Consider the following 177,832-nt stretch of genomic DNA (forward strand, 5'->3'; position numbering starts at 1 on the left):
CCCACCAGATGGTCACTGACTGCTGGTGGCATCGAGAACCGCACCTGGCGGTTCTCGATCGGGCTGACGCTATCAGTTACTGCTGCTTCTGCTGCACCATACCCTGTACACGTTGCATCAGCTGCGGGTCCTGCTGAATCGCCTGACCGATGGAGTTGAACTGCTCGACGGTCATCCCGCTACCCTTGACGGCAGAGACCATCTCTTCATTCGCCTGCTGGCGAATCTTCTGCTGCTCGCCCTGGTCGGAGGCGTTCTGCAGCTGCTGGGTGTAATTCTGGGAGATCTGAGCGATATCCTGCGACGCATCCGCGAATTGATGCAGCTGATCGTCGGAGAAGTTCTTGGCCGGCGCCTGCTGCGCCTGTGAACCGCTCTGGGCTGTGTCCTGCGCCATGGCCGGTACGCTGACGACGCCAGCGGTCAGTGTGGCTGCGGCGATGATGGCAGTGATCCTTTGCATGAAGACCTCCAATTTCAATTTATAGCGTGTGCCCATCTGGGATATCACTCGCGGACGAGAGTTCCCGAGAAAATGTTTCTTCGCGAAACTTAATGTTTTCCTGGGCAATTCGCCAAGCGGCACCGTCAGCAATCCGGCGCGCGCTGGCGTGACGATCAGGGTAACCAGTCAACGATCTTTTGGACACCTTCGCGCGGATATCCGGGCGCTACTCGATCTGCCAGCGGGCGATCAGCGCTTCCCGGCGGCGAATCGAAGCCACGGCCTCGCCACCGAGCTCGTGCGCGGTATGCGACAGCAGCATCTCGATCAGCACGAAAAGGCTGCTCATGGGATTGAAGAAGAACGGGCCCTCGGCCGAAGCCAACAGCGTCAGATCGGTCATGCTGGCCAACCGCGCCGACGCATGGTTGGTCAACGCCAGTAGCGTTGCCCCCTGCTCCAGCGCCTGCTGACAGTAATCGACGCTGACCCGCGTCTCGGGCCGGTAGCTGATCCCGACCACCAGATCGCCCGCTGCCAGCTCGCGGGCGCTCTCCAGGTTGATGCCGCCCAGCGAATCGATCAAACGCACGTCACTGCGCAGGTAACCGAGGTAGTAGGCGAGATAGTGCGCCCCGGCGAAGCAGGCACGCTGCCCGACGATATGCACGCGACGGGACTCGATGAGCGCACGCGCTGCTCTGAAGAGCGCGTCGTCATCCAGCCCCTCCGCCGTACGCGACAGGTTACGCATCTCCTCCTGCCACAGCGCCTGCTGCTGGCCCGGAGCCCGGTTGCCGTTCGGCACCTGACCAAGATCCAGCAGCCGTTCGGCGCGGGTCGAGAAGAAAGCCGCGTTGGTCGCGTCGGCTCTGAACAACGCCTGCAGCGCCTTGAAGCCGGAAAGCTCCAGAGCATGGGCAAGGCGGGTCAGACTGGAGGCGTTGACGCCGTGCTGAGCGGCCAGCGCCGAGATACTCAGATTGGCGGCGGGTTCCGGCGCGGCGAGGAGCTGCTCCAGCAGCTTGAGCGCCCCTGCGGTGAGCCTCGGCGAATGGGCTTCGCCTCTTCGCGAGGCGATCGCCAATGCCTGGAGAGCGGCAATGGACGTGGGAGGAACGTCGAATCCAGCTTGGTCGGCCATGGCATGACCCTCGTGGTCGTACGACAAGCAATCAACCAGCGCCTGGCTTCTTCGAGCCAGCTCGTGGCTTTATGGAAAAAATGGATTGGCTCGATAAATGCCTCTGCTGTTAGCCGCGCCTCGCAGGCGCGTTGCCTTATCTCCTATGCTACTACCATACCCTGTCGAGGCCCCGACCGTGATGGTGTTTTGGTCGATGTCGAGACGCAGACACTGACACAGAGGGGCCGCCAGTACTCTGCAAACCCCGATAGTCTGCAGCCCCCGGTACTCTGAAGACCCCAGGACTTTGTCGACCCCAGGACTTTGTCGACCGTAGTGTCGTCACGGTGAGGAACGAACGATCTTTATCATGAGGAGAAGCAACATGAAGGCATGGATCATGACGGGCGCGCTGCTCGCCGGCGCGTTCATCGCAGGCGGCGCAGGTGCTCAGGCGGATGAGGGTCAGCAGAACCCGGCCAATCCGCTGGTGACGGACAAATGGAATTTTCGGCCGCTGATCATTCTGACGCCCGATCCGCACGCGCCCGCCTATCAACATCTCAGGGCGCAGCTCGAGCGCTCGCAGGATCAGTTCGATAGCCGTGACATGGTGCTCTACACGATCGAAGGCACTCAGGGGACGCGGCACGGGCAACCAATGACCGCGTACGAAACGGATGCCCTGGTCAAGGCGCTGGGTGTCTCGCCTGACCAGGGCGTGACGACCGTTCTGGTCGGCAAGGATGGCGGCAAGAAGGTCGAGCAGCGCGGCGACATCGACCTGCAGCAGATCTACGACACCATAGACCGCATGCCGATGCGTCGCGCCGGTAGCAACTGATGGCGCACGGCGCTCAACGCCACTGCGCAAGCGTTGCCAGATAACGCCGTCTTGCCTGATGCGGCGTTATCGGCGAGAGCGTCAGCGTGGTGCCTGGCGCGCACTGTGCCAGCGCTGCACAGGCCAGCGGTGAGAGCGCGCCGAGACGCGGGTAACCGCCGATGGTCTGGCGGTCGTTGAGCAGAATGATCGGCTGACCGTCCGGCGGCACCTGAACCGCGCCGAGCGGGATGCCTTCCGAGATCATGCCGCCCAGCTGGCAGCGCAGCTCCGGCCCGGTCAGACGCACGCCCATGCGATCCGCGCGCGTGTCGACCTGCCACGGCGAGTTGAAAGTCGCAAAAAGGCTGGCACCTTCGAAATGCCCGATCTGGGCGCCGGTCACCAGCTCGAGCGCCACGTCTTCGCGCGGTAGCGCCGGCGCCATCGGCATCTCGCGCGGCGCCGCGCAAGTGCCCGCGGCCAGAAGACGATCGCCACCGGCCAACGCGCTACCCCTACCGTCCAGTCCACCCAGCTGCTCGCGCGCGACGGTAGCGACACTGCCCATGAACGGTGCCGCCACGACGCCGCCGGGCAGCGCGAGATAGGCTCGCAGTCCAGCAACCGGCTGCGCAAACGCCAGCGTCTGGCCTCGCTCGATCGCGAAGGCGCCGTTTGGCGGCAGCGGTGCGCCATCCAGTGTCGCGCCCAGGTCGCCGCCGGCGATGGCCAGCGTCATCGAGGCCTCCGCCTTCAGCGCAAATCCGCCGATGGCGATCTCGACGCCGGCAGTGCCGGGTGCGTTACCCAGCAGCCAGTTGGCCCAGCCGAGCGAAACCCAGTCCAGCGCCCCGCCCTGGGTCACGCCCAGATGGCGCACGCCGAAGCGGCCACTATCCTCGACCAGCGCCTGCGGGCCGATGCGCTCGACGACGAGCGCGGCATCATCGTTCGAGACCATCATCCGCGCTCCTCCAGCGGCGTAGTATCGCCCCCCTGTTCGATGAAAACATCGCGAGTGATCGGTTCGAATCGAATTCGGTCACCGGGCCGAAAAAGACTGATGTCGTCACGCTCACGATCAAAAAGCTTCACGGCGGTTCGCCCGAGCAAGTTCCAGCCACCCGGAGAGCGCATCGAATAAATGGCCGTCTGGCGTTCGGCGATGCCGACGCTGCCGGCGGCCACCTTCTGGCGCGGCGTCTTCAAGCGCGGCGTGGCCAGCGCCTCCTCGATCATGCCCATGAAGGCGTAACCCGGCGTGAAGCCGAGCGCGAAGGCACAGTAATCCCGCTCGCTGTGGCGGCGGATGATCTCCTCGCAGCTCACGCCAAGGCGTTCGGCGATCCGTGGAAGCTCCGGGCCGACGCTCTCGTCGTACCAGACCGGAATGCGATGCTCGCGTCCCGCCGCCGTCGAAGCCGGACGAAGCCCGATCAAGGCGTCTCGAATGCACGCGCTGGCCTCGCGCTGATCCAGACGCTCGACATCGTAATTGACCAGCAGCGTGGTGTAGGACGGCACCAGGTCGACCAGATCTTCCCCGAATCCCTCGCGCAGTGCGCGGTCGGCGGCGAGAATCCACGGCATGTGAGCTTCGTCGATGGCATCGAACAGCCGCACCATCAGTGCATCCATGCCCACGGTTTCGAGGCGAATCACGGGGGCCTCGCTCACTCGAATCTGAGCATCGCTCATCGGGCCTCCCCCGCCGCCAACTGCTGAAAAGCCTCGCGGATCGCTTGCACGGCCGCGATCGATTCGGCGTTGTCGCCATGCACGCAGAGAGTATCCGCTGGCAGGTGCAGCGCGCTGCCGTCGCTGGCAACGAGTGCATCGCCCCGGGCCAATGCAGCGGCCTGTTCGACGATAACCCGCCGGTCATGATGAACGGCACCGGGCTGGCGCCGCGAGACCAGATGCCCCTCGGCGTCATAGGCACGGTCAGCGAACGTCTCGAACCACAACGAAATGCCCATCTCGGCGGCCAGCGCGCGCACCGGCTCCGGGTTGGCCGTTGCCATGACCAGCAGCGGCAGCTCGCGGTCGTAGCTGGCCACGGCGCGCATCGCCGCCCGCAGCAAGTCATGATCTCTGGCCATGTCGTTGTAGAGCGCACCGTGCGGCTTGATGTAGCTGACGCGCGTCCCCTCGGCACGGCAGATCGCCTCGAGCGCCCCAATTTGGTAGAGCATCAGATTCTCGACCTCCTGCGGCGAGCAGGCGAGAGAGCGGCGGCCAAATCCTGTCAGATCCGGGTAGCCCGGATGCGCCCCGACACGCACGCCGTTGGCGACCGCGAGAGCGACGGTCCTGCGCATGACGTCCGGATCGGACGCATGAAAACCGCAGGCGATATTGGCGCAGTCGACGAAGGGCATCGCCTGATCGTCCAGACCCAGCGACCAGTTGCCGAAACTTTCGCCCATGTCGCAGTTGAGCAGGGGTACACGCATCCCATTACCTCGTATCGTTGTTGTTGGATCGTATCGTTGTCGTTGGATCGTATCGTCGCCGCTGGCGGGAATCGTTGTCGGTGACGCAGACATTCCGCGGAGCAAGCTCGTGAGCATCGCCGACGCCAGTCGGTTCGATCGATGCAGGCGGCCCGGAAAGCCGACCCGTAGCGCGGGCGACGTTGCCACAAGGCATGAGCGGACTGTAAGAAAGCCGCCGGGAACGGGTCCAATCGTTTTTCGCGATGCGCAGTATCGGCGCAATCTTTCATCCGCCCGTCGAACGCGCAGGGCGTGGTTGACGTGCAGCGCACCGCGGCGAAGAATCGGCCGACCTGCCCGTTGGGAGCCTGCTCATCGGGAGCCCGCTCGTTTGGAGAGTCCATGTTCGATTTCAAGGAGCTGGAAGCGTTCGTCTGGATCGTACGCCTGGGTTCGTTCCGCAAGGTGGCCGCGCGACTGCACCTGACCCAGCCGTCGATCTCGGATCGCATTACCCGACTCGAGGCGACCGTCGGCGAATCCTTGCTCGACCGCTCGGCCCGCCCGGTACAGCCGACACTGCGCGGGCGCGAATTCTACGTTCATGCGGAGCGGCTACTCGACAACCGCGAAGAGGCGCTGCGTCTATTCCAGAATCAGGAGGATTTCTCCGGTTCGCTCCGCCTCGGCGTCATCGAGACCATCGCGCACAGCTGGTTCAGCACCTTCCTGACCCGCCTGGCCGAGCGCCACCCGCAGCTCACCATCGAACTGACGGTCGATATCTCGCCGTTTCTGCAACAGCGCCTGGCGGACAACGACCTGGACATGATCTTCGCCATGGACGGCGTGGCACCGGGGCTTTCGGTCGAGCAACTGCCACTCGCCACCTACGAGATGGGGCTGTTCGTGGCGCCACAGCACGTCGAGACATTGCATCATGGCGGCGCCTCGGCGCTGTCGCGTTTTCCCTTCGTGTCGTTCAGCAAGCAGGCGCGCCCCTACATGGAACTCGTCACCTACCTGGCCGAGCAGGGCATCGACGATCCCAAGATTCATAGTGTCAGCACGCTGATGACCATCGCGCGCATGAGCGTCGACGGCATCGGCATCGGCTCTCTGCCGGTTTCCACCGTTGCCGATGCCTGTGAGCGCGGCGAGCTGGTGCGTCTTGACCTGCCCACGCCGCTGCCCGCCATGTACTACGACGCGATATGGCGTACCAGCAACTATCCCAGCTTTTGCCGCAGCCTGACGCAGCTGGCGCAAGAATGCGCCGCCCGCTATGCCCAGCACCACGAAGCGCAGCAAGGGGTGAGCGATAGCCAAGCACGATCCGTGAAAGTCTGGCCCGATACTTCGGATAAGAATTAACGATTTGACCCCATCGTCGGCCAATTCGAAGATTGATGGCGACTCTGAACCCGTCAATAACAATTCCGAGGGTATGACATGCGCCAATCGACTCGTTCACTCCTCACGCTCGCCGTGGCTGGCTCTCTGGCCGTCGCGACGCCGGCGATGGCCGCGCAGTGGAACCTCGCCACGCCCTACGGCGACGCCAGCTTCCACACCCAGAACACCAAACAGTTCGCCGAAGACGTCAAGGCAGCGACCGACGGCGAGCTGACGATCAACGTGCACAGCGGCGGTTCGCTGATCAGCCACGCCGAGATCAAGCCATCGGTGCGTCGCGGCACGGTGCAGGCCGGCGAAATTTTCCTCTCCACACTCTCCAATGAATCACCGATCTACGAGGTCGATACCCTTCCGGGGCTCGCCGGCAGCTACGCCGATGCCTACGATCTGTGGGAAGCTTCCAAGCCGATCATCACGCAGCTGTTCGCGAAAGAGGGGCTGATGCCGCTCTACGCCGTGCCGTGGCCCTCCCAAGGCATCTACACGGATTTCGAGCTGACCGATGCTTCCCAGTTCGAGGGGCTGCGCGTGCGGGCACCGAACATCAACACTCAGCGCTTCGTCGAGAATCTCGGCGGCATCCCGACCCAGACTGAGGAAGCGGATATTCCGACCGCTTTCAGCACCGGTCGCGTCGACGCCATGATCACTTCCGTTTCGACGGGCAAATCGATGGCTGCGTGGGACTACGTCTCTCACTACAGCGATGCCAACCTGTGGTTGCCGAAGAACATCGTCTTCGTCAACAAGCGCGATTTCGACCGGCTCGATGAGGAGACTCAAAAAGCGGTACTGGACGCGGCGGCCAAGGCCGAGCAGCGCGGCTGGCAAATGAGCCAGGATGACGCCGCCAAGAGTACCGAGGCGCTTGAATCCCACGGCGTTACCGTCAGCGAACCGAGCGACGCGCTTAAGGCGCAGCTGCAGGCCGCCGGGCAGACGCTGTTCGAGGACTGGCAGTCGCGCGCCGGCGATCAGGCGAAGTCTCTGGTCAAGCGCTACCGCGAGCTGCAGGCCGAGCAGAGCGAGTAACACCGCCCTGACCCCGTCATCTGCACATCGGATGGCGGGGACTCGTTCATCCCACCCGTCGGTGAACCTCATGACCTTCAAACTCGACCCGCTCTACCGGCTCGGTGCCTGGGGCGCCGCTGCCTGCATGCTCGCGATCTGCGGCATGGTCACGGTGCAAGTGCTGCTGCGCTGCCTCGATGCACTACTGGTCGCCATCGGCGCCAGCCGGCTGGGCTACGAGATCAGTGGCCTGTCGGAGATTGCGTCGTACCTGCTCGTCGGCGCCACTTTTCTGAGCCTGGCGTACACCTTCACCCACCACGCCCACATTCGCGTCACGCTGGTGATTGCACGTCTGCCCGCGGCGGCACGTGTCTGGTGCGAGGTGGTGTGTCTCGCCATCGCGCTGGCGCTTTCGGCACTGCTGGGCTGGAACCTGATTGGACTGGTTGAGGAGAGCCTCGATTACGGCGATGTCTCTTCCGGTCTGATGGCGATTCCACTGTGGATTCCGCAGACGGTACTGGTCAGCGGGCTTGCCCTGCTCTGCATCGCCCTGCTCGAAGCGCTGATCGTTACGCTGAAGCAAGCGCTCGTCGCCCCGTCACGCTACGTCGCGCCCGACGACAGTAGCGATCTTCAGAGCGAATGACCCGCTGATCGACTGATCGACAACGACCAAGACAACGACAAGAGAGGACGCGACGCGTGCTGACCCTCAGTCTGGTAACTCTATTTGCGCTGGCGCTTCTGCTCGGCGGCGGCGTGTGGATCGCCTTTGCCCTGTTGGGTACCGGCTGGATCGCCCTGACCGGCTTCTCCTCGTTCGAGGTCGGCCCGATTCTCGCCTCCGATTTCTGGGGCGCCAGCTACGGCTGGGATCTCACGGCCCTGCCGATGTTCGTGTGGATGGGCGAGATCCTGTTCCGCTCCGGCCTGGCCGACAACATGTTTCGGGCGCTGTCGCCCTGGCTCAACCGAATCCCAGGCCGGCTGCTGCACTCCAACATCATCGGCAGCGGCCTGTTCGCCGCGGTCTGCGGCTCTTCCGCCGCCACCTGCGCCACCGTCGGCAAGATGACGTTGCCTGAGCTCGAGCGTCGCGGCTACAGCGAGACGCTCGCCGTCGGCACGCTGGCCAGCGCCTCGACACTCGGCCTGCTGATACCGCCCTCGATCATGATGATCGTCTACGGCGTGGTCACCGAGCAGTCCATCTCGCGTCTGTTCATGGCCGGCATCGGCCCGGGACTGCTGCTGCTCGCGCTGTTCATGATCTATCTGGTGATCTGGTCGCTGACCGCGGGTCGTAACGGCGGCGCCGGGCACGCCGAGCCACCGACCTCGCTCGGCGAGAAGATCCGCAACAGCTGGCGTCTGGTGCCGCTTCTGATCCTGATCGGCGGTATTCTCGGCAGCATCTACGGTGGCGTGGCCTCGCCGACCGAGGCGGCGGCCGTCGGGGTCGTGCTGTCGATGCTGATGGCGCGTTTCAACGGCCATTTCGATAAGGCGATCTTTCTTGAATCGATGTTCGCCGGGCTGCGCACTTCATGCATGATCGCCTTCATCATTGCCGGCGCCTCGTTTCTCTCCTCGGCGATGACGTTCACGCAGCTGCCCGACAACCTCGCCAACGCCATCGCGGCAATGGGTCTCTCGCCAACGGTTCTGCTGATCGTGCTGACACTGTTCCTGCTGGTGCTGGGGTGCTTTCTCGACGGCATCTCGATGATCCTGCTGGTCACCTCGATCATCATGCCGCTGGTCAGCGCCGCCGGGATCGATCCCATCTGGTTCGGCATCTATCTGGTCATCGTCGTCGAGATCTCGCAGATCACCCCGCCGGTCGGCTTCAACCTGTTCGTCATCCAGGGGCTCACCGGCAAGAGCATCTTCACCATCGCCAAGGCAACGACGCCGTTCTTCCTGCTGATGCTCCTGGCCATCGCGCTGATGCGGGTCTTCCCGGAGATCGTGCTGTATCTGCCACAGGCGATGAACGGCTAGCGTCGATAGCCGCGAGCCGCGAGCCGCGATGCTCAGCGTGATGTTCTTTACGAAAGAGGCCAGTGACGAATGTCGCTGGCCTCTTTCGTCGCTCGTCGCTCGTCGCTCGTCGCTCGTCGCTCGTCGCTCGTCGCTCGTCGCTCGTCGCTAAAGCCTATTCGACGAAGTCATCCACGGTATGCCGATAGCCCAGCGTGAGCGCGTCCGCGACATGCCGCAGTGGCGAGACATCGAGATCGCTCTGCCCTTGATGGATCAGATTGGCGAAGCGTTCATAGAGCCCGGCATACTCGGCATCTTCTTGCATGCCTTGCGACTGCCCGTCGATCAGCATCTCGCACCCGCCTCGGGTCAGCGTCAGCCGGCCGTCGTCGGTCTCGACGTGGATATCCCAGATCGGCGGCGTATCCGCCTGACGAAAATCGAACTCGGCGTGGATCGGTACATTGACGCCATCGATGAAATCGAGTGAGGCCGCAATCGGCGTCTGGCAATTGCCCGGCACCTGAAGCTGGGCGTCGACGAGGTAAAAAGGTCTCGGCAGAATGGCGGTCGCGATGGAGAGCGCGTTGATGCCGGGGTCGAAGACGCCCATGCCACCCGGCTGCCAGATCCACGCCTGACCGGGATGCCAGACGCGCACGTCTTCTTTCCACTCGATGTCGACGCGCTGGATCTTGCGGGTGGTGAGCCAACGCCGCGCCTGCGCCACGTAAGGTGCGTGGCGTGAGTGCCAGGAAGCGAAAAGCGTTACCCCGCAGCGCTGCGCGTCTTCGCGAAGTATCTCGATCTCTGCCAGTGTCGCGCCCGGCGGCTTCTCGAGCATCACGTGCTTGCCATGCGCCATCGCCAGACGCGCCTGGGCGGTACGCACCGTGGCGGGCGTACAGAGCGAGACAGCGTCGATCTCGGGCCCCTCTTCGAGCAACGCCTCAAGGCTCTCGAAATTGGCAACGCCCGCGACCTCGGCGTTACGACTCGCCACCGCATCGAGCCGATATCCCGTGTGGCCCGCGATGGCCGGGTGATGCTGATCTCGTGCGATCTTGCCGTAGCCGACGATGGCGAGTCGAATGGTATCCATGGCGCGTTCCGGGCCTCCCTGAGAAATGACGCAAGCAGCGCGGCGCTTCACGTCACCGGAGTAGAAAGACGACGACCGCCGTGAGTGCCGCCACGATCGCGATGCCGATCATGACATCCCGCGGTACCCGCTCCAATCCCTCTTTCGCCATGACCGCGATTCGCGCGTCCTGGCTCGCTGGCCGATCGCTCGTTCCGAGCCGCGTCATCCAGAACCAGGTTGCGAGCGCCGTAGCCGCGCAGAGGATACCGCCGATGATGGTGAAGTGAATCGGCACCAGTCCGGTTTCCACCAGTACGAAAAGGATCGCGCTGAGCACGTGCCCGGTGGCAAGCCCGCGCAGGGCCGCGGAGGACCCCAGCGACTTGACCCAGAGCCCCATCAGGAAGGTGGCGACAAGCGGCGAAGCCACGAAAGCGAAAACCTGCTGCAGATAGGCCCAGAGCCCCGAGAAATACTGGATCATCGGCCCCCAGGAAGCCGCGACCGCCGCCAGGATGAAGGTGCAGACGCGTCCCCACTTGGCCAGCTGGGCATCGGTGAGCTGGGGCCGAACCGGCTTGATGAAGTCGAGTGTCAACAGCGTCGCCGAGGAGTTGAGCGTTGATGACAGCGTCGACATCAGCGCGGCGATCAGCCCGGCGAGAATCAGCCCGGTGAGCCCGGTCGGCGTGAACTCCTGGACCATTCGCGGATAGACCTGATCGGGGTGTTCGAGCCCTGGCAGCAGCGGTACGACCATGGCGCCGGGAATGGTCATGATGAAGATCGGCAGCAGTTTGAGGGCGGCAGCGAATACCGAGGCGCGACCGGCGGCACGGATGTCGCGGGCGCCAAGCAGGCGCTGGACCACGTACTGGTTCATCGTCCAGTAATAGAAGCCGACGATCGGCACACCGGTAATCAGTCCGAGCCAGGGCACGCTGGGGTCATCCAGCGGCCGGATCAGCGAAAGCTTCTCCGGACTGACTTCGTCGAGTACGCGCGACCAGCTGTAGTCGAAATGCCCGAAGATGATCCAAGTCATCGCAGCCGACCCGCCGATCAATACGCAGGCCTGGATGACATCGGTGTAGACCACTGCCCGCAACCCCCCGACGGCGGTATAGATGCTGGTGAACAGCGCCAGCAGCGCGCAGACCTCCCAGAGATTGGTGCCTGGAATGAAGGTCGTCACGATCAGGCCACCGGCGTAGAGCGTGCCGGCGGTATCCAAAATGATCGACAAGAACAGCGTGATGACCGAGAGATACTTGCGCAGGCGGGAGTCGAAGCGCCGCTCCATCAGCTCGGGCATGGTGGTGATGCGTGCTCGCATCAGCACCGGCAGCACGAAGATGGCGGTAAACATCAGCACGACGCCGGCCATCCACTCGTAGTTGGCCGCCGAAATACCGTACTGGTAGGCCGCTCCCGGCAGCCCGATCAAGGTGTCCGAGGAGATGTTGGAGGCAAACAGCGAGAAGCCGATCGCCATCGGCCCCAGCGTGCGCCCCGCGAGGAACAGCTCATCCGGCGTGGTCTTGCCGCGCGCCGTCTTGAAACCGATGAATGTGACGACCAGAAAGTATGCCGCGATGACGGCAAAGTCCCAGAATTGAAGATCTTCCATGAGTCCTGCTCGCTCCGAGCGAATGATTGTTATATCGAGTGCCGCGCCACCGTGGAGTGGGATGCCGGTTACTCGCTGGTCTTCGATATACTCAAGGTTAGCCAGCGTCGGAACGGAATTCCATTTCATGACAGCGAGTTGCGTCTGACAAACGCTTGACGAAAGACGCGACAAGCCGGCTAACCCGCTCTATTCGCACCGAAAACGCAAGTGCGTGGCGATAGGCAAGACCAAGACTAAAGTGCAAGATCAGCCGCCGACTGACGGCCGGAAAATCGCGTCAGTCGAGCTTTTCGAGGAACGCGGCACCACCCAGGTTACGCATCTGGCGCTCGATCCACGCCGCGCGCTGCTGAACGTGGGCCGAGGGGTGCGAAGCGCTCCAGCCTCGCGGATTGGGCAGAATGGCAGCAAGGCGCGCAGCCTGGGACGGACTCAGATTCGCTGCCGACACCCCGAAGTAGTGCTGCGCCGCCGCCTCCAGGCCGAACACGCCGGTATCCCACTCGGCAATGTTGAGATAGGCCTCGAGAATGCGCTGCTTGGACCAGAACGTCTCGATCAGAATCGTGAACCATGCTTCGAGCCCCTTGCGAATCCAGCTGCGGCCGGTCCAGAGAAACAGGTTGCGAGCGGTCTGCTGACTGATCGTGCTGGCGCCACGCAGGCCACCGCCGTCGGACCAGTTGGCCAACGAGCGCTTGATCTGCGCGACATCGAATCCCCAATGCTCCGGAAAGCGCTGGTCCTCGCCCGCCATAACGGCCACCTTGGCGTTGTCCGATAGTCGGGACCAGGGCTCCCAATGCTGATCGATCGTCAGGTTCTCGCCCTGCATCCACGAGCCCACCTTGCGCTCGACCATGACCATCGAACCGAACAGCGGCACGAAGCGAAAAATCAGCACGAACAGGACGGAGAGTCCGACGAAGGCAGCGATGACGATCAACAAGTAGCGCAACAGCGTGCGCGGCCAGCCGGACTGCATGAATAAGCGCTCACGTTTGAGGAAGTGCACGTCAGTATAACAAGCCGCCGCTGGCCCGGGGGGCCACCAGCCGTTACGGTGGGGCGCCGGGCATCGGCCAGTCCGCTATCAGCCAAGGAGCCTCTCCCGCATGTCGATCGACGATTTCATCGCGCGCCTCAGCATCCTCGACGAACAGGCGTCAGCTCCACTCGACGCACGCCGACGCCGCTACGAAGCGCTGCATCAGCATCACCGCCCCGCTGACCCACCCGGAATGCGCGTCGAGGATACCCAGATCGCCGGCGTCGGCATTCGCCGCTTCATGCCGCCAAGCGTGAAGCCCGGCCCAGTCGTCTATCTTCACGGCGGCGGGTGGAATCTCGGCTCCGTGCAGAGCCATCACGGTATTACCGCCAATCTGGCATCACGTTTGTCGCGCGAGGTGATCAGCGTGGAGTACCGCCTGCTGCCGGAGGCGAGCTACGCCGAAGCACTGGCCGACTGCGTGACGGTGGTCGAGGCCACCGGGCCGGTCGCGCTCGGCGGTGACAGCGCCGGCGGGAGACTGGCGATCGATGTCGCCGCCACGACGGACTGGCCCGGCGTGCTCGGGCTCATCTATCCGGTCGTCGGCACGCCGACACTCGCGACGCTGGGCGAGGATGCCCCGCTACTGACGCGCGCGGATGTCCTCTCGCTGTGGCAGATGGCCAATCAGGGGACGACCATCGACCGGGGTCCGATGCCAGCGGTTGACCCGCACCGCCCGCCGGCCGAGATCATCGAGGCCCTTGCCGTCGAGCGCGATCCGCTGACCCGCCCGCTGGAAAACGCCATTGAGCAGTGGCGCGCGGCGGGTGCCAGGGTGGGTTATCGCTGCGCCCCGGACATGGTCCACTCGGCGCTGCACGGCCATGCCGAACTCGAACCCATGAAAAACGCCTGGCAGCAGTTTTGCCAGGCGCTGGATCGGCGCTTGGGTTAACGATACTTGCGTTAGCGGTACTTACGTTAGCGGCACTTGAGCCAGTGATGTTCGAAATGACGAGCAGGTCAGCTATCCAGCTCGGCCTTGACCGCGTCGATGGCGGGCTTGCCCGCTTTCGTCTTCACGCCGTCGAGCCACTGCGCCACGGTGTCCATATGGCCGGCGATCCACTCCTGCGCGACCTCGTCTGCCGGTCGCTCTTCGTGACTGTACTCGTAGACCCAGTCGTTCTGGTCATCGATCGAGACCTGGTACTGGGAGAGGAAACGGTAGAGGTTGGCATCCGCCTTCTCTAGCGAGGCCGGCACGACCGTCCAGACCGTGCTCTGGATCTGCGCCACGCCGCTGTCGTCGGCGTCCTTCAAATAGTAGAGGTCGTAGCTGACGTTCATCCAGTGGGGTTCCCAACCGACGAACGTGACCCACTCGTGGCTCGAGATTTTCTGATCGGCGTAGGCAAGCATCGCCGAAGTGGAGCTCTCGCGCAGTTGCCAATCGCCGAGACCGGCCTTGTCATGATCGATCGCGGCGAGAATGGCATCGTTGATGCCAGTGCCGGCTTCGATACCCTGAATCTCGCCCTGGAAGCGATCCTTGTAGCGTTCCAGATCGGCAACGCTGTCGACACCCGCCTCGTGCACGTACTGCGGCACCACCAGGCCCGAATTGGCATCGCTGATGTTCTTGGCCACCTTGGCGACCTTGCCGTCGGCGACCAGCGGGTCGATCATCTCCTGCTCGATCGGATACCAACCGCCGAGATAGACATCGAGATCATCGCTAGCCAGGCCGTTGAGAATGACGCCGACCGCCAGCTCGCTCTGCCGGGTCTGATATCCCATGGCCTGCAGTAGCTCCGAAGCGATTTCGGATTTCACCGTGACACCCGGCCAGGGCGGCACGCCGAAGCGCACCGTGTCGAGATCCGCCTGCGCGGAACCCGCGGCAAGCAGGGCGAGCGGCAGCGTACCCAGCACGTGTCGTTTGAAACGCGAATGATCCATATCGAGCTCCTGAGTTGTTATGGGAATGATCCTCCCCTACTCTGCCCGATGTCTGTTCTGTTACTTGACGTCAAGCGCCAGATAATCGCCCTACAGCGACACCACCGTGGAAACAGGTGCCTCTCAACGCGCCACGGCCGAGCATGGCTCGACCGTGGCGGCGTGGGTCCCCCGATGATGGCAGCGGCGCACTAACGTTTCGAGTAAAGCCGCTCGGCGTGATAACGCAGATGTTCGTCGATAAAGCTGGCGATGAAGAAGTAGCTGTGGTCGTAGCCCGGATGACGACGCAGCGTCAGCGGATGGTCGTGTTCCTCGCAGACCGCTTCCAGTCGCTCCGGCTTGAGCTGCTCCTCGAGGAAGTTGTCCGCCTCGCCCTGATCGATGAACAGTGGCTGGCGCGACGAGCCTTTGGCGACCAGCTCGCACGCATCGTACTGGGTGCGCAGCCCGACATCGTCGCCAAGATAGTTTTCAAACGCCTTCTGCCCCCAGGGCACCTGGGTCGGATTGACGATCGGCGCAAACGCCGAGACCGCCGCATACCGCCCTGGCTGACGCAGCGCCAGTACCAGTGCGCCATGTCCGCCCATGGAGTGACCGCTGATCGACTCGCGGCCGTTGACCGGGAAATGCAGACGCACCACCGAGGGCAGCTCTTCGGTGACGTAGTCGTACATGCGGTAGTGGCGCGACCAGGGCTCGCGCTTGGCGTTGAGATAGAAACCCGCGCCGGAGCCGAAATCGTAGCTCTCGTGTTCGCCCGGCAGATCCAGGCCGCGCGGGCTGGTATCCGGGCAGACGATGGCAACACCCAGCTCGGCGGCGGTCTTGAGCGCGCCGGCCTTCTGCATGAAATTCTCGTCATTGCAGGTCAGCCCGGAGAGCCACCACATCAGCGGTACACGGCCCTCTTCGGCCTGCGGCGGCAGATAGATCGCGAAGATCATGTCGCAATCCAGCGCTCGGGAGTAATGCTTGTAGCGCTTGACCCAGCCACCGAAACTCTTGGTGGCCGAGACCAGCTCCAACTGCTCGCTCATCGACATGGTTCTCTCCTGACTGTGCCGGCGGTATCACCGCCGGCAGATTCGCCGCACTTCGCGCGGGACTGGGCGCGTATTAAACGCCTTTCGTGCGGCTCCGGGCGCGTGTTACCAGAGCTTTTCGCGCAGCTCCGGGCGCGTATCAAACGCCTTTCGCGCGGCTTTGGGCGCGTGTTAAAAATGCAGCACCGTACGAATGCTCTTGCCCGCGTGCAGCAGGTCGAAGGCTTCGTTGATCTGCTCGAACGGCATGTCGTGGGTGACGAATTCGTCGATCTTGATCTCGCCATCCATGTAACGCTGCACGTAGCCGGGCAGCTCGGTGCGGCCCTTGACGCCGCCGAAGGCAGAGCCTTTCCAGACGCGACCGGTGACCAGCTGGAACGGCCGGGTGGAGATCTCTTCACCGGCACCGGCGACGCCGATGACGATCGATTCGCCCCATCCCTTGTGGCAGCACTCCAGGGCCGAGCGCATCACGTTGACGTTGCCGATGCACTCGAAGGAGTAATCGACACCGCCGTCGGTCAGGTCGACGATGACCTGCTGGATCGGATCGCTGTAGTCCTTGGGATTGACGAATTCGGTGGCACCGAACTGGCGTGCCAGCTCGAACTTGTCCGGGTTGACGTCGATCGCGATGATCCGAGACGCCTTGGCCATCTGCGCCCCCTGAATCACCGCCAGACCGATCGCCCCCAGACCGAACACGGCGACGGTGGAGCCCGGCTCGACCTTGGCGGTGTTCAGCACCGCACCGATGCCGGTGGTCACGCCGCAGCCGAGCAGGCAGATCTTGTCCAGCGGCGCTTCTTTGGAGACCTTGGCCAGGGACACTTCCGGCAGCACGGTGTACTCGGAGAAGGTCGACGTGCCCATGTAGTGGTGCAGCGTTTCTCCCCCTTTGGAAAAGCGCGTGGTGCCATCCGGCATCAGCCCTTTGCCCTGAGTCGCGCGTACCGAGCTACACAGGTTGGTCTTGCCCGACAGGCAGAATTTGCACTTGCCGCATTCGGCGGTATAGAGCGGGATCACGTGGTCACCGGGCTTCAAGCCGGTCACGCCCTCGCCGACTTCCTCGACGATGCCGGCCCCTTCGTGGCCAAGCACGGAAGGAAACAGCCCCTCCGGATCCTTGCCCGAAAGCGTGTAGGCGTCGGTGTGGCAGACGCTGGTCGCGACGATGCGCACCAGCACCTCGCCGGCTTTAGGGCCTTGTACCTCGATCTCTTCGAGGGTCAACGGCTTGCCTGATTCCCAGGCAACGGCAGCACGGGATTTCATGGATGGTCTCCTTCAGAGTGACTGGGGCTCGCTCACCAGGGGGCGTGATGCCGGACCTAGCATGGCGGTCGGTTTTGGTTCAGTCTAGACAATCACTCAAAGGCAATAAACCAGGCAATTGACACATGATTATTGTCACTGAACAACAATCCAGGGCGCACTGATGTCACGCTGGGAGGGGATCGAGGCCTTTGTCGCCGTCGTGCGCCTGGGCACGTTCTCGCGCGCCGCCGCCTCGCTGAAGGTGTCCAACTCGCACGTCAGTCGCCTGGTCAGCCAGCTCGAGCAGACGCTGGGCACGCCCTTGCTCTACCGCACGACCCGCCAGATTCGTCTGACCGACAGCGGTGCGCTCTACTTCGAGCACTGTCGAACGCTCCTGGATGGATTCGAGGAAGCGGAAAGCGCGCTCAATGCGCTGCAGTCACAGCCGCGCGGAAGACTGGCGCTAAGCTGTGCGACAACCTTCGGCGAGCGCTATATCGCCCCGCTGGTCAACGATTTTCACCGTCTCTATCCGCAGTTGGAGGTACGCCTGCACTTCACCAATCGAACGGTGGAGCTGATCGACGAAGGGTTCGATATCGCTATCCGCATGGGCGTGTTGAGAGATTCGAGCCTGCTCGCGCGGCGGCTCTGCTCCCGCCGCGAGAATATCGTCGGCTCCCCCGACTATTTTCAGCGACACGCGGCGCCCCACAGTCTTTCCGAACTCGCCCGCCACAATTGCCTGATCGGCTCGCGCGACAGCTGGCTTTTCAACGTCGACGGCAAACAGCGCGAAGTCCAGGTGTCGGGCAACTGGCGCGGCAATTCCGGGCCCGCGCTGCTCGATGCCGCGCGCAAGGGAATCGGTCTGGCGCAGCTACCCGACTATTACGTCGAGAATGCGATGGAGCGCGGTGAACTGATCCCGGTACTCACCCGGTACCAATTCACCGACACGGCCGTCTGGGCCGTCTATCCACGGCATCGCCAGCTATCGCCCAAGATTCGTCTACTGGTCGATTTTCTCGTCGAGCACCTGCCGGCGAGCATTGCCGGCTGGTCGACCCCGGCCAGGCACGGAGTCAATGATTGAAGAAATGATCGATACCGTCGTTCAGATAGGCATCGCCGAACTCCGCTTCGCGAGCCAGCGCGCCGGGGTCGGGCAACTCGATACGCTGCCTCGAACGCAGCAGCAGACCCTCCTCGCGAAAGGCGGTCAGCGTGCGGCTGACGTGAACCGAGGAAAGCCCCAGAGCATCCCCCAGGTGCTGCTGCGACAGCGGCAGGCGGATGCTGTTGCCTTGGCGTGCCTTGGTGCGCTCGAGCCGAATGAACATCTCGTAGATGAGATGCGCCAGACGCTGGCGCGCGGAGCGCCGGGCCAGATTGACCAGACGCTCGGTCAGTAGCGCCTGCTGATGCGAGGAGATAGCGAAGAAGATGGTGGATAGCGTCAGGGACTCACGGAATACGCTGATCAAGCGGCGGTGCGGAAAGTGACAGATCATGCCATCTTCCAGCATTGCCACGCCGGTCAGGCGTTCCTTGAACGCAAATTCGCGCAGTCCGATGATATCGCCGGGCAGATAGATCTCCAGAATCTGGCGCGAGCCATCTTCCATATGGCGAAACGAATAGGCCCAGCCACGGCTCAGCGTGCAGAATTCACGAGCGCTGTCACCCTCCTGCCAGAGGATGTGATCGCCCTTGACTTCCGTGGGGCTCTGCTCGAGATCTGCCAGCAGGCGCTTGTCGCTCGTCGACAATTCACCGTAGTGGCTGAAGTGGCGGATGATGCAACTGTCTTCGCTCATGTCCCTTGCCCTTATCGTTTTCTTACCGACGGTTGTCGCGTCGGTCTTCCCCTTCATGATGCGCGGCTTCCGACATCAGGATGAAGAAAATCGATATTGGCATAGCGAAGCGGCGCTGTCGTTATCGGCGATTATCGCATTCGTTGCCGATCGCCTGGCGGATCGGCAGCGGCTCAACACTCGATCGTGTTGACGGCCAGACCGCCCCGCGAGGTCTCCTTGTACTTGTCCTGCATGTCACGCCCCGTATCGCGCATGGTACGGATGACCTTGTCGAGCGACACGAAATGCTCTCCGTCACCCCGCAGCGCCATCTGTGCAGCGTTGATCGCTTTTACCGAAGCGATCGCGTTACGCTCGATGCAGGGAATTTGCACGAGCCCGGCGATCGGATCGCAGGTGAGCCCGAGATTGTGCTCGAGGCCGATCTCGGCGGCATTCTCGACCTGTGCCGGCGTGCCGCCCATCAACTCGGCGAGACCTGCGGCGGCCATGGCGCAGGCGGAGCCGACCTCTCCCTGACAGCCGACCTCGGCGCCGGATATCGAGGCATTGGTCTTGCACAGAATGCCGATGGCGCCCGCCGCAAGTAGAAACCTCACGACATCCTTCTCGCAGGCGTCCGGCTGGAACTTCATGTAATAGTGGAGCACCGCCGGCACGATACCCGCCGCGCCATTGGTCGGCGCCGTCACCATTCGCCGGCCTGCGGCGTTCTCCTCGTTGACCGCCAGGGCAAAGAGGTTGACCCAATCCATCGCCGAGAACGTACTGGCTATCAGGCTCTTCTCGTCATCCAGCGCCTGCAGTCGCCGATGGAGCGCGGGCGCCCGGCGCCTGACGTTGAGACCGCCCGGCAGCACGCCCTGCTGATCCAGACCACTATCGACACACGCCTTCATCGCCAGCCAGATTCGCCACAGTCCGGCGCGAGTCTCCGACTCGCTGCGCCAGGCCTGCTCGTTGGCGAGCATCACGTCGCTGATGCTCATCCCCTCGCGACGACAGAGTGCCAGCAACTCGACCGCATTGGTGAAGGGATGCGACTGGGCGACCTTCGTGGCAACCCCATCCCCTTGTGCGGCCTGCCGCGCATCGACGACGAACCCGCCACCGACGGAGTAGTAGGTGTTCTCGAACAGCACGTGATCACCGTCGCTCGCGCGCAGACGCAGCGCGTTGGTGTGGTAGTCGAGAATATCCTCGCACCACTCGATATCGGTCGCGGTGTCGAACGCGATTTCGTGGATGCCACCGAGGGCAAGTGCGCCGTCTCGTTCGAGTACCGCAAGCTTCAGCTCGAGCTCATCGGGGTCGACGGTCAGCGGTCGCTCGCCCATCAGGCCGCCGATCACGGCGCGGTCGGTGTTGTGACCGCGCCCGGTGGCGCTGAGCGAGCCATAGAGCGTCACCGTCACGCTCGTCGTCGCCGCCAGCAGCGAGCGCTCTCGCAGCGATTCGACGAACGCGTAGGCCGCCTGCATTGGCCCCACGGTATGAGAGCTTGACGGACCGATGCCGATCTTGAACAGGTCGAATACGCTGAAGGCCACTGCCATTCCCCCATCTGACGGCGACCGACGCGCTGAAATGCTAGGCGCCGATCAAGGAAGTGTCGCGAGCCGGACGGAGTCTGTCGTGCAGAGAACAGCCGCTCACTGTAGTTTGACTCTAGTGTCACGACCACACAGCCCCAGTACAATCGATAATATCTGCCGCTCCTTTTAGCAAGGCTAAACCGTGAACACATCGCTCAATTCACAGACGCATGCTTGGCTCAAGGTCTTCGCGGTCAGCGCGCGACATCTCTCCTTTACCCGCGCGGCCGAGGAACTCCATGTCACCACCGGCGCGATCAGCCAGCAGATCAAGCAGCTCGAGGAGCGGCTCGGCTTTCGACTGTTCCGGCGGCTGCCGCGCCGGCTGGCGCTGACCGAGGAGGGCGAGCGCCTGGCGGGCGTGGTCGCAAAGGCCTACGACGCCGTCGGTATCGAGGTCGACCGGCTGCGCGGCGGTGTCATGAGCGGCGTGATACGGCTACGCTGCCTGCCCTCGTTTCTCGCCAAGTGGCTGATGCCTCGCCTGCCGAGACTGCAGGCGCGGTTTCCCGATATCGACCTGCATGTCTCGGCCGAAGACAGCAATCTCTCGCTGCTCGACGGCGGCTTCGACCTGGCGATCGATCTCAACGACGGCCAGTATCCCGGTCTGCAGACGACGCACCTGATCGACGAGCAGATCTTCGCCGTCTGCTCGCCGCAGCTACTGCGCCGGCGACCGCCACTCACCCACCCGGGGGCCCTGGGCTACTATCCGCTACTGCACGATGTCACGGCGTGGCGAGGCAGCCACGATTACGCCGAGTGGGAACACTACCTGAGCGCGATCGGCGGTAGGGACGTCAACGTGCGGCGCGGCTACACCTTCAACCGTAACCAGCTGACGGTCGAGGCCGCCATTGCCGGCATGGGGGTCGCGATCGCCCGGCGCACCCTGCTGGGTGACGAATTGGAAAGCGGTCGTCTGATCGCGCCGTTCTCCGGCGAGGTGGCCACCGGCAAACGTTACGGTCTGGTCTATCCGCAGGGTGCGCTCGACGATCGTCGCGTCGGTGCCATTCACGATTGGCTCGAGGAGGAGGCTCAGCGAGGCCACTCCTCGACCACTCTCCAGTCCTAAATCACTCTCCAGTACTCAACCACTCTCCAGGATTAAGAATTTCTTAAAATTCTATCGTCCGCTATTTCTTAAGAACCTTAAGGCTGGTAAGTTTCGCAGGCTAATAATCCTGCGAGAACCTTGATGCCGAGCACAGAGATATCTCTTCCCGCCGCCGGCCTGCGTGGCGTCGCCTATATCGCCGCGTTGGCCGGCCTCATGCAAAGCATTCTGCTGATCGATGCTCACGCCGCGACGGGGCCGAATTTCAGCGAGCTCTCGATGACCGAGATCACGCAAGCCATCGTGCTGCTGCTATGCGCCTCCTCGATGCTCTACATCCGCCAGCGACTGCGCGTGATGCCCACCGTGACACTGCTGCTATGGGCGTTCTTCAGCGCGTCCTTCGTTCGCGAGAACGATCTGTGGCTCGACACTTATGTCTTTGATGGTGCCTGGCAAGCGCTGGTCACATTGATCCTCATCCCCGTACTCTTCACGGTGCTGCGCTGCCGCCGTGCGTTCGCACGAGAGTTCAGCCAGATCTCGAATACGTTCGGCTTCGGGCTGTTCGCTGGCGGCTTCCTCACGACCTATGTCTTTTCACGTCTCTACGGTCGCACCGAGCTGTGGCAGACGATGATGGGAGACGGCTATCTGCGCGTCGTCAAGGACGCCGCGGAAGAGTTGACCGAATTGATCGGCTATACGCTACTGCTGTTCGCATGCATCGAAATGGTGCTGCTGGCGCGACGGCTACGGACACCGGCAACGAACGGCAACTAGCGGCAGGACAGCCGGCGATAAAACGGATGCAAGTTACCGGAAAGACGCGAAAACGCCGCCCCCACGACACGTGAGCAGCGGCGCCTCCGGCCCGGTACGGCGGCAAGAAACCCGTCAGTTCGACGATCAGTCGTCGGTGACCTTGGGCGGATCGATCTCCAGCTTCTGGGCGGCAATCACCGCCTGCGTTCGCGAATGGACGCCGAGCTTGCGCAGGATGGCCGTGACATGCGCCTTGATGGTGGCTTCCGAGACGTTCAGCTCGTAGGCAATCTGCTTATTGAGCAGCCCTTCCGTCAGCATGTTGAGCACGCGGAACTGCTGCGGCGTGAGTGACGCGATGGCCTCGGCGAAACGCGCATCTTCCTCGTTCCCCTCCCCCATCGCGTCGGCCATCCCTGCCGGCAGCCAGACCTCTCCGTTCAACACCTCGCCGATCGCCTCGGCGATGGCGTCGAGCGACGAGGATTTGGGAATGAAGCCTGACGCGCCGTAGTCGATCGCGCGGCGGACCACGTCATACTCCTCGCTACCCGAGATCACGGTCACCGGGATATCCGGCATCTGACCGCGAAGCTGAATGAGCCCGGAGAACCCGTGCGCGCCCGGCATATGAAGGTCGAGCAGAATGAGATCGGCATCAGGGTGACGGGTGACCACTTCGGTCGTCGCTTCCATGGTATCCGCCTCGACGATCTCCGCCTGAGGAGACACCTGTCGGAGCGCCTGATTGAGGGCCGCCCGGAAAAGTGGGTGGTCATCGGCAACGATGAATTTCTGGGCAAAGGCCATTGAGTCTCCTCCGGACCTGATTGGATATTCGCTAAATGTCGGGCAAGAATCTTCGATGTTTTTTCGCCGGAGGGGAAGGTCTCGCGACGATGCCATTCAACTGCTTATTAACGGCATGTTACCCCATGCACATGGAGATTCCCAAGCCCCGTATCGCGCTGCACGGTCGGCCGTGAAAGCACCTGAAACCTGTCGTCGATATTCCATAAAAAAGTTCGGTCGTCCTGGAAAGCTGGCGCGCTTCCCTCCCATTGGAGTGGCACGAAAGTACCAGGAGGAAAGTCCTTTTCAGGTCGACCGAACGGCAAACGCTCGATACGTTTAATCGACAAAGAAGGTTCGAATATTCATCTAGTTCTCTGCCTTTATTGATGGATTTAACGCGAATTCACTTTTACGATTTGATGTGCCGATTCTCGATGAGATCCTCGACGACGCTGGGATCCGCCAGCGTCGAGGTGTCGCCGAGGCCGTCGGTTTCGTTGGCGGCGATCTTGCGCAGAATACGTCGCATGATCTTTCCCGAACGGGTTTTCGGCATCCCCGGCGCCCATTGAATGAAATCCGGTGTGGCAATCGGGCCGATATCCTTGCGCACCCACTGCTTGAGCGCCTGCTTGAGTTCATCCGTCGGCTCGACATCGTCATTCAGCGTGACGTAGACGTAGATCCCCTGTCCCTTGATATCGTGCGGATAGCCAACGACAGCGGCCTCAGCGACCGATTCATGCGCGACCAGCGAGGACTCGATCTCCGCCGTTCCCATGCGATGACCGGAAACGTTCAGCACGTCGTCGATGCGCCCGGTGATCCAGTAATCACCCTGTTCGTCGCGTCGGCAGCCGTCACCCGTGAAGTAGACACCTTCATAGGTAGAAAAGTACGTCTGGACGAAGCGCTCATGGTTGTTCCAGATCGAGCGCGCCTGTCCGGGCCAGGAATCGAGGATGACCAGATTACCGTCCGTCGCTCCCTCCAACCGATGGCCATCATTGTCCACCACCGCCGGCTGCACGCCGAAGAACGGCTGCGTGGCACAGCCCGGTTTGAGATCCGTCGCCCCTGGCAGCGGCGTGATCATGTGGCCGCCGGTCTCGGTCTGCCACCAGGTATCCATGATCGGGCAGCGAGAGTTCCCCACCACGCGATAGAACCACTCCCACGCCTCGGGGTTGATGGGCTCGCCCACCGTGCCCAGCACCTTGAGCGAATCCCGCTGGCTGCTGTCCATGATGTGCTCGCCGTGGGCCATCAGCGCGCGTATCGCCGTCGGCGACGTGTAGAGGATCGCGACGTTGTGCTTGTCGACGATCTTGCCGATACGACCATGATCGGGATAAGTCGGCACCCCTTCGAACATCAGCGTGGTCGCGCCGTTGGCCAGCGGTCCGTAGACGATGTAGCTATGACCGGTGATCCACCCCACATCGGCAGCACACCAGTAGACGTCGCCCGGGTGATAGTCGAAGACGGTCTCGTGCGTCAGCGCCGCGTAGAGCAGATAGCCACCAGAGGTGTGCTTGAGCCCCTTCGGCGTGCCGGTCGAGCCGGAGGTGTAAAGAATGAACAGCGGGTCTTCCGCATTCATCGCCACGGCAGGACACTCGGAGGACGCCGCATCGACGACCTCGTCGAACCAGCGGTCTCGGCCGTCCTGCCACTCGATCTCGCCGCTGGTGCGCTTGACCACGAGCACCGTCTCGACGACGTCGGTCCCCTCTCGCGTCAACGCCGCATCGACGTTGTCCTTCAGCGGCACCTGCTTGCCGCCACGCACCGATTCGTCCGCCGTGATGACGACACGTGACCGGGAGTCGACGATTCTGCCGGCCAGCGCATCCGGCGAGAAGCCGCCGAACACGACCGAATGGACAGCGCCGATACGCGCACAGGCCAGCATCGCCATCGCCGCCTCGGGCACCATCGGCATGTATAGCGTGACCGTATCCCCCTTGCCGATGCCGAGTGCGCTCAGCGCGTTGGCGAGCTGGCTGACGCGCTGATGAAGCTCGCGGTAAGTGATGATCTTATGCTGGTCGGGATCATCACCCTCCCAGATGATCGCTGGCTGATCGCCGCGACGTTCGAGATGCCGGTCGAGGCAGTTGTAGGCCACGTTGAGTTCACCGTCCTCGAACCACCGAATATCGACGTTGCGAGAGGCGAATGAGGTGTTCTTGATCGTGTCGGGGAAGCGATCCCAGTCGAGGCGCTTGGCCTGTTCTCGCCAGAAAGTGTCGGGATCCTCCACGGACTGCCGGTAGAGCTCGCGATAGCGGTCGGCATCGACCCAGGCGCTGGCGGCCAGCGACGCGTCGACGGGGTAAAGGCGCTGATGTTCGCTCATGCTGCTTCCTCTCTGACAGGCTTCAAGACCGTGGTGGCACCGTCCTCCAGCATGTTTGTGAAGACGAAAGCCCAGCCGGCTCAAGGTGATAGCGAATCGGCTGCAGGGGTGTCAGCATATAACGACGGCGCCGGTCAGCCCCTATTAGACCTTCGTCTCAGCCGTCGGCGGTACCCTGCTCCCCGAGGCACTCGACATATCGCATGAGCGGCCGTCAGTCCGGCGCGTCGACGCGCTCGAATTCGAGCCTGCCGCGGCAGCGGCGGCAGCGATACTGGGCGCCCCGTCGTGCCTGTGCGTGGCGGCGTGCGCTGAAGCGGTGACGCGTTTCACACTGACAGCGATAGACATAGGGCATCGGGCTCGCTCTGGAAACGTCGAACCGGTGCGTCGTCGTCGGCTTCAGACCATAGAGACTGCGCATGACCGTTTGCCATTCTCGGCCATGAGGGCGCGCGCGCAGGCCGCCTTCCAGATGAAAGACCAGCCAGTGCGCCATCTCGTGAGGCACGATCTCATCCATGAAAGCTTGCCGGTTTTCGCGCAAGAGCGTGCGATTGAACCGCAGCCCGCCGCGTCCGTGATGTGCCTGGCCAGCGCTGCGACCGCGTAGATCGAACCACACGCCCGGTCGCGGCAGTTCCGGATGAACGTCGCAGGCCAATCGCCAGGCCTGATCGACGCGTTCACGGAGCTGCCGCTCGAGCGAGGTCTCATCGAGAGACGTGAGGAAGCGTGGGTCGCTGGCGGGCAGCGCTGGCTCCAGAGGGGCCCGGGCGTTCCGGCGCGACCGGGTAGCGGCGCCTGTCTCGGCCTCGGGTGCGACGGTCGAGGCCGCCGCCGGAGATGAGACCGCTGTCGAGGGGGCTGCTGCCGAACGGGCGCCCGGCCCGGGAAAAGAACGCGAATCTGTCATGGGTGCTAGAATGCCGCCAACCCCGCCTGACGTCCAACCTGGCGGGCCGCGGTACGGCTCTTGCCGTCGCAACCTTCGATAGTTCTGCTCATCCCCGGAGTCACCATGCCCCTCGATCCCGAAGATCTCGTCGAGAGCCACCCCCCGCTGACCGACGAGGCGCTGGCGCGACTCGACGAATACCTCGATGCGGATCGCGTTGGCGAAGAGGTGCCGGACGTCATCGGCGCCCACGGATACATGGTGGCGCTGGCCGTGTCACCGAGACCCATCTCACCGAGCCAGTGGGTCGCGGAGCTCTTCTCCGGCGAGCCGAGTTTCGACACCCCCGCCGAACGCGATGAGATCCTCGGCTTGCTCGACGCGCTGAAGACCAATGCCGCCACGATTCTCGAGCGTGGGCAGTGGCTGGAGCTGCCATTCGATACCGAACTGGACGACGACGGCGACATGGCGGCCGCGATCGAGGACTGGTGCGCGGGTTTCATGCAGGGGGTGTTTCTCGACGAGGCCGCCTGGTTTACGCAGGACGAGGCACACGTTGCCGCCTTGTTGCTGCCGTTCATGGCGCTCTCCGCACTTTTCGAGGACGAACCGGAGATGGAGGAGATGACCGCCGACGACGCGCAGTTCTCCGCGCTCGCGGCACAGCTACCCGAGCTGACGCTCGATCTCTATCTGCACTTTCGCGTTCCACCGGAGGCTCCCAAGCCGAAAAGCCCGTCGAAATCCAAGCCCGGCGCGCGAGGCGGCAAGCCACGAAAGACGGGCAAACGCTAAAGCGACGAGCGACCCAGAGAATTATTTCAGCCGCGTCACCCAGGCATTGAGGGTACCGAAAAACCACTCCCGCACACGCTGCCAGCGAGGTCGGCGCGCCCACGCGTCGGGGTCGATACGCTCGCTGGCGGCGAAATTACGCTCGAACAGCGCCGCGACGTGCCCGGCGAATGTCACGTCATCGATTTCCTGATTGGCCTCGAGATTCCACTGCAGGCTCCAGTGATCGAAGTTGCACGAGCCCAGCGAGACCCAGTCGTCCACGACGCAGAATTTGGCGTGAATGAAATTGGGCTGGAATTCGTAGATACGCACACCCGCCTTGAGCAGCCGCCCGTAAAAGCGCTGCGCGGTATAGCGCACGCCGGGGTGATCATGGTGGCCACCCGCCAGCAGCAGGCGAACGTCGATGCCGCGCTGCGCCGCACGTGCCAGCTCGCGACGCAGACTCAAGGTCGGCACGAAATAGGGCGTACAGAGCCACAGGCGCCGGCGCGCGGTGGAGATGCGCCCGTGCAATGAGAGCCGAATGGCCTGATAGCGGTGGCCTCTACCCCAGATCGCACGCCCGCGAATCGGTCCAGCGGTGTCCGCTGGGGCTTCCGGCAGCGCGTTGAAGGCCTGCGTCAACCGATCCCGCTGGCGCCGGCCTCGCGTCAGCGGCGAATCCCACACGTAGGCGAACAGGCGCATCCAGTCCTGCACCACCGGTCCCTGGATGCGAACGGCGACTTCATACCAGGCATCGACGAACTCATCGACGATGCCGAAACCGCCAGTGAACGCGGTCTCGCCGTCGATGACCACCAGTTTTCGATGATCGCGCATCAGATTGCCACCCAGACGGCTGACCGACAGCGGATTGAAAAACCTGAGCGCCACGCCGCCGTCCCTGAGGCGTCGCCGGTCGCTGCGCGAAAGCCCCATGCTGCCGACCCCATCCAGCATCAGTTTGACCTCGACCCCTCGGACCACGGCTGCCGTCAGCCGCTCGATGAAGCGGTCCGCCAGGCTGCCGGACTCCATCAGATAGAGTTCGATCCACAAAAAACGCTCGGCACCATCGATCGCCTCGCGCATCGCCGGCCAAAAGCGCTTGCCCTCCGGCAGCAGTTCAAACCGATTGCCGCCTCGCCATTTTGCGCGCATACCTCGACATCCCTCCTTGGTCGCCTCGATTGACGCACGTTTTGCGTGTCGGGGAAAGCGCGGTGCGACAACGTCGCTGCTCCCGGTGTCAGTCGCTATACTCGTTGATTTACAGGAATTTCATGTCGATGCCGGGAGCGCGCGGAATGCCAAGACTATGGCACCGACTGGTGGAGAGTTTGCTGGGACGCTGGCTGGGCTTTCGATTGATCGAACCGGAATCGCCGGCCATCGATGTCGACCTGCCGACGTTCTACGTACTGCCCCATGCGTCGCTGACCGACGAAGTCGCACTCTCGCGGTTGACTCGGGACCGCAACCTGCCGCGTGCTTCGCACGTGCATCGATGGAGCCCCTGCCGGCTACCCGCCTGCTTCGCGCTACCGCGCCTGAAGCGGACACGTCGCGGTGTGACCGGCCAGCACGCACCGCAACTGCAGGCGTTACTGGAGGCGTTGGAGGCCGACAGCGCGTTGGATGCTCAACTGGTGCCTGTCAGCGTTTTCTGGAGCCGCGCCCCCGGCAAGGATTTCGGTTTCTGGAAAATGCTCGCCGCCGACGACTGGGCCTGGAGCGGCAGGCTTCGGCGCCTGCTCTCCGTCGTCGTCAACGGCCGCCACCTCGAGGTGCACTTCGGCGACCCTATCCGGTTGCGCCCCTTGGTCGACGGTCCCCATGGGCGGCTGACCCAGCGCAAGGTAGCCCGGGTGCTGCGTGTTCACTTTCGCCGCGTTCGGGCACGCGTACTGGGCCCGGATATCTCGCATCACCGCACCTTGATGCGCGGCGTGATCGAAAGTCGCCCCGTGCGTGAGCTGATCCGCGAGACAGCGGCGACCAACGCCTCGTCTGAAGAGAAGGAGCGCCGTCGGGCGGAGCGCTACGCCCGAGAGATCGCCTCCAACATGTCCTACCCCGTGCTGCGTTTTTTCTACGAGCTGCTCAAGCGGCTGTGGAATCGACTCTATGATGGAGTCGACGTGCACGGGCTCGATGCGGTCAAGGCGATCGCCGGCGAGCGCACCCTCGTCTACGTCCCATGCCACCGCAGCCACATCGACTATCTGCTGCTCTCCTATGTGCTCTACCGCGAAGGGCTGATGCCGCCGCATATCGCCGCCGGCCGCAACCTGGACATGCCGGTGATTGGACCGCTGCTGCGTCGCGGTGGGGCGTTCTTCCTGCGTCGCAGCTTCAAGGACAACCGCCTCTACGCCGGCGTTTTCAACGAATATCTCCATCGCCTGATCACGCGTGGCCATCCGATCGAGTATTTCATCGAGGGCGGGCGCTCGCGCACCGGACGAATGCTCTCTCCTCGCCCCGGCATGCTGGCGATGACGCTGCGCTCTTTCGCCCGCGACGCCAGGCGTGATGTCGCCTTCGTGCCCGTCTACGTGGGTTACGAACGCGTGCTCGAGAGCGGGAGCTATCTGCGCGAACTGCGCGGCGGCAAGAAGCGCAAGGAATCACCCCTCGATCTTCTGCGTGTCATCAAGCACCTGCGCGAGCCGCACGGTCGAGTATCCGTCAACGTTGGCGAGCCGCTGTCGTTAGCCGGATTCCTCGATCACATCGAGCCGGACTGGCGAGGACAGCGGGACGCGCTGCGCCCGGAATGGCTGCAGCGCAGCGTACCGGCGCTCGGCGCGACGCTGGCGCGCCGAATCAACGCCGCCGCAAGCCTCAACGCGGTGTCTCTGTGTGCGATGACGCTGCTCGCCACGCCACATCACACCATCGAGGCGGATCTGCTGATCAGCCATATGACACTGCTGGTCCGACTGCAGCGCGAGCTGCCTGGAAGCGAGCGCTGCCGACTGCCGATAGGCGATGCCAGCGCCTGGATCGATCACGTGGTCGCACTCGGCTTCGTCGATCGACAATCGCAGTCCCTTGGCGAGCTGATCAGTGCAAGGCCCGAGCAGGCAACGTTGCTGACCTGGTATCGAAACAACGGCCTGCACCTGTTCATGCATTTCAGCCTGGTCGCGTTCGCCTTTCGCAATAACATCACGTTCACGCTCGATGAGCTCGATGCCCTGCTGAAGCCAGCCTGGCCGCTACTCGCCGACGAACTCTACTTCTCGGTGCCTGACGACACGCGCGCGCGCCTCGCCGAGACATTGGCGACGCTCGAGGCACACTCGCTGCTCAGGCGAACCGAAGACGGCTGGAGACGTCAGCCCGGCCACCTTGCGGCCAGCGAGCACTTGCGACTGCTCGGTCAACTGGTGCAGCCGACGCTGGAGCGAGTCTATCTGCTGCTGGCGTCGCTCCTGCGATATCCGAGCGGTGAGCTGACCCGGCAGACGCTGGAAGAGCATAGCCGGCAGCTGGCGGAACGGCTGACGCTGCTCTCGGGGCTGAACGCACCGGAGTTCTCCGACAGGCGGTTGTTCAGCGGCATGCTGGACACTCTCGAACACGAAGGATGGCTTCGCGAAACGCAGGACCGTCTGCATTTCGATGACGCGCTGTCCCGCATCCAGATGCGCAGCCGCGGCCTATTCGACCCCGAGCTGCGGCATCGCCTGGTCCGACTGACACATCGTCCCGCCAGCGACTCGGACATCACGAGAGACGGCTAACGAGCCAGACGCGCGGCCGCGTCGCGACGTCGTTTGATCTCGTAGATCACCGCCAGCACCACGGTGAAGGCAATCATCAGCAGCGCCAGGGCGTTGACCGCCGGCGTCAGGCCGGTCCGCACCTTGGACGCGATGTAGATCGTCAGCGTCGTATCGTAACCGGCCACGAAGAGCGTGGTGTTGTAGTTCTCGAGCGACTGCAGAAAAGCCAGCACGGCAGCGGAGAGAATCGCCGGGCGCAGATACGGCAGCAGGATACGCCGAAACATCTGCCACTGGCTGGCGCCGAGATCCAGCGCCGCCCGTTCGAGCGTACGATCGAAGCGCTGCAGGCGCGCCGTCACCATGAGCATCACGTAGGCCGCAATGAAGGCGCTCTGCGCGATGATCGTCAGCCCGATACCACCGCTGATGCCCCACTGCCGCCAGAAGATCAGCGTCGAAATCCCGATGATCACGCCCGGCGTTAACAGCGGCGACAGGATCAGCGTATAGACGAACGACTTGCCCCGCCCTTCCACGGTCGTCAGAAACAGCGCGCTTGCCACACCGATCGGCACCGCGACGCAGAGCACGCCCGCCGCTGCCATCAGACTGTTGCCGAGCGAGACCCACATGCCGTGATCGGCCCATAGCGCCGAAAACCACTTCAACGTCGTACCGTTCCAGGGCGTCACCGTCGGGAAGCGACTGTCGTTGAACGTAGCGGCTACCATGATGATCAGCGGTAGAAAGAGATAGAGAAAGAACACGACCAGGTAGGCCTTGATCGCCCAGCCGAAGAAACGGGAAGCGCTCATCGATAGCCCTCCGGCGTGCCGGCCCGGAACCCGTTCGAGGCGGAAAATCGGGTCATTTCGCGATATCCCCCAGTCCGACCTTGAAGATCCGCATGATCAGCGTGACGAAGAGAATGCACAGCGCCAGCAGCAGAAAGGCATACGCTGCGCCCTGATTCCAGTCTCCGCCCTCGAAGAACCAGTTGTAGATGATCTGGGTGAACCAGCGACTCCCCGGCGATCCGAGCAGCGAGGGCACCGCATAGCTCCCCGCCGCCAGCATGAAGGTCATGATGCAGCCCGTCGCGATACCCGGCTTGGCATGCGGCACCACGATACGACGATGCGTCCGTATCCAGCCGGCGCCCAGATCTCGGGCCGCGCGGATCTGATTGCCGTCCAGGCTCTCTATCGCGTTATAGAGCGGGAAGACCATGAACAGGATGTAGGCGTAGACCATACCCACCAGAACTCCGGTATCACCGTTGAGAAAGCGAATCGGTCGGTCGATCAGGCCCAGCGCAAAAAGCAGCTCGTTGAGTGGGCCGCGAAAAGCGAAAATGATGTACCACGCGAACGTGCGCAGTATCTCGTTGATCCAGAACGGGATGATCAGCAGCAGCAGGCAGAGCGCGGCCTGCCCCGGCGTCGCCACCTTGGCCAGATAATAGGCGAGCGGATAGCTCACCATCAGCGTCAGCGCGGTGACCAGCACGCTCGACCAGATCGTCTTGAAGAAGATCGCCAGATGGATATCGTTGCGAAAGAACGTCAGGTAGTTGGTCAGCGTCCAGACATCCTTCTCGCCGCCCCGCTCCGCCGGGAGGAGCGACGGGTGCAGCGAATAATCGATCATCTGCCACTGCGGCAGCAGCACCATCAAGATCAACCAGACACCCATCACACCAACGATGGCGAAGGCGACCGGCAGCCCGAAGCGATCAAGCAGTTGTCGCCACATCACCGGCCTCCCGGGAAGTCTCGCCTGCGCTCGGCAGGACCATCGCCTGCCCCGGCGAATAGCTCAGATGGCACGCCTCGCCGACTGCCGGCACTGCTGCCGCCTCTTCACTGTTCTGAGGCAGCTGGACGCGCACGACAGGCCCACCGTCGAGTGCGACCTCCAGCGTCAACCAGGCGCCTTCGAAATGCTGATGGTGCACACTGCCGCGAACCGCAGTGCCGGTCGCATCCGCACCACCCAGACGCCAGTGCTCGGGACGTACGTACAGCGTTGCCGTATCGCCGGGCGAGAGCCGCTGACCGCCGTCGTGAATCAGCGCGCGTCCGGGCAAAGGGCTGGCGAGGCCAACGTCCAGCGTCACGATATCGCCTTCGCCGTCGGACTCTTCGACTGCGACTACCCGGCCAGGAAAGCGGTTGTTCTCGCCCACGAAGCTGGCGACGAAGTCGCTCTGCGGCTGGCGATAGAGCGTCATCGGGTCCGCGACCTGCTCGATGCGCCCTGCCGACATGACCGCCACCCGGTCGGACATCGTCAGGGCTTCGCCCTGGTCGTGCGTGATATAGATGAAGGTGATACCGGTCTTGCGCTGAATCGCCTTGAGTTCGGTGCGCATATGCTGACGCAGCTTGAGATCGAGCGCCGACAGCGGCTCATCGAGCAGCAGCACGCGCGGCTCTACCGCCAGCGCCCGCGCAATGGCAACGCGCTGCTTCTGGCCACCCGAAAGCTCGATCACAGGCTTGTGACCGCTCCCGCCGAGCGCCACGAGCGTCAGCAGTTCGTCCGCCTTTTGCCGGCGCGCGTGACGATCCACGCCCCGTACCTCGAGCCCGAACTCGATGTTTTCATAGACGCTCATCAGCGGAAACAGTGCCAGATTCTGGAAGATCATGGCCGTCGGTCGGCGATTCACCGGGATACGCGTCATCTCCTGTCCGCCTATGCTCACACGACCTTCGCTCGGCGTCAGAAAACCACTGATGATATTGAGAAGCGTCGTCTTTCCACAGCCGGAAGGACCGAGAAAGCTGAAGAATTCACCGGATTCGATCTTGAGCGAGGTCGGTTGAATCGCGTTGAAATCACCGAATCGCATGGCGATTCGATCAAGGGAAATGCGACCGTCCATGCAGGCCCCATGGGAACGTTGTCATTATCTACTTGGAACCCCGACGCAGACGGCGACATGCGGGCGCTCTCAAACCGGGAGGCATGGAGCACAAGCGCGTCGCCGTTGACGGCGGAGGCATCAGTACCGATCTCAAGCGGATAGGTAGCGATCCTGATACTCGTTACGCAGCGCGACATACCAGGGGTCCTGCACCGGCCACCACCAGAGATTGTCGATATCCTGCTGAGTATATGAATCCTTGAAGAACTGGCGGGTCGCTTCGGGCAGCAGATCCTCGGCCCCCACCGCAGTGGAGTTGTAGCCCGTCGATTTGACGAACATCGCGCCGGCTTCCGGCGTGTAGTACCAGTTGATCAGTTCATAGACGGCGTCGACGTTCTGCGCGTTCTGCGGAATGACGAACCCTTCCATCCACGCCAGTGCGCCCTCCTTGGGAGCACCGTAGGCAATCGGTTCGCCTTCGCTCTGCAGGCGAAACGCCGTGCTATCCCAGGTCTGGCCGATCAGCGCGCCATTGGTGCGGAAGGCGCCCTGCGCTTCGTTCTCGGTCGACCAGAACTGGATCACCATGTCTTTATGCTTGATCGCCTCGGCCAGAATGACGTCGAAGTTCGCCCGCATCGCTTCTTCGGTCTTGAACGAATCGAGCAGAGGACGCGGCAGCTTGCCTTCGGACTCCAGCCACAGACCGATCCCGATCAACGCCGAATGGGCACGAACGGTAACGCCCTCGCCGATATCCGGATTCCAGAGATCGGCGTAGCTGAGCGTTGTCCGATCGATGTCCGTATAGCGCGTGTTGTAAGCGATCGCCTCGGTACCCCAATCGGAAGGCGCGAAATATCGCTTGTCATCGATGACACCGCCCACCTCGGAACCGCTCTGCGCGGACTCCAGGCAGCCTTTCCAGTTGATACGCGAGGTATCCAGCGGCTGAATCAACTGATAGTCGACGTATCCCGGTACTCGGTCGACGGTGGGCATGATGACGTCAAAGCCGGAACCGTCCGTCGCCCGCAGCGAGTTCATCAATTCATCATTGGTGCCATAGGGCGTGAATGTCGCCTTGATTCCCGTTTTCTGAGTGAAATCGGAGAGCATTTCATCCGTGAAATAACCGGCCCAGGCGTAAATGCGCAGCGTCTGATCCTGCGCAAAGGCGCGGTTGATGTAGAAAGGCACTGATGCGGCAGCCCCGGCGGCAGCAGCCCCCTGCAAGAAACGACGACGGGAGAGTGTCATCGAAGGTCTCCTATTGTTCATGATCCATCGGCGCGAAAGGGCACCCGACGGGAATCGTTGTTATACGACAGACCTGTTACGACAGCGTGACGATGGTGCGGAAACTAACGCCCGCTGAATCGAGATTACCAGCGCGTCACGAAAATGACATCTGGCAAAAGGCAGGAGATGCGAAAGCGGGAAAATCGACGGATGCGCGACAGCGCCGCAGGCAGGTCATCGTGACTTGCCTCGTCCGCCTTTCGCGGCAAGACGAAACAGCCTCGACTCTGTCAGCGCTTTGATATCAAAAGGCGGGATACGAAAAAGCCGGCCCCAGAGGGACCGGCTTCGTTTGAATGACCGACGAATCGCCGATCGATTCAAGACAGCTTAGAAGCTGTAGACAGCACCGAACGCGACGCCGTCGCCTTCGCCATGCGAACGGTCATAGTTCGCGTACTCAACGAAGGTGTACATCGCCGGAGAGATGTTGTAAGTGGCACCAACGATGAACTCGTTGAATGCATCGTCACCCACGTAGTCACCAGCGGCGTTGACGGAACCCGGGTTAGTGACAGAAGCCACTTCCTTGTCAGCGTCGATGTACTGGTAAGAACCGTAGACGTCACCAGCGAAATTGTCGGACAGCATGTAGCCGTAACGAGCACCCAGCGCGTAGCGAGTGATGTCGCCATCGTCACCGGCGTAGTCGATGTCGCTGTTCTCGACCTTGGCTGCCAGACGCAGCGTGTCGATGGTGTACTGAGCGGTCAGGCCCAGTGCCTTGAGGCTGTACTGGTCGCCAGTGGTCTCGTCGGTCAGGTCGTAGTTGTCCAGATCGTCATAGACCAGAGCCACGGAGAACGCGTCGATGGCGTACTTCACACCACCGAAGAACGACGCATTGGAGCCGTTGCTGGAGATGTTCTTGTCGCCGTAGTCGGAGTTGAACTCGTCTTCGGCATCACCTTTGTACTGAGTACCAACGGCAAACTGCAGGCCGCCCCAGACCGGAGACATGTACTGCAGCTTGTCGCCTTCGCGGTCAGTGGAGACGGAATCGACAATCGAGTTGCCGTACAGGCCACCGAGATCGGTAGTAGAGTCGGTGTTGTCGAAATATTCGTTGTTCGAGATCGGATCCTGAGTCCAATCGTCGATCAGCGGATCCCAGGAACCCAGACGAACGTCACCGAAGTTGCCTTTCAGGCCGAGGTAAGCCTGGTCACCGTTGTTGATGCCGCCGTTGACTTTCTCTTCGTCGGCGTCATGCTCGAATTCCGCCTTGAAGTAGCCGGTCAGGCCCGGATTGATGATGTGCTGACCGGAGAAGCCGATGGTAGAACCGTTATCGAGAACCTGGTCTTCCCAGTTGCTGTTCTCGTTCTTGGTGTTCGCGTAAGCGATCTGGATGTTGCCGTAGATGTCGAGCTGCGTGCCGTCCTGGTTGTAGACAGTCGCCGCCTGAGCCGCAGCGGAGGCGCCCAGGGCACCAGCAATAGCAGTCGCTAAGAGCGTCTTTTTCATCGCGATAGGTTCCTTAACTAGCTTACTGTTCGATCGTGTCTGCAGATGCAGTCGGCTTCGGCACCTTCAACCAGCATCGTCATGCGAACGAATGACGGCTGCGGAACTCTGAAGCCTTGTTATTGTCCAATGCTCGCCCGGAAACCATATACCGGACATTCGAGGAACGCAACAAGAAAAAAACACTGTTTTCGTTCCCTCCTTTCCCTTCATGCAACGCCAAATTCGCCACTCGGGATCCCCCGTACGCCGACAGTTTGGCGGCTGAAGCCTAGCGCTCGCACAAGTCAGTTCCGTGACAACGCGGAGAGTCTCAGCGCGAAACGGCTACAATCTGCCGAGTGCGAGTAGCGCTGACAAGCCCCGATTCAAGACCAAAGTTCAACGGCATTTAACGCGGTGGATAGGTTGGTCTCTCGCTAGTCGGCCGGGCGCTGGCCGTGCTTTGCCAGCAGCTCGCCAATCTTCCTGTCGAGCTTCGCTGAGCGATCCTGCGTTTCGCGAACTTTCTGCTTTTTCTGCAAGGCCTCCAGCTGCCGCTTGGCATGCTTGGCCTCTTCCTGCGACACCACGTCGCTGTCGTCTCCCTCGAGATCGACGCGTCTGGCCCCTTCGCGAACCGACTTCAGATAACGCGGCAGGTGCACGTAGCAGGCGAGCGCCCGACGTACCAGCTTCTCCGGCCACGGCTCATGCGCGCAGAGATCGAGATGAATGCCGGTCTTGAGCGGCCGGGTATGGCCCTTGAAGAAGGTCTGCGGGTAACGTTTGTACCACTGCGAAAGCAGCGAGTGAGGAGAAGGCGCTTCGTGTTCCGCGCCGAAGGAGAGAAGACTCTGCCCTTGATCGTCTGCCTCGATCGGCGCTTCGTCGGAGACCCCCTTGGCGTAACCCTCGAGCGGCGCTCCATCGCCATCGCTCACATCGTCGGTGCCCACGGATTCAGCCGCGACGCCAACGTCATCCGGCTGGCGGTCGACCGTTCCCGACGTCAGCCGCTGCAGCGGGGAGATGGCGGCTCGGCCGGATCGGGTCGCCTCGTCGTCTTCCGCCTTGGGCCGAGAGCGGCGAAACGCCAGCTTTCCCAGCCCGCGAGCGCGGGAGCCGCCGTCCGGATCCTCGCTGTGATCGTGTCCCTTGGCTACCAGCGGATCGTCATCGGCCAGTGCCAGGAGACGATCCTTGAGCGCGCGATTTTCGGCTTCCAGTGCCTTGATTCGCTCGCGCTCCGCTTCCCGGCCCGCTCGGTCGGCCTCGATCTGGTGCTCGATCGCCGATAACAGCGCCTGTGTTCGATCCGTCAACACGGCACGACTCCTCTGAACGTTAAGACTCGTCGTCATAGCCTCGACGACCCGATCTCTTCTCGACTTATCCAGAACTGGGAAGCCGGCGGTATTCGACGAACGCGTAATCCGGTTGGCCGATATCGGGAACGCCCGGCATTCGCGACACTTCGTCCCACTCGCCTGGCATGAGGTCGGGGAAGAAGGCATCGCCCTCGACCTCGGTAGCGACCTCCGTCAGATAGAGACGACACGCGAACGGCATGGCAAGACGATAGATTTCGCCGCCACCCATCACCATGACCTCATCCGCGCCATCGATCAACGCCTGACTGTCCGCCAGACTCAGCGCCTCGTCGAGCGCGTGACAGACACGAATGCCCTCCCGTCGATAGGACTCGTCGCGCGTGATGACGATGTTCAACCTGCCCGGCAGCGGCCGCCCGATCGACTCGAACGTCTTGCGCCCCATGACAAGCGGCTTGCCCTGCGTCATGGCCTTGAAGCGCTTGAGGTCCTCCGGCAGGTACCACGGCAGGCGATTGCCAACGCCGATCACGTGGTTGCTCGACATCGCCGCGATCATGGCAATGGGCGTATCGAACGTCGAGGGTTGCAGAACGGATTCGCTCATACGGCAATCGGCGCCTTGATCGTCGGGTGGGATTCGTAGCCTTCGATCACGATATCGTCGAAACGAAACGCGAACAGATCGTCAATGCCCGGATCGAGACGCAGCGACGGCAGCGGCAGCGGCTCACGGGAAAGCTGAAGTCGCGCCTGGTCGAGGTGATTGAGATAGAGGTGTGCATCGCCAAGCGTATGCACGAACTCCCCTGGCTCGAGGCCGCAGACCTGCGCCACCATATGCGTCAAGAGTGCGTAGCTCGCGATGTTGAAAGGTACGCCCAGAAAGATATCCGCGCTGCGCTGGTAGAGCTGGCAGGAGAGCCGGCCTTCGGCGACGTAGAACTGGAACAGCGCATGACAAGGTGGCAGCGCCATCTCGTCGACCAGGGCCGGATTCCAGGCCGAAACGATATGGCGACGAGAATCGGGATTGCGCTTGATCTGCTCGACCACGTCGGCGATCTGATCGACGTGACCGCCTCCGGGCCGCGGCCAGCTGCGCCATTGGTAGCCGTAGACAGGGCCGAGATCGCCGTTGTCGTCGGCCCATTCGTCCCAGATGGTGACCTTGTTGTCACGCAGATAGCCGATATTGGTATCGCCCTGCAAGAACCACAGAAGCTCGTGAATGATCGAGCGCAGGTGCAGCTTCTTGGTCGTGACCAGCGGAAAGCCCTCTCGCAGGTCGAAGCGCATCTGGTGCCCGAACACGCTGAGCGTGCCAACGCCGGTGCGGTCCGATTTTTCGACGCCGCTATCCAGCACTCGCTGCATCAGGTCGAGATATTGCCGCATGGGCACGCTCCTTCGAATCTGGCTGGTGTCATTGGCGCGCTATTGTCGCGTGCTAGTCAGACGCTGTCACCCGCCGCCGCGCGCGCATCGTCGACCGCATTGCGGCGTGACCACAGGATGAGCCCGGCGCCGGCAATGATCATCGGCAGCGAGAGCAACTGCCCCATAGTCAGCCAGCCGAAGGCGATGAATCCGAGCTGCGGATCGGGGCGCCGGAAAAATTCGGAAAGGAAGCGGAACAAGCCATAGCAGACCAGAAAAAGACCGGAGATGAAGCCACGGCGGCGCGGCGTCTGCGACGCGAACCACAGCACCGAAAACAGCACGACACCTTCGAGGAAGAACTGATAGAGCGACGATGGGTGACGACCTTGGCCGCCCATTCCCGGGAACACCAGCGCCCAGGGCACATCGGTCACGCGTCCAGGCAGTTCGTGGTTGATGAAGTTGCCGATACGCCCGGCGCCGAGACCGATGGGCACCAGTGGCGCGATGAAGTCGGTGAGCTGGAAGAAGGCCAGACCGTGCTTGCGCGCGAAAAGCAGTGCTGCCAGCAGCACGCCGATCAGCCCGCCATGGAAGCTCATGCCGCCATCCCAGACCTGGAATATCCAGAGCGGATTGTCGAGAAAACGGTCGAGACCGTAAAAGAGCGCATAGCCGATACGCCCGCCCAGCACCACACCAAGCGCGCCGTAGAAGAGCATGTCGCCGATGTCGTCGGGTTTCAGCCCCAGCCGATCGGCCCGCCTCCGACCGAGCCACCAGGCGCCGACGAAGCCGACGACGTACATCAACCCGTACCAGTGGATCTCGAGAGGACCCAACGACACCGCTACCGGGTCGATATCGGGATACGCCAGCATAGATTCCCTTCCTTAGCCAGGGCGACGAACGACGCCACGATTCGATCAGATCGCTGGATCAGCCTATGATCAGCTTGATCCCCACCACGACCAGCAGGAGGGCAAAGATACGTCGCAGCGTCCTGGCGGGCAATGCATGAGCGATTTTCACGCCGAGCCTGGCCATCGGCACGCTCGTCACGATCAGCCCCAGAAAGGCCGGCCACATCACGAATCCCGTCGCGCCCGCCGGCAGATCAGGCTCTCCCCAGCCGACGATCACGTTGGTGATCATCCCGATCAGCGCGATGGGTAGCCCGATTGCCGACGAGGTGCCCACGGCTTCGGTCATGCGGCTGGTGAAGCGCGAACACCATGGCACGGACATCACCCCGCCGCCCACGCCGAACAGGGTAGAAACACCGCCGATGACCGCACCGGCCAGCGTCATCGGCCAGCGCCGGGGCGCTCGTCCCTGCGTCGCCGGCTGACCGGCGAAGGCCATCTTCAGCGCCATCACGATAGCGAAGACACCGAAAAGCCGCGTCAGCGCATCGCCGGGAATCGATGACGCCAGCAGAACGCCGAGAACTCCGCCGACGATCAAGCCCGGCAGCATGAGTATCAGCCAATCCCGGCGTACGCTACCCCGCTGCCAGTGCCCCCAGGCCGAGGACGCGCCGGTCACGACGATCGTCGCCAGCGAGGTGCCTACCGCGAGGTGCGCGACGACCGAGGGCGCGAAATCCTGAGCCAGGAAGGTGAACACCAGCGCCGGGACAATGACGATCCCTCCGCCAATGCCGAACACCCCGGCCAGCACGCCGGCTATCGCTCCCACCACCAGGTAGATCAGAATGGCCGTCAGCATGCAGCACCACCGGTCGATACAGAATGGGGCGAAGCGAATCTCGCATCGGGGGTCATCGTCAATCCTCGTCTGGCGGGGTGAATGTCGGGGCGAGCGGGAAGACCAATATCGATAGGCAGAATCGCCAGGCAAACCGTCACTGCCTGACAGGTTCGACCGGGCGCTCCCGCCGAGCGATCAGTCCATCATACCCGATCAATAGCAGGCTCATGTTACGCTGCGGGCTCATGGGTGTCATGGCACGCAGACGTCTGCGGTCAAGGACACCGTTCTCTTTGGGGGCAAAATCTCTCGTTGAGGGGCAAAATCGTGTGCCTGATCGTTTTCGACTGGCAGCCAAGCAAGACAATCCGGCTGCGCCTCGCCGCCAACCGGGACGAGTTTCATTCACGCCCGACTCGAGCGCTGCATCGCTGGCAGGATCTGCCGCTTGTCGGCGGTCGCGATCTGGCCGCCGGTGGCACCTGGCTGGCGGTCAGCGGCGGCCGGCGCTTCGCGGCCGTCACTAATGTGCGATCGGGCGATACGGCGATGGCGGGCCGAGCGTTATCGCGCGGCGACCTGGTCCGGCAAGCGCTCACGGCGCCTCATCCGCACCGATGGCTGACCGAACTGGCAAGCGGGAAAGCTCGGCAGTTCGCCGGTTTCAATCTGCTGGTCGGTTTCGACGACCAGCTCTGGCACGTGCATCACGCTGGTCGGCATGGCGTATGCCACGACGCCGACGACACTCTCCTGCAGCGGGTACCCCCAGGCATCCATACCCTGTCCAACGCCACGCTGGACTCGACGTGGCCGAAGTCGGTGCGCGCCGGCAGCGCGCTGGCGGAGACTCTGCCGACGACGGACTGGCGCCCGGTGATGCGCCAGACGATGCGTGATGCCCGGCCATTCGCGGATGACACCTTACCGGATACCAGCGTCGGGCTGGCGCGGGAACGGACACTCTCGCCCCTGTTCATCGAGGGTGCCGATTACGGCACCCGCGCGATGACGCTGGTGACCTGGTCCAATGAAGGGATCGAGCTGGAGGAGACAGGCTTCGGCCCTATGGGCAAGCCTCTCGACACGACGACGATCGTCAGTCGCTGAGCGTGAAGCTCAGGGCAAAACCGCGCGTCACCGGAAGTTCAGTCCTGCGGAGGCAGCAGATGCGCGATCTGCCAGTCGGTCAACCGCTGCCGCAGGTGGGCGCGAACCACCGCGGTGGTCGGCAGCGTCAGCGTCTCGGCGACCAGCTCGCGGGCATCCGCCACCGGCACGCGGCGAATCGCAGCGCGCACCCGCGGCAGGCTCGGCGCGTTCATCGATAGTGCGTCGAATCCCATTCCCATCAACAGCAGTGCGCCGGCAGGATCGCCAGCCAGTTCGCCGCAGACCGACGCCGGCACACCCAAACGCACGCTCTCCCTCGCGAGATGCGAAAGCGCACCCAGCACCGCCGGGTGACAGGCATCGTAGAGGCTCGCCACGCGTGCGTTGTTGCGATCGACCGCCAACAGGTACTGCGTCAGATCGTTGCTGCCGACAGAGAAGAAGTCGACCCGCTCGGCCAACGCCGCGAGCTGATAGAGCGTCGCCGGCACCTCGATCATCACCCCGACCTTGGGCGAAGCGATTTCGATGCCGTCCTCGGCCAGCTCCTGACGCGCCCTCGCCAGCAGACGCAGTGCCGTATCCACTTCGTCGATGCTGGTGATCATCGGCAGCAGGATGCGCAGATTGTCCAGCCCACGCGAGGCCATCAGCATGGCGCGTAGCTGGACCATCAGCACTTCCGGATGATCGAGCGTGACGCGGATACCACGCCAGCCGAGGAACGGGTTGGCCTCATTGATGGGAAAGTACGGTAGATCCTTGTCGCCGCCGATATCCAGCGTCCGCATCACCACCGGCAGCGGCGAGAAGCTATCGAGCTGCTCGTGATAGAGCCGGGTCTGCTCCTGCTCGCTGGGGAAGCGCTCGTTCATCATGAACGGCACTTCGGTGCGGTAAAGCCCGACGCCACTGACCCGCGGCTTGAGCTGCGCCACCGCATCCACGGCCAGCCCGGTGTTGACCAGCAGCGGCATGACGTGGCCGTCCGGAGTCTCGCTAGGCAGGTGCTGTTCGTGCTCGAGCACCTCGCTGAGCGCCTTCTCTTCCTTGATCAGCCGAGCATAACGCTTGGCCAGCGGCGCTTCCGGGCGCACGAACAGGCGTCCTCGGTGACCATCGAGAACCGCCTTGGCGCCGTTGATCCTCGGCAGCGGCAGGTCGACCATCCCCAGGACGGTCGGAATACCCATCGCACGGGCGAGAATCGCGACGTGCGAGTTGCTCGAACCACGGACCGAGACCAGCGCGGCCAGGCGCTCTCGCGGCAGCTCACCGAGGGTCGCGGCGCTGATCTCGTCGCCGACCAGAATCGTGTTTTGCGGGTAAGTAGCGGGCGTATTGGCGTTGCCCTCCTGCAGATGCGCCAGCACGCGCCGGCCGAGATCGCGGATATCGGCCGCTCGTTCGCGCAGATAACCATCGTCGACACGCTCGAGGTACTGGGTGTGACGCCGCACCACATCGGCCAGCGCGCCTGGCGCCCACTGCCCTTCACGGATGCGCTTCTCGACCTCGTTGCCCAGAGCCGAGTCACCCAGCATCTGCTGGTAGACATCGAACAGCGCCAGTTCCTGCGCCGAGATGCGGCTCGCCAGTCGCGCCCCGGCCTCTCGAATCTCCTCACGCACATGGTCGATCGCCGCATGCAGATGGGCGACTTCGGCATCCGGGTCGGTCGGGATGAGATCGGGAACGTTATCCAGGTCCGCCGGCGGCGCGATCACCACGATCTCGCCGATGACCATGCCGGGCGAGGCCGCGACGCCGGTGAACATCGCCTGCCCGTCGGGTCGCGCCGGTCGCGTCAGCGTGCCGGAAACCAGCGCATGCGCCAGTACCCCGGCCAGCTGGGCCGCCATGGTGACCAGAAAGGCCTCGTCACCCTCATCGAAACGCCGCTTCTCCTGCTGCTGGACGACCAGCACGCCGAGCATGCGCCGCTGATGGATGATCGGTACGCCAAGAAAGCTGGAGAAACGCTCCTCGCCTGTTTCGGCGAAGTAGCGAAAGTGGGGATGGGCAGGCGCGTCTTCGAGGTTGAGCGGTTCTTCACGCTGCCCGACAAGGCCGACGAGCCCCTCGCCCAGCTTCAGCGCAACCACGCCGACGGCCTGAGTCCGCAGGCCGATCGTGTCCATCAGTACCAGGCGCTCGCGCTCGCTGTCATAAAGATAGATGGAGCAGACGTCGGTGCGCATCGCCTTACGGATGCGGCGCACCATCGTCGCCAGTGCAGCATCCAGACTGCGGGCGCCGTTGACTTCCTGAACGATGCGGCGGAGCGTGTCGAGCATGGGCCTTTTCTTGTTGGCGAGTTCGCCCGACGCGGGCGGACTCCGGGTGTTATCGACGGGACAGGCGAGCCAAAACTCCGAACGTCGCTGGTCGCCTTCACCAGGGAAGGCATCGATCGCCACCGGGACTCGGCAGCGATCGAAGCATCAGGTCATCTCTTCCAGCGAAAGCCGGTGAAAGTCAGGCGCCAGCTCTCGTAGCGCCCGCCGATAGACCTCGCGCTTGAACGACACCACCTGCCCCAGCGGATACCAGTAGCTGACCCAGCGCCAGCCGTCGAATTCCGGTTTCGGGGTACTATCGACGCAGACCCGGCTGTCATGACAGCGAATCTTCAACAGAAACCACTTCTGCTTCTGACCGATACAGATCGGCTTCGAATGCGTTCTTACCATGCGCCGGGGGAGCCGGTAACGTAGCCATCCTCGCGTACAGGCCACCACATCGACATCATTGGACGTCAGTCCAATCTCCTCTTCCAGCTCGCGGAAGAGTGCCTGCTGTGGTGTCTCGTAGGCCTTGATTCCTCCCTGCGGAAATTGCCACGCTTCCTGCCCCGATCGACGCGCCCAAAGTAGCTGGCCGTCACAGTTGGCAATGATGATACCAACGTTCGGCCGAAAGCCATCGGCGTCTATCACGGCGTTCACCTTGACTCAATCTAGTTGGCTTCATTCTTCCATAAAGCGAGAAAGTGCATCAATACACCTTAGGGCCTGTCGCACACTCATTCGCGCAGCATGTGAAGTCCGCCCCCGTGGGCAAGTCCGCGGGAGTCTGCGATACTGCCGAGCTCTCGACGTCTACGGTCCGGGGCGTCAGTGCGGCGGCACGCGCTCCCGGCCGACACGCTCGATCCACGATTCCCACCACAGGAGCCAACCTTGAGTCTGGCCATCTTCGATCTCGACAACACACTGCTGAGCTGCGACAGCGACCACGCCTGGGGCGAATTTCTGGTCGAACAGGGCGCCGTTGATGGTGACGCCTACCGCCGGGCCAACGATCAGTTTCTCGCCGATTATCGTGCCGGACGTCTCGACTTGATGGCGTATCTCTCGATGGCGCTCAAGCCGCTGACCGAAAACAGCGAAGAGCAATTGCGGGCCTGGCATCAGCAGTTCATGGCCTGCAAGATCGAGCCAAACGTGCTGCCTCAGGGAGAAGAGTTGCTGGCATGGCATCGCCAGCGGGGAGATTTTCTACTGATCGTGACGGCGACCAATCGCTTCGTCACCGGTCCCATTGCGGAGCGGCTAGGCGTCGACGATCTGATCGCGGTCGAGCCGGCGCGTGAAAACGGCGCCTACACGGGGCAGATCACCGGGGTTCCCAGCTACCGTGAGGGCAAGGTCACACGGATGGAGACGTGGCTCGAGGGCCACCCGACGCTGACGCTCGACGATGCCTGGTTCTACAGCGACTCCATCAACGACCGTTTTCTCCTCGAGCGTGTCGCCAACCCGGTTGCCGTCGACCCGGACGATGCGCTGCGTCAGCTAGCTGGCGACAACGGCTGGCGAGTGCTGTCGCTGCGCGAGAGCTGAGGCGCCCCTGCTCGACACCCGATGACGACCAAAGCCAAGGCCCGGTCCTGAATCGGCGCCTGCAGACGGGCGCCTCATGCCACTCAAGACAGCGGCGCCGAGGGCGACAGGTTCCGGGCGTCAGCGCCTTCCGCCGTTACCCGGGATGCCGGCGCATGCGCCGCGTGCAGTCGGCTGATCAGCTGGTCCTCCAGCGCGAAACGCTCGGTCATGGCGCGCCCGAGACGATCGAGCCAGGCGGGTAGCTTGTCGGTGAAGCGCTGACACCTGGCCGGCGTCGCGTAGTCGTTGTCGAAATCGAGTACCAGCTGCGTCGAGGAGTCGACCCGCGCCAGCAGCTGATCCGCAATCGCCAGCGCTTCCTGATCATCGAAAGCTTTCGCTTCCTCGCGCAGCTGCGGATAGATCTCGAAATGGCCCGCGCTGATGTAATCCATCAGTGCTTCGCTGAACGTGTCGATGCGCGGCTTCGAGACGGCAGAAAGGTCGGCATCACAGAACTCCCGTAGATCGACCAGCGTTACCAGCATGTCATAACGCTGCTCCAGCCAGCGGTCGATCAGCGTATGCACGCCTCCCCAGCGCTCCTGTGCGGATTGGCAATCTTCCAGCATGAGACCTCTCCTTCGTCTGCGGTAACGCTCGAGCAGCCTGTCTCAGGAAGCGTGACCGACTGCCCTCGTCGAAGATGCGCCGCGCTTGAGTCTCGCTATCAGCAGCGCAACGGGGATGACACCCATCACGACGAAGCCGAGCAACGTCCACTGCGGCAGCGTCACGCCCCACAGTGAACCTTCCACTGCCGCACACTCGCCCGAGCCAGACAGCACTCGAGACATCACGTCCCACAGCGGCAGCATATCCATCATGTAGTCTAAGCCAGGTCCGCAGCTCGGCACACTATCCGGAGGTAGCGACTGTATCCACACGTGCCGGCCGGCGACACCGATACCGGCAAGTACCGCGAGCAGTGCCAGAATGCCGTAGACGATGCCCCCCCAGTGTTTGGGGTTATGAATCGCGCCGATCAGGAAAAACACACCGGCGGAAATGACCGCCACGCGCTGAAAAATGCACAGCGGACACGGCTCCAGGCCCACGCCGTACTGAAGATAGAGCGCCACCGCCATCATGAAGCAGCACATCAGCAAGCCCAGTAGACACCACTGTCTGACACTGGCTCGAGCGGCCCATTCCTTGATCTGCATAATTCCGTCTCACTGTTCGTCGTGTCGATCGCCACGGCGGTTATCGAAAGCCTTGTCGCGATGACGTCAGCCGACGTCATCCAGATGACTGACTCATGCCGCCGATCGGGGTTCCCTGGCACGAGAGAAATAATCGGCAATGAACTGAGCGAAAGAGACCTGATCTTCCGCCTCGATATCCTGCTGCTGCTGGTGCGATGTTTCGATCTGCTGCGCGAACAGCGCCTCGCGCGCCTCATCCATGGGCGTCGAGCGCCACTGTTCGGCCTGGGCCTTGGCCAAGTCGGTCATGAAATCGGCCCACTCACCGCCGTGCGCCTTCATCGCCTCCAGCATGCGCGCCGATGGCGTCAGCGAGGGATCGTCCAGCCGCATGGCGAGCGTGTCGATCGCGGCCACGTGCAGGTCGTCACCCTCGATCGCATCGAGCAATTCGGCGACCTCCCGCATACCGTGAATGATCTCTTGCCCCCGCGCCTTGACGGTCATTCGGCGATCGCCGACCTGGAGCTCGAGCGCGGGATCACGCCCGCGCTCGACGACGAGACGCCGGTTGTCATCCAGTCGATCGCACTCGTCGTCGGGTATCCACGGACTTTCCGATAGCAGGCACCAGAACAGGAAAGTATCCAGAAAGCGCATCTGGGGCTCGTCGATGCCGAGCGGCAGAAACGGGTTCAGATCGAGGCAACGAACTTCGATGTACTCGACCCCGCGCGCCTCGAGCGCCTGCGTCGGCGTCTCATCGTGGCGCGCGACCCTTTTGGGTCGAATATCGCTGTAATACTCGTTCTCGATCTGCAGGATATTGGCCGAAAGCTGGCGCCATTCGCCATCGACATCGACGCCGATGCGGCGGTAGTCCGGCCACTCGGTCGAGATGGCATGGCGCAGCGTGCCGACATAGTTGGAGAGCGAGTTGAAACAGATCTTGAGCTGCGACTGGACCTTGTTCTGATAGCCGAGATCGGACATGCGCAGGCTCGTCGCGTAGGGCGCCTGCAAGGTCTGCTCACCCAACGGCTGAAGCTTTGCCGCTCGCCCGTTCTCGCCACCGCCGAGGAAACTCTTGTCCAGCGCCGGAGAGGCACCGAAGAGGTATAGCAGCAGCCAGCTGTTGCGCCGGAAGTTGCGAATCAGGTCGAAGTAACGCCCGGAGCGATATCCCTGCAGCGACTCGTCCTGGCGCCCCTCGAGCTCCTGCAGCATCGGCCAAAGGTTTTCGGGAAACGAGACGTTGTAATGAATGCCGGCGATGGACTGCATGATGCGCCCGTAGCGGGCGTCGAGCCCTTTCCGGTAGACATGCTTCATCGTTCCGACGTTCGAGGTGCCGTAATCGGCGATGGGGATGCTGTCGTTGCCCTGCAGGCGTGACGGCATGCTCGCCGGCCAGATCCACTCACCATCCAGATGTCGGTAGCTGAAGCGAAGCAGGTCGCCGAGAAACGACAGCGCATCCGCCGGCCGGCAGTAGACCGGCGTGATGTATTCGAGCAGCGCTTCGGAGTAGTCGGTGGTGATATGCGGATGAGTCAGCTTGGAGCCCAGCGCATGGGGATGTGGCGTTGCCACGATCGCGCCATGTCCGTCGACGCGCAGCCCCTCCTTTTCGATGCCTCGCCGCAGACGACCAAGCAATCCGTTGCGAGCCGGCGTCATTAGCCGGCCGACGTTCGTGGCGAGTTGATCAGACACGCTCAACACCTTATCTCGTGGGGCGCGCCGTGCGCGGCCCTGGGGTCCGTTGCGGCGAGTGAACACGTCATCGACCAGTTCACCCGTCTCGGGTCAGCTTCCATTATGGTGCCGGCGCTAGCGCTTTCAAGGCTAACGATCGGCGTCAGCGACGTCGCTGCGCCTTGCGCAACGCCTCGGCCATCGCCCCGCCAGGCTGAGCGCTGCCCTGCCCTGCCTGACGTCCGCCGGATCCCCGGCGCGAACCACCCTCGCGACGCGGGTCGCTGCGACCATGGCCGCCGCGTTCGGCTTTCTCGCCGGGTGCGTCGTTCAGGCGCATCGACAGGCCGATACGCTGACGCGGCACATCCACCTCCATCACCTTGACCTTGACGATATCCCCGGCCTTGACCACCTGACGCGGGTCCTCGACGAACTTGTCGGCCAGCGCCGAGATATGCACCAGTCCATCCTGATGCACACCGATGTCGACGAAAGCGCCAAAGTGGGTCACGTTGGTGACGACACCTTCCAGCAGCATGCCCGGCTCGAGATCGGCGATCTTCTCGACACCCTCACGGAACTCGGCGGCCTTGAACTCCGGGCGCGGGTCGCGTCCCGGTTTGTCGAGCTCACCGATGATATCGATCACCGTCGGCACGCCAAAGGTATCGTCGACATAGTCGGACGGCTTCAGCGACTTGAGATAGCGACTATCACCGATCAGCCCCTTCAGCTCACGGCCGTTGCGCTCGGCGATACGCGCGACGAGCGGATACGCTTCGGGATGCACGGCGCTGGCGTCGAGCGGATTATGGCCCGCCATGATGCGCAGAAAGCCGGCGCACTGCTCGAAGGTCTTGGGCCCGAGTCGCTCGACATCGAGAAGATCCTGACGCGTCTGGAACGGCCCCTCGCGGTCGCGACGGGCGACGATGTTCTCCGCCAGCATGGCACTCAGGCCGGAAACGCGAGACAGCAGCGCGCTGGACGCCGTGTTGAGATCGACCCCGACCGCGTTGACGCAGTCCTCGATCACGGTTTCCAGGCTGCGCGACAGGCGCAGCTGCGAGACATCATGCTGATACTGACCCACGCCGATCGATTTAGGATCGATCTTGACCAGCTCGGCCAACGGGTCCTGAAGACGGCGGGCGATCGAGACCGCCCCGCGAATCGACACGTCGAGATCCGGGAATTCCCTGGCCGCGAGTTCGGAAGCGGAGTAGACGGACGCGCCGGCCTCGCTGACCATCACCTTGGAGAGCTGGCGCGGCGACAGGCGCTTGATCAGCTCGGCGGCGAGCTTGTCGGTCTCGCGACTGGCGGTGCCATTGCCGACGGCGACCAGCGTGACCGAGTGACGTTCGACCAGCTTGGCAAGCGTCGCCAGTGACTCGTCCCAGCGGTTCTGCGGCGCGTGCGGGTAGATCACCGCGTGCTCCAGAAAACGCCCGGTCGCATCCACCACGGCAACCTTGCAACCGGTGCGCAGCCCCGGATCGAGCCCCAGCGTGGCGCGCGGCCCTGCCGGAGCCGCCAGCAGCAGGTCCTTGAGATTGGCGGCGAACACGTCGATGGCTTCCTGCTCGGCACGTTCGCGTAGGCGGCCCATCAGCTCGGTCTCGATATGGGTGTAGAGCTTGACTCGCCAGGTCCAGCGCACCACCTCTTTCAACCAGCGAGACGCCGGTGCCTCGAGCGCCAGATCGATACCCACATGTCGCGCGATCGCCACCTCCGCCGGGTGAATGGGGGCATCGTCCTCTCCCGCCATGATCAGCCCCAACGACAGCGCACCCTCGTTACGACCGCGAAACATCGCCAATGCTCGGTGGGAGGGCACTTTCGCCAGCGTCTCGTCATGCTCGAAGTAGTCGGCGAACTTGGCGCCCTCGTTCTCCTTGCCTGTGACCACGCGAGCACGCAGCTGGCCCTCTTCCCACAGCCGTTCGCGCAGTCGCCCGACGAGCTCCGCCTCTTCGCTGAAGCGCTCCATCAGAATCTGCTTGGCACCATCCAGCGCCGCCTTGGCGTCCTGAATGCCCTTGTCGCCATCGACGAACGCCGCTGCTTCTGTCTCGGGCGCCAAGCTCGGATCGGTAAGCAGGCGGTCCGCAAGCGGCTCCAGCCCGGCTTCTCGGGCGATCTGCGCTTTGGTCCGGCGCTTCTTGCGGTAAGGCAGGTACAGATCCTCGAGGCGCTGCTTGGTCGTTGCCGCCAGCAGCGCCTGGCGCAGGTCATCGGTCATCTGCCCCTGCTCGTCGATCGCCTGGACGATCGCGTCCCGGCGCTCCTCCATCTCGCGCAGGTAGCGAAGACGTTCCTCGAGCGTGCGCAGTTGACCATCGTCGAGGCCGCCGGTCACCTCCTTACGATAACGGGCGATGAAGGGAACCGTGGCACCGCCATCCAGCAGCGTCACGGTGGCACTGACCTGATTCGCGCGCACACCGAGTTCCTCGGCGATACGCGCGATGATCGCAGCCCCGATATCGGCGCCGGCGCCGCGGGAGCTGGATGCGTTGGAAAGAGAAGCGTCGTACTGGGAAGCGTTGGACATGAAGCACATCACGATGGCAAAGATCGCGACACGTTAGCACAGAGCCCGCCGCGACTCACACGCCCCGATGGCGTTGGCCTATCGGCCGTCGAGCGGCTCTCGGAAACGACATGGGGACGGCCGAAGCCGTCCCCATGATCCAGTCGGGCCGGCCGCGTCAGACGCGCTGCGGGCCGGCTGCCACGATCGCCGCGTCGACACCGTCGAACTTGGTGAAGTTATCGGTGAACTTGGCGATGAGGTCGTTCATCTGCTCGCGGAACGCAGCCTGATCGCTCCAGGCATCGCGAGGATCGAGCAGGTGGCTGTCGACGCCTTCCACGGCAGTCGGCACCTCGAGGTTGAGACCCTCGATATGCCGGGTCTCGACACCCTTGAGCTCGCCTTCCTGGATCGCGCGGATGATCGCTCGCGTCGTCGGGATGCTGAACCGGCTGCCGCCCTGCCCGTAGGCGCCACCACTCCAGCCGGTATTGACCAGATAGACGCGGGACTCGAACGCCTCGACGCGCTTGATCAGCAGCTCGGCGTACTCATGGGCCGGGCGCGGGAAGAATGGCGCTCCGAAACAGGTGGAGAACGTCGCCTCGAGGCTACTGGTCGAGCCCATCTCGGTCGAACCGACCTTCGCCGTGTAGCCGGAGAGGAAGTGATAGGCTGCCGCCTCCTTGGAGAGCAGCGATACCGGCGGCAGTACACCGCTCATGTCGCAGGTCAGGAAGATGATGGCGCTCGGCTCGCCGGCGCGATTCTCTTCGACCCGCTTCTCGACGAACTCGAGCGGATAACCGGCACGCCCGTTCTGGGTCAGGCTGTCGTCGGTATAGTCCGGCACCCGTCCTTCGCCCAGCACCACGTTCTCGAGCACCGTACCGAAGCGGATCGCATCCCAGATGATCGGCTCGTTCTTGCGCGAAAGGTCGATCGTCTTGGCGTAGCAGCCGCCCTCGAAGTTGAACACGGTGCCCTCGCCCCAGCCATGTTCGTCATCGCCGATCAGGTAGCGCTCGGGATCGGCAGAGAGCGTGGTCTTGCCGGTACCGGAGAGGCCGAAGAAGAGCGTGGTCTCGCCATCTTCACCGACGTTCGCACTGCAGTGCATCGGCAGCACGTCCTTCTCCGGCAGCAGGAAGTTCTGCACCGAGAACATCGCCTTCTTCATCTCGCCGGCGTAGCGCATGCCGGCCAGCAGCACCTTGCGACGCGCGAAATTGATCATCACGGTGCCTTCCGAGCGCGTGCCGTCGCGCTGCGGCTCGCAGACGAACCCCGGCGCGTTGAGTACCGTCCACTCGCTCTTGTCCTTGGCGTTGTAGCTCTCCGGACGCACGAACAGGTTTCGCCCATAGAGCGCATGCCAGGCATATTCGGTCACGGTGCGAATCGGCAGGTAGTACTCGGGGTCGGCGCCGACGTGCAGCTCGCAGACGTAGGTTTCACCACTCGCCAGATAGTCCTCCACCCGCTCCCAAAGCGCATCGAAGACGTCGGGGCTGATCGGGCGGTTGACCTGCCCCCATTCGATCAGATCGGAGGTCGACGGCTCTTCGACGATGAAGCGGTCGAGCGTGGAGCGCCCGGTACGCTCGCCGGTCTCCACAACCAGTGCGCCATGGTCGGCCAGCACGCCTTCTCCTCTGGCGAGGGCATATTCGACCAGTTCGGCCGCGGTCAAATTGGTGTGCGTCTTGCCGGCTTGGGCACTGCGGGCAGCCGTCGTCATGGCTTGCGAGGTGGTCATCATCCAGTCCTGGGCTCTATGGCCGCTTTTCCGTGTCATGTCGAGAAACACTGCATCGGCGCTATCAGTGAATCCCTCACAGCGTTGCACTCCCGCCTCGCCGACGAACCGTTCTTGCGGGAGCGGCAGCCTCGACACCCGGCGGGTCAAAAAGGTAGGCCATTATGGCAAAAACGGCCCGGCGCGCAAACGCCGGGCCGTGACCGTCAATTGACCTTTGATCGAAGACTTAATGCGTGGCGGCACCATCCTCAATGCAGCGTTGGTGATGGCGCCTCGGGCGAATCGATGATCGCCTCCACCTCCGCCGCCGTGAAGTGATAGCGGGTATGACAAAAATGGCACTGCGTATCGATGGCCTGCTGCTCGTCGAGCACGCTGCGAAGATCGTCGGCGCCCAGCGTATGCAGCGCGTTGGCGAAGCGCTCCCGCGAGCAGGTGCAGCCGAATTCGAGCGCCTTCGGCGTAAAGACCCGCGTCGTCTCCTCATGGAAGAGCCGATAAAGCACATCCTGTGCCGGCAGCGTCAGAAGCTCTTCATCGCGCACGGTCGTGGCCAGATGGACGACTCGGTCCCACGCATCGGGATCCTTGTTGGACGCATCGTCAGGTAGCTGCTGCAGCAAAAGCCCTGCGCTACGCGAACCATCGGCGCTCAGCCAGAGACGTGTCGCCAGCTGTTCGGATTGCTCGAAGTAGGCCTCGAGACAGCCCGCCAGGTCATCACGATCCAGCGCCACGATGCCCTGATAGCGGTTGCCCTCGGCGGGATCGAGCGTGATCACGATATGGCCATCGCCAACCAGCTGACGCAGCGTGGCGTTGTCGGCAAAGAGCTGTGCTTCGTCGAACCGCGCGATGGCACGCAGCTGCCCGCCGGGGTTGGACTCCGCCATCAGCACGTCGACGCCCTGCTTGCCGCGGACCTCGAGGCTGACCGTGCCGTCGATCTTGACGGTCTCGGTCAGCAACGCCACGGCGCTCAACAGCTCACCGAGCTGGTGGCGAATGGCCGCCGGATAGTCGTGGCGCGCGAGCACCTCTGTGTAGGCGGCTTCCAGCTGAACGATCTCGCCGCGAACGTTGGTGTCATCGAACAGGAAACGCTGAATCTCGTCATTCATGAGCTACATCTCGTCAACCTGGCTGGCGGGAGCGCCACGCCGACAGCACAGGAAAATATTGGGAACCATGGGGCGGGAGTGCCGCCGGCAACGCTGCCGAAACTCGCTATGGGCAGCGAATACGTGTATGGACAGCGAATGCGTGGCAAACCGCTCAGTCGTCGTTGGGCTGACGCTGGAAGCGCTGAATGTCTCGGCGCTGACGTTTGTCCGGTCGCTTGATTGGCGGCTGCATCATCTGGTTGGCCGCCTTGCGCTGCTGTGCCTCGCGTTCACGACGCTCGCGGCTCTCCGCTGTCTCGGCGTAGAGCCGCTGGGCCTCTGACGCGCCTCGACGCTGCGCGGAGAGCTCGACGACCTCGACAGTCAGGGTATCCCAACCCTGGGGAAGCTCGATCATGGCGCCGACTTCGACATTCTTGCTGGTCTTGACCCGACTGCCATCGTAGCGAACCTTGCCGCCCTCGATCGCCTTCTTGGCAAGCTGGCGCGTCTTGAAGAAGCGCGCGGCCCACAGCCATTTGTCGATTCGAACCGTATCGCTCATATGCACATTCACCTCGACCGCTTTCAATGGGGGCGCCAGGCCACCCCTTCAAGGCGCGACAGGCACTCGCAGTAACGTCTTCTGTCGCCGCTGCGCCGAGTTGCGTATTGTACGAAGAGCAACCCGCTCGATGCACGGAGGCCGCATGGCGTCATCAGAGATTTCCCCGACCAAACCCAGCATTCTCCGGCGACGCGACCTGGCGAGCAGCCGGCTCTTCGCGATCGAGGAACTCGAGCTGCGCTTCGCCAATGGCGCAGAGCGCACGTTCGAACGACTCAAGGGCAAGGGTAGCGGCGCCGTGATGCTGGTCGCGATGCCGGACCCGGATCATGTGCTATTGATCCGCGAGTACGCTGCCGGGTTCGACGAGTATGCGCTGACGCTGCCCAAGGGTCTGGTCGACCCGGGTGAAGATATCATCACCGCCGCCAACCGCGAGCTGATGGAAGAGTGCGGCTACGGCGCCAACCGCATCGAACCGCTGGTCGAGCTGTCGCTGGCCCCGAATTACATGAATCACCGGATGCACGTGCTGCTGGCAAGCGATCTTTACGAAAAACGTCTGGACGGCGACGAGCCGGAACCGCTGCTGGTCGAATCGCACCCGATCGAGGACATCACCGGCCTTCTGGCGCGAGAGGACTTCCACGAGGCACGCGCGATCGCGGCGCTCTATATTGCCCGGGACAAACTGCGCAGCGAGCGCGAATCGGAAAGCTGGTGGTAGGTGAACATCGCGGCCAGCGGTGAGCGTTTTTCCCTGACGCAGGTGCTAGCCGAGAATACAGAACTTACCGGATAACGCAGTTTCTATCCGGCATACAAAAATGCCCCGCAAGCAGCGGGGCAGAACCTATCGACGAGATGCCGTTAACTGACGTTTGGTAAACGACATCTGTCTATCGCGAGCGAATCGGACGAACTCAGGACTCGGGGTCGACGTCCTGAGCGGAGTCGACACCGTGGTTGCCTTCCATCGAATCACCGTGAATCTTGCCTTGGGCGGCAGACTTGTCCTGTGCTGTGGGACCGGCGGCTTTCAGGCTGCCCGGCTGCGTGTTCGCGGAGCCGGTCTGGCCGTTGTTCTCGTCCGGGAGGTTATTTTCGGATGGCAGAGAGCCGGAACCGCCTTCTGCGGCCGTGGCGCCTTGCGCATCGTAAGGTGACGAACCGCCAGACTGGGTGTTGGCAGACCCGCTTTCCGGGCTGACCGCGGGCGCCTGGTCCTGGGCGAAGGCGGCAGCCGTCGGTAGCGCGAGCATGGCGGCAAAGATGGCAGCGTTGAGCTTTTTCATGTGAATCCTCCTTAATTCCAATGATGCTCGTCGAGAACCCAAGGTTCATCCGCGGCATGCCCAAATGGATTCAGGGCGATGTCACGATGGCAACGCCATGTTGCCGGGACGACGAGCCGTGGCTCAGCGTTCGCCTAAAACATAGTCGCCAAACGATTTTCTCGCAAACGCCCCGCTTCATGGCCGGTTCGTCGTCGTCATCCAGCTTTGCCTATCCCCTTGGCTCCGTGTCCAACTGCACCCACTCAATGATCCTGCAGCGGTTCCTCCAGCGCCCCCGCGTAGTGCGCGATGAAGCGACGGGCGGAGGGAGAGAGCTCACGGTCACGCCGCCAGAGCAGTTCGAAAGGCGGATTCTGCGTGTGCAGACGGTAGTCGATCTTCGCTATCTGGCCTCGAGCCACGGGGTTCTCGGCGACACGCTCGGGCAGCAGCGCCAGCACGCCCCGATCCTGCTCGAGCATCGCCAGAATGGCGTAGGTCGATGAGATCTCGATGGCGCGAAATGGCAGCGCCACGCCGGTCGCCACGAACTCCTGCTCCAGCATTCTCGGCATGCTGACGGGGTAGACGATCCAGGTCTCGCCGGCCAGCGCTTCGAATTCGGGGGCGACCGCACCGGTCAGCGAATGCTCGGGATGAGAGACGACCCACAAAGGCTCCGGAAAACTGCCGCGACAGTGGTACTCATCAGGTCGACGACCGAAGCGCGAACGGCAGAGCGCAATGTCGACACGCCCCTGATCGAGCAGCCGCAGCAGGCCCTCGCTGGTGTCCTCCACGATCTGCAGCGACAGCGACGGCTGCTCGGCACGCACCTTGACGCTGACATCGACGATGGCCGCAATCGCGCCCATCGTCCCGCCAACGGCAAGGTGGCCGCCAAATCCCTGCTGCAAACCGATCATCTCTTCGCGCAGATGTGCCAGGTCGTTCTGGATCAGACGCGCATAGCGCACCACGCACCGCCCGAGATCGTTGACCTCCAGCCCACGAGCACTGCGCGAGAAGAGCGCCGCGTCGAACATCGATTCGATTTCGCCGAGCGCCCGGGTCGCCCCCGGTTGCGAAATCGCGACCTGCTCGGCCGCCTTGTGGATCGAACCGCACTCCTCCAACGCCAGCAGCAGGCGCAACTGGCGCAACTTGAGTCTCGACATCAGCGTGTCCAGCGTCGGCGTCATGGGGCGCTCCCGTTTGCGACCTTGGATGAATGCAGAAAGGTTATCGCCACATCAGCAACTCTCAGTATCCAAGCAGTTCCCGAGCAGACTACATTGCCTCGTCAAGCTTATAAATTGCTGATTAAAAACAATTTTTAAAACAAACGTCGTATAGACCAAAGTCCAAATGCTTGCTCGGGAGACACCCATGACACGCATCGCGCTGGCCACCGAGGCCCCTGACTCGGTGATTCGCCTTCACCCCTCGGACGATGTCGTCATCGCCAGGATGCCACTACCTGCCGGCACCGAAGTGCTGCCGGGAGTCGTTCTCGCCACGGCCGTTCCAGCGGCCCACAAGATCGCGGTACGCGCGTTGGCTGCCAACGACAAGGTCCGTCGCTACGGCCAGGTCATCGGCCGCGCTAGCCAACCCATCACCGCCGGCGATCACGTCCATGTCCACAACCTGAATATCGGCGATCTGGAAGGCGCCGCGCATGAGCAGACCCTCGCCGACGGCTATGCCATCGGCAGCGAAGTACAGCCGGTCCAGCCGGTGGCGGAGCCGGCAACCTTCATGGGTATTCCGCGCGCGGACGGCCGCGTTGCCACGCGCAACTACATCGGCATTCTGACGTCGGTGAACTGCTCCGCTACCGTCGCACATGCGATTGCCGACCACTTTCGGCGCGACGTTCACCCAGAGGCCATGGCGCCCTACCCGAATGTCGACGGTGTGGTGGCGCTGACTCACGGCGTCGGCTGCGCCGTTGCCGCCGACGGCGAAGCGCTCGAGATGCTGCGGCGCACGCTGGCCGGCTATGCCCGGCACGTCAACTTCGCGGCCGTTCTGGTGATCGGCCTGGGCTGCGAGACCAACCAGATCGACGCCATGATCGAATCCCAGGGGCTCGAGGTCGGTCCGAAGCTCCACCCCTTCACCATTCAGCAGATCGGTGGCACGACCAAGGCGATCGCCGAGGGGATCGTCCGTATCAAGACGCTGCTGAAAGAAGCCAACGACGTCGAGCGTGTCCCCTGCCGTGCCGAGCACCTGCGAGTCGCACTGCAGTGCGGTGGCTCCGACGGTTATTCAGGCATTACCGCCAACCCGGCACTCGGCGCCGCAGTCGATCGTCTCGTGGCTCACGGCGGCAGCGCGATCCTCGCCGAGACACCGGAAATCTACGGCGCCGAGCACCTTCTCACGCGCCGAGCGGTGAGTCCCGCGGTCGCCGAGAAGCTTATCGAACGCATCCACTGGTGGGAGGAGTTCTGCCGCGTGCGCGGCGCCTCACTCGACAACAACCCCTCGGCGGGCAACAAGGCCGGCGGATTGACCACCATCCTGGAGAAGTCGCTCGGCGCGGTCGCCAAGGCCGGAACGACACCGCTCGTCGAGGTGCTCGAATACGCCGAACCGATGCGAGCGAAAGGGCTCGCGTTCATGGACTCCCCCGGCTTCGACCCGGTATCGGTCACCGGACAGGTCGCCAGCGGCTGCAACCTGATCGCCTTCACCACGGGCCGCGGCAGCGCCTTCGGCTGCGCGCCGGTGCCCTCGATGAAGCTCGCCACCAACAGCGCGCTGTGGCGACACCAGAACGACGACATGGATATCAACTGCGGCGCGCTGGTGGACGGCGAGACCGACCTCGACAAGCTCGGTGAGGCGATCTTCCAGCGCCTGCTGTCACTCGCCTCCGGCGAGAAGAGCAAAAGCGAGCGCCACGGCTACGGCCAGCAGGAGTTCGTACCCTGGCAGATCGGCGTCATTACCTGAGCCCACCCACCGAACGACATTCTCGACCGTGCCACTTGAACTCGCGCGGCCTACCCGTCCGACAGACATGGAGAACAGCACATGTCGACTCCCGCCTCTCGCGTACCGATCTACGATACGCTCAATCGCATCCCCGGCGGCCTGATGATCGTGCCCCTGATTCTCGGCTCGATCGTCGGCACGCTGGCGCCGGCTGCGCTGGATATCGGCAGCTTCACCACCGCGCTGTTCAAGGAGGGCGCGATGGCATTCATGGGGCTGGTGATCTTCGCGACCGGCATGCAGATCACGCCGCGCAACGCCGGCCCCATCGTCGGGACTGCCAGTGTCATTCTGCTGATGAAGAGTGTGGTTCCCGGCGTGCTGATCGCGCTGCTCGGTCTGCTCACAGGCATGCACGGCCTGTTCGGCATCTCGATCCTGGCGATGCTCGCGGCCATGGATAACAGCAATGGCGGCATCTGGCTGGCGTTTACCGGGCGCTACGGTGACCAACGCGACCGCGGTGCCTACATCGCCAGCGCGATCAACGACGGCCCCTTCTTCACGCTGATTCTGATCGGCGCTTCTGGCCTCGCCGATATCCCGCTCGAAGTCTTCCTGGCGGCAATCGTTCCGCTGCTGCTGGGCATTCTCGTCGGCAACCTGGATCCCAAATGGACCGAGGTTCTGCGCCCGGTGCCCGAGATGGTCATTCCGTTTTTCTCGTTCGGCCTAGGCACCGGCATCAACCTGACCGACGTACTGAGCGGCGGGATCAGCGGATTGGCGCTGGGCCTCGTCGTCGCCCCAGTGACGGGCGGATTGGTCTATCTAGGCTATCGTTTCTTGCTCAAGCGCGGTCCCCGAAGCGGTATCGGGTTCGCCGCCGGCACGACTGCCGGCAACTCGATCGCGACACCGGCCATCGCGGCGGCAGCCGACCCCTCGCTGCAATCGTACGTTGGTGTTGCCACGACTCAGGTCGCCGCCTGCGTGCTGGTATCGGCACTGATGGCACCCGCCATCGCCTCCTGGCTACTGAAGCGCAACGGCGAGCTGCGCTCACCCGACGGTAGTATCGAGCCCGAAATTTCCTCAGACCGAATGCGTTCGCCGGTTCGACCGCAGACGGTCATGAAGTGAAGGTAATTACGGCTTGGCAGGACGCGACGCCAAGAGACTTGAGTCTTCGTATGACTGACCAGCTACACAGTCTGTGACCACTGCAACAGGAAAAATGCCGGCGATCGTTGCCGGCATTCCTTTTGTCGAGTCATCGATCCGGGTTTTGAGTCATCACTCCATGTTATGAGTCAGAGCCCCGAGCATCCATGACCGCCTCCTTGAGAATGCCATCCAGGCGCGTGACGGTGCCCTTTGCTGGCAAACCTCAGAGCTCGACGGCGGTCCCGGTTGTCGCGCTGCGGGCGCCGGCTTCGAGCAGCTTCATCACCTGAAGCGCCTCGTCGGCGGTAACCGGCAGCGGCGCGCGGCCAAGAATGGCATCGCGGACGCCGCTGTAGAAGGCCGGGTAGTCGCCCGGCAGCGTGGGCACTTCGTGAAGTTCGGGCTGGCTGCCCTCGCGCACCTGGCCGATGGTCAGCATGCCGTGACGCCAGTCCTCGCCCCAGTGCGGTGCCGGCTGGCGATCGCCGCGCTTGAGCAGATCTTCCTGTGGATCGAGCCCGTGCTTGAGATAGCTCGCACGCGTGCCGTGAACGGTGAATCGTGCACTTGGCGCGGAGACCAGCGTGCCGCCATGAAGAATGACGCGCTTGTCCGCGTAGCGCAGCACGGCATGAAAATAGTCATCGACCAGCGCACCATCACGCTGATTGGCCAGGTCTAGCCAGATCGATTGCGGTCGGCCGAACAGCACCAGCGCCTGATCGACCAGATGCGCGCCGAGATCGAACCAGGCGCCGGCTCCCGGCGCGGGCTCTTCTCGCCAGCGCTGGGCGACCTGAGGGCGGAAGCGATCGAAATGCGACTCGAAGTGGACGACGTCACCGAGCGAGCGACTGTCGATGAGGTTACGCACGGTCAGGAAATCGGCGTCCCACCGCCGGTTGTGGAACACCGACAGCAGACGCTGGCTCTTCTCGGCCTGAGCGCAGAGCTGCTCGGCCTGGGCAACGGTCACGGTAAAAGGCTTGTCGATGACGACATGTTTGCCGGCTGCGAGCGCCTGACTGGCCAGCTCAAAGTGCGTCGCGTTAGGGGTGGGAATGACGACCAGATCGATATCGTCACGTGCGAACAGCGCTTCCGGCGTCGCCTCTACCGGTACGTCCGGCAGATCGGCGCGCACCTTGGCGGCATCACGACTGGCGACCGCAACGAGCGAAAGCCCTTCCTGGGCCGTGATTAGCGGCGCGTGGAATCGTTTGCTGGCCATTCCGTAGCCAACCAATCCCACACCTATGGCTCCCTTCATGCAGATTCCTTAGCGCTGAGTTCCCGATCGGAATCGACCGACGGTATCCCGTATCGATTCGGCTGTCGCTATAGGATATCGCAACTTGCACGCCAATGAGTTAACTCGCGCTGTCCCGACGCTACATACCGCCAGCCCGAATCGCGCTGGAGGTGCGTAACCTGCGACCGTAACGGCGCTGACGGAACGGGCGAATCAGGCTTCGGCGGTTGTCAGCCGTCCCTGTAGCTGCCCACTGCTAGGTAGCCGCGCCTCCAGCCAGCGCCTTGTCGGTGCCACCACGAAGCGCTGCATCAACAGCGCCAGCGCAACGATTGCCGCGAGGTGAAACGCCATCGTCCAGAGCGGGAGCGCGAATTTCAGCGCCGCATTGCCGCCACTCATGACGGCACCCTGATCCCAGCTCGACAGCGCCGCTCGGGTCAGTCGTGCGAAAGGTCCGATCAACGGCGTGTGTATCGCGAAGATGCACAGGGCCGCCTCGCCAAGGCGCTGCGCCCAATCCCGCACGCGCTGTCGCGAGGGCGCCGCGAAAGCCGTAGCGCCGAGCAGCACCAGCGCCTGGAACGGCAGCAGCAGTCCATTGTGAGTGAGATAGTAAAGGTGCAGCCCATCGAGCCGCAGCAGCCAGGCGCCCACCGGAATCCCGCAGAGCCCCAGCGCGAGCAGTGGATAACGCAGGCGCCGGAATGTCTCGCTGACGGCCGGCGACTGCAGGGCGCGATAAAGCAGAATGCCGGCAACGAATTCTGGCAGACGAAACAGCGGGTTACGATGCAGCATGCCCACCGTGATGTAGTCGAAGGAGCCCATCAGGGTCGCGATCAGCGGGCCCAGCGCATAGAGGCCCCAGACAGCGAGCAGGGCCAATCCCCAGCGCTGAACCCGCATCAGTCTCGGCGCGAGCCAGGGAAAGCAGGCATAGAAGAACAGCAGCGCCGAAATCGACCAGGAGGCGCCATTGAGCCAGAGAAAACGTGGCTCCCAGGCTTGCAGCAGCGAGAGCTGCAGACCGATATGCGCCAGCGCACTGGGCCAGGAGAGACGTTCCTTGAAGACGGCGCGCGCCTCGTCGCTCAGCGGCAGATAGGGATGGGTGTTGAAGTAGACATGCACACCCTCCGGATTGATTGGATACTGGATCAGCAGCATGCCGAGCGAGAGCAGCAGCGTGATGACGTGAATCGGGTAGAGGTTGCACAACCGCTTGGCGATGAAAATCGGGCCACGCGTTTTCATCTCGCCGGCGTGGTCGAGCGCCACGTGAGCGAGCAGAAATCCGGAAAGCATGAAAAACGTGCTGGTGGCAAAAAAGCCCATGCCGATGAGACTGCGAAGCGCGCCAGGCATATCGCCATAAAGGCCGCCGAAGTGGTAAGCGACCATCCACAGCGCCATCAGAAAGCGCAGCCATTCAAGGCCGTAGTATCGTCGTTTTTGCAGGGTGGCCATCGCGCTACCTCCTTCCTCGCCGAACGTCACCGCTCGGCATCATGACTGCAAGATCGTCTCGCGAGGCGAGACTCGCGGGCTGCACCACCCGCTGCCAGGTAATGGAGAGCTCGTCGGTCAGTAATCGGGCGCTGGAGCAGAAGGGTTTGGCTACTGCCATGACAAGGCGGTTCGCGTCATGGCAGACGAGGGTCGGCTCGCATGATGGAGGCGAGCACGGTATCGCCGCAAAGTGTAACCAAACAGAAACGGAAAGGTAGACCGGTTTCAGGTAATCACCGGGTTTTACACAAATTGCGAAGCGTTGTCGGCGGACGCCGACAACGACCGATCGCCCGCACGCGCCAGGATCGTCTAGGCTGACAAAGCGACGCCGTCACAGCGAGCCCGCCATCGACCGAGAGCGGTCTTAAGAAGCGGCACCCACTCTTGAAATATCGCCCCATCACGACGAGGGCATCCATACCTCTTTCACGCACATTGTCGACAGGAGTCACCATGAGTCAGCCCTCTCCCGTAGCCTTCATCACCGGTGCCACCTCCGGATTCGGGCGCGCCACCGCCAAGCGATTCGCCGATGCCGGCTGGGCGCTCGTGCTGACGGGCCGTCGTCAAGAGCGTCTGGCGGATGTCGAGCGCGAACTCGGCGGGATCGTTCCCGTACACACCGCACCGCTGGACGTGCGCGATCGAGCGCAGGTAGAAGCGGTCGTCGCGGCGCTTCCATCGACGTTTCAATCCGTGAAGGTCCTGGTCAACAATGCCGGGCTGGCGCTGGGGGCCGGTCCGGCGCAGGAAGCCAGCCTCGACGACTGGCAGACCGTGGTCGACACCAATGTCACGGGGCTGCTAAACGTGACCCGCACGCTGCTGCCAACATTGATCGAAGTCGGTCGCGGCGCGGCCATCATCAATCTGAGCTCCACCGCCGCGCTATGGCCTTACCCGGGCAGCCACGTCTATGGCGCGTCCAAGGCCTTCGTCAACCAGTTCTCCTATAACCTGCGCTGCGACCTGAAGGGCACCGGCGTGCGGGTCACCGATATCGCACCCGGCATGGCGGAGACCGAGTTCACGCTGGTACGCATGAAAGGCGACCAGAAGGCCCACGACAACCTTTATGGTGGCGTCGAACCCATTCAGCCGGAAGATGTGGCGGAGCAGATCTTCCATGCCGCCACGCTTCCGCCCCACCTCAATATCAACCGTCTCGAAATCATGCCGGTATGCCAGTCCTGGGCCGGCCTGAGCATCGAGCGGGACTGATCAGCCTCTCCTGGACCCGCGCGTCGCGATTGGCGAAACGCGGGACCGTCAATCACAGTCGAGAGGTGTCGGCTCCGCGGTGGCAAGTCGACTCGATCGCGGGCAAACTCGACCCGGCCGGCCAACGCCTTCACAACAACAACCCCCGGCGACTCTCGATTCTCCTCGAGCGGTCAAAGCGCGCTCTCGCCATGGCGCTATCGTTTAATAACGACATGAGCGCTTGATAACGACACGACGACGTCATAACGACACAACAACGGATTTTTCATGTCACACCCTCAGTCCGCCGTCGAGGAAGCGCCTCGTAAACCTCTGTGGCTAGCAACGGCACCCGCACTGTTTCTGCTGCTGTGGTCACTAGGCTTTCCGATCGCCAAGATCGGTACCCAGCAGGCGGATCCGCTGCTGTTTCTGGGCCTGCGATTCATCCTGGTACTGGCGCTGATGGTGCCCGTATGGCTCTGGATACGGCCGGCCATGCCGACGCGGCCCGCCGACTGGGGCCATCAGGCCGTCGTCGGTTTTCTGATTCAGACGGTCTACTTCGGCTGCTGCTACAGCGCCTTTGCGCTTGGCAGCTCCGCCGGCGTCGTAGCGCTGATCGTCTCGCTGCAGCCGATCCTGGTCGCACTGGCCGCGCCGGCGATGGTTGGAGAAACCATCGGTCTCAGGCGCTGGCTCGGATTCGGACTGGGATTCCTGGGCGCCATCATCGTGATTCTGGGCCGCGCCGGCATCGAGGGCGTGACGCCGCTGGGTCTCGCGCTTGCCGTCGCCGGCCTGATCGGCATGAGTGGCGCCACACTGTACGAGAAGCGATACGGCAACCAGCTTCACCCCGTCAGCGCCAACGTGATCCAGTACGTGACCGGTCTGATCACGACGCTTCCTCTGATCGCTCTGTTCGGCCACTTCTCGCTCGCCTGGAGTCCCGCGCTCGGGATCTCGCTTGCCTATCTGGTGATCGGCAATTCGTTGATCGCCATCACCCTGCTGCTGGCAATGATCCGACGAGGGGAAGCCTCGCGCGTGTCGGCGCTGTTCTACCTGGTACCGCCCTGTGCAGCGCTGTTCTCCTGGTGGCTGATCGATGAACCAATGCCCCCGATCGCCTGGCTCGGCATGGCCGTGGCCGCCGCCGGCGTCGCGTTGGTCAGCCGCTCCCGGCGTTGACCTCGTCGCGGGCGAGTCGCACCATGCGGGGCTGACCCAGACTCGCCCAACCGGATACGATCATGACGACCGCCGCAGAACGCGATTCGCTGACGCTACCCCGAGGACATGACAAGCTTCTGCTCCACTCCTGCTGCGCGCCCTGCTCGGGCGAGGTGATGGAAGCTCTTCACGTCTCGGGAATCGACTACGCGATCTTCTTCTACAACCCCAATATTCATCCCAAGAAAGAGTATCTGCTGCGCAAGGAGGAGAATGTCCGCTTCGCCGAGCAGCACGGCATCGAATTCATCGACGCCGACTACGACACCGACAACTGGTTCGCGCGGGCCAAGGGGATGGAGTACGAGCCCGAACGCGGCGTGCGCTGCACCATGTGCTTCGACATGCGATTCGAGCGCACGGCACTCTACGCTCACGAACACGGCTACTCCCTGATCTCGAGCTCGCTGGGAATCTCGCGTTGGAAGAACATGGCGCAGATCAACGACTGCGGCCACCGCGCGGCGGCACCCTACGACGGCATGGCCTACTGGGACTACAACTGGCGCAAGAAAGGCGGCTCCCAGCGGATGATCGAGATCAGCAAGCGAGAGCGCTTCTATCAGCAGGAGTACTGCGGCTGCGTCTACTCACTGCGTGACAGCAATCTGCACCGCAAGGCGCAGGGGCGCGACTTGATCCAGATCGGGGTCCAGTACTACGGCGACGAGGGAGAGTGAAAATACCGCCAGTCGCTCAGCCTGACGACGATGGCAGCGTTTCAGCCCTTGGCGGCTAACCAGGCACCGGCGCCGATCATCAGCGAGCCCGCACCGCGATTGAGCCCGCGCTGCGCGCCGGGGGAACGAAACAGCCTGCGGGCGCGGGAGGCACTGGTCGCGATCAGGCTTAGTCCAGCGAGCAGCGCGATCACGGCAAGCGCAACGAGTAGCGAAAGCGAGCTCGCACTCAGTTGGCCGAGATCGATAAAGGTCGGCAGGAAAGCGATGTAGAAGAGAATGACCTTGGGATTGGAGGCAGAGATCAGAAAACCCTGCAGCACGCCCTGCCATACACTCCCGATCTCGCTGGACGAACTCGCGTCGTCCAGTGCGACCGGAGCTCGCCAAAGCTTCCAGCCGAGGTAGAACAGATAGATCGCGCCGGCAACCCGGATCACGCCGAAGACCTCACCCCAGTGCTGCGCGAGCGCCGCCAGTCCAAAGCTCGCCAGAATCAGGTAGACCACGTCGCTGACCGTCATTCCGACGACCATCGGCAGGCAGCCACGAAAGCCCTGACTCATGCCTCGCGCCAGGAGCGCGAACACGCCCGGTCCCGGGGTGATGGCAAAGACGAAGATCGCCAGCGCAAAGGTGACGGCACTTTCGAAACTCATGACAACTCTCGAGCAATTGAGCAGTGAGCCGCGATTGTCCGGCTACGGGGTTGGCAGCGCAACTCTCGTTTCGCAACTCAGGCCTTGGCCACTTCGAAACGAGCGCGGCGCGCTGGCCTGTCATGTGGAAAAGACAGAAACCAGCGCGCCGCATCGATCGGCGAAACCCGACAGATCGCTCAGCAATTGCCCTTCTTGGCTTGGCCCGGCGGGCAAAAATCACCGTTGCCGTGGCTGTGGTCCCCATCACCGATAATGACCGCCGGCTCCGGATCGATACGCGCCGGCGTGTAGCTGCAGGCACTCAGTACCACCGTCGCGAGCAACAATCCGCTCGTCATCAGGTAGCGTCTCGAACGCGTTATCGTGGCTTTTCCTGACATCTCTTGCTCCTCATCGATTTCGTCGATCGTCGCGCCGACTCTGCCTAACCCTACCACGACGACAATGAAGATTGCTTAACGCCCGAAGACCACCTTGGCCACATCCTGATAGACCTTGGCGAAATGCACGGTCATCCCCGCCTTCAGATAATCCGGCAGCTCGTCGTAGTCGCGCTTGTTGGCATCCGGCAGGATCAGCTCGAAGATCTCGCTGCGCCGGGCGGCGATCACCTTCTCGCGGATCCCGCCCACCGGCAGCACCTGGCCAGTCAGCGTCAGTTCGCCCGTCATTGCCAGCGGACGATCGATGCTCCGGTTCTTGGCCAGCGACATCAGCGCCGTCGTCATGGTCACGCCGGCGGAGGGGCCATCCTTGGGCGTTGCGCCTTCCGGCACATGGAGGTGAATGAATGCCTCGTTGAAGAAATCGGCATCGGCACCATACTCCCCGAGATGGCCCAACGTATAGCTGTAAGCGATGTTGGCCGACTCCTGCATTACCTCGCCCAGCTTGCCGGTGAGCTTGAAGCCGCGCGTCAGCGCATGCACTTTGGTCGCCTCGATCGGCAGCGTGGCACCGCCCATCGCGGTCCACGCCAGCCCTGTCACCACGCCCACGCCCTTGAGCACCTTCTCCTTACGGAACAGCGGGGCACCGAGAAACTCCTCGAGATTGTTGACCGAGACCTTGACCGTCTCCTGCTCGCTCTCCAGCAGTTTGACCGCCGCTTTGCGCACGATCCGGTGGAGCTGCTTCTCGAGCTGGCGCACGCCGGCTTCACGCGCGTAACCCTCGATCACCTGCTTGAGCGCCGCGTCGGTCAGATTGATGCGCTTTTTCGGGATGTTGTCGCGCTTGAGCAGCTTCGGCCATAGATGATGCTTGGCGATCGCGACCTTCTCTTCGGCGATGTAACCGGAAAGTCGAATCTGCTCCATGCGGTCAAGCAGTGGCCCGGGGATCGTGTCGAGCTGGTTGGCAGTGCAGACGAACAGAACCTTGGAAAGATCCATGCGCACATCGAGATAGTGGTCGAGAAAGTCGACGTTCTGCTCGGGGTCGAGCACCTCGAGCAGCGCGGACGCCGGGTCGCCCTGGAACGACTGCCCCATCTTGTCGATCTCGTCGAGCATGATCACCGGATTCTCGACCTCGACCTCCTTCATGGCCTGGACCAGCTTGCCCGGCATCGCACCGATGTAGGTACGGCGATGTCCCTTGATCTCGGCCTCGTCACGCATGCCGCCGACGGAGAAGCGATAGAACTTGCGTCCCAGCGCCTCCGCGATCGAGCGGCCGACCGAGGTCTTGCCGACGCCGGGCGGGCCGACGAGCAGCACGATCGAGCCGCCGACATCGCCCTTGAACGAACCTTCGGCGAGAAACTCGATGATGCGCTCCTTCACATCGGCCAAGCCGTCATGGTCCCGGTCGAGTACTCCCCGGGCGCGCTGAAGGTCGAGCTGGTCTTCGGAGGTGATGCCCCACGGCAGCGACGTCAACCAGTCAAGATAATTGCGCGTGGTGCCGTACTCCGGCGAGCCGGTCTCGAGTACCGACAGCTTGTTCAGCTCGTCATCGATGCGCTCCTGGACCCGCTCGGGCACCTGAAGCGCTTCGAGACGACCACGAAAGCTATCGACATCGCTTTCGCGGTCATCCTTGGAGATGCCGAGCTCTTTCTGGATCACCTTCAGCTGCTCGCGCAGGAAGAACTCGCGCTGATGCTGCTGCATCTGCGAGTTGACCTGTTCCTGAATCTGATTCTGCAGCTGGGCGACTTCGATCTCCTTGCGCAGCAGCGGCAGTACGCGCTGCATCCGATCCATGATCGGCAGCGTCTCTAGCACCTGCTGAAGCTCGCGCCCCTTGGCCGAGGTGATCGCTGCGGCGAAGTCGGTCAGCGGGCCGGGTTCGTGTGGGCTGAAGCGGTTGAGATAGCTCTTGAGCTCCTCGCCATAAAGCGGGTTGATCGGCAGCAGTTCCTTGATGCCATTGATCAGCGACATGGCATAGGCGCGGGCTTCTTCCGCTTCCGCGTCAACCGGCTCTCGGGGATAGGAGACCTCGACCAGATACGGCGGCGTCTTGGAGAGCCAACGGTGAATTCGAAAGCGACGCGTGCCCTGGGCGATGAACTGAATCTGCTGCTCTTCGTTCTGCGCCCGATGGACTTTGACCACCGTACCGATCTCGGGAAAGCTGCCGGGGTTCAGCTCATCCATGCCGACCTCGCCGACAAAGGCGACCCCGACCATGTGGTGCGGTGTGTTGGAGACCCGCTGCATAGTCTCTTCCCAGCGATTACGCTGGATGATCAGCGGCTGGACCTGCGCCGGGAAAAACGGACGGTTATGAATGGGCAGAAGATAGATCCGCTCCGGCAGCGTATCGCCGGAAGGGACCACGGCGCCCGTCATCGAAGATTGCTGGCCTTGCCCGCCCTGATCGTCATGCTGCGAATCGAAGTGGGCTCCGCCGACGTCGTTGCCGACGACATCGTCGCCGGCACCCGAATTGTGATCGCTCATCATTCACCTTGAGTCGTTGGCCGATCCTGGCCGAATGATCAAGGAATGCGGGCGCGGAGCCGGGAGTTCAAGTCACGCATCGACGATTGTTCGCAGCGAAAGCATAAAGCCTCGGCTCGCCGCGGCCGAAGATCGCGAGACCGGTGACCCGCCAGCCATGGCACCGGCTTACTTGCCGGGCGCGGTTATGGCGATGCCGGCGGCAGCAGCGGCATCGGCTGGCCGTTGACCGTCAGCACACCATCGTCCAGACCGACCTGGAGCGGACCGTTGGCGAGAGGCAGACCCAACGCCAGCGCCAGCAACGGCGGCGCCCCCGTGAGTGTCAGCTGCCCTTGCATACGGCGAATCAGATCACGCGTGGTAGATACCCGGTCGAGCGCCTGAGGCCCCCAGGCCGGCAGCTGCTCGCCATCGAAGGCGAGCCTGCCCTTGCCGGTCATCTGCATGCCGAGCAGCGCGCTATCGGCCTGAAGTCGATCGAGCGATAGCTGTGGCGAACCGGCCAGAATATCGTGAATGGCAGGCTGCACCGGCGTCAGCGCCTGGGCCAGGGCGTTATCGTCCTCGGCATCCAGCGCCGACTGGATCGCGGGCCAGTGCGCATCGAGTCCGCTCGCCAGTGCCCGGTAGGCATCGCCATCGACGTGATCCAGCGTCATCGACATGCCGCCCTTCAAAAGGGTCTGATTCTGCAGCCGAGTTTCGCCCAGATCGGCATCGAAGTGGGCATCGAAGGCATCGGCATCGAGCTTGGCTCGGAGGGCGTAGCTTACGTCTTGCGTGACAACATCGGGGCTGCCATTCGGGGTGACGGTCGTGGTCGGCAAGGTCAGCGTCAGCGACTGTTCGAACGCCTGCTCGTCGCCCTGGAACTGCCCCTCGAGGCCAAGATTCTCGAGACGCACGTCGGCCTGATCGTCCGCCAGGTGTAGCATTGGCGAAGTGCCATTCAGCGTCAGGCTATCCTCGTGCTGCGTGATGTCGAGCGTCAAACCGCCGAAATCGACCTGGAGATCGCGGGCCGGGATCATCTCGCCATCGATTTCCGATGCCGGTACGCTCACCTGCTGGGAGATCGACGGCACCTCGACCTTGGCCTCGAGCTTCTGCTCGCGGGTCAGGAAGCGTCCGCTCCAGCGCAGGGATTGCTGGCTCTGCAGCAGATCGCCGAACAGCGTGTCATCGCCGACCTTGACCTGCCCTTCGCCCGCGAGCTTCGTCTCGAGCAGGCCATGATCCGCCTGATAGGGCATCTCGATGACCACGGGCTGGTCCGGCGGCGCATCACGGTAGGTCGCCATGATACGCCCGCTGGAGTGAAACCAGCCTGCATCGATCTGATCCCGCTTGACGTTCCAGGCGGGACTGGCATCCATTCGCGCCACCAGTTTACCGACCTCGTCATCGAAGCGCTGGCTGGAATACGCCTGCGCGCCCAGATACCCGGCACCAGCGACGACGATCACCACGACTCCCGCGACAACGGCCTTGCGCATGCTCCACTCCCTGGAATTGACTCTGATTCAGCGATATCTAAAGCTAGTGTTCCGCTCGTAGCTGTTGTCTATCGCGCCCCGAAACCGGCGCGGTCGTGGCTCGTAGCTCAATGCAGCCAGAACCACAGATGCATGACGGACCAGGCATAAACGGCCGCGAGTATATCGTCGAACATGATACCGATACCGCCGGCGACACGCCGATCGACCCAGCGGATCGGCCACGGCTTGATGATGTCGAACACGCGAAACACGACGAAGCCCCACAGCGCGGCCTCCCACGAGAACGGCACCGCGACCATCGTCAGCCAGTAGCCGACGAATTCGTCCCACACGATGCCGGAGTGATCGTGTACGCCGAGATCCCGCGAGGTCGTCTCGCAGAGCCAGATGCCGACGAGCGTCGCCACGCCCATCAGGCCGAAGTAGATCGTCAGCGGCAGGCCGGAAAGCAGCCAGTAGAACGGAATGGCAGCCAGCGTGCCGAAGGTGCCGGGAGCAAACGGTACCGCGCCGCTGCCGAGCCCGAAGGCGAGGAAATGCGTCGGTCGCCGCCAGACACTGGATGGGGCCCGGTTCATGAAGCGACCTCCGGAAAGTGATCCCATCCGTCATGCGCAAGATCGGTCGGCGAGAGACCGTGGATGCCGTCTCCCTCAACAACCCGACCCACGGCCGTCAGCGGCAGATGAAGCGCGGCCAGCCGACGCTGGGCCTCAGGCAGATCCGACTCGTTCAGTGTCAGCAGCAGCTCGTAGTCGTCTCCACCACCGAGCGCCAACCGACGGACCGTCTCGGTTTCGAGCGTTGCACGCAGCGGCGTCGCCAGCGGCAGCGACTCGATCTCCAGACGAGCAGCGACGCCGGAGGCCGTCATCAAGTGTCGAAGGTCGGCCACCAGACCGTCGGAGATGTCGATCGCCGCGTGGGCAAGCCCGCGCAGCGCCTCGCCGGCAGCCAGCCGGGGTTCCGGTCGCAGATAGGCAGCCAGCAACGGATGCGTCTCATCGCGCTCGCCCTGCTGCCAGCGCTCGAGACCGGCGGCCGCGCGCCCCGGATAACCGGTCACGGCGATCACGTCGCCCGGCTTCGCGCCGCTGCGCTTGAGCGCGCTACCGGCGGGAAGCTCGCCATGAACCGTCACGCTGACGGCGAGCTGGCCACGCGTGACGTCACCTCCGATCCAGGCACAGCCACTGCGTAACGCCAGCGTCTGAAAGCCCTCGGCAAATGCCTCGACCCAGTCTTCGTCGACGGCCGGCAGCGTCAGCGCCATGCAGCACCAACGCGCGCGCGCGCCCATGGCGGCGAGATCGCTCAAGGCGACCGCCAGCGCGCGATGGCCGATCGCCGCCGGTGGTGCATCGTGAGGGAAGTGAACGTCCGAGACCGACGTATCGACACTGATCGCGATCTGGTGGCCGGGCGTGGGCGTCAACACGGCGCAGTCATCGCCATTGCCGACGGCAACGTCGATACGCTCGCCACCGGTCGGACGCGACAGATAGCGAGCGATCAGCTCGAACTCACTCAATGCGGCACGGGTCATGTCAACGACGGCGCGCGGCGACCTCGGCTCCCCGCAGGCGCGAGGCGAGCTTGTCGAGGATGCCGTTGACGTATTTGTGACCGTCGGTGGCACCGAAGATCTTGGCCAGCTCGACGCCTTCGTTGATCGCGACCCGATAAGGTACTTCGGGGCGATGGCTCAGCTCGTAGGCTCCCAGACGCAGGATCGCCAGCTCGATGCGATCCAGGTCCTCCAGACGACGGTCAAGCAGTGGCGCAATGGTGCGATCGAGCTCGGCCTGATACCGGGCGGTGTTGTTCAGCAGGTCGTGAAACAGCGCCTGATCGGCGATCTGCATCACTTTGTGCCAGTTCTCGTGGTCTTCCAGGTCCTCGTCGGCGATCTGGGCACGGAACTCGGCTTCGACGGCGGTGATCGACTTGCCGGTCATCTGCCATTGATAGAGCCCCTGAACCGCGAGTTCGCGAGCCGCGCGCCGCGCTTCCTGAGCCGGTGTCGGCTGGCGTGAAGAGACGCTCATGCCTCACCTCCCAGGCGCTTGCACAGTGACACCATCTCCATCGCCGCCATGGCTGCCTCGGTGCCCTTGTTGCCCGCCTTGGTGCCGGCGCGCTCGACGGCCTGATCGATCGAGTTGACCGTCAGCACGCCGTTGGCGATCGGGGTATCGAATTCGAGCTGCAGCGAGCTGAGCGAGGAGTTGCAGTTGCCGGCAACGTACTCGAAATGCGGCGTTCCGCCACGGATGACCGCGCCCAGAGCGATCACCGCATCCGGCCGAGAGACCTGCAGCACGCGCTTGACCGCCAGCGGCAGCTCCCAGGCGCCGGGAACGTGAATCAGTTCGATGTTCTCCTCGCTGATGCCGTGACGCATCAGGCTATCGACCGCGCCCTCGACGAGACTGTCGACGACGTGGTGATTGAAACGGCCGACGACGATGGCGTAGCGCCCTTCGACGTCGGTGAACTGACCTTCCAGTTGAGCGATCGGTTGCATTGTCGGGTTCCGGAGTCACTGCGCCAGGTGAATGTCGCTTGAATCAAACTGCGCGCAAGATAAAACAGACTGGGTGAAGGACGCCAGCAGGCGTCTCGACGACACGAAGCCGGCCATCTTATCACGCCGCGCGGGACACGGGGTCAACCGCGGCAAATGCGCGCGGCGATGGGCCTCGAGCCGTGTGAAAACGGGGCTTTCAGGCGTCGCCACTGACCAGCTCTACTACCTCCAGGTCGAAGCCGGAAAGTGCCGAAAAACGCCATGGCGAGCTGAGCAGTCGCATCTTGCCGACGCCCAATTGGCGCAGGATCTGTGAGCCAGTACCGATCGAAAGGAAATTGCCCGCGCCATCGGAGGCACTCGAACGCGGCGCCGGGCGTCGCCCGAGAACGACGTCGAGCTGGCTCTTGAGATCCCCTTTCGGGGTCGTGTCGTCGAGCAGCACGAACACACCGGCCTCGGCGCGGGCGATCTCCTCGAGCGCGGTGTAGGCCGTCCAGTGACTGTCACCGCGGCAGAGCGTGAGAATGTCACCCAGAGCGTCGCCCCCGTGAACGCGAACCGTCGTTGGCTTGCTCCGCTCGGGGGTCCCCGTGACCAGCGCCAGATGATGCGTGTCCTGAATCCGATCATGAAACACGTGCAGCGTCATCTCGCCGAAGGCAGTCGTCACCTCGCTGCTTTCCACCGCGTCGACGGTGCGCTCGTTGAGCATGCGGTAGTGGATCAGGTCGGCGATGGTGCCGATCTTGATATCGTGCTCGGCGGCAAAGCGCTCGAGCTCCGGCCGGCGCGCCATGCTGCCGTCATCGTTCATGATCTCGCAGATCACCCCGGTGGCCTCGAAGCCGGCCATGGCGGCAAGATCGCACGCGGCTTCGGTGTGGCCGGCCCGGCGCAGGACCCCACCCGCCTCTGCCATCAGCGGAAAGATGTGGCCAGGCTGAACGATATCGGCGGGTCGCGCGTCGCGCGCGGCTGCAGCGCGCACGGTCAAGGCACGGTCGGCGGCGGAGATGCCGGTCGAGACACCTTTGGCCGCCTCGATGGAGACGGTGAACTTGGTACCGTATCCGGAGCCGTTGTCGCTGACCATCAGCGGCAGGTCGAGCTGCTCGCAGCGCTGGCGCGTCATTGGCTGGCAGATCAGGCCGCGAGCGTGGCGAGCCATGAAGTTGATGTGGCCAGCCTCGACGCATTCGGCCGCCACAATGATGTCGCCTTCGTTCTCGCGATCCTCGTCATCCATGAGGATGACCATCCTGCCCTGTCGAATCTCTTCAACCAGGGTCTCGATGCTGGCAAGCGTTGTCGGTTGCGCGGTCGTCATTGCAAATTCGTCCTGTGAGATGCGGCACAGCCTACCTGTCGGTCATGTCCGGCGCTACTGTGTCGCAAATCCGGTCATGTCGAAAAACCGACCCTATCGAGAAACCGACCATGGTCGGCACGTCAGGAAGTCGGTCGTGGCCTGGCGCTGATCAACCAGTCGTCGCCGAGCGCCCGAATATCATCGATGACCAGGCGGCGCTGCTCGCTCATCGTGGCCAGCCCGGGCAAGGCGAACAGCGGCCGCGCCTCGCTGCCTAGCAGTGTCGGCGCGACGAAGAGCTCGAGCTGATCGACGCAGTCGGCCTCCAGCAGCGCACCAGCCAGCGTCGCCCCGGTCTCGACCAGCACCTCATTGCAGCTCTCTTCGGTCGCCAGATAGCGCAGCACGGCATCGAACGCGACGCGGCCCTGCGCATTGGCCGGCATTGCCACCACGGAAGCACCAGCTTTTTCCAGCTTGCGCCAGCGCGGGCTGTCGGGGGATTCGAGCGTCAGCACGAGCGTGCGTCCGGGTTCACTCAGACAGGCCGCTGCCAGCGGCAGGCGCAGGTGGCTGTCGAGCACCACACGCAGTGGCTGGCGCCGCGCGATCGATTCGCCATCGTCCAACCCTAGCTGACCCGCTCGAACCGTCAGCCGGGAATCATCGAAGATGATCGACTCCACGCCGGTGAGTATCGCGCTGGACGACGCCCGTAGCCGCTGAACCTGCTGGCGTGCCGCCGGGCCGGTGATCCACTGGGATTCGCCGCTGGCCATGGCAGTCCGCCCGTCCAGGCTCATCGCCATCTTGAGCGTCACCCGCGGCAGACCATCCCGCATGCGTCGAATGAACCCTGGATTGAGCGTGCGCGCTTCGGCTTCTAGCAGTCCGACCTCGACCTCGACACCCGCCTCGCGGAGTCTCGCGAAGCCGCGGCCTGACACCTGCGGGTTGGGGTCCTCCATCGCGGCGACAACGCGCGCGATACCGGCCTCGGCCAGGGCCACGCTGCAGGGGCCGGTGCGCCCGGTGTGCGAGCAAGGCTCCAGCGTGACGTAGGCGGTCGCGCCCCGGGCCGCCTCACCGGCGGCCCGGAGTGCGTTGATCTCGGCGTGCGCTTCACCGGCTCGGGCGTGATACCCCTCGCCGACAAGCACGCCTTCCTTGACCAGAACGCAGCCCACGCGCGGATTGGGGTCGCAGGTGTACCAGCCTTGTCGCGCGAGACGGATGGCGCGGCTCATCCAGACCTCAGGCGTCTGGCCGCGGGACTCGTCGGGAGACTTGGACGTTTCGGCGTTGCCGACGATTTCGGGATTTTCGGACATGACGGCTCACAGACGTAATGGCTTTTCGCGAAGAGGCTCGTCGAAGGAAGCGGAACCGCCGCCGGCGGACGGGAATCGGTCAGCCGGCGTCAGCGCTGATGCCGGCCTCAGGATTTCCTCTTCGACTCCGATGGTCTCGACCTCGCTGCCTCGCTACTGCGCTCGCCCAGCGCGGCATCCTCGCGCTCCGTTTCTTTGGGCTCCTGCGCCAGCCGGTCGATCTCGGCGCGAAACTCATCCAGGTCCTGAAAGCGGCGGTAGACGGAGGCAAAGCGGATGTAGGCCACGTGATCGAGACGCTTGAGCATCTCCATGACCTCTTCGCCGATTTCGCGGGCCTCGACCTCGCGGTCGCCACGGGCCCGCAGCCGCTGGCGAATGCGCTCCACCGCAGCCTCGAACGACTCGACGCTGACCGGGCGTTTCTCCAGCGCCAGCGACATGCCGGCACGCATCTTCTGTTCGTCGAAGCTCTCGCGGGAGCCGTCGGCCTTGACCACCCTGGGCATGACCAGTTCGGCCGTCTCGTAGGTGGTGAAGCGTTCGCCGCAGGCGGCGCACTGACGGCGACGGCGCACCTGGTCCCCTTCCGCGACCAGCCGCGAATCGGTGACCTTGGTATCTTGCGCACCGCAGAATGGACAATGCATCGGCTCTCTACCTGGCGAAGCGGGCGATCGCAGCGGTCGCCACGCAGAATGATTTCATTCCGCGATTGTAACGGGTTGCGCAAGATACCGGAAATACGCCGGAATTCGCGGGCGATTTTCAAGTTGGCCCATCTTCTGCAAGGATAGAGTGACGATTCGGTCACATCCGGTGACGCATCGACACCGGCGTGCCCTCTCACTTCGCTCCAGGCCTCGCTGCATCAGGAACCGCCCAACCATGCCCAGTCGCGCCGCAAGCTACACCGCCCTTTCCGAAAAAGAGTTCATCGAACGCGCCAACGCGCGGCTTGAAGAGGTCTACGGGCCACGTCGCGACGAGATCATGCGACGCCTGATGACCCTGCTGGTGCACCAGCAAAGTGCAATCGATGGCCTGCCGCGGCCAACCTGGAGCGAGCGGGATCAGATCCTGATCACCTACGGCGATACCATCATCGATGGCGAACGCCCGCCACTGGAAGTGCTCGACGACTTCCTCGCCACGCGCCTCAACGGCACTTTCAGCGGCCTGCATATTCTGCCCTTCTTCCCCTGGAGCAGCGACGACGGCTTCTCGGTGATCCACTATCGCGAGGTCAATCCCAAACTCGGCGATTGGCAGGATGTCAGGCGTCTCGCCTCACGCGTCGATCTAATGGTCGATCTGGTAATCAACCACGTTTCCCGAGACTCTCTCTGGTTCACCGACTACCTCTCCGGCACCCAGCCCGGCCGCGACTACTTCATCGAGATGGATCCGGAAACGGATCTTTCGATGGTCACGCGACCGCGCAACTCACCGCTGCTGGTGCCGGTGTCTACCCGCCGCGGCACGCGCTACTTGTGGGCGACCTTCTCCGAGGACCAGATCGATCTCAACTTCGCCAACCCGGATGTCCTGATCGAATTCATCGGCATCATGCTGTTCTATGTACAACAAGGCGCGCGCACCATCCGCCTGGATGCCGTGACCTATCTCTGGAAAGAGGTCGGCACCTCCTGCGTTCACCTGCCGCAGACCCACGCCATCGTTCGACTGCTGCGCGCGATCCTCGATTTCGTCGCGCCGGGTACGCTGTTGATTACCGAGACCAACGTGCCGCATCACGAGAACATGAGCTACTTCGGTCTTGAGAGGCTGGGACCCAAAACGCCGAGTCTCGAAAATCAGCCCTCTGACAACCAGAGCCCCGAACAGGGGAGCGAGGCGCAGGCCGACGCCCGGCCCGACGAGGCGCACATGATCTATCAGTTCACGCTGCCTCCGCTTCTGGTGCATACCCTGACCAGCGGCGACGCGTCGGTACTCTCGGACTGGGCGCGCTCGTTGCCGCAGCTGCCGCCGGGGTGCACCTACTTCAACTTCACCGCCAGCCACGACGGCATCGGCGTGCGCGCGCTCGAGGGACTGCTGCCGCCTCACGAGCTGGAAATCCTGCTCGAACTGATGCACCGCTTCGGCGGCTACGTCAGCATGAAGACCAACTCTGACGGCAGTGACTCGCCCTACGAGATCAATATCACCTACTACGATGCCATGAAGGGCACCCGTCGCGGCGCCGATGCCTGGCAGGTCGAACGCTTCCTCTGCAGCCAGAACCTGATGCTGGCACTGCAGGGCATACCGGGCGTCTATTTCCACACGCTGACCGCCACACTCAACGACCATGGCGGTGTCGAACGCAGCGGCAAGCTGCGCTCGATCAATCGGCGTCGCTGGCCGAAAGAGGAGCTCGACGAGCTGATCGACAGCCGCAGCACGCCAACGCGCGAAGCCTTCACCTCGCTCAAGCGGCGTCTCAACATTCGCGCCAACGAACCCTGCTTTCACCCGGAGGCCGCCCAACGCGTGCTCGACACGCCGCCCGGCATCTTCGCCATCGAGCGCGGCCCGCTGGAAAACGGCCGTCGACTGCTGGCGATCTACAACATCAGCGACAAGCGCCAGCCGCTCGAGATCGATGAACTCGACGATGGCGAGTGGTACGACGTATTGAAAGACGGCAAGCGCTGGAGCCCCCACCCGGACGAACGCGACATCCTTCGCCCTTACCGCAGTCTCTGGCTGGTCCAGCCATGAGCGGCAGCCAGCCGGATACCGTCGCAGAACCCCGTCGGGCCGGGCTTGCCGCGGCCCCGCGGGCTGGATACAGTAAGTGAACGGAGATGGCATTCCTCCGGCTGCACCGCCTCATCGTGCAGTAAACCGCCCCGTGCTGATGATGCCTGCTATCGACGTCCCCAGAGCTGCACTTCACTACCTGATGTAGTGGCGTGCGGTCTGTGGTGGCGTTGCGCGCAGGCCAAGCCTCTTCCGCCTTGCCTGCGTTGATCGATGACTCCCTGACGCTCAAGACAAGGAACCCGACCGCATGTGGATCCCCATCGTCGCCATCAGCGCCGGCGCCGCCATCGGTGCCAATCTTCGCTGGTGGCTCGGCGCCCAGTACAACGGCTACTTTCTACACATACCGCCGGGCACGCTGATCGCCAATCTCGCCGGCGCCTGGCTGATCGGTATCGCGCTGAGCTTCTTCCAGGACTCCTCGCTCAGCGTCGAGTGGAAACTGTTTGTCGTCACCGGTCTACTCGGCGCGCTGACCACGTTCTCGACCTTCTCCGCCGAGATGGTCGGCGCTATTCAGAGCGGTCGCTGGCTTTGGGCGCTAACGGGCACGCTCGTTCACGTCATCGGCTCTTTCGCCATGACCATGCTCGGCATCGCTTGCTATGGCTGGATCCGGCACGGTTGATATCCGGAATCTCGTCAGTGGTCTGACGCTCGTCCGGATTTCGCGATGAGTTCGGTTCGACACGGGTGTCAGGTCAAGGCCGGAAGGCTCGCGGGAGACGGCCCGGGCCAGGAACAACGGCAGGCGCCTTAGCGTCTTCAGGCACACCGCCCCCCGGCCGATAAACCTAGGGAAAGTCAATGCACCGGACCTCGCGTCGAGACCATCTGGAACCGACGCAATGGCAAAGACTCGGCGTACACGGGAACCATTGAGCACATCTTTTGAAACCACTCGAACCGCTACCGCTAGACTCGGTGATGGACGCTACAGCGACCCATGGTTTGCGCCAGGCCGCACTTTTCGTCGCTTGGCTGCTGCTCTGGCGCATCTCCGCGCTCATGGAATATGCGCCCCACGCCAGCCTATGGTTTCCGCCAGCCGGTCTCAGTTTTGCAGCGTTCTTACTCTGGGGGCGTAGCGCACTTCCCGTATTGATGCTGGCAGCGGTCAGCGTCACATTCTGGGTCGACCATCTCTACGAATTACGCCAGCCAATCGAGGAGCTACTGCTCGCCGGTTTGCTATTTGGCGTCGCCCATTGCGGTACTTACGCATTAGGCGCCACCGTACTCAAGCATCTGGTTCGGGGAAGATCGGGGACCGCGGCACCGGTCGCCATACCGCTGTTCCTGCTGATTGGTTGTCTGACCACGCTCGTGGCCGCCGTCACGGGGACCGTGTCACTTTACGCCGTCGGGTTGATCGAGACACCCAATCTCGCCGCCATCTGGTTACCCTGGTGGATCGGCGACATGGTTGGCGTGATCGTTCTGACCCCCCTGTTCCTGGGCCTGTTGAGTTGGCGCTATCCCCACATCGAGTCTTGGCTGGGTGGACTAAGCTTCGCCCCGGAACATCAAGGCCGACGCCACTTCCTGGTCAAGCTGGGTATCTGCGCACTTCTGCTCACGCTGCTGATGCTGATATCCGCGAAAACCGGCGCTCCCGAGGTCGCGTTCGGAGCCTTCTTTCTTATCATCCCTCAGATGTGGATCGTTTATACCGAAGGGGCAATGCGCAGCGCCGTCAGCCTGACGATTTTCAGCACGCTGACCGCCGTGTGGGTCTCCGCGCTGGGACTGATCGAGCAATCGTTGACCTATCAATTCGCGATGTGCGTCATTGCCGCTAGCGGATATTTCGGCTTTACCGTCCCCTCCCTGATCGCCAACAATCGACAACTCAGCGAAATGGCATTTAACGACGGCTTGACGGGCGCGCTGAACCGGAATCGTTTCTTCGAACTCGCGATGCAAGCCAAACACGACGCCGAGAGACACCAGCAACCCGTCTCTTTACTATTAATGGATATGGACGCCTTCAAGCAGATCAACGATAGCTTCGGCCATGATGTAGGCGACCAGGCCTTGTTACAGCTATGCCGCACACTGAAGCTTGAACTGAGCCCTAAAGACCTGCTGGGGCGTTTTGGTGGCGACGAGTTTCTGGTTTTGCTTCCCGGAACCAACGCGGCGGCAGCCAGGAGGCGAATGAACACAATACAAACCAAGATAGGCACCCAACGTATTCCCGGCACGGAGCATCGGCTCTCGGCAACCGTGGTTCATGTCACCCTCGCGCCTTACGAGCGGCTCGAGGATGCCTTCACCCGAGCCGACCATGAGCTATTGCGAGTAAAGCGCCAGCGAACAGGCGCATCCAGGACACATGCAGCGGGCACTGAAGAGCCCAGATAGATCCGGAGATATAGCGTCCGGAATATCCAGGCGACTCCGTTGTGCTTTATTCCCGAAACGGACCCCGGCTCCGTCAATTAGCCTATAGCGCATTCAACGGAATCTTGAGATAGCGTTTTCCATCGTCCTCGGGATCCGGGAGTCGCCCGCCCCGGATATTGACCTGCAATGCATGCAGGATCAATTTCGGCATCGGTAGCTCGCGGTCACGACGCTGACGCAATTCGACATATGCCGCCTCGTTGCTGGTACCGAGCCGATGCTTGTTGGTGTCACGCTGCTCGCGCACCGAGCTCTCCCATCGAGGCTCTCGGCCCTCGGGCATGTAATCGTGCCCGGTGAACATACGCGTGTCATCGGGCAGCGAGAGGATAGCCTGGATCGAATGCCATAATTGGTGAGCGCTCCCGCCGGGAAAGTCGGCGCGAGCCGTGCCGAAGTCGGGTTGAAACAGGGTGTCATGAACGAAGGCGGCATCACCGATGACATAGGTGATCGACGCCAGCGTGTGCCCAGGCGAGTGCATGACCTTCGCCTCCAGCTCGCCAAGCCGGAACGTTTCGCCATGTCGGAACAAGCAACTCCACTGTCGGCCATCCGCCGGTAGCGAAGGCCAGTTGTAGATCGACTTCCACAGCGCCTGAACCTCTGTCACCGGCTGCCCGATGGCGGTGGGGGCTCCCGTTTTGTCGTGCAGATAGCCGGCCGCCGAAAAGTGATCGGCGTGAGGATGCGTATCGAGAATCCAGACGAGCTCAAGGGCGTTTCGTTCGACATAAGCCAACAGTTCATCGGCGTGATGCGTGGCTGTCGCGCCGGCGTTCTCATCGTAATCCAGTACCGGATCAATGATCGCGCACTGCTTCGTGGCGGGATCGCTGACCACGTACTGCACGCTGAAGGTGCGCGGGTCGAAAAAGCCGGCAACATCGGGACGGCCCTGAGCCGCATCGCCGGGAGAGAGCGCAAACGTCTTCATGCTGACTCCTGAGTCTGACGGAAATCACTTCAGGATAACGCCGAATAAGTTATAACGTTAGACGCCTTGCCAATATGGGAAGTGCGCTGGCCTACGCTGTATCCGCAAGCCGAGAGCGTCACGAAGCCCACACTCGATGTGGGCTTTGACACACCTGGAGAGCGCCGCCCGACTCAGACGTCGCCGGTGTTATCGAGCTCGACCGCCTCGTAGAGTCGATCCTGGAGGTCGGGGATCGCCGCCTGAACCCGGTTCCAGCTGGGGATGAAGGGCTTGTCGCGGGGCGATTCGAAGAAGGCGGCACCCGCCTGCATGATGTTGTCGGCAAAGAGTTCGACGGCGGCTTCCTCGCTGTGACGGTCGAGCTTGAGCCCGTTCATCGCGGCATCGTGATCGTAGGCCTCGATCAGATCCAGCGCGATGCGATAGTAAGTCGCCTTCACCGTGCGGAAACTCTCGACGCTCATCTCCACACCCAGAGTCGCCAACTTGCGGTACATCGCCTTCGCGATATCCATGCTCATGCGATTGAGGCCGCCGCTCGGGTCCTCCTCGGAAACCGGCTGGTGCTTGTGATCGTAGGCATCGGCGATATCGACCTGACATAGGCGTTTGGTCGAGAAGTTGCGATGGACCTCGGACAGCACGCCGATCTCGAGCCCCCAATCGCTGGGAATTCGAATGCCGTCGAGAACATCGGCACGCATGGAGAATTCGCCGGAGAGCGGGTAGCGAAAGCTGTCGAGATAGTCGAGATACGGCAGCGGCCCGTAGATCATCTTGAACGCGCGGATCAACGGCGTGACCATCAGCCGCGCGACGCGGCCGTTGAGCTTGCCGGAGGCGATACGCGAGTAGTAGCCCTTGCAGAACTCGTAGTGAAAGCGCGGGTTGGCCACCGGATAGATCAACTTCGCCAGTAGACCGCGATCATAGGTGACGATATCGCAGTCGTGCAGCGCGACCGCTTCCGCCTTGCCCGAAGCGCGAACGTAGCCCGAACAGTACCAGACGTTGCATCCCTTGCCCGGCTCGAGCGGCGCCAATCCCTCGCTGGCGAGCTCCTGCTGTAGCGCCTGCAGTCGCGGCCCGTCATTCCACAGAATACGGTGGTGCTGCGGCAGGCGCGAGAAGAACTCCTTGGCTTTCAGAAACTGGTCACGGTTGGCGCGATCCAGTCCGATGACGATCTCGCTGAGATAGGGCACCTGGCAGAGCTCGTCAACAATATGCGACAGCGCCGGCCCTTCGAGTTCCGAGTAGAGCGATGGCAGGATCAGCCCCATCGGCCGAGTGCGCGAAAAGCGCTTGAGATCGGTCTCGAGTGCCTCAACCGAGCGTCTCGTGAGGTTATGAAAATTGGTAACGATACCGTTCTGGTAAAAATCGCTCATGAGGCGTCCTCAACGTATTGTCATTGCGGCGGCGTCCGTGTCGCCTCCGTCGGTCGTCATCGACCGAGCGGTGCCGCATCCGATTCTGTCAGGTGCTGCCACCAGTGCTCGACACCCTCCGCCCATCCGCTCGGGCCGAGTGCCGACGTGCGATAGACGCGCTCCTTGTCGAGCGCCATTGGCTGGCCATGCCCCGCGGCGATGACGACCGAGAGATCGGTCGCCGCAAGCAACGCCAGATCGTTGGGACCGTCGCCAAGCCCCAGGGTTCGCGGTCGGTAGCCGCGCAGGGCCTCGAAGCGTGCCACGAGCCAGCGCACTGCCTGCCCCTTGTCGACCGCGCCCATGACATGCCAGAAGCGTCCACCGCGGGTCAGCGTCAGGCCATCGGTCTCGAGTGTCTCACGCAGGTCTTGCAGTTTGGCGTCGTCGTCTTCCCAGACCAGTGGCTCGCTTCCTTCACGAGACATCGCCTGCTCGGCGCCGGTAACGCTCAGGCCAGTGAGTTCGACCACGTCGTCGACGCTCATTTCTCCCATGCGACGAAATGCAAGGCCATGGCGCTCGCGAATCACATCGAGCCGACGGCGGATGAAGTCGACATCCATGCTCGGTGTCTTGATGACCAGTCCTTCGGGCGAAGCCGGGTCACGATCGAGCCGCGCATGCTGCCAGGAGGGAGGAAGACCGATGACCGCGCCGTTTTCGGCGATGAACGGTGTCTGCGTCAGGCCGAGTTCCTCGCGCAGGGCCAGCAGCTCCGTACGCGTCTTGCTGGTGGTGGGAATGACCGGTACGGCTTCCTGCTCCAGCCGCGAGAGCCACGGCGCTGCCGGCTGCCAATCGTAGGAATCATGGTCGAGCAGCGAACCATCGAGGTCGGTGAAGATCAGCAGCGTTGGCTGGTTGAGTGCCGGCTGGTTCATAGCGTCGTCCTTTGCCCCATTCACGTTCGATCCATCGGCACGTCTGCTTTCCTGCGCTGGACGTGCCGCGATTGCCGGGACCGTTGAGTGAAGGTAGCACGGATCGTGCCAACGCAGAGGAGGCTCGTTATCGCGGGCTGCCAGCCGCGACGGCCGTCACCATCAGCGAGATGCGGCGCACCTCAATGGTGCAAATTGGCCCGCCAATGGGCGCGATGTCGCTGCGCGATCGCCAGCACGCCGGCCAGGGTCGCGCGATCGCTGTCGATGGCATTGACCTCGAGTCCGGCCGCCTCGAGCGCCAGCGTGTAGCTGCGCCGAAGTGATTCGGCGCCGACCAGGTTGACGCGCTCGATCTGCGGACGGGCGTCGCGCATCGCCCTCACCTCCTCGCCGATCAGCACGCCGGAAAGAAAGCTGCCGACCTGATGTGCATCCAGACCCGCGTACAAATGCCGACTACGCCCCTCGAAAAGCGCGTGCATGACGCCTCCCGGGCCGCCGGCCCGAGACAGCCCCAGCCGGAAAGCGGGCTCGTCGAATGGGGCCTCCTCTCTCGCCGGCTCACCCGGCAGCGTATGAAAGCGTACGGCGTGATAGAGCTCACCGGTCATCAGCGTGGTGAAACCGGTCATGCGACCAGAGTCGAGATGTGCCCACTTGCTGTGGGTGCCGGGCAGGCAGCAATCGATGCTGGTCGAATCGGCCCCTGCTTCGGACAGCGCCAGCGCGCCGAATGCCTGCACTTCCTCGCCGCGCATCACATCGACGTGCTCGGCCGTCACCTGCTTGACCCCGGGAACGATCCAGGCGTCATCGAGGCCCGGCGCGGCGATCACGTGATCGGCCAGCTCGGCAGCAGAGACCGGCAGTTCGAGCTGCGGCGCCTCGGCCCAGCCTCTCGCCGATCCGACCATACCGGCGAGATAGATCGGGATCGATTTAGCGCCCGAAGCCGCGCCATTTTCAGCGCCCGAAGCCGCGCTGGTGCCACTTTTAGAGCCCGAAGCCGCGCCATCGCCCCGTCGCCAATCCTGGATCTGCGAGGCGCAGTAATGCGGAAATTCATCCTGACTCAACGCCCGCAGGCCGGAGGCCGAACGTCGGATGTCGAGCACCTCACCGCTATCGCTGTCAACGAGAAAAGCGCGGAAATTGCTCGTGCCCCAATCAATGACGATCAAGCGTTCGTCTTGCGAAGATGCCGATGTCATGCGTCCGCCTCACGCTCGAGATGATCGGCGTGCCGCGCCACCTCGGTCAGGCGCCGCCACTCCTCGACCAGCGTCGCGGCGATCTCTCCGACTTCCTCGGCCTTGCGCCCCGGCTTGTAGAGATTGCTGCCGAAACCGAATCCCGCGATACCGTGCGCGTGCCATTCGCTCATGTTGCTCTCGTCGATGCCCCCCACCGCCAGCACGGGCAGCCCCTTGGGTAGAATCGCGCTGATATCCTTGAAGTAACCGGTGCCCAGACGCGCTGCCGGGAACAGCTTGAGGGCCGTGGCGCCGGCCTTCGCTGCCGCCAGAGCTTCAGAGGGTGTCATGCAGCCGATCATCGGCGCCAGGCCCTGCTCGACGCCAGCGCGAATCACTTCGGGGTCCGTATTCGGTGTGATCAAGAGCGACGCGTCCAGCTCGGCGAGACGCTCGGCATACGCCGGGTCCAGCACCGTGCCGGCACCGATCACCACATCATCCGGGCAGCGCTTGGCGATCTTCGCGATGCTTTCCCACGCCCGCGGCGAGTTGAGCGGAATCTCGATCAGCTTGAATCCGGCCGCGACCAGCGCATCGAACACCCCGTCGATCTCTTCCGGCGTGATTCCGCGCAGAATCGCCACCAGCGGTCGCTCGCGTAGCGCTGTCTCGAGCGCAAACTTGCGTGTCTCGTTCATGGGTGTCTCCTCACCACTCTGCCACTGAGCCGTCGTCGTGCGTCCACACCGGGTTGCGCCAGCGGTGTCCGACCTTCGAGCGCTCCTCGACAAACGCTTCGTCGATCTCGACACCGAGCCCCGGGCCATCGGGGATCTTGCAGTAGCCGTCGGTGATCGATAGCGCGTTCTTGTCCACTAGGTAGTCGAGCACGTCATTGTCTCGATTGTAGTGGATGCCCATGCTCTGCTCCTGGATGAAGGCGTTGTGATTGACCGCATCCACGTGTAGCGAGGCGGCCAGCGTCAACGGCCCCAGCGGGCAGTGAGGCGCCAGCGCGACATCGAAGCACGACGCCAGCGTCGCGATCTTCATGCCCTCGCTGATGCCGCCGCAGTGAGACAGATCCGGTTGCACGATATCGACCATGCCTTCGGCGAGCAGATCGCGGAACTGGTAGCGGGTGTGCAGTCGCTCACCGGTGGCGATCGGATAGCTCAAGCCGCCAGCGATGTGCTTGAGGCTCGGCAGGTGCTCCGGCAGTACCGGCTCCTCGACGAACATCGGGTGGTAGGGCTCGAGTTCCCGCAGCAGCGCCTTGGCCATCGGCCGGTGCACGCGACCGTGGAAATCGATACCGATGCCGACATCCGGACCGACGGCATCGCGCGCCTCGGCGACGCGCGCCACCGCATCATCCACCTTGGCATGGGAGTCGACGATCGCCATCTCCGCGGTCCCGTTCATCTTGAATGCGGTGAAGCCCTTGTCGACCAGCGCCTTGGCACCGGCACCGACATCGGCAGGCCGGTCGCCGCCGGTCCAGGCGTACATCCGCATGCGATCGCGGCAGGCGCCGCCCAGCAGCTGAGACACCGGCACGCCGAGATCGCGCCCCTTGAGGTCCCACAGCGCCTGATCGATACCGGCAATGGCACTCATCAGGATCGGGCCACCGCGGTAGAAACCGGCACGGTAAAGCGTATTCCAGAGATGCTCGATACGATGCGGGTCTTGCCCGATCAGATAGTCGGCCAGTTCGTGGACCGCCGCCTCGACGGTCGCGGCACGCCCTTCCACGACCGGTTCTCCCCAGCCATAGCAGCCCTCATCGGTCTCGATCTTGAGAAACAGCCAGCGCGGCGGTACCTGCCACGTCTTCAAACGGGTGATTTTCACGAAGCGTTCTCCCTGTGAGTCGCAGGCCGCACTGCGGCGGCTGGATGATGATCGGTCTATCGAGTCGGGGTCGCGCCCGTGGCAACCGCTCGGCGCTCATGCCTTGGCCTCACTGCGGCATGGCGATGGCCGGCGGGTTGGCCACGAGATCCTCCATACCGAGATCACGCCCGGTTCGCTCGAGTACGGACAGTGCGCCTGCCGCCGCGCCCTCGGGGTCTCTCAGGCGAATCGCTTCCATGGTGGAACGGTGGCGAGACATGCTGTCCTCGAGCTCGTCCGCGCTGTGGTTGGAGCGCGAGACGATCAGCGCGATCGCCGGCTTGAGCACGTGACTGATCTGCGCCCATATCAGATTGTGCGAGGCGGTGAAGATCGCCTCGTGGAACGCGACGTCATAGTCGTCATGGCTCTTGCCCTGCCAATGCAGGTCCGGCTGCGCCAGTGTCTGGATCATGCCTTCGAAGGCAGTCTCGATGGCGAGCAGATCGGTGGCGGTCGCATGCGTCGCCGCGAGCGCGGAGACAAAAGGTTCTACCGCCACGCGAAACGCGAATACCTCACGCTGTAGCTGCGGGTTGGGCTGCGCATAGCGGGCCATCCAGGCGCTGACCTGCGGGTCGAGCAGATGCCACGCAGCCAGCTCGCAGACCCGGGTGCCCTGCCCGGACACCCGAATGACCAGGCCGGCGTTGACCAGCTTCTGCAAGGCGCTGCGAACGGTGCTGCGACTGACGCCAAAGCGTGTGCAGAGATCGACTTCGCGGGGAATGGTCGCGCCAGTGGCGTACTCACCGCTGAAGATGGCTTCGGCAAGCACTTCGGCGATGTCGATCCGCGTTTCGCGACGGGAAGAGAGTTCTGCTGACATGGGCCCCAACGGTCGAGATGTTCGACCCATTATCAGCTATGTCGGACATAGTCGCCAGCCAGCGGCGACCGCGACACGTTAGACCTTCGTCAACGACGAGACCAAAGTCGTAGGCGTTCAGCAGCGAGCGAACTGGCGCCGGTTGCGGGGCGCCAAGAAAAGCCACGAGCCACGGCAGCAAGCATGGCGCGCGGGGCGACGCGTGGAAACGTGGCGCCTTCGAAGACCTTGCCCAAAACGACGAAGCCCCGGCGGACCGGGGCTTCGCGACGTCGACAGTGGACGTTACTTGTAGACCGGCAGGCGGCCGCAGATGGTCTCGACCTTGGCTTTCACCGCCTTCTCGACCTCGCTCGAATCGCCCTGCTGCATGGCATCGAGAATATCGCAGATCCAGCCGGCGAGATCCCGGCATTCGGTCTCGCCGAAACCGCGCGTCGTAACGGCAGGCGTACCGATGCGCAGGCCGGAGGTGACGAACGGGCTCTGCGGGTCACCGGGGACGGCATTTTTATTGACCGTGATATGAGCACGGCCCAGAGCCGCATCCGCGTCCTTGCCGGTCAAACCCTGTTTCACCAGAGACAGCAGGAACAGGTGATCTTCGGTGCCACCGGAAACGACCTCGAAGCCCCGCTCGATGAAGACGCCAGCCATCGCCTGGGCGTTCTTGATCACCTGCGCCTGATAGGTCTTGAATTCCGGATCCATCGCTTCCTTGAAGCAGATCGCCTTGGCGGCGATAACGTGCATCAGCGGGCCGCCCTGACCACCGGGGAAGACAGCCGACTGCAGCTTCTTCTCGATATCGGCATCGTTCTCGGCCGAGAGAATCAGTCCGCCGCGCGGACCGCGCAGGGTCTTGTGGGTGGTCGTGGTGACCACGTGCGCATGGGGCAGCGGACTCGGGTAGAGTCCGGCAGCGACCAGACCGGCGATGTGCGCCATGTCGACCAGCAGATACGCCCCAACCTCATCGGCAATCTCGCGGAACTTCGACCAGTCGATGATCTGCGAATAGGCAGAGAAACCGGCGATGATCATCTTCGGCTGGTGCTCGCGGGCGAGCTTGGCGACCTCGGCGTAATCGATGCGGCCGCTCTCGTCGATACCGTACTGCACGGCATTGTAGTGCTTGCCGGAGAAGTTCGGCTTGGCGCCGTGGGTCAGGTGGCCACCCGCGTCGAGGCTCATGCCGAGCACGGTATCGCCGGGCTTGACCAGCGCCTGGAAGACCGCACCGTTGGCCTGGGACCCGGAGTGCGGCTGCACGTTGGCGTAGCTCGCGCCGAACAGCGCCTTGGCATAATCGATCGCCATCTGCTCGACCACGTCGACATGCTCGCAGCCACCGTAGTAACGCTTGCCGGGGTAGCCTTCCGCGTACTTGTTGGTGAGCTGCGTACCCTGCGCCTGCATCACGCGCGGGCTTGCGTAGTTTTCGGAAGCGATCAGCTCGATGTGCGCTTCCTGGCGCACGACTTCCTGCTGCATCGCGTTCCACAGGGCATCATCGAATCCGGCGATCTGCATGTCTCGGGTGAACATCGATGGTAATCCTCGGCAAGGGATGATTCGAGCCGAAGTCGGCAGGTCGATGGCCGCTTCGGGTTCAAGATTGGTGGGCCGCAATCATACCCCAGCGCCGGCGGGCTTTCCTATGAAACTCCGTCATGCGCATGACCATATTTACTCACGTTGGCTTTAGCCCCGGTAAAGCGTTGCCAGGGGCGACATCGCCGTTACCAGCGACGCCAACCCCCACCCTATCTCGCCTGTATTCGACGCCGTTGGCTCGAAGCGAGAAGCTCGAAGCTCAAGTCTCCCCCAGCAGACGCAAGCTGGCCATCGGCGACTGGCGCCGACTGCCGCGAGAGAGCAGAAAACCGATCAAGCCCACCAGAAGAGCGCCAGCCAGCGGCGTGACAAGCCACATCGCAAGATGCACGGTCGGCTCGAGTCCCAACCAGAGATAGATACCGAGCGCGGCGATCTCGGCCAATGCCGCGCCGAGCAATCCGCTGGCGAAGCCGAGCAGCGCGAACTCCGCCCACTGCATGCGCGCCAGCAGACTGTCCCCTGCGCCGAAGACACGCAGCAGCGCGCCCTCATGCGCCCGCGCCGGCCGACTGGCAGTGAGCGCGGCATAGAGCACGCTGACTCCGGCCAGCAGCACGAAGCCCAGCACGAACTCCACGGCTCGAGTGACCTGACCGAGAATACCGCGCAGCTGCTCGAGCAAGGCATCGACGTTGATCACGGAGATGCCCGGGTAGCGCTTCACCATCTCCCCGAGTACCGGGTCGTCAGGATCGTCGAGGTGAAACGAGGTCAGGTAGCTATGCCCGAATTCATCCAGCGCCCCGGGGGGAAAGATGATGAAGAAGTTGGGCTGGAAGCTCTCCCAGTCGAGATGACGCAGACTGGTGATACGGCCAGTGACACTGTCGCTGCCAACCGTAAAGGTCATCTCGTCGCCGAGGGATAACCCCAGCCTCGCGGCCAGCGCCTGCTCGACCGAAATCGGCAGGGCACCGTCCTCGAACGGCTTGGCATTCGCGCCGAACCAGGTACCGGCGGTGACGGTATTTCCTGCCGGCAGATCCCCTCCCCAGGTGAGATTGAGATCGCGACGCAGCGCCCCGTCGCCCCGGCTCTCTTCGGGGACCGCCTCGCGCGCCGGCTGGCCGTCGATGGTCGTCAGTCGGCCAGGCACCATCGGCGACAGTGGACTGGCGTTGCTGGCCGCTTGCCGGATCAGAGCGCTGACGCCCTCGCGCTCCTGCGGCTGGATGTTGATGGCGAAGTAGTTGGGCGTGTCGGGCGGCATCTGCGCCTGCCATTGACTCAGCAGATCGCCACGCACCACGGCAATGATCGCCATCGCCGCGAAAGTGATCGAGAACGCCAGCAGCTGGCCGAGACTCGCCTGGCGTCGGCGCGCGAGCTGCCGGCCGCCCAGCTGCCAGGCACGCTGCCTCGTACCGGAGCCTGGCCAGCGGTCGATGCCCCGCAGCAGCAGCGCCAGCAGTGCACGACCGACCATCATCAGCACGATCAGCGCGACCAGACCGCCAGCCAGAATGCCGATCGACAGCGTCAGATCTCGCGAATAGAGCCACAGCAGCGCACCGAACACCAGACTGGCGGCAGCCACGACCACCCAACCCGCGGCCGGCACCGGGTCGAGCTCCCGACGCAGCACCTTCAGTGCGCTGACGCGCTTCAGACGCAGCAGCGTCGGACCGGCAAAGCCGACCAGCACGGCCAGCGCCGTGAGTACGCCCATCAGCCAGGGTAGCCCGCCCGGCGGCGGCAGCTGCAGCGGCAGGAAGCGCGTCAGCAGCGACAAGAGCCCGGCCTGGCCGACGAGGCCCAGGAGCGCGCCGACCACCGAGGCGGCAATGCCAAGCCAGGCCAGCTGCCAGGCGAAAAGCTGCCCCAGCTGGCGCTGGGACGCCCCGAAGCAGCGCAACAGCGCAGCGGTATCGAGATGACGATCGACATAGCGCCGCGTGGCCATGGCGACCGCCACCCCGGCCAGCAGCACCGCCGCCAGACCGGCGAGGCTCAGGTATTTCTGGGCGCGCTCGAGCGACCGCCCCAGACTTGGCCGATCGACGCGAACGTCACGCACCTGCACGCCATCACGACGTAACGCGTCAAGGCGCGCCTGAAGACTGTCCACGGCTGCCGGTGCCCCCTTGGCCAGCAGCTCGTACTCGAGCCGAGAGCCGGGACGCACCAGGCCGGTGGCGTCGAGATCGGCCATATTGAGCATGATACGTGGCGTCAGGCCGGCAAACCCCGCCTGCTGGTCCGGCTCGCGGTCGATCAAGCCAGTGACCTCGAGAGAGAGCGTGCCCACCTGCACGCTGTCGCCGATACCGGCATCCAGCAGCCTTGCCAGCCGCGGCGCGATCCAGGCATGACCGGCAGAGGGACCATGGGCGAGCGATTCGACACCCTGGCCGAGATCGACTCCGACGCTGCCGTAGAGCGGATAGTGATCGTCGACGACCTTGAGACCGGCGGGCTGGAAAGCGTCCTGCAAACTCACCATCGATACCATGTCGACCTGATCGCTCAGCGCGAGCCCGGCCTCGGTCAGCGTCCGGCGCAATTCGTCGTCGAAAGGCTGGCCGTCCTCCAGCACCAGATCGCCGCCGAGCAGCTGCCCTGCCTGACGCGTCAGACCGCGATCGAGACGATCGAGAAAGAAACCGATCATCGTGGTGGCCGCGACCGCCAGCGCCAGCGCGACGAAAAGCGCCCTGACATCAGCGGCCCGCAGGTCACGACGCAATCCCTTCAGCGAGAGCCCGATCAATTTCACGATGTCACTCCCCGGGCATTGGCGGTCGGCGATTCGCTGCGGTGCTCGCTGGCAGCCGGAAGCAATCTGCCGTCGTCGAGCTGCAGCGCCCGATCGCAGCGACGCGCCAGCCCGAGGTCGTGCGTTACCAGCACCAGCGTCGTTCCAGATTCCCGGTTCAGCGTGAACAGGAGATCGATGATCCTCGCCCCCGTGGCTTCATCGAGGTTGCCGGTGGGCTCGTCGGCGAAGACCAGATCCGGCTCGGCCACGAAGGCGCGCGCCACGGCGACCCGTTGCTGCTCGCCCCCGGAGAGCTGCTTGGGCAGGTGATCCAGCCGCGCCCCGAGCCCCACACGCTCGAGCCACTGACGACTTTTGGCCGTAACGTCTTGCCGTGGCGACAGTTCCAACGGCAACATGACGTTTTCGATAGCGGTCAGAGTGGGTAATAACTGGAAGTTCTGAAAGACGAAGCCGACGCGCCCGGCTCGCAGTGCAGCCCGCCCATCCTCGTCGAGATCACCCAGCGACTGGCCGAACATCGTCAACTCGCCATCGCTCGGTGAATCCAGGCCAGCCAGCAGTCCGAGCAGGGTCGACTTGCCGGCGCCGGAACTCCCGACGATCGCGACACTCTCACCGTGTTCCACCTCCAGCGAAAGCGCGTCGAGGATCACGAGCTCGCGATCTCCGCTTTTTACCCGTTTGCCGAGGCCGCTGGCAGATAGAATTCGATTTTGCTGATTGTCCGAGGAGTAAGACATGGAACCTGGTTTCCCTGAGCCTGGTTTGACATCGCCTGTCGCCCGGAAGGCGAGACGCACGGTTTGGGTGCTGCTGATGCTCTGCCTCGTCGCCCTGTCGACGATGCCGGGAGTCAGCCATGCCTCCACGGTACTGGTCATGGGGGACAGCCTGAGCGCGGCCTACGGTATCGATCCGGCAGCGGGATGGGTCAATCTGCTGAAAAAGCGACTGGGCAGCGAGGACGATGTCGTCAATGCCAGCATCAGCGGCGAAACGACGTCCGGCGGTTCCGCCCGCCTCCCCGACCTTCTCAGACAATACCATCCCGATATCGTTTTGCTGGAGCTCGGCGGCAACGATGGATTACGCGGACTCTCCCCCCAGCAGATGCAGGTCAATCTGGGCAAGATGATCGAGCGTAGCCAGAGCGCCAGTGCCCGAGTACTGCTGCTGGGAATCGAGGTGCCACCCAACTACGGTCCGGCTTACACCGATGCCTTTCGCGGCGTGTTCACGCAACTCGCGAGCGACTACGGTGTCCCGCTCGTGCCGTTTCTGCTGAAGGGCGTCGACCTCGACACCATGCTTCAGGATGACGGCATTCACCCGACGGCCGAGGCCCAGCCGATCATTCTCGAGACGGTCTGGTCGCGCCTGGAGCCCCTGCTCAATCAGCTTGACGACCAGCCGGGCTGAAGGCATCCGGCTGCCGACGTGCTACCTTCAAGCATTTGAAAAATAGTCCGTTAGTGAGCTTCGGATACGCCAGCAGGAGAATCGGAATGGAAGACGAAACGGCTCTGGTTGCCGCCTACGAACTCGACGGCAACGGTGGCGGCACCTTGTTGAGCGTGCGCCAGCTGCGCGAAGCCTGGAGCGATCCCGACAAGATGCTCTGGATGCATCTGGACTTTCGCCACGATGACGTCATGGAGTATCTCGAAGGCATCGCCGGTCTCGATGAAGCCCCGATCGAGGCGCTGCTCGAGGAGGACACCCGGCCGCGGGTCGCGAAATTCCGCAATGGCGCCGTCAGCGCCCTGCGCGGCATCAACCTCAACCCGGGAGCGGCACCCGAGGACCTGATCTCGCTGCGCATCTGGATCGCGCCGAAGCGCCTGATCACGCTGCGTCGGCGCCCGCTGCGCTCCGTCAGCGAGGTGCGCGAACGCATCGACAACGGCGAAGGCGCGCTGTCGATCCCGGATCTGCTGGCCTGGCTCGCCGAGCAGCTGGTCGACAAGGTCGGCGACATGTCCCACAAGCTCGACGACCGGCTCGGCGAGATGGAGGAGGATCAGATCAGCGACCGCGAAGTCGATCCCGACGATCTCTCGCGTGTTCGCCGTTCGCTGATCACGCTGCGCCGCTTCATGGGACCGCAGCGTGACTGTCTCGAGCAGATCGCCCAGGGCCCTGACTGGTTCGACGAAGATACCAAGGTCTCGATCCGCGAGACGGCCAACCAGCTCTCTCGCTACGTGGAAGACTTCCACGCCATGCAGGAACGGGCCCTGGTCCTGCAGGAGCAGCTGTTCAGCGAGCACAACGAGCGCATGAACCAGCGCATGTATATGCTGGCGATCGTGACCACCGTGTTCCTGCCGCTGAGCTTCTTGACCGGCCTGCTGGGCATCAATGTCGGCGGCATTCCCGGCGCCGACAGCCCCTATGGCTTTCTGATCTTTCTCGGCATCACGGCGGTCGTCGGCGGCTGGGTGATGTGGCTTCTGAAGCGCAAGCACTGGTGGTGACGCGAGCTGCGAGCTGCGAGCTGCGAGCTGCGAGCTGCGAGCTGCGAGCTGCGAGCTGCGAAAATCATTCTCGTCTCGCCGGTGGAGTTCGCAATCCCCGACTCGAAGCTGCTATCTACCGCGCCCCGCCACCGGCGCTGTCGTCGCTCGTCGCTGCTATCTACCGCGCCCCGATACCGGCGCTGTCGTCGCTCGTCGCTATTACCGATCGGTATGCCCGAGATCACGCCCGGGGTCGAGCCGGTCGCGGACGCGGCGCTTGAGCTCCTTGATATCGGGAAAGCCGCCGTCACGCTTGCGCTCCCACAGCGTCTCTTCGTCATAGAGCACTTCGAAATGACCGCCGTGGCTGGGCGCGAGGGCGACCTGCTCCAGATCTTCACCAAAGGTCTGCAAAAGCTCCTGAGCATACCAGCCGGCACGCAGCAGCCACTGGCATTGGGTGCAATAATGGATTCTCACGCTGGGCATGCGTCCCTCCGGTGGCTGAATGGTGATGACGTCGGTCATGATGCGCGTGAGGGCAGCCTCGCTCAAGCCGCAACGCCGGAATCCTCGACACGTAAGGCGTGTGCCTCGCGGCAGCTCGTAGCTAACAATCAACACACAGGGAATGCCATTCATGGCGAACAGGGATCTTTCGCTTTCACGACTCTTCGAGCGCCTGACCGGCGATGAAGACAGCCGGATGTGTCGCGACATTTCCGAACAAGCCTGCCAGGAACAGCCCGGCAACTTCTTCCGTCACCTGGTCGCGGCGCTCGGCAACAAGCTCGCCGACGAACTCTCCAACGCTCGCCTCATTCTGCCCTGGCTGATGGGCGCAATCGGCGCGCCGGTTTGGATGGTCGGCCTGCTGGTGCCGATTCGGGAAGCCGGTGCGCTGCTGCCGCAGCTGCTGATCGCCGGTCAGATTCGGCTGCGGGCGATCCGCAAGTGGGTCTGGGTCACCGGCGGCATCGCCCAGGCTATCGGCGCCGCCGTGCTGGCGCTGCTGGCGCTCTTCGGTCACGGCACCTGGGGCGGTGCGCTGGTACTGATCGCCCTGACCGGCCTGTCGCTCGGCCGCGGCCTCTCGTCGGTGGCCACCAAGGACGTGCTCGGCAAGACCATCGCCAAGCAGCGTCGCGGCACGCTGATGGGATGGAGCGCCAGCGCGGCAGGCGCGCTGACGCTGACCGTCGGCGTCATCCTGACAGCACTCGGCGATCAGCCGGGCAGTTGGGCCATTGCCATTCTCCTGGCCGCCGCCGCGCTCGGTTGGGCACTCAACGCCCTCTGCGCGGCGGCGATCAAGGAGTCGCCCGGTGCGACCGAAGGGGGCGCCAATGCCTGGGATAGCGTCAAGCAGGGGCTGTCCCTGCTGCGCCGAGATCGCCGTTTCCTCCACTTCAATCTGTCACGTGCCCTGTTGCTGTCGAGCGCACTCGCGCTCCCCTACCTCGCTCTGCTGGGGCAGCAGAACAGCGGTACGGATCTCGCCAGTCTCGGCATTCTCATCGTGACATCAGGTCTCGCCGGCATGATTGCCGGTCCGATCTGGGGGCGGCTGGCGGACCGTTCGAGCCGGCGGGTGATGCGAACCAGCGCCATCGGCGCCGCGATCTGCTGCCTGGCGGGCGCCGGCTGCATGTGGCTGCCCGAGGCATGGCGAACCAGTGTGTGGCCCTACGCCATCGTCTACGGTTTGCTGATGATCGCCCATGCGGGTATCCGCCTGGGCCGCAAGACCTACGTGGTCGATCTGGCCGACAGTGACACGCGCGCACTCTACGTCGCCTTTTCGAACACCTTCACCGGGGTCCTGATGCTTGCGCTCGGGCTGCTGCTGGGCGTCATGGCGCAGTGGCTGGGGAGCGCCCTGCTATTGCTCATACTGGCCCTGGTCGCACTGGCAGCGGCGTGGAGCTCTCATCGACTGGCCGAAGTGGAAGCGGACTAGGCAAGCCGTCATCAGCCTCGCTGATACGCGAGTGGCGTGCCTGTTAAGCGTTGTAATCCGGTGACGTCATGGCATCATGACCGCTTGTATCGTCCCTACAATCGTCGCAATCCCGCCTGGAGGCAAGGATGGCCAGTACCAGCAAACGTCCCCCCATGATCAGCCCTGCGCTGCTCGAACGCATCGTCAATGCATCCGATGACGGCATCGTCGTCGCCGAGCAGGAGGGCGACGAGAACATTCTGATCTACGTCAACGAAGGCTTCGAGCGCCTGACCGGCTACAGCATCGACGAGATTCTCTATCGGGATTGTCGCTTCCTGCAGAATGGCGACCGCGACCAGCCGGCGATCGATCGGGTGCGCACCGCGCTGCGCGAAGGGCGTCCGTGCCGGGAAGTGCTGCGCAACTACCGCAAGGACGGCAGCCAGTTCTGGAACGAACTCTCGATCACGCCGGTCTATGACGAGGAAGATCAACTCACCTACTTCGTGGGTGTCCAGAAGGACGTGACGGGACTGGTCGAGGCGCTCCAGGAACTCGAGACGCTGAAAGCCGACCCGGCCTGATCGAACGCGACGTTCACGGCCGCATCGGCATGGCGATGATGGCAGCGATAGTTATTTTTAACCGCTGACATCTTGTACTGGAGGTCATTCGGCGATATATAGCCCTCGAGCGTCACTGAGATGCCATGTCACGGGAGGGCTAAATGATGAGCCGTGAAGATTACGCCGAAGACCAAGATTTCGACGATGCCGTCAATGACGAGCAGTTCGAGCGTCCGCGCAGCAGCAAGGCCGACACGCTGCGCGCCCGTCGCCAGGTGGAAGCGCTACTCGAGGAGCGCCGCCTGAAGCGTGCCATCGAAGACGACTGGTACGCCGATTTTGGCGACGAGGAGGAGTAAACCTCACTCGCTTCCGCTGACCGAACGGGCGCTCATGCGCCCGTTCGCATTCCGGGAGTCACTCGTTTACTCTGCTGAAGCCAGTTTTATCCTCGCCTGCCTCAAGGTGAGCGATCATAGAAGACTCTTTCACCGCGACAGATAACCGGATTTCCATGGCGCAATACGTATTCACCATGAACCGGGTGGGCAAGGTCGTCCCCCCGAAACGCGAGATTCTCAAGGACATCTCGCTCTCCTTCTTCCCCGGCGCGAAGATCGGCGTGCTCGGTCTGAACGGCGCGGGCAAATCAACGCTGCTGCGCATCATGGCCGGCGTCGATACCGAGTACAACGGTGAAGCCCGGCCCATGCCGGGCATCAACATCGGCTACCTGCCGCAGGAGCCGGCGCTCGACGACGCCAAAAGCGTACGCGAGACCGTCGAAGAGGCGCTGGGCGAGGTCAAGAAGGCACAGGAGCAGCTCGAGGCCGTCTACGTCGCCTACGCCGAGCCGGACGCCGATTTCGACGCGCTGGCCGCCGAACAGGCGCGACTCGAGAACATCATCGAGGCCGCCGACGCCCACAATATCGAGCGCAAACTCGAGGTCGCCGCCGAAGCCCTGCGCCTCCCACCCTGGGATGCCACGGTCGGCAATCTTTCCGGCGGTGAACGCCGCCGCGTGGCGCTCTGCCGCCTGCTGCTGTCGAGCCCCGATATGCTGCTGCTCGACGAGCCGACCAACCACCTAGACGCGGAGTCGGTCGCCTGGCTCGAACGCTTCCTGCATGACTATCCGGGCACCGTCGTGGCGATCACCCACGATCGTTACTTTCTGGATAACGTGGCCGGCTGGATTCTCGAACTCGACCGCGGCCACGGCATCCCATTCGAAGGCAACTACTCGCAGTGGCTGGAATCCAAGGAGAAGCGACTCGCGCAGGAGGCCAAGGCCGAAGCGGGACGTCAGCGCGCGATCAAGCAGGAACTCGACTGGGTCCGCCAGAACCCCAAGGGTCGCCAGGCCAAGAGCAAGGCGCGCCTCAATCGCTTCGATGAATTGCAGTCCGGTGATTATCAGAAGCGCAACGAGACCAACGAGATCTACATTCCGCCCGGGCCGCGTCTCGGTGACAAGGTCGTCGAATTTCATGACGTCGCCAAACGCTTCGATGACAAGCTGCTGTTCGACAATCTGTCGTTCCAGATCCCGGCGGGCGCGATCGTCGGCATCGTCGGCGGCAACGGCGCCGGCAAGTCGACGCTGTTCAAGTTGATCTCCGGCAAGGAGCAGCCCGACAGCGGCGAGGTGTTACTCGGCGAGACGGTCGATATCGCCTACGTCGAGCAGCTACGCGATCACTTCGACAACAGTCAGACCGTATGGCAAGCCGTATCCGATGGCCATGACATGCTGAGCATCAACGGCTATGAAGTCTCGTCGCGGGCCTACGTCGGTCGCTTCAACTTCAAGGGCACGGATCAGCAGAAGCGTCTGAGCGAGCTGTCGGGCGGCGAGCGTGGACGCCTGCAGCTGGCGCAGACGCTGAAACAGGGCGCCAACGTGCTGCTGCTGGACGAACCCTCCAACGACCTCGATATCGAAACGCTGCGCGCACTGGAAGAGGCGCTGCTGGCCTTCCCGGGCTGTGCGCTGGTGATTTCCCACGATCGCTGGTTCCTGGACCGCATCGCCACGCATATTCTGGCCTACGAGGGCGACTCCAACGTCGTGCTGTTCGAAGGCAACTACACGGATTATGAAGCGGATTACCACAAGCGGGTGGGCAGCGACACGCCCAAGCGAATGAAGTACAAGCGTATCGACGCCTGATTTCGGCTATCTCCAACGGCATCACCAACGCAAGACGCCCGGCTTCAAAGCCGGGCGTCTTGCGTTGGCGTGACACGCTTCGACTGGTGTCAGCGACCGCGTCCGCGAATCAGCGATACCACGAAGAGGATGAGGAAGATGACGAACAGAACCTTGGCGATCGTCGCGGCGATACCGGCAACGCCACCGAAGCCGAGAACCCCGGCGATGATGGCGACGATGAGAAAAATCACGGCGTAGCTGAGCATGGCGTTCTACTTCCTGTGCTGGCCTTCAAGATTTGCCGGGCCAATATCGCTACAGGCCCTTTCGGCAACCGAGTCCCGCAATCCTTGGGGACAGCCTAAGCCTTGTCCTAGAACGGCTTCCCGTCAAGTTTGACGCAGTGCCGGCGGGCGTTGGCGATGAATCACACCTCTGTCCGGGGCGCGATGCCTGGTCGACGCCGGTGATACCCGGCGTCGATCAGCGACCTGCAAGTTGTCATCCCCGAAACGTCATCGGCATGATCCCGTCGCGAACGTGCGAATCGGGCCAGGCCGGGATCAGTAGAACTTGGCCTCGCCCGGTGGTCGGGTCTTGAAGCGTCGGTGCAGCCACAGATACTGCTCCGGGTGGCGGCGGATCGCCTGCTCGATGAACGCATTGACCTGGCTGGCGTCGGCGACGTCATCCCCGCTCGGAAAGTTTTCCAGCGCCGGCAGATATTCGAGCGTGTAAGTCCGATTGTCAGGATTGCGGTGAAACATCAGCGGCATGACGGGGGCACCGGTCATGCGTGCGATCTTGGCCGTCAACTTGATCGACGCCGCCTCGACGCCGAAGAACGGCGCGAACACGCTCGCCTCGCGTCCAAAATCCTGATCGGGCGAGTACCACACCGCGTGGCCTGATTTGATTCGACGCACCACACCACGCAGATCGTGGCGGTCGATCGCCGCGCCGAAGATGCCGCGGCGTGCTTTCGTCATGAACTCCTCGAACACGGGATTGTCATGCGGTCGATAGACGACATCGGCGGGAAAGAACAGCGAATGGAGCGCGCCGCCAAGATCGAGCGTCGAGAAGTGGATGCCGATGATCAGCGCCCCCTTTCCCTGTGCCATCGCCCGCTCCATGTGTTCGACACCACGAAATACGACGCGATGCCGCAGATGTTCAGGATCTCGACACCACCCGGTCGCCGTCTCGAGAATGCCGATGCCGTTGGCAACGAAGGTCCGCCGAACGAGATCGGCACGCGCTTCTTCGCCGAGCTCGGGAAAACAGAGACGGAAGTTGGTCTCCGTGATATGGCGCCGACGCTTGGCGAAACGCCAGCTGAGCAGACCGATCGCCTTGCCCAGGGCAAGCTTCAGCCGCCACGGCAGAAAGGCGCCGAGGCGCATCAGCGTGATGGCAAACCACGTACCCCAGTAACGCGGATGCGCGTGATTGGCGGGATAGACTTTTTTGGCCATGAATCTTCCGATGATCCGAATCGTGGCGCCATTCTAGCGAATACACTGCCCTATTTGGCGAAAACGCGGCCTGCGTCAGGCGCTACTCGAGAAAGCGTCTCGGCACTCGCGGCAGCACGCCGGTCAGCAGCGTGTAGCCGATGGTATCGCAGTGCGTGGCGACCTCGTCGACCGACAGCACGCTGCCGGTCGACGAACGCCCCCACAGCACGACTTCGCTGCCCACTTTCGCGGCGGGAAGATGTGAAATATCGACCGTCAGCATATCCATCGATACACGCCCGGCGAGCGGCGCACGGACACCATCGACCAATACCGGCGTACCGTCGACGGCATGGCGATCGTAGCCATCGCCGTAGCCGGCCGCGACGATACCGATTCGCGAAGGCCCTGCGGTACGAAAACGCCCACCGTAGCCGACCGGCTCGTCCGCCTCTAGTGTCTGCACCGCGATCAGCCGCGAACGCAGTGTCATCACCGGGTCGAGAGACACGCCGACGGGGAGTGCCCCATCGAGCGGATTGCTGCCATACAGCATGACACCCGGCCGGTTCCACGCCGCGTGCGTTGCCGGTCGGGCCAACGTTGCCGGGGAATTGGCAACGCAGATCCGGCACCCGAGCCGGTCTCGCACCTGCTCGATCGTCGACCACTGCGCGGCAAACTGAACCGAACGGGCCTGGTCGGCGCTGGCAAAGTGGCTGATCAAATGCAGGCCTTCGGTGGCGACCTGGGTCCCGGCGGCCGCGAGCCGCTCCCAGCGCACGACGAACGCCTCCGGCGTAAAGCCGAGGCGATGCATGCCGGAGTCGAGCTTCAACCAGACGGTCAGCGGCCGTGCGGGCCGATACGCCAGCAGTGCCTCGAGCTGCCAATCGCTGTGAACGACCTGCCAGAGATCGAGCATCTCGACCCGCGCCAGCTCACCGGCATCGAAAATCCCTTCGAGCAGCAGAATTGGCTGCGAGATGCCGGCATCACGAAGCGCTATCGCCTCCTCGAGCGAGGCGACGCCGAACGCAGGCGCTCCCGCTTCGGCCAGCGCCCGGGCGCAGTTCGCCGCGCCGTGACCGTAGGCGTCGGCCTTGATGACCGCCATATTGGCGCTCGTAGGCGCCAGTTCACTTGCCACGCGGTAATTGTGGCGCAGGGCTTTGAGGTCGATATCGGCGACGAGCGGGCGCGCCATGGCATATTCCTTTCCGCGAACAGAACAACGGGCACGCACCTCTGGCGACGACGACAGGCGTTCGTGCCGTTTGCGCTTCCCGGGGCAATCTTACCGCGTCGAACGGCACCCGGCATCGTTGCACCGGGTCGTCAGCGGTGACAGATCGCAAAAAACGCCGAGAGCGGTTCTTGACGCCGCAGGTGGCCCGAAGGGTGGCCGCCATGGTTGGCTGGCAACGAAAACGCCGCTGACGAGGCAGCGGCGTTGCTGGAGCGAGATACGTTCAGGGCGTGGTCGGCGGCTTGGGCCGTTCGCCGATGTCATCCATCGCGGGGGTGCCGGTGCCGCGATCGTCGGCCAGCGTCAGAGAGACTCGCTTGGTGTCGCGCAGCCACTGGTTGGTACCCCGAATCACGTCCAGGTTCAGCACGCCGGTCTGCTGGCGAAGCTGGAGCAGGTCCGTGACATAGGTGTAACGCGCATCGGCATAATCCGAGATCGCCTCGTAGAGCGATTGCTCCGCATCCAGTACGTCGACGATGTTACGCGTGCCGACCTGGTAGCCGGCGCGAGTCGCTTCCAGCGCGCTGCGATTGGAGACGATCGCCTCCTGCTGGGCGTTGACCGATTCGACATCGTTGGCGACCTGAGTGAAGAGCGAGCGCACCTGCTGGGTGGTGTAGCGCCGCTGATCCTCGAAGTCGTACTGGGATGCCTCGAGAGAATAGGTATTCTCTTTGACCGAGGCGCTGGTGGAGCCGCCGGTATAGATCGGCAGGCTCGCCTGAACGCCGACTTCGACATTCTCGTTGTGGCCCTTGAGCTCGTCGCGATCATTGTCCGAATAGGCGTAATCCGCATAAGCATCGAGGGTCGGCAGATGGCCGGCCTTGGCGATATCGACGCCGGACTTGGCCAGCTCGACGGCCGCCTGCGAGTACTGGATCGACGGGCTGCTCTGCAGCGCCAGGGTGACCCAGTCGCTACGTTTGGCCGGTACCGGCGGCTTGATCGGCAGATCGTCGGCAAGCCCTTCGATGCTCTCGTAGTGCTGACCGGTCAGACGCTCGAGCGCTTCAAAGCTGACCTGGAGGTCGTTTCTGGCCGAGATGAGCGATGCGCGGGCCGAATCGTAGGAGGCCTGCGCTTCGTTGACATCGGTGATCGCGACAATGCCGACGTTGAACTGCTCTTTCGCTTGCTCCAACTGACGGCCGATGGCTTTCTCCTGCGCCTGGCTGGCGTCGAGAATTTCCTTGTTGCGCAGGATATCGAAGTACGCCTCGGACACATCGTAGAGAAGCTGCTGCTGGTCGATCTCGAGCTGCAGTGCCTGCTGACCGACCTGCTTCTTGCTCTGCTCGTACTCGTACCAGTTGGTTGCATCGAACAGTGCCTGGGTCACGTTCACACCAAGACTGGTCCCATTGTAATCCTCGCCCGAGGAGGTCGAGCTGCTGGAACCTCCGGCTTCCGACACGGCAGAATTCGAATAGCTCTGGCTCTCCAGCGTGTTATACCGATAGGCGCTGCCGGTGGCGCTGATCTGCGGCAGCAGGTCGCCACGCTCGACATCCTGCCCGGCTTCGGTGCTACGGAAGGTCGAACGCGAAGAGTTCAAGGTCGCCGAGTGCTCCAGCGCGTCTTGAGTGATGGTCAGCAGATCCGCCGCGTGAACCGCGGGCGCGAAGGACGCCGCGATCACGAGAGAAACGGCGTACCGCAGGGGAGAGCGCGACGGCGAGGTGAGAGGCGACATCGAAACGGTTCCTATCGTCGAGGCCCGAGCGCGCAACAACGCACTCTGACGCTCAATAATGACGGTTCTGGGCAGACTCGAACACGGTGGACGCCAAGGTCTCGCGAGTCTGTACAACGAACGGACGAGGCGCCAGCCATCCCGCTGACGCCCCGTCTCGAGGTTTACATACAATGCCGCATGTATGCGACCGGATCAATAGTCGCGGCAAGCGCTCAGACGTATTTGCACCGTCTTCTCGCCATCTGGTGCGGGGTCATTCGAAGATGGAGTCCATCGACAGCCCCTGCTTTTCGAGCATCCGACGCAGCTTCTTCAACGCTTCCACCTGAATCTGGCGAACGCGCTCACGTGTCAGCCCAATCTCTTCGCCGACCTCTTCGAGCGTCGCCGCTTCATGGCCACGCAGCCCGAAGCGACGCACGACCACTTCACGCTGCTTTTCGCTCAGTTCGATCAGCCACTCGTCAACGTGCTGCTTGACGTCGTCATCGACAAGATTGGACTCGGGCCCGTCTTCATTCTCATCCGCCAGCGTATCGATCAGCGGCTTGTCACTCTCGCCCCCCATCGGATAGTCGACGGAGGAGACGCGCTCGTTGAGCCCCAGCATCTTCTTGACCGTACCGACCGGCTTGTCGAGATGCTCGGCGATCTCTTCGGCCGTGGCTTCGTGATCGAGCTTCTGGGTCAGTTCTCGCGCCGCGCGCAGATAGATATTGAGTTCCTTGACCACATGGATCGGCAGCCGGATCGTGCGGGTCTGATTCATCAGTGCCCGTTCGATGGTCTGGCGAATCCACCAGGTCGCGTAGGTCGAGAAACGGAAACCGCGCTCCGGGTCAAACTTCTCGACCGCGCGAATCAGCCCGAGGTTGCCCTCCTCGATCAGATCGAGCAACGTCAATCCGCGGTTCAAGTAGCGTCGGGCGATCTTGACCACCAGGCGCAGGTTGGACTCGATCATTCTTTGCCGGCCCGCCGGATCTCCCTTCTGGGCCAGGCGGCCGAAGTGCACTTCTTCTTGCGGTGTCAAAAGCGGCGAGAAGCCGATCTCGTTAAGATAGATCTGCGTTGCATCGAGGCTGTGGTGATAGTGATTTTCCTCACGGCTCAACGCCTTTTCAAAAGCGCTTTCTTCATCCTTGCGATCCGTGTCGTCGTTGTCCGCGTCTGCGGTAGCGACGCCTTCGAGCTCAACATCCTGAATATCCCGTTCAAGCATGCTCATGTCCACTTCCCCAATATTGGCTACCTGAGTACCTCGCCATGGGGCGGCACCGCACCATGGCGACCGCGTCTTCCTTTCTCTCTGTTTTGGACTTTCCCTAGCTATCGAGAGGCGCCGTTGCCTCGTCGGTTTCCGCCCCTCTGTCGCGTCCGACACCCCATGACGTTACGTCGAGGGTCGGCGGCGTGGATGCAGAAACCGACGAAAAATTCGCCTCTCTCATCAGCGGTATGAAGCGCCGAATCTCGTCAGCGCGAAGGCAGGTATTGTAGTGGGTCCTTGGGCTGGCCGTTCACGCGGACCTCGAAGTGTAGCTCGACCTGGTCAGCATCCGTCTGCCCCATGGTGGCTATCGTCTCTCCGGCCTCAACGACGTCGTTCTCCTTCACTTTCAACGTGTCGTTGTGTGCGTAAGCGCTCAAGTAGCGATCGTTGTGCTTGAGGATGATCAGGTTGCCATAACCTCGAACACCGTCGCCGGCATACACCACAATCCCTGGTCCGGCTGCTTTGACAGGTTGCCCCTTTTGCCCGGCAATATCAATGCCGGGGGTAATGTTGGAATCGTCATCGAAACGACCGATCAGCTGACCTTCGGCAGGCCACTGCCACGGCACGTTCTCGACTGGCTTGTAGGTGCGATCGGAACGATCCGGGGCCCCGCTCGGTTCGCCGGCAACCTCCGTTCCTGCGTCTGCACCGGAGGCCGTTTTCGTGCTGTTCGAAGTCGGTTTCGAGGCCGAACCGGCGCTGGCACCCGATGGGTTCGCAGCGGGTTGGGAAGCACCGCCCGTAGAAGCCATTGAAGCCGAAGAAGATGACGATGCCGTGTCAGTGCGTCCGCTGGCGCCATCACCCTGAGACGGATTCTGGTTCTGGCCCTGATTCTGGGTATAGACCGGGCCGGGCGTGGTACCGCTCGCCTTCGATGCTCCCTGCCCCGCGCCGGACGCGTTGCCCTGCCCGCTCTGGGACGGCAGTAACCACGAAGGGTTCTCGCCATCACCGGCTGTGGCCTGATTGCTGCCGGACGCTCCTAGAGCAGTAGCCTGAACGCCGCTGCCCGTGCCGCGAGAAGCGAGATTCTGACCGCCGCTGACGGTCGCCCCCTGCCGCAGTTTGAGCTGCTGACCCGGTTCCAGTCGATAAGGTGGAGAAATGCCGTTGAGCTGGGCCAGATCACGGAAGTCGACCCGGTTCTGCCAGGCGATGCCGTAGATGGTATCGCCACTCTTGACGGTGTAGGTATCGCTCTGCTGGGCGTTGCGGCTTACCGAGAGATCCTGCACCTGTGGCTGACCGCTCGAGGTGGTGCAGGCGCTGAGCCCGATAGCGACCATCGGCAACAGACCCACCAGCAGGGCATTACGACGCTTGTTCATGACAAAATTCCTTTTTCGAAGCAACAGGCGCGGAGCGCCACCGACGACTCAATCGGCGCTGTGGCCCTTGCGCTCCCCGAGGCACATTACCACTACCACACCCACGATGATCAATGCCGTCGCGGCGAGCCAGTGCGACGGCTGGCCGGTCACGGCGGTGTAATCGGCGGGCATCAGGTAACGGTAGGCCAACGCGACCGGATGACCCGCCGCATCCATGCGATAACTCGACATCTGGCGCCACGGCCACAGCTGCGGCAAGGAGCCGAGAATGAAGCCGACGATCGCCATCAGCGTCAGTGCATGATGGTGACGCAGCAGCCAGGAGAGCACGCGGGAGAAGGTAAAAAGCCCCACCACGCAGCCGGCCCCGAAGATCGCGATCAGGCCGATGTCGAAGCTTTTGATACCCGACATGACCGTCCCGTAGAGCCCCATCACCAGCAGCAGAAAACTGCCCGAGACGCCCGGCAGTAGCATCGCGCTGATGGCGATGGCACCGGCCACAAACAGCATGGCATTCCCCGCCTGACTCATGTCGGGCAGCAGCTGCGGCAGATAGGCCGCCACCAGAAGCCCCAGCAGCACGGGCAGCAGATAGCGCCAGCGCCAGTGGCCGACCTGGCGCATCACCACCCAGGCCGAGGCCAGTACCAGACCGAAAAAGAACGCGTTGAGCAGCAGCTCGTGGCTGGCCATCAGCCAGGTCACCAGGTGGGCAATCGTGACCAGACTAATACCGATACCCAGCACCAGCGGTATCAGAAACCGCAGATTGAGATAGCCGATCAGCGCCTGTGTTCCGCGATCCTTCCACACACCGATGGCTTTGGGGCCGAAGCGCTTGATCGTTTCGATCAACTCTTCGTAGATGCCGACGATCAGCGCGATGGTACCGCCCGAGACCCCTGGAACGGCATCAGCCGCTCCCATACCCATCCCCTTGAGAACCGTGGTGACGATGCGTTTCAACGAATGACTCCTTCCAGTAGCGGTACGAAACGCACCTCTTCCAATCTTTGTCGGTCGAAAACCGGCCCGCGACGGCGGATTCGCGTCAACCACTGGCGGCCATCGGCATCGGCCAGCGGCGCGATCAGCACGCCACCGTCTCGCAGCTGCGAAAGCAGCGTCTGAGGCAGCTCACTGGCGCAGGCCGTCAGCAGAATGACGTCGAAAGGCGCCGCCTGCGGCCAACCCAGCCCACCATCGGCGTGACGCAGATTGACGTTACCCACACCGAGCCGGGAGAGCCGTTGGCGAGCCCGCTGGGACAGCACCGCAATCCGCTCGACGCTCCAGACGGCGTTGACCAGGCGCGCCAGAACCAGCGTCTGGTAGCCTGAGCCGGTCCCGACTTCCAGCACTCGACGGGGCTCGGCCTGACACACCAGCTCGCTCATGCGTGCGACGATCCACGGCTGGGACAGCGTTTGCCCCAGCCCCAGCGGCAGCGACGTATCTTCATACGCTCGGTGAGCCAGCGCCTCGTCGAGGAAGAGATGACGCGGTTCCGCGGCCATCACCTCCAGCACGGCCGGGTGACGAATTCCGTTCGCGGTCAGTCGTTCGACCATGCGATTGCGGGTTCGTTGCGACGTCATGCCGACGCCACTGAGTTCTTCAGGCGTATGACAGTCCATCCAGCCAACCCTGTACGTCGTTCACCGTTTCATGACGGGTCAAATCGGTCTGCAGCGGCGTGATCGACACGTAACCCGCCTCGATCGCCGCGAAGTCGGTGTCAGGGCCATCATCGGCGTTTTCCGACACCGAGGCGATCCAGTACCGGTCGCGTCCACGCGGGTCCTTGACCTTGATCGGCTGCGAGGCGGGCCCGCGATAGCCGAGTCGCGTCACGCGGAAACCGCGGATCTCGCGCCACGGCAAATCGGGCACGTTGACGTTGAGCAGGCTTCGCGGCGGCAGCGACAGCGTCTCTGCGGCACCGACCAGACTCGAGGCCACTCGCCCGGCCGTCTCGAAATAACGCTGCCCGCAGAGCGAGATCGCGATGGCCGCCATCCCAAGATTGCGCCCCTCCATCGCCGCCGCCACGGTACCGGAATAGAGCACGTCGTCGCCGAGATTGCCGCCGTGATTGATCCCCGAAATGACCAGATCGGGTTTCTCGTCCCACACGCCATTGACGCCGAGATAGACGCAGTCGGCCGGCGTGCCGTCAACGCTGTAGAAGCCGTTGTCGAGCGACGTCAACGCGAGTGGACGCGTCAGCGTCAGCGAATTGCTGGCGCCGCTCATGTCGCGGTCCGGCGCCACGATGCGCAGGCGTGAATGATTTTCCAGCGCGCTGGCCAGTGCCTTCAGGCCAGGCGCATGCACTCCATCATCGTTGGACAGCAGCAGTCTACGCATCGTCTCTTCCTCGCTCTGAAATCTGTCGACAGGTGAGCCGAGATCGTTGGAGAGGCGCCCGTGATGGCACTCACGATCGACGCCTCAAATCAGTGTCGGGTGGCAAAACAGCTCACGCAGCACCGCCGTGGCGAAAGCGCCCCTGGGCAGAGTGAACTCGAGCCAGACCGAGCCCGCCTCTGCTGGCGTCCATGTCGCCTGCTGCAGCATGACACGCAGCGCTCTTCGATTCTGCCGCGTCCCGGTCGCCACGATGCCCTCGCTCAGCACCGGATGCGCATCGGCAACCGAGCGCTCCCGTTCGGCAACCGCCAGATCGCTCTGGAGCTCGCCGGCGCCCCACATCGGCCCGGTGGGATGAACGTCGCCCGATGCCGCCCGGGCCAGCGTCTCGACATCGACTGCTGTCACCGAGAACCGGCTCGCGGTTCCCTCCAGGTTGAGCACGTCACCGGGCAGCGGCCGGCCCCAGCTGCCATCCTCGACCCTTGCCGCCAGCACGGCATTGAACAGGTAGCTGCGCGCGCTGGAAAGCAGCAGCCCCTGAGGATCTTGCCGCTTGCGCCAACCACGCGCCAGCAGTGACAGCGCGCGGTGCAGATTGCGGCCATCCGGGCCGAATCGCTGAGGGCCGAAATAATTGGGCACGCCCGATGCGACCAGCGTCTCCCAACGTTCACGCGTTTGTGTAGCCTGCGCAGCCTCTCCGGCGATCCGCAGCCGAAAGCGGTTGCCGCGATGTACGCCGCGCTTAAGCTTGCGCGGGTGACGAATCGCCTCCAGGCAGCGCACGCCGCGTTCGGCAAGATTCGCGTCCCAGCCGTCGGGCAACGCTCTACCCGGCAATGCCAGCGAGAACCACTGGCGGGTCACCGCGTCGCGGTCCTTGAGACCGCTGAAACCGACATCCCGCGCAGCCACCCCGGCCGACGCTGCCAGAAGCCGTGCGACTTCGGCCGTGTTGATGCCACGCTTCTCGATCCACACCCAGAGATGTTCGCCCGCCCCTTCCGGAGCAAAATCGAACTGCTCCTCGACCTGAAAGTCCTCGGGCGTTAGCCGGTACTCACCGTCTAGCTCGGGCGGCGCCAAGGCGAACGGCCAGGCCGGGGGCCACGTCACAGGGGCGGACGAAAACGACGAGTCGGCGTCACGCATCCGTGGCCGCTGACGTCGAAATCAGCAGGACGACCGCCTCGGCGGCGATCCCTTCACCACGACCGGTGAAGCCGAGGCGTTCGGTCGTGGTCGCCTTGACGTTGACATCGCCGAGCGGCGCGCCGAGATCGGCCGCAAGGCTCTCGCGCATCGCCGGAACCCAGTCTGCCATCTTCGGCGCTTGCGCCATCACCGTGGCATCGAGGTTGCCGACACGGTAACCGGCATCATCGATCAGCTTCACGACATGGCGCAGCAGCTCGCGACTGTCGACGCCGTTCCACTCGGGGTCGGTGTCCGGAAAATGATGGCCAATATCGCCCAGCGCCACGGCGCCCAGCAGCGCGTCGCTGATCGCATGCAGCAGCACGTCGCCATCCGAGTGGGCGACGAACCCTCGATCGAACGGCAGACGGACGCCGCCGATCATCAGATGATCGCCCGGGCCGAAGCGGTGAACGTCAAAGCCGTGGCCGATTCTGATCGTCATGCACTGACTCCTCGCTGGGGGAAACTCGTGTCGCTGGCCGAGGCGGCGCCTGTATCGGTTTGTGCCTGAACGGACAGGATGTTCGCCGCCATCGCCAGATCCTCCGGGTGCGTGATCTTGAGATTATGGCGACTGCCGCGAACGAGCCTTGGCGAGAGGCCCATGGCCTCGATCGCCGAGGCTTCATCGGTCACCGCCGCCCCGGTCGCCAGCGCCGCATCGAGCGCCTGACGCAGCAGGTCGAAGCGAAATGCCTGCGGGGTGAGGGCGTGCCAGAGATCGTCACGAGACTCGGTATGACTGACGCGGCCACGTTCGTCGGCGCGCTTCATGGTATCCGCTGCGGGGGCCGCCAGCAGGACGCCGATCGCTTCATCGTCGAGCGCCGCGTGGAGCGCCTGCAGATCGGCAACAGGTACGCAGGGCCGGGCGGCATCGTGTACCAGCACCCAGTCGTCGGCGGCGGCTTCTTCCTCGAGCGCCGTCAGCGCACGACGGACCGTCTCGACCCGCTCCTGCCCGCCATCGACTCGCTGCCAGCGAGAGAAAGGCACGCAGTCGGCGTCGAACCAGGCGTCGTCTGAATCGAGGCAAAGGCGCAGCTCGGCATCGGGAAACGCCTGATGCAGCCGCTGCAAGGTCAGCTCGAGGACACTGCGCCCCGCGAGCGGCAGGTACTGTTTGGGTCGGTCTGCCTGCATGCGGCGACCGCGCCCCGCGGCGGGAACGACGAGCCAGAGCGTCATGGTCGAACGACCCCCGTCTGGGCAGCCGGCCCTCGGCGGTCCGTCTCCACGTCCGGTACCCAATAGAACTGTTCGTCGCGGCGAACCATGCCGATATCGCTACGCGCTCGCTCCTCAATGGCATCCAGCCCGTTCTTGAGATCGACCACCTCGGCGGCCAGACGATCATTACGCGCCTTCAGCGTATCGGTCGCGCCCTCGAGCGTGTCGGCACGCGCCTGAATGTCATTGAATTCGCGAACACCACTCTCGCCGAACCAGAGCCGGTACTGCATCAGGCCGAGCATGACGACCAACACCAGGATGACCCATTTCCACATTGCAGCTCACTTCCGGTCGGCAAATGACTCAGGGGCGAAGATGGACAGCGTTGCCGAGGCCGCTGTCCGGTAATCTGCCAGGTCTGGCGCTCTCCTGCGCCGGACGCCGGCCATTATGCCATCATCACCGCTGCCGGCCCACCGCCGGGGCGGAAACGGCGCCGTATCCGGACGGGTGCCTCCGACGTACAAACTCGCATTTTTCGTGCCCCGAACCGAACGGGAGACGATCACGCAGAACCGAAGTAACGCTCTCGCTCCTTTTCGCCGATCTCGCTTGAGTGAAGTTCAAAGCGATCCCGACGGCGATCATCGAAGAAGTGGCGCAAGGTGCGTTCGATCGTCGGAAATGCCAGCGCATCCCAGGGAATGTCGGCTTCATCGAACAATTCGACGTCGAGGCTCTCCGGGCCAGCGGCGTAGCCGCCTTGGAGGGTGCCACGAAAAATCATGTAGACCTGGTTGATGTGGGTCAGACTGATCATCGTATAGAGCGACGGTGACTCGACGACCGCGCATGCCTCCTCACGCGTCTCGCGCAGTGCCGCCTGCTCGACGGTTTCACCGTTCTCCATGAAGCCCGCAGGCAGCGTCCAATAGCCTAGGCGTGGCGCGATCGCCCGCCGACACAGCAATACCTGCTTGCCGGCGACCGGCAGCGTCCCGGCGATGATCCGCGGGTTCTGATAATGAATGGCGCCGCAGGCGTCGCAGAGATACCGTGGACGATCGTCGCCATCCGGAATCGCAAAACGTACGGTATGGCCGCAGTGGCTACAGTAGTTCATCGAATACCGGCCTCAGGGTTGAACAAAGACAGTGAATACGACCACGGTCGACAACGATACCAGACATGGCCGAGCGCGCAGCGGACAGGGCGCAGCGCAGCGCTGGCATGGCCGAAAGGGGACTGGCCCGTATAGAGAATGACGAGCATGTTAGAGAACCTTCGCGAGCGCCTGCAAGCGCACCGAGCGACCCGTCTGGACGAGTCGCTGGCGCAGGCTGCCGTGCTGATACCGATCGTCGACCGGCGCGAGCCCACCATTCTGCTGACGCAGCGTACCCGTCATCTCAAGCAGCACGCCGGCCAGGTTGCCTTTCCCGGTGGCAAGCGCGAAGTCGAGGATACCGATCTGCTGCAGACCGCGCTGCGTGAATCCGAGGAGGAGATAGCGCTACAAGCCAGCGATGTCACCGTTCTCGGCCGCTTGAGCGACGTGATCTCGCTGCATGGCATGCGCGTAACGCCTTTCGTCGGCGTCATCGCCCCGGACCTGCCGCTTCACGCCGAGCCGGGAGAGATCGACGCGATCTTCGAAGTCCCGCTGGATCACCTGCTCGCCGACCGTCGGACGCATACCGACGTCATCGAAGTTGACGGCAAGCCGATCTACGTACCGAGCTATACGATAGAGGAACGTGTCCTCTGGGGTCTTTCCGCGATGATGCTCGTCGAGTTACTGGCCGTTGGCTTCCAGCGTCCTTTATCGCTGACGCAGGCACCAGCGGATGGCGAGCTGCGCTATCATCCGCAGCGGCGCCGTCGTTCGCGACCGCTGACGATGGATCGATCCCGCTGACGACCGGCGTCCTGCGCCATGACCTCACAAGATCATGACCTCACCTCATGCCAAGAGAGTTCACCATGACGCCCACGGACTCGCTCGAGACCCACCGCGATGAAAGCCAGCTCTCTGCACTGATCGACGGGCTGGTGGCACGCGGCTGGTACGCCGGCACCGGCTTCATCGATGCAGGCCTGTGTCGTGAACTCCACGCCGACCTCGCGGGGCTGCGCGCTCGCGATGCGCTGCAGGAGGCCGCCATCGGCCGTGGAGACGAGCGCACGCTGCGGCGCGACATTCGCGGCGATGCCATCCATTGGCTCGACCGCGAAAGTCTGGCGCAGCGCCGCTACCTGGCGCTGATGGCCGAGCTGCAGCAGCAGATCAACGTTGCGCTCTATCTGGGGCTGTTCGAGTTCGAAGCGCATTTCGCGCATTACCCTCCCGGCGCCTTCTACCGCAAGCATTACGACAGTTTTCGCGGCCGCGCCAACCGGGTGATTTCGACCGTGCTCTATCTCAACGAGGCGTGGCCCGCCGATGGGGGCGGCGAAATGGCGCTGTTCGACGAGGTGGAGACCGAGCGCGAGGTAGCCAGAATCGCCCCCGAAGCCGGTACCTTCGCCTGCTTTCTCTCCGACCGCATTCCGCATGAGGTGCTGCCGACTCGCCAACCGCGCGTCAGCATTGCCGGCTGGTTCCGCCGCAACGCCTCGCTGGGTGGCGTGGTCGATCCCGCGCGCTGATGGCCATCAGAGGGCGAACGAGCGCGCACTCGTCTCGCCATCTGTCCGCTCGTCACTCTCTACCGACGTTCTCGCCGACGTTCTCGCCGACGGTCTCCGGCATGGCCGTCTCGACTTCCGGCACCACCTGCGAGAGATCCTCCTGGTGTTCGTGCTCGATGGCGCCCAGCACCAGCGCCTCGGTGACGCTCAGCTCGGCACCGACCACCGACTGCTGCGGATTGGAGGTGAACGGTGCCACCGGCACCGGCGCCGGACGACGGCTGCGACGCCAGACGAAGAACGCGACCAGAACCACGCCAAGCCCCGTCAGCGCCATGAAGAGCCCCCTGTCGCCAACGTGGGTCATCAGCGGCGTGATCAACGGTGGGCTCAGCGTTGCACCGAGCGCATTGATCAGCAGCAGACCCTGGCTCATGCGCACCAGCGCGCCCGCCGGTGCTCTGTCGGCGGCATGGCTGACAGCGACCGGATAGAGCGCGAATACCCCGCCGCCGATCAGAAACAGCACGCCTGCCATCAACGCCGGCTGCGTTGGTATCGTCATCATCACCAGACACAGTGCCGCCATGATGGCGCCGATCAGAATGAGGACAATCTGGCGATCGTGACGGTCCGACCAGCGTCCGATCGGATACTGCAGCAGCATGCCGCCGAGGATCACCACCGCCATCATTTCGCCGATACGCTGGACGTCCAGACCGCTGCGCTGCAAATAGAGCGGCAGCAGGCTGTAGACCGCCGACACCACCAATCCCGACCCGAAACAGCCCATCACGCCGGTCGGCGTCACCGTGATCAAGCGCCACGGCGACAATGGCTCGGCCTGTTCGAGCAGGGGCGAAACGCGCGGGATCATGCCCAGCGGCAGTACCGAGAGCGAGGCCAGCATGGCGATGATCATGAAGGGCTGATTGGGCCCGGCGTGATCGGCCACTCCCAGCAGAAGCTGCCCGATCACACCGGCGCCGTAGAGCGAGATCATGTAGAGCGCCAGCAGCCGACCGCGAACGCGGGTATCGGCCGCCGTCAGCAGCCAGCTTTCGATGACCAGATAGACACCCAGCGTTGCCCAGCCACCGATCATGCGCAGCGTGAACCACAGCCCGGCATTGAGCCAGAGCCCCTGCAGCAGCACCGTGACCGCGACAAGGGAGGCGAAACAGGCATAGGCGCGAATATGGCCGATACGCAGCAGCAGACGGTCGTTGAACAAGGCGCCGATCGCCAGGCCGATGTAGTACGCCGCCGACACCCAGCCGATCGTCGTGACCGACTCACCGGCCGCGTCGAGCCGCAGCGTGATGAGAGAGGCCAGAAAGCCGTTGCCGATTCCCAGAATGAAAAGACCGAGGAGCGGCGCTAGCGCCATGGAGAGCAACTGGCGAGACATGATAGTGACGACCTCGAAACATCGACGCGGGTGCGCCGAAGGCAAACTGACGGAAAGTCTGAAAAGGAGAGACGCATCCTCGACTCACCGGCCGGCGCTCGAGGCGAGCGAACTATACTCTCGCCCTTGCGCCAAAAGAAGCCAATAAACACGAGGAAAACAGGCTTTTGCGCCGTTTTGGATACCTCCTCTGTCGATGCATCAAACCAGGTTATCGAAGTCGACAGCGAGCAGAATCACCAGCCATGCTCGACGCGTGGCACCCGCCGACGGCCGAAAGGCGTCAATGGCCAATCAATGGCGAAAGCATCGCGACAGATCACGCCAGATCATGTCAGACGAGTGCCTGATCCTTTAGCGTGCTAGCATCCGTCGCTCTCCCCTGCTCTTGCGGAACGCCATGCACACCGTCACCCCCGACAGCCCGGTCTATCGCCAGCCGGGGTTCGTCTCCTTCCTCGTCTCGCGGCTGTGCGCCGTTTTCGCCACTCAGATTCAGGCCATCGTCGTGGCCTGGCAGGTCTACGCCATCACTCATGACCCGCTCACGCTCGGCTACGTCGGTCTTGCGCAGTTCCTGCCGATGGTCGTGCTACTGCTGCCGGCCGGGGATGTCGTCGACCGCTTCGATCGCAAGCGAATCCTGCAGCTGAGCTGGGGCGTTCAGGCGCTCTGCAGTGCGCTCTTCGTCCTGCTCTCGTACGACAAGCCCGACTCTGCCATCCCCTTCTACGGCGTACTGGTGCTGTTCGGCGCCGCCCGCGCCTTTACCGGCCCGGCGCTCTCCAGCCTGCTGCCGCAGATCGTGCCGCGAGCACAGTTGGGCAAGGCGATCGCGTTGAACTCATCGATCATGGAGATCGCCACCATCGGCGGGCCCATGCTCGGCGGTCTGCTCTACACCTTCGGCCCTACGCTCACCTACAGCGTCAACCTCGGCGCCTTTCTGTTGGCGCAGATCGCGCTCTTGAGCGTCCCAGTCCGCTACGCCTTTCAGCGCACGGCACGTGACGACACCGCCTGGCAGCGCTTTACTGCCGGTGTTCATTACATCCGCAGCAAACCGGTCATCCTCGGCGTGATCTCGCTCGACCTCTTCGCGGTGCTGTTCGGCGGCATCATCGCGCTGCTGCCGGTCTACGCTCACGAGATTCTTCACGTTGGCCCCCAAGGACTCGGCGCCCTGCGCAGTGCCATGGCCGTCGGCGCCTTTGCCATGGGCCTGTACCTTGGGCTTCGCGCCATCAAGCGTCACGCGGGGCTCGTCATGTTCGCGGCCGTTGCCCTGTTCGGCGCCGCCAACCTGGTCTTCGCGCTGTCGCACTGGTTCTGGATTTCGATGACCGCGCTATTCGTCGCGGGTGCGGCCGACATGATCAGCATGTATGTCCGCCAGACCCTGCTGCAGCTCGCGACGCCCGACGAGATGCGCGGCCGGGTCAACGCCGTCAACATGCTGTTCATCGGTGCCTCCAATGAACTTGGCGAATTCGAATCCGGCATCACCGCCTCCTGGTTCGGCACCGTACCGGCCGCGGTCATCGGCTCGCTCGGTACCCTGGGCATTGTCGGACTCTGGGCATGGGCCTTCCCGGTACTGCGTCGCGCCGACCGTCTGGATGACATCGAGGAAGAGCCGGTGGGTCTGACCGATGGCGGCGAAGTGTCCGGCAAGGCGGGCTGAATCGAACCTGGTGCGGCGGCGATGTCGCCTCACGCTCCGAGGAGGCGCCATCAGATAAAGCCCCACACCGACAATCGTTTGCCTCGGTGTGCGGAAGCCTCCTGCCCGGCTCGTTTCGAACAATCAGCTGCCCTTGGGCGCCACCCAGTAGGCGTTGTTCTCTTGGCGTAGCGTCTCATACGACTGGATCCGCCCCTGCGCGGCTTCCCCCCCTTGCGCCACCAGCATGGCCAGCAGCGTCTCGATCACCGCCATCATGCCGGCGTAACAGCCGAAATGATGGGTGGAGAGCACGGAGGCGACCAGCGTCTCGTCGGCACGGAAGTCCGGCGACACGATCTCGCTATCTGAGATCAGTACCAGCTTGAGCCCTTTCCGCCGGGCGAACTGACACGCCTCGATGGTCTCCCGCGAGTAGGGCGTCAGCGTAATCGCGATCATCACGTCTCCCTCTCGGGCCGTGTGCAGATCATCGATGGCGCTATTCATATGGCGGGGAATCAGCTGTAGCGACGGTAGGGCCATGCGCCCTACGTAATGCAGATAGAATGCCATGGCGTAGCTGGCGCGAACGGCGGTCAGGTAGACAGCTTCAGCATTCAGCAGCAGATCAATCACCCGCTGCAGCCGCGCCGGATCGAGATGCTCGAGCGAGCGCTGGACGATCGACAGCGTATTGCGCGACGCCTCGGCCTGAATGCGACCGAGTCCGCCGGCCTCCTCGAGGCTTTCCATCCATAGCGGCTGATCACCACCGGTGGTCGACACCAGCGCGTGACGGAACGGCTCACGCAGCTCATCGAAGGTCGAAAACCCCATGCGTTCCGCTAGGCGAATCAGCGTATAGGTGCTCACTCCGGCCTTACGCGCCGTCTCGCGCACCGGGTCGAGCCCGAAATCCGAGGGATGATCGATGATGTACTTGGCCACGCTACCAAGCCCTCGCGGTAAGTCAGGAATGGCCGTTTTGAGATTGGACAGAACTCGATTCTTCAACGCGGGATCCATGCTCTTCGAACGCTCCTCTCCGTATTCATTAATCACAACTCAAAAATCACCATCCATAAATTACAGACGTTATTTTTCTAAATTGTTGACTATTTTTGTACCGGACGCAAAATGCGTTCCGAGCCACTCACGGCAATTTCTCGACGAGTTTCCTCAGGTATCGATTCATGGCTGACGCTTCGCTCTTTCATAGGTCCATCGGCATCGCCCGGCAATTCTTCGACGCCACCGTCACGATCGACCTGGCCGACCAGCCGCCCCGCGTACAGGACACCTTTCCCGCTTCGGATACTCGTCAAGAGAGGAAACCGTCATGAGCCATGTCTTCCCGCGTCACTGCCACGCGACGCTGCCTACCGCCGTTGGCGGCGAGGGCTGCTACCTGATCGATCAAGACGGCAAGCGCTACTTCGATGGTTCAGGCGGCGCTGCGGTCTCCTGCCTGGGGCATTCCAATCCCCGTGTGACCGAGGCCATCAAGGCACAGGCGGATCGGCTCGCCTTCGCCCACACCGGCTTTTTCACCTCCGAGCCCGCCGAGGCGCTCGCCGATTTGCTCGTCGCCAATGCCCCGGGCGATCTCGATCGGGTCTATTTCGTCTCCGGCGGCTCGGAAGCGGTCGAAGCCGCCATCAAGCTGGCGCGCCAGTATCACGTCGAGCGCGGCGAGCCCGAACGTCGCCACCTGATCGCTCGCCGCCAGAGCTATCACGGCAATACGCTCGGCGCGCTCTCCGCCGGCGGCAACGCCCTGCGTCGTGCCCAGTTCGCGCCGATTCTGGTCGAGATGAGCCATATCGCGCCCTGCTACGAGTATGCCGAACGCGCCGCCGACGAGACGCCGGAGGCCTACGGCCAGCGCGTCGCCAACGAGCTCGAAGCCGAAATTCTGCGCCTGGGACCGAACTCTGTTATGGCGTTCATTGCCGAGCCCGTGGTCGGTGCCACGCTCGGCGCAGTGCCTGCCGTGCCGGGTTACTTCAAGCGCGTGCGCGAGATCTGCGATCAGTACGGCGTGCTGCTGATTCTCGACGAAGTCATGTGCGGCATGGGACGAACCGGCACGCTCTTCGCCCATGAGGCCGAAGGCATCAGCCCCGACATTGTCTGCATTGCCAAGGGCCTCGGTGCCGGCTATCAGCCGATCGGCGCGATGCTCTGCACCGATGCCATCTACCGGACCCTCGCCGACGGCTCCGGGCTCTTCCAGCACGGACATACCTATCTCGGCCATCCGATGGCAACGGCTGCCGGGCTAGCCGTGGTACAAGAGCTGCTCGAACGCGATCTCGTCAGCCAGGTCAAGGCGCGCGGCGAATACCTGGCGAAAGCGCTGGCCGCGCGCTTCGGCGACCATCCCCACGTTGGCGATCTGCGTGGCCGCGGACTCTTCCGCGGCGTCGAGATCGTGGCAGATCGTGACACCAAGCGGCCTTTCGACCCCGCTTTCGGTGTGGCTGGCAAGATCAAGAAGGCTGCCTTCGCCGAAGGGTTGATCTGCTATCCGATGCCCGGTACCCGCGACGGCAAGCACGGCGATCACATCCTGCTCGCGCCCCCGTTCATTGCCACCGAGGCCGAGCTCGATCAGCTGGTCGCGATGCTCGGCCGCGCCGTGGAAGCGATTCCTCGAGTCTGATCGACACGCGGGCGGCGGCCCTCGCCGCTGCTGCCCGCTCATACCGAATCACCATCTCCGCCTCATCCCGCGTAGCAGAGGAACCATTCTTGCTGTCCCAAACCTGTCGGCCGTCTCGCTAACTGGCTCGGCTCTCGATCTCGAACAGCCGCGCGAGGCGTGATGCCACCGGGGTCAGCGGAACGCCGCGACGCTTGACGAGATGGAACGCCGCCACCGGCAGCGGGTCCTCGAGCATCAATTCCACCAGCTCGCCCATGCCGTGCTGGGCGGTCATCTGCGACGCGAAGGCGCCGACCATGTCACTGTGCTGGAGCAGGTTGAGCGACGTGGTGAAGGAGTCGCAGACCACGCTGACCTGATCACGGGCGAATCCGTGGCGTTCCAAGGTATCCGCCAGATCGGCGTAATAACCGCTGCGCGCCGTCGGCAGCACCCAGTCGCAGTCGATCAGTTCCCGCAGATGCCGCGCACCGCTCTTCGGGTGGTTGCGGCGCATCACCACCACGAAAGGCTTGGTAAACAGCGGCTGTGCTTCGAGATCACTCTCGAGCACGCCGCTGGAGACGGTGTTGATGGAAAAATCGACGTTGCCATCGCGCAGCCCCGCCGCCATCGACGACAACTGCCCCTCGATCACCCGCAGCTTGACGTTGGGAAGTTCGCGCCGAAAGCGTGCCACGACCTGGGGCAGTAGCGTTCGCGCCACGGTCGCCGAGACGCCCAGCACGATCTGACCGCGCAGCACACCGTTCAACTGCTCGACGTTCTCGCGGGCGCGCCGCAACTCTTCGATGATCAAGTGTGCGTGCTGGTCGAAAGCGCGCCCGCTATCGGTCAGCGTGACACCCTGCGAGGTCCGCAGCAGCAGTGCGGCGCCAAGCCCTTCCTCCAGCTCCCGAATCGCCTTGGTCAACGCCGGCTGAGAGAGCCCGAGCTCGCGTGCGGCGCCGCGAATGCTGCCGCACCGGGACACTTCGACGAACGCCCGAATCTGGTGAAGCTTGATCGGATACTGCATGGCAGCGTTCCCCGTTGCCGTGATTACGCTTGGTGATTCGGCTTTCGTGTTTTGACTCTCGCGATTACCCAAGGTTATCACCGAAAAGAAATCGACATCTTTTATCGATCGCAAGCGGACTCTACTGTGAGATCAGGTCGATGTTCTTGCAGCGATGAGAGCGACCCGCTCGATGTCCAGGCGCCATAACACAACCGACCGCCGGCCCGAGCTCACTGCCCATGCGATACAACCGATCGGGCTACCCGATCTACAACAACCGTCCCAGGAGTGCCTGCCTCATGGAAGCGACCGAGCTTCGCGATGCCCCGCGCCCGCGGCTGTCGATCCGGATGCTGAACGCCATCGAGCGTTTCGGTAACCGGCTTCCCGACCCCTTCATGATCTTCGTCATTCTGGCGATGGCAGTGCTGGTCGCCTCGGCCCTGTTCGCCGCTGCCGGCGCAACCGTCGAACACCCCGGTACCGGCGAGATCGAAGCGATCCGCAGTCTGGTTTCCAGCGCCGGCATCCAGTTCGTGCTGACATCGATGCTCGACAACTTCACCGGCTTCGCCCCGCTGGGCCTGGTGCTGTCGATGATGCTGGGCATCGGGCTGGCCGAGAAGCTGGGGCTGCTGGAGAGTCTGATTCGGCGCACGATTCTCTCGGCGCCCAAGTCGCTCGTGACCTACACCGTGGCGTTCACCGGCATCATGATGAACGTCGCCTCCGACGCCTCGCTGATACTGCTGCCGCCACTGGCCGCGATGGTCTATCACTCGCTGGGCCGCCATCCGATCGCCGGCCTGGCACTGGGCTTCGCCAGTGCCGGCGCCGGCTTCACCGCCAATCTGTTGATCGTCGGCACCGATGCCTTGCTCTCCGGGATTTCCACCGAAGCGGCACGCATCGTCTCCAGCGACATGACCGTGACGCCGGTCGACAACTGGTACTTCAACTGCGTGTCCGTATTCGTGCTGACCATCGTCGCCGCCGTGGTCACCGAGCGGGTGATCGAACCGCGTCTCGGCACCTACAAAGGCGATGTCGACCAGGTCGAGAACAGCGAGCCGGAAAACGCCGGGCGCGGGTTACGCAACGCCGGTATCGCCGCGCTGATCTACATCGGTGCCATCGCCACGCTGCTGTTCTGGCCCGATTCACCGCTGCGTGGGCCGGGAGGCACGATGATTCCGTCGCCGTTTCTGAGCGGTATCATTCCGATCATTCTGTTCTTCTTCATCACCGTCAGCGTGACCTGGGGGATCACCGTCGGCCGGATCACGTCCTCTCGTGACATCTCGGAGAACATGGCCGAGGCGATGCGCGATCTGGGCAGCTATATCGTGCTGATCTTCGCCGCCTCCCAGTTCATCGCCTGGTTCAACTGGTCGCACATCGGCACCTGGATCGCGGTCAACGGCGCCGACGTGCTCACCGCCATGGACTTCACCGGCTTCCCGGTGATTCTCTGCTACATCGTCTTTACCGCCTGCATGAATCTGCTGATCTTCAGCGGCTCGGCCAAATGGGCGCTGGAAGCCCCGGTGTTCGTGCCGATGTTCATGCAGCTCGGCTACCACCCGGCCTTCGTTCAGGTCGCCTATCGCATCGCCGACTCCTCGACCAACATCATCTCGCCGCTCAATCCATACATGATCGTGGTCCTCACCTTCATCCGGAAGTACGACAAGAGCGCCGGTCTCGGCACGCTGATGTCGCTGATGCTGCCTTACACCCTCGCATTTCTCGTCATCTGGATTCTGCTGCTGACGGCTTTCTACCTGCTGGGCATCCCCTACGGTCCGGGCATCACGACCTATCTGCCGTCCTGATGCTCAGAACCCGGACAGTGCAAAGATGCATGACGACATCGGAGACACGGAGAACGCCATCATGAGTATCGTGACCACGCCCGACCTTGAACGAGCGCTCGACGCTCTACGCCCGCAACTCAAGCGCTGGCGGCGGGACTTCCACCATTACGCCGAATCCGGCTGGGTAGAGTTCAGAACCGCGTCGATCGTTGCCGAGGAGCTTGAGCGCCTGGGTTACGCCGTAAGCGTCGGCCGCGACGTGGTCGATGCCGGCAGTCGCATGGGCGTTCCCGAGCCGGAATTCCTGGCCCGGGCGCTCGAGCGCGCCCGCGAGCAGGGTGCCATCGAACGCTGGCTACCGGCCCTCGCCGGCGGCTACACCGGCGTCGTCGCCGAGCTGGACACCGGCCGGCCAGGACCGGTGCTGGCCTACCGCGTCGATCTCGACGCGCTGGATCTCGACGAATCCGACGACGATGACCACCGTCCGGTCCAGGAGGGCTTCGCCTCCTGCAACACCGGCATGATGCACGCTTGCGGCCATGACGGTCACACCACCATCGGGCTGGGTCTGGCGCGCCTGTTCGTCGAACTGAAAGCGCAACTGAGCGGCCGGATCAAGCTGATCTTCCAGCCCGCCGAAGAGGGCGTGCGCGGTGCCAGATCGATGGTCGAGGCCGGCGTGCTCGACGATGTCGATCTGTTCATTGCCACCCACATCGGCACCGGCGTGCCCAGCGGCAGTGTGGTCTGCGGCCATAACGGCTATCTCGCCACCACCAAGCTCGATGCCACCTTCAGCGGCGTGCCCGCTCATGCCGGCGCCAATCCGGAAGATGGTAACAACGCACTACTCGCCGCCGCTCAGGCCGCGCTGGGTTTGCATGCCATTCCCCGCCACAGCCAGGGCGCCTCGCGTATCAACGTCGGCGTGCTCAACGCCGGCAGCGGACGCAACGTGGTGCCCGCCAATGCCACGCTCAAGCTGGAAACTCGCGGCGAAACCAGCGCAATCAACGACGAGATGCAGCGGCGCGCGCTGAACGTGTTGCACGGCGCGGCGCAGATGCAGGGTGTCGAGATGGACTACCGTCTCGCCGGCGAAGCGCGCAACTGCGAGCCAAGCCCCGAACTGGTCACCTTCATCCGAGAGCGAATCGACGGGCTGACCGGGATAGACACCGTGATCCCGGTCGAAAATCGCCCCTCCGGCTCGGAAGACGCCACCACCATGATGCAACGGGTACGTGAGCGCGGGGGATTGGCGACTTACATGGTCTTCGGCGCCGACTTGAGCGCGGGCCATCATCACCAGCGTTTCGATTTCGACGAGGAGGTGCTGCCGCTTGCCGTGCGCACGCTCGCGCATCTCGCGCTCGCGGCCGATGACCCGGCACTGAAACGACATATCGTCAAAAAAGACTCACCTGCCAACAACGGCTCACGACGACCGAGGAGAGATTGACCATGGATGCCACCGTCGAATGCTCATCGACCCGACGTCTCGACGCGCTGGTCGAGGCCAAGCGCGAGCGCTTCATCGACTACGCCAATCAGGTGTGGGAATTCGCCGAAACCCGCTTCGTCGAGAGTCGCTCTGCCGCCACGCTGAGTGAAGCGCTGGAAGCCGAGGGCTTTCGCGTAGAGCGCGGTACCGGCGGACTCGAAACCGCCTTCGTTGCCAGTTACGGTAACGGCAAGCCGGTCATCGCGCTGCTCGGCGAATACGATGCCCTCGCCGGTCTCAGCCAGCGCGGTGAAGCCAGTCAGGCCGAACCGCTGATCGACGACGGCAACGGCCACGGGTGTGGCCACAATCTGCTGGGCGTCGCCGCGCTGGCCGGCGCAGTTGGCGTGCGCGACTACATGGACGAAAACGCGCTTCCCGGCACCGTGCGTTTCTATGGCTGCCCCGGCGAAGAAGGCGGCTCCGGCAAGACCTTCATGGTGCGCGAGGGGGTGTTCGACGATGTCGATGCAGCGCTGACCTGGCACCCGCAGGCGTTCAACGCGATCTTCTCGACGCCGACGCTCGCCAACATTCAGGCCTACTTCCGCTTCAAGGGCACTTCGGCTCACGCGGCCAATTCTCCGCACCTCGGTCGCAGCGCGCTGGATGCGGTGGAACTCATGAACGTCGGCGCCAATTACCTGCGCGAACACATCGTGCCGGACGCGCGCCTGCACTACTCGATCACTCGCACCGGCGGCGCCTCGCCCAACGTCGTTCAGGCGGATGCCGAAGTGCTCTATCTGATGCGTGCCCGGCGCATGAGCGACGCGCAGGCGATCTTCGAGCGCATCCAGAAGATCGCCGAGGGTGCCGCGCTGATGACCGGCACCGAGGTCGAGATGACGTTCGACAAGGCGTGCTCCGGCTACCGCCCCAATCGCACGCTGGAGCGGCTGATGTACTCCCAGTTCGAGGCGTTCGGCCCGCCGTGTCACGATGCCGAAGAGAAAACCTACGGGGAGCGCATCAAGGCGACCGTGAGCGATGACGACCTGCGTACCACCTACGCCAACATCATCGCTGCCGGCGGGGAAGCCGCCGACGCTTATGTGGCGGGGCTCGCTGACAAGGCGCTGACCGACGATCTCGCCCCTTACAGCGCCAGCGAGGAATTGATGTACGGCTCCACCGATGTCGGTGACGTCAGCTGGGTCGTGCCGACCGCGCAGTGTTACGTCAGCTGCTTTGCCCTGGGCACGCCGTTGCACACCTGGCAGGTGGTCGCACAGGGGCGTAGCTCGCTTGGCCACAAGGGCATGTTGCAGGCCGCCAAGGTGATGGCAGGAACCGCGGTGGCGCTGCTAGAAAATCCCGAGACCGTGGAGGCAGCTCGCGAGGAGCTAAATGCGGCGACGAGTCGCGAACCTTATCGCTGCCCGATCCCCGATGGCGTCACCCCGTCGCCGCTGAGGGCGTAAATCCTCCCACTTCTTAACTAGCCACGCGGGCCGCGGCCCTCGCCGCTGCTGCCCGCTCATACCGAATCACCATCTCCGACTCATCCCGCGTAGCAGAAGAACCATTCTTGTCACCTGCCTGAACGAAAGTCGAAGCTAACCGAGACATTGGCGAGCTCGCGACGATAACCGGCGGCTCGCTCGAACGGGTTCCCCAGACGATGCATCCAACTACGCAGGCGATGCCCATGAACCGGCCAGCAGTCTCTTTTTCCATCGATGGCGATGTTGCCGTCGAATCACCCTCGCCGATGCCAATCGGACACGCACCTCTCGAGGCGAAGGCACCGGATGCCGGTAACATCCACTGGCAGCGCTTCAGCGTCTCTTTCGAGTATCCCGTGGCGTTCAGCCGGGAGATTTTCTCACCGGACAATCCTCTGCTCGCGGATGCCATTTCCCGGCGCGAGCAAGGCAAGGCTCACCGCTGCCTGATCTTTATCGACGCCGGCGTGGCAGCGACTTGGCCCAACCTAGATTCGCAGATCAAAACCTATTTCAGCGTACACGCCGAGCGAATGGCGCTGGTCACCTCGCCTGTCGTCGTGAGCGGCGGCGAGGCGGTCAAGAATCACCTCGGCGAGATTCAGGGCATGCTCGACGAAATCCGCTGTCACGGTGTCGACCGTCACGCCTACGTGATTGCCATCGGCGGTGGTGCCGTGCTGGATGCGGTCGGAATGGCGGCTGCCATCGGCCATCGCGGGGTGCGGTTGATTCGTCTGCCGACGACGGTGCTATCCCAGAATGACAGCGGTGTGGGCGTCAAGAACGCGGTCAATTTTCAAGGCCTCAAGAATTTCATCGGCACCTTTGCCCCACCGTGGGCGGTTCTCAACGATTTCGATTTCCTGGCGACCCTGGCCCGACGGGATCGCATCAGCGGTATCTCGGAGGCGGTAAAGGTTGCGCTGATACGTGATGCGGCCTTTTTCGACTGGCTGGAGAGTCACGCCGATCAGCTCGCGGTCTTCGATCCGCGCGCGGAAGAGACGATGATCCGTCGCAGCGCGGAGCTGCACATGCGTCAGATCGCGCAAGGCGGCGACCCGTTCGAGCTCGGCTCATCGCGACCGCTGGATTACGGCCACTGGGCAGCCCACAAGTTGGAAGCGCTGACGCACCATGCGGTAAGCCATGGCGAGGCTGTCGCTATCGGCATCGCGTTGGATGCGCGCTACTCGGTACTCGCCGGCCTGCTGCCACCCGGCGCCGAGTGGCGGATCGTCTGGTTGCTCAGACGCCTCGGCATGTCGCTGTTTCACGAACAGCTGCTCGAGATCGACGATGACGGACGCCCCGCCATTCTCAACGGCCTGCGGGAGTTCCAGGAGCATCTCGGCGGTGAATTGACGGTGACGCTACTCGGCGGCATCGGTCAGGGCGTCGATGTCCACACCATAGATGAACATCTGGTCGTGGAAGCCATTCAGTGGCTACGCGAGGAGGCGCAACGCGATGCAGCTGCCTGACGATCTGGGTCAACTGACCTACTGCCTCAACATTCATCCGACGCAGACCTGGGATGCGGTTCGCACCGCGCTGCTCGGGCCGGTTCGCGCCGTGAAAGCCGCCCAGTCGCCGGACGCGCCCTTCGGTGTGGGCCTGCGGCTCTCGGCCCAGGCGCTCGAGGAGCTGCGCGCGCCGGACGCGCGTGCCGAATTGAAGGAAATCCTGGTGCGAGAAGACTTCCGCGTCGTCACCATGAACGGTTTTCCCTTTGGGCCGTTTCACGGTATTCCGGTCAAACAGAACGTCTATCAGCCTGACTGGAAACAGCGGGCGCGCCTCGACTACACCTGCTGGCTCGCCGACCTCATGTCGGAGCTGGGCAGTGCCGGGGAGACGCTCAGTCTCAGCACGGTTCCCGGCACCTACAAGCCGCTGGCCCGCGGCAATGAAGCGGAGATGGCCGATAACCTGCTCAAGGCCGTTGCCCACTGCATCGACCTGAGAGCCCGCACGCAGGTCACGATCGCCCTCGCGCTGGAGCCGGAGCCCTACTGCTTTCTCGAGACCATCGCCGAAAGCGTTGCGTTCTTCCGCGAGCACCTTTTTTCGCCGGCGGCCGCCGAACGCGTGTCAAGGCTCACCGGCCTCTCTCTAGATGAAGCGCGCGAGGCGCTCCCCCGCCACCTGGGGCTCTGCTACGACGTCTGCCACGCCGCCGTGGAGTTCGAGGATCCGGCGACCAGTCTTGCCATGCTGCGCGAGGCCAACATCCCGATTCACAAGCTGCAACTGAGCGCCGCGCTGCGTGTACCGCACATCGATGCGGCTCATCGTGAAGCCTTGCAACCATTCTGCGAGCGCACCTATCTCCATCAGGTCGTTGCCAAGGCCGAGGATGGGCTCGTGCGCTATGCTGATCTGCCCGAAGCGCTCGCCGACGACTCACGTAAAGACGGTGAAGAGTGGCGCGTGCATTTCCACGTGCCGATCTTCGTCGACACCGTCGAGCCGTTCCAGACCACGCAACCATTCCTGCGTGAGATTCTCGCGCTACATCGCGAACGCCCGATCTCGTCGCATCTGGAAGTGGAGACCTACACATGGCAGGTATTACCGGAAACCCTACGCCGCGAGAGTGTGGTGACGGCGATCGGTCGCGAGCTGACGTGGGTGAAATCGCAGCTGGCATGAAGTCGGCCACGCCAGGCTTCCACATCTGGCTGGAGCTGGGGCGTGTTTCCAACCTGCCCACGGTGTGGAGCAACGTACTGGCTGGCGCCGTGCTCGCGGGGGCAGCATGGCAGATGGAAGCGCTGGCCGCGGCGCTCGGCGCGTTGACGCTCTTCTACCTGGGCGGCATGTACCTCAACGATGCCTGCGATGCCAATATCGATGCACGTGAGCGAGCCAACCGGCCGATTCCACGCGGCGATATCGACCGTCTCACCGTGGCCCTGATCGGCGCGACGATGCTGGGGCTCGGCGCCCTGGTGCTGTTTCTCTGTCGCGTGGAAGCCGGCGTGACCGGTCTGGCGCTGATCGCCGCAATTCTAGGCTACGATTGGTGGCACAAGCGCATTGGCTGGAGCCCGCTGTTAATGGGGGCCTGCCGTCTTCTGACCTACGTGACTGCCGCACTGGCGTTCAATGCGACACTGGGCGAGGCGCTACTTTGGGGTGCCCTCGGTTTGACCTGCCACGTCGTCGGACTGACCTACGCCGCGCGTCAGGAAGCGTACGACCGGCTCGGTGCCGTGTGGCCGCTGGGCGTCATGGCGATTCCCGTCGTCGTGATGATTGTGGCGATGCTGACGGGTCCGTTCCCGTCGCTGCTGGCGCTCTGCCTGTGGATCGCCTATCTCGCGTGGTGCGGCCGCTGCCTGTGGCTGCTGTTTCGACGCGCACCTGGCGATGTCCCGCGTGCCGTCGTTGGCCTGATCGCCGCGATCTCGCTTTACGACGCCACGCTGATGGCAAGCCTCGACGCCAACCTGCCGGCACTGCTAGCTGCCGGCGCATTCATCGCCACGCTGGCGCTGCAGCGGGTGACCTCCGGCACCTGACGGCGCGAGGCGTCGTCTTCAGGCCCCCTTGATGCTCGGCGACCACCGGTCGACACCGACTATTGCACCAGCCCTTCACGAAAGATCCGGCTATCGCCGGATCTTTCGTCTGCCTCGATTCTCTCGCGGTCGTCTCAATCGTCTCGAAGCCCTGTCATGATGTCGGCCCTGTCTCGCTCTCCGTGGCCACGCTTGGGACGTCTTCGGCCATCGTCGCGTCTGGGCCGAACACGTGGTCGAGCACCAGCGCCTTGAAGTCCGTGGCCGCCACCGACTCGTCCGGCATCAGGGAAGCGTTCGAGGAGATCACCAGCGGTCCGTCCTGCGGATCGTCCGTCAAACGCCCGTGGGAGCCTTTGACGAGCGATGTCTCCTTCAGCGAGATCACGTCGAGTAACTGACGCATGCCGAGCTTGCGTTTGGCTAGTCGCCAGGCCGCCGAGAACTTCGGCGACTTGAGTGCCGGGTCGAAGAAAAGCTCGACCGGGTCATAACCGGGCTTGCGGTGGATATCCACGGTGCGAGCGTAATCAGGCGCTCGGGTGTCATCTAGCCAGTAGTAGTAGCTGAACCAGCGATCCGCGCGGCTGATGGCCACGAGTTCGCCGGCATTGGGATGATCCAGCCCGTTTGCGGCTTTCGCTTCGTTTCCCCAGACGGATTCGACGCCATCCAGTCGTTCGAGTAGCGCTCTCACCGCCGGAATATCGTCCGGCTCGCGAACGTAGACATGTGCGATCTGATGATCGGCAACGGCAAAGGCGCGGGAAGCCCCAGGGTCGAGCTGTTCGCGGCCCTTTTCGTCACGAACCGCAATCCAGCCCGCCTCGCGCAGCGCACGATTGATATGGACAGCGTCGGTCACCGGCGTGATGCCGTACTCGGAAACGACGATCACCTCGCGGCCCTCGCGTTCACATTCGGCGATCAATTCACCGCAGAGCGCGTCCACATCGCGCAGATCCCGCTGCAGTTCCGGGTGATCGAGATCGGGGCCAAGCCGCTGCAGGTTGTAGTCCAGATGCGGCAGATAGGTCAGCGTCAGTGTCGGGTTCCGCGTCTCCATCACGTGGCGCGTCGCATCACCGATCCAGCGGCTGGAAGACATATCCGCCATCGGCCCCCAGAACGTGAACAGCGGGAACGTGCCTAGCTTGGCATCAAGTTCGTCGTGCAGGTCGGGAGGGAATGTGTAGTGGTCCGGCAGCTTGCGCCCGTCGGCGGGATACATCGGCCGCGGCGTCGCGCTCCAGTCCGCCGTCGAGTACATGTTGTACCACCAGAACAGCTTCGCGCACGTGAAAGCGGGATCGCGCTTTTTGCCAGCTTCCCATATCTTCTCACCGCCAATAAGACGGTTGGATTGACGCCAGAGCCAGATTTCCGAGAGATCGCGAAAGTACCAGCCGTTCGCGACCGCGCCATGCTCGCCCGGAGGACGCCCGGTCAGCAGTGTCATCTGTGCGCTGCAGGTCACCGCAGGCGTCACCGTTTTCAATGGCCGCTGTGCGCCACGTGCTGCCAGGCGCTGAAGGTGCGGCGTATGCTCTCCGACCAGGCGCGGCGTCAAACCCACGACCAGAATCACTAGCGTTCGTTTCATGCAAGCCTCTCCCGTACCTCATGCTCTCTAACGCTCTCGCCGATATGGGCGAAGTACCCGGCAACGGTTGAAACGAAAGGAGAAAAAGAAACTATCTGTAAACGCTGCATATCAGGTAGCGAGTTTTGGGGCAATCGAGGCTTGGGAAAACCGCAAAATTCAGCACCAAAAAAGGGTAAAAGTCACCTTCGCAGATGGATTTTAGATGAAAATAGTTAAAGAAATTACGATAAAAAACAGTAGAGATTCGGCGCGATAATTCGCCAGATAATTGAGCTTGGGTCTCACGCTTGGCGCTCGATAAAGTGTTTTTCAGGGAACACTTGAGAGGGCGGTTACATGACCGTTACAAATACGACACCTGGAATCTCGACGATCACCCTCTCGACGCTGCTGCGTCGTTGGGTCGTTCGCCAGGCCGACTCGGAAACCGAGTGGGTAGAGTCTCAGCTCAACACGCTGCGCCAAGGTGCCAGCGAGACCACGTTACATCGATTTCTCGGGTTGGCGCCGCGACGGCTCGGCAGAGAGGACCTGCGGCTCTCCGTCAGCGATCTCAAAGAGGCCGAACAGCTTCGCCCGGACTGGGACCCCAAAGGGTGGAGTCTGGACGGTACCGCCCGAATCGCGGGACTTCTCGCATTCCAGGGCCCCAGGCCCTTCCCAGCACTATTCAAGGACCTGGTGCGCACCTCGGATGCTCGCGAGCTGATCACGCTCTATCGCGGCCTGCCCCTCTACCCGGAGCCGCTTGTGTTGACGCACGAGGTCGGCGAGGGGTTGCGTTCGAACATGCGCGCGGTATTCGAGTCCATTGCGCATTTCAATCCCTACCCGCGGGACCATTTCGACGATCATCGCTGGAATCACATGGTTCTGAAGGCACTGTTCGTCGGCAGTCGGCTGCAGCCGATCGTGGGACTCGAACAGCGCGCCAATCCCGAACTAGCGCGAATCCTTCTGGATTATGCTCAGGAGCGTTGGGCCGCCGGACGTGATGTCAGTCCCGAACTTTGGCACTGCGTCGGGCCCTTTGCCGAGACGGTAAACGCCTATGAGGCACTGTCCCGCGCCCTCGACGGATCGCCTGCCGAGCGCAGCGCTGCCACGCTCGCGCTGGTCGCCGCCGATACGTCAACCGCGCGATCGTTACTTGCCGATGCACCGGATACCCTGCAACTGGTCGCGGCCGGCCGCATCGACTGGAATCATCTGACCCAAGAAGAGGCCGCCTGAGATGTTCATCGATCCCCACGCCCATATGGTCTCCCGCACCACCGACGATTACGAAGCGATGGCGGCCGCCGGTGTCGTCGCGCTGGTCGAGCCCGCGTTCTGGGTCGGTCAGCCGAGAACCTTCGTCGGCACCTATGTCGACTATCTGTCGTCGCTGGTCGGATGGGAGCGCTTTCGCGCCGGTCAGTTCGGGATTCGTCACTACTGCACCATCGGGCTCAACTCCAAAGAAGCGAACAACGAGGCGCTGGCCGAGGGGGTGATGGAGTGGCTGCCCCGCTTCGCCCTGAAAGAGGGCGTCGTCGCCATCGGCGAGATCGGCTACGACGAGCAGACACCGCTGGAAGACAAGTATTTCCGCGCACAGCTGACGTTGGCGAGAGAGCTGGAACTACCGGTGATGGTGCATACACCGCACCGCGACAAGAAACGCGGTACCTCACGCTCGATGGACGTGTGCGAGGAGATGGGGCTCGATCCTTCCTGGGTCGTGATCGATCACAACAATGAAGAGACGGTGCGCGAGACGCTGGATCGCGGCTATTGGGCCGGCTTCTCGATCTACCCCTCGACCAAGATGGGCAACGCACGCATGGTCGAGCTGCTCAGGCAGTACGGGGGCGAGCGCATCATCGTCGACAGCGCTTGCGACTGGGGGATCTCCGACTGCCTTGGCGTGGCAAAGACCGCCCAACTGGCACTGCAGAGCGGCATCGACGCAGATATCGTGCGCAAGGTGACCTACGAGAATGCGCTCGAAGTCTACGGCAAGAGCGGCCAGATGCACGCCGCCGACTGGCTGGACCCGCCCGCGATCGATCAGCGCACGCTGTACGAAGGCAATTCGATCCTGCGCGGCGGCAGGGAACCGCGTGTCGACTCTCCTGCCCCGCGACGCCGAGATAATCTGATCATCGAGTGATCGTGCCGATCGCCGAAATGCCAGGTTGGAAAAGCGGTCAAACTAGGCAGGTGGACAAGCCGGGCTGGAAAGCCACGCCTCTCGGCGGCAAAATGCGGGCAACCGCAGAGACGACGAGAGGAATGGCATGACCCAACCGAACGAGACGGTCGTGGTCGAATCCAATACCGAGGCAAGACGGCCGGATACGACGCTCGCGCTGGTCGTCTACGCCTTGCTGCTGGGGGTGTTTATCACGGGCATTACCCCGGTGATCGGCGTCGTGATTGCCTACGTCTATCGTGGCAACGGTCCTCGCTGGCTCGATGAGCACTACCGCTACCATATCCGCACCTTCTGGATCGGCCTGCTTTACGCCTGCATCAGCTGGGTGCTTGCGTTCGTCTTCATCGGCTTCGTGCTGATGGCGCTGCAAGCTGTCTGGCTCATCGTGCGCTGTGTCAAAGGCTTCAAGGCACTGCAGGAGCGCCGCGCGCCCGACAACATCGATAGCTGGCTGTGGTAAACCGCGTGTCTCCCAAGCCATCCCGCAAGAAGTCTGCCCGCAAAAGCCAGCGTCTACAGGCGCAAGGAGTCAATTGGCTCTGGCGCTTGCTCTCCGGGCGCCGGCTCAAGACGCTGTGGTGGCTTGCCGGCTTGTCGAGTCGCGTGCTCTACGCGATCTCTCGGCGAGAGCGCCACGTCACCCGCCGTAATGTGGAAGTCGCCTACCCCGAAGACAGCGCCGAGCGGCGCCGCGAGCGAGTCCGCGAAAGCCTGCGCCACTCCGCGGCGACCATGCTCGAACTGGGTTTCGCCTGGATCGGTGCTCCGGAGAAAATCGAAGCCTCGATCGTCAACGTCCACGGCCGCGAACTACTCGACGACGCGCGCGCGGAGAATCGCGGCGTGATCGTGCTGGCCCCGCATTTCGGCAACTGGGAGGTGCTCAACTTCTGGCTATCGAGTCACTTTCCGTTCACTGCGATGTACGAACCGCCCAAGATGATCGAGCTCGATCCCATCATCCGTCACGGTCGGGAGCGCATGGGGGCGGAGCTGGTGCCGACCAATCCCCGCGGTGTGGCAGCCCTGCTCAAGGCGCTCAAGCGCGCCGAGGCCGTCGGCATCCTGCCGGATCAGGAACCAGGCTGGGGCAGCGGCGCCTTTGCCGATTTCTTCGGCCGCCCGGCCTACACCGCCACGCTTTTGCCCAAACTGGTCGCCAGGACGCAGGCACGCGTGGTCACCGGCGTGGCAAGAAGAGTGCCGGACGGCAAGGGCTTCGAGATTCACTTCCTGGCCGCGGATGAACGCGTCTACGACACGGACGAAGCCATATCGGCCGCCGGCGTCAACGCCTGCGTCGAGAGCGCCGTCGCCCTGGACCCGGCGCAGTATCAGTGGGAATACAAACGCTGGAAGAAGACGCCGGAAGAGCAGCAGAAGACGCCCGGCTATCGTGAACGGCGCCTGTACACGCGTCGCTGACATCCCCCACTGCGCGTCACCGCCGTGCCAGAATCATCGGTTTAGCGCGGCGTCAGTGCCCGACAGGCTCAGCGCTTGTCGAGATGCGCGCGACCGATCGGCGTTTCTGCGAGCGCTGCCCAATCCTTGTCGCCATCGCCGCGGGCCAGGGCTTCGAGCAGACTATCGCGCACGATCCCCCCAAAGGGTAACGGCACCCGACTATCGTGTGACGCCTGCATCGCGAGCCCCACGTCCTTCAGCCCCCAGGCCATTTTCATGCCCGCCGGCGTATAGCTCGCTTCACGTATCATCTTGCCGTAGCCCTGATAGGCGGGTGCCGCGAAGAGCGTGCTGGTCACGATGTCGAGGAAAGTATCGCGGCCAACACCGTGAGCCTCGTTCAGTGCGCAAGCCTCGCCCATCGATTCGATCGCCGACGCCAGCATGAAGTTGGCGCCGATCTTGACCACGTTGGCGAGCTCCGGCGCCTCGCCGACGGGCCAGACCTTCTGCCCCATCGCTTCCAGAATCGGCGTGATGCGTTCGACCACCGCCGACTCCCCGGCGGCAATGATGTTGAGTTTGCCGGCCGCAGCGACATCCGGCCTTCCGAGCACCGGGGCCGCGACGTAGTGCGATCCCAGCCGCTTGTGCAGGGCGGCTAGCCCTCGTGCGAATCCCACCGAAACCGTTGCCATGTTGATATGTACGGCCTGCTTGCCGAGCGCCTCCAGCGCGCCGGATTCCACCAGCGTCCCGTGAACGATGCTGTCATCCGGCAGCATGGTGATCAGTATTTCGCTGGATTTAGCCAGCTTGCGCGGCGACTCCGCGGCTTTCGCGCCCTTGGCCTCGAGCTTTTCCACCGGCGCTTTCGAACGGTTCCAGACCGTGACGTCGTGACCGGCCTCGAGTAGTTGGCCGACCATCCCTTGCCCCATGCCACCGAGGCCGACGAATCCAATTTTCATGCAGTTCCTCCTTGAACGCGGATGACGAGCGAGAACCGCGGTATGCGCTTCCCGCTCTCATAGGCTAGAACCGATCGCCGGTCACACAAGCGTGCGGTGGCTATTGAGACAAACCACCGAAGCGCCCAGCCTGATAGTCCTCGATCGCCTGCATGATCTCTTCGCGGGTGTTCATCACGAACGGGCCGTGGGAGAAGACCGGCTCATCGATCACCGGCGCATGCCCGAACAGCAGCCGCGTCTCCCGCTCGGCGACCAGCTCGACGCTATCGCCGTCGCGCTCCAGCTCGACCAGCTGCCGGGCCCCAGCGGTATCCTCGCCGATGCGAATCTCTCCCTCCACGACGTAGAGAAAGACTTGGCGACCAGCGGCGGCCGGAGCGCGTAGCGTCCCACCCGGGGGCAGCGTCACTGTCGACATGAAAACATCGGTGAGCGTTTCGACCGGCCCACGGCGTTCCGCGAACGTGCCTGCGATCAGTGACAATTCACCGCCATCATCAAGCGCAATCTGCACAATGGACTCGCGCTGCAGCCCGAGATAGCGGGGCTCGCTCATCTTCAGCGCCGACGGAAGATTGATCCAGAGCTGAAGAATCTCGAGCGGACCGCCCTCACGCAGGAACTCGGGCGGCGATATCTCGGCGTGAACGATACCGCTGCCGGCGGTCATCCACTGCATGCCGCCAGCACGAATGACACTTTGATGATCGGCGCTGTCGGCGTGAGCCAGCGACCCTTCCAGAATGAACGTCACTGTCTCGAACCCACGGTGCGGATGCGGCCCGAACGGTAGCCCCCGATTGTTGGCCTGGTAGGTCTGGGGCCCGTGATGGTTGAGAAACAGAAACGGATCGAGCTGGTCGAGCCCGGGACCCGGCAAGGGCCGGCGAGTGACAAGATCACCGATATCGTCTCGAATGGCCGCGTGCAGCGCGATGATGCGGCGCGGCGCGGAAGAAGCTCCAATAACTGACATGACAGACTCCTCGAATCAAGTTGCCGTCAGCTTAGAAGCCTGGGTGCTCAATGAGGAGCGAATTGTTTGCCGTCTATCGTTTGACGCATTCGTCGAAAACGACTTGAGCTACTGCTTGGCGTCTTTCCCTGAGACCGGCGTCAGAAAATGCTCCTCGATGCCGATCAGTTTCATCGTGATCCCCTCACCACGGCACCGTCTTGCCGAAGCGGTCGAGGTATTCGAGTCCGGGCCGGCTCATCTTGTCGAGCAGCACGTCGACCATGGGCGGCACCGCTTCCTCCATCGTGTAGGGTGCTTCATCGCCCCCCAGGTCCGTGCGAATCCAGCCCGGCGCCAGGACCGCCATGGCGCGAACCGGCTCGGTCTCGCGTGCGGCAAAGCTGCGCATGAACATGTTGAGCGCCGCCTTGCTGCCTCGATAGACCTCGCGCATGCCCTTGTCATTGTTGGCGATACTGCCCTGACCCGAGGACATCGCGCCGAGCAGCCCGTCGGCCGGTACCAGATCCTGCAGCGTCTCGATGACGCGCATGGGACTGAGCGCGTTGGTGACCATCACCTGGTTGAACTCGTCGGTGGAGACCTTGCCGATGTGGATGTGCTGATCCTGGGTGGTCGTGCCGGCGTTGACGAACAGCAGGTCGATCGTCCGGCCATCGAGACGGCCACGTAGCGCCTCGATCTGATCCGGCGCCGTGATGTCGAGCGTTTCGATCTCGATGCGATCAGGGTGCTCTTCTGCCAGCGCGTGAAGCGGCGTCCGTTTCGCCCCGTCACGCACGGTGCCGATGATTCTCCATTCGCGTGTCGGTGAATCGCCGCGCGACAAAAGTTCCGCGGCGATTGCGTGCCCCAGGCCCCGCGAGGCGCCAACGATCAGTGCCGTGCGATGATGAGATGAAGGCTTCATGGACGTTCTCCTCTTGATGCGTTCATTACCCAGCATGGAAGCGGTGGCCAGAATGCACCAGACGCACGATGTGCAAACTATTATTGCACCAGGCGCTATTCCGTAATCGGAAGCTCGGCTATGGTGAGCCGATGAGCGATATCGATCTGAACCTGCTAGTCGCGCTGGACGTGCTGCTCGAAGAACAGAGCGTGACCGCCGCGGCGAAACGCCTGCGCTTGAGCCCCTCGGCGATGAGCCGCACGCTGAAGCGCCTGCGCGACACCACCGGCGATCCGCTGCTGGTTCGCGCCGGACGTGGTCTGGTGCCAACGCCGCGCGCCATCGAACTGCGGGAGCGCGCCCACGTGGTGGCGCGTGAAGCGAAATCCCTGCTGAGCCCGGCGCGCGGAACGTTCGACACCGCCAGCCTGGTGCGCACGTTCACGCTGCGCGCCAACGCCGCGTTCATCGAGCGCTTTTCGGTGTCGCTGATTACGGCGATCCGCGGCCAGGCGCCGGGGGTCAATCTGCGCTTCGCGCCAAAACCGAGCAAGACTGTGGAACCGCTGCGCGATGGCGAGATCGACCTCGAGATCGGTGTCATCGAGACGAATGCCCCAGAGCTGATGATTCGCGGGCTGTTCGAGGACCGCTTCGTTGGCGTGGCACCTCACGATCACCCGATTCTGACCGGCGATGCGACACAGGCTCACTTGGCGAGCTGCCGGCTGGTGCTGGCGTCACCGAACGGCGAATTCAGCGGCCCGATGGCAAGCACACTCCAGGCGCTCGGGCTGGCACCGCCGTTTTATACCGTCGTCCCGACCTTCGCCGATGCACTGCGAATCGTTGCCGGCACCGATCATGTGACGATCGTGCCCGACTCCTGCCTACCGGACACGTCTCGGGAACTCGAGAGCCGCAGCCTCAAGAGGTTTACGCTTCCCGTGCCGACCCGACCATTCCGGATTTCGGCACTTTGGCACCCGCGATGGAACGCTGACCCCGCGCACCGATGGTTTCGTGAGAGCGTCATGGGGCTTGTGCGGGCCCCCGAAGCCGGGCTGGCTCAAGCCCCCGAATCCGGGCTGGTCCAAGCCCCCGGAGCCGGGCTGGCTCAAGCCCCCGAATCCGGGCTGGTTCAGACCCACGACACAGATTAAGCCCACCTCTTCAGGCCGAACGTCTCGAGCCACTCACATCAGGCTGAGGAGTTCCCGTTCGATGATGGCGACCAGCGGAGACTGCTCCGGCGGCAGACGCGATATCAACACCAGCTCTCGGAAGAAGGTCTTCTCACCCAGCGACAGCACGCGGACCGGACGAGGGTCTCGGCGCTGCCATAGTCCCGTCAACGGTAGCAGCGCCACGCCGAGTCCGTGCTCGACCATACCGGCAATGGCATCGATCTCGTCGAGTTCGAGGCGAATATCGGGGCGTAACCGGCGCCCTTCGAGAAATTTGACCACCTGACGGCCGCCGAATGAGCCCCGGTCGTAGAGCACCAGCGGATGGGTCTCGAGCAAGGTATCGACGCTCTCTCCCTCGCTATCGAGCGGTGCGATCAGCACGAACGGCTCCCGCGCGATGACGCGAGTGTGGAGATCCGCAGGCAGCGCAAACGGGGGCTGCACGACGACCGCCATGTCCAGATCGCCCTTGTCGACCTGATCGAGCAGCGCCAACGAGACGCCGGGCACGACACGCGTCATCACACCCGGCGCTTCCCGCGCCAGCGCGCTGAGGACGATAGGCAGCGTACCGCTCTGCAGGCTCGCGATCGCCCCGAGATGCCACTCGCCCACCAGTGAGGTCTGATCCGGATGACGAATGCGCTCGGCCAGCATCAGCATCTCGTTGGCCTGAGGCAGCAGGCGCCGACCCGCGGCATTCAGCTTTACCGCCCGCCCCGTACGCTCGAAAAGGGGCTCGCCGATATCGGCCTCGAGATTGCGGATCTGGGTGCTGACCGCCGATTGTGTCAGCCCCACCGCCGCGCCGGCGGCCGAAAACGTGCCGTGTCTGACCACGGCCAGAAAGGTGCGCAGTTCTCTGAGCATGAAAGAGGGTCGCCAAAAGAATCCATTTTATTTGATATCAGACAGCAATATTATGCGCTTTTCATCGAAATGTTTCGCGCTCAGAATGCGTTCATTCATTCGCACTCGAGGACACTCCAATGGCGCTCTCCCCTTTTCACCTGGCGATTCCGGTTTACGATCTGCCTGCGGCACGCAAGTTCTACGGCGAGACGTTCGGTCTAAATGAGGGTCGCTCGAGTGAGCACTGGGTCGACTTCGACTTCTACGGACATCAGCTGGTGATCCACGAACATCCGATCACTTCGACTCAGGAAAGCACGCACACCAACGCGGTCGACGGTCATAACGTACCGGTTCCGCACTTCGGTATCGTACTGAGCTGGCCGGAGTGGGAAGCGCTGGCCGAGCGTCTGAAAGGCTTCGGTACCGACTTCGTGATCGAACCCTACATCCGTTTCAAAGGTGAAGTCGGCGAACAGGCCACCATGTTCCTGCTCGATCCGTGTGGTAACGCGCTGGAATTCAAGGCCTTCAAGGATATGGGTCAGCTCTTCGCCAAGTAATGCCAGAATCGATGCGCATCCCTAGCGCTTCGGTTCTCTCGTCGCATCAACCCCCGCGTCTCTCGACGCATTGTCTTGCCGCCGTCTACCCCTCGGCGGCTTTTTTGTGTCTGTCACTCGCGACTTTCGAGAGCGGAGAAGACGACTCACGCCAGACGCCTTAGGTGCAGCGCGCCGACCGCCAGTGCCGCCAGCAGTAGCACGGCAATAAACGCGGCCACACCGTGCCAGCCGCCCCAGTACCAGAAGGCCCCACCCAGCGTGCCGGCCACGCTCGAACCCAAGTAGTAGCTGAAGAGATAGAGGGAAGATGCCTGCCCTTTGGCCTGCGTCGCGCGCTGGCCCACCCAACCGCTGGCGAGCGAATGCGCAGCAAAGAACCCGAAGGTGAAGATCAGAATGCCGATCAGGATCAGACTGATTGGTGAAAAGAGCGTGACGGCGAGTCCCACCAGCATCATCACGATGAACAACCAGAAGATACGCTGGCGTCCGTGTCGATCCGCCAGTGAACCCGCCCAGGCCGAACTCCAGGTACCCGACAGATAGGCGATCGACAGCACACCGACCAACGCTTGGCTGACACTGTAGGGCTCGGCGAGCAGCCGGTAGGCGATATAGTTGTAGAGCGTAACGAAACCGCCCATGAGCAGAAACGCCTCGAGAAACAGAAACGGCATACCGCGATCCCGGAAATGCACGGCAAATCCCGAAAGCACGTTGCGCCAGTTGAGCGGCCGCGGCGTGAAGTGCTTCGACGGCGGCAGCCAGCGAATGAACAGGACAGCAGCAACCAGCGCGACGATACCGATGACCGCGAGTGTCCAGCGCCACGGCACCCAGTCGACCATGACACCGCTGATCAGGCGTCCGCTCATGCCACCGATCGAGTTGCCACTGATATAAAGCCCCATCGACAGACCGACGTAGCGCGGGTCGATCTCCTCGTTGAGATAGGTCATCGCCACCGCGCAGAGCCCCGACAACGACAGACCGACCAGCGCTCGCAGAACCAGAACGCCCGACCAGCTGGGCATTGCTGCCGCCAGCAGACTGAAGATCGCCGCCGCCAGCAGCGCCACTGACATGACTGATTTACGCCCCAGCGCATCGGAAATCGGCCCGGTTATCAGCAGCCCCACCGCGAGCATGCCGGTTGCCACCGACAGCGACAGCGAACTGGTCGCCGCGTCGATATCGAATGCCTCCGACAGGATCGGCATCAACGGCTGCACGCAATAAAGCAGCACGAACGTCGAAAACGCGCCCAGAAAGAGCGCCAGCATGGTCGGACGATAGCCCGGTTTACCGCGTTCGATGAAGCCGCTTTCGATCACTGCCGCTTCCTGCTCCAGCTGCTGATTGGCGGCGTGAGCGGAAGAACTCTGCAGTGACGACGAACTGGACGTGGAGTTGGTGTGACGGGACAACCCGAATCTCCCGATGGTGGCAGGCGCCCTACCGGTAACGCCATGAATGAAAACCGCTGAATGAATGCTCTCTAGATTACGCCGGTCCAGATTATCGTTCTAATATATTGTTCGACGTTTTTGATATGTTTTACGACTTCACCATACCCCTCGCGCGGAAAGACGCTCCATGGAACTACGCACCCTGCGCTACTTCGTGATCGTCGCGGAAGAGCTGCATTTCAGTCGTGCGGCGGCCAGGCTGGGTATATCGCAGCCGCCGCTCAGCCAGCAGATTCGAGCGCTGGAGGACGAACTCGGCACGCGCTTGTTCGAACGCACCAACCGACGCGTCGTGTTGACGGAGGCCGGGCGGCTACTGCTCGAGGAAGCGAGAGAGATTCTGGATCGTGCGGAACGCGCCTCGCGTCTGGTTTCCCGACTCGGACAGGGAGAAACCGGGCAGCTGCGTATCGGCTTCACCACCTCCGTTCCGCTCACGGCCACCCTGCCACGCAGCCTGCTGCAGTATCGCGCCCGCTACCCCGACGTCGACCTGCGCATGCACGAGCTCAACAGCCAGCGCCAGATCGCGCCGCTGATGGAAGGAGATCTCGATATCGGCATCATGCGCCCGGCAACGCTGCCGGACGCGCTCTCGGCCTTTACGTTGGCTCGCGAGCCGCTCGTTGCCGTCGTCAATGATCAGGGGCCGCTTGGCGGCAGTAGCGAGCCGCTGACTCTGGCCGAACTGGCCGATCACCCGTTCGTCTACTTCTCGCCGGCGGCCGGAACCGGGCTGCTGGAGCAGTTTCATGCCCTGTTCGCGAGCCGCGGGCTGACCCCGACACTGGTCCAGGCGGTCGGTGGTCCCAATACCATCATCAGTCTCGTCGCCGGCGGATTGGGAGTCTCGCTATTGCCGGCGTCGTTTCGTCACATCCAGCTCGATAACGTGCGCTACCGACCGATCAGCGACCCGGATGCCGTCTCGGAAGTCTGGCTGACGCATCCGCGCCAGCGCCTCACGCCGCAGGCCGAGCGGTTTCTGGCGTTGATGCAAGCAAGCGTGGAAGCAGATAACGACTCATAGCCCGCGTCTTGACCCCGGCTCACCGCTCGATAGACACTGGCTGCGGCAATCATTTGCCAGCTTGACGGGGTGCCGGTGGAACCGGCTGAGATCGTTCTGCGCTATCTGACCAAGAGAGCGCCACGGCGGATCCCGACGAACCTGATCCGGCTAGTACCGGCGTAGGGATCAAGCGGAGACCGTCTTCCAGAGTCTCGTTCAAATTGCGACTCTACCCGTGCTCCCTCCCCCGCGCTGTGCGCCGGCCTGACCCCGATCGCCTTGGCCAATACGCCTGGCGAGTCATGCCACGGAGCACAACCGAACATGAAATCTCCTCAGTTTCTCTCCGATACCGCGCGCGTCGACAGCGCCGCCATCGCCCCGCTGCCCGCCTCGACGAAGATTTATGTCGAAGGTTCACGTCCGGATATCCGCGTTCCCATGCGCGAGATCGCGCTATCGCCGACTCAGACCAAAGATGGCCTCGAAGCCAACGCACCGCTCACCGTCTATGACACCTCCGGCCCCTACACCGATCCTGACGCCGAGATCGACATCCGCCTTGGCCTGCCGGCGCTGCGCCGCGCCTGGATCGACGAACGTGACGATACCGAGTGGCTCGACGGCCCAAGCTCGCACTACGGCCGGCTGCGCGCTGAGGATCTGCGCCTGGACCCGCTGCGTTTCTCGCTCAAACGCACGCCGCGGCGGGCGCGCATGACAGAAGAAGGCCAGAGCGCCAACGTGACTCAACTCCATTACGCCCGCCGCGGTATCGTCACGCCGGAGATGGAGTTCATCGCCATCCGCGAGAATCAGCGACGACGTGCCGATCAAGCTACCGACAGCGATCCCATGCTTTCGCATCAGCATCTGGGCCAGTCCTTCGGTGCCAATCTGCCCGGCGAGATCACTCCAGAATTCGTGCGTGACGAGGTGGCTCGCGGGCGAGCCATCATCCCCGCCAACATCAACCACCCCGAATGCGAGCCAATGATCATCGGGCGCAACTTCCTGGTGAAGATCAACGGCAATCTGGGAAACTCGGCGGTCACGTCTTCCATCGAGGAGGAGGTCGACAAGATGACATGGGGGATCCGCTGGGGCGCGGATACCATCATGGATCTCTCCACTGGCCAGAATATTCACGAGACCCGCGAGTGGATTCTGCGCAACTCGCCGGTGCCGATCGGCACGGTGCCGCTCTACCAGGCGCTGGAGAAAGTCGACGGTGTTGCCGAGGATCTGACCTGGGAGGTCTTCCGGGACACGCTGATCGAGCAGGCGGAACAGGGTGTGGACTACTTCACCATCCACGCCGGCGTACGCCTGCATCACGTGCCGATGACCGCCGACCGCGTCACCGGTATCGTCTCTCGCGGCGGTTCGATCATGGCCAAGTGGTGCCTGGCGCATCACGAAGAGAGCTTCCTCTACACGCACTTCGAAGAGATCTGCGAGATCATGAAGGCCTATGACGTCTCGTTCTCGCTGGGCGACGGCCTGCGCCCGGGCTCGATCGCCGACGCCAACGATGCCGCGCAGTTCGCCGAGCTGGAGACGCTAGGCGAGCTGACGCAGATCGCCTGGCGGCACAACGTTCAGGTGATGATCGAAGGCCCCGGCCACGTACCGATGCAGCTGATCAAGGAGAACATGGACAAGCAGCTCGAATGCTGTGACGAGGCGCCCTTCTACACCCTCGGCCCGTTGACCACGGATATCGCACCGGGCTACGACCACATTACCTCCGGCATCGGCGCGGCGCAGATCGGCTGGTACGGCTGCGCCATGCTCTGCTACGTCACGCCCAAGGAGCATCTGGGCCTGCCCAACAAGGACGACGTCAAGACCGGCATCATCACTTACAAGATCGCCGCCCATGCCGCCGATCTGGCTAAAGGGCACCCGGGTGCCCAGCGCCGCGACAACGCGCTGTCGAAAGCGCGCTTCGAATTCCGCTGGGAGGATCAGTTCAATCTCGGCCTCGATCCGGATACCGCCCGGGCCTATCACGACGAGACGCTCCCCAAGGACTCCGCCAAGGTCGCCCACTTCTGCTCGATGTGTGGGCCGAAGTTCTGCTCGATGAAGATCACCCAGGAAGTGCGCGAGCGCTTCGGCACGGCAGCCTCGAACGAGAAAGAGGAGGGGCTAAAGGCTCAGGCGCAGCGGTTCCAGAATGAAGGTGGCGAGCTCTATCGGGAAGTGTGAGCAACAGGTTCAGCGATGGCGGCAACTACCATCGCTGATTCGCTCAGGCAGCGATCTCGCGCGCCTTGAGGATATGCGCCATGAAGTTGAGCATCGTTAGCGCAGCGATGCGCGTGGTGGAGTTGGTCGGGTCGTATTGTGGTGCGACCTCAACCATGTCGAACGCCACGACCGCTCCCTTTTTGGCGATGCCTTCGAGAATCAACTGCAGCTGATCGTAATCCAGGCCACCCGGCATCGGCGATCCCGTGCCCGAGGCAATGGAGATATCCAGCACGTCGATATCAATGGTGACGTAGGCATGCTCGAAATCAGGAATCTGCCCCAGAATCTCCTCGATGCGACGCTCTTTGAACTCCCTCGCCGTGATCAGACGGCTACCATAGCTACGCGCATCATCGTAATCCTGCTTGCCGCTGCTACCCATGCCGCGCAATCCGACCTGCACCATGTTGCCGATGTGGTTCATCTCCGACATCCGCCGCATCGGACTACCATTACCGTGACGTTGCCCTTCGCGGCTGTCGGTCCAGTCGAGATGGGCATCGAGCTGGATGACAGTGAGACCATCGAAGCGGTCGAGCCCTCTTCCCACACCGATGGAAATCGAGTGATCCCCGCCCATCACGGCGGGAATCGCGCCACTGGCCGCGATCCGGCGCACATGTTCGGCGATGTTATCCAGCGAGCGATCCAGATCCCCCTGGATCAGATGCACGTCACCGCAGTCGACGATCTTCAGTGGCGCGGCGAGATAGACGTCGTCGCGCTCAGGGTCGTAGAAGCCGACATCACCACGACCATACTGTGTCGAGGCTTCGCGAATGCGTCGCGGCCCCAGCCGGCAACCGGAAAGAAAGCCCACGCCCACGTCACTGGGTACACCCAGCACAGCGATATCGGCATCTAGTGCATGGGTATCGGTACAGATCGGATATTTGCCGAAGGAGCAGATGCCTTCGATGGGCAACGCAAAATTCATGGCCATTCCTTGTAATTCGTCAGTTGTCGTTGAATGCACGGCGCGAGTCACGCACGTGTTAGTTGGCGAGTTCGCTCATGCGCACCTTGGCGAGTCGATATCCCATCAACTCCACCAGCACCTGCGCGCCAAGATAGGACGTCGCACCGGTGGCAACGTCGAGCTGAGGATTGATCTCCACCAAGTCGAAACCGACCAGATCGAAGCGCGCCACGATCGCCTTCAGCAGCGACCGCATCTGGCGGTAGTCTAGTCCGTCCGGCTCACCGGAGACGCAGCCGGGGACCAGCGACATGTCGAAGGCGTCGATGTCGACGCTGAGATAGACGCTGGCATCGGCAGGAATATGGCCCAACCAGTCTTCGATCGCGGTTTCACGAATCTCGTCCATGCCGACGATGCGATTACCGGCGGCCAGGGTGTCGCGATACTCGGCCTCACGAATACGCAGGCTGCGTGCGCCGATATGGGTGACACTCTGGACCTGAGGAAGATTGGAGATGTGCCGGAACGGTTGACCGTTGGTGTAGGTCAGCGTGTCGGTGATCGGCGCGAAATCAAGATGCGCATCGATCTGGATGACATGTATCGGGCGCTGGAACGCACTGACTACCGGAAAGCTGATCGAGTGATCCCCGCCCAGCACCACCGGAATGGCATCGGCCGCGAGCAGCACAGCGACCGCTTCGGTAATATTGTGATGTGTGGCAGCGACATTGACCGGCACCACATCCACGTCGCCCGCATCGACGATGGCACGGCCAGTGACGGCATCGGTCAGATAGGTCCGATCACTAGTCATGTCGTAGTAGCTTTGGGGAGAAAACCGCAGGGAGTGTTCTCTCAACGAGCGCGGTGCGAAGCGTGCCCCCGGCATGAACGGCGAAGCTTCATCGAACGGAATACCCAGCACCGCCATGGCATCAGTGGGAATCTCTCCGCCAAGAGCGCACAGGTCGGCGCGAAGGAAGGTAGGAATGCCGCAGTAGGCGCGGTTTGTTTTCGTGGCATCGAACATGTTGGATCACGACCGTATCTGCGTATAGAGGTCGTGATTTTCAAACCGAAGCGCGCAACAAGACCAATGAAAAAAAGTCGCTGCACCATAGCGATAGGGAATAGCCCCCGAAATGCTCTCACCCCGCCACACGTTCACGCAGTTCGGCGATCAGCAGTTCAGCGGCCCGCGGAATGTTCTTGAGGGCCGGGTAGATCAGCGCCATGCCATGCAGGAGGCCGGGCTCGAAGGGCAGGAAGCGGATCGTCCGTTCGGCATCCAGCGAAGCGTAGGCATCGGCATTAAACGGATCGACGATGGCATAGCCGAGGTTGTATTTGACCATGCCCAGCCCGCTCCACCACAGGCGAGTCTCGTAGGCCGGATTGAACACCGCCCCTGCGATGTCGAACGCCCGCTGCTGCTGCACCGTGATCTCGTGTCCCGACTCCAGCGTGATCGCCGGCCGGCCATCCAGATCTGCCGGTGTCAGCACCGATTTGCGAGATAACGGATCCTCGACCGACACGGCGCAGACGCAGGTCACGTTGAACGGAATCGCATGATAGTTGGGGCTGCTGGCGATCGGATGCTGAAAGGAGTCCTCGATGACCGCGAGGTCCAGCTGCTGCAGCAGCACCTTCTTGAGCAGATGATCCGAAGTTTCCACCTGCAGGCTGACCCGGACATCCGGTCGTTCACGAAGGAACGACGACAGCGTCTGCGGCAACAGATCGTAAGAGAGCCCCGGCGTACAGCCGATCTCGATTCGTCCGAGGCTGGCTCGGCGAATATTGGCAATGGCATCGGTGAGCCCATCAAGGTTGACCAGCGTACTTGAGACCTCCTCGAACAGGTACGCCGCCTCTCTCGTCATCTCCAATCGGCCGCTACGGCGATGAAACAACTGCTGCCCCGTTTCATGCTCCAGAGCCGCAAGCTGCTTGCTGACCGCCGGTTGAGTAAGATTCATGCTCTCGGCGGCGGACGAGACGGAACCCAGCATACCGACGGCGTAGAACGCCTCGAAATGACGAATATTGAGTTTGCGCCGCTCCAGTCTCGCCAGTGACAAACGTTGTCGATTCATACCCTTCCTGATGCCACCATTCCGACGAGTTATAGCGGAAAAACATTTTTTCAGTTGTGACGTTTTCAGTCATCGGGATTAATGAAATCCCCGCTCACCAAAAACAATAGAGATTGCGATGAAAAAACTTCTGACAAGAATCTGTCTCATTACCATGATTGCCCTACCAAGCCTTGCCAGCGTCGCGCAGGCCGACGACGTCCCCGCAACCCTGCGCGTGGCGATCGACCCGACTTTCCCGCCGATGGAGTTTACATCGGACGGCCAGTTGCAAGGATTCGACGTCGATCTGTTCAACGCCATCGCCGAGCGCATGGGATCCCAGGTCGAATGGATCAACACGGAATTCAAGGGTCTAGTGCCCAGCCTGATCGCCAAGCGCGCCGACGTGGTCGCCTCAGCCATCTACATCACCGAGGACCGGGCCAAGGTCGTCGACTTTTCCGATGCCTATTTCAATAGTGGACTGGTCATCGTCAAGAAGAAAGGTGATGAGACGATCCAGGGGCCGAAGGATCTCGACGGCAAGCGAGTCGCGCTGCAGACCGGCACGAAATCCGTCCAATTCATGACGGACAATTTTCCCGATGTCACCCGCGTAGAAGTCGAGAAGAACAATCAGATGTTCGACATGGTGATAGCCGGGCGCGCCGATGCCGTCGTCACCGGCAAGCCCTTCGCGCGTTTCTATGCCACCAAGCGCGGCAACATGAGCGTGCTCAACGAGCAGCTGACCACGGAGCCCTACGGCTATGCCGTACGCAAGGACCTCCCGGCAGTGACGACGGCAATCAACGAGGCGCTTGACGCCCTCAAGGCCGATGGTACCTATCAGAAAATCACCGAAAAGTGGTTCGGCGCCGAATAGCGCCTTCCCGGCAGGGCGATCACCGGATCGCCCTGAACTGCCATACCCTCCCGTTTTTGCCAATCACCGCAGGACGACACCTTGATCGATTTCGACTTCTCTCCCGTCATCGAGAACTTCGGGTCATTGATGCATGGCACACTGATCACGGTCGAGGTGGTCGCCGTCTCGATGATCCTGAGCTGCACACTCGGCCTGCTCGTGGGCATCGGCAGACTTGATACCTCCCGACGCCTGCTCTACGGCATCTGTTCGTTCTACGTGTTCATCTTTCGCGGCACGCCGCTGCTGGTCCAGCTTTTCATCTGGTACTACGGCCTGCCCCAGTTCGGCATCAGCTTGCCATCGTTTCTGTGTGGCGTGATCGGGCTGGGCCTCTATTCGGCCTCCTACGTCTCAGAGATTGTGCGCGGTGCGCTGCAATCGGTGGACAAGGGTCAGCATGAGGCAGCACGTGCCATCGGCATGTCGCGGCGCGTGACCATGCGCCTGATCATCGTTCCCCAGGCGATCGTGCGCATCATTCCCCCCCTCGGCAACGAGTTCATCTCCCTGATCAAGAACTCCGCACTGATCTCGCTCGTCACCATTCACGACATCATGCATGAGGGCCAGCAGATCATCAGCGTCTCCTACCGCTCGCTGGAGGTCTACCTGGCGATCGGCGCCGTCTACCTGGTGCTGACCTGGTCAGTCAGTCGGCTGCTGAGAACTTTCGAGAACCGTCTGCACACCAAAGGCATTCAATGATGACGCAACCTAAAGCTTCCGCCGGGGCTTTGATCTCGACCATCGGCCTGTTCAAGTACTTCGGCGACACGCTGATCCTCGACGATATCAACCTCACCGTGCAGCGTGGCGAAGTCGTCGTGCTCATCGGTCCCAGTGGCTCGGGCAAAAGCACGTTGCTGCGTTGCTGCAACGGTCTGGAAATTGCCCAGAAAGGCATCGTCGAGATCTGCGGAGAACGCTTGAGCCAGCAGGGCCAGCTACTCCCGGAACGCCAGCTGGATGCCCTTCGCACCCGCGCCGGCATGGTATTTCAATCGTTCAACCTGTTCGCACACCTCAAGGTGATCGACAACATCACCATCGGCCCGCGCAAGGTCCTGGAGCAGCATGCCGAGGAATCAAGACGACTCGGCCTGGAACTGCTGGACAAGGTCGGACTCGCGGACAAGGCCGATGCCATGCCTGGCAATCTGTCCGGCGGTCAGAAACAGCGTGTCGCCATTGCCCGAGCGCTGGCCATGCGTCCGGAACTCATGCTGTTCGACGAGCCGACCTCGGCCCTCGACCCCGAACTGGTCGGCGAGGTGCTGCAGGTGATCCGACTGCTGGCCGCCGAGGGTATGACGATGATCATCGTCACCCATGAAATGAACTTCGCGCGGGAAATCGCCGATCGTATTATCGTCATGGATCGGGGTAGGATTGTGGACTCTGGCACCCCGGAGATGATCTTCGGCTCAGAGGCAAACCCACGGACCCGCAGTTTTCTCGCCAAGGTGTTGTAGTTCCCCATCGATCTCCTACCGAGTCAGTTCTGGATGCCCTGCGTCACTGAATCACATCGTTCGGATGACGAGTAGAAGTCGTAAGTTCGTCGACCGAGCAGTTCACCGAAGCCCTCATTCGAACCGGGGTCGGCGACCGCGCCACGAAGACCAGCCAGCGCGCGGCCACGAGACGCTGCCCAAGGGCCCACTTCTGTTCGATGTGTGGGCCGAAGTTCTGCTCGATGAAGATCACCCAGGAAGTGCGCGAGCGCTTCGGCACGGCAGCCTCGAACGAGAAAGAGGAGGGGCTAAAGGCTCAGGCGCAGCGGTTCCAGAATGAAGGTGGCGAGCTCTATCGGGAAGTGTGAGCTCTACATAGAGGGCAGGATATCGTTCAGGGTATCGGGAAAAGCGAGGCTCCACTGAGGCGCCTCGCCTCTCGGGATCAGACCTGGCCCAGGGCTTCCATCCGGCAGAGCTCCTGCAGCGGCGGAATCGTGTCGTACATCTCCTGGTCGAGCAGTTCCCAGACGATACCCACGGTCGGCTTGTGCGGTGCGCTGACCTCGATCGTGCGGGTCGGCGTGAAGATCACGTCCGACACCGTGTCGAAAACCTCCGGATGCAGCTCTTCTGCCAGCACCTGGCAGTCATGAACGAGCGCCGCGGAAGGCGTGTCGACGTCGATATTGCCGATGCGGAACAGCATGCCCCATTCGGCATCGAAGAAGCCGTGTCCCTTGCCGAAACGGATGCCGGCTTCATTGATCGCACCAGTGCCGGTGACCATGAAGTCGGTCTTCGGCATCTGGCGAATCTCGGCCAGAGTGACCGCTCGCCCCATGCGTTCCATGCCGTCCAGCGTAGCGGCATAGAGGTACCTATCCTCGGGGATTTCGGCGGGATCGAGCAGCCAAAAGCCGCGCTTGATCGAGTAGGTGGTCATCAGCACCTGCTTGCCATCCTGCAGCGCCCGATGACGCAGCTCTTCCAGACAATTGTCCGGCGTGATGAAGATGACCTTTGCTTCCTGATAGTAACGGTGGGCCACCAGGCGCTCGGTCGCCGCCTCGCGCTGCTGGAAGTCGGCGATAAACTCGCCGAAATCAAAATGAAAGCGGCTATCGGGAAAAGCAACCTGGCGCAGATCGCGGAAAACGCGCTGACGCACGTCGGATTTATGGCTCATGGCAACCTCGAGTTCGATCAATCAGGCCCTGGCGGCTTCACGCCACCCGGGCAATTCATGGTTAAGGACAACCCGCCTGCCGGCGCCGTCGGACGACGCGGATTACGGCACCGATATCAACCGGCGCTTCCGTCAAACAGCGGGTTACGGCGCTGGCGCCATGGCGTAGCGTTTCAGGACCCAATGCTCGACCAGCGTCACCGCCAGATAGAGCAGCACCGATACCAGCACGGCAGCGACCACAACGGCCCAGACCAGGCCATAGTCGAGCGATCCCCGCGCCACGTTGAGCAGGTTGCCGACGCCAGTGCCGGTAGCCAGCCACTCGGCGATCATCACGCCGAGAAAGGCGCGCGGCGCGACCAGGCGCGCCGCCGCGCACAGATACGGCAGACTCCATGGCAGCGATACCAGGCCAATCTCGCGCCAGCGCGAGCCGCCGAGCACCCGCACGCAGTCAAGAGTCGCCGCCGGCACCAGCGCCATACCCTGCGCCAGCGTGACGTAGGCCGGGAAGAACGTGACCGAGATGGTGATCGCGAGAATGGTCGCGCCATCGCGGCCGAAGATCAGCACGATCAGCGGCGTCAGCGCGACCAGGGGCATCGACTGCGTCAGCAGCGACAGCGGCATCAGTACCCGCCCGAGCACCGGGCTGAGCGTGCCGACGATCGCCAGCAGCAGCGCGAAGGCGAGCCCCACCAGCATGCCGGCAAGACACCAGGGCACGGTCTGCGCGAGCGCGCCGCCGACGATGCTCGTCAGACTCTCGGGACGCATCGTCGAGAACAGTTCGGCGACCAGCTCCGGCGGCGAACGCAGCACGAAGGACGAAACGCCGACGCGCTCCAGCCCCCATACCGCCCCCCACCACAGCAGCACCGGCAGCGTGATCGAGATCGCCAGACAGAGCAGCCGGCTGGCACGCGACATCGAGCCGCCCGACGAACCGCCAAGGCTCTCCTGCGCAGGCGCCTGACGACCGACCCAGCCGCGCGCGAGCAGCAGGATCGCCAGGTAGAAACCGGCGCTGATCGCCGTCGCCACTAGACCGATGCCCCACAACCGCGCCGGATCGCCGCGCCCCAACGAACCGATCAGGTAGTGGCCGAGCCCGGCGCCGGAACCGCTGCCGAACTCCGCCAGCAACGATCCCAGCACGGCATTGGGCGCGGCGACCCGCAGACCGGCCAGCAGTGTCGGCAGCGCATGACGCAGGCGAATCCAGCGCAGTGTCGCCCAGCGCCCGCCGCCGTAGAGACGCACCAGATCGAGCAGCCGGGCGTCGACGCGGGTCAAACCGAGAACCGTGGCGACCATCGTCGGGTAATAGGTCGACAGGGCCGCCAGCGCGATGCGCGGGGCGTCGCCATCGAAGGCGATGATCAAGATAGGCGTCAGTGCGATCGGGGGCATGGCGAACAGCGTGACGTTGACCCCGCTCAGCAAACGACCCGCGGGACGCCAGCTGGCCATGAGGAACCCGACCAGCACGGCGACGAGATTGCCGAGCAGAAAACCGAGCAGCGAGGTGCGCACCGTCGCGCGGATATGCTCGGGGTAGTCGTGCCAATCGACGACAAGCTGTCCGAGGATGCCACTCGGGCTCGGCAGTGCGCCGCCAGCGACCCATTGCTGGCGCCCGGCGATCTCCCACAGAGCCAGTAGTGCCAGCCAGCCGAGCGCGATCTTGAGAGGCATGGCGTGACGCACCGCAAGCTGACGCACGCTCCTGGGCTTCTTTGTCACCTGCGACTCCCGGACGCGCTCAGTCATCACCGCGCTCACTCCCGGTCCGCGAGCCGCTTCGGTCGGACGTACCACCCTCGAACATCAGCGCCAGCAGCTCCGCTTCCAGCTTCCGACACTCGGCGCTTGCGAGCAGCGACAGCGGGCGCTCCCTCGGGAACGGGATATCGACCACCCGCGCGATGCGGCCTGGCCGGCCGCTCATCACCACCACCTTGTCGGCAAGGAAGATTGCTTCGTCGACGCTGTGGGTCACCATGACGGTAGTAACCGGTCGATTCAGCCAGAGTCGCTGCAGCTCCTCGTTCATGCTCCGACGCAGTATCTGGTCGAGCGCACCGAAGGGCTCATCGAGCAGCAGGAGCTGCGGCTGGCTGACCAGCGCGCGGGCAATGGCGACACGCTGGCGCATGCCGCCGGAAAGCTGTGACGGCAGCGCCTGCTCGAAGCCTTGAAGACCGACCAGCGCAATCATCTCCCGCACGCGCTCACGATCAGCCCGGGTCATCCGCCCGATGACGTCGAACGGAAAGCGCACGTTAGATTCGACGCTGCGCCACGGCAGTAGCGACGCTTCCTGAAAGGCGATCCCCAGCGCTCCGCGCTGCTGCAGCGCCTGCGGCGTCTCGCCTCCGACATGCAGTTCGCCGCTGGTGGGCTGGTCGAGCCCGGCCAGCATGCGCAGCAGCGTGGACTTGCCGCAGCCGGAGGGACCGATCAGGGCGATGAAGCTGCCTGCTGGCGCGTCGAGCGAGACCGTATCGAGCGCCAGCAGCGAGCGGCCGTCGACATCGAAGCGACGGCTGACACGATCAATATGCAGACCCGCTGACGTCACGCGTCGAGCTCCGCCAGCAGCGACGTATCGAAATGCTCGGTGGAAGCGTCGATACCAATACGGCCGAGCGCCTCGACACAGCGGGCGATATCCGCATCTGCCATCGAGAAGATGCCATTGGGCGACTCGATCAGCGGCTTCTGCGCCTGGTTGAAGAAAATCTCGTTGTCGATGGCGCGACCGTTGCCGGCGAAAAAGCTGTCGGCAAACAGCGGCGGATAGCGTGTCGGGTCCTGAAAATTCTCCTCCCAGCCACGACGACTGGCACGCAGCCACGCCAGCAGATCCGCACGCCGGTTCTCCAGCGTCTGACGCGTGACCACGAGCGTGTCGTTGAAGACGGGGAAGCCGTGATCGTAGAGCAGGAAGCTGACCGCATCCTCGCCCTGAAGCTGGATCGTGTAGGGCACGTTGGTCACGAAATCGAGCGACGCATCGATCTCGCCCTTGAGCAGCGGCGTCGGGTCGTAGGCATACGGCACGATGCGCACGTCGTCGGTGGACATGCCATTGGCGGCCAGCATCGCCTCCACGGCCAGGCGATTGACCGGCGGCACGGCCAGAACCTTGCCGGCGAGATCCTCGGGCTTCTCGATCGGGGTGCGCGCCAGGCTGACGATACCCACCGGGCTTTTCTGGTACTGGGTACCGATGACCACCAACGGCGCGCCCTGCTGGGTCACCGCCTTGAGCGTGCTCTCGACCGTGGTCAGTGCGACGGCGGCTCGGTTGGAGAGCAGCGCGCCCTCGGGAATCACGTCCGGACCGCCGGGGCGATAGTCCAGCGCTAGCCCCTCGTCGGCGTAATAGCCGTTGCGTTGTGCCACGAAGTAGCCACTGAACTCGGCATCGTTGACCCAGGACGCCTGCATGGCGAACGGCGTGCCCTGCCCATTCTGGGCCATCGATAGAGCCGGCCAGCCCAGCGCGCCGGCCATGACGCCGGAGCCCGTCATCTGAAGAAAACGCCGTCTGCTGAGCGTCATCGTTGGATCCTCACTGGTTTGTTCGTGGTATCAACGCCAGAGCGTTCGAAAGGTCGGAGTCACGCCAGCCCCAGCGCCCGCTGCCATTCGCGCAGCGGCGGCATGGCGTCAATGCGCGACTGATCCAGCCGGCGCCAGTCGATGCGTGAGGGGCGCGGCGTCTCGCGGGCGATCTCGAGCGTACGCGTCGGCGTAGCGATAGCATCGAGCACGACATCGCGCTCGCTGGGGAACAGCCCCTCTTCGACCACCTGCACGTCGTGCACGAGCGTCCAGATGGGCGTGGTGTCGTCAACGATCCCGAGTTCGGCGAACAGTAGCCACTCGAGATCGAGAAAGCCGTGGCCACGGCCAAAGCGTACGCCGTGCGTGGTGACCGCCGACGCGCCAGTGACGATCGCATCGAAGCGTCCCATCGCACTCAACGCCTCCAGCGTGACCGGCTGCCCAAAGTATTCGAGGCCGTCCAGCCAAGCAGCGAAACGAGCCTCGGATCTCGGCACCGAGCCCGGCTTGATCCAGAAAAAGCCGCGTGCCATGCCGTGGGTCGAAACCACCACGCTGACGTCGTTCTCGATCAGGAACTGGCGCAGCCCGACCAGACTGTTATCGGGCGTGACGAACACATGTCGCGCCCCGGAGAATCTCGCGTCATCAAGACAGCGCTGCGTCGCCACATCCGAGCCGATGAAGTCGGGAATGAACTCCGCGAAGCGCATATGGAAACGGGAATCGGGGATCGCGACAGCCTGGAGCTGACTCCATATCCGTTCACGCAGCGCACGCTTGGCCAGCACTCGAGCATCCTCTGGTTGTATTTGGAACCCCAGGTTTCATAATAATGCTAACCTGAAACTCAAGTTTCCAAAAGATCGCGACGCAAAAAAACGCTAGGCTGCCCCGCCGCGTGGCGCGAACTCCGACCCACTACGCGGCAAACTGCCCGGCGGCATTCACACCTCGCCCTGAAGACGGACACGGACATGTCAACGAGATTGGTTCTGGCTATCCAGGAACATTACGAGCAGCTCTCTCCCAGCGAGCGCAAGCTGGCCACGCTGCTGCTGGATCGGATCGACGACATGCTCGCCTACTCTGCCAAGGAGATGGCCGACATGGCCGGCGTCTCCAAGGCCACTGCGGCACGCCTGTTCCGCAGTCTTGGCTACCGGGACTTCAACGAAGTGCGCCTGCAGGCACGAGAGGAACGCAATCGCACCCAGCCTTTTCGCCATGCTCCCTCGAGCGAGCAGAAGCCAGAGCCGGCACGTGGGCTAACCGTCTCGACCCATCTGCAGCTGGAAACCGATAGCCTGGCACGCACCTTCGAGGTCACGCGCAACGACACACTGACGAAGGCCGCCGAGAAGCTCGCCACGGCGCCTCGCGTCTGGCTGCTCGGCCAGGGGCTCGACCAGGGGCTGATCTATTATCTGCGTCCGCTGCTCAGTCGCATGCGCGCCGACGTCTTCTGTCTGGGCGCACAGAGCGGCCTGTGGGCGGAAGAGCTGGCCATGCCATCGCCCCGCGACGTCGTGCTGCTGGTGCTCTCGCAGCACCGCGCACCGGTTCTCGAGCGCGTGATCGAACAGTTGACGCTATCGCGTGTACAGGTCGTGTCGGTGGTGGACGTGCGCAACACGGCCTGGGCGCAGGGCTTTTCGGAGAGCGTGCTCTCCTGCTACAGCACCGGCGGCCCTTACGGCTACTCGGCCATGAGCCTGGTCAGCATGCTGCACCTTCTGGCCCATGCGACGGCGGAACAACTCGGTGACCGCGCCCTGCAGCGTACGCACCTGATCGACGATATCACCGAGGAGCTCGACCAATGACACGCGAGCTCTAGCGTCTCTGGAACCATCGTGATGCCGCGTGTTTACCGAGACATTGCGCGCCGTCACCTCATGTCTCGATTCGACTACCCATACTTCGACATCATTACCTGGCAGATACTCGCTGAGACGATAGAATGCGCGGCCTTGATCCCGTTTCCCGTCGATAATCCTGCCGGAGTTGTGCCATGCAAGAGTCATCATCCCGCCGCCCCAACCTGTGGCGCCGTATTCCCCTGTGGCAAAAAATCATTGCAGGCTTACTGCTGGGTATTCTGGTCGGTGCGCTGATGGGTGAACGTGCCAGCGTGTTCAAGCCGCTGGGCGACATCTTCATCAACGGTATCAAGATGCTGATCGTACCGCTGGTGTTCTCGACCCTGGTCGTCGGTATCACCGGCATGCGCGATCCGCAGAAGATGGGGCGTGTCGGGGCACGGACCATCGCGCTCTATCTGATCACTACCGCGTTCGCGATCGTCATCGGCCTGGCGGCGGCACTGATCTTTCAACCCGGTGTCGGCGCGGATGCCTCGATGAGCGCGCCGCAGCAGACAAACGATGCCCCCTCGCTGATCGATATTCTGGTCGGACTGGTTCCGCCGAATCCCCTGCAGGCGATGATCGAGGGCAATATTCTGCAGATCATCGTCTTCGCCATCGGGCTCGGTATCTCGCTGATGCTGATCGGCGAGAAAGGCGAGCCGGTGGTGCGCGTGTTCGAAAGCTTCGCCGAAGCGATGTACAAGCTGACCGCTATCGTCATGGCGTTCGCGCCTTTCGGCGTCTTCGGCCTGATCGCCAACGTCTCCGGCCAGTACGGCCTGGACGTGCTGCTGCCGCTGGCGAAGGTGATCGGCGTCGTCTATCTCGCCTGCCTCGTGCACGTGCTGGTGGTCTACACCGGGCTTCTGAGTGTGCTGGGACGGCTCAATCCACTGCGCTATCTTCAGGGCATTCTCGATGCACTGGTGGTGTCGTTTTCCTCGGCTTCCTCCTCCGGCACCCTGCCGGTCTCGATTCGCTGCGCGCAGAAGAACCTGGGAGTCTCCGAGGGCGTCTCGAGCTTCGTGCTACCGGTCGGCGCCACCATCAACATGGATGGTACCGCCATCTATCAGGGGGTCGCAGCGCTGTTCGTGGCACAGCTGGTTGGCGTCGACCTCTCCATGGCCGACTACGGCATGATCGTACTGACCGGCACACTGGCATCGATCGGCACTGCCGGCGTACCCGGCGCCGGATTGATCATGCTGTCCATCGTGCTGGCACAGATCGGTCTACCGTTGGAAGCGATTGGCGTGGTCGCGGGCGTGGACCGCATCCTCGACATGGCCCGCACCAGTGTCAACGTCGCCGGCGATCTGATGGTGACGACCCTGGTCGGCAAGAGCGAGAAGGAGCTCGATCTGGAGATCTACAACCGTCCCGGCAAGGCCTGAGCCCTTCCAGAAACGCCGAAAGCCCCGGGATCGGGGCTTTCGTCACTGCGTCGATATACGGATAATCGGTGGGGGCAGCGCCGGCAAGAGACGGCAGCGTTGGTATCTCGACAATACCCGGGTTCAGTGGCGCGTCTTGAACGCGTCCTTCACATCTCCCTTCGCGCTTTTGACATGCCCTTTGGCCTGCTGCGCCTTACCCTTCCCTTCCAGTTCTCGATCCTTGGTTGCCTTGCCGACGGCTTCCTTGACCTTGCCGGCGGCTTTGTCGACGGCGCCTTCCGCCTTGTCGGCTTTCGAGTGCTGAGCCATGAGAATTACCTCGCTAGGCTTGAGAAACTCCGAAGTCTGACCGGATGGTCGAACGCTATCGGAGTTCATCAAGCTTAGACCGCTTTACCCAGCCGTCCGCGAGAAATTCGTAATGTTTTGTCGGCAAGTATTGCCGTGAATGAACTGGCTTGGCGGCAAACGCGCTATCGCCAAACCAAGGGCTCAGGTGCGGGAAGTGACTTCCAGCAGGTGGTAACCGAACTGCGTCTTCACCGGACCATGCACTTCATTGAGCGCGCCGCTGAACACGACTTCATCGAACTCCTTGACCATCTGGCCGCGGCCAAAGGTGCCGAGTTCGCCACCCTGGCGTCCGGACGGGCAGTTGGAGTGCTGACGCGCGACCTCTGCAAAGTCGCTGCCGGCCTCGATCTGCTGCTTCAGCTCGAGACACTGCTGTTCGCTGTCGACGAGAATGTGACGAGCGCTGGCCTGGGACATGAATCTGACTCCTGAATCGATCAACATGGGTGAAAACGGTGACGGCGCCATTCTACGAGAAGCACCGGGTCAGTAACACCGTCGCTTTCACGTCCCGTCCGATCCGAAGCGGCGCTCCAGATAGCGGTTGATATCGGCGGATTCATACATCCACTCCGCCGTTCCATCGTCTTTCTCGATACGCAGACACGGCACCATGGTGCGCCCGCCGCCCGCCATCAGATCCTGGCGGTGTTTCGGCTCGCGCTGCGTATCACGGAGTTCGATGGGCAGCGCCAGGCGCTCGATCTGCATTCGCACGCGCATGCAGAACGGACAGCTCTGGAACTGATACAGGGAGAGCTTTTTGCAAGCGTGGTCGACCGCAGCCTGGTCCTCGGGCGACCGCTCGATGGGTGTCGAATGAAACATCTGGCCGATAGCTCTCCTGAGTCGCGTGAACATGTTGGGCACTCCGAGTCATCTCGAGACAGCACGAAAAGCGCGCTACTGAGAAGATTCCTGCGAGGATGACTCGGTGTCGTCACTCTGCCCGGTCTCCTGCGCTGCCTGGTTGATGTTGGCGGCGTCCTGATCATTGATCAAGACCGGCACCAGAATCGGCGCATTGCTCGGCACGCTCACGCTAGCCGGCGCGGGGGCGGAAATCGGCGCCGGCTGATAGCGCTGGCTCGGCGGTTCCGGCGGCAGCAGATAATCGCTCGACACCAGCGGTTGCGCGTTATCGGCATCGCCGGGCAGGGTCAGCGTCGCCTGGATCAGCGGTGTCGCGAACTGGTCACGAAACTCCTGACGCGAAATGCGGCCACTGCCGTTGGCGTCCAGCGTGTGCCAGTCGCCACCGAGCCCCAGGCGTTCGATATCGAGCGGCGTAAGGTGTCCGTCGTCGTCGAGATCCGCGCTGTCGAAGACGTTATCGGCGCTGACCTGTGCCACGCCCTGGCCAGTGGGGCGATCGACGACGACATCACGCTGCGATGCAGAGGCGCAGGCCGTCATCAAGAATGCCAGCGATACCACACCGTACCAGCCGCGCCCCTGCCCATTGCCAAACTTGTTCATGCGTTTTCCCTCGACATGCTGTTCCCATCGACATGCTGTTCGGCAAACCAACGCCTGCCACTCACCCTCGCGGGTCTCTCAAGGTGCCGTTCTCCAGGCGTTGCTGCCAGTTTTCCCATAGGCTGAGTCGGCTCGACTCGCCTACCTCTCGTCCCGTGCCATTGAGTTTGCTGATCCACAGATGGCTGCCGTTGAAGCTGTAGATCGGCAAGAGATCATTACGCTTGGACGCCGGCTCAATCGTCTTGACGATATTGTCCAGCACGACCGGCGGCGTCGTCGGCGTCGGTGCCCAGGTCACGACCATATGGAACTGATCGTACGGGATGTATTTGACGTAGTGCAGCCTGAGCTGGTCATCCGGCACGCCCAGCTCGCGCAGCGTCAGGTACTTCGCCATGGCGAAGTCTTCGCAATCTCCCGCCCCGACGCCCAGGAACTCGAACGGCGTGGCCCAGTAGTCCTCCACGTGCCACACATCGATATCATCGACGAAGCGTAGCTGATTGAAGAAGGCATTGACGCTCGCGAGCTTGGTCTGCACCGACTGCCCCTGCAGACGATCGATCAACACTGGCCACTGTTCGATGCGCTGCCAGCCGTTCTCTCCGTAGAACCTGACGACTTCGGACTTGGGCGGGAGCTTGGGAAGCGCCATCGCCGAGCCGACGAAGTGGCCCTCGCCCAGCGCCAGCGTGAGGCCAAGCATGAGGCTACACGCCGCGCGAATGCCTCGTCGCGTCATCCCGCCAGCCCAGCGAACGTCGATGGCCCGACGATCACTGCAGCTCGAGCGGCGCGATGGGCGCCAGATAACCCTGATAGCCATCGGCCCCGACTTCCGCCACGCGGGAGCGCTGCTCGTCGGACTCGACGCGCGTCACGATCACCTTTGCCTCGACCTGATGCGCCGCCATGCACAGGCTGCGCAGGAACTCGGTATCGACCTCGTCACGCACGAAGAAACCCTGGTCGATCTTGACGTAGGCTGGACGCAACCGGGCCAGGTAGCTCATCGCCTGCAGGTTGCGCGCGAACCGATCGACGCCGCCGCGGGCACCCAGACGGTGCGCCAGCCGGAAAAGCTGCTGGACCGACTCGAGATGATCCAGCGCCACCTCCTCGCTGACCTCCAGATCGAGACGCGACGCGAGCCGCGGATGCGATTCGAGCCAATGCGTGAGCGCCCGTGACGAATCCGCACTGGCGAACGAATCCGCGGTCAGGTTGACCGCCACGCGGCCGTCAAGCGCAGAGACATGCTCCGCCAGCCAGTCGAGCACGGCAGTATCCAGACGCGCTCCCATGTGGAAGTGATTGACCACCGGGAGAAACGCGTAAGCCATATGCTGCGTTTCACCCTCATTGAGACGCACATAGAGCTCGCGGTGGAGCGTCTCGCCGCTCTCGAGCAGCACCGGCTGGGCGGCAAAACTGAGACGCCGTTCGTCCAGCGCCTTTTCGATGACCAGCCGCCACTCCTGCCTGCCACGCGCGGCACCGACATCCTCGGCACGCACGGTGACCCAGCGCTGATTGCGCTCGATCGCTTCGCGCAGCGCGCTGTCTGCCCGCGCCAAGGCACCCTCGCGCGTCATGCCACGCTCTCTCAGCACCACGCCGGCGCGAGTGTGCTGCGGGCGGGTCTCGGAAAGCGGATTGGCCTCGACGAGATCGTCGACGCGATCGAGGATCTCCGCAAGCCAGCTCTCGCGCTGAGTATCGTCGGCATCCGGCAGAATCAGGGCAAACTCTTCCGCGGACAGCCGCGCCGACGCCAGCGGCCGCTCGTCGAGCCGCACGCCGCTCAGGTAGGTCCCGATGTTGCGAATGACATGATCGCGGGCCTCGAAACCGTCCTGGCGGTAGATTTCCTGCAGCTGTTCGATGCGCAGGATCGCCAGCGAGCCTCCCACCGGCGCTGACAGCCACTCGTCGAGCACGCGGGTGAGATAGGCGCGGTTGCCCAGCTGCGAGACCGCATCCTGCTCGGTCAAACGCTGCAGCCGGACGACCTGCTCGGCCTGCTGGTCGAACTGCTGGTTGAGACGCATGCCTAGGTGATTGACGGCTTCGGTGATTCCAGCGAGCTCCTTGACTCGGCTCGGCGGCAGCGGTTCGTCGAAGCCGTCGCTCTGCATCTCACCGATACGTCGCGATAGCCGGTTGAGCGGGCCAAGCAGTAGCTTGACGCCGAAGACACACAGCACGATGACCAGCACCATGCCGGCAGCGAGCCATGTGATTAGCTGTATCGCCAGCGACCAGAGCTGATCGTAGGCGCCGGCGCTGTCCGACTGCACCTGGATGCTGCCGAGCGCCGACCAGCCGCCGCTGATCTCGCGCTGGGCGCTGGCGTTGGGCAGCGCCACGATCTGCTGGAACCAGCCAGGCGTGTGGCTGGTGCCGGCGCTGTCGATCACCAGCGGAGCGTCCCTCCCCACCGCTTCGAGCTCGAGTCGGCGTACGGCGCCGCCATCGGCGACCGCGCGCATCAGTGTTTCGGCACTGGTCCAGTCGCCGATCTCGACGAACGGCACCAGCGAGAGGCTCAGCGCCTGGGCGAGGTTGTCGACGTCTGACTGCTGGCGCTCGGCCACCGACTCGCGGGTCTGGTGCACCTCGATGGCAAAGATACCCACCGAAAACAGCAGCAGCAGCCCGACCAGGATGGCAACGGAGCGACGAAATAGACTCATGGTATCGGCTCTCCGGTCAGCCCTGGGGGTCGTTGGCGCGATCGATCGGCGGCGGGTAGCGATCGCCGGCATCGCCGATCATGCCCACGTTGACCTGCAGTGTGTCGAGCAGGTTACCGGTAGCCGACAGCAGCCGATAATTGGCCCGACGCAGGGCGAACTGCGCCTGGACCTGAGACTGCTCGGCATCATAAAGCTCGGTCTCGCTATCCAGCATGTCGAGCAGCGTGCGCCGACCGATATCGAACTGCTTGCGGTAGTTGACCCGCGTCTGCTCGCTGGCATCGACGTGCTGCTGCAGGAATGGCAGCTGACTGCTGACGTAGTCCCGGGCGTTCCACGCCAGACGCAGTTCGTCGCGAATCTCGCGCAGTGAACGATCGCTGTCGTAGCGCACGGCGCGCAGCGAGTCTTCCCGCGAGTGCAGATTGGCCACGTCGATGCCGCCCCGATAGAGATTCCACGACATCACCAGATCGGCATTCCAGTCGTCGGAATCGCTGCCTTCGTAGTCGTAGTCACGGCTGACCGTGCGGCTCGCCTCGGCACTGAACGACGGCAGAAAGTTGCCGCGCTCGGCGGCGACTTCATGCTGGGCGGCGTCGATCGAGTGTGCAGCCGAAATCACCAGCGGATTGTTGGCGGTGGCCATCGCCATCGCGGCATCGAAGTCGGCCGGCACCGGGGCCATGTCGACGTCATCCGGTAACTGCAGGTTCCTCGGTGACTGCCCCACGTAGCGAACGAACGAGGAGACGGCATCGTCCAGATTGTTGCGTGCCGAGATCAGGCTCGCCTGGGCCTGCGCCAGACGCCCCTGCACCTGGGTCGCATCGGTCGTCGTGCCCGCCCCCAGCTCGGCCCGACGACGGATATCGGCCGTGATTCGCTGGTGCGTGTCGACGTTGCGCTGCGCCAGCTGCAAGAGCCGCTGCGCCTGCAGCACGTCGAGATAGCTCTCGACCGTCGCCAGCCCGATCTGGTTGGCCTGGGCGGCAACCTGCCAGCGCTGATAATCCGCTTCGGCATCCGCCTGGCGAATCTGCTCAAGTGTCGTATTGCCGTCCCAGATCAGCTGAGAAAGCGTGATATAGGCGCGACGATAATCGTGCGGATCGCTCGACTGGCGAATGCCGTTGGTTTCGCTCTCGTTTTCGCCGTAGCCGACACGACCCTGCAGATCGAGCGAGGGCAGGTAGGCGCCACGCTGGGCGCGCGCATCATCCAGACTCTGCTGATAGCGCGCCATTTCGGTACGCGTGCTGGGGTACTCCAGCACGGCCTGCGTCACGGCCTCCGTCAGCGTTTGCGCCTGTGCGCTCCCGGCCAGCGCCGCCATGCCGGCGGACAGAATCCACTTCTTCATCATCTCGCCCTTCTCGCCCCTTGCTCTGTTCTGAGTGCGATCCCGCTGTTCACCACGCCAGCGACCTGCGGTACCTTCGCCTTATCGCTCACGCAGCGCCCCCTGCTTGGCGCGCAGAATCGGTTTGAGCAGATACTGCAAAATCGTCTGCTCGCCGGTCACGACGTCCACCGTTGCCTGCATACCCGGAATGATCGCGAGATCGTCCTCGCTCTTGCCCAGGTGGTTGCTGTCGGTCTTGACGGTCATTTCGTAATAGGTGTTGCCCTTCTCGTCCTGCTCGGTGTCCGGACTGATCCGCGTGACCGTGCCCTTCAAACCGCCATAGATCGTGAAGTCGTATGCCGACAGCTTCACCGTCACCGGCTGGCCAACGCGCAGAAAGCCGACGTCGCGCGGCGCCACGCGCGCCTCGACCAGCAACTGATCTTCGATCGGCACGATCTGCATCAGCTTCGCGCCGGGGTCGACCACACCACCGATGGTGTTGACCTCGATCGACTGTACGCTACCCCGCACCGGCGATGTAACGAGGGTACGATCGACCCGATCCTGCAGACTGACACGCCCCTGCTGCAGGCTATCGAGCTTGTTGCGGGCTTCGGTCAGCGCGTCGGCACTGCGCGAGCGGAACTGGGTCGCGACATCGCGATGTTTGCTGATCGCCTCCTGAAGCTCGGACTGCTTGGCCGGAATGGAGAGCTGCGCCGATTCCAGCTCGCCGCGCTGATCGTTGACCTGACGCTGCAGATCGAGCAGGTCGACCTGAGAGACGATGCCCTCCTTGACCAGCGGCGCCGTGATGCCCAACTGCTGCCGGGAAAGTTGATAGCTGCGCGATAACGAATCCGCCTTGGCGCGCAGTTCCTGCAGCTCCTGCTGGCGCTGCTGGATCTGTGCCGCGGCCTGGTCAAGCTGGGAACTGAGCCCGTTGAGCCGCGCACTGTACGCGCTCTCCGCCGCGTTATAGATATCCGGATTCGACGTCTTGAATTCGTCGCTCAGGGGGATCGGCTGCGTCGCGACACTCACCTGCTGGCGCCAGTCGTCCGCGCTGGGGGACACGGTGACGGAGGCAAGCTCGGCCTGATACTGGGCGACCGACGCCTGCAGGCCGGCCAGGGTCGAATTGCGCTCGGCCAGATCGGAAGTCGCCCGCGTGGGGTCGATGCGCGCCAGCGGCTGTCCCGCTTCGACGACATCGCCCTCATTGACGAAGATGTCCCGCACGATCCCGCCTTCCAGGTTCTGAATCGTCTGCAGGCGCGACGATGGCACGACCTGCCCGGTGCCTCGGGTAACGACTTCGACGTGCGAGAAGCCCGCCCAGAGCAGAAAGGCGGCGAAGACGGCCAGCAGCACCCAGATGATGATGCGCGAGCGCCACGGCGTGGCGAGCAGCGTTGCCGCGCTGGCGTCGTCGGCCAGCTCCAGTTCGCGCGCGTGCGGCTTGGGCCACTTGGCAATATTGCTTGGCATGTTATCCGCGCTGGCCATGGCGCACCTCCTGCTGGCTGGCTGCGGGCGGCGTGGGTTCCGGCGGCGCCGCGACGCGCCCTTCGTTGAGCGCCTTGAGCACGGTCTGCTTGGGTCCATCGGCAATCACGCGGCCGGAATCGAGCACGATGATCCGATCGACCACTTCCAGCATGGAACTCTTGTGCGTCACCAGCACCAGCGTCTGGCTGCGCGGGAGATCGCGTAGCGTCCGGCGCAGCAAGGCTTCGGCGCGGTTGTCCATGTGCGATCCCGGCTCATCGAGCAGCAACAGCGACGGATTGGTCAGGATCGCGCGCGCCAGCAGCACCGCCTGTCGCTGACCGCTGGAGAGCAGTCGCCCGCCCTCGCCGACCTGGCGATCGAGACCATCCGGATCGCGCCGTGTGAACTCGCTGACACCGGCAATGTCCGCCGCGCGCTGCACCGATTCATCGCTGGCATAAGGCTGGCCGAGAATGATGTTCTCGCGGATGGAGCCGAAAAACAGCGCGCTATCCTGGCCGGCGAAGCCGATGTGGCGACGCACGTCTGCCGGATGGATCTGATTGATATCGAGGCCATCGATGCGAACGCTGCCCTCGGTCGAGCGATAGAGCCCGCTCATCAATCGCTCGACGGTACTCTTGCCTGCTCCCATGCGCCCGATGATACCGACACGTTCGCCCGGCTCGATGGTGAACGAGACATCACTGAGCACCTCCGGCGAAAGCTCGCTGTAGCGAAACCCGACGTGATCGAATTCGATGCGCATGCTGAGCCGATCGCGATGGACGTAGTTCTTCGCATCGTCGACCTCGTCAGGCAGTTTCATGATCTGGTCGATGGCCGCCATGGCACTGCGGGTCTGCCCGAAACGGGTGATCAGCAGCGCCATCTGCGCCAGCGGCTGCAGCGCACGGCCGGTCAGCATCACGCCAGCGATCAGCCCACCCATCGACAGCTGCGCCTGGCCGATGAGATAGACGCCAAGCACGACCATCGCCACCGTGGAGAGCTGATTGACCGCCATGGTGAGCGAGGAGACGGAGGTCGAGAGATTGCGGCTCTTGACGCCCCATTTGGAGATCTCGCCGACGGCGCGTTCGTAGCGGCGCTGAGTTTCGCCCTGCGCGTTCGCCAGCTTGATGCTTTCGAGACCGGCGACGCTCTCGACCAGCCGCGCATGCTTCTCGGTCGCGAGCCGCGAGCCCAGTTCGATGGAGCGTTTCAACGGCCACTGGATGGCGACGGCGTAGCCGATCAGAATGACCAGCGCGACGATCGGTACCCACACCAGTGGCCCGCCGACGATCCATACCACGATCAGAAACAGGATCGCGAAAGGCAGATCGACCAGCGTGGTCATGGTCATCGAGGTGAAGAAGTCGCGAACCGAATCGAACTCCTGCAGGTTCTTGACGAAGGCTCCGACCGAGACCGGCCTGGCCTCCATGCGCAGGTTCATCACCTTGCTGAAGATCTTGGCCGACAGCAGTACCTCGGACTTCTTGCCGGCGGTATCGATGAACCAGGAGCGCACCTGACGCATCAAGAGATCGAAGCAGACGATGATCGCCATGCCGGTCGCCAGCACCCAGAGCGTGCCGAAAGCGAGGTTGGGCACCACCTTGTCATACACGTTCATGGTGAAGAGCGGCGCCGCCATCGCGAACAGATTGATCAGCAGCGAGGCGATCAGTACGTCACGATAGATCGGCGTCGACAGTTTCAGCGTCGACCAGAACCAGTGGCCGTCGGCCAGCTTGACCGTCTCTGGCGCGCGGGCGTCGAAGCGATGCTCGCGACGCACGTAGATGACCTGCCCCGTCGCCTGCTCCAGCAGCGACTCCATATCGACCGTCTGCGTACCATCGGCCTCCGGCAGGTAAACCGTCGCCTGCTTGCGCTCCGCATCGCGCTCGAGCAGCACGACGGCGCGGCGTCCCTGCAACATGACGATGCAGGGCAGCAGAATATCGGCCACGCGGTCGGCACGCTGGCTGACCAGCTTGGCGGAGAGCCCGGCGCGGCTGGCAGCGCGCGGCACCAACGATAGCGTCAGCCGCCCTTCATCCAGCGGCAGACCGTCGCTGATCACGTCAGCCGTTTTCGGTGTGCCGTGGTGCCGGCAGAGAAAGACCAGCGCTCCCAGCAGCGGATCGATCTCCTTCTCCCCCAGCGGTTCCGGGCGAAGCGGTGTCGGTTCGTCAACCAAACCTTCTTACTCCTCTCTTTCGACGACAGGCATCAGCCGTCGAGGTTCGTCTTGAGGTTACCGTTGTCCAGCAGGGTCTTGATGATCTCGGTGTCGGAGCTGCCGAGCGAGGTCATGTCGACGTTGCTGAAGACGATCTTCTGGGTCACCGCTCCCTCGGGCCCGTCGGTCTTGATCTCTAGCGTCGAGCTGTTGGTGCCCGCCGTACCCGGCGCTCCGCTCGCCTCGCCTTTGACGAAGTGCAGATACTGCGACGCCATGGAGGCCAGGGCCGAATTCGAAAGGTTACTCGAACCGACGTCCAGCATATCGGAGAGATCGATGACGTCCCCACCGCTGGACTTGGCGCCAACCGTGAAGTCGGTGACCCGGTCGATGGCCGGCGAGCTCGAGGAGCCCTGATCGCCGCGCATCCAGGCAAAGGTATCGCTCTCCGTATCCAGCGTCCCGCTGCCACCGGTGAGGATGTCGTTGCCCTTGCCCCCTTCGAGGCGATCCGAGCCCGTGCCACCCGTCAGGGTATCCGCCCCGGCGCCACCGTAGAGCTTGTCGGCCCCGGCGCCACCACTCAACGTATCGCTACCGGCATTGCCGACGAGGATATCGTTACCGGCACCACCCGTAAGAATGTCACTGCCGGACGTGCCGATCTCGAGATCGGCACCCGAGGTCCCGCTCAAGCTGGAGCCCGTGGTGACGCTGGTATAGGTGCCGTTTCCATCAGGGTTGAGCGTGACCGTCTGCGTGGCGCTCTGCGTGCCGCTGCCGTCGACCGCTGCGAAGCCGAAGCTGTCCGAAAGAGGCTTATCCTCGACAGTGGTATATGTGTAGAACGGCCAGAAGCCAGAGCGCTCGGTATGCGACTGATCCGCCGGATTGTACGTAATGGTCTTGGCGTCGAAGAGCGTGCCGTTGGCGATATCGGCTGCCGTGACGGCTACGCCGTTGGCGTAAAGCACGCCGTTGGTCGGCAGCGAGGTGATCGCGATGGCCAGTCCCGAACCGCTTTCGATATCGCGCATGTTGGCGCCGCTGGCGAAGTCGACGTAGACCGTATCGCTCGTGATGCTGGTCCCGGTCAGGCTTACCGTGAAACTCGAGGCGGTCGGTGCATTGTTGACCGTGGCACCCGTCACGCTGATCGCCAGCGACGCGGTCGACGTGCCTCCCTTGCCATCGCTGATGGTGTAGGTGAAGTTGTCGCTCCCCTTGCTGCCCCCGAACAGGCCTCGTGTGGTCGGCCGGTCGGCGTCCAGCGTATAGGTGTAGCTGCCATCCGCTTTCAGCACCAGCGTGCCATAGACCCCGGCGATGGTCGTCGTTGCCGCACTCGAAACCGTCGCGCTGCTGCTGGCGACGCTGTTGGAGACCGAGGCGACCGTCAGGGTGTCACCATCGGGGTCGGTATCGTTGCTCAGCACATTGCCGCTGGCAACCGCCGAGCCCGCGTCGATGGCGCTGGCACTACCGTAGAGCGTGCCGCCGTTCAACGCCGTCAGCGTGGTCGCCGTCCCCAGCGTGTGGGTGTCGACGTTCATCGGCGTTGCCTTGCTGTCGGTGGTCATGATCAACAGCTGCCCTTTGGCATCCTCGGCCAGCCCGTAAACCTGACTGGACATGGTAGCGACCAGCGTTGTCGTTGCATTGCCATTCGTCGTCTTGATGCTGCCGTCACTGTTCAGCGCGACCTCGTAGACCTTGCTGTTGGCATCCGACACATAGAGATGATTGCCGACATACTTGAGATCACCCCCAGCGGTGAAGCTGGTAGAAGCGATCTTGGTCGCGGCAAGCGTCGACGGATTGATCGAGTAGATCCCTGTCGAACTAGCACTGGCAGCGATCAGCAATCCGCTGGGCATCAGCGCCAAGGCGTTGATGCTGGTCAAGCCAGAGATAGCACCGACTGCCGATGCCAACCCCGTGGCTGCGTTGATGCTATAAAGTGTCGAGCTGCCGGCCGACGACGAGAAAGCGACACCGTAGAGCCGGCCCGCGGTTGTACTGCTGGAGATATCGCCGAGCCCGCTGACTGTCGTCCCGTTACTCGTCTTGATCGTGACGCTGGTCTGGGCGCCGGTGGTCAGGTTCCAGGTTTCCAACGTACCCTCGGCGGTCGAGAGATAGACGAGATCGGGCTGCGCCGTGACCGACGACGTATCCGCGACGGCTGTCGGCGCGTCGTTGGTGTTATGCACGATCACCGGCACGGTCACGCTGGTCGTGGCGGTATCACCGTTGCTGGCCTCTTTCGACGTTGCCGAAACCGACAGATTGAACGTGCCATCGTAGTTGGCAGCCGGCTTGACCGTCAGCGTATTGAGATTCCAGCCGGTGATGTCCTTGCTGGTCGTTCCGGACGTCGCCGTGAAGGTATTGGTGCCGTCGCTGATGGTCGCGCCCACCGGGATACCGCTGATCGCGACCTTGCTGATGCTCTCCGAGCCATCCGTATCGGTGAGTCCAGTCGTCACCTTGGACAGATGAATGGTCGAGTTCTCGTCGCCCTCGTTCATGGCGTAGAGCTGGTAGTAGCCGTTGCCCTTGCCATCGGTACCGAGCAGCCCGGAGTGGTTCACGTTGGCCGCATCCAGCGCGCTGACATCCTGCATCAGCACGAAGTCGCTGGTACTGAGTGACTTCGTCGTGCCGCCGTTGACCGACACGTTCAGCGAGTAGTTGCCCGCGCCCGCCTGATTGTGGTGGTAAAGATCGAGCGTGTAGTAGCCGGTCACGGTCGGCGTGTAGGTGCCAGAGTAGTTGCCGCTGCTGGTGCTCCAGGTTCCTTCACCCACGACCTTGCCGCCGACGAGCAGTCGAATGCTGTCGTCGCCGGAGCCGCTGAAGCTGTAAGTCTTGCCGGCCTCGAGATACATAAGCCCCGAGATATGCGTGCCCGTCCCCGCGGCGACGTTGCTGTTGGCGGCGTTGGTCGTGTTGCCACTGGTCACCGGAGTGCCGGAGTCAATGGCTGCCTGCATGGTGGCCGGGCTCGCCCCGCTACCGCTGGTGCCCAATGTGGCAATCGCGAACGTCTCTTTCAGCAGGCCGGACCCGGCAGCAGTGTAGCCGCTCAGACTCACCGTCGGCGCATCGGCCACCGCGGTGACGTTGACCGTTGCCGTGGCCGGCGTCGCGTCCTTGCCGCCGTTATTGTCGGTGGCCGAATACTGCAGGGAACTCGAACCCGACCAGTTGGCGGCCGGCTTGAAGTAGACCGTCGCACCGTTGGCCGTCGCATTCACGATGGATCCCGCAGACAGGACCTGAGTGCCGGCAGCATCGCTGTAGAAGGTACCGTTGGCGCCCACGCTCGAGATCTGGAAGCTGGCCACGCTGCCGTCGCTGTCGGTACCCGAGAGGCTGACTGCGATCAGCGAGGTGGGGTCTTCCTTCCCGGTCGACGTCGTATCCAGCGTTTCCGGCAGTTCGTTGGTACCGACGATCGTCACCGATACGGTCTGAGTCGTGCCGTCGGTGGTCTTGACGGTGAAGGTCTCGACCTTCTGCTCGCCCGCCTTGAGATACTGAACCGCGCTGTTGGCAACGCTGTAGTTCCAGGCACCGCTGGCGCTGATCGTCAGTGTGCCAAGCGTGCCGCTGGCTGCGGTGCCGGAGCCCGCCTGGAAACCGGACTGCCCGGCATCCGCGTCGACTGCGGTCAACACACCGGAAGAGACCAGGTTGCCCGACGCGTTGACGTTGCTGTCTTCGGTGACGCTACCGGTGGTCGCGCCGCTGATGGTCGGGGCATCCGCCGTGCCGTTGATGGTCACGGTGATCGTCTGCGTCGCCGTGCCGTCTTTCGATGCCACGGTATAGGTCTCGACGCGAGATTGACCGGCATCGAGATACTGCACCTTGCTGTTGTCGACGCTGTAGGTCCACTGCCCGCCCGACGTGATCGAGAGGCTACCCAGCGCGGTCGTCGTGCCGTTGGTCGAGCCGCTGGCCCCGGTATAGGTGACGCTGCCGGTATTGAAGGCCGCTTCGCCAGCGTCCGGATCCACGACCGTCAGCGTGCCGGTCGTGGTGATATTGCCACCGCTGACTGACGTGTCCTCCTTTACGGCGCCGGTTGCCGTGCCGCTGATGGTCGCCACGTCGTTGACCGGCGTCACGTAGAGCGACACGGTCGCCGTCGCGGTGCCACCCTTGCCATCGCTGATGGTGTAGTCGAACGTCGCGGTGCCGTTGTAATTGGCACTTGGAGTGAAGGTCACCACGCCATTGCTGACGCTGACGGTGCCGCCCACCGGGTTGCTCACCGAAGTCAGTGTTAGTGCATCACCTTCGGGATCGCTGTCATTACTGAGCAGGTCACTCGCATTGAGGAAGATCGGCGTGTCTTCGCGCGTCACCATCGGTGAGGAGAGCACGTAATGGTTCAGGGGGTAGTAGTTCGAGTCCGACCCCACCATCTGCAGCTGCGGCTGGAAGACTGCGTTGCCGCCCTGGTCCCAGTAGACGATCTCGATCTTGTGCGTGCCGCTCGCGTCGATCGTGAACGTACCGGCATTCGTCGTCGGACTCTGAATCCGATCAACCACCGCCACGACGACACCGTCGATCTTGATCTGATAGCCATCGTCGGCGAGCACCTTGAAGTTATAGGTGCCGGCGGAGAGTTCGATGTCCCCCACCATGCGCAGGATGGCATCGCTACCGGTTGCCGGCGAGCTGGTGCTGAGCGTGCTGGCATCGCTGCCGAGGAAGCGCGCGAGGTTGCCCGAGCTCCCCAGGTCGCCCACGACATAGTTGTAGTAGAGCGAGCTGGCCACGAACGTGGCATCGGCCGGCTTGGTTGCCATGAACGCATTCGCCTGCGCGACGCTGGTCATGTTGGCGCCATCGGTGCCTTCGTTGTAAGCGTAGTACTCGGAATAGAGACCGGAGAGCTTGCCCAGCGAAGCATAGGTGTCGTTGGTGGCGGTCGGCGCTTCATTGGCTCCATTGATGGTGACCGTGATGGTCTGCGTGGCCGAGCCGTCGGCGGACGTCACCGTGTAACTCTCGGTGCGGGTCTGCCCCAACCCGAGGTACTGAACCTTGCTGTTGTCGACGCTGTAGGTCCAGCTACCGCTCGCATTGATCGAAAGCGTACCCAGCGCCGTCGTCGTGCCGCCGGTCGTACCGCCGGCACCAGCAAAGGTCACGCTGCCGGTGTTGAAGCTCGACTGACCTAGGTCCGCGTCCGCCACGGTCAGAGTTCCCGTCGTGACCAGATTGCCGTTGGAGACATTGCTGTCTTCGGTGACGGCACCGCTGGCGTTGCCGCTGATCACGGCTGTATCCGCCGTGCCCTTGATGGTCACGGTAATCGTCTGCGTCGCGGAGCCGTCAGCGGATTTGACGGTGTAGGTCTCGACCCGCGACTGGCCGGCGTCGAGATACTGGACCTTGCTGTTATCAACGCTGTAGGTCCAGGCGCCATTGGCGCTGATCGACAAGGTGCCAAGTGCAGTCGTGGTGCCGTTGGTCGAACCGCTGGCGCCAGTGAACGCGACGCTGCCGGTGTTGAAGCTGGACTGGCCGCTGTCGGCATCAACCACGGTCAGCGCACCGGTGGTGGTCAGATTGCCGCCGGAGACATTGCTGTCTTCGGTGACCGCCCCAATGGCGTTACCGCTGATGACCGCCGTATCCGCCGTGCCGTTGATGGTCACGGTGATCGTCTGCGTCGCGGAGCCGTCCTTCGACGCCACGGTGTAGGTTTCGACCCGCGACTGGCCGACGTCGAGATACTGCACCTTGCTGTTGTCGACCGTATAGGTCCACGCGCCGTTGGCGCTGATCGACAAGGTGCCGAGTGCGGTCGTGGTGCCGTTGGTCGAACCGCTGGCACCGGTGAACGCAACGCTGCCGGTGTTGAAGCTCGACTGGCCCGCATCGGCATCGGCAACCGTGAGGCTGCCGGTGGTCGTGAGGTTGCCGCCGGAGACGGCGGTGTCTTCCGTCACGCTGCCGGAAGCCGTACCGCTGATGGTCGGGATGTCGTTGGTACCGGTCACGGTGACACTGATCGTCTGACTAGTGCCGTCAGCGGTCTTGACCGTGAACTGCTCGACCTTGGCTTCGCCAGCGGCCAGGTACTGGACCTTGGCGTTGTCGACGCTGTAGCTCCACTGGCCATTGCTACCGATGGTCAGGCTGCCCAGCGTGGTTCCCACCGGCGTAGCAGTACCCGACTGGAAGCTCGACTGATTGGCATCGGCATCGCTGACGGTGAGCGTGCCAGTAGTGACCAGGTTGCCGTTGGTAACGGCCGAGTCTTCGGTCACTGCGCCTGTCGCCGTGCCACTGATAGTCGGGACGTCGTTGGTACCCGTTACGGTGACGCTGATCGTCTGACTGGTGCCGTCAGCGGTCTTGACCGTGAACTGCTCGACCTTGGTTTCGCCAGCGGCCAGGTACTGGACCTTGGCGTTGTCGACGCTGTAGCTCCACTGACCGTTGCTGCCGATGGTCAGGCTGCCCAGCGTGGTTCCCACCGGCGTGGCAGTACCCGACTGGAAGCTCGACTGATTGGCATCGGCATCGCTGACGGTGAGCGTGCCAGTGGTGACCAGGTTGCCGTTGGTAACGGCCGTGTCTTCGGTCACGGCACCGCTGGTGACGCCACCCAGCGTCGGGGCATCCGCCGTGCCGTTGATGGTTACGGTAATCGTCTGCGTCGCGGAGCCGTCCTTCGACGCCACGGTGTAGGTCTCGACGCGCGACTGGCCGGCGTCGAGATACTGCACCTTGCTGTTGTCGACCGTATAGGTCCACGCGCCGTTGGCGCTGATCGAGAGCGTACCCAGCGCCGTGGTGGTGCCACCGGTGGTGCCGGAAGCACTACCGAAGGTCACACTGCCGGTGTTGAAGCTCGACTGGCCCGCGTCGGCATCGGCCACCGTGAGGCTGCCGGTGGTCGTGAGGTTGCCGCCGGAGACGGCGGTATCTTCCGTCACGCTGCCGGACGCCGTACCGCTGATCACCGCCGTGTCCGCCGTGCCGTTGATGGTCACGGTAATCGTCTGCGTCGCGGAGCCGTCCTTCGACGCCACGGTGTAGGTCTCGACGCGCGACTGGCCGACGTCGAGATACTGCACCTTGCTGTTGTCGACCGTATAGGTCCACGCGCCGTTGGCGCTGATCGAGAGCGTACCCAGCGCCGTGGTGGTGCCACCGGTGGTGCCGGAAGCACTACCGAAGGTCACACTGCCGGTGTTGAAGCTGGATTGACCCGCGTCGGCATCGGCAACCGTGAGGCTGCCGGTGGTGGTCAGGTTGCCGCCGGTGACATTGCTGTCTTCGGTGACCGCCCCACTGGCGTTACCACTGATGACCGCCGTATCCGCCGTGCCGTTGATCGTTACGGTAATCGTCTGCGTGGCCGAACCGTCAGCAGATTTGACGGTGTAAGTCTCGACCCGCGACTGCCCGGCGTCGAGGTACTGCACCTTGCTGTTATCAACGCTGTAGGTCCAGGCGCCGTTGGCCGAGATCGAGAGCGTACCCAGCGCCGTGGTGGTGCCGTTGGTCGAACCGGTGGCACCAGTGAACGCGACGCTGCCGGTGTTGAAGCTGGATTGCCCCGCGTCGGCATCGGCAACCGTGAGGCTGCCGGTGGTCGTGAGGTTGCCGCCGGAGACGGCGGTGTCTTCCGTCACGCTGCCGGAAGCCGTACCGCTGATCACCGCCGTATCCGCCGTGCCGTTGATGGTGACGGTGATGGTTTGGGTCGCGGAGCCGTCCTTCGACGCCACGGTGTAGGTCTCGACCCGCGACTGACCGGCGTCGAGGTACTGCACCTTGCTGTTGTCGACGGTGTAGGTCCAGGCGCCATTGGCGCTGATCGAGAGCGTGCCGAGTGCGGTCGTGGTGCCGTTGGTCGAACCGCTGGCGCCAGTGAACGCGACACTGCCGGTGTTGAAGCTGGATTGACCCGCATCGGCATCCGCCACGGTCAGTGCACCGGTGGTGGTCAGGTTACCGCCCGAGACATTGCTGTCTTCGGTGACCGCCCCACTGGCGTTTCCGCTGATGACCGCCGTATCCGCCGTGCCGTTGATGGTCACGGTAATCGTCTGCGTGGCGGAGCCGTCCTTCGACGCCACGGTGTAGGTCTCGACCCGCGACTGACCGACGTCGAGATACTGCACCTTGCTGTTGTCGATCGTATAGGTCCAGGCGCCGTTGGCGCTGATCGACAAGGTGCCGAGTGCGGTCGTGGTGCCGTTGGTCGAACCGCTGGCACCGGTGAACGCGACGCTGCCGGTGTTGAAGCTGGATTGACCCGCATCGGCATCCGCCACGGTCAGCGCGCCGGTGGTGGTCAGGTTGCCGCCGCTGACGGCGGTATCTTCCGTCACGCTGCCGGCCGCCGTGCCGCTGATCACCGCCGTATCCGCCGTGCCGTTGATGGTTACGGTGATGGTTTGGGTCGCGGAGCCGTCCTTCGACGCCACGGTGTAGGTCTCGACCCGCGACTGACCGGCATCGAGATACTGCACCTTGCTGTTGTCAACGCTGTAGGTCCAGGCGCCATTGGCCGAGATCGACAAGGTACCGAGTGCCGTCGTGGTGCCATTAGTCGAACCACTGGCGCCGGTGAACGCGACGCTGCCGGTGTTGAAGCTGGATTGACCCGCATCGGCATCCGCCACGGTCAGCGCGCCGGTGGTGGTCAGGTTGCCGCCGGAGACATTGCTGTCTTCGGTGACGGCACCGCTGGCGTTGCCGCTGATCACCGCCGTATCAGCAGTGCCGTTGATGGTCACGGTGATGGTTTGGGTCGCGGAGCCGTCAGCGGATTTGACGGTGTAGGTCTCGACCCGCGACTGACCGGCATCGAGGTACTGCACCTTGCTGTTATCGACCGTATAGGTCCACGCGCCGTTGGCGCTGATCGACAAGGTGCCGAGTGCGGTCGTGGTGCCGTTGGTCGAACCGCTGGCACCGGTGAACGCGACGCTGCCGGTGTTGAAGCTCGACTGGCCCGCATCGGTATCCGCCACGGTCAGCGCACCGGTGGTGGTCAGGTTGCCGCCGCTGACGGCGGTATCTTCCGTCACGCTACCGGCCGCCGTGCCGCTGATGGTCGGGACGTCATTGGTGCCGGTCACGGTGACACTGATCGTCTGACTGGTGCCGTCAGCGGTCTTGACCGTGAACTGCTCGACCTTGGTTTCGCCAGCGGCCAGGTACTGGACCTTGGCGTTGTCGACGCTGTAGCTCCACTGGCCATTGCTGCCGATGGTCAGGCTGCCCAGCGTGGTTCCCACCGGCGTAGCAGTACCCGACTGGAAGCTCGACTGATTGGCATCGGCATCGCTGACGGTGAGCGTACCGGTGGTGACCAAGTTGCCGTTGGTGACCGCCGTGTCTTCGATGACTGCGCCTGTCGCCGTCCCACTGACGGTCGGGACGTCGTTGGTACCCGTTACGGTGATCGTGACGGTCTGCGGCGCACTCACCCCACCGTTGTTGTCGGTGGCGGTGTAGGTGAACGTGACGTTGCGGCTCTGACCCGCCGGCAGGGCGTCGAAGTCGGTGCCCGGCGTGAAGCGATAGGAGCCGTCGGCGTTGAACGTCAGGCTGCCGTTGCCGCTGCCCACGCCCGTGGCGAGCTGGTAGCTGGCGATGGT

At 63.1% G+C, this 177,832-nt stretch carries 155 protein-coding genes and 2 riboswitches; of the genes, 52 read left to right on the plus strand and 103 right to left on the minus strand.

The genetic code is table 11. The features are described from left to right. Positions 1–76: 76 nt before the first annotated feature. Both IE125_RS12540 and IE125_RS12545 read right to left on the minus strand, forming a co-directional pair. Positions 77–463: a DUF4168 domain-containing protein gene (locus IE125_RS12540; protein WP_189445016.1), complete on the minus strand. Its 387-nt coding sequence runs from the start codon at positions 461–463 to the stop codon at positions 77–79. 208 nt (positions 464–671) lie between these two features. Continuing rightward, positions 672–1,589: a MurR/RpiR family transcriptional regulator gene (locus IE125_RS12545; RefSeq protein ID WP_189445017.1), complete on the minus strand. Its 918-nt coding sequence runs from the start codon at positions 1,587–1,589 to the stop codon at positions 672–674. 367 nt (positions 1,590–1,956) lie between these two features. Here IE125_RS12545 and IE125_RS12550 point away from each other — a divergent pair, with 367 nt between their 5' ends. Then, complete coding sequence (locus IE125_RS12550; RefSeq protein ID WP_229809089.1) at positions 1,957–2,415, plus strand: DUF4174 domain-containing protein; 459 nt, start codon at positions 1,957–1,959, stop codon at positions 2,413–2,415. Between the two features lie 13 nt (positions 2,416–2,428). Here the strand turns inward: IE125_RS12550 and IE125_RS12555 are convergent, their stop codons facing one another. Genes IE125_RS12555 through IE125_RS12565 form a run of 3 tightly spaced genes read right to left on the minus strand, consistent with a single transcriptional unit; the run spans position 2,429 to position 4,853 of the window. After that, positions 2,429–3,361, minus strand: coding sequence for a 5-oxoprolinase subunit C family protein (locus IE125_RS12555; protein ID WP_229809090.1), 933 nt, complete (start codon positions 3,359–3,361; stop codon positions 2,429–2,431). After that, on the minus strand, positions 3,358–4,095 hold the full coding sequence (gene pxpB, locus IE125_RS12560; protein ID WP_189445018.1) for a 5-oxoprolinase subunit PxpB: 738 nt from the start codon (positions 4,093–4,095) through the stop codon (positions 3,358–3,360). The genes IE125_RS12555 and pxpB overlap by 4 nt, the downstream gene beginning before the upstream one ends. Further along, the gene (locus tag IE125_RS12565) at positions 4,092–4,853 is read right to left on the minus strand and encodes a 5-oxoprolinase subunit PxpA (RefSeq protein ID WP_189445019.1); all 762 of its coding nucleotides are present in this window, start codon (positions 4,851–4,853) and stop codon (positions 4,092–4,094) included. The genes pxpB and IE125_RS12565 overlap by 4 nt, the downstream gene beginning before the upstream one ends. A gap of 384 nt (positions 4,854–5,237) precedes the next feature. Here IE125_RS12565 and IE125_RS12570 point away from each other — a divergent pair, with 384 nt between their 5' ends. The 4 genes from IE125_RS12570 to IE125_RS12585 all read left to right on the plus strand — a co-directional run bounded on the left by IE125_RS12570 (position 5,238) and on the right by IE125_RS12585 (position 9,278). Then, positions 5,238–6,209, plus strand: a complete 972-nt coding sequence (locus tag IE125_RS12570; protein ID WP_189445020.1) for a LysR family transcriptional regulator — start codon at positions 5,238–5,240, stop codon at positions 6,207–6,209. Between the two features lie 78 nt (positions 6,210–6,287). Beyond that, entirely contained in the window at positions 6,288–7,286 is a 999-nt protein-coding gene (locus IE125_RS12575; RefSeq protein ID WP_189445021.1) for a TRAP transporter substrate-binding protein, read from the plus strand. Between the two features lie 70 nt (positions 7,287–7,356). Beyond that, positions 7,357–7,920: a TRAP transporter small permease gene (locus IE125_RS12580; protein ID WP_189445022.1), complete on the plus strand. Its 564-nt coding sequence runs from the start codon at positions 7,357–7,359 to the stop codon at positions 7,918–7,920. Positions 7,921–7,976: 56 nt separating this feature from the next. Then, complete coding sequence (locus tag IE125_RS12585; RefSeq protein WP_189445023.1) at positions 7,977–9,278, plus strand: TRAP transporter large permease; 1,302 nt, start codon at positions 7,977–7,979, stop codon at positions 9,276–9,278. Between the two features lie 154 nt (positions 9,279–9,432). Here the strand turns inward: IE125_RS12585 and IE125_RS12590 are convergent, their stop codons facing one another. The 3 genes from IE125_RS12590 to mtgA all read right to left on the minus strand — a co-directional run bounded on the left by IE125_RS12590 (position 9,433) and on the right by mtgA (position 12,962). Beyond that, positions 9,433–10,362 (minus strand): Gfo/Idh/MocA family protein, encoded by a 930-nt coding sequence (locus IE125_RS12590; RefSeq protein ID WP_189445024.1) that lies wholly within the window; start codon positions 10,360–10,362, stop codon positions 9,433–9,435. Between the two features lie 52 nt (positions 10,363–10,414). Next, a complete protein-coding gene (locus tag IE125_RS12595; RefSeq protein WP_189445025.1) occupies positions 10,415–11,974 on the minus strand; it encodes an SLC5 family protein in 1,560 nt (519 codons plus the stop codon). Between the two features lie 280 nt (positions 11,975–12,254). Continuing rightward, positions 12,255–12,962, minus strand: a complete 708-nt coding sequence (gene mtgA / locus IE125_RS12600; protein ID WP_189445026.1) for a monofunctional biosynthetic peptidoglycan transglycosylase — start codon at positions 12,960–12,962, stop codon at positions 12,255–12,257. 130 nt (positions 12,963–13,092) lie between these two features. On the opposite strand from mtgA, the gene IE125_RS12605 reads away from it, so the two are divergent. Further along, positions 13,093–13,929, plus strand: coding sequence for an alpha/beta hydrolase fold domain-containing protein (locus IE125_RS12605; protein WP_189445027.1), 837 nt, complete (start codon positions 13,093–13,095; stop codon positions 13,927–13,929). Positions 13,930–13,997: 68 nt separating this feature from the next. Here IE125_RS12605 and IE125_RS12610 read toward each other — a convergent pair whose 3' ends face one another. The 3 genes from IE125_RS12610 to IE125_RS12620 form a co-directional block, all read right to left on the minus strand. Then, positions 13,998–14,936 (minus strand): ABC transporter substrate-binding protein, encoded by a 939-nt coding sequence (locus tag IE125_RS12610; RefSeq protein WP_189445028.1) that lies wholly within the window; start codon positions 14,934–14,936, stop codon positions 13,998–14,000. Positions 14,937–15,127: 191 nt separating this feature from the next. After that, entirely contained in the window at positions 15,128–15,985 is an 858-nt protein-coding gene (fghA, locus tag IE125_RS12615) for an S-formylglutathione hydrolase (RefSeq protein WP_189445029.1), read from the minus strand. Positions 15,986–16,156: 171 nt separating this feature from the next. After that, entirely contained in the window at positions 16,157–17,266 is a 1,110-nt protein-coding gene (locus IE125_RS12620) for an S-(hydroxymethyl)glutathione dehydrogenase/class III alcohol dehydrogenase (protein ID WP_189445030.1), read from the minus strand. A gap of 163 nt (positions 17,267–17,429) precedes the next feature. Here IE125_RS12620 and IE125_RS12625 point away from each other — a divergent pair, with 163 nt between their 5' ends. Beyond that, entirely contained in the window at positions 17,430–18,347 is a 918-nt protein-coding gene (locus IE125_RS12625) for a LysR substrate-binding domain-containing protein (RefSeq protein ID WP_189445031.1), read from the plus strand. Here the strand turns inward: IE125_RS12625 and IE125_RS12630 are convergent. After that, on the minus strand, positions 18,337–19,071 hold the full coding sequence (locus tag IE125_RS12630; RefSeq protein ID WP_189445032.1) for a Crp/Fnr family transcriptional regulator: 735 nt from the start codon (positions 19,069–19,071) through the stop codon (positions 18,337–18,339). The genes IE125_RS12625 and IE125_RS12630 overlap by 11 nt on opposite strands. A 173-nt stretch (positions 19,072–19,244) precedes the next feature. Continuing rightward, positions 19,245–20,624, minus strand: a complete 1,380-nt coding sequence (locus tag IE125_RS12635) for an L-serine ammonia-lyase (RefSeq protein ID WP_229809091.1) — start codon at positions 20,622–20,624, stop codon at positions 19,245–19,247. A 187-nt stretch (positions 20,625–20,811) separates the two neighbouring features. Between IE125_RS12635 and IE125_RS12640 the strand changes: the two genes are divergently transcribed. Next, on the plus strand, positions 20,812–21,750 hold the full coding sequence (locus IE125_RS12640; protein WP_189445034.1) for a LysR substrate-binding domain-containing protein: 939 nt from the start codon (positions 20,812–20,814) through the stop codon (positions 21,748–21,750). A 123-nt stretch (positions 21,751–21,873) separates the two neighbouring features. Continuing rightward, positions 21,874–22,515 carry a hypothetical protein gene (locus IE125_RS12645; RefSeq protein ID WP_189445035.1) on the plus strand — a complete coding sequence of 214 codons (642 nt, stop codon included), beginning with the start codon at positions 21,874–21,876 and terminating at the stop codon, positions 22,513–22,515. A 126-nt stretch (positions 22,516–22,641) separates the two neighbouring features. Here the strand turns inward: IE125_RS12645 and IE125_RS12650 are convergent, their stop codons facing one another. The 3 genes from IE125_RS12650 to IE125_RS12660 all read right to left on the minus strand — a co-directional run bounded on the left by IE125_RS12650 (position 22,642) and on the right by IE125_RS12660 (position 26,570). Continuing rightward, positions 22,642–23,307, minus strand: coding sequence for a response regulator (locus IE125_RS12650; protein ID WP_189445036.1), 666 nt, complete (start codon positions 23,305–23,307; stop codon positions 22,642–22,644). Between the two features lie 394 nt (positions 23,308–23,701). Next, complete coding sequence (acs, locus tag IE125_RS12655; RefSeq protein ID WP_189445037.1) at positions 23,702–25,654, minus strand: acetate--CoA ligase; 1,953 nt, start codon at positions 25,652–25,654, stop codon at positions 23,702–23,704. Positions 25,655–25,868: 214 nt separating this feature from the next. After that, the gene (locus tag IE125_RS12660) at positions 25,869–26,570 is read right to left on the minus strand and encodes a SprT family zinc-dependent metalloprotease (RefSeq protein ID WP_189445038.1); all 702 of its coding nucleotides are present in this window, start codon (positions 26,568–26,570) and stop codon (positions 25,869–25,871) included. Positions 26,571–26,675: 105 nt separating this feature from the next. Here IE125_RS12660 and IE125_RS12665 point away from each other — a divergent pair, with 105 nt between their 5' ends. Next, on the plus strand, positions 26,676–27,350 hold the full coding sequence (locus tag IE125_RS12665; protein WP_189445039.1) for a YecA/YgfB family protein: 675 nt from the start codon (positions 26,676–26,678) through the stop codon (positions 27,348–27,350). Positions 27,351–27,371: 21 nt separating this feature from the next. Here the strand turns inward: IE125_RS12665 and IE125_RS12670 are convergent, their stop codons facing one another. Then, positions 27,372–28,499: a phospholipase D-like domain-containing protein gene (locus tag IE125_RS12670; RefSeq protein ID WP_189445040.1), complete on the minus strand. Its 1,128-nt coding sequence runs from the start codon at positions 28,497–28,499 to the stop codon at positions 27,372–27,374. A gap of 146 nt (positions 28,500–28,645) precedes the next feature. On the opposite strand from IE125_RS12670, the gene plsB reads away from it, so the two are divergent. Beyond that, complete coding sequence (gene plsB, locus IE125_RS12675) at positions 28,646–31,090, plus strand: glycerol-3-phosphate 1-O-acyltransferase PlsB (RefSeq protein ID WP_189445041.1); 2,445 nt, start codon at positions 28,646–28,648, stop codon at positions 31,088–31,090. Here plsB and IE125_RS12680 read toward each other — a convergent pair. From IE125_RS12680 to IE125_RS12725, 10 genes are all read right to left on the minus strand, one after another. Beyond that, positions 31,087–31,890 carry an ABC transporter permease gene (locus IE125_RS12680; RefSeq protein ID WP_189445042.1) on the minus strand — a complete coding sequence of 268 codons (804 nt, stop codon included), beginning with the start codon at positions 31,888–31,890 and terminating at the stop codon, positions 31,087–31,089. The genes plsB and IE125_RS12680 overlap by 4 nt on opposite strands. 52 nt (positions 31,891–31,942) lie before the next feature. Next, positions 31,943–32,830: an ABC transporter permease gene (locus IE125_RS12685; protein ID WP_189445043.1), complete on the minus strand. Its 888-nt coding sequence runs from the start codon at positions 32,828–32,830 to the stop codon at positions 31,943–31,945. After that, the gene (locus tag IE125_RS12690; RefSeq protein ID WP_308430143.1) at positions 32,811–33,932 is read right to left on the minus strand and encodes an ABC transporter ATP-binding protein; all 1,122 of its coding nucleotides are present in this window, start codon (positions 33,930–33,932) and stop codon (positions 32,811–32,813) included. Before IE125_RS12690 ends, IE125_RS12685 begins: the two co-directional genes overlap by 20 nt. A 165-nt stretch (positions 33,933–34,097) precedes the next feature. Continuing rightward, a complete protein-coding gene (locus tag IE125_RS12695) occupies positions 34,098–35,210 on the minus strand; it encodes an extracellular solute-binding protein (RefSeq protein WP_189445045.1) in 1,113 nt (370 codons plus the stop codon). Positions 35,211–35,582: 372 nt separating this feature from the next. Then, a complete protein-coding gene (locus tag IE125_RS12700) occupies positions 35,583–36,719 on the minus strand; it encodes a porin (RefSeq protein WP_189445046.1) in 1,137 nt (378 codons plus the stop codon). A 419-nt stretch (positions 36,720–37,138) separates the two neighbouring features. Next, on the minus strand, positions 37,139–38,026 hold the full coding sequence (locus IE125_RS12705; RefSeq protein WP_229809092.1) for a ProQ/FINO family protein: 888 nt from the start codon (positions 38,024–38,026) through the stop codon (positions 37,139–37,141). A gap of 64 nt (positions 38,027–38,090) precedes the next feature. Continuing rightward, positions 38,091–38,639, minus strand: a complete 549-nt coding sequence (locus IE125_RS12710) for a dihydrofolate reductase (RefSeq protein WP_189445048.1) — start codon at positions 38,637–38,639, stop codon at positions 38,091–38,093. Further along, positions 38,636–39,430 (minus strand): thymidylate synthase, encoded by a 795-nt coding sequence (locus IE125_RS12715; protein WP_189445049.1) that lies wholly within the window; start codon positions 39,428–39,430, stop codon positions 38,636–38,638. Before IE125_RS12715 ends, IE125_RS12710 begins: the two co-directional genes overlap by 4 nt. Before the next feature lie 56 nt (positions 39,431–39,486). Then, positions 39,487–40,296: a prolipoprotein diacylglyceryl transferase gene (gene lgt, locus IE125_RS12720; protein WP_189445050.1), complete on the minus strand. Its 810-nt coding sequence runs from the start codon at positions 40,294–40,296 to the stop codon at positions 39,487–39,489. Between the two features lie 58 nt (positions 40,297–40,354). Continuing rightward, positions 40,355–41,146: a sulfite exporter TauE/SafE family protein gene (locus tag IE125_RS12725; protein ID WP_189445051.1), complete on the minus strand. Its 792-nt coding sequence runs from the start codon at positions 41,144–41,146 to the stop codon at positions 40,355–40,357. A gap of 309 nt (positions 41,147–41,455) precedes the next feature. On the opposite strand from IE125_RS12725, the gene IE125_RS12730 reads away from it, so the two are divergent. Next, the gene (locus IE125_RS12730) at positions 41,456–42,238 is read left to right on the plus strand and encodes an NRDE family protein (RefSeq protein ID WP_189445052.1); all 783 of its coding nucleotides are present in this window, start codon (positions 41,456–41,458) and stop codon (positions 42,236–42,238) included. 38 nt (positions 42,239–42,276) lie between these two features. Here the strand turns inward: IE125_RS12730 and ptsP are convergent, their stop codons facing one another. Together ptsP and IE125_RS12740 are read right to left on the minus strand one after the other, a co-directional pair. Further along, a complete protein-coding gene (ptsP, locus tag IE125_RS12735) occupies positions 42,277–44,538 on the minus strand; it encodes a phosphoenolpyruvate--protein phosphotransferase (protein ID WP_189445053.1) in 2,262 nt (753 codons plus the stop codon). A gap of 147 nt (positions 44,539–44,685) precedes the next feature. Beyond that, positions 44,686–45,180, minus strand: coding sequence for an RNA pyrophosphohydrolase (locus IE125_RS12740; protein ID WP_189445054.1), 495 nt, complete (start codon positions 45,178–45,180; stop codon positions 44,686–44,688). Positions 45,181–45,423: 243 nt separating this feature from the next. Here IE125_RS12740 and IE125_RS12745 point away from each other — a divergent pair, with 243 nt between their 5' ends. After that, entirely contained in the window at positions 45,424–46,086 is a 663-nt protein-coding gene (locus tag IE125_RS12745; protein ID WP_189445055.1) for a histidinol-phosphatase, read from the plus strand. Between the two features lie 83 nt (positions 46,087–46,169). Here the strand turns inward: IE125_RS12745 and rsd are convergent, their stop codons facing one another. The 7 genes from rsd to IE125_RS12780 form a co-directional block, all read right to left on the minus strand. After that, positions 46,170–46,700 (minus strand): sigma D regulator, encoded by a 531-nt coding sequence (gene rsd, locus IE125_RS12750; RefSeq protein WP_189445056.1) that lies wholly within the window; start codon positions 46,698–46,700, stop codon positions 46,170–46,172. A gap of 42 nt (positions 46,701–46,742) precedes the next feature. Next, entirely contained in the window at positions 46,743–47,294 is a 552-nt protein-coding gene (locus tag IE125_RS12755) for a disulfide bond formation protein B (RefSeq protein WP_189445057.1), read from the minus strand. A gap of 93 nt (positions 47,295–47,387) precedes the next feature. Then, on the minus strand, positions 47,388–48,956 hold the full coding sequence (gene gshA / locus IE125_RS12760; RefSeq protein ID WP_189445170.1) for a glutamate--cysteine ligase: 1,569 nt from the start codon (positions 48,954–48,956) through the stop codon (positions 47,388–47,390). A 181-nt stretch (positions 48,957–49,137) separates the two neighbouring features. Further along, positions 49,138–51,537, minus strand: a complete 2,400-nt coding sequence (locus IE125_RS12765; protein WP_189445058.1) for a Tex family protein — start codon at positions 51,535–51,537, stop codon at positions 49,138–49,140. Between the two features lie 157 nt (positions 51,538–51,694). Beyond that, positions 51,695–53,278, minus strand: a complete 1,584-nt coding sequence (locus IE125_RS12770) for a phosphoenolpyruvate carboxykinase (RefSeq protein WP_229809093.1) — start codon at positions 53,276–53,278, stop codon at positions 51,695–51,697. A 251-nt stretch (positions 53,279–53,529) separates the two neighbouring features. Further along, positions 53,530–54,402 carry an Hsp33 family molecular chaperone HslO gene (hslO, locus tag IE125_RS12775; RefSeq protein WP_189445059.1) on the minus strand — a complete coding sequence of 291 codons (873 nt, stop codon included), beginning with the start codon at positions 54,400–54,402 and terminating at the stop codon, positions 53,530–53,532. A 154-nt stretch (positions 54,403–54,556) separates the two neighbouring features. Then, positions 54,557–54,949, minus strand: coding sequence for an RNA-binding S4 domain-containing protein (locus IE125_RS12780; protein ID WP_189445060.1), 393 nt, complete (start codon positions 54,947–54,949; stop codon positions 54,557–54,559). Between the two features lie 145 nt (positions 54,950–55,094). Here IE125_RS12780 and nudE point away from each other — a divergent pair, with 145 nt between their 5' ends. Then, positions 55,095–55,679 carry an ADP compounds hydrolase NudE gene (gene nudE / locus IE125_RS12785; protein ID WP_189445061.1) on the plus strand — a complete coding sequence of 195 codons (585 nt, stop codon included), beginning with the start codon at positions 55,095–55,097 and terminating at the stop codon, positions 55,677–55,679. Between the two features lie 196 nt (positions 55,680–55,875). Here the strand turns inward: nudE and IE125_RS12790 are convergent, their stop codons facing one another. After that, entirely contained in the window at positions 55,876–56,247 is a 372-nt protein-coding gene (locus IE125_RS12790) for a hypothetical protein (protein WP_189445062.1), read from the minus strand. Between the two features lie 245 nt (positions 56,248–56,492). Then, a complete protein-coding gene (locus tag IE125_RS12795; protein WP_189445063.1) occupies positions 56,493–57,431 on the minus strand; it encodes a LysR family transcriptional regulator in 939 nt (312 codons plus the stop codon). A 187-nt stretch (positions 57,432–57,618) separates the two neighbouring features. Between IE125_RS12795 and IE125_RS12800 the strand changes: the two genes are divergently transcribed. Beyond that, positions 57,619–59,196 carry a UxaA family hydrolase gene (locus tag IE125_RS12800; protein ID WP_189445064.1) on the plus strand — a complete coding sequence of 526 codons (1,578 nt, stop codon included), beginning with the start codon at positions 57,619–57,621 and terminating at the stop codon, positions 59,194–59,196. Positions 59,197–59,277: 81 nt separating this feature from the next. Continuing rightward, on the plus strand, positions 59,278–60,321 hold the full coding sequence (locus IE125_RS12805; RefSeq protein ID WP_189445065.1) for a 2-keto-3-deoxygluconate permease: 1,044 nt from the start codon (positions 59,278–59,280) through the stop codon (positions 60,319–60,321). A 247-nt stretch (positions 60,322–60,568) separates the two neighbouring features. Here the strand turns inward: IE125_RS12805 and IE125_RS12810 are convergent, their stop codons facing one another. Together IE125_RS12810 and IE125_RS12815 are read right to left on the minus strand one after the other, a co-directional pair. Beyond that, positions 60,569–61,615 carry an oxidoreductase gene (locus IE125_RS12810; RefSeq protein WP_189445066.1) on the minus strand — a complete coding sequence of 349 codons (1,047 nt, stop codon included), beginning with the start codon at positions 61,613–61,615 and terminating at the stop codon, positions 60,569–60,571. Between the two features lie 195 nt (positions 61,616–61,810). Further along, entirely contained in the window at positions 61,811–63,067 is a 1,257-nt protein-coding gene (locus IE125_RS12815; RefSeq protein WP_189445067.1) for an acyltransferase family protein, read from the minus strand. 498 nt (positions 63,068–63,565) lie between these two features. On the opposite strand from IE125_RS12815, the gene IE125_RS12820 reads away from it, so the two are divergent. The 3 genes from IE125_RS12820 to IE125_RS12830 all read left to right on the plus strand — a co-directional run bounded on the left by IE125_RS12820 (position 63,566) and on the right by IE125_RS12830 (position 66,231). After that, positions 63,566–64,333: an SDR family NAD(P)-dependent oxidoreductase gene (locus IE125_RS12820; protein ID WP_189445068.1), complete on the plus strand. Its 768-nt coding sequence runs from the start codon at positions 63,566–63,568 to the stop codon at positions 64,331–64,333. 270 nt (positions 64,334–64,603) lie between these two features. Then, positions 64,604–65,509: a DMT family transporter gene (locus IE125_RS12825; protein WP_189445069.1), complete on the plus strand. Its 906-nt coding sequence runs from the start codon at positions 64,604–64,606 to the stop codon at positions 65,507–65,509. Positions 65,510–65,571: 62 nt separating this feature from the next. Next, positions 65,572–66,231 (plus strand): epoxyqueuosine reductase QueH, encoded by a 660-nt coding sequence (locus IE125_RS12830; protein ID WP_189445070.1) that lies wholly within the window; start codon positions 65,572–65,574, stop codon positions 66,229–66,231. 41 nt (positions 66,232–66,272) lie between these two features. Here the strand turns inward: IE125_RS12830 and IE125_RS12835 are convergent, their stop codons facing one another. The 11 genes from IE125_RS12835 to nrdR all read right to left on the minus strand — a co-directional run bounded on the left by IE125_RS12835 (position 66,273) and on the right by nrdR (position 77,130). Further along, complete coding sequence (locus IE125_RS12835; RefSeq protein ID WP_189445071.1) at positions 66,273–66,890, minus strand: LysE family translocator; 618 nt, start codon at positions 66,888–66,890, stop codon at positions 66,273–66,275. 179 nt (positions 66,891–67,069) lie between these two features. Then, complete coding sequence (locus IE125_RS12840; protein WP_189445072.1) at positions 67,070–67,273, minus strand: hypothetical protein; 204 nt, start codon at positions 67,271–67,273, stop codon at positions 67,070–67,072. A gap of 75 nt (positions 67,274–67,348) precedes the next feature. Beyond that, positions 67,349–69,805: an endopeptidase La gene (gene lon, locus IE125_RS12845; RefSeq protein WP_189445073.1), complete on the minus strand. Its 2,457-nt coding sequence runs from the start codon at positions 69,803–69,805 to the stop codon at positions 67,349–67,351. A 185-nt stretch (positions 69,806–69,990) separates the two neighbouring features. Next, a complete protein-coding gene (locus IE125_RS12850; protein ID WP_189445074.1) occupies positions 69,991–71,304 on the minus strand; it encodes a DUF945 family protein in 1,314 nt (437 codons plus the stop codon). A gap of 107 nt (positions 71,305–71,411) precedes the next feature. Further along, a complete protein-coding gene (locus IE125_RS12855) occupies positions 71,412–71,885 on the minus strand; it encodes a phosphatidylglycerophosphatase A family protein (protein ID WP_189445075.1) in 474 nt (157 codons plus the stop codon). After that, positions 71,882–72,853 (minus strand): thiamine-phosphate kinase, encoded by a 972-nt coding sequence (gene thiL, locus IE125_RS12860; RefSeq protein WP_189445076.1) that lies wholly within the window; start codon positions 72,851–72,853, stop codon positions 71,882–71,884. Before thiL ends, IE125_RS12855 begins: the two co-directional genes overlap by 4 nt. A 1-nt stretch (position 72,854) precedes the next feature. Then, entirely contained in the window at positions 72,855–73,355 is a 501-nt protein-coding gene (nusB, locus tag IE125_RS12865) for a transcription antitermination factor NusB (RefSeq protein ID WP_189445077.1), read from the minus strand. Further along, positions 73,352–73,834 carry a 6,7-dimethyl-8-ribityllumazine synthase gene (ribH, locus tag IE125_RS12870; protein ID WP_189445078.1) on the minus strand — a complete coding sequence of 161 codons (483 nt, stop codon included), beginning with the start codon at positions 73,832–73,834 and terminating at the stop codon, positions 73,352–73,354. The genes nusB and ribH overlap by 4 nt, the downstream gene beginning before the upstream one ends. Before the next feature lie 199 nt (positions 73,835–74,033). Then, positions 74,034–75,167, minus strand: coding sequence for a bifunctional 3,4-dihydroxy-2-butanone-4-phosphate synthase/GTP cyclohydrolase II (gene ribBA / locus IE125_RS12875; protein WP_189445079.1), 1,134 nt, complete (start codon positions 75,165–75,167; stop codon positions 74,034–74,036). Positions 75,168–75,289: 122 nt separating this feature from the next. After that, positions 75,290–76,396: a bifunctional diaminohydroxyphosphoribosylaminopyrimidine deaminase/5-amino-6-(5-phosphoribosylamino)uracil reductase RibD gene (gene ribD / locus IE125_RS12880; RefSeq protein ID WP_229809115.1), complete on the minus strand. Its 1,107-nt coding sequence runs from the start codon at positions 76,394–76,396 to the stop codon at positions 75,290–75,292. Positions 76,397–76,587: 191 nt separating this feature from the next. Continuing rightward, entirely contained in the window at positions 76,588–77,130 is a 543-nt protein-coding gene (gene nrdR, locus IE125_RS12885; protein WP_189445081.1) for a transcriptional regulator NrdR, read from the minus strand. A 238-nt stretch (positions 77,131–77,368) separates the two neighbouring features. Between nrdR and IE125_RS12890 the strand changes: the two genes are divergently transcribed. The 3 genes from IE125_RS12890 (at position 77,369) to IE125_RS12900 (ending at position 81,622) form a co-directional block, all read left to right on the plus strand. Continuing rightward, positions 77,369–79,210, plus strand: a complete 1,842-nt coding sequence (locus tag IE125_RS12890; RefSeq protein WP_189445082.1) for a sugar phosphorylase — start codon at positions 77,369–77,371, stop codon at positions 79,208–79,210. Positions 79,211–79,283: 73 nt separating this feature from the next. Next, a riboswitch (Fluoride riboswitch) is annotated at positions 79,284–79,366 on the plus strand. Positions 79,367–79,502: 136 nt separating this feature from the next. Continuing rightward, the gene (crcB, locus tag IE125_RS12895; protein ID WP_189445083.1) at positions 79,503–79,883 is read left to right on the plus strand and encodes a fluoride efflux transporter CrcB; all 381 of its coding nucleotides are present in this window, start codon (positions 79,503–79,505) and stop codon (positions 79,881–79,883) included. A gap of 299 nt (positions 79,884–80,182) precedes the next feature. Beyond that, a complete protein-coding gene (locus tag IE125_RS12900; protein WP_189445084.1) occupies positions 80,183–81,622 on the plus strand; it encodes a sensor domain-containing diguanylate cyclase in 1,440 nt (479 codons plus the stop codon). A gap of 82 nt (positions 81,623–81,704) precedes the next feature. On the opposite strand, the gene IE125_RS12905 is transcribed toward IE125_RS12900, so the two are convergent. The 10 genes from IE125_RS12905 to IE125_RS12950 form a co-directional block, all read right to left on the minus strand. After that, on the minus strand, positions 81,705–82,601 hold the full coding sequence (locus IE125_RS12905; RefSeq protein ID WP_189445085.1) for an MBL fold metallo-hydrolase: 897 nt from the start codon (positions 82,599–82,601) through the stop codon (positions 81,705–81,707). A 173-nt stretch (positions 82,602–82,774) separates the two neighbouring features. Further along, entirely contained in the window at positions 82,775–83,995 is a 1,221-nt protein-coding gene (locus tag IE125_RS12910; RefSeq protein WP_189445086.1) for a glycosyltransferase family protein, read from the minus strand. 56 nt (positions 83,996–84,051) lie between these two features. After that, positions 84,052–84,921, minus strand: coding sequence for an HAD-IIB family hydrolase (locus IE125_RS12915; RefSeq protein WP_189445087.1), 870 nt, complete (start codon positions 84,919–84,921; stop codon positions 84,052–84,054). Between the two features lie 182 nt (positions 84,922–85,103). Continuing rightward, complete coding sequence (locus IE125_RS12920; protein ID WP_189445088.1) at positions 85,104–86,135, minus strand: 2-dehydro-3-deoxygalactonokinase; 1,032 nt, start codon at positions 86,133–86,135, stop codon at positions 85,104–85,106. Further along, positions 86,132–86,818 (minus strand): 2-dehydro-3-deoxy-6-phosphogalactonate aldolase, encoded by a 687-nt coding sequence (locus IE125_RS12925; RefSeq protein WP_189445089.1) that lies wholly within the window; start codon positions 86,816–86,818, stop codon positions 86,132–86,134. Before IE125_RS12925 ends, IE125_RS12920 begins: the two co-directional genes overlap by 4 nt. A 10-nt stretch (positions 86,819–86,828) precedes the next feature. Further along, positions 86,829–87,977, minus strand: a complete 1,149-nt coding sequence (gene dgoD / locus IE125_RS12930) for a galactonate dehydratase (RefSeq protein ID WP_189445090.1) — start codon at positions 87,975–87,977, stop codon at positions 86,829–86,831. Between the two features lie 109 nt (positions 87,978–88,086). Continuing rightward, positions 88,087–88,848, minus strand: coding sequence for a FadR/GntR family transcriptional regulator (locus tag IE125_RS12935; protein WP_189445091.1), 762 nt, complete (start codon positions 88,846–88,848; stop codon positions 88,087–88,089). A 285-nt stretch (positions 88,849–89,133) separates the two neighbouring features. Further along, entirely contained in the window at positions 89,134–90,396 is a 1,263-nt protein-coding gene (gene glyA / locus IE125_RS12940) for a serine hydroxymethyltransferase (RefSeq protein WP_189445092.1), read from the minus strand. 268 nt (positions 90,397–90,664) lie between these two features. Then, positions 90,665–93,184 (minus strand): ABC transporter permease, encoded by a 2,520-nt coding sequence (locus tag IE125_RS12945; RefSeq protein WP_189445093.1) that lies wholly within the window; start codon positions 93,182–93,184, stop codon positions 90,665–90,667. Further along, entirely contained in the window at positions 93,181–93,930 is a 750-nt protein-coding gene (locus IE125_RS12950; protein WP_189445094.1) for an ABC transporter ATP-binding protein, read from the minus strand. The genes IE125_RS12945 and IE125_RS12950 overlap by 4 nt, the downstream gene beginning before the upstream one ends. 76 nt (positions 93,931–94,006) lie before the next feature. Between IE125_RS12950 and IE125_RS12955 the strand changes: the two genes are divergently transcribed. Together IE125_RS12955 and IE125_RS12960 are read left to right on the plus strand one after the other, a co-directional pair. Further along, positions 94,007–94,609 (plus strand): arylesterase, encoded by a 603-nt coding sequence (locus IE125_RS12955; protein WP_229809116.1) that lies wholly within the window; start codon positions 94,007–94,009, stop codon positions 94,607–94,609. 86 nt (positions 94,610–94,695) lie between these two features. After that, positions 94,696–95,667, plus strand: coding sequence for a zinc transporter ZntB (locus tag IE125_RS12960; RefSeq protein ID WP_189445095.1), 972 nt, complete (start codon positions 94,696–94,698; stop codon positions 95,665–95,667). A gap of 201 nt (positions 95,668–95,868) precedes the next feature. Here IE125_RS12960 and IE125_RS12965 read toward each other — a convergent pair whose 3' ends face one another. Next, a complete protein-coding gene (locus IE125_RS12965) occupies positions 95,869–96,138 on the minus strand; it encodes an Rdx family protein (RefSeq protein ID WP_189445173.1) in 270 nt (89 codons plus the stop codon). A 151-nt stretch (positions 96,139–96,289) separates the two neighbouring features. Here IE125_RS12965 and IE125_RS12970 point away from each other — a divergent pair, with 151 nt between their 5' ends. From IE125_RS12970 to ettA, 4 genes are all read left to right on the plus strand, one after another. Next, positions 96,290–97,609: an MFS transporter gene (locus IE125_RS12970; RefSeq protein ID WP_189445096.1), complete on the plus strand. Its 1,320-nt coding sequence runs from the start codon at positions 96,290–96,292 to the stop codon at positions 97,607–97,609. Between the two features lie 128 nt (positions 97,610–97,737). Beyond that, positions 97,738–98,178 carry a PAS domain-containing protein gene (locus tag IE125_RS12975; protein WP_229809094.1) on the plus strand — a complete coding sequence of 147 codons (441 nt, stop codon included), beginning with the start codon at positions 97,738–97,740 and terminating at the stop codon, positions 98,176–98,178. A 146-nt stretch (positions 98,179–98,324) separates the two neighbouring features. After that, on the plus strand, positions 98,325–98,519 hold the full coding sequence (locus tag IE125_RS12980) for a PA3496 family putative envelope integrity protein (RefSeq protein WP_373297419.1): 195 nt from the start codon (positions 98,325–98,327) through the stop codon (positions 98,517–98,519). Positions 98,520–98,674: 155 nt separating this feature from the next. Further along, the gene (gene ettA / locus IE125_RS12985) at positions 98,675–100,336 is read left to right on the plus strand and encodes an energy-dependent translational throttle protein EttA (protein ID WP_189445098.1); all 1,662 of its coding nucleotides are present in this window, start codon (positions 98,675–98,677) and stop codon (positions 100,334–100,336) included. Between the two features lie 89 nt (positions 100,337–100,425). Here ettA and IE125_RS12990 read toward each other — a convergent pair whose 3' ends face one another. From IE125_RS12990 to IE125_RS13055, 14 genes are all read right to left on the minus strand, one after another. Continuing rightward, entirely contained in the window at positions 100,426–100,584 is a 159-nt protein-coding gene (locus tag IE125_RS12990; protein ID WP_035475241.1) for a DUF1328 domain-containing protein, read from the minus strand. Positions 100,585–100,881: 297 nt separating this feature from the next. Continuing rightward, positions 100,882–101,796 carry an LpxL/LpxP family Kdo(2)-lipid IV(A) lauroyl/palmitoleoyl acyltransferase gene (lpxL, locus tag IE125_RS12995; RefSeq protein WP_189445099.1) on the minus strand — a complete coding sequence of 305 codons (915 nt, stop codon included), beginning with the start codon at positions 101,794–101,796 and terminating at the stop codon, positions 100,882–100,884. Positions 101,797–101,878: 82 nt separating this feature from the next. Further along, entirely contained in the window at positions 101,879–102,985 is a 1,107-nt protein-coding gene (alr, locus tag IE125_RS13000; protein ID WP_189445100.1) for an alanine racemase, read from the minus strand. Between the two features lie 265 nt (positions 102,986–103,250). Beyond that, positions 103,251–104,726, minus strand: coding sequence for a TolC family outer membrane protein (locus IE125_RS13005; protein WP_189445101.1), 1,476 nt, complete (start codon positions 104,724–104,726; stop codon positions 103,251–103,253). A 256-nt stretch (positions 104,727–104,982) separates the two neighbouring features. Then, entirely contained in the window at positions 104,983–105,957 is a 975-nt protein-coding gene (rpoS, locus tag IE125_RS13010) for an RNA polymerase sigma factor RpoS (protein WP_189445102.1), read from the minus strand. Between the two features lie 248 nt (positions 105,958–106,205). Next, positions 106,206–107,339, minus strand: coding sequence for a peptidoglycan DD-metalloendopeptidase family protein (locus IE125_RS13015; protein ID WP_189445103.1), 1,134 nt, complete (start codon positions 107,337–107,339; stop codon positions 106,206–106,208). 48 nt (positions 107,340–107,387) lie between these two features. Then, complete coding sequence (locus tag IE125_RS13020; RefSeq protein WP_229809095.1) at positions 107,388–108,311, minus strand: DUF368 domain-containing protein; 924 nt, start codon at positions 108,309–108,311, stop codon at positions 107,388–107,390. Then, positions 108,308–108,943: a protein-L-isoaspartate(D-aspartate) O-methyltransferase gene (locus tag IE125_RS13025; protein ID WP_229809096.1), complete on the minus strand. Its 636-nt coding sequence runs from the start codon at positions 108,941–108,943 to the stop codon at positions 108,308–108,310. The genes IE125_RS13020 and IE125_RS13025 overlap by 4 nt, the downstream gene beginning before the upstream one ends. A gap of 19 nt (positions 108,944–108,962) precedes the next feature. Next, positions 108,963–109,715 (minus strand): 5'/3'-nucleotidase SurE, encoded by a 753-nt coding sequence (surE, locus tag IE125_RS13030; RefSeq protein ID WP_189445105.1) that lies wholly within the window; start codon positions 109,713–109,715, stop codon positions 108,963–108,965. 84 nt (positions 109,716–109,799) lie between these two features. Continuing rightward, positions 109,800–110,807, minus strand: coding sequence for a tRNA pseudouridine(13) synthase TruD (gene truD, locus IE125_RS13035; RefSeq protein WP_229809097.1), 1,008 nt, complete (start codon positions 110,805–110,807; stop codon positions 109,800–109,802). 58 nt (positions 110,808–110,865) lie between these two features. After that, positions 110,866–111,357: a 2-C-methyl-D-erythritol 2,4-cyclodiphosphate synthase gene (ispF, locus tag IE125_RS13040; RefSeq protein WP_308430145.1), complete on the minus strand. Its 492-nt coding sequence runs from the start codon at positions 111,355–111,357 to the stop codon at positions 110,866–110,868. Positions 111,358–111,359: 2 nt separating this feature from the next. Then, on the minus strand, positions 111,360–112,109 hold the full coding sequence (gene ispD / locus IE125_RS13045; RefSeq protein WP_189445108.1) for a 2-C-methyl-D-erythritol 4-phosphate cytidylyltransferase: 750 nt from the start codon (positions 112,107–112,109) through the stop codon (positions 111,360–111,362). Then, positions 112,106–112,429 carry a cell division protein FtsB gene (ftsB, locus tag IE125_RS13050; RefSeq protein WP_189445109.1) on the minus strand — a complete coding sequence of 108 codons (324 nt, stop codon included), beginning with the start codon at positions 112,427–112,429 and terminating at the stop codon, positions 112,106–112,108. Before ftsB ends, ispD begins: the two co-directional genes overlap by 4 nt. Before the next feature lie 230 nt (positions 112,430–112,659). Then, a complete protein-coding gene (locus IE125_RS13055; RefSeq protein WP_189445110.1) occupies positions 112,660–113,217 on the minus strand; it encodes an NUDIX hydrolase in 558 nt (185 codons plus the stop codon). A gap of 147 nt (positions 113,218–113,364) precedes the next feature. Here IE125_RS13055 and IE125_RS13060 point away from each other — a divergent pair, with 147 nt between their 5' ends. Both IE125_RS13060 and IE125_RS13065 read left to right on the plus strand, forming a co-directional pair. Next, positions 113,365–114,012, plus strand: a complete 648-nt coding sequence (locus IE125_RS13060) for a CoA pyrophosphatase (RefSeq protein WP_189445111.1) — start codon at positions 113,365–113,367, stop codon at positions 114,010–114,012. Positions 114,013–114,077: 65 nt separating this feature from the next. Next, complete coding sequence (locus tag IE125_RS13065; protein WP_189445112.1) at positions 114,078–114,743, plus strand: 2OG-Fe(II) oxygenase; 666 nt, start codon at positions 114,078–114,080, stop codon at positions 114,741–114,743. Positions 114,744–114,795: 52 nt separating this feature from the next. Here IE125_RS13065 and IE125_RS13070 read toward each other — a convergent pair whose 3' ends face one another. Then, a complete protein-coding gene (locus IE125_RS13070) occupies positions 114,796–116,136 on the minus strand; it encodes an MFS transporter (protein ID WP_189445113.1) in 1,341 nt (446 codons plus the stop codon). A 400-nt stretch (positions 116,137–116,536) separates the two neighbouring features. Between IE125_RS13070 and IE125_RS13075 the strand changes: the two genes are divergently transcribed. Then, positions 116,537–117,820 (plus strand): MFS transporter, encoded by a 1,284-nt coding sequence (locus IE125_RS13075; protein WP_189445114.1) that lies wholly within the window; start codon positions 116,537–116,539, stop codon positions 117,818–117,820. A 123-nt stretch (positions 117,821–117,943) separates the two neighbouring features. On the opposite strand, the gene IE125_RS13080 is transcribed toward IE125_RS13075, so the two are convergent. Further along, a complete protein-coding gene (locus IE125_RS13080) occupies positions 117,944–118,750 on the minus strand; it encodes a MurR/RpiR family transcriptional regulator (protein WP_229809098.1) in 807 nt (268 codons plus the stop codon). 391 nt (positions 118,751–119,141) lie between these two features. Here IE125_RS13080 and IE125_RS13085 point away from each other — a divergent pair, with 391 nt between their 5' ends. Continuing rightward, positions 119,142–120,467, plus strand: a complete 1,326-nt coding sequence (locus IE125_RS13085; protein WP_189445116.1) for an aspartate aminotransferase family protein — start codon at positions 119,142–119,144, stop codon at positions 120,465–120,467. A gap of 118 nt (positions 120,468–120,585) precedes the next feature. On the opposite strand, the gene IE125_RS13090 is transcribed toward IE125_RS13085, so the two are convergent. Then, positions 120,586–121,488, minus strand: a complete 903-nt coding sequence (locus IE125_RS13090) for a LysR family transcriptional regulator (RefSeq protein WP_189445117.1) — start codon at positions 121,486–121,488, stop codon at positions 120,586–120,588. Between the two features lie 281 nt (positions 121,489–121,769). On the opposite strand from IE125_RS13090, the gene IE125_RS13095 reads away from it, so the two are divergent. From IE125_RS13095 to IE125_RS13120, 6 genes are all read left to right on the plus strand, one after another. Beyond that, the gene (locus tag IE125_RS13095; protein WP_189445118.1) at positions 121,770–123,305 is read left to right on the plus strand and encodes an AbgT family transporter; all 1,536 of its coding nucleotides are present in this window, start codon (positions 121,770–121,772) and stop codon (positions 123,303–123,305) included. Positions 123,306–123,366: 61 nt separating this feature from the next. Further along, positions 123,367–124,752: an amidohydrolase gene (locus IE125_RS13100; RefSeq protein ID WP_189445119.1), complete on the plus strand. Its 1,386-nt coding sequence runs from the start codon at positions 123,367–123,369 to the stop codon at positions 124,750–124,752. Positions 124,753–124,754: 2 nt separating this feature from the next. Beyond that, positions 124,755–126,218 (plus strand): M20 family metallopeptidase, encoded by a 1,464-nt coding sequence (locus IE125_RS13105; RefSeq protein ID WP_189445120.1) that lies wholly within the window; start codon positions 124,755–124,757, stop codon positions 126,216–126,218. Positions 126,219–126,445: 227 nt separating this feature from the next. Next, positions 126,446–127,729, plus strand: a complete 1,284-nt coding sequence (locus tag IE125_RS13110) for a 3-dehydroquinate synthase (RefSeq protein WP_229809099.1) — start codon at positions 126,446–126,448, stop codon at positions 127,727–127,729. After that, entirely contained in the window at positions 127,716–128,900 is a 1,185-nt protein-coding gene (eboE, locus tag IE125_RS13115) for a metabolite traffic protein EboE (RefSeq protein WP_189445121.1), read from the plus strand. The genes IE125_RS13110 and eboE overlap by 14 nt, the downstream gene beginning before the upstream one ends. Continuing rightward, complete coding sequence (locus IE125_RS13120) at positions 128,876–129,772, plus strand: UbiA family prenyltransferase (RefSeq protein ID WP_229809100.1); 897 nt, start codon at positions 128,876–128,878, stop codon at positions 129,770–129,772. Before eboE ends, IE125_RS13120 begins: the two co-directional genes overlap by 25 nt. Before the next feature lie 154 nt (positions 129,773–129,926). Here IE125_RS13120 and IE125_RS13125 read toward each other — a convergent pair whose 3' ends face one another. Beyond that, positions 129,927–131,375 (minus strand): alkaline phosphatase family protein, encoded by a 1,449-nt coding sequence (locus tag IE125_RS13125; protein WP_189445122.1) that lies wholly within the window; start codon positions 131,373–131,375, stop codon positions 129,927–129,929. Between the two features lie 339 nt (positions 131,376–131,714). Between IE125_RS13125 and IE125_RS13130 the strand changes: the two genes are divergently transcribed. The 4 genes from IE125_RS13130 to IE125_RS13145 all read left to right on the plus strand — a co-directional run bounded on the left by IE125_RS13130 (position 131,715) and on the right by IE125_RS13145 (position 135,003). After that, positions 131,715–132,611, plus strand: coding sequence for an EboA domain-containing protein (locus IE125_RS13130; protein WP_189445123.1), 897 nt, complete (start codon positions 131,715–131,717; stop codon positions 132,609–132,611). Between the two features lies 1 nt (position 132,612). Next, entirely contained in the window at positions 132,613–133,533 is a 921-nt protein-coding gene (locus IE125_RS13135) for a TatD family hydrolase (protein ID WP_189445124.1), read from the plus strand. 127 nt (positions 133,534–133,660) lie between these two features. Continuing rightward, positions 133,661–134,038: a DUF4870 family protein gene (locus IE125_RS13140; RefSeq protein WP_189445125.1), complete on the plus strand. Its 378-nt coding sequence runs from the start codon at positions 133,661–133,663 to the stop codon at positions 134,036–134,038. Positions 134,039–134,043: 5 nt separating this feature from the next. Further along, the gene (locus IE125_RS13145; RefSeq protein WP_189445126.1) at positions 134,044–135,003 is read left to right on the plus strand and encodes a lysophospholipid acyltransferase family protein; all 960 of its coding nucleotides are present in this window, start codon (positions 134,044–134,046) and stop codon (positions 135,001–135,003) included. 68 nt (positions 135,004–135,071) lie between these two features. On the opposite strand, the gene IE125_RS13150 is transcribed toward IE125_RS13145, so the two are convergent. The 3 genes from IE125_RS13150 to IE125_RS13160 all read right to left on the minus strand — a co-directional run bounded on the left by IE125_RS13150 (position 135,072) and on the right by IE125_RS13160 (position 137,848). Further along, on the minus strand, positions 135,072–135,956 hold the full coding sequence (locus tag IE125_RS13150) for an NAD(P)-dependent oxidoreductase (protein ID WP_189445127.1): 885 nt from the start codon (positions 135,954–135,956) through the stop codon (positions 135,072–135,074). Positions 135,957–136,056: 100 nt separating this feature from the next. Beyond that, positions 136,057–136,935 carry a pirin family protein gene (locus IE125_RS13155; protein ID WP_189445128.1) on the minus strand — a complete coding sequence of 293 codons (879 nt, stop codon included), beginning with the start codon at positions 136,933–136,935 and terminating at the stop codon, positions 136,057–136,059. A gap of 184 nt (positions 136,936–137,119) precedes the next feature. Beyond that, positions 137,120–137,848 carry an SDR family NAD(P)-dependent oxidoreductase gene (locus IE125_RS13160; protein WP_189445129.1) on the minus strand — a complete coding sequence of 243 codons (729 nt, stop codon included), beginning with the start codon at positions 137,846–137,848 and terminating at the stop codon, positions 137,120–137,122. A 131-nt stretch (positions 137,849–137,979) separates the two neighbouring features. Between IE125_RS13160 and IE125_RS13165 the strand changes: the two genes are divergently transcribed. Then, positions 137,980–138,993, plus strand: a complete 1,014-nt coding sequence (locus tag IE125_RS13165; RefSeq protein WP_189445130.1) for a LysR family transcriptional regulator — start codon at positions 137,980–137,982, stop codon at positions 138,991–138,993. Positions 138,994–139,026: 33 nt separating this feature from the next. Here the strand turns inward: IE125_RS13165 and IE125_RS13170 are convergent, their stop codons facing one another. After that, the gene (locus IE125_RS13170; protein WP_189445131.1) at positions 139,027–139,890 is read right to left on the minus strand and encodes a LysR family transcriptional regulator; all 864 of its coding nucleotides are present in this window, start codon (positions 139,888–139,890) and stop codon (positions 139,027–139,029) included. 119 nt (positions 139,891–140,009) lie between these two features. Between IE125_RS13170 and IE125_RS13175 the strand changes: the two genes are divergently transcribed. Further along, positions 140,010–140,435: a VOC family protein gene (locus IE125_RS13175; protein ID WP_189445132.1), complete on the plus strand. Its 426-nt coding sequence runs from the start codon at positions 140,010–140,012 to the stop codon at positions 140,433–140,435. 146 nt (positions 140,436–140,581) lie between these two features. Here IE125_RS13175 and IE125_RS13180 read toward each other — a convergent pair whose 3' ends face one another. Beyond that, positions 140,582–141,865 carry an MFS transporter gene (locus tag IE125_RS13180; RefSeq protein ID WP_189445133.1) on the minus strand — a complete coding sequence of 428 codons (1,284 nt, stop codon included), beginning with the start codon at positions 141,863–141,865 and terminating at the stop codon, positions 140,582–140,584. A 169-nt stretch (positions 141,866–142,034) separates the two neighbouring features. On the opposite strand from IE125_RS13180, the gene IE125_RS13185 reads away from it, so the two are divergent. Together IE125_RS13185 and thiC are read left to right on the plus strand one after the other, a co-directional pair. Continuing rightward, positions 142,035–142,937 carry a LysR substrate-binding domain-containing protein gene (locus tag IE125_RS13185; protein ID WP_189445134.1) on the plus strand — a complete coding sequence of 301 codons (903 nt, stop codon included), beginning with the start codon at positions 142,035–142,037 and terminating at the stop codon, positions 142,935–142,937. A 55-nt stretch (positions 142,938–142,992) separates the two neighbouring features. Beyond that, positions 142,993–143,122: riboswitch (TPP riboswitch) on the plus strand. Between the two features lie 121 nt (positions 143,123–143,243). After that, positions 143,244–145,133 carry a phosphomethylpyrimidine synthase ThiC gene (gene thiC, locus IE125_RS13190; protein ID WP_189445135.1) on the plus strand — a complete coding sequence of 630 codons (1,890 nt, stop codon included), beginning with the start codon at positions 143,244–143,246 and terminating at the stop codon, positions 145,131–145,133. A 43-nt stretch (positions 145,134–145,176) separates the two neighbouring features. Here the strand turns inward: thiC and IE125_RS13195 are convergent, their stop codons facing one another. The 3 genes from IE125_RS13195 to IE125_RS13205 all read right to left on the minus strand — a co-directional run bounded on the left by IE125_RS13195 (position 145,177) and on the right by IE125_RS13205 (position 148,202). Next, entirely contained in the window at positions 145,177–146,115 is a 939-nt protein-coding gene (locus IE125_RS13195) for an agmatinase (RefSeq protein ID WP_189445136.1), read from the minus strand. 58 nt (positions 146,116–146,173) lie between these two features. Further along, positions 146,174–147,133: an arginase family protein gene (locus tag IE125_RS13200; RefSeq protein WP_189445137.1), complete on the minus strand. Its 960-nt coding sequence runs from the start codon at positions 147,131–147,133 to the stop codon at positions 146,174–146,176. Positions 147,134–147,251: 118 nt separating this feature from the next. Next, positions 147,252–148,202, minus strand: a complete 951-nt coding sequence (locus IE125_RS13205; RefSeq protein ID WP_189445138.1) for a LysR family transcriptional regulator — start codon at positions 148,200–148,202, stop codon at positions 147,252–147,254. Between the two features lie 154 nt (positions 148,203–148,356). Between IE125_RS13205 and IE125_RS13210 the strand changes: the two genes are divergently transcribed. The 4 genes from IE125_RS13210 to IE125_RS19320 all read left to right on the plus strand — a co-directional run bounded on the left by IE125_RS13210 (position 148,357) and on the right by IE125_RS19320 (position 150,937). Next, on the plus strand, positions 148,357–149,070 hold the full coding sequence (locus tag IE125_RS13210) for a transporter substrate-binding domain-containing protein (protein ID WP_229809101.1): 714 nt from the start codon (positions 148,357–148,359) through the stop codon (positions 149,068–149,070). 81 nt (positions 149,071–149,151) lie between these two features. Further along, positions 149,152–149,820: an amino acid ABC transporter permease gene (locus IE125_RS13215; RefSeq protein WP_229809102.1), complete on the plus strand. Its 669-nt coding sequence runs from the start codon at positions 149,152–149,154 to the stop codon at positions 149,818–149,820. Beyond that, positions 149,820–150,587: an amino acid ABC transporter ATP-binding protein gene (locus IE125_RS13220; protein ID WP_189445140.1), complete on the plus strand. Its 768-nt coding sequence runs from the start codon at positions 149,820–149,822 to the stop codon at positions 150,585–150,587. Before IE125_RS13215 ends, IE125_RS13220 begins: the two co-directional genes overlap by 1 nt. Positions 150,588–150,811: 224 nt before the next feature. Further along, positions 150,812–150,937, plus strand: coding sequence for a hypothetical protein (locus IE125_RS19320; protein WP_268249106.1), 126 nt, complete (start codon positions 150,812–150,814; stop codon positions 150,935–150,937). A gap of 77 nt (positions 150,938–151,014) precedes the next feature. On the opposite strand, the gene IE125_RS13225 is transcribed toward IE125_RS19320, so the two are convergent. The 5 genes from IE125_RS13225 to IE125_RS13245 all read right to left on the minus strand — a co-directional run bounded on the left by IE125_RS13225 (position 151,015) and on the right by IE125_RS13245 (position 156,128). Next, positions 151,015–151,758, minus strand: coding sequence for a 5-formyltetrahydrofolate cyclo-ligase (locus IE125_RS13225; protein ID WP_189445141.1), 744 nt, complete (start codon positions 151,756–151,758; stop codon positions 151,015–151,017). Positions 151,759–151,902: 144 nt separating this feature from the next. Then, positions 151,903–153,507: an ABC transporter permease gene (locus IE125_RS13230; protein ID WP_229809103.1), complete on the minus strand. Its 1,605-nt coding sequence runs from the start codon at positions 153,505–153,507 to the stop codon at positions 151,903–151,905. 19 nt (positions 153,508–153,526) lie between these two features. Next, on the minus strand, positions 153,527–154,345 hold the full coding sequence (locus IE125_RS13235) for an ABC transporter ATP-binding protein (protein WP_189445142.1): 819 nt from the start codon (positions 154,343–154,345) through the stop codon (positions 153,527–153,529). Beyond that, positions 154,342–155,331, minus strand: coding sequence for an ABC transporter substrate-binding protein (locus IE125_RS13240; protein ID WP_189445143.1), 990 nt, complete (start codon positions 155,329–155,331; stop codon positions 154,342–154,344). Before IE125_RS13240 ends, IE125_RS13235 begins: the two co-directional genes overlap by 4 nt. A 59-nt stretch (positions 155,332–155,390) precedes the next feature. Continuing rightward, entirely contained in the window at positions 155,391–156,128 is a 738-nt protein-coding gene (locus tag IE125_RS13245) for a 5-formyltetrahydrofolate cyclo-ligase (protein ID WP_189445144.1), read from the minus strand. Between the two features lie 186 nt (positions 156,129–156,314). Between IE125_RS13245 and IE125_RS13250 the strand changes: the two genes are divergently transcribed. Both IE125_RS13250 and IE125_RS13255 read left to right on the plus strand, forming a co-directional pair. Continuing rightward, positions 156,315–157,163, plus strand: coding sequence for a MurR/RpiR family transcriptional regulator (locus IE125_RS13250; RefSeq protein WP_189445145.1), 849 nt, complete (start codon positions 156,315–156,317; stop codon positions 157,161–157,163). Positions 157,164–157,351: 188 nt separating this feature from the next. Continuing rightward, positions 157,352–158,605: a dicarboxylate/amino acid:cation symporter gene (locus IE125_RS13255; protein ID WP_189445146.1), complete on the plus strand. Its 1,254-nt coding sequence runs from the start codon at positions 157,352–157,354 to the stop codon at positions 158,603–158,605. A gap of 123 nt (positions 158,606–158,728) precedes the next feature. Here the strand turns inward: IE125_RS13255 and IE125_RS13260 are convergent, their stop codons facing one another. The 10 genes from IE125_RS13260 to IE125_RS19175 all read right to left on the minus strand — a co-directional run bounded on the left by IE125_RS13260 (position 158,729) and on the right by IE125_RS19175 (position 177,829). Then, the gene (locus IE125_RS13260) at positions 158,729–158,917 is read right to left on the minus strand and encodes a CsbD family protein (RefSeq protein WP_189445147.1); all 189 of its coding nucleotides are present in this window, start codon (positions 158,915–158,917) and stop codon (positions 158,729–158,731) included. Positions 158,918–159,100: 183 nt separating this feature from the next. After that, entirely contained in the window at positions 159,101–159,379 is a 279-nt protein-coding gene (locus tag IE125_RS13265) for a peptidylprolyl isomerase (protein ID WP_189445148.1), read from the minus strand. A gap of 87 nt (positions 159,380–159,466) precedes the next feature. After that, positions 159,467–159,790: a glutaredoxin family protein gene (locus IE125_RS13270; protein ID WP_189445149.1), complete on the minus strand. Its 324-nt coding sequence runs from the start codon at positions 159,788–159,790 to the stop codon at positions 159,467–159,469. A gap of 75 nt (positions 159,791–159,865) precedes the next feature. Continuing rightward, positions 159,866–160,441: an EF-hand domain-containing protein gene (locus IE125_RS13275; protein WP_189445150.1), complete on the minus strand. Its 576-nt coding sequence runs from the start codon at positions 160,439–160,441 to the stop codon at positions 159,866–159,868. 61 nt (positions 160,442–160,502) lie between these two features. Continuing rightward, positions 160,503–161,186 (minus strand): transglutaminase-like cysteine peptidase, encoded by a 684-nt coding sequence (locus tag IE125_RS13280; protein WP_229809104.1) that lies wholly within the window; start codon positions 161,184–161,186, stop codon positions 160,503–160,505. A gap of 34 nt (positions 161,187–161,220) precedes the next feature. After that, complete coding sequence (locus tag IE125_RS13285) at positions 161,221–163,140, minus strand: bifunctional diguanylate cyclase/phosphodiesterase (RefSeq protein WP_189445151.1); 1,920 nt, start codon at positions 163,138–163,140, stop codon at positions 161,221–161,223. Positions 163,141–163,156: 16 nt separating this feature from the next. Continuing rightward, positions 163,157–164,509 carry a TolC family outer membrane protein gene (locus tag IE125_RS13290; protein WP_229809105.1) on the minus strand — a complete coding sequence of 451 codons (1,353 nt, stop codon included), beginning with the start codon at positions 164,507–164,509 and terminating at the stop codon, positions 163,157–163,159. Positions 164,510–164,587: 78 nt separating this feature from the next. Further along, positions 164,588–166,003: an HlyD family type I secretion periplasmic adaptor subunit gene (locus IE125_RS13295; RefSeq protein ID WP_229809106.1), complete on the minus strand. Its 1,416-nt coding sequence runs from the start codon at positions 166,001–166,003 to the stop codon at positions 164,588–164,590. After that, a complete protein-coding gene (locus IE125_RS13300; protein ID WP_229809107.1) occupies positions 165,987–168,200 on the minus strand; it encodes a type I secretion system permease/ATPase in 2,214 nt (737 codons plus the stop codon). The genes IE125_RS13295 and IE125_RS13300 overlap by 17 nt, the downstream gene beginning before the upstream one ends. 32 nt (positions 168,201–168,232) lie before the next feature. Then, on the minus strand, positions 168,233–177,829 hold the full coding sequence (locus IE125_RS19175; RefSeq protein WP_268249109.1) for a VCBS domain-containing protein: 9,597 nt from the start codon (positions 177,827–177,829) through the stop codon (positions 168,233–168,235). Positions 177,830–177,832: the final 3 nt, after the last annotated feature.

The organism is Salinicola rhizosphaerae (genome assembly GCF_014652715.1).
Classification (GTDB): domain Bacteria; phylum Pseudomonadota; class Gammaproteobacteria; order Pseudomonadales; family Halomonadaceae; genus Salinicola; species Salinicola rhizosphaerae.

What these genes read in the sequence shown, in the direction of transcription:
- IE125_RS12855 (WP_189445075.1), bottom strand. Translation starts at nt 71,885, where the DNA reads ATGAACCGGGCCCCATCCAGTGTCTGGCGGCGACCGACGCATTTCCTC.
- IE125_RS12920 (WP_189445088.1), bottom strand. Translation starts at nt 86,135, where the DNA reads ATGACATCGGCATCTTCGCAAGACGAACGCTTGATCGTCATTGATTGG.
- IE125_RS13255 (WP_189445146.1), top strand. Translation starts at nt 157,352, where the DNA reads ATGCAAGAGTCATCATCCCGCCGCCCCAACCTGTGGCGCCGTATTCCC.
- IE125_RS12905 (WP_189445085.1), bottom strand. Translation starts at nt 82,601, where the DNA reads ATGAAGACGTTTGCGCTCTCTCCCGGCGATGCGGCTCAGGGCCGTCCC.
- IE125_RS13075 (WP_189445114.1), top strand. Translation starts at nt 116,537, where the DNA reads ATGCACACCGTCACCCCCGACAGCCCGGTCTATCGCCAGCCGGGGTTC.
- IE125_RS12815 (WP_189445067.1), bottom strand. Translation starts at nt 63,067, where the DNA reads ATGGCCACCCTGCAAAAACGACGATACTACGGCCTTGAATGGCTGCGC.
- IE125_RS13225 (WP_189445141.1), bottom strand. Translation starts at nt 151,758, where the DNA reads ATGAGCCATAAATCCGACGTGCGTCAGCGCGTTTTCCGCGATCTGCGC.
- IE125_RS13240 (WP_189445143.1), bottom strand. Translation starts at nt 155,331, where the DNA reads ATGACGCTCAGCAGACGGCGTTTTCTTCAGATGACGGGCTCCGGCGTC.
- IE125_RS13185 (WP_189445134.1), top strand. Translation starts at nt 142,035, where the DNA reads ATGGAACTACGCACCCTGCGCTACTTCGTGATCGTCGCGGAAGAGCTG.
- IE125_RS12680 (WP_189445042.1), bottom strand. Translation starts at nt 31,890, where the DNA reads ATGAGCGCTTCCCGTTTCTTCGGCTGGGCGATCAAGGCCTACCTGGTC.
- IE125_RS12840 (WP_189445072.1), bottom strand. Translation starts at nt 67,273, where the DNA reads ATGTCAGGAAAAGCCACGATAACGCGTTCGAGACGCTACCTGATGACG.
- IE125_RS12835 (WP_189445071.1), bottom strand. Translation starts at nt 66,890, where the DNA reads ATGAGTTTCGAAAGTGCCGTCACCTTTGCGCTGGCGATCTTCGTCTTT.
- IE125_RS12925 (WP_189445089.1), bottom strand. Translation starts at nt 86,818, where the DNA reads ATGAACGAGACACGCAAGTTTGCGCTCGAGACAGCGCTACGCGAGCGA.
- IE125_RS12630 (WP_189445032.1), bottom strand. Translation starts at nt 19,071, where the DNA reads ATGAGCGAAGACAGTTGCATCATCCGCCACTTCAGCCACTACGGTGAA.
- IE125_RS13125 (WP_189445122.1), bottom strand. Translation starts at nt 131,375, where the DNA reads ATGAAACGAACGCTAGTGATTCTGGTCGTGGGTTTGACGCCGCGCCTG.
- IE125_RS13095 (WP_189445118.1), top strand. Translation starts at nt 121,770, where the DNA reads ATGGAAGCGACCGAGCTTCGCGATGCCCCGCGCCCGCGGCTGTCGATC.
- IE125_RS13200 (WP_189445137.1), bottom strand. Translation starts at nt 147,133, where the DNA reads ATGTTCGATGCCACGAAAACAAACCGCGCCTACTGCGGCATTCCTACC.
- IE125_RS12795 (WP_189445063.1), bottom strand. Translation starts at nt 57,431, where the DNA reads ATGACGCCGACGCTGGACACGCTGATGTCGAGACTCAAGTTGCGCCAG.
- IE125_RS12550 (WP_229809089.1), top strand. Translation starts at nt 1,957, where the DNA reads ATGAAGGCATGGATCATGACGGGCGCGCTGCTCGCCGGCGCGTTCATC.
- IE125_RS13025 (WP_229809096.1), bottom strand. Translation starts at nt 108,943, where the DNA reads ATGACGTCGCAACGAACCCGCAATCGCATGGTCGAACGACTGACCGCG.
- ispD (WP_189445108.1), bottom strand. Translation starts at nt 112,109, where the DNA reads ATGACGCTCTGGCTCGTCGTTCCCGCCGCGGGGCGCGGTCGCCGCATG.
- IE125_RS12915 (WP_189445087.1), bottom strand. Translation starts at nt 84,921, where the DNA reads ATGAACCAGCCGGCACTCAACCAGCCAACGCTGCTGATCTTCACCGAC.
- IE125_RS12545 (WP_189445017.1), bottom strand. Translation starts at nt 1,589, where the DNA reads ATGGCCGACCAAGCTGGATTCGACGTTCCTCCCACGTCCATTGCCGCT.
- nudE (WP_189445061.1), top strand. Translation starts at nt 55,095, where the DNA reads ATGGCGTCATCAGAGATTTCCCCGACCAAACCCAGCATTCTCCGGCGA.
- thiL (WP_189445076.1), bottom strand. Translation starts at nt 72,853, where the DNA reads ATGACCCGTGCCGCATTGAGTGAGTTCGAGCTGATCGCTCGCTATCTG.
- IE125_RS12690 (WP_308430143.1), bottom strand. Translation starts at nt 33,932, where the DNA reads ATGCGATTCGGTGATTTCAACGCGATTCAACCGACCTCGCTCAAGATC.
- IE125_RS13165 (WP_189445130.1), top strand. Translation starts at nt 137,980, where the DNA reads ATGAGCGATATCGATCTGAACCTGCTAGTCGCGCTGGACGTGCTGCTC.
- IE125_RS13135 (WP_189445124.1), top strand. Translation starts at nt 132,613, where the DNA reads ATGTTCATCGATCCCCACGCCCATATGGTCTCCCGCACCACCGACGAT.
- IE125_RS12715 (WP_189445049.1), bottom strand. Translation starts at nt 39,430, where the DNA reads ATGCGGCAATATCTCGACCTGATGCAGCGAGTGCTGGATAGCGGCGTC.
- thiC (WP_189445135.1), top strand. Translation starts at nt 143,244, where the DNA reads ATGAAATCTCCTCAGTTTCTCTCCGATACCGCGCGCGTCGACAGCGCC.
- IE125_RS12650 (WP_189445036.1), bottom strand. Translation starts at nt 23,307, where the DNA reads ATGGCCTTTGCCCAGAAATTCATCGTTGCCGATGACCACCCACTTTTC.
- IE125_RS13275 (WP_189445150.1), bottom strand. Translation starts at nt 160,441, where the DNA reads ATGAACAAGTTTGGCAATGGGCAGGGGCGCGGCTGGTACGGTGTGGTA.
- IE125_RS12665 (WP_189445039.1), top strand. Translation starts at nt 26,676, where the DNA reads ATGCCCCTCGATCCCGAAGATCTCGTCGAGAGCCACCCCCCGCTGACC.
- IE125_RS12890 (WP_189445082.1), top strand. Translation starts at nt 77,369, where the DNA reads ATGCCCAGTCGCGCCGCAAGCTACACCGCCCTTTCCGAAAAAGAGTTC.
- IE125_RS12575 (WP_189445021.1), top strand. Translation starts at nt 6,288, where the DNA reads ATGCGCCAATCGACTCGTTCACTCCTCACGCTCGCCGTGGCTGGCTCT.
- IE125_RS13220 (WP_189445140.1), top strand. Translation starts at nt 149,820, where the DNA reads ATGACGCAACCTAAAGCTTCCGCCGGGGCTTTGATCTCGACCATCGGC.
- IE125_RS12605 (WP_189445027.1), top strand. Translation starts at nt 13,093, where the DNA reads ATGTCGATCGACGATTTCATCGCGCGCCTCAGCATCCTCGACGAACAG.
- plsB (WP_189445041.1), top strand. Translation starts at nt 28,646, where the DNA reads ATGCCAAGACTATGGCACCGACTGGTGGAGAGTTTGCTGGGACGCTGG.
- rsd (WP_189445056.1), bottom strand. Translation starts at nt 46,700, where the DNA reads ATGCTGGAAGATTGCCAATCCGCACAGGAGCGCTGGGGAGGCGTGCAT.
- IE125_RS12700 (WP_189445046.1), bottom strand. Translation starts at nt 36,719, where the DNA reads ATGAAAAAGACGCTCTTAGCGACTGCTATTGCTGGTGCCCTGGGCGCC.
- IE125_RS13005 (WP_189445101.1), bottom strand. Translation starts at nt 104,726, where the DNA reads ATGTCGCCTCTCACCTCGCCGTCGCGCTCTCCCCTGCGGTACGCCGTT.
- ptsP (WP_189445053.1), bottom strand. Translation starts at nt 44,538, where the DNA reads ATGCTCGACACGCTCCGCCGCATCGTTCAGGAAGTCAACGGCGCCCGC.
- IE125_RS12800 (WP_189445064.1), top strand. Translation starts at nt 57,619, where the DNA reads ATGACACGCATCGCGCTGGCCACCGAGGCCCCTGACTCGGTGATTCGC.
- IE125_RS13205 (WP_189445138.1), bottom strand. Translation starts at nt 148,202, where the DNA reads ATGAATCGACAACGTTTGTCACTGGCGAGACTGGAGCGGCGCAAACTC.
- IE125_RS13055 (WP_189445110.1), bottom strand. Translation starts at nt 113,217, where the DNA reads ATGAACTACTGTAGCCACTGCGGCCATACCGTACGTTTTGCGATTCCG.
- IE125_RS13110 (WP_229809099.1), top strand. Translation starts at nt 126,446, where the DNA reads ATGAACCGGCCAGCAGTCTCTTTTTCCATCGATGGCGATGTTGCCGTC.
- IE125_RS13170 (WP_189445131.1), bottom strand. Translation starts at nt 139,890, where the DNA reads ATGCTCAGAGAACTGCGCACCTTTCTGGCCGTGGTCAGACACGGCACG.
- IE125_RS12710 (WP_189445048.1), bottom strand. Translation starts at nt 38,639, where the DNA reads ATGAGCGAATCCGTTCTGCAACCCTCGACGTTCGATACGCCCATTGCC.
- IE125_RS12580 (WP_189445022.1), top strand. Translation starts at nt 7,357, where the DNA reads ATGACCTTCAAACTCGACCCGCTCTACCGGCTCGGTGCCTGGGGCGCC.
- IE125_RS13295 (WP_229809106.1), bottom strand. Translation starts at nt 166,003, where the DNA reads ATGGCCAGCGCGGATAACATGCCAAGCAATATTGCCAAGTGGCCCAAG.
- IE125_RS12565 (WP_189445019.1), bottom strand. Translation starts at nt 4,853, where the DNA reads ATGCGTGTACCCCTGCTCAACTGCGACATGGGCGAAAGTTTCGGCAAC.
- IE125_RS12595 (WP_189445025.1), bottom strand. Translation starts at nt 11,974, where the DNA reads ATGGAAGATCTTCAATTCTGGGACTTTGCCGTCATCGCGGCATACTTT.
- IE125_RS12830 (WP_189445070.1), top strand. Translation starts at nt 65,572, where the DNA reads ATGACGACCGCCGCAGAACGCGATTCGCTGACGCTACCCCGAGGACAT.
- IE125_RS13140 (WP_189445125.1), top strand. Translation starts at nt 133,661, where the DNA reads ATGACCCAACCGAACGAGACGGTCGTGGTCGAATCCAATACCGAGGCA.
- IE125_RS12810 (WP_189445066.1), bottom strand. Translation starts at nt 61,615, where the DNA reads ATGAAGGGAGCCATAGGTGTGGGATTGGTTGGCTACGGAATGGCCAGC.
- IE125_RS12980 (WP_373297419.1), top strand. Translation starts at nt 98,325, where the DNA reads ATGAGCCGTGAAGATTACGCCGAAGACCAAGATTTCGACGATGCCGTC.
- IE125_RS12645 (WP_189445035.1), top strand. Translation starts at nt 21,874, where the DNA reads ATGCCGAGCACAGAGATATCTCTTCCCGCCGCCGGCCTGCGTGGCGTC.
- glyA (WP_189445092.1), bottom strand. Translation starts at nt 90,396, where the DNA reads ATGTTCACCCGAGACATGCAGATCGCCGGATTCGATGATGCCCTGTGG.
- ribD (WP_229809115.1), bottom strand. Translation starts at nt 76,396, where the DNA reads ATGAGCCGCGCCATCCGTCTCGCGCGACAAGGCTGGTACACCTGCGAC.
- IE125_RS12780 (WP_189445060.1), bottom strand. Translation starts at nt 54,949, where the DNA reads ATGAGCGATACGGTTCGAATCGACAAATGGCTGTGGGCCGCGCGCTTC.
- IE125_RS12695 (WP_189445045.1), bottom strand. Translation starts at nt 35,210, where the DNA reads ATGACACTCTCCCGTCGTCGTTTCTTGCAGGGGGCTGCTGCCGCCGGG.
- nusB (WP_189445077.1), bottom strand. Translation starts at nt 73,355, where the DNA reads ATGAGCGTCTCTTCACGCCAGCCGACACCGGCTCAGGAAGCGCGGCGC.
- alr (WP_189445100.1), bottom strand. Translation starts at nt 102,985, where the DNA reads ATGGCGCGCCCGCTCGTCGCCGATATCGACCTCAAAGCCCTGCGCCAC.
- IE125_RS12725 (WP_189445051.1), bottom strand. Translation starts at nt 41,146, where the DNA reads ATGCTGACGGCCATTCTGATCTACCTGGTGGTGGGAGCGATAGCCGGC.
- acs (WP_189445037.1), bottom strand. Translation starts at nt 25,654, where the DNA reads ATGAGCGAACATCAGCGCCTTTACCCCGTCGACGCGTCGCTGGCCGCC.
- IE125_RS13155 (WP_189445128.1), bottom strand. Translation starts at nt 136,935, where the DNA reads ATGTCAGTTATTGGAGCTTCTTCCGCGCCGCGCCGCATCATCGCGCTG.
- IE125_RS12770 (WP_229809093.1), bottom strand. Translation starts at nt 53,278, where the DNA reads ATGACCACCTCGCAAGCCATGACGACGGCTGCCCGCAGTGCCCAAGCC.
- IE125_RS12805 (WP_189445065.1), top strand. Translation starts at nt 59,278, where the DNA reads ATGTCGACTCCCGCCTCTCGCGTACCGATCTACGATACGCTCAATCGC.
- ftsB (WP_189445109.1), bottom strand. Translation starts at nt 112,429, where the DNA reads ATGTGGAAATGGGTCATCCTGGTGTTGGTCGTCATGCTCGGCCTGATG.
- IE125_RS12570 (WP_189445020.1), top strand. Translation starts at nt 5,238, where the DNA reads ATGTTCGATTTCAAGGAGCTGGAAGCGTTCGTCTGGATCGTACGCCTG.
- IE125_RS12610 (WP_189445028.1), bottom strand. Translation starts at nt 14,936, where the DNA reads ATGGATCATTCGCGTTTCAAACGACACGTGCTGGGTACGCTGCCGCTC.
- IE125_RS13065 (WP_189445112.1), top strand. Translation starts at nt 114,078, where the DNA reads ATGACGCCCACGGACTCGCTCGAGACCCACCGCGATGAAAGCCAGCTC.
- IE125_RS13150 (WP_189445127.1), bottom strand. Translation starts at nt 135,956, where the DNA reads ATGAAAATTGGATTCGTCGGCCTCGGTGGCATGGGGCAAGGGATGGTC.
- IE125_RS12755 (WP_189445057.1), bottom strand. Translation starts at nt 47,294, where the DNA reads ATGCAGATCAAGGAATGGGCCGCTCGAGCCAGTGTCAGACAGTGGTGT.
- IE125_RS12990 (WP_035475241.1), bottom strand. Translation starts at nt 100,584, where the DNA reads ATGCTCAGCTACGCCGTGATTTTTCTCATCGTCGCCATCATCGCCGGG.
- IE125_RS13280 (WP_229809104.1), bottom strand. Translation starts at nt 161,186, where the DNA reads ATGACGCGACGAGGCATTCGCGCGGCGTGTAGCCTCATGCTTGGCCTC.
- IE125_RS12765 (WP_189445058.1), bottom strand. Translation starts at nt 51,537, where the DNA reads ATGTCCAACGCTTCCCAGTACGACGCTTCTCTTTCCAACGCATCCAGC.
- IE125_RS12965 (WP_189445173.1), bottom strand. Translation starts at nt 96,138, where the DNA reads ATGCCCAGCGTGAGAATCCATTATTGCACCCAATGCCAGTGGCTGCTG.
- IE125_RS12970 (WP_189445096.1), top strand. Translation starts at nt 96,290, where the DNA reads ATGGCGAACAGGGATCTTTCGCTTTCACGACTCTTCGAGCGCCTGACC.
- IE125_RS13105 (WP_189445120.1), top strand. Translation starts at nt 124,755, where the DNA reads ATGGATGCCACCGTCGAATGCTCATCGACCCGACGTCTCGACGCGCTG.
- IE125_RS12825 (WP_189445069.1), top strand. Translation starts at nt 64,604, where the DNA reads ATGTCACACCCTCAGTCCGCCGTCGAGGAAGCGCCTCGTAAACCTCTG.
- IE125_RS12685 (WP_189445043.1), bottom strand. Translation starts at nt 32,830, where the DNA reads ATGTGGCGACAACTGCTTGATCGCTTCGGGCTGCCGGTCGCCTTCGCC.
- nrdR (WP_189445081.1), bottom strand. Translation starts at nt 77,130, where the DNA reads ATGCATTGTCCATTCTGCGGTGCGCAAGATACCAAGGTCACCGATTCG.
- IE125_RS13210 (WP_229809101.1), top strand. Translation starts at nt 148,357, where the DNA reads ATGATTGCCCTACCAAGCCTTGCCAGCGTCGCGCAGGCCGACGACGTC.
- IE125_RS13175 (WP_189445132.1), top strand. Translation starts at nt 140,010, where the DNA reads ATGGCGCTCTCCCCTTTTCACCTGGCGATTCCGGTTTACGATCTGCCT.
- hslO (WP_189445059.1), bottom strand. Translation starts at nt 54,402, where the DNA reads ATGAATGACGAGATTCAGCGTTTCCTGTTCGATGACACCAACGTTCGC.
- ettA (WP_189445098.1), top strand. Translation starts at nt 98,675, where the DNA reads ATGGCGCAATACGTATTCACCATGAACCGGGTGGGCAAGGTCGTCCCC.
- eboE (WP_189445121.1), top strand. Translation starts at nt 127,716, where the DNA reads ATGCAGCTGCCTGACGATCTGGGTCAACTGACCTACTGCCTCAACATT.
- IE125_RS13285 (WP_189445151.1), bottom strand. Translation starts at nt 163,140, where the DNA reads ATGAGTCTATTTCGTCGCTCCGTTGCCATCCTGGTCGGGCTGCTGCTG.
- IE125_RS13015 (WP_189445103.1), bottom strand. Translation starts at nt 107,339, where the DNA reads ATGAACAAGCGTCGTAATGCCCTGCTGGTGGGTCTGTTGCCGATGGTC.
- IE125_RS13090 (WP_189445117.1), bottom strand. Translation starts at nt 121,488, where the DNA reads ATGCAGTATCCGATCAAGCTTCACCAGATTCGGGCGTTCGTCGAAGTG.
- IE125_RS12670 (WP_189445040.1), bottom strand. Translation starts at nt 28,499, where the DNA reads ATGCGCGCAAAATGGCGAGGCGGCAATCGGTTTGAACTGCTGCCGGAG.
- IE125_RS13270 (WP_189445149.1), bottom strand. Translation starts at nt 159,790, where the DNA reads ATGTTTCATTCGACACCCATCGAGCGGTCGCCCGAGGACCAGGCTGCG.
- IE125_RS12790 (WP_189445062.1), bottom strand. Translation starts at nt 56,247, where the DNA reads ATGAAAAAGCTCAACGCTGCCATCTTTGCCGCCATGCTCGCGCTACCG.
- IE125_RS12820 (WP_189445068.1), top strand. Translation starts at nt 63,566, where the DNA reads ATGAGTCAGCCCTCTCCCGTAGCCTTCATCACCGGTGCCACCTCCGGA.
- IE125_RS13265 (WP_189445148.1), bottom strand. Translation starts at nt 159,379, where the DNA reads ATGTCCCAGGCCAGCGCTCGTCACATTCTCGTCGACAGCGAACAGCAG.
- rpoS (WP_189445102.1), bottom strand. Translation starts at nt 105,957, where the DNA reads ATGAGCATGCTTGAACGGGATATTCAGGATGTTGAGCTCGAAGGCGTC.
- IE125_RS13100 (WP_189445119.1), top strand. Translation starts at nt 123,367, where the DNA reads ATGAGTATCGTGACCACGCCCGACCTTGAACGAGCGCTCGACGCTCTA.
- IE125_RS12620 (WP_189445030.1), bottom strand. Translation starts at nt 17,266, where the DNA reads ATGAAATCCCGTGCTGCCGTTGCCTGGGAATCAGGCAAGCCGTTGACC.
- IE125_RS19320 (WP_268249106.1), top strand. Translation starts at nt 150,812, where the DNA reads ATGAAGATCACCCAGGAAGTGCGCGAGCGCTTCGGCACGGCAGCCTCG.
- IE125_RS13130 (WP_189445123.1), top strand. Translation starts at nt 131,715, where the DNA reads ATGACCGTTACAAATACGACACCTGGAATCTCGACGATCACCCTCTCG.
- crcB (WP_189445083.1), top strand. Translation starts at nt 79,503, where the DNA reads ATGTGGATCCCCATCGTCGCCATCAGCGCCGGCGCCGCCATCGGTGCC.
- gshA (WP_189445170.1), bottom strand. Translation starts at nt 48,956, where the DNA reads ATGACGCCGGCTCGCAACGGATTGCTTGGTCGTCTGCGGCGAGGCATC.
- IE125_RS13085 (WP_189445116.1), top strand. Translation starts at nt 119,142, where the DNA reads ATGAGCCATGTCTTCCCGCGTCACTGCCACGCGACGCTGCCTACCGCC.
- IE125_RS12955 (WP_229809116.1), top strand. Translation starts at nt 94,007, where the DNA reads ATGCTCTGCCTCGTCGCCCTGTCGACGATGCCGGGAGTCAGCCATGCC.
- IE125_RS12975 (WP_229809094.1), top strand. Translation starts at nt 97,738, where the DNA reads ATGGCCAGTACCAGCAAACGTCCCCCCATGATCAGCCCTGCGCTGCTC.
- ribBA (WP_189445079.1), bottom strand. Translation starts at nt 75,167, where the DNA reads ATGACGACCGCGCAACCGACAACGCTTGCCAGCATCGAGACCCTGGTT.
- IE125_RS12935 (WP_189445091.1), bottom strand. Translation starts at nt 88,848, where the DNA reads ATGTCAGCAGAACTCTCTTCCCGTCGCGAAACGCGGATCGACATCGCC.
- lon (WP_189445073.1), bottom strand. Translation starts at nt 69,805, where the DNA reads ATGAGCGATCACAATTCGGGTGCCGGCGACGATGTCGTCGGCAACGAC.
- IE125_RS12910 (WP_189445086.1), bottom strand. Translation starts at nt 83,995, where the DNA reads ATGAGCGATTTTTACCAGAACGGTATCGTTACCAATTTTCATAACCTC.
- pxpB (WP_189445018.1), bottom strand. Translation starts at nt 4,095, where the DNA reads ATGAGCGATGCTCAGATTCGAGTGAGCGAGGCCCCCGTGATTCGCCTC.
- IE125_RS13070 (WP_189445113.1), bottom strand. Translation starts at nt 116,136, where the DNA reads ATGTCTCGCCAGTTGCTCTCCATGGCGCTAGCGCCGCTCCTCGGTCTT.
- IE125_RS13250 (WP_189445145.1), top strand. Translation starts at nt 156,315, where the DNA reads ATGTCAACGAGATTGGTTCTGGCTATCCAGGAACATTACGAGCAGCTC.
- IE125_RS13260 (WP_189445147.1), bottom strand. Translation starts at nt 158,917, where the DNA reads ATGGCTCAGCACTCGAAAGCCGACAAGGCGGAAGGCGCCGTCGACAAA.
- mtgA (WP_189445026.1), bottom strand. Translation starts at nt 12,962, where the DNA reads ATGCAGTCCGGCTGGCCGCGCACGCTGTTGCGCTACTTGTTGATCGTC.
- IE125_RS13195 (WP_189445136.1), bottom strand. Translation starts at nt 146,115, where the DNA reads ATGAATTTTGCGTTGCCCATCGAAGGCATCTGCTCCTTCGGCAAATAT.
- fghA (WP_189445029.1), bottom strand. Translation starts at nt 15,985, where the DNA reads ATGTCGATGAGCGAGCAGTTGGAGCTGGTCTCGGCCACCAAGAGTTTC.
- IE125_RS12900 (WP_189445084.1), top strand. Translation starts at nt 80,183, where the DNA reads ATGGACGCTACAGCGACCCATGGTTTGCGCCAGGCCGCACTTTTCGTC.
- IE125_RS13290 (WP_229809105.1), bottom strand. Translation starts at nt 164,509, where the DNA reads ATGATGAAGAAGTGGATTCTGTCCGCCGGCATGGCGGCGCTGGCCGGG.
- IE125_RS12850 (WP_189445074.1), bottom strand. Translation starts at nt 71,304, where the DNA reads ATGCGCAAGGCCGTTGTCGCGGGAGTCGTGGTGATCGTCGTCGCTGGT.
- ribH (WP_189445078.1), bottom strand. Translation starts at nt 73,834, where the DNA reads ATGCAACCGATCGCTCAACTGGAAGGTCAGTTCACCGACGTCGAAGGG.
- lpxL (WP_189445099.1), bottom strand. Translation starts at nt 101,796, where the DNA reads ATGGCCAAAAAAGTCTATCCCGCCAATCACGCGCATCCGCGTTACTGG.
- surE (WP_189445105.1), bottom strand. Translation starts at nt 109,715, where the DNA reads ATGCGTAGACTGCTGCTGTCCAACGATGATGGAGTGCATGCGCCTGGC.
- IE125_RS12625 (WP_189445031.1), top strand. Translation starts at nt 17,430, where the DNA reads ATGTCACGCTGGGAGGGGATCGAGGCCTTTGTCGCCGTCGTGCGCCTG.
- IE125_RS13060 (WP_189445111.1), top strand. Translation starts at nt 113,365, where the DNA reads ATGTTAGAGAACCTTCGCGAGCGCCTGCAAGCGCACCGAGCGACCCGT.
- IE125_RS12555 (WP_229809090.1), bottom strand. Translation starts at nt 3,361, where the DNA reads ATGATGGTCTCGAACGATGATGCCGCGCTCGTCGTCGAGCGCATCGGC.
- IE125_RS12660 (WP_189445038.1), bottom strand. Translation starts at nt 26,570, where the DNA reads ATGACAGATTCGCGTTCTTTTCCCGGGCCGGGCGCCCGTTCGGCAGCA.
- lgt (WP_189445050.1), bottom strand. Translation starts at nt 40,296, where the DNA reads ATGCTGGCGTATCCCGATATCGACCCGGTAGCGGTGTCGTTGGGTCCT.
- IE125_RS12540 (WP_189445016.1), bottom strand. Translation starts at nt 463, where the DNA reads ATGCAAAGGATCACTGCCATCATCGCCGCAGCCACACTGACCGCTGGC.
- IE125_RS12960 (WP_189445095.1), top strand. Translation starts at nt 94,696, where the DNA reads ATGGAAGACGAAACGGCTCTGGTTGCCGCCTACGAACTCGACGGCAAC.
- IE125_RS12590 (WP_189445024.1), bottom strand. Translation starts at nt 10,362, where the DNA reads ATGGATACCATTCGACTCGCCATCGTCGGCTACGGCAAGATCGCACGA.
- IE125_RS12950 (WP_189445094.1), bottom strand. Translation starts at nt 93,930, where the DNA reads ATGTCTTACTCCTCGGACAATCAGCAAAATCGAATTCTATCTGCCAGC.
- IE125_RS13160 (WP_189445129.1), bottom strand. Translation starts at nt 137,848, where the DNA reads ATGAAGCCTTCATCTCATCATCGCACGGCACTGATCGTTGGCGCCTCG.